This window comes from Pseudidiomarina donghaiensis (assembly GCF_900116895.1).
Classification (GTDB): domain Bacteria; phylum Pseudomonadota; class Gammaproteobacteria; order Enterobacterales; family Alteromonadaceae; genus Pseudidiomarina; species Pseudidiomarina donghaiensis.
Genome location: NZ_FPCF01000001.1, coordinates 519,044 through 749,729 on the forward strand (window position 1 = coordinate 519,044; position 230,686 = coordinate 749,729).

Here is a 230,686-nt window from a genome sequence, read left to right on the forward strand (position 1 = left end):
CGCTGTTGCTGTTTATCTGGCTCACCATTTTTTTGCTGCGTGGGCTGTTTTCAGACCCAACCGAGCTAAGCAGTGCTTTGGTGGGCAAACCGGTGCCAGCGTTTGAACTACCCGATGTATACAACCCAGAAAAAATGTATACCGAGGCGGTGCTAAAAGGGCGGCCAATGCTGTTGAACGTATGGGCAACCTGGTGTCCAACCTGCCAAGCCGAGCATGCCTATTTGAATAAGCTTGCGGCTGAGGGCGTGTACATTGTTGGCTTGAATTATAAAGACGATTCGCGCGCTAAAGCGGTTAACTGGCTGAATACGCTAGGCGACCCCTACCAGGTGAATTTGTTTGATGAGCGTGGCATGGTGGCCATTGATTTTGGGGTGTACGGTGCGCCAGAAACCTTTTTAATTAATATGAATGGTGAGGTTGTGTATCGCCACGTGGGCGATGTGAATGACCGCGTTTGGCAGCAGGTGCTCGGGCCTAAATATGAAGCCGAAATGGCAACTTATATGAACCAGCCGATGGAAGCAGAAAGTGCGACGGCAGGAGGTCAATCGTGATGCGTTTTATGACGATGCTGTGTCTGGCGGTATTGGTGACATTGAGCAGTGCTCACGCGGCAAGTTTGCAAACCTACACCTTTGATGACCCCAGTAAAGAAGCTTTGTTTCGTGAGCTTATTAGCGAGATTCGTTGCCCGAAATGTCAAAATCAAACCATTGCCGACTCTGACGCGCCATTAGCCAAAGATTTGCGCGATAGAACCTATTTAATGGTACAAGAAGGCGCGACCAAGCAAGAAGTTATTGATTATATGGTGGCCCGTTACGGCGACTTCGCCTATTATCGGCCGCCAGTACAGACGAGTACTTTGGTGTTGTGGCTCGGTCCATTGGTGGTGATTGTTGTCGGTGCTGGCGTTATATTGTGGCGGGTACGCTCACGAACAAATACCGATATTGGTTTGTCGACCGAAGAACAAGCGCAATTAGCCAAGTTACGCGCCACCAACACTGGTGGTAACGCAGATGAAAGCGCTGATACTGCTAACCAGGATGCCGGCCGAGACAAAGGTGACCTGTCATGATTATTCATATTGCCTTGATTGCTGCTGTGGCTATTAGTGGCGCTTTATTTTTACTGATTACGGGGCGTAAACAACGAGAGCAGCAGCGTACCCGGCTTGATGTAAATCGCGAGCTTTATCAGCAACGCAAAGAAGAGTTAGTGCAAGAGCGCGATGACGGTTTACTGACAGCCGAGGCATACGCGCGTGCCAACGACGAACTTGATAAACGTTTTGTGTCTGAAAATACCGAGTTAGAGCAGGTTCATGATCAGCAGGTAGGCCGAAACATATGGTTGCCGGCAATGATTGTACTGGTACTCACGGTCGTTTTTTATACATTGTTTGGTAGCTGGAGCTTGCAACGCCAAGCAGATGAAGCGCTTGAGCAACTGCCAGAACTTGGCAAAAAGGTGCTAACGAATGCCGATGCGCAAACCACTCGCGAAGAACTTGAAACCTTTGCTTTAGGGTTGCGGCAACGCTTAGCTGCGGAACCGAATGATGCTGTCGCTTGGTTGGTTTACGCCCGCAGCATGTCGGCGCTAGGCCAATTAGAGCAAAGTATTGATGCTTATAAAAAATCGCTGAGTATTGAGCCCAACCGAGTGGGTACTCTGGTTAGTTATGCTCAGTTACTGCTGCAAACCGGTGACGAGGACTTTATGCCGGAAGCGGCAACCATGCTACGCCGTGTGCTTGAACAAGATCCAAGCAATCAAGAAGCATTGTCGTTGTTAGGGTTCGTGGCGTTTCAGCGCGGCGATTGGCAACAGGCGGTAACCGCTTGGGAGTTATTGCTGCAACAAATTCCAGAGTCAGATGAGCGCTACGGGCCAGTGGCAACCGCGGTTGCCGATGCTAAGCAACGTTTAGTTGCTGGCGAACTTGAGCTGACTGTCACCGTAAATATTACCGATGAAGCCCGTGCGGCGATACCAGACGGCGCAACGTTGTTTGTTTATATTCGCGCCGCCGAAGGGCCAGGTATGCCAGCAGCGGTCGTGCGTCAGCCGGTTTCGGAGTTTCCGGTGACGGTGACTTTGTCAGATGCGAATGCCATGTTGCCAGACTATCGCATGAGTCAATTGAACCAATGGCAGGTTATGGCACGTATATCAGCAGATGAGCGGATAGAAGTTGAGCCCGGCGACCGTGATGCCGAGCCACTGATTATAGATGCCGCCTCCACCCGTGTTGAGTTAGTGATAAGGTAGTATTAATGAATAAATGGATAGTTTTGGCAGCAATATTGCTGCTTGTTACAGGCTGTGCCAGTGCACCCAAAGACGACCCGTGGGCAGACCCTAAAGACCCGTACGAAGAATTTAACCGCGACATGTGGGAATTTAACGAAGAACTTGATGATGCGGTGCTGCGTCCGGCAGCGAAGGCATACGGCTACATTCCAAAGCCGGTGCGTACGGGGTTATTGAATGCCGCAGAGAACTTAGACGAAGTTTCGTCGTTAGTGAATAACCTGCTGCAAGGCAAAGTAGTAGACGCTGGTGTGTCGTTTTGGCGTTTTACTATCAATAGTACGGTTGGTGTACTGGGAGTATTCGACGTTGCCACCGAAATTGGTATTGACCGACGCCAAGAAGGCTTTGGCGAGGTATTGGCAACCTATGGCGTGCCCGACGGCCCTTATTTAATGTTACCAGGCATGGGGCCAACAGTGCCGGTTGACCGTGGTGGTGACGTAGTTGATGGTATGTACTTCCCACTGGATAACTTAAGTGGCCCTTTGAGTGCCGCGCGCTGGGTGGTAAAAGGGCTTGATACACGCTTGCAGCTTATTGAACTTGAACCCATGCTGGAAGACTCGCTGGACCCATACTCGTTTGTCAAAGAGTCGTACTATCAACGTTGGTTAGATAAAAAGTTTGATGGTAACCCACCAGAAGAACCGCAAGAAGAAGAGCTCAGCGAAGACTTCTACGATCAATTTTAACCTGCTTTTTGGCCCGTTTATGCCGCCAAGCCTTGCACCATGCAAGGCTTTCGCGTTATAAAAGCCCGTCACATTTATAAGTTACATAACTATAATTACATTTCATTGAGGAATTCTTATGAGCCAGGCGCCTTCTAAGTCTGAACTTTGGGGTCATCCAAAGGGCCTGTATGTGCTATTTACAGCCGAAATGTGGGAGCGTTTCTCTTACTACGGCATGCGCGCACTTTTAGTATTAACCCTTGTTGCGGCAACTGAAGCGGCCAACCCAGGGTTTGGCATGAGCGACGCAGATGCGTTGTCGCTATATGGTATTTACACGGGGCTAGTGTATTTTACGCCGCTTATTGGTGGCTGGTTAGCCGATAACTATTTAGGCCAACGTCGTTCTATTTTGCTCGGTGGTATTTTAATGGCCGCTGCGCAGTTTACACTGTTTGCGGCAACCCCACACAGCATTGAGTTATTCTATGTGGGCTTAGGCTTATTAATTGCCGGTAACGGTTTATTTAAGCCAAATATTTCAACCATCGTTGGCGATTTGTACGAACAAGGCGACGCACGCCGTGATAGTGCATTTTCAATTTTCTACATGGGCATTAACTTAGGTGCCTTCATTGCTCCACTTATTACCTCTACCTTAGGTGAAAGTGCCGATTACGGCTGGCGTTGGGGTTATTTTGCAGCTGGCGTTGGTATGACTTTAGCCGTGATCACCCAAGGCTTGTTCTTCCAACGTTTCTTGGGCGATGTGGGTAAAATTCCAGGTGCCAAACGTGACCGTGACGCTACTGGTGGCGTGAAAAAGCCACTGTCGAAAGTTGAGCACGATCGTTTACGGGTTATTTTGTTCTTGTTTGTGTTTGTGACGGTATTCTGGTTGGCGTTTGAGCAAGCCGGTGGCCTTATGAGCATTTATGCCGATCGCTACACAGATCGTATGCTTGGTGCAACTGAAGTACCTGCCGGTTACTTTCAGTCGTTAAACCCACTGTTTATTCTACTTTTTGCACCGGTATTCTCATTCTTGTGGATGTGGTTACACAAAAAAGACAAGAGCCCAGATGCGCCAATAAAAGTATTTGCTGGCCTGATTTTAACCTCGATCGGTTTTGTCTTCTTGATTCTGGGCCTGTTCGAAATTCAAGTGACTGGCAAAGCCAACATGATGTGGTTAGTCCTGGCGTACATGTTCCACACCTTGGGTGAATTATGTATTTCGCCAGTGGGTCTGTCATTGATGACCAAACTAGCTCCGCTGCGTTTGGCCTCGTTAGTCATGGGTGTTTGGTTCTTAATGCCAGCCATTGCTAGCTACTTAGCGGGTATGGTCGGTGCCTTTAGTGAACAAGCTGACAAGTACGAGTTTTCAATTAACTTGGCGCAGTCTATTGGCCTCGAAGCGCAATATTCTGGTTTGTTAGTGGTGTTTGGCGGCGTGGCTGTGGGCCTATTGTTCTTCGCCGTCATTTTGTGGTTCATTTCAGGCATGTTAGTGAACTGGATGCACGGTGCTGAGCGCGCTGCACCCGCTACTGCGGTAGAAGGCGTTGAGCAAGAGCTTGAAGCGGTTGCCGAGCATGAAGGTTTAGGCGACAAAGCTGATAAACGATAGAAATAGTAAATTAATAGGGAAATTTGAGCATGGTTAAAAAAGTTGTGATTCCGGTGGCAGGTCTGGGGACGCGGATGCTGCCAGCAACCAAAGCAATTCCAAAAGAAATGCTGCCGTTGGTTGACCGGCCGTTAATTCAGTACATTGTTGAAGAATGCGCTGCTGCAGGGCTAACTGACATTATTTTGGTGACCCACTCAAGCAAAGGCGCCATTGAAAACCATTTTGACTCAAACTATGAGTTAGAAGACATGCTGAGTAAGCGGGCAAAAGATCAACTTCTGGCCGAGGTGCAGTCCATTTGTCCAAAAGGCGTTACCGTGATGGCGGTGCGCCAAGACGAAGCCAAAGGCCTCGGCCATGCCGTTTTATGCGCTCGCCCGTTGATTGAAGACCAACCGTTTGCGGTGGTGTTACCCGATGTTCTGGTTGACGAAGCAAGTTGTGACTTAACGCGTGACAATTTAGCCGAAATGGTGGCGAACTTTAATAGCTCTGGCGCAGCGCAAGTCATGGTCGAGAAAGTGCCGGCTGCCATGGTGAATCAGTACGGTATTGCTGACATTAACGGCGTTGAGCTTCAGGCGGGTCAGCAAGCACCGATAAAGCAGCTCGTTGAGAAGCCGCCGGTTGACGAAGCGCCTTCTGACTTAGCTGTGGTTGGGCGCTATGTGTTCCCCGCGGCGTTGTGGGCGTTGCTAGAGAAAACCCCCGTTGGCGCTGGCAACGAAATTCAGCTAACTGACGCCATGGCCATGTTGCTTGAACAGCAGCCAGTAAACGCGTACTACATGAAAGGCAAGAGTCATGATTGCGGTAACAAGCTGGGCTACGCCCAAGCCTTTGTTGAGCATGCCATGCGCCATCCCGCCTTCGGCACTGACTTCGCCGCATGGCTGAAGGGGCTGTAGCCCGGCGTTCTACGCCGGGTAGCGCGAAGCGCTGTAAATCTCGAATCTTCCCAGAACTGGTAGCAAAGTTGAACGATGACGATGCTGCGCATCACCCGGCGTAGAACGCCGGGCTACGCCTGAGCAAAGTTGAACGATGACGATGCTGCGCATCACCCGGCGTAGAACGCCGGGCTACGCCTGAGCGATGATCACGGCGCGGCGTGGGGCTGGGTAGCCTTCGATGGTGCGGCTGTGGTCCGCTGGGTCGAGGAAGTCGGCCAGCGATTGGCCTTGCATCCATTCGGTGGCGCGCTGTTCTTCAAGCGTTGTTAAAGACTCGTCTACCACGCGTGCGGTTTTGAAGCCGCAGCGTGCTAACCAGTGCAGCAAAGCCTTGCTGCTGGGGATAAACCAGACGTTGCGCATTTTGGCGTAGGTTTCGCCCGGGACGAGCACGGTGTGCTCGTCGCCTTCCACGACCAGAGTTTCTAGTACTAGCTGGCCGCCAGGCTTCAGCTGTGCGCGCAGCTGCGTGAGGAAGTCGATTGGTGAGCGGCGGTGGTACAACACGCCCATGCTAAACACGGTGTCGAAAGCCTTTAGCTCGGGTAGGTCTTCTACGCCAAGTGGGAACAGGTGCGAACGTGCTTGCAGCTCTGGCGGCATAAAGCTGCGTACGGCCATAAACTGGGCCATAAACAATTGGCCGGGATCAACCCCCCATACTTGCTCGGCTCCGGCCTCAAGCATGCGCCACAGGTGGTAGCCGCTGCCACAGCCGATATCTAACACTTGCTGGCCTTTTAATGGCTGGCTGTCACCCTTTGTATTTGAAAGGTGCGGGAGTACGCGCTGCCATTTAAAGTCTGAGCGCCATTCGGTATCAATGTGTACGCCGTGTAGGTTAAACGGGCCTTTGCGCCATGGCACCAGTTGCATCATTAAGCCACGAATGCGGTTTTGCTCGCCTTCGTTTACCGTGTTGTTGTGCACGGTTACGGTGTCGTCCAGCGACACTTGCTGGGCTTCAAGCTTGGGCAGTTGTTCCACGCTGCGTAGCCACTTCGGCAGTTCGCCGTGCTGCTGTTCTTTTTGCCAGCGTTCAAGCTGCGCCGGTAAAGTGGTTAGCCAATGCTGCAGCGGCGACTGCGCTACGGCGATTAAGTCTTGGGTAAATAACTTCATGAGTTGTCCTTAACGGCAAGCATGGCGGCGAAGTTGTAGCATTGAAACCATACTTGAGTGTGGCTAAAGCCAATGTCGCGCAGGCGCTGGTGATGGGTATCGAGTGTGTCGATACGCATGACGTTTTCAATGGCGGCACGTTTTTGCGCGATTTCGAGCTCGCTATAGCCATTGGCACGTTTGAATTCGTGATGAATGTCGACCAGCAAGTCATTCATAGCGTCATCGGCACTGCGGAATTTTTCGCTGAGCAGCAACACGCCCCCAGGTTTTAAGCTGTCGTAGATTTTTTGCAGTAGCGCTTGGCGCTGCTCAGGCGGCACGAATTGTAAGGTGAAGTTCATGACGACAACCGAGGCGTTGGCTAGCTCTGATTGTTGAATGTCTTCGCAGCGCACGGTAACGGGCACGTCGCTGCGATAGCCGCTTAGATGCAGCTGGCAGCGTTCAACCATGGCCGGCGAGTTGTCGATGCCGAAAACTTGCACATCGTTTAAGCCCGCGACGTTTTGGCGCATGGCCAAAGTGGCGGCGCCGAGCGAGCAGCCTAAGTCATACAAATTCGAATTCGCTTGGGCGAAGCGTTTGGTCAACTGACCAATACCTTGCAAAATACTTTGGTAGCCGGGCACTGAGCGGTTGATCATGTCGGGAAAAACCTCCACCACGGTTTGATCAAAGACAAAGTCGCTCACTTGCGGCAAGGGTTCGGCAAATATCGAATCTTTTTTAGTCATACGGGCAATTAATCTTTAGCTGACAGACAAGCCACTTATTTTACCGTAACGTGGAATGAAACAGTAGCGTTGACTATACTTGTTCAATAACTTGAACAAGTGGAGTTGTTATGCGTGTTATTTCCTACTCTGATGCGAGAAATAATTTGAAAGCAGTCATCGATACGGTTGTGGATGATGCCGATGTGACAGTGATTGCTCGTCGCGATGCCGACGATGCGGTGATTATGTCACTAGCTCACTACAATGGGTTAATGGAAACCATCCACTTATTGAATTCCTTACCTAACGCGGCGCGGTTAAAACAATCTATAGCGCAGCTTAAGGCAGGCGAGGTTATTGAAGCTGAGCTTGACGAATCTGGACTTAAAGACGGTGACTAAGCTCACATGGACATTGAACGCATGGCAAGACTATTGCTATTGGCAACGGCAAGACAAAAAAACCTTACATCGAATAAATAGGCTTATCGATGCTTGTTTGCGAACGCCTTTTTCGGGTATTGGTAAGCCAGAAGGGCTAAAAGGTGACCTAAGCGGGTTTTGGTCGCGTCGAATAGATGAACAACATCGACTGGTGTACCAAGTTACTGACTTTGCTATCGTCGTGATTGCTTGTCGGTATCATTATTAATTTCCCGACACAGTTACTGACAATCGGCGCCAGTCCGTTATAATGTGCAGCTTTGTAAATTCAAATTTTGTGGTAGGGAAAATCCCATGCGTAGCCATTATTGTGGACAGCTTGAAAGCAGCCTTGTAGATCAGTCAGTTACTTTGTGTGGCTGGGTAAATAAACGCCGTGATTTAGGCGGTTTGATTTTTATTGATATGCGCGACCGTACCGGTTTAGTGCAGGTGGTGTTTGACCCAGACCAACAGGCCTTGTTTGATACGGCGAACAAGCTGCGCCAAGAGTTTTGTATTCGCTTAGTCGGCACGGTGCGAGCTCGCCCAGAAAGCCAAGTGAACAAGAACATGGCCACGGGTGCGGTGGAAGTGATGGCGACTGAGCTTGAAATTATTAGCCGTGCCGAGCCATTGCCGATTGATTTTAATCAGCAGGTGAGTGAGGAGCAGCGTCTACGCTTCCGTTATTTAGACTTGCGCCGCCCAAATATGAACCACAATTTGCAGTTCCGCGCCAAAGTAACCAGTGCGGTACGTCGCTTTTTAGACGACAACGGCTTTTTAGACATTGAAACACCGATGCTAACCCGTGCAACACCGGAAGGTGCACGTGACTACTTAGTGCCAAGCCGTACGCACAAAGGTAAGTTTTTTGCCTTGCCACAGTCGCCACAGCTGTTTAAACAGTTATTAATGATGTCTGGTTTTGACCGTTACTACCAAATTGTAAAGTGTTTCCGCGACGAAGACTTACGCGCAGACCGTCAGCCAGAGTTTACCCAAATTGATATTGAAACGTCGTTTATGACGTCTGACCAAGTGATGGCAGTGACTGAAAAGATGGTCCGTCAGTTATTCAACGACATGTTAGACGTTGAGCTGGGCGACTTTCCACGCATGACGTGGCACGAAGCCATGCGCCGTTTTGGTAGTGACAAGCCAGATTTGCGTAATCCACTTGAATTGGTGGACGTGGCTGATTTGCTAACTGACGTTGAATTTAAAGTGTTTTCTGGCCCAGCAAATGACCCGAAAGGTCGTGTTGCGGCGCTGAAAGTACCGGGCAAAGCCGAAGCGATTTCACGTAAAAATATTGACGAATACACTAACTTTGTCGGTATTTATGGCGCCAAAGGCTTGGCGTGGATGAAAGTGAATGACCTAAGCGCTGGCCGCGATGGTATTCAGTCGCCGGTACTGAAATTTATTCCAGATGACGCACTGAACGGCATTTTGGCACGCACTGAAGCGGCCAACGGCGATATTATTTTCTTTGGTGCTGACAAAGCGACTGTGGTTGCTGAAGCTATGGGTGCGTTGCGCTTGAAGGTCGGTCAAGACTTTGAGCTTGTGAGCGACGAGTGGCGCCCATTGTGGGTGGTTGATTTCCCAATGTTTGAAGAGCATGACGGCCGTTTACATGCTATTCACCATCCGTTTACCGCGCCTGTTGGCGTTAGCCCTGAAGAACTGAAGGCCAACCCGGAAGCGGCATTGTCAAACGCGTACGACATGGTGCTTAACGGCTGCGAAGTGGGCGGTGGCTCGGTACGTATTCACAATAATGAGATGCAGCAAGCCGCATTCGAAATTTTGGGCATTGGCAAAGAAGAAGCCCAAGAGAAATTTGGCTTCTTGCTTGAGGCGTTGAAGTACGGTACGCCACCACATGCGGGCTTGGCCTTTGGTTTAGACCGTTTGGTGATGTTGATGGTGGGTGCGAGCTCAATTCGTGAAGTGATTGCTTTCCCGAAAACCACCACGGCCGCCTGTGTGTTGACCGACGCACCAGGGCTTGCCAACCCAGAAGCATTGGCAGAATTGAATGTTACGGTAAAGGACAACGACTAACCAGCGTCTAACCAGCGTCTAACCAGCGTCTAACCTAGGTACAGTGAACAGCTAGCTGACAGGAGCGAATCATGGCCATCATTCTGGGAATTGACCCAGGCTCACGCCTAACCGGCTATGGTGTGATTCGCCAATCTGGCAAGCAGTTAACCTATTTGGGGAGTGGCTGCATTAACGTCATGCGCAGCCTAAAAGGCGAAGCTGAACCCACACTTGCCGATAAGCTCAAAGTTATTCATGATGGTGTCGCTGAGCTTATCGCGCAATTTCAACCCAGCGAATTTGCGATAGAACAAGTGTTTATGGCGCGCAACCCTGACTCCGCATTAAAGCTTGGGCAGGCGCGTGGCGCGGCCATTGTTGCTGCAGCTTCGGCTGGGCTGCCCGTGGCAGAATATGCAGCGCGCTTAGTGAAGCAGGCCGTGGTTGGCACCGGCGCTGCTGACAAAACACAAGTGCAACACATGGTCATGGCCATGTTACAGTTACAGCACAAGCCGCAAGCAGATGCGGCCGACGCGTTGGCCGTGGCGATTTGCCATGCCCATACGCAAACCCAATTAATTAGAACAACAAGGGGACGTGCGTGATCGGACAACTCACCGGCACTTTAATTGCAAAACAACCACCTGAAGTGCTTATTGATGTAAACGGCGTTGGCTATGAAGTGCAAATGCCAATGACCTGCCTGTATGAATTACCTGACATTGGTGAAACCGTTAAGCTGATCACGCATTTTGTAGTGCGTGAAGACGCGCAATTGTTGTATGGCTTCAACACCTTTGCCGAGCGCACTCTGTTTCGCCAGCTTATCAAAGCGCAAGGTGTAGGGCCGAAGTTGGCGTTGACCATCATGTCGGGGATGACAGCACAGCAATTTGTGCATGCAGTGACGCACGACGACGTATCGAGTTTAGTGAAACTACCAGGCGTGGGCCGTAAAACCGCCGAGCGCTTGGTGGTTGAAATGCGCGACCGCCTGAAAAACTGGGGGACAGCTACCCCAGCAACAGATGCGGCGCCGATTGATTTTGGCGATATGAACCCGACTATTGCGGGTAGCTCGCCACGTGACGACGCGTTAAGCGCCTTGTTAGCTCTAGGTTACAAGCCAGCCCAAGCCGAAAAAGCGGTAGCGGCAGCCCTAAAAGCCGAGCCACAAGCCGCCAGCGACATCCTCATTCGCTTCGCGTTGAAGAACATGTAGCCCGGCGTTCTACGCCGGGTGATGCGCAGCATCGTGATTGCTCGGGGCATCGACAGAGCTGAGCCGGGTGATGCGCAGCATCGTGATTGCTCGGGGTATCGACAGAGCTGAGCCGGGTGATGCGCAGCATCGTGATTGCTCGGGGCATCGACAGAGCTGAGAAAAACGAGCGGTAAATTAAAGTTATAGATTAACAGCGCGCTGCGCTACCCGGCGTAAAACGCCGGGCTACGGGGTTTTCAAAATGATTGAGCCAGATCGTATTAACCAGCCACAGGCAATGGCCGACGATGAAGTGATTGATCGTGCTATTCGCCCCAAAATGCTTGCCGACTACACGGGCCAGAGCCATGTGGTTGCGCAAATGGAAATATTTATTCAGGCGGCTAAGCAACGAGCCGAGGCGCTCGATCACTTGTTAATTTTCGGGCCGCCAGGCCTAGGTAAAACCACCTTAGCTAATATTGTTGCGAATGAATTGAATGTAAATATCCGGCAAACTTCGGGCCCAGTACTCGAAAAAGCAGGCGATCTTGCGGCATTGTTAACCAACTTAGAAGCGCACGATGTATTGTTTATTGATGAAATTCATCGGCTGAGCCCTGTGGTGGAAGAGATTTTGTATCCAGCGATGGAAGACTATCAGTTGGACATTATGATAGGCGAAGGGCCAGCAGCGCGTTCGATAAAACTAGATTTGCCGCCGTTTACGCTCATTGGCGCGACCACCCGAGCGGGTGCATTAACGTCGCCGTTACGAGATCGATTCGGGATTGTGCAACGGCTTGAGTTTTATAGCGTTGAAGAGTTAACAAAAATTATTGCGCGCTCGGCGAGTTATTTAAATTTGAACTTAGAAGCCGACGGCGCCTTGGAAATTGCGCGCCGCTCACGCGGCACACCGCGCATAGCGAACCGTTTGTTGCGCCGCGTGCGTGACTTCGCCGAAGTGAAAAATAGCGGCCATATTGATCAGCCGACTGCCGCCGCTGCACTAGCGATGGTTGACGTAGACGAAGCGGGTTTTGATTATATGGACCGCAAGTTATTGCTCGCAATTATTGAAAAATTTATGGGCGGCCCGGTGGGTTTAGATAACTTGGCGGCGGCCATCGGTGAAGAAAAAGATACGATTGAAGATGTGCTGGAGCCGTATTTGATTCAGCAGGGCTTTTTGCAGCGGACGCCGCGTGGGCGCATTGCAACGCCACACGCCTACGCCCACTTCGGCCTAGGTAAAGACTAAAAGCGTTATTCGTGCGCTTTGCTGTTGGTATGCTGCGCTGTTCGTCCGCTCGGCTGCGCCTCACTATTGGTGATTTGTATTTACGAGCAGTGCGTAGCACGGACAAACAGTGAGCGAAGCGAACGGACGAACCACGAACAGCGCAGCGGACGAACTCGCAAAAAAAAAGCCCGCTCATGGAGCGGGCAAAATACAGAACAACAAGGAAGTTAAATCCAGGGAACAATAACAGGAAGAATCGACAACCGGTCTCTTCGTATCTGATATCTGACGCGCATTATACGCAGGCCGGACCGGGTTTCAAACGAGAAAAATTGTATTTCACATAAGTTTTACTAATGCGATGATGTTATCGCTGGTTAAATTATAGCCCAACCAAAATTGGTCTTACCAAGATGAAGCCCGAAAATTAAGGGTTTTGTAAAAATTGGTTAGATTGTTATGATAAAAAAATGTCTGGTGTAAAATTGAACAAGTTAACATTTTCATGGCCCATACGGGTTTATTATGAAGACACAGATGCAGGCGGTATCGTTTATTATGCCAACTATCTCAAATTCCTTGAGCGGGCACGTACGGAGTGGCTACGATCGTTAGGTATAGAACAAGATACATGGCTTGCGCATAGGTTGGGGTTTGTGGTGCGGCAGGTGCAAATGGATTTATTGGCGCCGGCGCGATTTAACGATGAACTGATAGTGACGGTTGTGGTCGAAAAGCTCGGACGCGCTTCGGTGGTATTTTCACAGCAGGTTCTCTCGGGCCAACCGGGTAATGAAACAATTTTTTGTCAGGCGCAAATTAAAGCGGCCTGTGTGAATTTAGGGCAAGCTGGTGATGCCGTGAGAGCGGTGCCAATGCCGGCCGAAATTTTTGAGGTGATAAAACGTGCAAACTGAATTGTCGATAACCGCACTTATTCTTGAAGCAAGTATTGTTGTTCAGCTGGTGATGTTGCTGTTGCTGGCGTTCTCTGTAGTGGGTTGGATGATGATTTTTCAACGAGCCAAAGTCATTAAAAGTGCGGCACAAGAGGCGTTGAAGTTTGAGGACAGGTTTTGGTCTGGGGTTGATTTAACCCGTTTATTTCAAGAGGTTTCGGCACGAGCACAAAATGCTTCGGGCATGGAGAAGCTGTTTCATGCTGGGTTTAAAGAGTTTGCTCGGTTGCGCAATAATCAAGGGCTAAACCAACAGCAAGTGTTGGACGCTTCGTACCGCGCCATGCGAGTGGTGCATTCGCGAGAGCTTGATGGTCTGGAAAATAATTTGAGTTTTTTGGCAACCATTGGTTCTATAAGCCCCTATGTCGGTTTATTTGGTACTGTCTGGGGTATTATGAATGCATTTATTGGCCTTGGTGCGGTGCAGCAAGCAACGTTAGCCATGGTTGCTCCAGGTATTGCCGAAGCCTTGATTGCAACGGCGATGGGCTTATTTGCGGCGATTCCAGCGGTTATCGCTTATAACCGATTTACCTATCGCGTTGAAAAAGTGGATAACCAGTACCTGAACTTTATGGACGAGTTAATGGCGATTTTGCAGCGCCAAGGTAGTGCGAAAAAGGCAGGTGCTGAAGCATGATGACGGTAACCCGCAGACGCCGTAAACAGGTGTCGGAAATTAATGTGGTGCCCTACATTGATGTGATGTTGGTGCTACTGATTATTTTTATGGTTACTGCGCCACTGATTACGCAGGGCGTAAAAGTGGATTTGCCGAAAGCATCGGCGGAGCCGCTTGATCCTGAAAGTGAGCCACCCATTGTTGCTTCGGTTGATCGTGACGGCAATTATTTTTTAAGTACCGCAAATGATCCGAACGCTGCTATTGGGGTGGTTGATTTGGCGGTTATGGTGCAGGCTGAGTTGCAAGTAAGCCCAAATCGGCCGGTGGTGGTCAAAGGTGATGGAGCGGTGCAGTACAGTCAAGTGGTGCAACTGATGGTGCTGCTGCAAAAAGCTGGGGTACCGCAAGTTGGTTTAATGACAGATAGTTCTGCAGACGGTGGCTCATAGTGGCTAAGCAAGCGAAGTTGTGGCCGAGCGAATGGACAGTACCTTTGGTATTGTCGCTGCTAGTGCATGTGGCTGTGGTTGGGCTAATGGTGTTTGGTATGCATTTTAAGCCGACACCAAATAAGCCGATGCAGGTGCAGCTACAGAATGACGCACCAGAGCAACCAGACAATCAAGAAATTGTCCAGGCGGTTACGGTAGACCAGGCAGCCGTTGAAAAACGGGTAAATGAAATTCGTGAACAGAAACGCCAAGCTGATTTGGCTGAACAGCGGCGTCAGGCAGAGTTAGAACGCAAAGCTGAGGCAGCGCGCAAGGCGCGTGAAGCTGAGCAGCAACGGCTACGTGAATTGCAGGCTGAGCAAGAAGCTGAGCGCCGTCGTATAGCCAAAGAAAAGGCCGAGGCTGAACGGCAAAAAGCAGCAGCTGAAAAAGCGGCCGCAGAGGCCGAAGCGCGACGTAAGCGTGAAGAAGAAGCGGCCGCGAAAGCGGAAGCAGAACGCAAGCGCAAAGAGGAAGAAGCGCGTAAAGCTGAAGAAGAGCGCAAGCGTCGTGAGCAAGAGGCGCGTGAGCGCGCTGAGCGCGAACGGCAACTGCAAGAGGAATTGCGCGCTGAGGAAGCTGCCCGTGCGAAAGCGCGTAGTCAACAAATGCAGTCAGAAGTGCAGCGTTACACGGCCTTGATTACTCAGACTATTCAGCGCAACTGGATTACCGATGACAGCATGCGTGGCAAAGAATGTGTGTTGACGATTAGTGTCGCGCCAAGTGGCTTTGTGAAGTCGGTGAATCAAGGCGAAGGTGACCCGACTGTTTGTCAGTCAGCGCGTAACGCGGTGCTTAAAGCGAATACTTTACCAGTGTCGCAAGACCCTGAAGTGTACAAATTAATGGAAACCATTGAATTGACAGTGGCTCCCAAACAGTAATCTGAAGTAACGATGACAAAACCTATGACAAAACTAAAAGTATTTTTTATCACGGTATGTGCGCTAGTGGTTGGGCTGACGGGAGTCGCTCAAGCAAAATTAGAGATTGTCATTACGGAGGGGATTAACACCGCTCGGCCAATTGCAGTGGTACCTTTTGAGTGGAAGGGAAGTGGCCCGAAACCTGATGGTTTAACGGAGGTCGTCGCGGCAGATTTGATGCGTAGCGGTAAGTTTAATCCAATTCCGTTAACAGCCATGCCGCAACGGCCGTCGTCATCTTCACAGGTTGACTACACCGAATGGGCTAGTTTGGGTGTTGAAGCATTGTTAGTTGGTACCATTGCACCGGACGGCTTGGATCGCTACACCGTGAGCTTTGAAATTATTGACGTGCTGCGCGGACAAATTACCAGTGGTACTCAAGTGCTACAAAATGGCCAGTTGGTAACCTCGCAAGATCATATTCTAGATGCGCGGAGCAGCGTTATTTCGGGTGACCAATTCCGCCAATATTCACACCGTATTTCCGATATTTTTTACGAAACATTAACGGGGCAACGCGGTGCGTTCATGACACGTATAGCGTATGTTACGGTTAACCATAACTCAGATAAGCCGTATGAGCTTGTGGTTGCAGACTACGATGGCTTTAACGAACGCGTATTATTGCGCAGCCCTGAGCCATTAATGTCACCGTCGTGGTCGCCAGATGGCAATAAATTGGCATATGTCAGTTTTGAGAATAAAAAACCCCAGATTTTTATTCAGGACATTTATACTCGTGCGCGAGAACAGATGACTGACTTTCCGGGGATTAATAGTAGCCCGGTGTTCTCGCCTGATGGCAAAAGCTTGGCTATGGTGTTGTCAAAAGATGGTAACCCAGAGCTCTACGTGATGGAGATTGCAACGAAGCGCTTGCGCCGTGTTACGAATCACCATGCGATTGATACCGAGCCAAGCTGGTCACCTGATGGTAACTCGCTGATTTTTACGTCAGAAAGAGGTGGCAGACCGCAGCTTTATAGCGTAAATTTAAGTGCAGGGCAGGTACGCCGACTCACTTTTGAAGGTGAGCAGAACTTAGGTGGGACATTTTCGCCAGACGGTAAGCAAGTGATTATGGTAAACCGTACGCAGGGAAACTATCACATTGCTCGTCAAGATTATCCAAATGGGTCAATGCAAATTTTAACGCAAACCGCTTTGGACGAGTCGCCAAGTTTGGCGCCGAATGGCAGTATGGTGATTTACAGCACCACACACAATAACCAGCAGGTGTTAGCGTTGGTTTCGGTAGACGGTCGCTTTAAGGCTCGTTTACCTACACGTGAAGGTGAAGTAAAATCACCATCGTGGTCACCGTTTTTACGCTAGTATGTGCTATAAGTTATAACGATTATTTACAATTCAGATTTTCACTTGAAAGAAAGGAACGCGGATATGAACGCAAACAAAGCTTTAAAAAGTCTGTTCATTGCAGTACCTATGCTGACTCTGGCAGCGTGTAGCTCAAATCAAGGCGCTGAGGAAGCGGTTGATCAACAAACCAACCAACAGCAACAAGAGCAGCAACAGCAAGAGCAATCAGGTGTTGATGTCGGCGCAGTTGAGCGTCAAAAAACTCCTGAAGAAATTCGTGCAGAGAAAGTTGCTGAGCTACGTCAAGAAAACATGATTTTCTTTGCGTTTGACGACTCACGTATTTCTTCTGAATATGCGCAAGTTTTAGCAGCTCACGCTGATTTCTTAGTGCAAAACCCTGGTGTTACAGTAACGATTGAAGGTCACTGTGACGAGCGTGGTACGCCTGAGTACAACATCGCGTTAGGCGAGCGTCGTGCGAAAGCTGTTGCACAATACTTGCAAAACTTAGGTGTTAGCTCTAGCCAAGTAACAACTGTTTCTTATGGTGAAGAGAAGCCGTTAATCAACGCTTCAAACAATGACGCTTACGCGAAAAACCGTCGCGGCGTGCTTGTTTACTAAGCTTGCAAGAAAACTATTTTTCACTTGAAGTAAAAGGTTGAGCCAATGCAAAAAGCATTACTCGTATTGGCCTTACTGATTCCCGGTGTCCTGCATGCGCAGGCACCGGTTTCTAAGTTAGGCAGTGGGTCACTCGAAGAACGCTTAAATCAACTTGAGCGCGTTATGGATGCTCGCAATGCGGCACAAATGGCGCTTTTAGATCAAATGGCACAGTTGCAAGATGAAGTAGCCGATCTTCGTGGTAAAACAGAAGAGCACGCTTACCAAATTGAGCAAATATTGCAGCGTCAACGCGAAATCTATCAAGAGATTGATCGCCGGTTAGCTGCTCAACCGCAACCCACATCGGCAACAAACTCGCAACCCGTAGAAGTTGATACATCGACGCCGGGCGGCAGTTATTCAGCTGATGTTTCGGAAAACGAAGCCTACGACCAAGCCATTCAATTGGTGCTGCGCGATCAACGTTATGATGCCGCTGTACCGGCGTTTGAGTCGTTCATTGAAAAATTCCCAAACTCTACGTATGTGCCAAATGCTCACTATTGGTTAGGGCAACTGTTGTTAACAGAAAGCAAGCTTGATCAAGCAAAAGTGCATTTTGGTAAAGTTGTCAGTGATTACAAAGACAGCAACAAACGTGGCGATTGCATGTTGAAGTTGGGCATTATTGCGCAACAACAAAAGGATACCGCCAAAGCTCGTGAGCTTTATAACCAAGTTTTATCTGAGTACCCAGACTCAACAGAAGCTGGTTTAGCGCGTAAACGACTTGGTAATTTGTAATCACTTTTGTAAACATCATGTAGAAATTTCGGGAAAACGTTCGCAAATTAAGCAAACGCACCCGATTACTTCAATTTACAGTTGCAACGAGCGGCTTTTTGAGTAAACTATGCCGCCGTTGCCACTGATAAGTGCGTAACGCGACAGTGATGGGTTGTTAGCTCAGTTGGTAGAGCAGTTGACTTTTAATCAATTGGTCGCAGGTTCGAATCCTGCACAACCCACCAATCACTCTCAATTCTCAAGCTTTGAAATGGGTTGTTAGCTCAGTTGGTAGAGCAGTTGACTTTTAATCAATTGGTCGCAGGTTCGAATCCTGCACAACCCACCACTTTCTCTTGTTCGTTCCCCTAAACAAAGCAGCCTTGTATTCCCTAAGCCTTGATTTATAATACGGCAACTTTTTCCATGCACTGAAGTGGTACCATGAGCATTACGGCTGAAATTCAAGCACGGGTGATTGATAGTCTGGATTATCCATTCCCGGCCAAACCAAAACAATTAACCGACGAACAAAAAGCACATTACACCGCGCGTATTAAAGAATTATTACGCGAGAAAAACGCTGTGCTGGTGGCGCATTATTACACTGATTCGGAAATTCAGGCTTTGGCTGAAGCAACAGGAGGTTGCGTTGCTGACTCATTGGAAATGGCTCGATTTGGCGCCCAGCACGAAGCCGAAACACTCATTGTTGCCGGTGTGAAATTTATGGGCGAAACCGCCAAAATTTTGACCCCTAACAAGCGTGTATTGATGCCAACGTTAGAAGCGACATGCTCGTTAGACTTGGGTTGCCCCATTGAAGAGTTTTCAAAATTTTGCGACGAGCACCCGGATCGCACCGTGGTGGTGTATGCGAATACCTCAGCAGCAGTCAAGGCGCGCGCAGACTGGGTGGTCACTTCATCTATTGCATTAGAAGTGGTTGATCACTTAGATGCTAACGGCGAAAAAATTCTGTGGGGCCCTGATAAACACTTGGGCGCATATATTCAGAAGCAAACCGGTGCTGACATGCTGATGTGGCAAGGCGCCTGTATTGTGCATGACGAATTCAAAACCAAAGCATTAGAAGACCTAAAAAACGTGTACCCAGAAGCTGCCGTTTTGGTCCACCCAGAGTCTCCACAAGCCGTGGTTGATATGGCTGACGCGGTGGGCTCAACCTCGCAACTAATTAAAGCCAGCCAAGAAATGCCGAATGACACCTTCATTGTGGCAACCGACCGCGGTATTTTTTATAAAATGCAGCAACTTTCTCCGCACAAGCACTTTATTGAAGCACCAACGGCCGGTAACGGTGCAACCTGCCGTAGCTGTGCGCATTGCCCGTGGATGGCGATGAATGGCCTTGTGGCCATTGCGGAAGCGCTAGAACACGGCGGCGCCGCTCACGAGATTCATGTGGACCCAGAGCTAGCCAAGCGCGCATTGATGCCGCTCGACCGCATGCTCAGCTACAAAGGCTAACTTCGTTATTCGATCGCTACGCTCTTCGTCTTTGCTTTTACCGAACAGCGCGAAGCGCGGACAAACAGCGAACGAAGTGAGCGCACGAATAACGAATAACGAACAACGTTTTTGCCTTCAATAACGGAGGTGAATTTTGGTTATAGTTGCCAACGCCTCACAACCTGTCTAAGGTGGAATATCGACTAAAATCCCACTCTAGCAATAAATACGAGGCAGGTTGTATGGCATTTTACTCCCACGACGATGTGCGTGATAACTGTGGTTTTGGGCTGATCGCTCAAATAGCTGGCGAACCGAGTCATGCGCTGATAACACGCGCTATTGCCGGGTTAGCCAATATGCAGCACCGTGGGGGCATTAATGCAGATGGGAAGACTGGCGACGGTTGTGGTTTGTTGCTACAACTGCCAGAGCAATTTTTTCGTGATCATGCAGCGCAGCAAGGTTGGCATTTAAGCAAAAAGTTTGCGGTGGGTATGGTGTTTTTAAGCCGGGATGAATCTACTGCGGCAAGTCAACGTCGTACCTTAGAGCAAGAGCTCACGCGTGAAACACTGACCGTTGAGGGCTGGCGTGAGGTGCCGACCAACGAGCAGGTATTGGGTGACATTGCGCGCGCGAGCTTACCGCTTATTCAGCAGGTGATTGTGAGTGCGCCGCCAGGTTGGCGTAAGAAAGATCTGGAGCGTCGCTTGTATATGGCACGACGACGCGCAGAGCTGGCGCTGCAACACCAGTCTGATTTCTACATTTGTTCACTGTCGAGCTTAGTGATTGTTTACAAAGGCCTTATGCTCGCGAAGCATTTGGCTGATTTCTTCCTTGATTTAGCAAACCCTGCGGTTAAAACTTCCAATTGCGTGTTTCATCAACGCTTTTCAACCAATACTCAGCCGCAGTGGCGGCTCGCTCAGCCGTTTCGGTTTTTAGCCCATAACGGTGAAATAAATGCCATACGTGGTAACCGTCAGTGGGCTGCGGCGCGCCAATATAAGTTTCACTCGCCGTTGTTGCCCGACTTGCAGCAAGCCGCGCCGTTCGTCAACAGCGATGGTTCTGACTCGTCGGCGCTCGATAATATGTTGGAGCTATTGCTAGCTGGTGGCATGGACTTGTTTCGCGCCTTGCGCTTGCTTATTCCGCCTGCTTGGCAGGGCGACCCGACGATGGACGACGATCTGCGTGCGTTTTATGAGTTTAACTCGATGCATATGGAACCGTGGGACGGCCCCGCCGGTATTGTCATGAGTAATGGCCGCCATGTGGCCTGTAGTTTAGACCGTAATGGCTTGCGCCCCGCGCGTTTTATTTTGACCGAAGACGGCGTACTTACTATTGCCTCTGAAGTAGGAATTTGGGATTACGACGAGGCCAAAGTTGTTGAAAAAGGGCGCTTAGGGCCGGGCCAGATGATGGCCGTGGATACCTATAATGGCCGCATTTGGCGTAGCGAAGACATTGATCAAGACTTGCAACAACGACACCCTTATCGGCAGTGGCTAACCAGTCATGTTCGTCACTTGCAGCCGTTTGCTGAGCTGGCGGCAGAGTTACTTGGTAAGCGATTGTTCGATGACGCGACCATGGCGGTTTACCATAAGTTTTTCTTATATTCGCGCGAAGAGTTGCAGCAAGTTGTTGCTGTGCTCGGTAGTGATGGCCACGAAGCGACCGGCTCAATGGGCGATGATACGCCTATTGCTGTGCTGTCGAAGCACCCTCGCAGTTTGTTTGACTATTTTCGTCAGCAGTTTGCCCAAGTCACCAACCCACCCATTGACCCCATTCGTGAGCGACACGTGATGAGCCTGGCGACCTGTATTGGCCGTGAACAAAACGTATTTAATGAAACTTCGGGCTACGCAGAGCGGGTGGTGATGGAGTCGCCAGTATTGATGTACACCGACCTGAAACAACTGCGCGAGCTGCCTGAGCAGGGTTACAAGTTGGCTAAGTTTAGCTTGTGGTATACGCCGCAGCAGGTAAGTCTGCAACAAGCGATTAAACAGCTATGCGATAAGGTTGTTACAGAAGTACGTGAAAACAACGTGGTGCAAGTACAGCTATCCGATCGGGAATTAACCCAAGGTGAGTTGCCCATTCCGGTGGCGCTTGCCGTTGGTGCGGTGCAACAGGCGCTAGTGCGAGCAAACTTACGCTGCGATTCAAACATCTTGGTGGAAACGGCCGCAGTACGTGACGCGCACCAAATGGCCGTGCTTATTGGTCTTGGGGCAACAGCGGTGTACCCGTTCTTGGCCTACGAAACCATTGAACAGTTGGTTGAACGTGGCGATATTCAGGTGCCCGTGCGCCAAGCCATGGAAAACTTTCGTGCTGGCTTGAACAAAGGGCTACTGAAAATTATGTCGAAAATGGGCATTGCGACGGTGGCGAGCTATCGTGGTGCCTGTTTGTTTGAAGTGGTCGGACTGGCAGCTGAGGTGCGACAGTTGTGTTTTGTGCATGCGCCGGCGCGCATTGGCGGTGCGAGTTTTACCGATATTGAACGACAAATGCTGCAAGTAAGCCAACGGGCATGGTTGCGCACGCGACCATTGAATGCCGGCGGGTTACTGAAGTTTGTCCATGGTGGCGAATACCATGCTTATAACCCTGACGTGGTCACTAGTTTACAAAACGCGGTAAAAACCGGTGACCGCACGGCATATCAGCAATTTGCCGATCATGTGAATCAGCGACCCATAGCCTTTATTCGTGACTTGTTACGGCCCAAGCCGGTGGCAAAGCCGTTGGCGCTAGCCGAGGTTGAAGCGGCCACCGAGCTTTACCATCGCTTTGACACAGCCGCCATGTCGATTGGTGCTTTAAGCCCCGAGGCGCATGAAGCGCTGGCGCAAGGCATGAACCGCATTGGTGGCCATTCAAATAGCGGTGAGGGCGGTGAAGACCCGCGGCGGTTTGGAACCGATAAAAACTCGCGAATTAAACAAATTGCGTCAGGTCGTTTTGGCGTCACCCCGCATTACTTGGTTAACGCCGATGTGCTGCAGATTAAAATTGCGCAAGGCGCGAAACCCGGCGAAGGGGGCCAGTTGCCAGGCGAGAAGGTTTCGGCAGAGATTGCCAAGTTGCGTTATGCGGTACCGGGTACGCCACTAATATCGCCACCGCCACACCACGATATTTATTCGATTGAAGACTTAGCGCAGTTAATTTTTGACTTAAAGCAAGTGAACCCCAAAGCATTTGTGTCGGTGAAACTGGTGTCGTCGCCAGGCATTGGCACTATAGCTACAGGCGTAGCCAAAGCCTATGCCGATTTGATTACTATTTCGGGCTATGACGGTGGTACAGGGGCGAGCCCGCTGACCTCGGTGAAACACGCCGGGTCACCATGGGAGCTTGGTTTAGCTGAAGTACAACAAGCACTAGTGAGTAATAACTTACGCCATAAAGTACGCGTGCAAGTGGATGGTGGTTTGAAAACTGGCCTCGACGTAATTAAGGCTGCCATTTTGGGGGCTGAAAGTTTTGGTTTCGGTACCGCGCCCATGATTGCTTTGGGCTGTAAGTATTTACGTATTTGCCACTTAAATAATTGCGCGACTGGGGTTGCCACACAAGACGAAACATTGCGGCGTGAGCATTTTACTGGCTTGCCTGAACGTGTTGCCCAGTACTTTGAGTTTGTCGCCGAAGAGGTTCGAGAGTGGCTGGCGCGATTGGGCGTTGAAAAACTTACCGATTTAATCGGTCGCGTTGATTTACTTGAGCGCGTGAGCGGTGAAACGACGCAACAAGAGCAGCTCGATTTGTCTGAATTATTAGCCGCGGCGGGCACTTACAACGACTACCCGCGCTATTGTACAGAGCAAAACCAACCCGATGATCATGGTGCGCTGAACCAACAATTGCTGCGGTTAACTGAATCAGCGGTGGCGCAGCAGCAAGGCGGCCAATGGCAATTGCCGATTCGTAACTTTGATCGCTCGGTGGGGGCTGCAGTATCTGGTGCTATTGCGCTGCGCTATGGTAATCAAGGCATGGCCGGCAACCCAATTGAGCTGAAGTTTAACGGCAGCGCCGGACAAAGTTTTGGCGCGTGGAATGCTGGTGGGCTGCGTTTAGATCTGACGGGTGATGCCAACGACTACGTTGGCAAAGGCATGGCTGGCGGGCGAATTGTGTTGCGCCCGCCAGCGCAGGCGCAATATTCCAGCCAGAACGCGGTGATCATGGGCAATACCTGCTTGTATGGTGCGACGGGTGGTAAATTATTTGCAGCAGGGCGTGCAGGCGAACGGTTTGCCGTGCGTAATTCTGGTGCCACCGCGGTGGTTGAAGGCATTGGTGACCACGGTTGTGAGTACATGACCGGCGGCATTGTGGTGGTACTGGGTGGCACAGGTATTAACTTTGGCGCTGGAATGACTGGTGGTTTTGCTTATGTATGGGACGCTGACGGCCAGTTTATGTCGCGGCTAAACGGCGAGTTGGTTGAACCCTGCAAAGTGAACACGCCAATTTTACAAGAGCATTTGCGCGGTTTAATTCATGAGCATTATGAGCGCACCGGCAGCGAACATGCACACGGTTTGTTGCGTGACTTAGAGCGTAAGTTTGATGAGTTTGTCATGGTGAAACCAAAAGCGGCCGATTTGGCCGATTTAGTCGGGCACCGTGCGCGCTCAACCGCTGAATTGCGTGTGGAGGTGATGTAATGAACAAGAATATTTATCAGTTCTTGGACGTACAGCGTATTGATCCTCCGAAACGGGCTTTGCGTGAACGGCAAATTGAGTTTGTCGAAATTTATGAACCCATGCCTGAGCACCAGGTACAAGGCCAAGCTGACCGCTGTTTAGATTGCGGCAACCCCTATTGCGAATGGCAATGCCCAGTGCATAACTATATTCCGCAGTGGCTTGAGCTTGCCCAGCAGGGGCGTATTTTTGAAGCGGCTGAGCTGTGTCATCAAACCAATAGCTTGCCTGAAGTGTGTGGCCGTGTTTGTCCGCAAGACCGCTTGTGCGAAGGGGCTTGTACGCTCAACGATGAGTTTGGCGCGGTAACCATAGGCAGCATTGAAAAATACATTACCGACACCGCATTTGCGCAAGGCTGGCGCCCTGATTTGTCGGGTGTTGAAAAAACCAATAAGCGCGTGGCGGTGATTGGCGCAGGCCCTGCAGGCTTGGCCTGTGCGGATGTGTTAGTGCGCCAAGGCATTACACCGGTGGTGTTCGACCGCTATCCAGAAATTGGCGGGCTATTAACTTACGGTATTCCGCCGTTTAAGTTAGAAAAGACCGTGATGCAATTGCGCCGCGAGATTTTTACCGACATGGGCATTGAGTTTCGCTTAGGGTGCGATATTGGCCATGACGTTGCGTTTGACGACTTATTGAAAGAATTCGATGCGGTATTTGTGGCCGTTGGCACTTATAAAGCGCTCGACGGCAACTTGCCCGGGCTTGATGCGCACGGTGTGGTGTCGGCATTGCCGTATTTAATTGGCAATACGCAAGATTTGCTAGCCGCTCAGCAGGCTGCACCGATGGCTGAGTTTCCGAAAATTGATTTGGACGGCCAGCGTGTGGTGGTGCTTGGTGGTGGTGACACCGCTATGGACTGCGTGCGCACGGCGGTGCGTCAGCAAGCGCAGTCGGTGGTGTGTGCGTATCGTCGGGATGAACAAAATATGCCGGGTTCGCGCCGTGAAGTACAAAATGCGCGTGAGGAAGGCGTGGTGTTCGAGTTTAATGTGCAGCCGCTGGCCATTGAGTGCGACGCTAATAATTGCGTTACTGGGGTGCGCATGGTGCGCACTGAGTTGGGGCCTGCTGATGAGCAAGGCCGACGCCGTCCGCAGCCTGTGGTCGACTCTGAATTTGTGATGCCCGCCGACGCGGTGATTATTGCCTTTGGTTATCAGCCGAACCCGCCGCTGTGGTTGCAGCCGCATGGGGTTGAGCTAACCGATTGGGGCACGGTGGTGGCGTCGGAGCACAGTGAGTTTGCGATGCAAACCACTAACCCTCGCATTTTTGCTGGGGGTGATATGGTGCGCGGCGCTGACTTAGTCGTGACCGCCATAGCGCAAGGCCGCGCCGCCGCACAAGGCATCGCCGACTACTTGCAGCGGTAGCCCGGCGTTTTACGCCGGGTGGTACAAGGTGCCGTCATTGCTCAATTCGACATTCACGGTGCTGCGCACCACCCGGCGTGTAACGCCGGGCTACAGGCTCGGGTGTTTGAGGGTGTAGCCGGTGGTGCGGAGTTTGGTGTTGCGTAGGCGCTTGCTGCCGCGCGGGCCGACTTGGTCGGTGCGTGCTAGCCCGGAAATATCAATGCCGAGCTTGTCGGCCATACGCTGATAGGCGTCAGCTTGCAGCAATGGCTCATTGTCAGTAACGATATACACAGGCTCTTGGTGCTCAGAGTGCTCTAACAAATAAGCGATAAAGCCCGCCACGTCGTCGCTGTGAATGCGATTGGTCCAAGCCGGTGTGATGGTTGCGGTACCGGCTTTAAGTTGCTGCTGCAGCCGCTCACGGCCAGGGCCGTAAATACCCGAACAGCGCAACACGCTGGTCACAGCCGCACTGCCCAAAATCACTTGCTCAGCCTGCAACAGCATATCGCCACTATCGCTATCCGGCTCAGTCGGGCTTTGCTCGTCAACCCACTCGCCATCGCGCTGACCATAAACGCCGGTGCTCGACACATACAGCACACGCGGCGACTTAGCTTGTTGGTGCAGTAAGTGTTGTAAGTGGCGGCAGGGCACCACATAACCTTGATGATAGCCTTCGCGACTGTAGTCGCTTGGGGTTAGGGTGATCACAATGGCATCAAATTGTTGCTCCAGAAGCTCACGCAGGTCTTGCTCGTGATTAGCATCGGCTGTGGTAAGCTCAACACTCGGTAATACTGGTTTGCGGCTTGGGTTTCGGCAGGCGCCAATCACCTGCCAGCCGCTGGCAACAAGCAGGGGGGCAGTGCGCTGTGCGATGTCGCCGTACCCTAACAACAAGACTTTTTCCATGCTAAACGGCTCCCAACCAAACATCTAAAAATAACATCACCACCAAGCCAATCATTAAGCCCGATGTGGCGCGCGTGTGGTGCCCATGGCGGTGAGTTTCTGGAATAATTTCGTGGCTAATAACAAACAGCATGGCGCCGGCGGCGAACACTAATCCCCAAGGCAGCAATAATTCCGACACGTTGACGAAAACCCCACCAAACAGCCCGCCTAAGGGTTCAATTAGCCCGGTAAGCGCCGCAACGACAAAGGCTTTTAAGCGTGAATAGCCCACAGCTAATAAGCCAACGGCAACCGCAAGGCCCTCGGGAATGTTCTGCAAGCCAATACCGAGCGCGAGTGAAAACGCGGTGTCTTGCTGACCACTGCCGTACGCCACACCAACCGCCAAGCCTTCGGGAAAGTTGTGAATAGCAATGGCAAAGACAAACAGCCACACGCCGGCAACTTTCTCGCTTTGGTGGCCATCAGAGCCGGTAACAAAGTGTTCATGAGGTAATAATTTGTGAAGTGCTGCAATGGCGAGAGCACCCAGCAATATTCCTGTTACCGCAATTGCTGCAGGCCAAGGGCCTGGACCATATATCTCGGTAGAAATATCAATCGAGGGTACAATCAGGGAAAAAAACGAGGCGGCTAGCATCACGCCCGCCGCGAAACCTAACAAGGTGTCGTTAAAAGCTTCTGAGGGCTTCTTGCCGAATAAAACGGGCAGGGCGCCTAATGCGGTTAGCGCCCCTGTAATAAAGCTCGCAAATACGGCTAGCAATACAAGGTTATGCGACATCGGCAGGCTTCATTGTTGATTGCTCTGGCGGCTGTTCCTGTGGATTAGTGCATGCACAAGGTATTGCGCATGCACTTACGATTAAACATGAAGCGATCACCAGTGCTAATTTGCACGCCATGGCTGTTTCTCCGTCAGGTTAATACCCCGCCGCATGACCGTCTTTGCGGCTTTCTGAGGCTCCATAATACACGCCTTCTTCATGATTGCGCCAGATAGCTTGATAACCACCGTATGGGCCAACGGCTTCTTGCAAGGTATGACCCATTTTGATTAGCTCGCGGCGGGTGTGATCAGAAAAGCCGTTCTCAAGGCTAATGACACCGCCGTCGGTCATCACTTCACCCGTCGGCTGGCTTGAACCGGTGTGCAGAATACGCGGCGCGTCGCCGGCTTCTTGTAGGTTCATGCCAAAGTCGATCATGTTGATCAAAATTTGCGCGTGCATTTGTGGTTGCGTTGCACCGCCCATCACGCCGTAACTCATCAGTGGCTTACCGTCTTTGGTGACAAACGCCGGAATAATGGTATGAAACGGACGTTTGCCCGGCTCAAACACGTTGCGGTGGTTTTTATCAAGCGCAAATAATTCGCCGCGGTTTTGCAACACAAAGCCTAAACCGGTTGGCGTAACACCTGATCCCATCCCGCGGTAATTGCTCTGAATTAATGACACCATGTTGCCCTGGGCATCGGCGGTAGTTAAATAAATGGTATCGCCTTCGGTGGGCGGGTTACCAGGCTCGAATGATTTACCGGCGCGCTGCATGTTAATCAGCTTGGCACGCTGTTTGGCGTAATTTTTGTCCAGTAGCCCTTGAACCGGCACCTCATTAAAAGCCGGATCTGAATAATATTTTGCACGGTCTTCAAAGGCTAGCTTTTTGGCTTCGACAAACAAATGCACATATTCCGGGCTGTCGAATCCCATTTCTTTGAGGTTGTAGTTCTCAAGAATATTCAGAATTTGCTGCGCAGCAATGCCTTGAGTATTGGGCGGCAACTCCCACAGGTCATAGCCACGATAATTCGTTGATACGGGGTCTACCCAGGTAGAAGAGTGCTTCGCTAAGTCGTCATAGCTTAAAAAACCGCCGTGTTTTTCAACAAAGGCATCAATGGTTTTGGCAATGTTGCCTTTATAAAAAGCATCGCGGCCTTGTTCGGCGAGCAACCTATAGGTATTGGCTAAGTCAGGGTTTTTAAACAGTTTGCCTTTTTGCGGTGGCAAACCATTTTTCATAAATACCTCGGCAAAACCGGGTTGGTCTTTCAATACTTCAGCGTTGCGTTCAAAGTAATAAGCAATCACTTCGGTGACTGGAAAACCATTTTCGGCATAATGAATGGCTGGCGCTAGTACCTTGGCCATGGGCAGTTTGCCGAATTTATTGTGCAGCTCAAACCAGCCGTCAACGGCGCCAGGTACTGAAATAGGTAACACGCCACGGGCTGGAATTGCGTCATAGCCATTTTCAATAAAATAGTCGAGGCTAAGTGACTGCGGCGAGCGGCCGGAAGCATTTAAACCATGCAAGCGTTTGCCGTTGGCGTCCCACACAATGGCGTATAAGTCTCCGCCAATGCCGTTACCCGTTGGTTCAACCAACCCTAAAACGGCGTTGGCTGCAATAGCGGCATCAATGGCATTGCCGCCTGCTTGCATAATATCGAGCGCCACTTGGGTGGCTAATGGCTGGCTGGTTGCTGCCATAGCGCTTGGGGCCATGACCTCAGAGCGCGTGGCAAAATGATGACCGGTAATGCGGTCAGCGGCGCTGGCGCTCACGCTAGCTAAGCCGCAGCTAACGGCAAGCACACAACTGGCCAAGGCTAGCTTTGATTGTTCAACAAAGTACTTCATGGGGCAGACTCCAATCGCTTGAGGTATTACCCCACTATATGAAGTGTCGCGACTTTGAGCAATGCTGGTAGCCGCAGATATACAACCTACCGCCGACCTTAGGACACAAAAAAACCGCCTAGCGGCGGTTCTCTTGTATCTGGCGGAGAGAGAGGGATTCGAACCCTCGATACAGCCAAAAACCTTATAAGTTATTGATTTTATTGATTTCCTGAAGCCTTGATTTTCTTGCTACTGTACCACTTTTCTGTATCAAGCCTTAATTTTGTATATATCTCTTTTTTTGTCAAGCCGTAGGTGTCGTGAGCTTAGATGGGCTTGTATGAATATTATCACCCGAAAGGAACTATTTTTGTTGAACACCATCTAAAAAGGTGTTAATGGTAGAGGCGTAAGACAAATTGGATTATTTTGTTAAAGCAACTACAATTAACAGTGTGGTTGCTGTTTTTATAGTGATGTGGTATAATCCGCATCCGCTCACGGATGTATAAGAACAATTAGATAGAGAGCGAACGCATGAAAAAGGATGTTGAGGTAAGGAAAGAGGAAGTTTTAGAAACGCTTAGAGATGTTGTTGAATTTGCTCGAAGTGTATTACATCTACCCTTTCCGGTGTTGGAGGATTTAGACCCATCTTTTGGGTCAATGGCTAGATGGGCGGACTTATTAGCCTCCTTGTTTAAAGATAAGGAAGATGCAATACGAGAGTTTCGCCAAGCCGAAAAGATGGTAGACGCTCTCCGAGGAATATCGGAAGCAATCGTTGATAGGGATGACGGCGAGTTAATCGACTACATGGCAATTCTTGACCAGTTCTTGGATGACACCCGTAAGGGTTAAGAAGGTAATGTAATCGAGGGCAAGTAGGACAAGTAAAACGGCGAGGAGAATGTTATGAGCTTAAAAGATTATGAGTTAGCGATGTTTTACATCGAAAAAATCAAAGGCGAGCTCGACAAGATTGCGATGGCAGTTGGTCATCCGAGCTTCGATGAATATTTCGAAGCAAAAAAGGCTAAATTGCCAAAAGCAGCATAAGAAGCTTTAATGCACAAATTTCGAACCCAGCCATTGAGCTGGGTTTTTCTTTTTAAGGGGCATGTCGATTAACATTCTGGTCTTTTCGTTTAAAAAATTTTTTTTTGCCTTTTAATTCAATGAAAAGCTATCTCTCCCCCGTATACCCCACCCCTATGGGGAGGCTAAGCCCCTGTTTTAGCGTTCTCCAGCAAATCCCACCCCTATGATAAAGCCGCCGCAGTTGTGGTGGTCTTGTCGATACGTTGTCGGTGGCTAGTGGTTCTCTGGTCATTGGCTTGGTAGATAATGACTCAATAACAATCACGGTAACGGTGAGCTAACGGTTGTTTGTTAGTTACCAGTTACCTTGTCTTAGATTGATTAATTAACCATCAAACTAAGTGATTTCGACTGGTCTATAAACAGATGACTAGCCTTGTCTTAGTAATCATCAACCATCTACTAGCCAAGCATTGACCAAGCACTAGACCTCACTGACTTCATCGTATTGTCCTTTATCATTTATTCATTAACCAAGCAGACGCTGGGGGTGACTTAGCTATCTTAGAGACGACCTTAAGTCATTAGGGTATGGTTTAGAAAACCTTGAGCCTACCTAGCGTCCTCTTACGGAGGACTTCATGATTCATCAGTCAATTACACGTTCAAAACGTAACTACGAGTGGTCAAAGACACTATGTGAACACCATGATTTCTCTGAGTTTGTTCGAGATGTTTCTCTAGACACCAGCTCAGGGTTATCAGGTAGTGCAATAGATGACCTGTTTAGTGAGTGGTATCCAAGCATTAGCAACAGAGCTAAGCGTGGTACAAAGCAAGCCTTTCAGTCAGCCTTATTGAACATCGCTAATGCGCTGAGTGAAGCCGACAGATACCAAGAGCCTACTGGATTTCTCTGCTCTACGCTGAACAAGTACAAGCGAGAGATTAAGCGGTACAAAGACAACGATTTTAGCCGTGTACTCTTTTCATCGGTACTGAGAGATCTGGCTAATAGAGGCTTCCTAGAGCTATACCGAGGGTTTAAGGGCAAGAACCATATGAAAGGACTGCTCTCCCTTTGGTTGCCAACAGACAACGCTAGAGAGCTTCTCAGTGAACTTAGCGCCAGCTCTGAGGTAATACCATTTCACGATAGCATTGAGCCGATTGTGCTTAAAAGTGACGAGGGTGAACTCATCGACTACCGAGACAACGAAGAGACACGCTTAATGCGCTCAGAGCTAGAGCTATTGAATGAACTGAGAGAGTCAGTAACGTGGTCTTATCATCCTGCTGAACGCATTCATAGCGACACTGGTAAAGCGTTTCTAAGTGACCAATATGTGACGCTAGGCTCTCGTAATGTCCGCTTCAAACGCTCATTCAAGGGCTCATTCAGCATCGGTGGTCGGTACTATGGTAATGCTCAATGTCTGAGCAAGGCTGAGCGCTCGACTATCATCATTAATGGTGAGCCAATAACTGAGCAAGACATCAAGAGTATGCACGTTCGTATGCTCTACAACTATCTTGGCAAACCAGCGCCAGCCGATGGTTATGACATTGACGGATATGACCGAGAGACAGCCAAGAAAGTGGCTTTGATTGCGCTTAATGCTGACTCTGAGAAGTCCGCTGCTGGCGCTATCCGTCAGAGTTTAGGGTTTACCTCAGATGAGGCAAGGAAAGCCATAGAGAGCTTTAGGCAAGCCCATGAACCAATCGCTCAGTTCTTGTATTCGTCGAGTTGGAAGCAACTGCAATACTTAGATAGTGAGCTGGCAAGGGGAATACAGCTTAAAGCGGCTGAACAGGGGATTCCAGTGATACCCATTCACGATAGCTTTTTAGCTGGTGCGAGCAAAGCTGATACTCTAACTGAGATAATTCATAGCGAGTATGAGCAAAGGTTTGGCTATCGGCCTGTTGTCTGCTCTTAGCGATAACCCAAAAAGAGAGGCGCAATTTAGCGCCCCTCGTTTAGTTGTGACTTGCAACTAATTTATTTTGTCGAATCACTCTGGCCTAGAGCATTCGTTCATTAGGAGTTACTCGGATTCAATTTTCACTTAACCAACCTCGTAACCATCATGGTCAAAATCAGTATCTAGAACTACTAATCTGAGCTATCCAGTAAGGCACCGCCTTAGAGGAAAAGACACTGTCTCGTTCACTCATTCCCACTTACCTAGCTTGCCCCTCTCGGTTAAGACTGCTTGTTCTAGCAACCATTTGATTTGGGGGTATCCAAAAACGCTTCCAAAGAAACACTCCTCTGTTGGCATCGGATATTTGAATAATAGCCCAACTGGTTCGACCAGTCAAATCTTGTCCAGTGAATGCGTCGTGATGCTCTCGAAGTTTATTGCGAACAGACACGCACTGATTAGCGATACGCTTAGCTTCCTCAGTGTCACCACGAGTTAACGCTGTGAATGCTTCAACAACCACCATGTAGAACTTAACGTCTACCCACATGGCGTATGCGTAGAGTGCTTCTAGTGTTGCCCAAGTGTGGTTAGTGTTATAGCCGTTATCGTCATGCGTGTGACCAACCCGCAAATTTGCGGTATGGTTCAAATGAGTTCTGACTTTACTTCGCCACTCGCTAGGACGTTTGTTTTCTTTGTCAGAGACGAACACTCGCCAAATATCATTAAGGTCAAACATTCCGTCTTTATTGGAAACGATGGTTGCGGTTGTGTTGTTGATTCAAAGCGCCAGCTTCGGAATCTTGTTCAACTCTCGACTCATCAGCTCTAATGAATATTCACCGTAAGTATCCGCTACATCGCCTGAACTATGACCTGTAATTCTGTCGCTGATTTCTTTCGGGATGCCAACGTCACGAGCTATGGTCTTGAATGAATGTCTAAATCCGTGCATCGGCTTAGCGTTGCTACCCAACTTAAGTTCCTCTCGGAAGTATTCACCAAGCCATTTTGAGACTCGACCTGAGAAGCGTCCATCGCCACCTTGTTTGAGTTTCGGGAACACTCGACCATCACTCGGTTGTTGAGCAACATAATCCAAGAAACCAAGCTCTAACAGATGGACGTGAAGTGGCACTCTACGAACGCTAGACTTGTTCTTTACGCTCTTATCTGAGCTATCAGCGATGATGTGAATGTAAGCGATGTCGTTCTCTTGTTTGATGTCACGAACATAGAGCTGAGCTAGTTCTTCTACACGAGCGCCAGTGTAGTAGGCGAGTAATGGCAACCAATAGACGGCTTCACCGTAAACGCCAGTCTTAGGTCGGTGATTATCAGTAAAGATGCCACTAGAGAATATGCGTTTGAGTTGCTCAGCGTTGTATTGTTTCTGAGAGCCATCGTTTCGTTCATCAGCTAGCGTTAAGCGCTTGGTTGCTCCGTGAACAGGGTTGCTGGCGCACAACTCATTTTCAACGGCATATTCAAACAACGAGCTAACCGCCATGAGTTGCTTGCGAACGGTTTTAGGCGAAAGCAGGGTTAGACCTTTACGTTGAGCGAGGTCGATCTGCTCGTTTAATGGTCGACCTGCGACATCTCGTGTCGGTCTACTCGGTAGCTGTAACAATATCGCTCTGAATTCATTGATGTCTCGCTTTGTTACTTCAGCAATTGACTTGTCACCAGTGAACTCAATAAAGCGTTTTATGGCTATCGAGTAGTCTCTCAAGGTTTTATCTACCGTACGCTCGTTCTTCGTACTATGGAGCCGCATAGACACTTTGTAGCGTTCAAAGACAGAGGATATTTCGTCCTCTGTTTTTTTCTTATCACTGTATAAGCGCACGACATTAGGTGACTCAGTGTTTGACTGAGAAAGTTCAGCGTTTGCCATTGGTTGTAGCTGTGGCTCGGTTCCTGTTAACCGCACAAGGTCAATAACATCTTGGCGTAGCTTAGGGATGACCTCAGCGATAGCTTGAAGTAGCCGCTTGAACTGTTCACTGTCACGAGGAACAGCTCTGTTGGCTTCTCTGAATAGATTCTCAGCATCATCAGCGAATAACTCGTAAAGCTCAGCGTTTACATCAAGAGGTACTTCGCTGGCGCTTAGGTCATTTGCTAGGTTGACTGCGGTTGCCACTTCATCAGGCACAGCGTTGGCATAAACTTGCCACGCATTCAACCTAACTATCATCATGTCGTACTTAAGCATGTCATGAGTGCCAAGCGTAGGGCTATCCATCATGCGCTTAAGTTCTTGGTTGTAGTATCGTGCCGCTAGAATCTTGATGTCTCGTAGGTTCAGATTGTCGGGCTGAGTTAGAGCTTTTTCTTCGTATTGCTGGCGCTGTTGAACGACAAGCCGAGCTTTTTCAAACTCAGCGTCAATGCCAGCATATATCGTGGGGTATAACTTGCGAGCTTCGGCAAGACTCTTTGTACCAAGTGAGCGCTTGATTTCGTGCTTGCCGATAATTTCTCTAAGAGCTTTCGGAACAGCTCTACGGACTTGATAAACGCCCGTTTTCGGATGCTTATATGGTTGTGCCATAACACTCATTCTGTACCACCTTTCTGTACCACTCTTGTACATACTCAGGGTCAATAAATCACTGTTATATAAGCTAATCTTTGAAATTCAAAGACTTAATCAATCTGGCGGAGAGAGAGGGATTCGAACCCTCGATACGCTATTAACGTATACACACTTTCCAGGCGTGCTCCTTCAACCACTCGGACACCTCTCCTGAAGGTGGCGGTATGATAGGGAAAAGCCCTCGGTAAATCAACTGCGTTATTCGTTATTCGTCCGTTCGCTACGCTCACTGTTTGTATGCGCTTCGCGCTGTTCGGGGAAAACAACTACACGAACAGTGAAACGGACGAACAGCGAAGCGCACGAATAACGACTTAAGTCGAATGGGAAAAAAGCTCAGACGCGCTACATTATTGCCATAAGCAGTTACAAGGAACGAAATTATGAGCTACCCACGAGAATATGAGTCATCGCTACAACGCACTGAAGCTTTTTGGCTGAAGCAGGCCGGCAATTTGCATTGGTTTAAGGAACCAAGTCAAGCGTGCACGCTGAAACCAAATGGTATGGCCGACTGGTTTGCGAACGGCGAGTTGAATATGTCGTTTATGGCGCTTGATTATCATGTGGACAATGGTCGTGGTGACCAGTTGGCGCTTATTTATGACTCGCCGGTAACCGGAAGCAAGGCCAGGTACACCTATCGCGAGTTGCGTGATGCGGTGGCCACTTTTGCGGGGTTGTTGAAGAAGCAGCACGTGAAAAAAGGCGATCGGGTGGTGATTTATATGCCGATGATTCCGCAGGCGGCAATTGCCATGTTGGCTTGTGCACGTTTGGGGGCGGTGCATTCGGTGGTGTTTGGCGGTTTTGCGCCGCATGAGCTGGCGGTTCGTATTGATGATGCGCAACCGAAAGTGATTATTACCGCGTCATGCGGGGTGGAAGTGAACCGGGTATTGCCGTACAAACCTATGGTTGATAAGGCCATTGAGCTGGCGCAGCATAAGCCGGCGAATGTGATTGTATATCAACGTACGCAGTGTCAGGCCGAGCTGCAGCCGCCGCGTGACATTGATTGGCAGCAAGGTATTGAAGGTGTCACGCCGGCTGAGTGTGCGGTGATGCATGGTTCCGATCCGTTGTATGTGCTGTATACCTCGGGCACTACGGGCAAACCCAAAGGAGTAGTGCGTGATACCGGCGGCTATGCGGTTGCGCTGAAGTACTCTATGGACGTGGTTTACGGCATTAATCAAGGCCAAGTGATGTTTACGGCTTCTGATGTGGGTTGGGTGGTTGGCCATTCGTATATTGTGTATGGGCCTTTATTGGCCGGGGCGACCACCGTGCTGTACGAAGGCAAGCCAGTGCGTACCCCTGATGCTGGCGCATTTTGGCGGGTTTGTGCCGAGTATGGGGTGAATGTGTTGTTTTCGGCGCCAACGGCTTTTCGTGCGGTGAAAAAAGAAGACCCCGAAGGTAAATTCCTAGAACAGTATGATTTGTCGAAGCTAGAGCGTATTTACATGGCGGGCGAGCGTTTAGATCCGCCAACCTATGAATGGACGACGGAAATTACCGGCAAGCCAGTTTACGATCATTGGTGGCAAACTGAGTCGGGCTGGCCCATTTGTGCGAACCCTGTCGGCATTGCTGAACACCCGATTAAACCAGGCTCGGCCACCTTGCCGTTGCCGGGGTATGACGTTCGAATTTTAGATTACAAAGGCGCTGAAGTGGCGACCGGCGAGCAAGGAGCCGTCGCCATTAAATTGCCGCTTCCGCCAGGTTGTTTAACCACAATTTGGGGCGACGATGCGCGTTTTGAACAAGGTTATTTAAGCGAATTCAAAGGCTATTACAGCAGTGGTGACGGTGGCTACAAAGACGACGACGGTTATGTATTCATTATGGGGCGCACCGACGATGTCATTAACGTTGCTGGGCATCGTTTGTCGACCGGTGAAATGGAAGAAATATTAGCCAAAGACTCTGCGGTAGCTGAATGCGCCGTTATTGGTGTGCAGGACAGTTTAAAAGGCCAGGTGCCAGTGGGTTTAGTTATTACTAAAGATGGCGTAACCATAGCCGATAATGAATTAAGTGAGCGTCTGGTACAGTTGGTACGTGACGAAATTGGTGCGGTGGCCTGCTTGAAGCGAATTCTGGTTGTGCCACGGTTACCAAAAACGCGTTCGGGGAAAATTCTGCGGCGCGTTTTACGGCAATTGGCTGACGGCGAAGAAGTGGTGGTGCCATCAACCATTGATGACCCCACCTGCATTGACGAATTACGTGAACGTTTGAGCTAAACGCAAGGGTTATAGCTCATCGGCAGCATCGTTTTCTGGGCGTTTTTTAGAACGTTTAGCGGTGCTGCTTTTTTTTGCCTGTTGCACCATCGCAAGCTTGGCATCATCGTCCCAGCTTTTAATGTGCAAGTCGCGCTGAGGAAACGGAATTTCAATGTCATATTCTTCAAGCGACGTATGAATTTCCCACATAAATGCAGCTTTCACCGCACTTGGGCGGTTTACCGCTTCAGGTTTTAGCCACACGACAAGCTCAAAGTTTAGCGAACTGTCACCAAATTCAGTTAACCACACTTGGGGTGGGCGATGGCTACCGTCGTCAAGCGTGTGCGGTACTCGTTCAGCTGCTTCTAATACGGCTTTGCGTACCAATTCTTTGTCGGTACCGTACGCCACGCCAAATCCAACTTTTAAGCGGCGAATTGTGTCGCGCATGGTCCAGTTGGTCACGCGCCCAGCAACAAACTCTGAATTCGGCACAATAATGTCGATGTTGTCGTTGGTGGTAATTATGGTGCTGCGAATATTAATTTCTTTCACTTCGCCAGTAACACCCGACTCGAGCTCAACAAAGTCGCCAACTTTGAGTGTTTTCTCGAATAGCAACATAATACCGGCGGTAAAGTTGCTAATAAGATTTTGCAAGCCAAAACCGACACCCACACCCAAGGCACTGGCGAAAATTGCAAATTTAGTCAGGTCAATACCGATAGAGGCCACGGCAATCAAAAAACCGATAACCATCACCACATAATGAGTGATACGGGTGAGGGCATACACTGACGACTGCGCCATGGATTTGCGATACCCCGCAATACGGCGCAAGCCATTCTGTAGAAGTCGTGACGCAATATAGGTGACGATTAAAATAACCACCACGCGGAATACCGAGCCGTAAGTAATGGCGGTTTCGCCGACTTTAAATAGCTCGGTTTCTAGCCAACCGAATAGTTGGCTCACTTCAGTTAAAAACTGCTCCATGCAGAATTATCCCATTTGTGCCTGTAAATAGAGCTGTAGACCAAGTTTGTCGATAAGCTCAAGTTGTTGACGCAACCAGTATGCATGGTCTTCTTCGGTGTCGCGCAAAATGGTAATGAGCATATCGCGACTGACATAGTCACCGGCATTTTCACAGAATTTGATCACACTGCGCAAGGTGCGGGCATTGCCGTACTCAAGTTCAAGGTCGTTGGCTAGCATAGTCGGAACATCGGCACCGATAGCGTGCGGTTCGCGACCGTTCATGTTGGGCTTGCCGCCAAGAAATAAAATGCGGCGAATAAGTAAATCAGCGTGCCCGCGCTCATCGTCCACTTCGTGATTAATACGCTCATACAGCTTATTTAAGCCCATGTCTTCATAGATACGCGAATGCGCGGTGTACTGATCAATTGAGGTTAACTCATAGGCAAGCAGTTTGTTTAGTTGCTCAACCACAGCTTGATTATCTAAACTCATAACGACTCCTTTAGGTACAGATTAGCTATCGAGTTTGGTTTGCAAGTAATTCGCAACACCAATGCTGTCGATAAGATCGAGTTGAGTTTCAAGCCAATCTAAATGTTCTTCTTGTTGCTCAAGAATTTCGGTGAGCTCGTCGCGGCTCACGTAGTCTTGGGCGTCTTCACAAATTTTAATGGCGGCACGAATAGCCAGCACATCTTCGAGCTGTATTTTTTTATCAAGCTGCAGCATTTCGTGGGGGTCTTCGCCAATGAATAATTTACCGAGATCTTGCAGGTTCGGCAGGCCGCCTAAGAATAAAATACGCTCAATAATGTCATCGGCGTGCTTCATTTCGTAAATAGATGCTTTGTAAATGGCGCTGTTGAGCTCGCCAAAACCCCAATTCTTGTACATGCGGGCATGCAAAAAATATTGGTTGATCGCGGTTAATTTGCGGGTAAGAACTCGGTTAAGCTCTTGCAGGACGTGGCTATCGCCTTTCATGTGTACTGCTCCTTACTGTTATGTTTGATAACAGCTTAAGCGTAGCACACCTCGACTGGCAATAAAGTTTCTGATTTTAATCGTGCGTTGCGCTCGGCAACCGCGTCTTTGACGATGTCTTTCGCGCACTGGGTACAGCAGCCACACTGGCTTCCCACACCATATTGCTGGCGTAGTTCGCGCATGCTGCTCAAGCCATCGTCGACAGCGCGACGGATGGTTTTATCTGTGACACCTTTGCATAGACAAACGTACATGAATGACTCCGATTGAATGTACCACTAATGATAATACAAACGAGAATGATTCGCAAACAGAAAAGTGTAGCCCGGCGTTTTACGCCGGGACGTGGCGAAGCCACGGTTATTCTTGAATTCAAAGGCAACGTTCAGCAATCACGGCGCTGCGCGCCACCCGGCTTACACCGTTGTTCAATTCGACAATCACGGCGCTGCGCGCCACCCGGCGTGGAACGCCGGGCTACAGGCTAATGATGAGGAGGATGATGTGCAGGGCGGTGACGGTGAATGTTAGACGGCCGCGTAACTCCAGGTACCAAGCGTGTGTGCTATGTTTGCGGCGTTCGTAATTTAGCCAGAACAGGTGCAGCAGCGCGAGAATGCTGAGTGTGGCTAAGGTGGTGTCACAGGCTAACGGGAGGTTGTGAAACACCAATGTGGCGATGGCCGCAATGGAGGGTAACATGCTCCAGTGCAGGGCGCGGCTGTGATCGGTGTCGTCAGAGCGCATAACCAGGCCCCAATGAATACCACCGAGAAAGCTAAAAATAATAGCGCTATAAAGAATGAAAAGTTCAATGGCAAGCGGCGCCCAAAGATCGAGTAGCGCCGCTAAAGTAAGCCCAATAAACGGCAGCAAGCCGAGAAAGCCGAGTCGTTGTGCCGTGTATTGTGTGCTTAAATTCATGCCATAAATCCTGTTTGAATAAGGTAAAGGGTGTAGCCAATATAACAAGCCACAAAAATACCGCCATGAATACGATTAATGCGATTAGGCCGCTTGTTGGGGCGAAACGCGAAAATCAGCAGCATGAAGGTTAAGGCTGCCATGACCAGCCAGTCGCGGCTTAACACGAGCGGTTCTAGGTCAATGGGGTGTATGGCACCGGCAATACCTACCACCGCTAGCGTGTTAAACATGTTGGAGCCGATAACGTTGCCCAACGCGAGGTCGTGCTCGTTTTTACGTACCGCAGCAATTGCAGAGGCAAGCTCTGGCAATGATGTGCCTATGGCAACCACAGTTAAACCTATAATTAAGTCACTAACGCCAAGCGCGGTAGCGATATCAACGGCGCCCCACACCAATATACGCGAGCTAACAATAAGCAGGATCAAACCAATAACCAACCACATGACAGCGCGCCCAAGAGGCATACTATGGGCTTGAATTTCTTGGTCGAACTCGGTGCTTAGCGTGTCTTCTTTACCGGTCATGCCTTGGTAAATGCTCCAGCCCATGTAAAGCGCGAATACAGCTAATAGAATCCAAGCTTCAAGAGCCGTAATAACGCCGTCAACTAATGGCCAAGCTACCAAAATGGTAATGGCGATAAGAATCGGCGCTTCACGTTTTAACACTTGGCTAGCCACCGCAATTGGTGCTAACAATGCGGTAATGCCCAAAATTAAGGCAATATTAGTAATGTTCGAGCCAAAGGCGTTGCCTAAGGCAAGCCCTGGGTTACCTTGTGATGAAGCAAGGGCTGACACGACCATTTCTGGCGCGGAAGTACCAAAACCAATAATGACCATACCGATGAGTAATGCTGGCATGCCTAAGTGATTCGCGGTGGCGGCAGCGCCTTCAACGAATTTATCAGCGCTCCAAACCAGCAGAGCTAGGCCAAAAATAACGGCCAAAATGGGCAATAACATAGTATTCCTTGGTATTTTTTTTGAAGTTGGTCAATATTTTAACGCGAATAACTAGGGCTTGTGAATTCAATATAGAAGCGACTAGACTGAAATCATTGCAAAAACGAGGAATTAATATGACGGACAAGCAGTTAGCACGCCCTGAATTTATGATCGATAGTTGGGACTTTAGCGCTCACCCAGCGCAAGCTGTGGTCGAAAACTTTCATGAGCGGCAGCATTGTTGGTTCCATTTTCAGCGAAACTTGCCCGGGTTATCAGACTGGTTATTTGATGCAGGAATTCCGCAACCTGTTATAGAAGCGGTGCTTGAAGAAGATACTCGGCCGCGATTTGACCGCCTGACCGATGGATTTATTTTAATTTTACGAGGCGTAAACCTAGGCGAAGGTGAGCAACAAGAAGATATGGTGAGCTTGCGCTTGCTGTATTTCAAAGGAAACTTATACACCTTTCGTAAGCGCCCTGTGGCTTCGGTACAAGTTGTGCAGCGCATGCTTGAAGCGCAGCAAGGGCCGGAAAACCTAGCTGACTTTTTGTTGGTTTTAGTGGATGAAATGACCAACAAAATTGAGCAACTTCAAGACCTCATTGAAGCAGAAATGGAGCGGTTAGAAGATGACGAACAAGGCACGACCGCACAACGTCAACGTGATTTAACCATGCTGCACCGGCGATTGTTAAAGCTAACCCGTTTTGTGCGCCCGCAGCTGACTGCGTTAGACCGCCTAGCGGCTGATGCGCCGAAGTGGTTTGATGCGGAGTGGATACAGTGGCTGGTTAACGAGCGGGATAATACGCATCGTGAGCTGGAAAATATGGAGATGCTGCTGGAGCAAGTGTGGATGCTGCGTGAACACTTACAGCAAGACGTCGCGGAAAAAATGAATCGCAATACTTACTGGCTATCTATGGTAGCGGGAGTGTTCTTGCCTATTAGTTTTTTAACGGGCCTGTTCGGCATTAACATTGGCGGTATGCCAGGGGTAGAAGATGACCGCGCTTTTTGGATGTTCAGCGCGGCTTTAGGTGTTATTGCCGTGGTTGAATTCTTGCTACTACGCCGACTTCGCTTTTGGTAATACGCTGGGTAACGGCTGTACGGTAGGGGCTTGGTCATGAAACCCTGGTAGCTCACAATGATCAGCGGCAAACACCACTAAGTGATCAAATTCGGGGCGAAGACCAATGTCACTGCCGACACTAAAGCCTTCGTGAGAAGGGCTTAAGGTAAGAATTTCAATGCCGCTGGGTAGCTCTACCGTGTACAGATTGTGAGCCCCGCGAAAACCGCGTGCTTTAATCGTGCCGCGCAAACGCGAATTATCATCTGGCACCACATCGTCGGGGCGCACTAAGAAACTTACCGGGGTGCCGGCGGCAACTTGTTGCAAACTTGGGTGCTCAAGCATACCTAATGGCGAGGCTAGCGAACCTTCGGTATTCACGGTGCCTTGCAACAACACACCATGGCCAATAAAGTCGGCCACTAGCTGGTGGCGTGGCTGGTGATAAAGCTGATAGGGCGTGTCCCACTGTAATAATTCACCTTGATACATCACCCCGGCTTTGTCGGCCATCGCAAAAGCTTCTTGTTGGTCGTGCGTGACTAACAGCGCGGTAATACCTTCTTTTTTCAAAAGCTCGCGTACTTCAACGGCTAAACGCTCGCGTAATTCGGCATCTAAACTGGAAAACGGCTCGTCAAGCAGCAACAACCCCGGTTTTGGCGCCAGCGCACGCGCAAGAGCAATACGTTGTTGTTGGCCGCCCGATAATTCGTGCGGAAAGCGTTTGTGATAGCCTGGCAAGCCGACCCGATCAAGCAATTCGTCAACCCGTTGCCGACGTTCTTGCGAGGAGGCTTTGCGCATGCCAAAACTAATGTTGTCGGCCACGTTTAGATGCGGAAACAGCGCAAAGTCTTGAAATACCATACCTACACCGCGTTTTTCAGCTGGCAGCGTATAGTTGTTATTGGATACTTCGTTGCTGTCAATTTGAATGCTGCCGCTTTGCAGGTTTTGAAACCCGGCAATGGCGCGCAGCAAGGTGGTTTTTCCGCAGCCGCTTGGGCCTAATAGACAGCCTATTTCGCCTTGCTCCAGCATTAAGCTAACACCACGCACAATGTGTTGTGCGCCAAAACTAATGTGCATTTTATTAAGCTGTAACCGGGACAAAATCTTGCTCCTTCAAGGCAGATTGCTGCGATTTTAACATAGCGCGTGACAACAAAATAACCGGAATTAAGCCAACCAACACCATCATGAGTGCTGGCGGACCAGCATCGGCTAAGCGTTCATCTCCTGCCATTTCGTATGCGCGCACGGCAAGCGTATTAAAGTCAAATGGGCGCAGCACCAAGGTAGCCGGAAGCTCTTTGAGTACGTCTACGCCAACTAATATCAGCGCGGTAAATACGCTCGGTCGCAATAGCGGCAAATGAATTTTGCGCAGTACCTGAAATGGCGTGTAGCCCTGTATGCGTGCTGCTTCGTCCATGCTCGGGCGTATTTCTACTAGGCCGGCTTGAATGGTTTGCAATGACACACTTAAAAACCGCACTGCGTAGGCAAACAGGAGGGCAAACACGGTGCCTGACAACAATAAGCCCGGGTTATAGCCAAACCAAGCTTTGCTTAAGGCGATAATGCCGTGGTCGACACTGGTTAAGACCATGATTAAACCCACGGCAATAACTAGGCCAGGAATGGCATAACCTAAACCTGCAAAGGCCACGCTTGTGCGTACTAGGCGGGTCGGTATTTGGCGGCGGCCATAAGCTAACCACAAAGCGAGTACGACCACTAATAATGCGGCTAAAAACGCCAACCAGAAGCTATTAAACGTGAGTTGCCAGAAACTGGCCTGCAACCATACTTCAGAGCGCTCAATAGACCAGCTAGCCAACTGTAATGCGGGTAAAATAAAACCAAATACTAATGGCAACCAGCAGGCAATACTAGCCAACAAGGCTTTACCGCCGCGCAGTTCAAATGGCGGAGCAGGGCGGTTGCTGCGTTGATCGTAGCGCGCTTGACTGCGTGACCAACGCTCAATGAAAATGAGCAAAATAACCGCAACCAACAACATGGCGGCAAGTTGCAATGCGCCTTGCAAATCGCCAAGGCCATACCAGGTGCGGAAAATACCGGTGGTAAAGGTGGTTACCCCAAAGTATTGCACGGTACCGTAATCGGCTAGTGTTTCCATGAGCGCTAAGGTGGCACCGGTAACAATAGCGGGGCGCGCAAGCGGAATAGCGAGGCGCCAAAAACATTGCCAAGGGTTTAAGCCCAAACTGCGGCCGGCTTCAAGGGTGGTGGCCGACTGCTGTAAAAAGGTGGCGCGAGTAATTAAATACACATAAGGAAATAGCACTAAGCTTAATACCGCAATGGCACCGCCAAGGCTGCGAATTTGTGGGAACCAGTAGTCGCCGTAGCTCCAACCAAACCAGTCACGCAGTGCGCTTTGCACGGGCCCAGCAAAGTCGAGCATACCGGTGTAGGTGTACGCGGTAATGTAGGCCGGCATGGCCAACGGCAGTAGCAAGGCCCAGCTTAATAAGCGCTGCCCCGGAAACCGACAGGCGGTGGTGAGCCAAGCCGTGCCCACGCCTAGTGTGGTGACGCCGAATGCAACACCAATAAGCAGCCACAGCGAGTGGCGAATGTATTCAGGAACAACAGTTTGCCATAAATGGCTTAACGTAGAGAAATCTTGCGCTGTTGCTAATTGCAGCACTGACCAGCAGATAACTAGCAACGGCACGCCAATAATGACGGCCGTTGCTACCAGTGAAAACTGGCGCCAAATTTTGCTGCGCAACAACTGCAGCATTAACGCCAACCAGCTCGGTTCATTAATTTAACGGCGTCTGCGTTATTTTCGCCAAGGAATGTCATCGACAAGTCATCGGCTTTGAATTCGCCCCAAGCTTGCAAGGTTTCGCTCCACTCAACGCCTTCTACCGCAGGATATTCGTTGTTAGTGGCGGCATACCATGCCTGTGACTCAGCTGTCAGTAAGAACTCAATAAGTTGCTGAGCTGCAGCCTTGTTTTTCGCATGCTTGGTTACGCCAATACCAGACACGTTGACGTGTGTGCCAAAGCTGTCTTGGTTTGGCCAGAAAATTTTCAGCTTGCTAGCGGCTTCGCGTTGTTCTGCATCGTCACCGGTTTGCATCAGGCCGAAATAATAGGTGTTAGCAACGGCTAAATCACATACGCCAGCTGCAGCAGCTTTCAACTGGTCGCGGTCACCACCTACAGGTGGCTTGGCTAAGTTGTTGACTAAGCCTTCGGCCCAAGCTTCTGTCTTTTCTTCGCCCCAGTGCTCAATGAGCGCGGCGGTTAATGATTGGTTATAAATATTGTCTGACGAGCGAATACAAACTTTTTTGTTCCACTCTGGCTTCGCCAAGTCTTCGTAGCCATTCAACTGACTTGGGTCAACGCGATCGGCAGCATAGAAAATTGGGCGAGCACGTAAGCTCAAACCAACCCACAAATTATCAGTACCTTGCAGGTGATCCGGCACGCGGTTTAATACGGTATTTGAAGTGAGCGGTTGAAACACGCCAGCTTCAGCCGCACGGTGCAAATTACCGGCGTCTACGGTTAAAAACAAATCGGCTGGGGTGTTTTCCCCTTCGTTTTGTAGACGCGCCAACAGGGCATCGCCGCCGCCGGTTAGAAGACGTACTTCAATGCCAGTTTCTGCGGTAAACTTTTCGAGAACTGGTTTAATAAGCGCCTCTTTGCGCGCTGAATATACGTTAATAGTAGCAGCTTGTGCTACTGTTGCTGTTAAACTTGCAGCAATGGCTGTTAGGGTTAAAACTTTGCGTAGCATAGATAATTCCCTCGTTTTTGCCTCTTAAAGAATGAGTGAAGTATATCGAAAAAAGATAACGAACGATATTGATTCGCATTTGGTACCTACAAATAGTTTCGCGCAAATGAGAATTATTATCAACAACTAGATTGGAAATTTTTGGAAAAGGAAGCTTTATGTCGAACATGTCCGCATTAGCGCTTATCGGTGTGCTGTCTATTTTGTGTCAGTGGGGGGCCTGGCGCATGAAGGTGCCAGCTATTTTGCCGTTACTGATTATCGGTATTTTGGTCGGGCCCGTGCTGGGTATCATGAACCCCGACGCTATTTTTGGCGACATTCTGTTTCCGGTCGTATCGCTGTCGGTAGCGATTATTCTGTTCGAAGGCTCGCTGACCCTGAAGTTTGATGAAATTCGAGGCCATGGTCGCATGGTAACCAATTTGGTTAGTGTAGGCATGGTCATTACTTGGGTAGCTATTGCGATTGCCGCTTACTACCTTATTGGCTTTACGTGGGAGCTGGCTGCCTTATTTGGTGCCCTGGTGGTGGTTACGGGGCCGACGGTTATCATGCCAATGTTACGGTCGGTACGGCCACTTGCGCGGCTCGGCAATATTCTGCGCTGGGAAGGCATTATTATTGACCCTATTGGCGCATTACTGGCGGTATTGGTTTATGAGTTTATTGTTGCTAGTCAAGGCGCCGGTTGGTCACAAGCGCTACAAGCTTTTGCGACCACCATTGGAGTCGGTTTTGCACTGGGTTTTGCGGGCGGCAAGCTATTGGGCTGGGCGCTGCTGAAAAGTATTTTTCCGCATTATTTAAAAAATGTGGCCACCTTGGCGGTGGTACTTGGAGTATTTGCGGTTTCAAACGCGCTACAGCATGAGTCAGGCCTATTGACGGTAACCATTATGGGTATGGTTATGGCGAACATGCGTGGTCTAGACCTAGACGATATTCTGGAATTTAAAGAAACGCTCTCGGTACTGCTTATTTCTGGCTTGTTCATTATTTTGGCTGCGCGGCTGCAACCAGAAGCGTTTAACTCACTTGGTGTGCCGGCAATTATTCTGTTGGCGGTGATTATTTTTGTGGTGCGCCCGCTGAGTGTTTGGGTGTCAGCTATAGGTACGCAAACCACCTTTAAAGAAAAAGTGCTATTAAGCTGGATTGCGCCGCGCGGTATTGTTGCCGCGGCAGTTTCGGCGTTGTTTGCATTAAAAATGCAGCAAGGCGGGTGGGAGCAGGCTGAGTTGCTGGTGCCGCTGGTGTTCTTGGTTATTTTAAGTACCGTGGTGTTGCAAAGCTTAACTGCTAAACCTTTGGCGCATGCGCTTAAATTGCGTGAGCCACCGGCTCGCGGCTTCTTAATATTTGGCGCGAACCCAACCGCACGGCTAATTGCCAAGTCATTACAAGAAAACAAATTTCCAGTGCTATTGGCCGATACCAACTGGGAGCACATTAAGCAGGCTCGGATGGAGAATCTACCGGTGTATTTTGGTAACCCAACCTCGGAGCATGCCGAAAACAACATGGACTTAACTGGCATTGGCAACGTGTTAATCCTTTCGCCTTACCGCCAGTTGAACCCAGTCGTGGCGATGCATTTTATGGACTGGTTTGATGACGAGAAAATTTTTGCATTGCATAGTACTGATCACGACGCACCGGCCCGTAATCAATTGCCAGAAGTTTATCGTAAGCGATTGAAACTATTTGGAAAGGGCGTGACGTTTTCAAAGCTAGCAAGTTTAACGTTTCAGGGAGCAAGTGTGAAAACCACAGCGCTAACGGAGTCGTTTCACTATGACGATTATCAGGATCGCTATGGTAACAGAGCGTTACCCTTGTATGCCCTTGATGAACGTGGATTTTGTCACTTGTTTAGTGCCGATCAGACCTTTGAACCTAAGGCTGGCTGGCAAATTGTAGCGCTGGTAAGCCCGGAGCAGGAATCGGCTAATAGTTAGAAAAAATTTACACTAAATTAACTTGTAAAATAATTGCTTATAATTTTGTTGCTAAATTGTAATTGAAATGCAAAAAATCATCGATTACTATTGCGGCATGGAATTGAGTTTGTACTCAAGGATTGATACAACCTCGTCTGGACACGGATAGTCCTCCTCCCTTTTTAAATTACCGCTATCCATTTATACTGCGCTCATAGTCCTTCATGAACACCAAGCCGTGAGAGCCGCGCAGACATGTCCACATTGCATACCGTTGTTTCAAAGTTAACAGTCATTAGTTTGCTGATACTACTCACTGCTTGTGGGGCAGAACGTCAAGCGCCAGAGCAAGAGTTGCGGCTTCAGCAGGTTCGTGACATAGATCGGCAGCAATTACCTAGCGCCGGCTGGACGCTGTCTAATAGTGTTATTCAGCTGAGCTTTTGTCGCGATCGTATTAATACCGCGTTGTTAGCTGAGCGCGAAGAATTGCGCCGCTGGCGACTAGTCGGCGAAGCTTCTGTATTTCCGCCAGGGCGCGATGAAGGGCTGCAACAGTTGGCTGACTTATATATGAAGCACAATGTGCTGCTCTATCAGCTTTCTGGTAACTTTGGCAGCCAGGTATATCAACTTGCATATCGGCCGAATGAACCAGAGCCCAATATTTTTAACGCATTTGCTAAAATTGGTCGCGATAGCTCTATTTGTTATAGCTCACTCGACGCTAACGATTAACTAGGTGCTAATAGGTGTAACCATGACAGATTTACAGCAACATATTGAAGCGAAACTACAACGCGAATTGCAGCCTGCCTATCTCTCGGTAGTCAACGAAAGCCATATGCACGGTACCCCGAGCAATGACTCGCACTTTAAAGTGGTTGCGGTGTGTGAGCAATTTGACGGAATGCGATTGCTGCAACGACACCGTGCCATTAACAAGGTGTTGGCGGAGGAACTTGCCGGACCCGTGCACGCATTAGCACTACACGTTTATAGCCCGACTGAGTGGCAGCAATTACAACAGGTGCCAGACTCACCAGCTTGTCGGGGCGGTAGTAAGCTCGATAACAACTGATCACGCGCTTTGCTAACAGCTCAGATCACTTGTCTGTGGGTGGTCGGTTACACTAGCCGACATCTCTGCAAACTAACGTAAGACTCGAATTCATAAAATAGGAACCGATACGATGGTCATTCATCCAAAAATCCGTGGCTTTATTTGTACCAATGCTCACCCTGTAGGTTGCGCGGCACACGTGCAGCAACAAATTGATTATGTGAAGCAGCAAGCGCCGTTAGATAAAGTTCCGCAGCGTGTTTTGGTGATCGGTTGCTCTACCGGCTATGGCTTAGCAACACGTATTAACGCAGCATTTGGCGCTGGCGCTAAAACCTTAGGCGTGTGCTTTGAAAAAGAGCCGAGCGAGAAGAAAACCGCGACGGCGGGTTGGTATAACACCGCAGCGTTTCATCAAGCCGCTGAAAAAGAAGGCCTATACGCACACACCATAAACGGCGATGCGTTTTCAAACGAAATTAAACAAGAAGTTATTGAGAAAATTAAACAAGATTTGGGTCAAGTTGACTTGGTGATTTATAGCCTTGCTTCACCAAAGCGTAAAGATCCTGTCACTGGTGACCTGTATAGCTCTACCTTGAAGCCAATTGGCCAGGCCTACACCACCAAAACCTACCACACCGATAAAGACCAAGTGACGGAAATTACGTTAGAGCCTGCCAACGATGACGAAATTCAGCAAACCATCAAAGTGATGGGCGGTGAAGATTGGGAATTGTGGATGGCCGCGCTGCATGATGCCGGCGTATTGGCACCCAATGCAAAAACCACTGCTTATACCTATATTGGTAAAAAACTCACTTGGCCAATTTATGGCCACGCCACAATTGGTAAAGCAAAAGAAGATTTAGACCGTGCCGCTGCAGCCATGCGTACGCGCTACACCGACTTAAACCTTGAAGCTTACGTGTCATCGTTGAAAGCTTTGGTCACGCAAGCAAGTTCTGCAATTCCAGTTATGCCGCTATATATTTCGTTAATTTACGGCGTGATGAAAGAAGAGGGCACCCACGAGGGTTGTATCGAACAAACCCACCGTTTGCTGCGTGATGGTTTGTACGGCGTAGACCCAGAGCTGGATGAAGCCGGCCGTTTGTTCATGAACGGTTGGGAAACGAATGACGCAACGCAAGCAAAAGTCGAAAGATTATGGCATGAAGTCACGCAAGAGAACTTCCATGATTTAGCTGACTATGCGGGTTATCACAGTGATTTCTTGAAGCTATTTGGCTTTGGCATTGAGGGCGTCGATTACGACGCCGACGTCAACCCACTCGTCACTTGGTAAGAGCCGTTGTTCGTTATTCGTGCGCTACGCTGTTCGTCCGCTGCGCTGTTCGTGAATACGTGTCGAACAGTGCGCAGCACGTACGAACAGCGAACGAAGTGAGCGGACGAAAAACGAACCACGCATTTTAGGTTTTTGCATTTGTTTTGCTGTGCAAAAGTGCTAAAATGCGCGCCCTAGGTGAAAATGGACAGAATTTGGTCAGTGTGGGCTTTCAGGCTTAGGTTTTCTTACGCTTGGAAGCGCGCACTGGAATAAGATTAATCTTCCCTAACGAGTAGTGCAAACGCGTATGATTACGATCAAGAAAGGGCTGGATATCCCGATTTCGGGTGCGCCAGTGCAAACTATCGAGGATGGCCAGGCCATCACCACCGTTGCCGTACTGGGTGAAGAGTATGTGGGTATGCGCCCAACCATGCATGTCAAGGTTGAGGACCGCGTTAAAAAAGGCCAGGTACTTTTCGAAGATAAGAAAAACCCAGGGGTTAAATTTACTGCACCTGCTGCCGGCGTTGTGAAAGACGTACTGCGTGGCGCAAAGCGTGTGCTGCAAGCTGTTGTCATTGAAATTGACGGCGACGAGCAGGAAACCTTTGCCAAGTACGACAGCGCAGACTTAGCAGGGCTTGATCGCGCTAAAGTGGTTGAGCAACTAAACAACTCAGGTCAATGGGTTGCGTTGCGGACCCGTCCATTTAGCCGTTCTCCGAAGCTAGATGCAGAGCCTACCGCTATTTTTGTCAATGCCATGGATACCAATCCATTAGCCGCTGACCCAGCGTTAATTATCAACGAACATAAACAAGCCTTTATTGATGGCTTGAAAGTTTTGGGCAACCTTACCCAAGGCAAAGTGTTTGTGGTGAAAGCTGCTGACGCAAGCGTTGACACTGGCGATGCAAAAGTACAGTTGGAAAGCTTTAAAGGCCCACACCCAGCTGGCTTAGTTGGCACGCATATTCATTTCTTGAACCCGGTATCGATGGCGAAGCAAGCTTGGCACATTGGTTACCAAGACGTGATTGCCTACGGTAAATTGTTTACTACTGGCGAATTGTTTACTGACCGCGTGGTTGCTTTAGGCGGCCCAGCGGCGAAGAAACCACGTTTATTGCGTACGCGTTTAGGCGCAAACGTGCGTGAGCTGACCAAAGGTGAGCTTGCACAAGGTAAAAACCGTGTGGTTTCTGGTTCAGTACTCAATGGTCACAAAGTTGATGACGCACACCAGTGGTTAGGTCGCTTCCATAACCAAGTGAGCGTATTGGCTGAAGGCGATAACAAAGAATTCTTGGGTTGGATCAAGCCTGGTGTTAATCAGCATTCGGTAACGCGTGCCTATTTAGGTCACTTGAACCCGAAAAAATTATTCGCAATGACCACAACCACCAACGGTTCAGACCGTTCGATGGTGCCAATCGGCAACTACGAGCGCGTGATGCCGCTTGATATTTTGCCAACGATTTTGCTACGTGACTTGCTCTCTGGTGACACTGAACAGGCTCAAAAGCTGGGCTGTTTAGAGTTGGACGAAGAGGACTTAGCGCTGTGTTCTTATGTTTGCCCAGGCAAATACGAGTACGGTCCTGTGTTGCGTAACATGTTGACCGAAATTGAGAAAGAGGGCTGATCATGGGCTTGAAAAATTTCCTCGAGAAGATTGAGCCAAACTTCGAAAAAGGCGGCAAGTACGAGAAGTGGTACGCCTTATACGAAGCAGCGGCAACTATTTTCTACACGCCAGGTAAAGTCACTAAAGGCATTACCCACGTTAAAGATAGCGTTGATTTAAAGCGCATCATGATCTTGGTATGGATGATGACATTCCCAGCAATGTTCTGGGGTATGTACAACATTGGTAACCAAGCAGCCATGGCGCTAGTGAACGGCTATGAGTTGGCTGACATTTGGCAAGTAGGCTTGTTTACAGCGTTAGGCGGCGACTTAAGCTCTGCGGGCTGGGCCGGTAAGCTATTTTACGGCGCTTGCTTCTTTGTTCCTGTGTATGCGACGACCTTTATTGTCGGTGGTTTCTGGGAAGTCTTGTTTGCCTCAATTCGTAAGCACGAAATTAACGAAGGCTTCTTCGTTACCTCGGTATTGTTTGCGTTAACCTTGCCTGCAACCATGCCATTGTGGCAGGTCGCGTTAGGTATCACCTTCGGTGTGGTTATTGGTAAAGAAATTTTCGGCGGTACTGGCCGTAACTTCTTGAACCCAGCGTTGACTGGCCGTGCATTCTTATACTTTGCCTTCCCAGCGTCTATTTCGGGTGAGCAAGTATGGACTGCGGTTGATGGCTTCTCAGGTGCGACCTTGTTAGGTCAAGCTACCCAAGCAACAGATTACATTGCCAACATGGACCTGTGGATGGATGCCTTCTTAGGTAACATTCAAGGCTCAATGGGTGAAGTGTCTACCCTGATGATTCTTATTGGCGGTTTGGCGTTAATTTACTTCCGTATCGCTTCATGGCGCATTGTGTCAGGTGTGTTCGTGGGTATGTTGGCGCTGTCGTTGTTATTTAACGTTATTGGCAGCGACACCAATCCAATGTTCGCTATGCCATGGTACTGGCACCTCGTTGTTGGTGGTTTTGCCTTCGGTATGATGTTCATGGCAACCGACCCAGTATCAGCTTCATTTACTAACAAAGGTAAGTTCTATTACGGCTTCCTTATTGGTGCAATGACAGTTCTTATCCGTGTGGTAAACCCTGCGTATCCGGAAGGTATTATGCTAGCAATTTTGTTTGCTAACGTATTTGCCCCGCTGTTTGACCACTTTGTTGTTCAATCAAACATTAAACGGAGAATGGCACGCAATGGCTAATAAAAACGAATCACTCGGCAAAACGCTCTTTGTCGTTATCGCCCTCTGTTTAGTGTGCGCGATTATCGTGGCGGGTTCTGCAGTGGGTTTGAAGCCACTGCAGGAAAAGAACGCTGCGTTGGACATGCAACGTAACGTGCTTGATGCTGCCGGCTTATTAACGCCAGAAACCGACGTTATTGCCGTGTTTGAAGACCGCGTAGACACGCGTTTAATCAACTTAGACACGTTAGAAGCCGTTGAAGCGGTAGACGGCAAAAATGCGATTGAGTACGACCCAATTGCTTCTGCTAAAAAAGCAGGCTTGGGCACCAAGCTTGAGAAAAGCGAAGACGTAGCAGGCATTGGCGCATTAGAAAACGTTGCTAAAGTTTACTTTATCAACGGTGCTGACGGTGCCTTAGAAACCGTTGTGGTGTATGTACGTGGTTACGGCCTGTGGGGCACCATGTACGGTTTAATGGCGGTAGCGCCAGACATGAACACCATTAAAGGCATTAACTTCTACGAGCACTCAGAAACTCCAGGTCTTGGTGGCGAAATCCAGAATCCAAACTGGACTGCTAGCTGGCAAGGTAAAGAGATTTATGACAACGGCAGTGTTGCCTTAGACGTCACCAAAAACGTGACTGATAAAGCGCATGATATCGATGCACTTTCGGGTGCAACCTTAACCAGTAACGGTGTAGAAAACACCATGCAGTTCTGGTTTAGCGACAAGGCTTATGGCCCACTGTTCGATAAAATTCGCAAAGGGGAGCTGAACTAATGGCCAGTGCAAAAGAAGTCAAAGAGGTTCTATTTGGGCCAATTTTTGCCAACAACCCGATTGCCTTGCAAATTTTAGGTATCTGCTCGGCGTTGGCGGTTACGTCGAAAATGGAAAACACTGTGGTTATGTGTATTGCACTAACCTTGGTAACTGCGTTTTCGAACTTGTTTATTTCGATTATACGTAATCACATTCCATCAAGTGTGCGTATTATTGTACAGATGACCATTATTGCCAGCTTGGTTATTGTGGTCGACCAAGTATTGCGCGCTTATGCATATAGCATCGCGAAAGAACTGTCGGTATTTGTTGGTCTAATTATTACCAACTGTATCGTGATGGGTCGCGCGGAAGCTTATGCCATGAAGAGCCCACCAATGCTGTCGTTCTTAGACGGTATCGGTAACGGCTTGGGTTACTCGGTGGTATTGCTTACTGTCGGTTTCGTTCGCGAATTGTTCGGTTCAGGTAGCCTGTTTGGCTATCAGATCATGTCACTGGCTTCTGAAGGTGGTTGGTATCAACCAATCGGCTTGTTGGTATTACCACCAAGTGCGTTCTTCATTATCGGTGGCTTTATCTGGGTACTGCGTACCTTCCGCACAGAACAAGTAGAGCCGAAGGAATAAGGAGCAGACCATGGAAGCCTATATCAGTTTATTTATTAAATCGATTTTCGTTGAAAACTTAGCGTTATCGTTCTTCCTTGGTATGTGTACTTTCTTGGCGGTGTCTAAGAAAGTAACTACAGCTTTTGGTTTGGGCGTTGCAGTTATCGTGGTATTGGGTATTTCAGTACCGGCGAACAATTTGGTTTACCACAATATTTTGGCGCCAGGTGCGTTAGATTGGGCTGGTTTTCCAGATGCAGACTTAAGTTTCTTGCGTTTCTTGACCTTTATCGGCGTTATTGCGGCGTTGGTACAGATTCTTGAAATGGCGTTAGACAAATACGTGCCTGCTTTATACAACGCGTTAGGTATTTTCCTACCGTTGATTACCGTGAACTGCGCTATTTTTGGTGGCGTGTCGTTCATGGTAGAGCGTGACTACAACTTCACTGAAAGTGTGGTTTACGGTATTGGCGGCGGCGTTGGTTGGGCGCTTGCCATTGTGGCGTTAGCTGCAGTGCGCGAGAAGTTGAAATATGCGGACGTGCCAGATGGTTTACGTGGCTTGGGCATCACCTTTATGACGGTGGGTCTGATTGGTTTAGGGTTTATGTCTTTCTCAGGCATTTCACTCTAATTTCATCCGGTTACGAACGATAACGTATTAAGTAGAGGTACAAGTCGATGCAAGGGCAAGATTTGACACTAATAGCGCTCGGCGTAGGCATGTTTACCTTGATTGTATTGATTTTGGTTGCGGTGATTATGTTCGCCAAATCAAAATTGGTCCCTCAGGGTGATGTCGAGATTTTAATTAACGATGACGAAGACAAGAAAATCACCACCCAGCCAGGCACCAAGTTGCTTGGCGCATTAGCGAATGCGGGTATTTTCGTATCGTCAGCGTGTGGTGGCGGTGGCTCATGTGGCCAGTGCCGCGTGGTTATTAAAGAAGGTGGCGGTGAAATTCTGCCAACCGAGCGTGACCACATTAACCGTAAAGAAGCACGTGAAGGCTGCCGTTTATCGTGCCAGGTTAACGTGAAACAGAACATGAAAATCGAACTTCCAGAAGAAGTATTCGGTATTCGTAAGTGGGACTGTACGGTTAAATCAAACAACAACGTTGCTACTTTCATTAAAGAGTTCGTAGTGCAGTTGCCTGAAGGTGAAGAAGTTCCATTCCGTGCGGGTGGTTATATTCAAATTGAATGTCCGCCACACCACGTGAAATTCAAAGACTTCGACATTGAAGACAAATTCCGTGGCGACTGGGAACACTTCGGCTTCTTTAACCTTGAGTCGAAAGTAAACGAAGAAGTTATTCGTGCTTACTCAATGGCGAACTACCCAGACGAGAAAGGCATTATCATGTTGAACGTGCGTATTGCTACGCCGCCTCCGCGTGATATGAGCTTGCCGCCAGGCCAAATGTCATCGTATATCTTTAGCTTGAAGCCAGGCGACAAAGTCACGATTTCTGGTCCGTTCGGTGAATTCTTCGCGAAAGACACCAAAGCTGAAATGGTATTCGTTGGTGGTGGTGCTGGTATGGCGCCAATGCGTTCACATATCTTCGACCAATTACGTCGCTTGAACACCGATCGTAAAATGACCTTCTGGTACGGTGCGCGTTCGAAGAAAGAAATGTTCTATGTTGAAGATTTCGATATGTTGGCACGTGAAAACGACAACTTTGAATGGAACGTAGCCTTGTCTGACCCACAACCAGAAGATAACTGGGAAGGTTACACTGGCTTTATCCACAACGTGTTGTACGAAAACTATCTGAAAGACCACGATGCGCCTGAAGATTGTGAGTTCTACATGTGTGGACCACCGATGATGAACGCTGCGGTTATCAAGATGCTGAAAGATCTTGGTGTTGAAGACGAAAACATCTTATTGGATGACTTCGGTGGCTAGAAAATGATGACTTCATCGTTTCTACGAATTTGGCTAGCCCTACTGGGGCTGGCCTTTTTCGTTTCTTGTACCCCTGCACCGCAGCAGTTGTCGGTTTCTGGCGAAACTATGGGCACCACCTACCATATTCGTTATGTGACGGCCAACCCTCGGCATGCTCCTGAGCAAGTTAAAGAGCGTGTAGATGCGGTGTTACAGCAGATTAATAGCCAAATGTCGACCTATGACCCTCAGTCAGAGTTGTCGCAATTTAACCAACGACACACAACCGAGCCGGTGGTGGTATCGCGAGCGCTTGAAACAGTGGTGCGTCGGGCGTTAGAAATTGGCTCTGAAACCAACGGCTTACTTGATGTTACCGTGGGGCCGTTAGTGAACTTATGGGGCTTTGGCCCGCTGGCTCGCCCAGATAAAGTTCCTAGTGAGGCTGAACTGGCTGCAGTTCAAGACCAAATTGGCTATCAGCATTTGTCGGTCGACAATCACCAGTTACGCAAAGCAATTCCTGACCTTTACGTTGATTTATCAACCATTGCCAAAGGCTATGGAGTTGACCGCGTTGCGGTGCTGCTTGAACAAATGGAAATTAAAAACTATTTGGTCGAGATTGGCGGCGAAATGCGCATGAAGGGTTTTAAACCTGGCTCTAAACCATGGCGTATTGCCATTGAGCAACCGGTATCGCTTGACCGAGCCGTGCAACGGGTTATAGAGCCCGGCAATAGTGCAGTTGCAACTTCGGGTGATTATCGCAATTACTTTGAAGAAAACGGTGTGCGTTATTCGCATATTATTGATCCGCGCACGGGGTACCCGATACAACACAATTTGGTGTCGGTTACTGTTATTACTGACTCCTGCATGGATGCAGATGCCTATGCAACGGCGCTTACAGTTATGGGGCCAGAGCAGGCGTTAACGTTCGCCGAACAAAAGGGCCTAGCGGTATTGCTAGTTACCCGTGAAAATGAAACTTTTAAAGAGTACACTAGTACTGCATTTAAACGATTTGAGCAGTAGCTCAGGAGGTCCACATGGGCGTTTTTATCGCTGTATTCGTCATCATGTTGGTAGTTGTTCTTGCCATGTCTGTTGGCTTTTTAGCTCAGAAAAAATCTATTTCAGGTAGTTGTGGTGGTATTTCTGCATTGGGTATGGAAAAAGCCTGTGACTGCAAAGACCCCTGCGATGATAAAAAAGCACGTATGGCCGAGGAAGCTCGCGCTGAAAAACGTGCGGCACAAGAGAAGCAATGGCAGGAAAACCGAATCGACTCTTAGTGGTTAAACCGTGCTTTTAAATAGTTTTTAGGAGTAGTTGTTATGGTAACGCCGGTGCAAATTCGGCCCAAGTCGGCCGAGATTTATCTTGATTGCAATGCGACCACGCCGGTGTTGCCACAAATCGCAAAAGCCGTAGAACATGTGATGGAACACGTGTTTGGCAACCCTTCAAGTAGCCACATTACTGGCTTACAAGCGCGCTATATTCTAGATAATACCCGCCGCCTAGGGCGTGAACTGATTGGCGCCGGTGGTGGGCGCTTTATTTTTACCAGTGGCGCCACCGAGGGCATTCAAACTGCTGTTTTGTCGGCATTAACGGCTGCGCGCAATGAAGCAAATACTGGTGGCAAGCGTTGGTTGTTGTATGGCGCCACAGAGCATAAAGCGGTACCCCAAGCGCTGGAGCATTGGAATAAACTGGTGCAGCTTAATGCGCAGCTAAAGGCCATACCGGTCGATAAGCAGGGCTTACTCGATTTAGATTTTATCGCTGAGCATGCCGGCGCCGCCCACATAATTTGTACCATGGCGGTGAATAACGAAACCGGCGTGAAACAAAACCTAGCGGAGCTCGAGCGGGTGATTCGCAAGGCCAACCCGCAGGTGCCCTGGATGGTTGATTGCGTACAAGCATTGGGCAAGCAAAAGCTTGATCTTAACGCGACCACCATAGATTACGCGCCGTTCAGCGGCCATAAGTTGTATGGGCCCAAAGGTATTGGTTTTTTATATGTGCGACCCAATGCACCCTTTACGCCATTAATTATTGGCGGCGGCCAAGAACAGGGGCAGCGGTCTGGCACTGAGAACTTACCTGGTATTGCAGCTTTGCATGCTTTGTTCGAGTTACTCCTTGATAGTCGTCAACAGGTATTTCAGGGGCCACAAACCTTAGAACGGTATCGCGACAAATTATTGCAAGCACTACGCCAAGCGTTTCCCACGCTAGAGCTAAACCATAACTTAGAAAACTCGGTGCCAACCACCTTAAACTTCAGTGTTCGTGGTGTGCCTTCGCGCGACATTATGGATGTGTTTGACGCCGCCAATATTCGCGTTAGCTCGGGCTCTGCTTGCAGTTCAGGCGTTAGTCGTAGCTTTGTCTTAGACGCCATGGGCCTTGAGGAGTGGAAGTCGAGTTCGGCCATTCGTTTGAGTTTTGGGCCCGCCACCACCCAAGCAACCATTGACTCGGCTTGTCAGCGTATTCAAGAAGCAGCGCAAGCGTTGCGCCAATCGTGCCTATTGGTTGCCGACACCAACGAAGATATTGATAGTGACCTAGACGGTATTGTGCAGTTGCGCTTTGGCCACCAATGTTGTTATTTGCTGATTGACAAACAAGCCCGCGAAATGGCCGTGATAGACCCTGTGCCGGAGTTAGCCGAGCGTATAGAGCGTTTGGTAGCCTGTCAGCATTATCAGGTGAAAGCCGTACTAACAACCGAGCCACAGGCTTCTGATAGCCCCGCTAGCATGCTCGCGCAATTATTGTGTGCCAGTGGGTGCAGTGCTGCGCGGGATGCCGTGGGCTGGCCTGTTGAAGCTACTGGCGGCTGTGATGCGCCAGTTGAATGTCAGCAGCCAGTGTTTGGCTGCTTGCGGGTTGGGCAACGCCGTTTATATCGTGTGGGCTCGCGCACCCCAGTGTATTTATTGAGTTCGCCGTTAGTGGCGGCCGCCGACACAGCGCACGTTGATTTTGCCTTTGTGGGTGAACAAACGAATAGCCAACAACTAAGTGAGCTCGTGCATAGCAACACCTTGCTATTGCCACGTTTTGATAGCGAGTTTCGTGTGGTGCAGCGGCTCTGTGAATTAGCGCAAGACTGTGCTGAATGTCAGCTCGTGGATATTCCGTTAGAGCAGCAGCAACAATGGCTTGCAGAGCCTGAAACCTTAGTGATTGATGTGCGTGAGCAACAAGAACACGAAGTGCGTAAGCTTGCGGTGGACGCTGAAGTGATTAATGTGCCACTAACACGCCTGGCACAATTTGTTTATAGCCATCGTCAGCACTATCAAAATCGACCCATTGTGTGCGTTTGCCGCTCTGGGCACCGCAGTGCTGTTGCCGCCCAAGTTTTAGCGCGCCATGGTTTCTGCCAAGTCAGCCACTTGTTAGGCGGCACTGCGTTACTTATTGAGACGTCATTGGTTGAGGGGTAATTCGTCTAGCGACAATCGCCCAACAAAACCATTTTTACCCACTAGGTAGCAATAGTTAGATGAGCAAACACTGTTCCATACATTGGCATCGGTGAGTGGGTGCCACTCGTTATTAGCGGCATCGAAATAAGCGGCCCCATTGGGGTTGCTTACCAGCATGTCGCCCGCGCGGTCGGCCCGCTCAATAACGGTCAGGCTATATAACGCACCCTTGAGTTCGGGCTCAGGCAATAGTGAAAACTCGCCATTCTGATAGCGCATTAAGCGTGGTGCGGTGTCAGCATTGTTGAGATCACCACCGGCTAAAATGACATCATCTTCAGCCAGGGGCCAAACGCTAGCAATACCTGCACCAGGGCCGGCAGGCATGGGGGTATCAATGGCTTTAAAGCGAATGCCACGGCTGCGCTTCACGAGTAGTCGCGCGGTATCGGCGTTGGCTGTGCCAATCGCCCAGGTGTCATGATTAAAGCGTACGCAACCGCCGCTGGCGGCTAAACCGCCTTCGTCAGGCAGCGGCGGGCTATCCACCGTGTTGCGCGCCATCATCCAGTTACGACCGTCAGCGCTGCGTACCATGTCCCAATGATTTTCTAATGAGTCGCCGTACACCCAAGCTTCATTGCGGCTCGATACGTCAATACAATTTAGAAACTGGTTACTGCTAGCGCGAAATCGTAATGTCCAGTTTTGGCCACCATTGGCGGTGTAATAAATACGAGAGTCACCGTTGTCACCAATGCTTAAGGCATACGCATGATTGCCATCTAGCGCTTCAATATCGCGAAACTGAAGACTGTCATTGGCTGGCTTGAAGTATTGCCAAGTGGCACCGGCATCGGTGCTACGGGCAATGGTTCCGGTGGTGCTACCTAGCCACACCACCTGGCTGCTTGGTGCACTTGCGCCCACCCAGTGTTGTTCAGCCTGGGTTGGCAAGGTGGTTAGTTCGATAGCGGCTGTTGCGATGACTGCGGTTAGAAACATCTGGCGTAACCTTTTGCTAAATCGTGTCTGTTATCGTCGCGCGTTCAGCCGCTAAACACAAGTTAATCACGGCGCTTTATGGGTAGCCGTTGTAAACGCAAGGCATTGAGTACCACTGAAACCGAGCTTAATGCCATAGCACCACCAGCCAACCAAGGTGCCAACAAACCGGCGGCCGCGACAGGAATACCTAAGGTGTTATACGCAAACGCCCAAAAAAGGTTCTGCCGAATATTGCGTACGGTTTTTTCACTGACAAACAAGGCGTCATGGATGCTGTTTAAATCTGCACGCATGAGTGCAATGTCGGCGGTTTCTAGTGCCACGTCGGTGCCAGTACCCATGGCAATGCCTACTTCGGCGGTTGCCAGCGCTGGTGCGTCGTTAATGCCATCGCCGACCATTGCGACCCGTTCGCCTTGTTGCTGTAGCTCTTTGACTTTGTCGGCTTTATGTTCGGGTAACACTTCCGCAAACACATGCTCAATGCCTACTTGCTGGGCAATGGCGTCGGCAGTGCGTTGATTGTCGCCGGTAAGCATCACCACTTTAAGGCCGCGCTGCTGCAGCTTACTAATGGCTGATTTGGCGTTGTCGCGCACCGTGTCGGCTACTGCGATAATACCGATAGCTTGGCTATTTAGACTAATTAACATAGCGGTTTTACCTTGTTGCTCAAGCTCGTCTTTACGCTTGCTCCAGGCATCGCTTTCAATGTCATGCTCGCGCATTAGGCGAATATTACCGATGCGTAAGGTATGCGCTTGCTCATTGATTATTATTTGGGCCGAAACGCCGCGGCCCTCGTGCGCATTAAAATCGCTGAGTTGCTCTAAAGCATCGTCTTCAATGCCATCAACGACAGCCTGAGCCAAGGGGTGCTCAGATTGCTGCTCGGTGGCTTTTACCGCTTGCTTTAATTGCGCTTCTGTTATGCCATCCACGCCTTTGAGGTCAATTTCTAAATCGGTGAGTTTGGGCTTGCCCTCAGTAATGGTGCCGGTTTTATCAAGTACCACAGCGGTAACGGTGTGGGCAATTTCAAGCACGTCGCTTTGTTTAAATAATACGCCCATTTGCGCCGCGCGGCCCGAGCCAGCCATGATAGAGGTGGGTGTTGCAAGGCCGAGTGCACATGGGCAGGCAATCACCAGCACCGCCACGAAGGCTTCCAGCGCTTGGCCATAATTGCCGGCGTCTAGCCAAAATGCCCAAACTAAGAAGGTGGCCACCGCAATCAGCAAGACCACCGGAACAAATATGGCAGAAACTCTATCCGCAAGACGCTGAATAGGAGCTTTTGAGTTTTGCGCTTGCTCAACCACTTTCACAATTTGCGCTAACGCTGAATCACGGCCCAGCTTGCTAACTTTCGCCTTAAGAAAGCCATTTTTATTAAGCGTGGCGCCAGTAAGCTCATCACCTTCAGCTTTATCAACCGGCACACTTTCGCCCGTTAGCATAGACTCATCAACCGCGCTTGAGCCCGATACCACGGTACTGTCCGCAGGAATTTGCTGGCCAGGTTTGATGTGAATAATGTCGCCCACTTCAAGCTTGGCAACATCCACCGTTTCAGTTTCACCATTTTGGCGTTCGCGGACAGCCTGCTTAGGTTGTAGGTTCAGCAGTTGTTTAATGGCAGCAGAAGAGCGCCCTTTGGCACGCGCTTCAAACCATTTGCCAAGTAAAATCAAGGTAATGAGTACTGCGCTAGTCTCGAAATACAACCCTTGGTGCGCTGCCTGTTCACCCACGCTTGCCGCTAAATACACACTGTAGAAATAAGCTGCTGAGGTACCTAATGCAACCAACACATCCATATTGGCGGCGCCGCCACGCAGCGCCGTATAACTGCCCTTATAAAACTGCCAACCAATAATAAACTGCACTGGCGTAGCCAGAGCCATTTGCACCCACGGGTTCATTAACCACTCGGGCACATAAATGCCTTGGGTCCAGCTAAAATGCCCAACCATGGTATACAGCAGTGGCAGCGACAAAATAGCGGCGGCAATAAACTTATAAAACTGCACTTGTTGGGCGCGCTGGCGGCCGTCGTCTTCAGGCTGCTGATGGTCAATTACGCTGCCATCATAACCGGCGTTTTTTACCGCTTTGACGAGTTGCTCGGAATTGAGTTTGTCGCCCTCAACGGCAGCTACTTCATTGGCAAAGTTGACGTTAACAGCGGTCACACCATGCACGCCGCTTAAAGCTTTTTCGATACTTTTTGCACAGCCCGCGCAGCTCATGCCACTTAGCTGTAATTGAATGGTTTGGGTCGCCATAATTAGCTCCTTAGCGTTTTAATAAACGCTCAATAGTGGTGTCGAGCTCGGTTAATACGGCATCGTCACCGGCAAGTAACCGTTGCTTAACACAGGTTTGCATGTGCTGACTAAGTAATTTCTTCGCCACGCCGTTCAGCGCCGATTGTACAGACGCAATTTGTGTCAACACATCATCGCAATAGGTATCGTTTTCAATCAGCCGCTGTAAGCCACGCACTTGTCCCTCAATACGAGCTAAACGCTGCTTCAAATTGGTTTTTAAGATATCTGAATGTGGGGTAACGGTGTGCTTCATATTTAGCTCCAATGGCAAACTAACCATAAGCATAGGGGGTAAGGGTATAAAGATCAAGGGCGATATCAGCCGGCAGCTATTAGATATTAGGTGAAGGTGTGCGACATGAGATACTATTGCTGACGTATCAAATGGTTAACGTTTCCTAATATCTAATATCTAATAGCTAATATCGCAGTTGAATTTACTGGGCGTTCACTGACTGGTTGTTGACGCCTATGCTGTCGTCCGACATGAAATACACATAAGTTGGCATCAATTCTGCTGGTGTTTTTAACTTGTTGGCGTCTTCCGCCGGATACGCTTTTGAGCGCATGGTGGTGCGGGTGGCGCCGGGGTTTATCACATTCACGCGTACGTTCGTGCCGTCGTATTCGTCAGCCATAACTTGCGCTAGGCCTTCGGTGGCAAATTTACTCACCGCATATGGGCCCCAAAATGCACGGCCTTGGCGGCCAACGCCAGACGAGGTGAAGACTACGCTCGCTTGTGAGGCTTTTTTAAGGGCGGGCATTAACGCCTGGGTCATCATGAATTGCGCGGTGACATTCACTTTCATGATATCGTTCCACGAGTCGTGATCAATGTGCTCAAAAGGTGACAACACGCCAAGTAAGCTGGCATTTTGCAATAATCCGTCTAATTTACCGAACTGTTCAATAATAGTGGCGGTCATGGCTTGGTAATGCGATTTAGTAGCGCCTTTCATGTCGAGTGGCACAATGGCTGGTTCAGGGCCGCCGGCGGCAACAATTTCGTCATACACGGCTTCAAGTTTTTTGACAGTGCGACCGAGCAATATAACGGTGGCGCCACATGCTGCAAAGGTTTTTGCCGCTTCGCGGCCAATGCCATCGCCGCCACCGGTGACTAAAATCGTTTTATCAGCCAGTGTGGTGGCGCCAAATTCGTATTTTTTCGGGTCATTATGCATTGCGGTCATTTTTTGCGTACACTCTAGGGTAGTTGTCTTGATTAATACGCTAAGTGTACTGGTTTTTGCTATTATTCTCAGCAGTCACAGATAAATTAATGAGAAATACTTTCAAGTTACGCTCAGACAGTGTATAAAAATTTGTTAATTGAAACGTCTTGTCGTACCAGTTTAAAAAAGCGATGATAGGCAAAACGAATAACAGCATCCTGCAGGTGCTCAATACATAACAACACGAACAAGGATTGGGGAAGCCTCATGAAAAAACTCTTGCTTGTAACTGCCATCGGTAGTGCACTCAGCCTCGTCGGCTGTGGTAGCGGCGATGATGCGCCAGAGTCGGTAAAAACCGAATATCAAGTGGCCGCAACACGGGTTGTATTTGACCCTTCAAACGGTCAAGTTCCAGCACCATCGAACATTTTATTAAGTGGCTCTGTTGACGGTACGTTAAACATTCCTGTGGCTGACCCAACCGACGGCGGCAATCCACAGGTAGCCATTAATGGTCTTGACGGATGGGGCACGCACTCAACGTTAACCTTTAACTTCTCGTTGCCAGTAGACGCAAATGGCGAACAAGTGACTGTTTCTGCTGCTTCGTTGGAAGCGCCAGGTTCAATTCGCGTGTTTGAAACCATTATGGGTGGCAACGTTGCTGCTGGTCCTCAGTGTGAAGCTGCACCAAGCCCAGCGGTAACTTGTGCGGTCGCTGCTGAATTAACTTTCGGCGTCGACTTCATTGTCAAAGCAACCGGCCCAAGTGGTGTTGCTATTGTTCCGTTAAAGCCATTCAAGCCGGCAACAGGTTACTTGGTAGCCTTAACCGACAACATTGAAGATTCACTTGGCCGAAGCGTCAAGCCGTCACAAACCTATGGTTTGATGAAGCGCCCGGTGTCTACTGATCCAGTATCAGCTGACCCAGCAGCCCAGTCTTTGCAAGGTCTGATCAATAGCCATGAAGCTGCATTGGCAACGTTTGGTGTTGATGTTGAAGGCGTTATTTACGCTTCAAGCTTTACCACGCAATCAACTGGCGATGCGTTGCACATGGTCAAAACTACTATGGCAGCGAAGTTCTCTGCCATGGCGCAAATGGGTATGACCCCTTCGCCTTCGTTGGGTGCAATGCCTATGGGTTACACAGCGGCGCAAGCGTTAGTGCAAGCTGGCGCGTTACCAAATGATCCGATGAACCCAGCTTACGCGGTGGCAAATACTGCCGACGTGTGGGGCGGTCAAGTCACATTGCCTTACTACTCACCGTTGCCGACAGCTGAAAACCCAACTGCGCCGTTAGAAGGCCGTTGGGTGGCTAAGTGTGATAGCGGTGTGTCGGTATTAGGCGCAATTCAAGCGGGCGCTATTGACCCAATGAATACACCGTCAATTGACCCGTCATGGTTATCTGGTGGCTCAGCTACCTTTGTTCCAGCATGGGTACAAGCTTGTGCGCAAGCAAGCACGCCTGAAGCGATTGCCGCAATGGACTTCCCAGGTGTTGACGAAGAACGTCATGTTACTCGTTACAACCCAGTTCCAGCAGTGCAAGGCGAGCAAACAGTTAACGCAGTCATCACTGTGCCTAACTTAGCTACAGTTAACGCGGTACGTGCCAGCATGGGTATGGACCCAATTGCAGCTCCAGCCAACGGTTGGCCGGTGACGATTTTCCAACACGGTATTACTGCGTACAAAGAAACCTCGTTAGCCTTAGCCGGTATGATGGCGCTAAACGGTGTTGCGACTGTATCTATTGACCATCCGCTGCACGGTGAGCGTGGTTTTGGTGGTATTAACGCAACCGCAGGCCAAGGCCCAGCAACGGCGTATATGAACCTAGGTAGCTTATTGACGACGCGTGATAACTTGCGTCAATCAATTACTGACTTATTAGGTTTACGTTTAAGCTTAAATGCAACCAACCTACCGGTTGATGCGACACGTGTGTACTTCACTGGCCATTCTTTGGGGGCTATTTCTGGTACTACGTTAAGTGCTGTTGCTAACGCACCAACCCCAACGTTACCGCCAGAAGGCAACGCGTTGTTCAAGGTGAGTGGTAGCTCGTTAATGGCTCCAGGCGGCAGTATTGCAAACTTCTTGTTAGAATCGGGTAGTTTTGGTCCGGTCATTAAGAGTCAACTGTTGTACTCGCAAAGTCCTGACTTTGCAGCCGCAGCAAATGCTGCTGCACAAGCTGCTGGTGTGGCACCAACAGCCCCTGCGTTCCAAGGTTTGCTGATTAATGTTTACAATCAGTTCTGGGCCAGCTTAAGTACGGCTGAGCAAGCTGCAATTAACAGCGTATTTGAGCAGTTCGCATTTGCAGCGCAAACCGTTGTGGATTCGGCTGACCCAATCAACTATGCCACGACTGCGGCAGCAACGACGCCAATTCACTTAATTGAAGTGGTAGGTAATGGCGGCGCTAACTTGCCTGACCAAGTTATTCCGAATACTGTTGCGAACAAGCCTCTTGCTGGTACTGAGCCGTTAATCTCAGCACTTGGTTTGCAAGGTATCAGCAGTACCTTTGCATCCGCTGACGGTACACCAGTTTCTGGTGCAGTACGCTTCACCGCTGGTAGCCATAGTTCATTGGTTGACCCGTCTGCATCGCCTGCGGCAACGCAAGAAATGCAAACACAAGCTGCGTTCTGGTTTAGCAGCGGAACAACGGTTATTCCAGTGCAAGATCCAACGGTCGTTAAACAGTAATTAGTTAACGCAAAGTTCGACTAAAAAGGCCGCTTGTCGGCCTTTTTTTATGGCATGCTGATAAGAATTCGTTTTTAGGGAGATAAGCATATGTGGGAAGTAGGCCAAGATTTATTGGTGTTTGTGCTCAAGGCAGCAATTATTGTGTTTGCAGTAATGCTGATCGTTGGCGTGGTGGCACAGGCAGCACAGCGGCAAAAAAGTCGGAAGGGTGAGCTGGTGGTTGATCGGTTGTCCGATGATCTGCGCGACGGTGTACACCGTTTAAAGCTTGATTTGCTTGATAAGAAACATCGAAAAAAAGCACAGAAAGAACTCAAGAAAAAACAAAAAACTGAAGAAAAAGCAGAAACACGTAAACGGTTATTTGTGATTGATTTCAAAGGTAGCATGGACGCTCATGAAGTTGACTCGCTGCGCCGTGAAGTGAATGCCGTTGTCGCGGTTGCAGAGCCTGGTGAACAGGTGCTGGTGCGTTTAGAAAGCCCCGGTGGCGTCGTGCATGGTTACGGCCTTGGTGCGTCGCAATTGCAACGACTTCGCGATGCCCAGCTAGAGCTGATTGTCAGCGTAGATAAAGTTGCCGCCAGCGGAGGCTACATGATGGCCGCGGTAGCAAACCATATTCAGGCGGCACCTTTTGCCATTATTGGTTCTATTGGCGTGCTGGCGCAAATACCTAACTTTCATCGTTGGTTAAAAAAACATGATGTCGATTTTGAACAGGTTACAGCGGGTGAGTACAAACGCACGTTAACTATGTTTGGTGAAAACACCGACGAGGGGCGGCGCAAATTTAAGCAAGACATGGAAAATATTCACGAGCAGTTTAAAGCCCATATTCAACAGTTTCGCCCTGATCTTGATTTGGACAAAGTAGCGACCGGCGAATATTGGACCGCGCAAGAGGCATTGCAATATGGCTTGGTTGACTCGTTAACCACCAGCGATGCATGGCTGTTGGAGCGCCGTGAAAGCCATGACATGTTCTTGGTGCGCTATGTGGTGAAAAAGAATATTGGTGAGCGTGTAGGGCGTAATGTGAGCGCAGCGTTGGCAGCGGTGAAGAACTTTTTGGGGCGAGCTGAATCTTAATAATTATATAGGTTATTTTTTGCGAATATTTGGAGTGGGCCATGAGCGATGAATTTGAGTTGTTTCGCCGCGAAATGACGGGGGTGACGCCGTTGGCTGGGAATGATGTAGTCGACATTCGTACAGCCTTCACCCCAACCCTGGCGCAACAAGAACGCCGTAAAGCTGCTGAACAGCAATTAGAAGAAGATATCAACTTTTTGTCGACTGAATATGTTGAGTTGGTAGAGCCATTAGACACCTTGAGTTTTGCGCGCGATGGGGTACAGCATGGTGTGTTTAAGCGCTTGCGCCTAGGGCACTATCCACTAGAAGCCAGTTTAAATTTACACCATCACAGTTTACGCCAAGCGCGTACGGCGCTATTTGATTTTATTCAAGACTGCCATAAATCGGGCGTTCGTTCGGGGCTGATTATTCATGGCCAAGGTAAGCATTCAAAGCCGCACCCAGCGTTAATTAAAAGCTACGTGAATAAATGGCTACGCGAATTGGCGCCGGTGATGGCGTTTCACAGCGCTCAACGCCAGCACGGTGGCAGCGGAGCCCTGTACGTTATGTTGCGTAAAAACCCTGAACAAAAACAACTCAACCGCGAACGCCACCAGAAACGGTAGCCCGGCGTTTTACGCCGGGACGAGCGCAGCGAGGTTATACCCGCCGACCAAGGTAACGTTCAACGTTTTACGCCGGGACGAGCGCAGCGAGGTTATACCCGCAGACTAAGGTAACGTTCAACGTTTTACGCCGGGACGAGCGCAGCGAGGTTATTACATAATAAAGCCGTTAAAAGAAAGCTTAGCCATTGCAGTTATCAGCAGCCTGCTGCTACTGCAATCCTTACCGTTAGGCGCGCAAGAGCAAACCCACTCAGAGCGCTTAGGGCAAATATTGCAACAACGCGCGGATAGCCATTTGGCCGCTGATTTTAATTATCGCCAACTTGAGATAATTACCTTACTTGGCGAATTACGCGCTGCCGATGTACGTTTGAGCACCCGAGTTGTGGAGCTTGATCAGGGGTTAAACCAAGTGCTGCGAGCTGACTCTATTGTGGTAAAGGGCGACTGGCTGAGCGCCGCTAAAAATAATTTGGTGGTTGACGAAGTGATTGCCAAAGACGCACAGCTAACGGTGGCTTATTACGGTAAGGGGCAATCGAATTTGCATGCGTTGTATGACGCTGCCGTGGCGAAGAAGTCATTTCAGCGCGCATCAAGCCCGTTAATTTGGCAAGTGAAGAAATCACGTTTGGAAAACGTCGTGCTTAATTTATTTGACCAAGGCGAGCCAATTCTAAGCGTACGTCTTGCTAACCTAGAATTACCAGAAATGCATGCTGACGACACAGCCAATGATTATATTTCGCGGATATTGTGGCCGGTGCTTGAGCAGGTTATTACTCAGGCCATGTTCGGCAACTCCGATGCCGTTGTCGACATCGGCCGCCTCACACAGTTTATCAAGCGCGAGCTGTAGCCCGGCGTTGTACGCCGGGTGGCGCGAAGCGCCGTTATTGCCGAACGCGAAGCGCTGTTATTGCCCAACATCGCCATTGAATTGAAGATTGACCGTGGCGTTGCCACGTCCCGGCGTGAAACGCCGGGCTACAAATTACGTTCTTTCAGGTCGGCTTTGGCGTCGTTAAAGACTTCTTCGTCGAGGCCGCCTTCGCTTTTCGCGACAATAACTGACACCATCGCATCGCCAGTCACGTTAACCGCGGTACGCGTCATGTCGAGTAAGCGGTCAACGCCAATAATTAAGCCAATACCTTCTACCGGTAGGCCAACTTGCCCCAACACCATGGCGAGCATGATCATGCCAACGCCAGGCACACCGGCAGTACCCACCGATGCCAAGGTTGCGGTTAGTACCACCATCAAGTAATCAGCAATGGTTAGGTCAACCAAATACACTTGTGCAATAAATACCGTAGCCACGCCCTGCATAATGGCCGTGCCGTCCATATTAATGGTAGCGCCAAGTGGTACCGTGAACGAGCCTACACTATTGCTCACACCTAAACGTTTGGTGACGGTTTCAAGGGTAACCGGCATGGTGGCATTTGAACTTGCCGTACTGAAACCAAAAATTTGAACCTCGCGCATTTTGCGCAAGAAAATTAAAGGGTTCATGCCGGATAAACCTTTGAGAAGAATAGGGTAGGTAACCAACGCATGCACAATGAGTACAAACAGCACTAACAAGAAATATTTGCCTAAACTAAAAATGGTCTCGAACGAAGTTTCCGCAAACAGCTTCGCCATGAGTGCAAACACCCCATAAGGGGCAATGTTCATGAGAATAATAACCAGCTTCATGATCACTTCATTGAAGTCATCAAAAATGGTTTTAATACGCTCACCAGGTTTGCCTACAAGCGCCATGGCAATACCAAACAACAGCGCAAACACAATAATTTGCAGCATATTGCCGTTGGCAAACGCGTTGAATGGATTGGTCGGGAACAAGTCAATAATTACTTGTGCCAACGAAGGCGCCTGTGTGGGCTCGTAAGTCGCATCGGTAGCAAGTTCAATGCCGGTGCCCGGTTGAACCAACACACCCATACCAATAGCAAAGGTAATCGCGATAGCTGTTGTAATAAGGTACAAACCAACTGACTTTCCGCCTAAACGCCCAAGTTTACTTGGGTCGCTGAGTGAGCAGGTACCCACCACAAGCGAAACGAAAACCAATGGTACAACTAACATTTGTAATGACGAGATAAATATCTGGCCAACGACAAAGAACAGGCCTTTAGTTAGATAGCCTTCGACAATAGTGCTATCAGGGAACAAGGCTTTGAGTAACATGCCAACGATAATGCCGGCGACCATACCAATGACGATGCGGCTCGTTAAGCTGAGCTTCTTCTTATCAGACATAAATATTCCTTTGCGGTTTTTATGGGCACAAGCCTACCAGAATTAAAAAAAAAACAGTAGCGCCACGCGCTAGGTGGTCATGAAATTGCCTTGAATCTGTCGTCTTATTGTCATATCGCGCTTTCATACTCAGTTGCAAAAGCATCATGGAGGCCATGAAATGATTGTCGCTGAGCAGATACTGCAAACCAATTTGCCCAAGGTGCATCGTAATCGACTGTTAAAACCGTCAGCAACATGGCTGCTCAAAGGGCTATTGTGTGAGCGCGAAATAAATCGGTTTGCACAGACATATCCGAACTTGCAAGGGCTGGAGTTTGTTGAGCACGTGCTCGACTTTTTTAAATTTAGCTTTAGCGCACGAGATAGTGAACTAGACAACATACCCACGGATGGCAGGCTCATAGTGGTGGCTAACCATCCCATAGGATCACTTGACGGATTAGCCCTTCTGAAGCTTCTTTGCAGTGTGCGTGATGATGTAAAAATTCTTGCAAATGACATGCTGCAGGCCGTTCCGCCTCTATCGGACCTAATGATACCGGTGCCCGTGTTTAACCGAAAGGTACCTAAAGCGGGTCGTAATGAGGCGATGAAATTACTCTACCAGCATTTGGATAACGACGGTGTCTTAATCGTGTTCCCAGCCGGTGAAGTTTCGCGACTTCGGCCACAGGGGGTCAGAGATAATTATTGGCATACTGGCTTTTTAAAAATGGCACGACGCGCCAAAGCGCCAGTTCTACCTATACACATAGCTGCACAGAACTCCGCATGGTTTTATGGTGCTTCAATGGTTTACAAACCCTTAGCGACGCTTTTGTTGGTGCAAGAAATGTTTCGTCAGCAGCATCGGCATATAAAGTTGCGCATTGGTGAGGTTGTGCCGAGTAAAGCTATCAGCGCATCTTCGTTAGCCTTGCCAGATTTAGCAAAGTTATTTCGCCGTGATGTTTACCGTTTAGGCGCGAATAAAGCCAGTGCATTTAAAACCTACAAACCTATTGCTCGAGCTGAATCACGAAAGCTACTAAAAAGTGAAGTTGAAAGTAGTGAGTTATTAGGACAAACAGCCGACGGAAAGTTTATTTATTTGCACCGTTATCAAGGAAATTCAGCAGTGTTGCGAGAAATTGGTCGCTTACGTGAAATCGCTTTTCGGGCAGTCGACGAGGGGACGGGTAAGCGTCGCGATCTTGATAACTACGATACTTGGTATACCCAACTGGTGTTGTGGGACGCGCATGCTTTAGAAATAGCCGGCGCGTATCGACTTGGTTGTGCCAAGTCAATTGTTGAGCAGCAAGGATTAGAAGGGCTATATAGCCATTCATTATTTGCCTATCATCCTGAGCGAATACGCCCTTATATTGCCCAAGGGCTTGAGCTAGGCCGCAGTTTTGTGCAACCCAAATATTGGGGCAAGCGCAGCTTGGATTACCTCTGGCAGGGCATTGGTGCATTTTTAGTGACACACCCACAATACCGCTACTTATTTGGTCCTGTCACTATGAGTGCCAGCTTACCGCTGGTGGCGCAAGATGCGCTGGTGCAATTTTTTAGCGAGCAATTTCCCGATGTCGATCAATTAGCCGAGTCACGCACACCATTTGTGGCACAGTCTCGGCCATTACCCAGCAAGTCGGCTTGTTACCTAGACGATCTAAACCATTTGAAGCACTTTTTGGCCCACCAAGGCGCCAGTATTCCAACGCTGTACAAACAGTATGCCGATTTATGTGAAGTGGGCGGTGTACGGTTTTTAGGGTTTAACGTTGATGCTGACTTCGCGAATGCAGTTGATGGCTTGGTGTTGGTTGATATTGAGCGGCTTAAACCGCAAAAACGGGCACGTTATATAAAAAAGCCGGCTAGCTGATATGCTCAGCTGCCGGCCTATTTTCGAGCTCTTTGTTACATATATTCAGGGCCGAAGCCGTTGGTCCAAATAATGGCCGAGGTAACCATTAAAATGACCATGAGAATAAGCCCTGCAGTGACCACTGAAGATGAGTACAAAAAACCGCGCTCTTCAGGAATGTGCATTAAAATGGGTACGCCTGAGTAAAGTAGGTAAACCGAATAAGCGATACCCGCCAAAAACGCCATCGTCACAAACCATAATTCTGGGTACAATGCTGCTACACCAGACATAATCGCCGGAGTAGCAGTGTAAGCAGCTAATTCAAGCGACTGCGTGAAGGTTGGCGTGGCGCCGAAGGTTTTGGCCATCCAGTGAATTAAATAAGCCAGAGCAAAAGTTGCGCCAATAATGCCTGCATACATGGCAACAGCCATGGTCATTGCACTTTGCTCGGTTAAAAAAGTTGCTTCACGCGCGCCAATACTCCAGCCTAAGTGGGCCGAAGCGTAATAAGCCGCCGCGCAAGGTAATAATGCAATAATGAGAATATGACTTAGCGCAAAGGTCATACTTTCATGTCGTTGGTCAATGGACTTCCATTCATCAACCGGGTGAGCATATAGGCCCCAAATGTGATTTAAAATCATGACATACCTCAACTTCTGTTGTTGTTCTGGTGTTTTGTTTATTGTCATTGACGCTTTTTTATGCGCCTTAACAACAATAATGGTCGGATTTTCAACAGAGTCAAGGTAATTTTGTCGAATAACCCTAATTTTTGTGTGTAATATTTTTATCATGGTTTAGGAGCAACATGTGCAGCAGTTATTAGCGCCTATACGTCAGTTTTTACAGTGTGAAACCCCACAGCAATGGCTACAAGAAGCGGTAAAACCCGAGAACTTGCGGTATTTACTCATTGATCATTTGGTGTGTGAGTTAAAAGCAGCGCAGTCGGCCATGCTTCTTATTCGGCGCTATGCGGTAGACGAAGCCAGTGGCGATGCGCTGCTCGCTTGGTTAAAGCCCTACGAAGATTTTACCTACCGTAAAGAAGGCGACTGGCGTGCCTTGGCCAATCATGAGCGATTAACCAAAGCGATGTTGCCCAAGCGTGATGCCCCATACAGTGCCGAGCTGATTGATAAAATGGTGCTGTTGATCAAAGAAGAGCTGCATCATTTTTTTCAGGTGCTTGAAATAATGCACGAGCTAAACATTGAGTACGACAATATAACGTCTAGCCGTTATGCGCGGGGTATGTTACGCCATGTGCGAACCCACGAGCCGGCAACCTTAGTAGATAAACTTATTTGTGGTGCGTACATTGAAGCGCGTTCGTGTGAGCGGTTTGCCGCGTTAGCGCCGCACGTTGATGATCGACTCGCTAAATTTTATATCAGTTTGCTGCGCTCAGAAGCGCGTCATTTTGAAGACTACCTAACGCTTGCGCAGCAGTTTGGTGGTGCGGTTAACAACAGTGAAATAAATGAGCGGGTGAAGTTTTTTGGTGAAGTTGAAGCGCAATTAATTAGCTCGCCAGACTCAGAGTTTCGCTTCCACAGTGGTTGTCCCGTTCGGGCTGTCGCTAGCGAAAGTTAACTCGCGCTTATTTGCGGTGACTTTCAAGTAACTGCTTTGGCTGTACCAATCACCAAGTACAATACGCTCGGCCAGTTTACCGTTGGGTAAGCGATGTTGATGCACTGCTGGGCGGTGTGTATGCCCATGAATAAGGTATTGCACGTCATGGCTGACAAATGTCTCACGCACCGCATGCTCGTTCACATCCATAATGCGCAGTTGCTGTTCGGTGAGGGGCTTTTGCGTTTTGCTTGATGCCCGCAGCTTGTTGGCAATGCCCATGCGCCACGACAACGGCAACGCCAACAGTAGCTTTTGCAGCGGTCGCCAACGAATTACTTTGCGGAATCGTTGATAGCTTTTGTCATCGGTACACAGCGTATCGCCATGCAGTAGTAGGGTTTGCTTACCGTACAAATCAACCATGCTGGGTTCGGGTAAAACTTTTACCCCGGTTAGCTGACTAAACTGCTGACCAACTAAAAAGTCGCGATTGCCGGCCATAAAATAAACCGGCACACCGCTGGCGGTAAGAGTGCGCAGCGCGTGTTGCATGCGCTGCACAAACTCACTGGTGTCATCATCGCCAATCCAAGCGTCAAATAAGTCGCCTAATATATATAAGGCGTCTGCGCCGCTGGCTTGGTTTTGCAAAAAACCTTCAAACAGCGCGGTAATATCTGGCCGCGCTGGGCTTAAATGCAAGTCTGAGATGAACCAAGTAGCCATTTTTCGACACTACTTATTCGGCGATAGTCGCGCTTTTAATAACCACATCGTCTACTGGAACGTCTTGGTGGAAACCAGCGTGCGAGGTGCGAACGGCTTCAATAGCGCGAACTACGTCCATACCTTCAACCACTTCACCAAATACACAGTAACCCCAGCCACCCATGCTTTCGTTTTTGAAGTTCAAAAAGTCATTGTCAGCTACGTTAATAAAGAATTGAGCGGTCGCTGAGTGAGGGTCTTGGGTACGGGCCATAGCGATAGTACCGACGGTGTTTTTCACACCGTTGTTGGCTTCGTTATCAACCGGAGAGTGTGTTGGTTTTTGCACCATTTCCGTGTTAAAGCCACCACCTTGAACCATGAAGCCACGAATAACACGATGAAATAACGTGTTGTCATAAAAACCTTCACGCACATACGTTAAAAAGTTTTCTACGGTTTTAGGGGCTTTATCAGCGAATAACTCAAGAGTAATGTCGCCATGATTAGTATGTAGGGTAACCTGCATCGATTTTGCTCCACGTTTTACAGATAGTTTTATCAGATATTATTTGTCGCGTAGTTTAGCATTGTTTGTGGCGAGGCGGCACCTTGCGTTATCATGTTCATCTTATTTTTACTGCCACTTTATTCGTAGCCGCCATGCAGTTAGACAGGAGCACCCGTGCATGTTGAAAGTTTTTAATACGTTAACCCGCCAAAAAGAAGCGTTTAAGCCAATTACGCCAGGTGAAGTAAAATTATACGTGTGTGGGGTAACGATTTATGACTACTGTCACATTGGGCATGCTCGCACCTACGTAGCCTTCGATGTTGTGGTGCGTTATTTACGAGAGCGCGGTTATAACGTCAAATATGTGCGAAATATTACCGACGTTGATGACAAAATCATTCGCCGCGCGGCAGAAAACAACGAAGCCATTGATGCAGTAACCAAACGTTTTACGCAAGCAATGCACGATGATTTTGATGCGTTGAATTTGTTGCGCCCCGATGTAGAGCCAACAGTTACTGGGCATATGGGCGATATTATTGCCATGATTGAAACACTGATTGCCAACGGCAACGCCTACATCGCCAATGACGGTGATGTGCTGTTTGATGTCAGTACGTTTGATAATTATGGCAAGCTAAGCCGCCAAAACTTAGAACAACTGCAAGCTGGCGCTCGTGTAGAAGTCACTGATAACAAGCAAGACCCACTCGATTTTGTGTTGTGGAAACAAGCTAAAGCCGGTGAGCCAAGTTGGCCGTCACCGTGGGGCGATGGCCGCCCAGGTTGGCACATTGAATGTTCAGCCATGAACAAGCGCCATTTGGGTGATAATTTTGATATTCATGGTGGTGGCTCGGATTTAATTTTCCCGCACCACGAGAACGAAGTTGCGCAAAGCTGCTGCGCCAACCAAAGTAACTATGTGAATTACTGGATGCACAGCGGCATGGTGCAAGTAGACGAAGTGAAAATGTCCAAGTCATTGGGTAATTTCTTCACTATTCGTGACGTGTTGGCGCAGTACGACGCGGAAACTGTGCGATATTTCTTGTTGTCGAGCCACTATCGCTCGCAATTGAACTATTCTAAAGAAAATCTAGACCAAGCACGTGCAGGTTTAGAGCGTTTGTACACAGCATTGCGCGATGCGCCAATGGGTGACGACAATAGCGAGCGCAATATCGCACAAACCGAAAGCTTCGCGACGCGCTTCAATGCGGCCATGGATGACGACTTTAACGTACCCGAAGCCATGTCCGTATTATTTGAGTTAGCGCGCGAAGTCAATCGTGCCGTTGCTGCTGAACCCGAAAAAGCCGCCGCATTTGCCGCTGAACTAAAGCACTTAGGTAGCGTGCTTGGCTTTTTGCAGCAAGCCCCAGAGCAGTATTTACAAGGTGGCGCCGGCGACGACGAAGAGGTGGCAAAAATTGAAGCATTGATCACTGAGCGTAACGATGCGCGCGCCGCCAAAGACTGGGCACGGGCTGACGCCGCTCGCGATGCGTTAAAAGCAATGAATATTGAATTAGAAGACAGTGCAACCGGCACCAAGTGGCGCCGCATCTAAATTAAAAACCGTTGTTCGTGCGCGCTTCGCGCTGTTCGTTATTCGTACGCTTCGCTATTCGAACAGCGAAGCGCACCAACAGCGAAGCGCACGAATAACGAATAACGAATAACGAAGTTAAAGAGGTACTTATGGCTTTTCCAACAGTAAGCGTATTTGACAGTTATGCCGCTACCGCTAGTGGCGATTTCGATGCCGTGATTTTATTAGGCGACTTTGAAAGTGAAATTCCGGACGATTTTAGTGACTATGTGGCGCAAGCGCAGCAAATGGATGCGCGCGTGGGTAAACAAGCATTATTAGTGCCGGCAGATGTTGCGGGAGGGCGTTTAATTGTGGCTCCAACAGGGCCGCTAGCACCAGATTACAACGATGTACGTTGCGTGGCTGAAGCCGCGGGCGCAGCAGCGCGTATTGCACAGCAAGCGGGCGTCAGCAAACCATTATTGATTGTTTTTGGTGTGCCACATGAGGCGCGTTACGGGCAAGCCGAAGCCGTTGCTTATTGGGGTGTTTGCCAGGCCTTGTATGAGCCGCTAGAAGCGCGTGAGCATCATGGCGAAGAACAGCTCGAAACAGTCACTGAAATTGGCATTGTCGGTGCACTTGACGAACAATGGCTGCAAGCCGTTGAAGCGGGTAAGCGTGTCGCGCGCGACCTAGCAGGTACAGAGCCTGAGCGTATGGCACCGCCGCGTTTTGCTGAGTATTGCCAACAAGCGTTTGCGCATACGCCAGTACGGGTAACGGTGATTGACGACGTGCAACAGTTGCAACACGAATACCCATTGCTAATGGCAGTGGCGCGGGCGTCGTTAGGTGTTGAGCGCCATCACCCGTGTGTGGTGCGTTTGGAATACAAAGCACCTGCCGCTGAGCAAACTTTAATGTTTGCTGGCAAAGGTATTGTGTATGACACCGGCGGCGCTGATGTTAAAACCGGTGGCCATATGGCGGGTATGAGCCGTGACAAGGGCGGCGCTGCAGGTGTAGCCGGTTTTGTGAAGACGGTTGCAGAAATGCGCCCTGAAACGGTCAGTGTTGTGGCTGAGCTGGGCGTGGTGCGCAACAGTATTGGCGCCGATGCGTTTGTTGCTGACGAAATTATTACTGGCCATAGCGGCGTGCGCGTGCGCATTGGTAACACCGATGCCGAAGGCCGTTTAGTGTTAGCTGATTTGCTCTCACATTTGCGCGCAGAAGCGCATGACTACCCGAATCCGCAATTATTCAGTGTAGCCACGCTTACGGGCCATGCCGCCTTGGCTAAAGGGCCTTACACGGCGCTGATCCCGAATGGCCCAGCACGCGTAGAAGAATTGTCCGAAAAATTGTGGGAAGCCGGCGAAGTTTACGGCGACCCAACTGAAATTTCTTGGTCGCGTCGAGAAGACTATCATTTTGTTCGTGCGCGTACCAAAGCGGACGATACGCTATCAAGTAACAATGGGCCGTCGGCAACAACTGCGCGTGGGCATCAGTTCCCAGCCGCGTTTTTAGCAATTGCTTCTGGCTTAGATAAACATGGCAATGACAGTCAACAGCCACTACCTTATGTGCATGTCGATATTGCCGGTAGCGGTGTTGAAGGTGGTGATTGGCAGCATGGTAAGCCAACCGCGGCACCAGTGACTTGTTTTGCGGGTTGTTACCTTCATCAATAAGGTTCACCAGTAGGAGATACTCAATGCGTGGTTTGAAATTTGGTTTAATCAGTTTACTTTTCTGTTTCGGCATGGCCAGTGCTCATGCGCAAGCCAACATGGATGACGTGGAAATTAAAGCCACGCAACTAAGTGATCGTGTGTACATGCTTACCGGCATGGGCGGCAATATTGGCGTGTATGTCGGTGAAGACGGTGTAGTGATGGTCGATGCGCAGTATAAAGGGCTTGCTGATAAAATTATGGCAGCTATAGCTGAGCTTTCTGATCAACCTATCAAAAGCCTGATCAATACCCATTTTCATGGTGACCACACGGGCAATAATGCCCCTTTCGCACGCAAAGGCGTACGTGTGATTGCCCATGAAAATGTGAAAACGCGTTTAGCCGCAAATGAGAAGTTTGATCAAGACGGCTTGCCGACGGTGACATTCGATAACCGTTTGGAAGTGGCAAGTGGTGCTGCAAGTTTGAAGCTGCAGCATTACCCTGAGGGCCATACCGACGGTGACGTAGTTGTTTGGTTTCCAAACGCCAATGTGATTCATGCCGGTGACTTATTCTTTGTCGACCGTTTTCCGTTTATTGATTTGAACGCAGGCGGTAACGTGCAAGGCTATATTGATAATGTGCGTGCCGTTATTGATAGTATTGATGGTGAGACTCAGATCATTCCTGGCCACGGCACGCTTTCAAAGCGTTCAGATTGGCTACGGTTAGTACACATGATTGAAGCCACACGCGAAGAAGTTATGACTATGAAAGAGCAGGGTCTAACCGAAGACCAAGCGGTAGAACAAGGCTTAAGTGCTCAGTGGAAAGACTGGTCATGGAGCTTTATCAACGAAGAGCGCTGGATTCGCACACTCTACTGATAGTTATTTATTGACTGAACGCGAAAATAGAAACACCGGCTTTAAGCCGGTGTTTCTATAGGTAATGCATCTAATTCGGCTTTGGTTTTGCCGTGGGCTTGTGGGGTGCGAGTTTCTGGATCAATGTGTACAAAGACAATGTCGTCGGCCACGCAGATATTTTGTTTGGTTTGTTTGTTACGTACCACACAGGTAACGGTAACTGAGGTTTTACCGACCTTTTTGACACCTAAGCCAAACTCCACCACATCGCCTTGGTAGGCTGATGTTTCAAAGCTAATGGCGCCAATGTGCTTTGTAACTAAGCTTTTGGCGTCTAGTTGGCAAGCGGCAAAAATGTACGCTTCTTCGTCTATCCATTCAAGAATACGGCCACCAAACAGTGAGCCCGCAAAATTTAGGTCATTCGGCATAACTAAGCGGCGAGATAAAAAGCGCATGTCGATTCACTCCGTGTGCAAGATTTGTGCGCTTAGTATAACCGATTAGCGCCACTTACTGTAAGTGGCGCTTGAAAAAGTCGGCGATCATTCGATAGCGGTGAATACTTGCTTCGCGGCCACGTATTCCGTGCGCTTTGCCCGGATAGGCCATCATCTCGAACGGTAACATCGATTGTTGCAATCGGTGCGTAAGGCGGGCCGTGTGGGTGTACAACACGTTGTCATCAGCCATACCATGATATATCAACAAGGGGCGTTCTAACTGGTCAGCATAGGTAAGCACGTCTGCCTGTCGATAGCCTTCGGGGTTATCTTGTGGGGTGCCCATGTACCGCTCAGTGTAATGAGTATCGTACAACGCCCAGTCAGTTACCGGCGCGCCGGCAACGCTAGCGCTATATAATTCTGGTGCGCGCAGTATCATATGCAACGCCATATAGCCGCCGTAGCTGTGGCCAAATACACCGATTCTGTTGGCGTTAACATAAGGCTGTTTGGCAAGCCACTGTGTGCCAAGCTTTTGGTCGGCAAGTTCAAGTTGAGCAAGCTCACGATAAATACCGGCCTCAAATTGACGGCCACGGTTGCCAGTACCACGGTTATCAAGTTTAAACACCACATAACCTTGTTGAACTAAATACTGCGTAAAATAATCGCCCCAGCTGTTGGTTACACGTTGCGCACGCGGGCCGCCATAAACCATGACAATGGCTGGGTGGCTTTGGTTGTCAGCAATTTGCTTGGGTTTATTGACTTGATAATACAAACGTTGGCCGTCGGCTGCGGTTAAATGGCCAAATTCTGGGTAGCTCCAGGTGGCCAAAAACGGTGCAATGGGATGATTTTGATCAAGCCGGTTTTCGTGTAACCATGCATTGCGTTGGCCGGTTGGGCCATGCAGACTAACCTGTGGTGGTTGGCGCGCACTTGAGAAATAGTCAATATAACTGCGGCCGTCGGCAGCAAAGTGCACAGTGTGCATACCCTCGCGAGTGCTGAGTTGGCTTGGCTGACCAGGGCTGCTGGTGGTCAAATTGGCACGGTACAAATGGCGTTCAATGGGTGACGCTTTGCGCCCGGTAAAATAAATGACACCGGTAATTTCATCAACATGACTAAGCTCATCCACCATCCAATCACCGCTAGTTAGCTGGCGAATTAAGCTGCCGTCGGTGCGATACAAGTATAAGTGCTTATAGCCACTGCGCTCAGAAGCCCAAATAAAATGACGGCTGTCATTCATAAAGTGCAGATCATCATGAAGGTTTATCCAGGTTGAGCTGCTTTCTTCAAGTACAGTTTTAGCGGTTGTCGATGTCAGCTCATGAATAAACAAGGTGAGCTTGTTTTGTGGGCGGTTTTGCCATTGGTAGGCAACGCCTTGGCTGTTTGGTAGCCAGTTGACGCGGGTTAAATAGCCATCACCTAAGCGCGCTAAGTTCAGCCATTGTATAACGGGCGAAGCCTGCTCATCGGCGTTAGCGTCAGCCTCGCCGTTAGTTGGCTGAGGCAACGCCAAAATGCCGAGCTCTACCGCTGCATTATTGGTGCCAGACATTGGGTAACGCTGTTCAACGAGTTCGGTACGGTCTGCATACACATCAACGCGTTGTTTTATGTCGACAGGGCTTAAATTAACCCGAGTGAGTGCTATATGGTTTTCATTTGGGCTCCACCAGTAGCCCGTCATACGCTTCATTTCTTCTTGGGCCACAAATTCGGCGGTAGCGAATTGCTCGGTAGAATTTTGCCGCTGCGTTAACTGCGTCGTCGTAGCTGTTTTTAAATCAACTACATATAAATTGTAGTCATGCACATAGCTGACAAAATTGCCTTGCGGTGAAAATCGACTGTCGGTCGCAAAAACATTGTCATCGGTTAACTGAGTGACTTCGGCACTGGCAATATCGAACAAAAATAATTGACCGTTTAGCGGAAATAGTAATTTTTCGCTGGTCGGTGACCACTGATAATTCACGATGCCGCTGGCCGCTATGCGCAGACGCTCTCGACGTGCTTTTTCTTCGGCCGAGAGTTGGCTGGTGTTTGGCATTAAATCATTTGCGGCAACAAGACGCTGATGGCTATTTTCGCGTACGTTATATAACCATAAGTCCTGAACGTTTGGTTGGGTTTCTGAGCCGGCAAGGTAACTCACGTGAAGGCCACTTGGCGCGAACTGGATGGCTTGCGGCGCGGCGGTAGTTAAATTGGGGGCAGAAAAAATTCGCTCAATCGTCAGCTGCTCGTTTGCGGCTGACGCTGGTGTTGACGATTGCGCATGCGTTGCTGTGGTTGCTGCAAGCAGCAAAACCATGGCAAAAACTAACTTCGTAAAACGCATAAACGTATGCCTATATAAAAAAATATGCTGTCAGTTTATCAAAGCTGACAGCATACCTTGTTATAGTGCGGCAAACGGTGCGCTCAATGCGCTAGAATTCACCACGAAAGCCAATACTGAAGTTACGACCACGCATTGGTGCGTCGTCTTTTAAGAATGAGCTGTGTACAAACGCTAATTCATCAGTGAGGTTTTCGGCTTTTAAGTACACGCTGGCGTTCATTGCGCTTAACGCAGCAGGGAACCAATTTAACTGTGCGTTCACCAAACCAAAGCCGTCGGTGACGGTTTCGTTGGTTGCGACACGGGTTTGGCTATTATGCCAGGTGTAGCCCAGTTTCGATTCCCAGTTGTTGCCTAAGTAGCGTAATTCAGTACCAATTCGCTGGGCGGGAATGCGCGGCAGCGCTTCACCAGAGTCTCGGGTTTGGGCGCGTACGTAGTCACTAAAGCCGTGTAATTGCCAGTGGTCGTTAAAGCTGTAATAACCACTAAGCTCGTAACCGTAAAGCTTTACATCTTGCTGCACATAAGACACCACGGCTAAACCGTCGTCATGGTTATGCGCTTCATCGCCGTGATCATCGTGCTCTAAATCGGCACTGTTTACACCGGTATAGCTCGCGAAGATATAATCGTTCACACGGTTGTAAAAAACGGTCCAGTCCATATGAAATTTGTCGGTATCAATGTGCAACCCGAAGTCGAGGTTATTCGACTTTTCCAGTTGTACTGATGTTTCCCGAGGTTCAACGTGGTAAGCGTGTTCGTCTTCTTGGTGCAACGCATAGGCTAAACCAAGTTCATAGGTGCGCGTCGCTAAGTGGGCGCCGTTTGCTAGCAGTTCATTGGCCGAGGGCGCGCGTTGCGCATGACTATAGTTGGCCGACAATTGCATGCCTGCTACCACTGGGTAAGTAAAACCAATTGAGGCCGATACTGGAGAATAGTGTTCGTCGTTAATCGCTACGTCATCAACACGCGCACCTAATTGCCAAGTCAAGTCGTGAATATCGCGCTCAAGCAACCAAAATACGCCATGTTTGTCGGTTGTCGATGCCGGGGTGTAGGCTTCTTCACCAAATGCATTTTGATCTTGGGTCAGGTAATGATAACCAACTGCGCCAAGCCAACCGCCAATGGGTACGTGGGTTAATTCCACGCGAAGCTCGTGCTGGCGATTGGTAAACGTGGTACTCGGGTTCGCGTCTTCTATTTCTTGGTGTTGATAATCTGTGAAACCATAGCGCAGGCTTGCTTTTTCAATACCCGATATCGGTTGATTCCACGCCCCTTGCACTTGAATACGGTTTTGCCACATGTCGGCATACGGGCCTGCTTCTTCAGTATGTTGCTCATTGGCATGCTCGCCGTCGTGCCCATCTTCGTGCCCGTGTTCGTCTTCATGACCGTGCGCATGACCAGGAATGCCATATTGTTGCTCTAAACGGCCGTACGCGACGCCCAAATAACCTTGGTCAAATAAGTAACTGACCCCAATGTTGGCACCTTGCGCATCAATAAAGCTGTTCTCAATTTGGCCTGTGGTTTCACCTTCGTCATTGGTAAACGTTGGCACGTCATAGTTATCGCTACGGCGCTTAAAGGCATCGAAATGCCACACAGTATTTTTGTGATCAGCACTAAATCCAAGTGAGCCTTCGCGTGAATTGCTGGCCGTGTTAAAGGCGGTGTTGAAGAAGCCGCGATGACCGCCAACGGGTTCATGAGCAATGCGGTTATCAACAACGTTGACCACGCCGCCAATGGCGCCAGAGCCATACAGTAGGGTGGCTGGGCCGCGAAAAATCTCAATTTGTTCAGCAACTGAAGTTTCGGTGGCAATGGCGTGGTCAGGTGAACCACGCGATACGTCACCACTGTCAAGACCGTTCTGCAAAATTTTCACTCGCGGGCCATCAAGACCGCGCACGATAGGACTGCTAGCAACGCCCGCAAAGTGGGTCATATTAATACCCGGTTCATGCGCAAGGGTCTCGCCTAATGTATGGGCTTGTTGTTCGCGCAGCTCATCGCCGGCAATAACAGTAATGGGTTGTGAAGACTCTAATGCGGTGCGCTCTAATGGGCTAGCGGTCACTTTAATGATTTCGGTGTCTTGATGGGTGTGCTCTTGCATTTGTTCATCGGCGTGCGCTACTGACACGCTGACAAAACTTGTTACCAATAATGCCAAAGGCTTTTTACGAAACTGCGATACCATAACGATGAATCTCCGCAACTAAATTAAGCGCTTATGTAATGTTATAATATAACAATAGCGTAATTTATTATGGCTCGCAACGGGTGAGTTCAGTAAACTGGTTCGGAATTTTTAATTTTTTGACAAATGTGGATGTTAACTATGCGATTTTCTTCAGTTTTTGGCGTTCTTGTGCTTACTTTAAGCCTTTCGGCTTGCGGTGAAAGCAATTCGCAACACACGCAAAATCAAGTGAGCGCAAGCGCAAGTGCCTTGCAGGCGCACCTTGAGTTTTTAGCCAGTGACGACCTTGAAGGTCGTGATACTGGTAGCCGCGGGCACGAAATTGCCGCGAAATATATTGCCGCGGAATTTAAAACCTTGGGACTGCAGCCTGCCGGCGACGACGGCACCTATTTCCAACGCATTAAGTTTCGTCGTAGCTTTTTAGAAGAAAACAGCGCGTCGTTTACGTTAAACACTGGCGACGACACTGTTGAACTTGCGTACCCTAAGCAATTTATTACTGGCCCAAGTGCGTACAGTGAGCATGACGATGTAGAAGCGCCATTGGTATTTGTTGGCTACGGTTTAGTGTCAGAAGCATTTGAGCTTGACGATTACGCCGGCCTAGATGTGGACGGTAAAATTGTGGTGATGGCAACCGGCCGTCCTGAGCATTTACCAAGCGAAGAAGGTGCCCACTTAAATAGCAGCAAAGCGAAATTTGCAGCGGAACGCGGTGCGGTCGGTATTATTACCTTGCACACTCCAGAGCGTGAAAAAGTACGCCCGTTTGAAGTAAGCATTATGTATCAGCGTGCACCAAGCGTACGCTGGTTGCAGCCGGATGGTGAGCCTAATGTATTGTTCAAAAACATGGCGGCATCAGCTTATGTGAACACCGATGCAGCCGAGCAGTTGTTCGTTAATGCGCCGGTGAAGTTGGCCGATATTTTTGCACAACTTGAAGCAGGGGAGATGCCTAAAGGTTTTGAGCTCGGTGTAAGTGCACGCTTACAACGTTCTTCGCGCCATGAGGAAATAACTAGCCCGAATGTGGCGGCAGTATTACCTGGCTCCGATGACACCTTGCAAAACGAATACGTGCTTTACACCGCGCACTCAGATCATATTGGTGTAACCAAAGATTTAAGCCAAGACGACCATATTAACAACGGTGCAATGGATAACGCTTCTGGCGTAGCCGTTATGCTAGAAACCGCCCGTATGTTTGTTGAAAGTGATGTGAAACCGAAGCGTTCAATTATGTTCTTATCGGTAACTGCGGAAGAGCGTGGCTTGCTAGGCGCAGATTATTTTGCACACCATCCAACCGTACCGTTAAGCCAAATTGTGGCCAACGTGAACTTAGATATGCCGGTATTATTGTATGATTTTGCTGACGTGATTGCGTTTGGTTCTACCCACTCAACCTTGGGTGCTTCAGTGGCTCGTGCTGCCGGTGAGTTTGGTATTGAGTTAAGCGAAGACCCAATGCCAGAGCAGGCTATTTTCACCCGTTCAGATCATTATCCGTTCGTTAAAAAAGGTGTACCTGCGGTATTCTTGATGACTGGTTTCACCTCAAAAACTGAAGGTGAAGACGGTGGTGAAGTATGGGGCAAATTCTTTGCTGAGCATTATCACCGCCCAAGTGATCAACCGGACTTACCGATTAACTACGAGGCTGGTGTAACCTTTACCAATATCAATTATCAAATTGGTGAGGAAATTGCCAACCAGGTGGAACGCCCACGCTGGTTGCCAGAAAGTTTCTTTTCTCAACTGGATTAACAATTTCGTTAACGCCAATCGGCTCACCTAAATTGGTGAGCCTGGGGGCAGAGCCGGGGCTGGTTGTAATGGCCACGGCTTACCATCTGCCCACTGTTGCAATGCAAACACTGCATAGTCCCTGTGTGCTGAAGGCGCGGCTTGTTGCCATTGCTGTTGCTGATGCTGCAAAAAGCTATAAAGCGCGGCTTTGACTGCGGCGCTGCTATTGTCATGCTGATACGCACGTACCACCGCCCCTAAACTTTCAAACGCCAAACGTTGTTGTAGGCTACTGGCTTTGTTATTTTGTGCCGGTTGAATGGCGGCTTCGGCAATAGCACTCAATACCTTAGTTACATCAGGAATTGCCCCTTCACGACTATGTTGCTGTTGTAAACGCTCTAAACGTTGCGGGTGCAGCATCAAGTCAAGTACAAAACGCGCCGCACTTGCTGCCATGGTGTCGGTATCGACAGTCACCCCGGTTAAGCCACTAAAGCGTTCACGGTCATAGCTTTCACCGTATGCTGAAGGTAGCAATAGGCTGTGCAGGTGCTCAGGCAGAGCCAGTGTTTTGGCGCTAAGGGTATTGCTGAGCACTTGCAAAGCACGCTGCTGTTGCGAAGCATTGACCGGTCGCGTTTGCACCGCTTTGCTGTCAGCACTTTTTACCGCGTAGTCATAATGCATGCCAGCAAGCATTTTTACTGCGGCTTCGGCTTGATAGCGGTGCAACAAGTACACCGGCACCAACACATTTTGCAGCTCGCTCAACGGGCGACCATTGGCAAGGTTGCCTAAGCCAAACTGTTGTAACGCAGTTTGGCGAACCGCCAGTAGGCGCTCAAGTTCGGTCACCGCATCACTGCCGTTATCCCACAAATGTGCATCGGGGTGAGCGCCGCCTGCAGCGCGCGCATCACGATCAGAAATAAACTGTAACCCCAAACGCTGGTTTTGGGCCAACACCTGGTCTAGATCACCGTTGCCATAACCATAAGCGACCACTTGCATGTCCCACAGGCCAATGCGATTGGTATAGGCGTCATTGAGTTTGAGTTTGCCGCTTTGCGTATCAATGGTCACAAATGGATGCGGGTAGTCCATAACTGACGAGCGGTCATTGGCACTGGCGGCAAAGTTATGGGCAATACCTAGGGTGTGGCCAATTTCATGGGCCGAAAGTTGGCGAATGCGGTTTAGCGCCATGGCTTCAATGGCTTGCTCCAATTGCTGTTGCTGTGCTTTTGATTCAGCAGCATAAGGTGCTAGTAAGCCTTGGGCAATGAGCATGTCTTGGCGCACGCGCAACGAGCCTAGGGTGACATGGCCTTTGATGATTTCGCCGGTGCGTGGGTCGATAATCGAAGAACCATATGACCAGCCACGCGTGGCGCGGTGCACCCATTGAATCACGTTATAGCGTACGTCCATCGGGTCGGCGTTGGCAGGTAATTCACGTACTTGAAAGCCTTCTGGGTAATCAATGGCGGCAAAGGCTTCGGCCCACCAGCGGCCACCTTCAAGCAATGCCGTTTTCACCGGCTCTGGCACGCCAGGGTCTAGGTAATAAATAATGGGTTGGTCTTTGCTCAAGCGGTGGCGCGGTATGTATTGTACTTGCAGCGGCTCACCTAATGGCGCAGCGTAATCGACATGGCTTTCTGCCCAAAATCCGCTTTGCGGATGAAATTTACGTGGCGTGTAGTTGTCGTCAGGCAAGCGAATAAACGAGTGATGCAAATGCAGGGTAATATGGTCGGCATCAGCGGCTACGCTGCGTACGAAGTTGCCTGTACCTTCGCCACTGAAGGTTATTTTTGCCTCAAGTTCAGTATTGTCGGGAAAAGCCTTGCTGCGTTGCGGATAAATGACTGACTTATCGCTGCTTAAGCGGTATTGGCCCTGTTTGGTGTCACGCAGGCGTTTTGTGACACCGTGGGTGTCGCTTAATAAAAATGGGGTGTAGTCAATGAGTACATGCTGGGCATCAGCGGCGACCACCTCAAAACCAGCAATGACCGAATCGGCAAAGGCTTCGTTAATGCTGGCTCGCTCGGCTACGTTGTCGGTATTGGCACGAAATTGCGTGTTGTGCTGCATCAGCAACACTTTGTTGCCTTCAATGAAAAAGCTTGCCAGTCGTGTGGCACCAAGCTGCCCTCTATCTAAACCGATATCGTTTGAGCCAAGCCCCCAGGGTAGGCTAGTCTGGAAAATAAATTGCGCTTGGCTTGCCGCTGAATGGCGTGGCACTTGAAGGTAGATTTTGCCATCGGTTTGATCGTGATAAAACGTGAAAAAACCTTCATGTGCTTGCAGCTTGGCAGTAAACTCAGCAACTGCAGAGTTTGCGGCTTCAGCTTGCGCAGCAGCGGGAGCGGCAAGTGCCTGCTGGCCCGCGGCCAGATAACAACCGATAAAAGCTAAAAAGACAAAACGTAGCATGTTAACGACTCACTTAGTCTTTCGACAAAAGTTAAAGACAAATTTAATGGACACGGCCCATGTTTAATACTCGTTATAACAAACTCGCACCACAAAGTAATGTGGCAGATAGCGCCGGCGCGGTTGGCGGTGGAAAATTCACGGTGGATTCGCGTTTAGGGGCCGATAGTTTTGTGTTGGCGCAGTGGCCATTGTGTGAACTAAGACGCTTTGATGACCAACGTTATGACTGGTTTATGTTAGTGCCCAAAGTGCCGCACTGTGTCGAGTTTCTTGATTTGCCCTTGACGCAACAGCAACAACTGGCGCAAGAAACACAACAAGCGGCGCAATTACTCAAAACTCATGGGCGTGGCACTAAGCTTAATGTTGGTGCATTAGGTAACGTGGTCAGCCAGTTGCATGTGCATTTGCTCATGCGTGCTGAGGGCGACCCAGCATGGCCTGGGCCTGTGTGGGGGCACTCACCGGCGCAGCGTTTTAGCGACGCCGAAAAATCAGCAGAGATTAAACGCTGGCAAGCTCTGCTTTAAGTTGGTCGCACCATTTTTGAATACGTTCTTCGCTGTATTCGTACTGGCTGTCTTCATCAAGGGCTAGGCCAACAAAGAACTCGCCCTCGGCAATGAGCGCTTTTGAGGCGGCGAAGTCATAACCCTGATTCGGCCAAAAGCCAATGCGAGTGCAGCCTTGGGTGCCGCTGTTTGCAGCCAACTCGTCGTGCAACATGCCCAAAGCGTCTTGAAACCAGTCGGTGTAGCCCACTTGGTCACCCATGCCGAATAACGCCACCACTTTACCGTTTAAGTTTAGCTCGGCGATGTCTGGCCAATGGCTTTCCCAGTCTTCTTGAATTTCGCCAAAGTCCCAGGTTGATAAACCGAAAATAATGACATCAAACTGTTCGGCTTGCTTTAGCGGCACATCTTTAATGTTAAATAACTCAACTTCACCGGGGGCAAATTGCGCTTGAATTTTTTCGGCTGCAATTTCGGTAAAACAGGTGGTTGAGCCGTAAAATAAACCGATTCGTAAGGTCATGGTTGATATCACTTCGCGATCAAGTTTTGGTGGATTAACGAAGGCGCTAGTGTATCAGAAAAACGCCTGTTTATGGTATGCTTGCGGCCTTGATATCGATCACACCATTGTGACTAAACAGAAGGAAATATTGGGTTATGGCATTAGCGGCGTTCAATGATTATGTGCAAGCACTCGAAACCGTTTTTGATCAGGCGGTTACCGAAGGTTCTGATGACGAGCTTTTTGCCAGCGGCTATTTGCGCGGCCACTTTGATTTAGTGGTAGCCCAACTTGAACTCAATGACGCGGCACAAACAAGCGCTGTGCTGCCAGCGGTGCAGGCTTCTGTTGATCACGCCAAACATGAACTAGCGCCGGCCGACATGGTGCATATTCAAGCTATGTTGCAACGTCTTGCAGACGCTGCGGCGCAAGCCGAGCCAACAAGCTAGCCCCAAGCGGCAACGGTTCGTTTAGCAACTGCCCCACTAGAATTTCAGCACCCAGTGGGGCACTGGTAAAGCCGCGCGAACCAAGCCCTGCGAACACCCCTAAATTGTCAGTTAACCAGCCACAGGCGGGCAAATGATCACGCGTGGTGTGGCGCAAAGCTGCACGGTCGTTGACCGGGATTAATTGCGTTGTCCACGGTTGCTGTAGGTTATCTTGTAAGGTTGCTAAGTTTTCTGCGGTGTCCGCGGTATGGGTGGGCTGTTGCTGCTGTGCGTCAAACTCAAGGCCTGCGTGCTCGCGTGCATAAGTGGCGCCAACGCAATGCAAGCCATTGGCCGGCGGTGTGAAGTAGCCTTTATAACAAACCACCAAGTTACAGCCTGAGCTCACGTCGGTTGCTTGCACTTGCGTGACTTGGCCGCGAACATTTTGAAAAGTTAACTGCCATGGCGCGAGTAGGTTGTTGCTGCCAGCACCGGCGGCAACAATCAGGGTGCGCGCGTGGTAGTACGCCCCATCAGTAGCGCTAAGTTGCCAACCTTCGCGCTCAGATTTCATGGTGGTGATGGGCGCGCACGGCGTTACCCGCAGGCGCTCGCCGCAAGCGGCAAATAATTGCTGCACCAAGTTTTCTGGCGGCACCCAACCAGCCCGCGGGTAAAACAATGCGGGCTGAGCGGGTAGAGCGTTCCACAGTGTTTGTGTGGCTGGGCCATCTAGCTCACGTACCAAGCTGTCGTGGTAAAGGCCGCTGGCAATAATTTTATCGTGGCGCTGCTGGCGCATGGCATTAAATGCCAATTGCACCACCCCAGTTTCGTGCCATAGCGAGCTGTGTTGCTGATAAAACTGCCGCGCATGGTCAAAAGCCCCTAAGAAAAATTCACTCAGTGGGCTTAACTCGGCGTGCAGCAGCGGATAAACGGCACCTTGCGCGTTGCCTGAAGCACCATTAGCAAGGCCAGTGGTGAGTAACTCGACGCTAAAACCACGTCGACACAACGACCAAGCCAAGCACGCCGCTGCAATACCTCCGCCAATAATGGTTACTGGCGCAGCAGCTGAGTCGCGGTTGCTGCCCAAGCTATGCGGTGCAGGTTGCGTTTGTTCGGTGCTCAGCTCGCCACGTAGCATGTCGCGTTTACGGCCAAAACCTTTAACTTTTTTAACCGCAAAGCCAGCTTCTTGTAGGCCGCGGCGCACCGCTCCAGCAGCGGTAAAGGTGGCGAAGCTGCCATGCTCACGACAACTTTGGGCCATGGCACGATACAATTCTGGCTGCCACATTTGCGGGTTTTTATCGGGTGCAAAACCGTCAAGAAACCACGCATCAATGGTATTCGTGGCATGAGGTAGCCACTGCGGTAGCTGGTCGTGTATGTCGCCATACCATAAGTCGAGGGTAACGCGGCCATCATCAAACTGTAGGCGATGACACCCAGCATGAGGGCTTGGCAAGGCGTTAATTAATAACTGGGCATAAGCCGCTAGCTCGGGAAAGTGTTGCAAAGCACGCGCCATATCAGCTGGCGCTAACGGATATTTTTCAAACGACACAAAGTGTAAGCGCATGGTGCTTGGCGCCTGCTCAGCGAACAGTGCCCAACTGGCTAAAAAGTTAAGCCCGGTGCCAAAACCACTTTCCGCAATACGAAATGCCGAGTGCGAATGAGTTTGCCAGCGCTCAGGCAGATCGTTATGCTGAAGAAACACGTAACGACTTTCGGCAAGGCCATTTTCATTATTAAAATAAATATCGTCGAACTCAGTAGAGACCGGCAAATTAAACTCATTAAAACGAATCTGGGCTTTGTCAGGCGCTTTCACAGGCAGATGACTCATTTAGTTACAAATAATATGGGCAATATTGTACCGAATTAGTGTAACAATATTTCGTTAAAATGACGGAAAGCAGACCACTTTTTTAATTAAGTAAGCTACCATACATCAGCGCTCAGCAAGACAGGATATGAGAATGAGAAGAGCAGTGATTACCGGTATGGGCATTGTGTCCAGTATCGGCGTGAACAAACAAGAGGTGTTGGAGTCGTTGCAACAAGGACGCTCGGGCATCGAATTCTCGCAAGAATTTGCCGACATGGGGCTACGTTGTCAGGTGTGGGGGCCAGTGCGAGCTAACCCAGCTGACCATATTGATCGTAAAGCCTTGCGCTTTATGGGTAATTCAGCCGCTTATGCCTACATGGCCATGGCGCAAGCCATTGAAGACGCAGGTTTAACCCATGAGCAAGTGTCAAACCCTCGCACCGGTTTGGTGGTGGGTTCTGGTGGCGCCTCGGGTGAACACCAAGTTGCTGCGGCCGACATTATGCGCGAAAAAGGCGTGAAGCGCGTCGGCCCATACATGGTGCCACGTTGCATGGCGTCTACCACGTCTGCGTGTTTAGCAACTCCATTTGAAATTAAAGGCGTGAACTATTCAATTAGTTCAGCGTGTGCGACTTCAGCTCACTGTATCGGTCATGCTTTAGAATTAATTCAATTTGGTAAGCAAGACCGTGTATTTGCCGGTGGCGGTGAAGAGCTGCATTGGACCTTGGGCATGGAATTTGATGCCATGGGTGCACTCAGCACCAAATACAACGACACGCCAAGCAAAGCCTCACGTACCTATGACGCTGATCGCGACGGCTTTGTGCCTGCAGGCGGCGGCGGTATTTTGGTTATTGAAGAACTTGAAACCGCATTGGCGCGTGGTGCAACTATTTATGCTGAAATTGTTGGCTACGGTGCAACGTCAGACGGTTACGACATGGTCGCACCTTCGGGTGAAGGCGCTGTGCGCTGTATGAAAATGGCGATGGAAACCTGCGATACGCCAATTGATTACTTGAACACACACGGCACCTCAACGCCGGTGGGCGACACCAAAGAGCTTGAGGCTATTCGTGAAGTGTTTGGTGGGCAAGCACCTTATATTAGCGCGACCAAAGCGATGACAGGGCACGCATTAGGTGCAGCCGGTGTGCATGAAGCCATTTATTCATTGCTGATGTTGCAACACGGTTTCGTGGCACCTTCCATCAACATTGAAACGCTTGACTCAGCAGCTGAAGGCATGAACATTGTGCGTGAACCACAGCAAGCTCAGCTCACCACAGTCATGTCAAACAGCTTTGGTTTTGGTGGTACCAACGCAACGTTAGTTTTGCGTAAATATCAATAAAATTAACATCCTCGTCTACTAAACGATGGTAAAAAGGTGCGCATTGTCGCACCTTTTTGTTGTATGCTCTTTAACAACTCGTCCATCGCAATGAAGATTAACTCAATGCATATTTTGGCAGACGCCTCAATGCCGCAAGTTGCGGTATTGGCTGAACACTTGCAAGTGCAAGGCATGGCTTTAACGCTGTCTACCTTTCAGGGTCGTCAACCCTCTGCAGCACAGCTGTCGGCAGCTGATGTGTTGATGATTCGCTCGATTACCCGAGTTGACGGCACCCTGCTGCAACAAGCCCCAAAGTTACGTTGGTTAGGTACCGCAACCATTGGTACTGAACATGTGGACGCCGCTGCGTGCGCCGCTGCAGGAGTAACTTTTGCGTCAACCCCAGGGGTTAATGCGCGCGCCGTTGGTGACTATGTTGCCAGTGCCGTCGCTAACTTCGCATTAGAACGCAACCAGCTGCCGCAGGGCGAGGTTGCCATAGTGGGCGCTGGCCACACAGGGCGTGCGGCTGGTGAGCGCTTGCAAGGTTTGGGTTTGAACGTTCACTATTATGATCCGCCGCTGCATGCGCAAGGCGTTGAATGTGTGCATAACAACTGGCAGCGCGTGCTTAACAGCGCGGTTATTTCGTTGCATGTGCCGCTAACCACTTGTGGTGAATTTCCAACTCGGTATTTATTCAATACGAAAAATATTCAGCAGTTAGCCACTGGGTGCTTATTGATTAATGCTAGCCGTGGGGCCGTGGTAGCGGAGCAAGCTTTGTTACAGGCCATGCAGCGCCAACAAGCACTCCATGTGGTGCTTGACGTGTGGGAACACGAACCGCAAATTAATCATCAATTGTTGCCGTGGCTGCACTATGCCACTGCGCATATTGCCGGCCACAGTTTAGCCGGTAAAGTAGGTGGTAGCTTGCAGTTGTTTGAGCAGTGGCTGCAGTTTGCTTTTGGCCGCAATCATGCATGGCAATTACCGCCATTAAATGCGTTGTTACAGCCGTGGCCACAAGCCATTGCCCCGCGGCTTTGGCAACAAGCGCAGGCACCAAGTTGGCAAATGCTAGCATCTTGGGTGCGCGCCATTTATGATATACGCAATGATGACAAACAGTTGCGCGACCAAGTGAGCGACAGCGCGAGTTTTGATGCGCTGCGTAAAGCCTACCAAGCACGGCCAGAATTAAGCTGTGGCCAAGTGCACGGCGGCGACTGGTTAGCCGATAGCGATTGGCAGCAACGTTTGTCGCAACTTAGTTTTAGTTTTTCTCGGCTTTAGTTTTTCACGAAAGTAATTTCAACGCATTCAGGAGTAGTCATGTCACGTGCGTATAACGTAGCGGTACTTGGAGCCACTGGTCTGGTAGGCCAGCATATGATCGAAATTTTAGAGCAGCGGGATTTTCCGGTTGCCCAGTTATTTCCGTTGGCGAGCAGTCGCTCAGCGGGCTCTACCGTCAAGTTTCGTGGCGAAGAAATTACTGTACTCGATGCCGACACCTTTGATTGGAGCCAAGCTGAGCTTGGTTTCTTTTCGGCTGGTGGCGCTATTTCGCGTACCTATGCGCCGCGAGCGGCCGATGCCGGTTGTATTGTCATTGATAACACCTCTGAATTTCGTTACGAGCCAGATATTCCGTTGGTTGTGCCTGAAGTGAACGCTCATGCACTGGCCGACTTTCGTAACCGCAATATTATTGCCAACCCGAACTGCTCAACCATACAAATGTTGATTGCCCTTAAGCCCATTCATGATGCTGTGGGTATTGAGCGCATTAACGTAGCCACCTACCAGTCAACTTCGGGTGCTGGTAAAGAAGCGATGGACGAATTAGCGCAGCAAACGGCTGCGCTGTTGAATGGCCGCCCGGTGGAAGTTGAACACTTTAGCCGCCAAATAGCCTTCAACTGCATACCGCAAATTGATGTGTTTTTAGATAACGACTACACCAAAGAAGAAATGAAAATGGTGTGGGAAACGCAGAAAATATTTGGCGACCCAGATATTCGCGTGAATGCAACCGCGGTACGGGTGCCGGTGTTTTTTGGTCACGCAGAAGCGCTTCACATTGAAACGCAGCAGCCACTCGATGCGGTGCAGGCGAAAGAACTGTTGCGCAATGCACCTGGGGTTGTGTTGTTGGACAACAACGCAGACTTTCCAACGCAAATTGGCAACGCCGCAGGGCATGATGACGTATTTGTGGGCCGCGTACGTAATGATATTTCGCACCCACAAGGGTTAAATTTATGGGTTGTCGCAGACAATGTACGAAAAGGTGCGGCAACAAACAGTATTCAGATTGCAGAACACTTAATTCGCGACTATATGTAAATTGATTGTTCTTTCAATGCGGTACCGATAATTATAACGATAGATAGAGGGAACCAGCTCAATGAAACGGAATACCTTGGCACTAGCAGCCGGTGTAGCATTGGCTCTTGGCTCGTCGGTGATGATTACTGCCGACGCGAGTTTTGTAAAAAACAGTGCCACTTTGATGATGCAAGGACAAGCAACATCACGGTGGCAGCCGGACCGTTTTGGTCCCATTGTTTCGTCTGACACTTTATGGTCAATCGCCATGTACTACGGCGATAAAAGCGACCTTAGCGTGTATGAAATGATGGACTTATTCATTGAGCTAAACCCTGAAGTATTCATCGATGGCCGCGCTGACCGCATGATGGACGGCTTCTATTTGAAGGTGCCAAAAGAGGCGCAGCAGGCGCTTGGTGACAAGAAAGCCATGGCTGCGCAAGCTTCACCGGCAGCGGCAGAAGACGCTAAGCCAAGCTCCTCAACAAGTTCTCAGTCCGCAGTTTCAACCGAGTCAACGCCAAGCACTACAGCGGTTGTTGAGACAACGACGACTTCGGCGACGGCCGCTTCGACAGAGGCAGAAAACGCAAGCGGTTCAGTGTCTTTTAGCGTTGAAGAATTAACGCGCCTGCGCGATCAACTGGCGGAGTCAACCGCCTTAATTGAACGCCTAAACACCGAAAACGCAACCTTGCAGTCACGTCTAGATGAAGTAACCCGGGAATTAGACACGTTACAGAAAAAGGTGAACGCTGAGCAAGTTGCCGAAAATAATTTGCAAGAGCAAATTGCCGCTGAAATAGCAGCAACAAGTGTATCTGCCGAGAATGATGCAGAGCCCGCAACAGAAACCGCTGCTGTCGTTACAAGTGACCCAGACGAGTCAACAACGACTGAGCAAACGGGGAATACAAAAGAAGCGGCGACCACCGAACAAACTGACGCTGCGCGTATAATCAGTGAAACTGAAGAAGTGGCTAAACAGTCACAAGTTGCACAGCCACAACAAGCCGCAGCAGCTGATAAGCCTGCTGAACCAAAAGCTTCGGCTCAAACCGCGGAAAAAACGCCTTCTAAGTCGCCTGCAAAACGTCAAAAGGAGTCGGATTTCGACGCGTTTTTAAGCTGGCTTATGCAACCTTTCCAGTTAACTCTGGCGATTTTGATTCCATTATTATTGGCTGCAATCATTTGGTATGTGCTTTACGTGCGTCGGCTTAATCGTGAACATTTAGGGCCATACAACGGCGCCTTACAGGCCGCAGAAAAAGACAAAAATGAAGAAGCAAATCAAGAGCCGCAAGCACTGAGTGCCTATGAAGAGGCTGAGCAAGCAGCGGCGGCTGAAGAAGCAGCAGATATGCCTGAGTTTGAGCGTATCGATGATGCTGTTGATCTTGATCAGCAAGCTGATGATGCCGCAGCGCAAAGCGAGGCAGAGCAGTTAGATGATGAGCTTGAGCAACTAGGCCAAGATAACGATGAAAGCCAAGTAGAGCCGCAACAAGACGAAGAAGAAGCTGATTTAGACACGCTATTGAGTCAAAGCTTCGACGATGAGACTGCAGAAGCGCCGACAGAAAAAGTCGCGGATGAGCACGCTGAACCGCTTACTGATGTAGCTTCGAATGAAGAACCTGAACAAGAAACTGAGCAAGAAACAGAGCTCGACAATAGTTTAGAGTTTTCGGTTGAGCCGAACACTGCGGCTACAGAAGATACAGAAGACACAGAAGCGCCAGTCGAGTCGGTTGACCAAGGTTCAGCTTCAACCAAGCCCGACTCAAACGACGAAGATATGAGTTTAGACTTTGTCATTGATAACGCGGTTGAGTCAGGTAATGACGATACGGTAGAGCTTGAACAGTTTGAAGATATCAACTTAGATGACTTGGACCTAGAAGGCTTAACCGCAGAAAGCTCGGACGATGGCATTAAAGTTGAAGCGGATGATACCGACGAAGGTTATTTAGAGATTGACGATCTGCTGGCCGATGCGGACAACGCAGATACTGACTTTGATAGCCCTCGCTTTGAGCGTGAAGCTGGGCAGCTTGATGATGAAGAAACCCCATCTGGCATGTTAGACTTAGCGCGAGCTTACATGGAGCTTGACGAGTATGAGCTAGCACGCGCTGAGCTAGACAAAGTAGGGCAGACAAACGACGAAGATGCCAAGCGCGAAGCAGCCATGTTGTTGCAAAAATTAGACGAACAGGGCCATTAATGAGTAGTACGCGCATTGCGCTTGGTATTGAATACGACGGTAGTCAGTATTTTGGATGGCAACGGCAACGCGAAGTTGTCTGTGTGCAAGAAGTGCTCGAAAAGGCGCTTAGTAAAGTGGCTAACCACCCGGTCGAGGTGACCTGTGCAGGGCGTACCGATGCTGGGGTTCATGCCACTGGGCAAGTCGTGCATTTTGACTGTCACAATGCGCGAGCCATGCCGGCTTGGACCATGGGCGTAAATAGTAACTTGCCCGACTCAGTTGCAGTGCGTTGGGCGCGTGAAGTTGCCGATGACTTTAATGCGCGTTTTAGCGCAACCGGGCGCCGCTATCGTTATATTATTGCCAACCATAAACGCCGCCCAGCTATTCTTGGGCGCGGTTTAAGCCATTACCATCAGCCCCTAGATGCAGCACGGATGCATGAGGCGGCTCAGGCTTTGCTTGGCGAGCATGATTTCAGTGCCTTTCGTGCCGCGCAGTGCCAGTCTCACTCACCGAATCGCTGCATCACACACATTCGAGTAACACGCAGTGGTGACTTTGTGGTGGTAGATATTGCCGCGAATGCGTTTTTGCACCATATGGTGCGTAATATTGTTGGCAGTTTGCTAGAAATAGGTAAAGGGCAGCAGCCCATAACCTGGGCTGGCGATTTACTAGCGACACGCGACCGCACTCAGGCTGCCGCCACTGCCAAAGCAGAAGGCTTGTATTTGGTGCAAGTAGACTACCCCGAGCACTATGGTTTGCCGCAAATGCCCCCAGGCCCGCTGTGGTTGCCAGACACCTAACCCACAACGGCAGCTGACTTATAAGACCACTTTTTGCTAAACTGATGGCGATGAATGTGCTTTAATAGCCACCCTAACGAATGAGTTAATGACGGAAATTTATGAGCTGGATAGAGCGAATTCTTGCAAAGCCAAAAAGCAATAAACGTCGGAACATCCCAGAAGGGGTGTGGGCGAAATGCACCAGTTGTGATGCTATTTTATATAGCGCTGACTTAGAGCGTAGCCTCAATGTCTGCCCTAAATGCGATCATCACATGCGTGTATCTGCTCGCCTTCGGCTGAAGAACTTTTTGGACGACGGGCGCGGTGAAGAAATTGGCGCAGATCTTGAACCTAAAGACGTGCTGAAATTCCGCGACTCAAAAAAATACAAAGACCGCATTGCTGCGGCCCAAAAAGCAACGGGTGAGAAAGACGCCTTAGTTGCCCAAAAAGGGCGCCTAAAGGGCATGCCCGTGGTGGCTGTTGCCTTTGAATTTGAATTTATGGGCGGCTCGATGGCGTCTGTGGTTGGCGCTCGCTTTGTCAAAGCGGCCGAGGTGTGCTTGCGCGAACGCATTCCGTTAATTTGCTTCTCTGCTTCAGGCGGTGCACGTATGCAAGAAGCCCTGTTGTCGCTGATGCAAATGGCGAAAACATCCGCTGCTTTGGCGCGTATGAGCGAAGAAGGCATTCCATTTATTTCTGTGCTGACCGACCCAACCATGGGTGGGGTGTCAGCCAGTTTAGCCATGCTCGGTGATATTAATATTGCTGAGCCGAAAGCACTGATTGGTTTCGCGGGGCCACGTGTTATTGAACAAACCGTTCGGGAAACCTTGCCAGAAGGCTTCCAGCGTGCTGAGTTCTTGCTTGACCACGGTGCGGTTGACATGATTGTCGATCGGCGCCAAATGCGTAACCGCATTGCAGCATTGTTGGCGAAGTTTCAGCATTTACCGGCCGTTGCTGACGAATATTAACCTATGGCCAGTATCTCGCCTCCTTCTCAATCAGCCGGGCTTCAAGCCTGGCTGACTTATTTAGAGCAGCTGCACCCCAGTGCGATTGATATGGGGCTTGATCGCGTTCGTGAGGTAGCCAATCGCTTACGATTAACGCAAACTCGTGCAGAAGTGTTCACTGTGGCCGGCACCAACGGCAAGGGCTCCAGTGTGCGTTATCTGGAAACCATGTTGCGTGAAGCTGATTACCAAACCGGCGTTTATATTTCCCCGCATTTGAACGTTTACAATGAACGCGTACGTATTAATGGCAATATGCTGGCCGACGCTGACCATGTAGCGGCGTTTGCTGCTATTGAGCGAGCGCGGGGCGATATTTCTTTAACTTATTTCGAGTTCGGTACCTTAGCCGCGCTGTATTTAATGCAGCAGCATGAACTTGACGCTTGGATATTAGAAGTCGGCCTAGGCGGGCGCCTTGATGCGGTAAATATTGTTGACGCAAATGTGGCCTTGCTGACCAGCGTCGGCATTGATCATATTGGTTTTTTAGGCAGTGACCGTACCGGTATTGCCCGCGAAAAAGCCGGTGTGTTTCGCCCAGGCCGGCCAGCCATTTGTGGCGAACCTGATTTTCCAGCAGAAGTGGCCGTAGCAGCGCAACAGCAGAGCGTATTATTGCAGCAAGTGGGGAAAGATTTTCACTACCGGCTGACCACAGACACGACGTGGCAATTTAGAAACCACGATACGATGCTGAATCATTTGCCGCTACCGCAGCTGCCGCTGCCTAATGCGGCCACGGCCATTGCTGCAATAGCTGCCAGTAACCTGCCGGTATCTGATAAAGCGATTCGCGCCGGTTTAGCGCAGGCACGAGAGCCGGGCCGTCTGCAGTTCATTGCTGCCGGCCCACAACAACCGGTTGATAGCCTACTGGATGTTGCGCATAACCCCCATGCCGCGCAGTTTTTAACCCAAGCGATTGCTTTGCGTTATCCGCAACGGCCGGTGTATGCCGTGGTGGGTATGTTGCATGACAAAGACATCAGCGGCACTTTAGCTGCGCTGGCCCCAATGGTCACCCAGTGGTATTTTGCTAGCTTGAGTGAACCCCGTGGTGCCAGCAGCTTACAATTACTTGAGCAAAAACCAGCGCAGGCACAGGTTGCGGGCTGTTTTGATAACGTTGCTGCAGCCTATGCGCAAGCGCAACAAGATGCTGCTACGCACATGCAACAACAGCCACACGCGAAACCGCCACTAGTATTGGTGTGCGGCTCGTTTTACACTGTAGGCAAAATTCCAACCACGGAGTAGTTCATGGCCTCGCAATTACAGAATCGCTTAGTCGGAAGTATTATTCTTATTGCCCTTGCCGTTATTATCCTGCCCGAGCTGTTTGACGGAAAACCGCAGCAGCAGCAAGAGTCGTTTGAGACCATTCCTTTGCAACCAGAAGTTGAGGTGGCCGAGCAGGCCGTGCAAGACATTCCGGCTCGCGATTTACCGCCTTCACTCGACACCATTGAAACGGTCGAAATTGATGCCGAAGAAGCGCCACAATTAAGCGAGCAAAACATTGCTGAGTCGCGTCAAGAGGTTGCGCAGAACAAGCCAACCCAAGCCGCAGTAACCGAACCTGGTTGGGTTATTCAGTTGGGTGTGTTTAGTAATCAGGCCTCGGTTGAACGCTTACTCAAGCAACTGCGTGAAGCTGGTTATACGGCCTACGCTGAACCGATTAAAACCAGCAGTGGCCCGGCGAGCAAGGTATTAGTCGGCCCAAGTTTGGTGAAGTCTGAGCTAGAACAATTGCTACCCAAACTGAAAAAACTAACCAATCTCAATGGCCAATTGCGCCGTTACGAACCCTAACTAGAAAGATAATTCAGTGCTAAGTTTTTTGGCGCAAATATTATGGCTTTCTGGTACAATCCGCCCGAAATTTAAACGTGCTAGGGAATGCGACACATGCTTTGGATAGATATTGCAATTTTAGTGATTATTGGCTTATCAACGCTGATTAGTTTAACCCGTGGGTTTGTCAAAGAAGCGTTATCGTTAGCTATTTGGATTGCCGCGTTTTTTATCGCGAAATTGTTTTACCAAGACCTCGCTGTGTACTTTACCGGCATTGAAGAAGACATGTTGCGTAATGCCGCTGCTGTGAGTGCGCTATTTGTGGCAACGCTGATTGTTGGCGCCGTGGTGAATTATTTAATTGGCCGGCTTGTTGAAAGCACCGGGTTAAGCGGCACCGACAAAGTTCTTGGTGCGGTATTTGGTGCTTTACGCGGTGTGCTTATTGTCGCAGCACTGTTGTTCTTTTTGGATTCGTTTACCGGCTTTTCAGACGAAGTCTGGTGGACAGATTCACTGTTAATTCCACACTTTGGTGTGGTAATTGAATGGTTTTTCGAGTACTTGCAGAAAACGTCAAGTTTCTTACCTGAACGTGTTTAATGAGGTTGTAGTTCATGTGTGGCATTGTTGGAATTGTTGGTAAAGACCCAGTTAATCAGGCGTTATACGATGGTTTAACGATGTTACAGCATCGTGGTCAAGATGCCGCGGGTATTATGACCGTCGACAACGGCACCCTCCGGTTGCGTAAAGCAAACGGCTTGGTACGCGACGTGTTCCATACGCGGCACATGCATCGGTTACAAGGGCGCATCGGTATTGGCCATGTACGTTACCCAACCGCCGGTAGTTCGAGTTCCGCTGAAGCGCAGCCGTTTTATGTGAACTCGCCATTTGGCATCGCCATGGCTCACAATGGCAATTTGACCAACGCGCAAGAGCTTCAAGAACAGTTATTCGCCAAAGCCCGCCGCCACATTAACACCACCTCTGACTCTGAAATTTTACTTAACGTTTTTGCCCACGAACTCTATCAACAAGAAAGTTTAAGCTTAACGCCAGAAGACGTATTTGCCACGGTAGCTCGCGTGCATCGTCAAATTCGCGGTGCTTATGCTGTGGTGGCCATGATTATTGGGCACGGTATTGTGGCATTTCGCGACCCGTGGGGCATTCGTCCGTTGGTTTTGGGTATGCGCGAAACAGCCCAAGGCAATGAATACATTGTGGCGTCCGAAAGCGTTGCGGTAGACGGTACCGGCTTTAAATATGTTCGTGACGTAGAACCCGGTGAGGCTATCTATATTTCTGAGGATGGCGAGCTATTTTCACGCCAGTGTGCGGATAACCCGCAGCATTGCCCGTGTATATTTGAATATGTCTATTTTGCTCGCCCAGACTCGTTTATCGACAAAATTTCGGTGTATGCGTCACGGGTGAACATGGGCCGCAAGCTGGGTGAAAAAATCAAACGCGATTACGCGCATTTAGACATTGATGTGGTTATTCCAATTCCTGAAACCAGCTGTGACATTGCTTTAGAAATGGCGAACCTGCTTGATTTGCCATACCGCCAAGGGTTTGTGAAAAACCGCTATATTGGCCGTACGTTTATCATGCCAGGGCAAACGCAACGCCGTAAGTCAGTGCGCCGCAAATTGAATGCAATAAGCGCTGAGTTTCGTGGCAAAAACGTGTTGTTGGTGGATGACTCGATTGTACGCGGCACCACGTCTGAGCAAATTATAGAAATGGCGCGCGAAGCCGGTGCCAAGAAAGTGTATTTTGCCTCGGCGGCACCAGAAATTCGCTTCCCGAACGTTTATGGTATTGATATGCCAAGCGCCAATGAGCTGATTGGTCATGGCCGTGAGGCGTCGGAAATAAACGACTTAATTAAAGCCGATGGGCTTATTTATCAAGAACTGGATGACTTGATTGCAGCGGTACAGCAAGAAAATCCAGAGATTAAGCGTTTTGAAACCTCGGTATTTAACGGTCAATATATAACCGGCGACATTAATCAAAGTTATCTTGACCGCTTAGACGCTGCGCGTAACGATGTCGCGCGCCATGGTAGTGAGCAAAGTGAAGATGCTAATTTAGAGTTGCACAACGAAGACGAATAAACTCTCGAATAGGCACAAAAAACGCGCATCAATGCTGAATTGATGCGCGTTTTTTATTGCTGCAGACTTAAAGTTGGAACGGGTATACCGAGCCTAATTTAAGAATTTGCGTGAGCTCGTCTAACGCCGTACGCGACTCGGTTAATAATTGTGGGTCACGCAGGTCATCCACGCTCAGCTCGTCACGGTAGTGTTTATCAACCCATTGGTTTAAACGCGCAAACAAAGTTTCGTTCATCACCACGGCTGGGTTCACGGCTGCGAGCTCGGTGTCATTGAGCGCCACGCGCAAACGCAAACACGCAGGGCCACCGCCGTTACGCATGCTTTGTTTTACGTCAAAGTAATGCACTTGGCGAATTGGCGTGTTGCGCGTAACTAGCTCAGCTAAATAGGCGGCAACGCGCGGGTTTTCTTGACACTCAGTCGGCGCAATAATGGCCATGTGGCCGTTATCAAGTGTGAGTAACTGGGTGTTAAACAAATAGGTTTGCACGGCATCTTCAACCGACACTTCACTGGTTTTAACTTCAATGAAATGTACTGGTTCGTCGCCGAACTTGCGCTGAATTTCAGCTAATTTCGCGTCGGTGTCTAAAAACGCTTGTTCATGGTAGAACAACACGTTTTGGTTGCCGACGGCAATCACGTCGTTGTGGAACACGCCTTGATCGATCACATCCGGATTTTGCTGAATGTAAACGGTGTTATCGTCACTCAAACCATGCAAGCGGGCAATGGCTTGTGATGCTTCAAAGGTTTGGCGCGCTGGGTACTTTTTAGGCGCCGGCTTGCTGCTGTCAAAGGCATAACGACCAAAGGTGAAAATTTCTACCCCAGCGTGACCATAGTTGCTGCACAAACGCGTGTGATTGGCAGCGCCTTCATCGCCAAAATGTTCATTGTCTGGCAAATGGGTGTGATGTTCAAAATAGCGGCCATTGTTAAACATGGCTTGTAAAATACGGCCACTAGTTTGCGGTTCTAATGAACGGTGAAACTTATTGGTTAAATTCGCTGGCGTGAAATGCACTTTTCCGTTGGCGGTATCGGCACCGGGTGATACAGTCGCCGCATTTGCAGTCCACATGCTTGACGCCGAGCACACCGCTTGAAAAATTTGCGGCGCTTGTTGAGCGGCTTTGGCTAAAACCTCGCCATCTGAACCGGTGAAGCCTAAACGGCGTAAGGTAGTAACGTCTGGGCGTTCTTGCGGGGCGAGTACCCCTTGTACCATGCCCATGTCGTGCAAGGCTTTCATTTTGGCCAAGCCCTGCAAAGCCGCAGATTTAGGGCTTGAGGTTGATTTTGCATTGCTTAATGAAGCAACGTTTCCGAACGACAGCCCGGCGTAATTGTGGGTTGGGCCAACTAGGCCATCGAAATTCACTTCATAGTGACGCATGCGGAAATAACCTCCATTGCAGTTGCAAGCTTTTATTTGTTGGCTATTATACCCGCAAGTTGGCGTTGGTGTAAGGGCTGAAGCCCTTGATTTTATTGGCCTGATGAGTGTCGCACTGCGAAACTGCATGGATATGAGGCAAAATCGTATTTTTATGATTTTTGCTTTCAATGGTTGTTTCATACGAATAGAACAGATATATCTAAAAAAAGAATCCCACAGCTTACGGATAGAAAGAGAGTCGCATGGCAAAAGCGTTAGTTATTGTCGAGTCGCCAGCCAAGGCGAAGACAATTAATAAATATTTAGGCAATGATTTCGTGGTGAAATCCAGTGTGGGGCACGTTCGTGACCTGCCAACGCGCTCGACGGCCACCGTAAAAACCAAACCGCCAGCAGAAGTTCGCAAAATGTCGCCGGAGCAAAAAGAGGCGTATCGGCAAGAACGCGAATTCCAAAAGCTGGTGGCGCGTATGGGGATAGACCCCCAGCATGGTTGGGAAGCGCACTACGAAGTGTTGCCAGGCAAAGAAAAAGTTGTGGCTGAGTTGAAAAAATTAGCAGCCAAGGCAGACGCGGTTTACCTAGCAACGGATTTGGACCGCGAAGGGGAAGCGATCGCGTGGCACTTGCGTGAGTTAATTGGCGGTGATGAAAGCCGCTTTCAGCGCGTGGTGTTTAATGAAATTACCAAAAAAGCGATTCAAGAAGCGTTTTCAAAGCCAGCAGCATTGAACGTTGACCGGGTGAATGCACAGCAAACACGTCGTTTTCTAGACCGTGTTGTGGGCTTTATGGTGTCGCCGCTGCTGTGGAAGAAAATTGCCCGCGGCCTGTCGGCTGGCCGTGTACAGTCGGTTGCCGTGCGTTTGGTGGTTGAACGCGAGCGTGAAATTAAAGCTTTTGTGCCGGAAGAATACTGGGATATTTTCGCCGATTTAAACACCCAAGCCGAAGACGAATTGCGCATGCAGGTGCACAAGCACCTCGGCAAGGCCATAAAAATCGGTGATAAGGCCGCTGCTGAAGCCGCTGTGGCATTATTGAAGGCTGCCCAATACAAAGTCATTGATCGCGAAGATAAGCCCACCAGCAGCCGCCCATCGGCACCGTTTATTACCTCAACTTTGCAACAAGCGGCAAGCACGCGGTTAGGTTTTGGTGTGAAAAAGACCATGATGTTGGCGCAGCGCTTGTACGAAGCGGGCCATATTACCTACATGCGTACCGACTCAACCAACCTGAGCCAAGAAGCGGTAGCAACCTGTCGTGACTACATTGGTAAACACTACGGTGGTGATTATTTACCTGCCAAGCCAAATGTTTATGGCTCTAAGCAAAATGCGCAAGAGGCGCACGAAGCCATTCGTCCTTCTAGCGTGACGGTAAAGTCTGAACAATTAAAAGACATGGAACGCGATGCCCAGCGTTTGTATGAGCTGATTTGGCGCCAGTTTGTTGCTTGCCAAATGACCCCAGCGCAATACGATGCCACCACCATTTCAGTGCAGGCGGGTGACTATGAACTGCGTGCTCGCGGCCGGGTGTTGCGTTTTGCCGGTTGGACGAAGGTACAACCGCCGGCGGGTTCTAAAAACAACGAAGACGCCACACTACCTGATGTAAAACCAGGCGAAGTATTGGCGTTGCAGAAGCTTGATCCGCAGCAGCACTTTACCAAGCCACCGGCGCGCTTTAGCGAAGCCTCGTTGGTGAAAGAACTTGAAAAGCGCGGTATTGGCCGCCCGTCAACCTATGCGTCAATTATTTCAACTATTCAAGACCGTGGTTATGTGCGGGTTGAAAACCGTCGTTTTTACGCCGAAAAAATGGGTGAAATTGTTAATGACCGCTTAGTGGATAACTTTCCGCGGTTGCTGAACTATAGCTTCACTGCCGACATGGAACAGGCGCTGGACGAAATTGCCGAAGGCCAACGTAACTGGAAGGCGACATTAGACAAGTTCTACGAAGATTTCAGCGCTAAATTACAGCAAGCAGAAATGCCCCCAGAAGAGGGTGGTATGCGCCCGAATCAAATGGTGCTTACCGACATTAAATGTCCGAAATGTGGCCGCCCTATGGGTATTCGCACCGCCTCAACCGGGGTGTTTTTGGGGTGTTCAGGCTATGAGTTGCCACCTAAAGAACGCTGTACGCAAACCATGAACCTGTTGCCAGGTGAAGAAGCGGTGCGCGTGAAAGACGATGATGATGAAGCGGAAACACTGGCGCTGCGAGCCAAAAAACGTTGCCCGAAGTGTGGCACGGCCATGGACAGCTACTTGATTGACCAAGAGCGTAAGTTGCACGTGTGTGGTAACAACCCAGCGTGCGAAGGTTTTGTGGTTGAGCAAGGCGAGTTCCGTATTAAAGGCTACGACGGCCCAGTACTTGAATGTGACCGTTGTGGCAGTGACATGCAGCTAAAAACCGGCCGTTTCGGTAAGTATTTTGACTGTACCAACAGCGAATGTAAGAACACCCGTAAGCTGTTGAAAAACGGTCAGCCAGCGCCACCGAAGGAAGACCCCGTGCCGTTCCCAGAACTGCCGTGCGAAGACTCGAACGCTTACTTTGTGTTGCGTGACGGTGCTTCGGGCGTATTTATGTCGGCCAATACCTTCCCGCGCTCACGAGAAACACGTGCGGTGAAGGTCAGCGAGCTGAAGCGCTTTAAAGACCGTATACCCAGTAAGTTCCATTACTTGGCTGAAGCACCAGAAAAAGACGACGACGGCAATGAAGCCATTGTGCGTTACAGCCGTAAGAACAAAGAACAGTATGTGATCACCGAAGTCAACGGCAAAGCCACGGGTTGGCAAGCGTTTTACCGTGACGGTGATTGGAGCGTACAAGAGGCTAAAAAGCGTAAGTAATAACCCTCTGTTTTATAATCTGTTTCCGCCTTGTTAGCGGCACTAGGGTGCGCTAAATTTATCGGGTACTGCAAAGGAACGCGGTATCACGCTAACAAGGAGGTTACATGGTTTCTCAACCATACCGGGTATTTACCCATAAGTACGTCATCACAAGCAGCTTAGCGCTGAGTTGCCTGTGGTTGGCGTCATTTTCTACAACGGCACTCGCCGCGACTTGTCCAGCTTACGTGTTCTCTGAAGCCACTCGAGCGAACCAACCTATCAATTCGGCTGCAGCCACACCGCGGGTACAGTTGCATTTGCAACAAGGGCTGTTGAAACCACAATTTGAGCAGTTTCTGAAAAGACACTTTCCGGTTGATTTGGTCGATTGGCAGGTTTCGGCTCATTATCAATGGCCATCCGCATTTACCTTGAGCGCTGATAGTGCCGAGCAAATTCTCGAAAAAATTACCCAGCCTTACCAATTCAAAATAACTGTTCACGCGAACCGCTCGGCAGTTGTCAGTTACCAATTTCGAAGCCAAGGGGAGTTGTGATGCAACGGCTTATTATCTTGTTTTTTGTTGGGTTGCTGAGTGCCTGTCAGCAATTGTCACATGAGCAATTGCTCGAGCAACATCGGCAGGCTCAGCAGCGCTTAGCCAACCTCAAGCAGACGGCGGCTGTGCCGCAACAAGCAACAGCTTCAGCGCTCCACTACAGTGATGAGTTTTTTGTGCCAGCATTAGATGAACGACATGCTCAGCTGCCCGACTGGAGCGCGCAACAAGTTAGCATAGCCGCACAAGGGTTAGCGGCGGGTAATTTGCTTGAGCAAGTATTTGCGAACAGCGGTGCTGCCTTGCGTTTCAGTCAGTCGCATTTAGCTGAGTCTGCGGTGTTTCTTCAGTTTGAAGGAACCATTGCAGAATTACTGCTAAAACTAGCCAGTCGGTATCGCTGGCATTTGCAATGGGGCGACGACAGCGTCGCCATTCATGAATTTGAAGTAGCTGAGTTTGATGTTGCTTTTATCGCTGGTGATACCAGTTACTTCCTTGGCAACCGTGATCGGCAGCAACAGAATCAAATGGCGACTAATGACGCGCTTGCAGCCACAGCTATTGGTAATCAGAGCGAGCAATTTTTGAATTTTAGCAGTGACGATCTGTCGGTCTGGCATGACTTAGAAAAGGCCGTCACCATGCTGCTGTCTGAGCATGGGCAAATGACAATTAATCAAAGCTCTACGTCAATACTGGTGCGCGATTACCCACAGCAAGTAGCTCAGGTACGTGCTTATTTAGCGCAACAAAATGAACGGTTAACACGTCAAGTTGTGATTGATGTGCAAATTGTCGAAGTGACTTTTACCGATGATCAGCAGTTTTCCATCGACTGGGACGCCATTGTAAAAACGGCAGGGGGTGAGGGGGTACTTGGTTTTGCTTCAGCGCAACTAAACCAGCTTAGCGGCGGACAAATGATATGGCAGCAACAGCAAGGCAAAGCGACCGGGTCTCAGTTGCTGATTGATGCGTTGCAGCAGCAAGGCTTAGTCACAACAAGTAATCATCCGCGCGTGGTGAGTTTAAACAATCAAATTGCCAAAATTGTGCTGGAAGACAATGCAACCTATTTAGCCGCGGCGGGAAGTTCAGCCACCGCCAATGTAGGGCGCGCCGATATTCTACAGCCGGGTGTTATTACCACTGGTTTTGAGCTCTACTTATTACCTAGTATTCGTAACGGCGAAGTTATTCTGCAGTTGTCTACGGAGCTGTCTGATCTGGAACGAATTGATGAAGTACGCTCCGGTGAACAACTCATACAAACACCGCACACCAACCGTAAAAAATTCTTTATGAAAGCCTTAGTTGCGCATGGTCAAACACTACTGATGAGTGGCCTAAAAAACGAACGTCAACAAAGTCAGCGCCAGCAAAGTTGGTTAAGCCTAGTGCTGGGTGGGGGTGAACTTAATGGTTCTCGGCGTAGCGAAACCTTAGTGTTGCTCACGCCGCATATTGTTGCACGAGGCAACCGCTCATGAACGACTGGTGTGTACAAGGTTGGCGACAACAATCGACTGATCGAGAGCAGATACTAGCTTGGCTTAGCGAAGCCAAACAATTGGGTTTCGAACGTTATAACCTATTCAAGCAAGGTGACTGTTACTGGCTTTGTTGCGCCACCACTGAGCAACTAGATATGGCTGCTGCTATTCGCGCTCAGGTGCATGAACAAGCGGCTGTGGTGGTTCAACAGTGGTGTCAGCAATTGGTGGTCGTGGCTTGGCAACAACAAACGCTGCTGACCTGCTGTCACTTTTCGGCCGATAAACATGGTGTACAGAACTTTTTGTATGTGGCCGAAAATTGGCTAAAACCAGATCAAATGAACTGTACGCTTGTTATTGCAGGTCATAGCACGCGCCACTTATTTGATAATGTCGAGTCTATTCAAAACGCCAAGCAGATACCCGAGTTCAGTTTTGAAAAGCCTCTGAAATTAGCAAAAATGCGGTCGCTACGACAGTTGCCGCCCTGGTTACGCCGTCGAATACTGCTGCGGGGGGTTATTGCCGCGCTGTTGGTAACTGGGGCATCGGTGTGGTGGTTTTGGCCAACGACTCCGGCCCCTGTTGTTATAGAACCCACCACCCAATTACCGGAACCGCCGCTGCTGCTTCAAGGGTGGCAACAACAGCATGTGATTCATGTTGATGAGCTATTAAGTCAGGTGAGTTTTCTGGCGGGCTGGAAGGTCACTCAGTGGCAACTTGATGACGCTGGAGAAACGCTTTGGCTACAACAGTCTTATGGCTCGCATTCTGACTTACTGCTGCAAATGCCATCGCAAGATTGGCAATTAGAAAGTAACGGGCAAGGTCTTCAACTGCAGCGGGAACCACCGGAAGGGATAGTTGACGCCGTAGCGGCAGAGTCATTAGAAATTGACCTAGGCACACAACAGTCAAACTCTAATGAAGCTTTAGAAGAGGCAGGGTTTACCCAAACCAAGAGGTCCAATCGTGTCGATATTCAGCATCTGTTGTTTGACCCTTTTACTCCGCATCAATGGCAGGTTTTTTTGCAGTGGTTGGCGGTGCGGCCAGAGATGCGAATTCAAAAAATTGTGGCGACTCCTGAACACCTGAGTTGGCGTATCACTATTACTTTGCAACACCCATAGAAGGATCTAACTCATGTATACCTTAGCCTTTATGTTGGCGCTCAATGCTTCAACAAACCTGGCAACCAACACGGAAGCTAGTGCAAGTTCTGTGGGCGTGCTACCGGCAAACCCAATTCATCAACTTCGGGAAAGCGAAATTGCCGAGCGGTTAGCTCAAACCGAGGCCAAAAGATTGCAGTTAGAGTTGCAAATAGCAAAAGCCAAGCATGCTATAGCGCAACTCAAAATTAACGACAATAAACCATCTGTTATTGCTCAAGAACTAACCGGCTATGAGCTGCTCGGTATTGTTAAGGTGGGAGAGAGAAGGGATATTCTACTGCGATTAGGAGAACAGGTCATTCGCTTACAAGATGGTATTGCTGGACCTATGCAACTTACTGCAAACATTGAGAACAATTGGGTGCGCTTGCAGCGTTACGGGCGCTTTCGTGATCTACCAATTGTGCAAGGTTGGTAACTATGTTGATGATGAGTGATGACCAACTTAGTCGTTGTGAGGTACCGCTTGGGTTATTAGAGCGTTGTTTACAGATAACCGACTTGTTTCAACAGCAAGATGTAGCGGTATTAATGACGAGCGACGGAATATTAGTTGCCAGCACCCAGGCGTGGCAACAAAAATTGCTCGAGCTCGTAAATTTGATCGCCCTTGCTGCTGTTCAAGGTGTCATTATCAAAGCATATATGGTCGCTGACGGGCGGAGTATTAGGGGCCATTTGCACGATACTGATGCCAAGCGCCAACTTGGTCAGCAAACCGATTCGCTCGAGCTTGACCATACACGGGCACAGCAAGCGCTTGAAGATCTGGTGTTGCAGGCGCTCGTGCTCGAGGCTTCAGATATTCATCTGTTGTTTTTACCCAGTCATGCAGCTCTTGCATTTCGCGTTCATGGACGTTTGGTCGGGCAAGTTGAGCGACATCGGGAAACCATGGCAGCGGCAATTGCAGCTGCCCTAAATACACGTTCCGAAGACTTTCGTGAGTTATTTGATGAACAACGTTTATCAAGCGCCAGCATCTCGTTGTCGGTGATGCATGAGCAAGCGATAAAAAACCTGCGCTTGCGCGTGCAAAAGTCACCAACGCGTAATGGGTTTGCGGTAACGATGCGAATTCAGGCCGAACACGAGCAAGCTCGCGAACTTGCCGAACTGGGTTTACCCATGCATCAGTTAAACCAAATTCAAAAGTTGCTACAAAACCCTGCTGGCCTGTTAGTGGTTGCCGGCCCAACTGGGCAAGGTAAAACGACCACCTTGGCTGCAATTAATTGGGCCATTCCGCGCACGGCAAAAGTCATTTCTTTGGAAGATCCAATTGAAATTATTCAACCCTACATAGAACAAAAGCCGGTTATTGCTGACCACCAAGAGCTTAACTTTGCCAATATGGTGCGTGTGGCTCTGCGCGAAGATCCAGATGTGATCTCGATTAGTGAGATTCGTGATCAAGCAACAGCAAAAGCGGCTTATACCGCAGCATTAACCGGGCATTTGGTGACCGCAACAGTGCATGCGCACGACACTTTTGGGGTGATACAGCGGTTATTAGATTTAGGTCTTAGTGCTGAGTCACTTGCTCAGGTTGGCGTGTTGCGCGGCATCGTAGCGCAGCGGTTGGTGGCGAAACCTTGCTTAGCTTGTGAGGGCACTGATCGTGGCTGCCCACAGTGTCATGGTACCGGCGTTATTGGCCGTCGCTTAGTTGCTGAGTTATTACTTGTTGATGAAGGTGTTCGCGATGCTATTCGCAATGGAACATTGGAAGCGTGTCGTAACCAACTGATGAAAACAGGTTGGGTGGCGCTTGATGAACAACTAAAGCAGGTAGCCTTATGCATTTAGCCAGAGCACGACAACTTGCTTTACTTGAAGACTTTGCTTTGGGCTTAACCGATGGACTTAGTCCACTGCAATGTTGCCATGCGTTATTTGAAAATGCGCGACGCTTAAAATTAAGCACAGAGCAGCGTGTCATTACCCACTTAATCAAGCAGCTAAACCAGGGGTTGCCGCTGGGGCCCGCATTACATAAATGGTTTTCGGCAGACTTAGTCATGTTAGTTGCCGTGGGGGAACATAGCGGTATTTTAGAGCAATTATTGCATCAGCATCAGCAATTTGAGCAGCAGCGACAGCAAGCATGGCAACAGTTTTGGAAACCTTTGCTTTATCCACTAGCAATGTTGGCTCTGGCTTTTGCCGCAATTTATTTTATTGGCCATGGGGTGATGCCAAAGCTAGCTGTGTCAATACCCGAATCGCAGTGGCCAATGCTCAGCAGAATTCTCCTAACGGCAACACATAGTTTCATTATTCCCGCGCTTTTACTCAGTGTGCTTTTGGTGGTGATATGGAGTTGGGGTCCGCCATTGTTAATAAATTTTGGCTGGCGCTGGTGCCGAGTTCTAGGTAACTACGGTGCGTTTCTCATTCAGCGCTATTTTAGCGCGGTATTACTATTGCAAACCACGACAGTATTAATGCAAGCCGGAAGTAGCTTAGATAAATCGTTCGCCGCTATTCAACGTTATGGTTCAGCTTCATTGGCGGTGCACACGTTTGATATGCGTAGAAAGCTTGCGCAAGGTGAGCGGCGGTTACCGCAGATTTTTGATACCGGTTTACTTTCAGCACGGATGCTATTTCGACTTGGGAATGGTAGCCGCAATGCGAGTGAGCAGGGAACCCTATTGCGTGTTGCAAGTTATGCAGCACTCGATGCCACACAAGCGTTGACGCGCTTGCGTACCGGTCTACAGGTGTTTTGTTACAGTGTCATTTTTGCCTTGCTGGTCGTTATGCTCGGCGGCATGGGGACTATGTTGATGCAACTAACCCAACAAACCAGCGTGTAGTCTGTATTTTTCTTTCTTTAATTGTTTACAACGGAGTGTTCTATGAGATCACAAAAAGGATTTACCTTTATTGAAGTGCTTACCGTGCTGTCTATCATCGCTTTGGCAACCATTGGCTCGCTAGCGTTACGCGATTGGGCGGTGGGAAATTCACGTGTCAGCGAAGCAAAAAATCAGGTCATTACTATTCAGTCGGGGGCGCAATTATGGCGGCCGCGCACGGGTGATTTGACCGGTATTAGTATGACGGCAATGTCATCTATTGCAGCCGTTCCGGAAGTATGGGGCAGTGGTACAGGAATTAACCCTTGGGGTGGCGATATCGCGGTGAGTGTTGATGGCGCCGACACCTCCCGTTATGTAATTACAGTGAGTGGCATTGGGCAAGCGGCAGAAGGTGCTCGTCTGGCACACGATTTCACAGAGTATGCGGTTGACAGTAGCTTCTCTGGCGGCACCTTAACGCTTAAGTTTCAGGGGTAAATCATGGCATTTTTTCAATGGGTTATTGCCGTGTCTGTGTTGGCAACTGTGGTTATTGGCGGGGCACGGTTTTTTCATGTAACGCAGCAACAGATACAACAGCAACAGCAATCTGCAGCAGATAAGCAACGACTCATTGAACGTTACCGGCTGCAGCATCAGCTGCAGCGGCATCGCCATTTTTTGATGATGTATTAACTATTGCCATAAGGAAATAACATGCAAAAACAGGGGTTTGTATTGCTTGAGGTGATTGCCGCGGTGGTTATATTAAGCTCACTTATGGTGGTAACCACGCAAGTGTGGCAATCGATGGCGAATAACCGTAATCAACACGAATGGGTTACCGACGCAGAAATGATTCGCCAGGCGACGCTCGACTACTGGGTCAACGAAGGGGCGCCACCAACAACGCTGGGTGATGTTTTTACCGCGACGCAGTTGGCTACTTTCACCCAGCCGTGGCAGCAATCTTGGTATTTTGTGGAAAGTGGCAACTGGTTAGAGCTTTCTGTAGACGCGCCATCAGCTGCTGAAGCTGACTGGTTTGCTAGCCAAGTCGCGGGAGCTTTTGTGCAGGGTGAACGACTCGTTGTGCCAATTTGGCAGCCGGCCGGAAGCTGGAGTGCCGAGCATTTATTGCACAGAACACCGGTTTTTGACAAGCCTCACCTCAATAGCATGGAGGCGGACTTGGATATGACAAACCAAGCCATTTCTAATGTTGCCAATTTGAATGCAAATCAAATTGATGCGGACTCAATTATAGCTCGTAGCATTTTGAGCACATCGCTGCGAGCCTCCTCAATTGACGTGGACACCCTATACGTTACCGACGTTATTACGCCACAGAATAGCTTAAGTAATTTGGCCTATTGGGTTGATCAATATGAGCAGCTTTGGTTAAGTTGCCAGCAGCAAGGTAAATGCATGTAATGCGCATGCTTAAGCACGAATTCGGTGCCAGCACAGTTGAGGCAATGCTTCTGTTGCCGTTAATCATTTGGCTAGCTTTGGCCGCGTTGCAATTATTATGGATTTTTTGGGCTCAACAAACCCTTCACAATACTGGGCACTATGTATTGCGAGCCGGGCAATTGGGGCACGCTAATGAGTTGCACATGGTAAACACTTTGGCAACGGGGATGGCGGCAACAGAACTACAGTGGTACACAGACCCCGTTGACGACGATCATAGCCAACAACGAGAATCAGCTATTCGTGCTACAGCAAAAGCCATCATACATGCGCGCATGGCGGCCCAGCTTACTATTCATAGTCCAACAGAGGCACAAAAAGATCAGCATAGCGAACACCGTTTCTCACTGCGGGAGCAGCAATGGCTTGATGAAATAGCAGTCGACCATGCCCGTGCAAGAACATCAAACCTCAACGCTGAGGAAACACAGCAATGGTTAGCAGCACGGCAACTTGATATTGAGGTGTGGTGGTGCCTGCCGTTACAGGTGCCGCTAGTGGCGCCGGTGCTGCAGTCTTGGTGGCAGCTGGTGAATAACCCTGCGCAACGCTATTGTCGAGCTAGAGAGTTATTGATAGGCAAACCCCTTTGGCCGCTAGTTACGCGGCGTAAGGGGCCGATGCTGTCTGGTTACAGAGCGAATTAGTTGGCTATTAAGGGGGATTGGTTAAAGGTGCATGCCAAGTATCACATGCCTGCAAGGTATTTTGCATGAGCGTGGCCACTGTCATTGGGCCCACACCGCCTGGTACAGGGGTAATATACGAGGCACGTTGCTCAGCAACGCCGAATTCAACATCGCCCACTAATTGGCCTGATGGCAAACGGTTAATACCAACATCGATAACTACGGCACCTGGTTTAATCCACTCGCCTGGAATAAAGTCTGGCTTGCCTACCGCAACCACTAGAACGTCGGCGCGTTGCACGTGTTCTTTTAAGTCGTTGGTAAAGCGGTGGCAAACGGTGGTTGTCGCACCTGCTAATAGCAGCTCTAGACTCATGGGACGGCCTACAATGTTGGAAGCGCCAACCACCACGGCGTTTTTGCCGTGTAAGTCTAGGCCAATGGAATCTAGTAGCGTGATCACGCCGCGCGGGGTGCACGGACGCAGTGCCGGGTTACGTTGGGCTAAACGGCCCATGTTGAACGGGTGAAAGCCGTCAACGTCTTTAAATGGGTTAATGCGCTCTAAAATAGCTTGTGCGTCGAGCCCTTGTGGCAGAGGTAGTTGCACCAAAATACCGTCGACTTCGGCGTCGTTATTTAGTTGGTCAATTAAGGCTTCAAGTTCAGCTTGGCTAGTTGTTGCTGGCAAGTCGAATGCTTTTGACACGATACCGACTTCTTTGCAGGCGTTCCGTTTGCTGCCGACATATACGGCCGAAGCGGGATCTTCACCCACCATAACAACAGCGAGCCCAGGCGCGCGAGCTCCGGCTGCTAATCGCGCGGCCACACCTTGTTTTACTTGTTCACGAACTTGTTGAGCTACTTGCTTGCCATCAATACGTTGCGCCGTCATTGCTTTAAGTACCTTTATTAAGATGTGCGGTAAACTAACCTGAACCAAAAGACTAAAACGCGCTTATTTTCGCATGTTTTTGTCACAGGTTGTAGCGTTACTGTGGGGCAATCAACGATTGTTTTCACAAAGCTTTTGCATATTATTCGTTCAAGCTGTTGTTATTTTCAGCAGTTGGCTATTTCTCTTAAAAAAATGTTTGACGCTGCCATGCCCAACAGGTAATATTCGCCCCCGTTGTCAGGCCGCGTCCTGCACGGGATTTTAAAGCTTTAGAAGAAGTATGTCGGCGAGTAGCGCAGCTTGGTAGCGCACTTGTTTTGGGTACAAGGGGTCGCTGGTTCGAATCCAGTCTCGCCGACCATTTCTACAGAGCATGATTTGCGCCCGTAGCTCAGCTGGATAGAGCAACGGCCTTCTAAGCCGTCGGTCGCAGGTTCGAATCCTGCCGGGTGCGCCATTTTAGCCCTGGCAAAGTTTATAAAGTGGTGGCTGTAGCTCAGTTGGTAGAGCCCCGGATTGTGATTCCGGTTGTCGTGGGTTCAAGTCCCATCAGCCACCCCATTTTCTTCGCTTTTCAGCACATCTCAAAAATTACTGTCTGTCGGCGAGTAGCGCAGCTTGGTAGCGCACTTGTTTTGGGTACAAGGGGTCGCTGGTTCGAATCCAGTCTCGCCGACCATTTCAATTTACCTATTTATTGCTATAGTTAACTTTATTGTCACATTGTTTGCGTTTTGAGCCTCTAAGCATTAGGTTTCGCAACATAAATAAGGTTTCGACTATGTATAAAAAGCAATCTTCGTGGTTAGTAGTTCTCGCAACTCTTAGTTTCGCAGTTTACGCTCAGTCCACTATCGCTAGCGACAAAACCGCTAATAATCATCAAGGCGAATGCACTTCTGCACAGTGCCAACAAAAAATGAATGAACTGCGTCAACTCGCTTGGAATGGCAGCCCTGAGGCGCAAACCATTGTGGCTGCGGCTATGGTGTATGGCGACGGGTTAGAGCAAGACATACGACAAGGGCGCATGTATTTGCGCAAAGCAATGCGTAATCGTCATCCAGTGGCTTGGTATACTTATGCCTTATGGCGCGAGAGTGGGGTTGCTTATGAACAAGATCTTGCTGCTGCCAACGAAGCGATGTTGTACGCTGCCGAAGAATTGAATTACCCACCTGCGTTGTACCGCCTTGCGGCCGAAGAAATTATGAATGAAGGCGAGATAGAAACAGCGATTCGTTATCTTGAACAAGCAGCGCAAAGAAACCACCATGCAGCTCAGTATCTATTAGCAAAACTGCTCGCCAACGGCGTTGGTGTTGAGCAAGACTTAACTCAAGCGGCAGTGTTGTTTAATCAGTTGAGTTTGCGGCGCTATCGTGACAGTGAACAGCTGTTTACTCAAGTTATGGGTGCAATGGAGCAAGAATTACCGTCACAGCAAGTGGCTCAGGTACGTGAGTCTCTGCGCCAACCCACGGAAGAGGCCATGGAAGTGATAGAAGTGAGCAGTCAACGCGTGTCGTTTGAAGAAATGACGGTAAATATGGTTGACTACATAGAGTCATTTGGGCTGTATGACAGTAATGGCATGAGCAATATAGCTGGACAGGTTTGCGGCAAAGGAACAGCCATGTGTGGCTTAGTCTATTCGTCGCGTGCCAATGATGCCAACCCGCAAAAGCTATTTGATTTGCTGAGCAAAATACCTTACGGCAATCCATGGTAACAAAGGCGGCCTGCAAGCTGATGCGTAGGCGTGGACATCTTGACGGAGTTGCGTATAATTTGGTCGCATGTTTCAAAAATTCTACATACTATAACAAGAATAAGAGTGTGACTGATGGTGGAAGCAATGCTAGGAAAGCTGGCTGCTGAGCAAACAACCGCAACGGACGATGGGTTTGGTTTGATGATCTCGGTCATCAGTATGCAGCTAATTAATTCGACACCAGACCAAAGCCAAGCGCATATCGAGCATGCGCTTGCGTTGCTAGGTCGTGGCGGCAGTAAAGACCGTTGCTATGTGTTTGAGTTTTCGCCCGATCAAAATGAGATGTCGAATACCTATGAATGGGTGAACGACGGCATTTCACCACACAAAGACGAACTGCAAAATATTCCAGCCCATGTGATGCCATATTTTTTCGAGCGTATGCGAGAAGATGGTCAAATTGTGGTGGCCGATGCACGCAAATTGCCGGACTCAACCGGTGGTTTTCGCGATGAGCTGTTGCGCGAAAATATCCGCTCTATGATGGCTGTCGGTATGTATATGGAAGGAAAATTAATCGGCTTTGTCGGTTGTGATTTAGTTAACCGGCAAACCACATGGCATGAACGCGATATTCGTCAAATGCGGTTAGTTGCAGATATGATAGCTAACACTTTAGCGCGGCATCATGCCGAAGCACGCCTGCAAGAAACCGAAGCGCAATTATTAGAAGCTAATGCAAAGTTGGCGCAATTAGCGCGCGAAGACAGCTTAACTGGGCTTATTAATCGGCGTGGGCTTGACGAATGCCTAGAGCAAGAGTTGCGTCGTGCGGTACGTGCACAACATCCGTTAACCTTAATCATGGTTGATGTTGATTTTTTCAAAAAACTCAACGACGAACACGGCCATTTACATGGTGATGAAGTGCTGAAGAGTGTGGCCCGCATATTGGCAACTCACTTTAAGCGTACCGGCGAATATGTGGCGCGTTTTGGTGGCGATGAATTTATGATTGTGTGCCCGCAAACAGAGCTTGATGAGCTCGTGCGACAAGCTAAAAAAGTGCTGGCGAAGGTGCGCATATTAAAGAATAAACTCACCACGCCAGTTACGGTAAGCATTGGCATTGCTTCTAATACGCCAAAATCAGGCGTCACCACTGATGACTTAATGCGTGATGTTGATGTTGCCGTGTACTTTGCGAAACAGTGTGGGCGTAATCGTATTGAAGTGAACCCCAAAGTTCCCACCCAAAAACAAACCGGCTAAATTCGCTCTCGACGTGGCGGCAAGGCTTCGCTATAATGCTGCGTCATTTTGAAGGGCCCCAATAGTAGTGGGCTCAGGCCAATAGTGAAGCCGAGGTAACAAAGCAATGCAGGTTTCTGTAGAGACAACCCAAGGACTAGAACGCCGCGCCACCATCACCGTGCCGGCTGACATTATCGATCAAGAAGTCAAGCGTCTGTTAAAAGACGAGTACCGCAATCGCCGTATCAACGGTTTCCGTAAAGGCAAAGTTCCACCAAACGTTTTACAAAAACTGTTTGGTAAAGAAGCGCGTGCACGTGCTGCTTCGAACTTGATGCAGAGTAAATACTTCGAAGCTATGATGCAGGAAAAAATCAACCCAGTGGGTATGCCTGCCATTGAGCCAAAAGTAAACGAAGAAGGTAAAGACCTTGAATTCGTTGCTACTTTTGAAGTTTATCCTGAAGTTAAAGTTGAAGCGCTTGATAAACTAACGGTTGAAAAACCAGACGTTGAAGTCACTGACAAAGACGTTGATGCCATGCTTGAAACCTTGCGTAAGCAACACGCTGGTTGGAAAGCGGTTAAGCGTAAGTCGAAGAAAGGTGAGCGTATCACTATCGACTTTACTGGCTCTATTGACGGCGAAGAATTTGAAGGCGGCAAAGCCACTGACTTCGCACTTGAGCTTGGCGAAGGCCGTATGATTCCAGGTTTCGAAGACGATATTATTGGTATGAAAGCCGGTGAAGAGAAAACCATCACTGTTACTTTCCCTGAAGATTACCACGCAGAAAACTTAAAGGGTAAAGAAGCGCAATTCGCTATCGTTGCCAAGCAAGTTGAAGAGCGTGAATTACCAGAATTAAACGACGAATTCGTCGCGCAATTTGGCGTAAAAGAAGGCGGCGTTGAAGCGCTGAAAGCTGAAGTTCGTAAAAACATGGAACGCGAACTGAAAAACACCGTGCAAAGCAAAGTGAAAGAGCAGGTGTTGAAAGGCTTAGTTGAGCACAACGACGTTGACTTGCCAAAAGCGATGATCGACCAAGAAGTTGACGTATTGCGTCGTCAAGCAATGCAGCGCTTTGGTGGTAACCAAGCGCAATTGCCACAACTTCCAGCTGAATTGTTTGAAGAACAAGCAAAAGAGCGCGTAAAAGTTGGCTTGTTGTTAGGTGAAGTGATTCGTGGCAACGAATTGAAAGTTGACGAGAAAAAAGTTGACGAAATCATCGAGAACAACGCTTCTGCATACGAAGACCCAGCAGAAGTTATTGCTTACTACAAAGGCAACGAAGAAATGATGCAGCAAATTCGTAACGTTGCATTAGAAGAACAAGCAATTGAGTTCATTCTTGACAACGCCAAAGTAAAAGCGAAAAAAGCTACTTTTGACGAGTTGATGAACCCGAAAAAGTAAAACAGTTGCGATTACCGTCACAACAACGTTGACGGCATCGACCACAACTTGGTTTAATGGCTCGTATACCTTTATACGAGCCATTTTTATTTCAGGAGTCGTAAATTATGTCGGATATGGCGCTAGACCCTATGGCCCAATTGGTGCCCATGGTAGTGGAACAAACAGCAAAAGGAGAGCGCTCGTACGATATCTACTCGCGCCTACTTAAAGAGCGCGTAATTTTTTGTTGTGGTCAGGTGGAAGACCACATGGCTAACTTAATTGTAGCGCAGTTACTCTTTTTAGAGTCTGACAACCCTGACAAAGACATCTATCTTTATATTAATTCGCCAGGCGGTGCTGTAACCGCAGGTATGGCGATTTACGATACCATGCGTTTTATTAAGCCAGACGTAAGCACCGTATGTATGGGGCAGGCTGCCAGCATGGGGGCGTTTTTGTTAGCTGGGGGCGCTCAAGGTAAGCGTTTCTGTTTGCCAAACTCGCGGGTAATGATTCATCAGCCACTCGGCGGTTTTCAAGGGCAGGCATCTGACTTTGAAATTCATGCGCGACAAATTTTAGATATTAAAGACAAGCTGAACCGTATGCTGTCGGAAAACACCGGTAAAGATCTTGAGCAAGTGGCGAAAGACACAGACCGTGACTATTTCATGTCAGCAGAAGAAGCGGTGAATTACGGCTTGGTTGATAAAGTTCTGACCCAACGAGGCGGAGAGTAAGATGACTGATAAAACTGAAGGTAATGGCGAAAAGCCGTTGTTTTGTACCTTCTGCGGAAAAAGTCAGCATGAGGTTCGTAAGCTAATTGCGGGCCCATCGGTATTTATTTGTGACGAATGTGTGGACTTATGTAACGATATTTTGGAAGAAGAAATTCAAAATATTGCGCCGCAAGAAGAGCCAAAAAGTCTACCAACCCCACATGAAATTCGCTCGCATTTAGACGAGTATGTGATTGGTCAAGAACTTGCGAAGAAAGTTTTAGCCGTTGCTGTTTATAACCATTACAAACGTTTAAACAACAATAGCGAAAGCAAGAAGAAAGACGAAGAGCTAGTAGAACTAGGCAAAAGTAATATTTTGCTAATTGGCCCAACCGGTAGCGGTAAAACCTACTTGGCGGAAACCTTAGCTCGTTTCTTAGATGTGCCGTTTACTATGGCGGATGCAACCACATTAACCGAAGCGGGTTATGTGGGCGAAGACGTTGAAAATATTATTCAGAAGCTACTGCAGAAGTGTGATTACGACGTTGAAAAAGCCCAGCGCGGTATTGTCTACATTGACGAAATTGACAAAATTTCGCGTAAGTCAGACAACCCGTCAATTACTCGCGATGTGTCGGGCGAAGGCGTACAGCAAGCGTTATTGAAGCTGATTGAAGGCACCGTAGCTGCGGTACCACCGCAGGGCGGACGCAAGCATCCACAACAGGAATTTGTGCAGGTAGATACCTCAAAAATTCTGTTTATTTGTGGTGGCGCATTTGCCGGCCTAGACAAAGTTATTGAACAGCGTATTAGCGTTGGCAGTGGCATTGGATTTGGCGCCCAAGTGAAGAGCAAAGAGCCGAAAGCCGAAGGCGTGACCTTAGCCCAAGTAGAGCCAGAAGATTTAGTGAAGTACGGGTTAATTCCTGAATTTATTGGCCGCTTGCCGGTATTAGCCACACTGACCGAGCTGGATGAAAATGCTTTAGTGCAAATTCTGCGTGAGCCGAAAAACTCACTGACCAAGCAGTACGGTGCGTTGTTTAAAATGGAAGACGTTGAGCTCGAATTCCGCGAAGACGCATTGCGTGCCATTGCGCGCAAAGCCATGTCGCGTAAAACCGGTGCTCGTGGCTTGCGTTCTATTGTTGAAGCCGTGCTATTGGATACCATGTACGACCTACCGACGTTGCAAAACGTAAGCAAGGTCGTTATTGACGAGTCGGTGATTAAAGGCGAGTCTGATCCGATTATTATTTATGCAAATCAACAGGAAGAAAAGCACGCTTCTGGTGAATAAGAGCATGGTTTAGCATGAAATTTGTGCAAAAAGGGCCTTTTAGGCCCTTTTTTTGTGCAAAAGATTGAACTTTCGCTGGAGAGCCTCATATTAAGAGGTAAGATAGTGTGAATAGTCACGAACCAGTTTCCTGGAGAAGTTTATGAGTGAAGAACGGATTGAACGATTGAGTATTCCGGTACTGCCGCTGCGTGATGTGGTGGTGTACCCGCATATGGTAATTCCTTTGTTTGTTGGGCGCGAAAAATCTATTCGCTGCTTAGAAGCTGCTATGGAACAAAACAAACAAATTTTCTTGTCGGCGCAAAAAGATGCAGCAGTTGATGAGCCAGAACAAGCGGATATTCATCGTATTGGAACCGTTGCGACTATTTTACAGCTATTAAAACTACCTGACGGCACGGTAAAAGTTTTGGTTGAAGGTAGCCAGCGCGCCGAAATTGAACAGTTTGAAGCTGAGTCAGATTTCTTCCGCGCGCAAGTGCATTACCTTGATAACGAGGCGATGGACGACAAAGAAGAAGAGGTGATGATTCGTTCGGCCATCAATCAGTTTGAAGGCTACGTGAAACTGAACAAGAAAATTCCACCCGAAGTGCTTACCAGTTTGTCGGGTATCGAAGAAGCCGATCGTCTTGCCGATACCATGGCTGCACATATGCCATTGAAGCTGAACGACAAGCAAAAAGTGCTCGAAATTACTGACGTGCGCGAGCGTTTAGAGTTTTTGATGGCTCTTATGGAAGGTGAAATTGACCTGTTACAGGTTGAGAAGCGTATTCGCTCGCGTGTGAAAAAGCAGATGGAAAAAAGTCAGCGCGAGTATTACTTGAATGAGCAAATGAAAGCCATTCAAAAAGAGCTGGGCGAAATGGAAGACGGTCCAGACGAATTTGAAGCGCTACAAAACAAAATTGAAGAAGCAAAAATGCCAGAAGAAGCCGAGAAGAAAACTCGCGCTGAACTGCAAAAGTTGAAAATGATGTCGCCCATGTCGGCGGAAGCGACCGTGGTTCGAGGCTATATCGACTGGATGGTGTCGGTACCATGGAAGAAACGCTCACGCATTAAGAAAGACTTAGCCGGTGCAGAGAAGATTCTTGACGCTGATCACTATGGCTTAGAAAAAGTCAAAGAACGCATTTTGGAGTACTTAGCGGTGCAGCAACGCACCAGCAAAGTGCGTGGCGCTATTTTGTGTCTTGTGGGCCCGCCAGGGGTTGGTAAAACGTCGTTAGGGCAATCCATTGCCAAGGCCACCGGCCGTAAATACATTCGTATGGCGCTTGGTGGCGTACGTGATGAAGCCGAGATTCGTGGTCACCGTCGTACTTATATTGGTTCGATGCCCGGCAAACTGATTCAGAAAATGGCCAAAGTGGGCGTGCGTAATCCATTATTTTTGTTAGACGAAATTGACAAAATGGCGTCAGACATGCGCGGCGACCCAGCGTCGGCGTTGCTTGAAGTGTTAGACCCTGAGCAAAACGTCAACTTTAACGATCATTATTTAGAAGTCGACTACGACCTGTCGGACGTGATGTTCGTGGCAACCTCAAACAGCATGAATATTCCTGGGCCGTTGTTAGACCGGATGGAAGTGATTCGTTTGTCGGGGTATACCGAAGACGAGAAACTCAACATTGCGAAGCGCCATTTGTTACCCAAGCAAATAGACCGTAATGGCCTTAAAAACAAAGAGATAAACGTAACCGACGATGCAATTATCGGCATTATTCGCTACTACACACGCGAAGCTGGGGTGCGAAACCTTGAACGTGAAATTTCGCGCTTATGCCGCAAGGCTGTGAAGAAAATTGTGCTTGATAAGCGGGTGAAGCACGTTGAAATTACGGGCGGTAATTTGTCAGATTTTCTTGGCGTGCAGCGCTTTGACTACGGTAAAGCTGAAGAGAACAACCAAGTTGGCCAAGTGACCGGTTTGGCGTGGACGGAAGTAGGCGGTGATTTGCTCACCATTGAAGCCACTAACGTGGCCGGTAAAGGCAAAATCACCTCAACCGGTTCACTCGGTGACGTGATGCAAGAGTCTATTCAAACCGCGTTGACCGTGGTTCGTAGTCGTGCCGAAAAACTGGGTATTCCGGAAGACTTCCACGAGAAACGCGATATTCACGTACACGTGCCTGAAGGGGCAACGCCGAAAGACGGACCAAGTGCAGGTATTGCGATGGTTACCGCACTCGTCAGTTCGTTAACCAAGATTCCAGTGCGTGCCGACGTGGCCATGACCGGTGAAATTACCTTGCGTGGTGAAGTGCTCGCCATTGGTGGGTTAAAAGAAAAGCTATTAGCAGCTCACCGTGGTGGCATTAAGCATGTACTGATTCCGAAAGACAACGAGCGTGATTTGAAAGAAATTAGTGACGCGGTGAAAGGTGACTTGAAGATTCAGCCAGTGCAATGGATTGACGAAGTTTTGGCGGTGGCACTTGAATCTGCGCCAAAAACGGCGTAAAAAATCGTCTTACAACGTAAAAATGCGGCCTTGAAAGGCATAACATGGCTGCAGGCCGCATTCTTTCGTTAAAAAATTTGTGAAAAAGGGTTCTCAATCGCAAATCTTGTGGTAGCCTAGAGTCAAAGTGATTGGTCAGACGCTCACACATAAAGTCTCTGGCATGCCACTTGAGTGATACGATTAATAAGGAAGATGTCTGCTAATCGTGCACTACTGCTTGAACAGTTGGTTTAAGCTTGTTATAACCTTCGCTGGCCCATTGATAACAACAGAACGCAATGGAACCATGCAAATCTGATAATAACAATCTAAGGGGATGATACTGTGAACAAGTCTCAGTTAGTTGATAAAATTGCAGACGGAGCGGAAATTTCTAAAGCTGCGGCTGGACGTGCTCTTGACTCTTTCATCGAAGCGGTAACTGACGCTTTGAAAAAAGGTGACCAAGTAGCATTGGTTGGTTTCGGTACTTTCAGTGTTCGTGAGCGTTCAGCTCGCACTGGCCGTAACCCACAAACTGGTCAAACTATTCAAATCGCAGCTGCAAAAGTACCTTCTTTCAAAGCTGGTAAAGCACTGAAAGACTCAGTAAATTAATTGAAGCGGAGCGGTAGTTCAGCTGGTTAGAATACCGGCCTGTCACGCCGGGGGTCGCGGGTTCGAATCCCGTCCGTTCCGCCAGTAATTACTGAAAATAACCCGAAGCTTGTCTTCGGGTTATTTTTTTGCTCAAGAAGAAGATATAATACCCGCCCAACGACTGGGAATAATTGAGGTTTAGTAGATATGTTGGACAGGATAAGAGAAGGATCGCAAAGCATCGTTATTAAAGCCCTGTTGGTTTTAATTGCGTTAACCTTTGCGTTAGCCGGTATTGGTGGTTACATCACCAACCAACCGGAGCCTGCAGTTGCAAAAGTGAACGGTGAAGAAATTACCCGTATGGATTTTGATCGTGCGGTAGAAAACGAACGGTCGCGTCAGCAACAGCAGTTGGGCGATTTTTACGCGACTTTAGCCGCTGATCCGGCATTTAATCAACGTTTGCGCAGCCAAGTGCTTAATGATTTAGTCAATCAAAAAGTGGTTGAGTTGTACGCACGTGATGCGGGCTTGCGCGTTTCAGATGAACAAGTGAAAGCGGCTATTCGCAACATTGCAGCGTTTCAAGTTGCCGGTCAATTTGATAACCAAACTTATCAAATGACATTGAATGGCTTAGGTTACACGCCAGATGGTTTCGCCGAGCTCATGCGTCGCGACCTAGCGCGTACGCAGCTATTGCAGGCCATTGTCGAAACGCAATTTGCGTTACCAACGGAAGCCTCTGCCGTACAACAGCTGTTGAACCAACAACGCAGCGGTGCTTATGCAACCTTTGAGCTAGCCAACTACTTAAGCACTGTTGAAGTCACTGACGAAGAAATTGCCCAGTGGTATGACGCGAATCAGTCGCGCTTTAACGTGCCCGAGCAGGTAAAAGTTGAATTTGTAGCGTTAGATGCTGATGCGTTAGCCGAGTCTATCGAAATTGACGAGACAGCGGTTCGTGAATGGTTCGAACAAAACCGCGCTGGCTACGAAACACCAGACCGTTATCGGTTCTCGCATATTCTTATTGAAGGTGACGATGAAGCCGCGCGTGCAGAAGCTCAGGAAGTTTTAACTAAACTTACTGAGGGCGCTGATTTCGCTGAGTTAGCCGCTGAATATTCTGATGATATTTTCACAGCCGAAACCGGCGGTGATTTAGAATTCCTTGAAAAAGGTCTTATGGACCCAGAATTTGACGAAGCTGCATTCGCGCTGCAAGAAGTAGGTGATATTTCTGGCGTTGTGAGTACATCGTTTGGGTACCATGTCATTAAACTCACTGACATTGAAAAAGGCTCTTCGACGTCATACGAAGAAGTGCGTGATGAAATAGTCAGTGAGATGCGTGAAGAACGCGTTAAACAGGCTTATTACGAGTTGCAACAAAAAGCATCGGAGTTAGCTTTTGATGTGCCAGACACGTTGCAAGCGGTTGCTGACGAAACAGGCTTAACCGTTCGTACTACCAGCTGGTTTAATCGCAACAACGCGCCTACCGCATTGAATAACCCTGCAGCCTTGCAGCAAGTATTCAACCAAGACTTTATTGCTGAAGGCTTGAACAGTGACTTAATTGAAACCAGTGACACGCAAGCGGTTATCGTGCGGGTGTTAGATTATCAAGCCGCGAGTGTGAAACCACTTGATGAGGTTCGTGCACAAGTGCTTGATAATGTTCGCACTGAAAAAGCTCAAGCTGCCGCTCGTCAAGATGCTGACGCATTAGCAGCATCGTTGCGCGCTGGTGAGACGACTGACGTACAAATGGCCGCAATTGATAGCGTTGATCGCCGTAACACTGAGTTGCCTCGTGCCGTAGTGCAAAGCCTGTTTGAGCAAGCTGTGCCAAGTGACGAAGGTGTGCAAGTGGCGGTTACCGAGTTGAATAGCGGCGCATTGGCGGTGGTGCAATTAACCAGTGCAACCGTTGGTGAAGTTGACGAGGCCATGCAGGCTCAGTTAACTGACCAATTGGTGAATAGCTTCACCCAACAAGGTTACGGCGCATTCGTTGAAGCCTTGCGTGCTGAGGCTGATGTTGAGCTATTGCTTAACGCCAACACAGATCAAGCTAGCCAAGAATAAAACTTCATTAAGTGAAGAACGACAAGAATCCGTAGACAGTCAATCTGTTTACGGATTTTTTTTGCATTTGAACTCTCTAGCGCTACGGTATCAACTAGGGTAAAGGTCGGGCAAAACCGATTCTTTTGGTGCTTTCCCTGCTTGTTTACGAAGTTTTTCAGCTGCTTTCAGCGCCCGAATGAGCGCCTTTCCTTCTTGCCATGAAATATCTTTTCCCGCATAACGTGAGCGCTGTAAGTGCTCAATTTGGCTGCTTAGCGGTGGGTGGTCATAAAACTCAGCCACTTGATTCAAATCAGTAACGCTGACTGAATAACGGGCGCTTAGCCAATGCCGTAAGGCCTTGTCAGTAGCAGGTGCGTTATTTTGCTTGGCGGCGTGCTCAAGTGCTGCCCAACTATGTTTGTGTTCTTGGTTTTCTACCGGCACAGCCGGCGACGGCGCATTGTTGCGTATGCTAGAACGGAACCACCACCAAGCCCACAGGGCAAGTGTAATAAGCCACAATCCAGCAAATATGATAGCCAGAAGAAAATAATGATTATTTACTTGTTGCTCTGGCTGCATAACGGGCTGGGTGGCTGGTGACGCCTGAGCCTGTGTGTTTTGTGGTTGCGTTGATTGTTGTGTCACCGGATTTTGCGTGTGGGCAATATCTTGTTGCAGCCCTTCAGCCGGCTTGATGTTAAAGGTTAGCGCTTCGCTAGTCGCTGATTCAGGGCGGTTCAAGCGGGTATTGAAGTACGTTAAGTTAACGGCCGGTATAGTTAATTCACCGCTTTGGCGCGGAATCACTGCGATAGTTTCGGTTCGTTGTGCAATAACACGCCCGTTACGTACCGTACTATTGAGTTCTGGTGCTTCTGGGTAAACGGACGCCTGCTCAAGCTCACTAATGCCTACTCTTGGTAACTGCTCTGGCGTAACCCCAATGGCGGTTAAGCGGTATTGAAGCGTTATCGGTTGGCCCACCGCAATGTCAGCTTGCGGATTCACTTGTTCAACACTCACACTAACGAGTTCAGAAGGCAACCAGTGCCCTTGCCAATTCTCAGGGCGTGGTAGCACTGTGATTTTTGTTGCAGGCGCTATAGTACTAACCGGCTGCGTTGCCGCAATTGATGAAAACACTGAGCGACTTGTTTCGCGGCTTATTTGCCCGTCGAACATGGGCCCTTCAATGGTGAAATCTCCGGAGCGTTGGGGCGTGATTAAGTAGGTGCGCTGAAATACTTGGTAGCGTTTACCGTTTATAATTTCATACGACTCTTCGTCTTTACCAAACTGGCGAACTTCTGCTAATTCAAGGGTTGGCGCGACAAGGTTGCCACTAAGCAGATTAGCACTAAGGTACAAGCGCGCAATGAGCTTGAACTGTTGCTGCACGTATACTTGATTGGACTCGACACTGGTTCGAATAAACGCTGGGCGTTGCTCAAGTTCGTCGGTGGCTGCTTGGGCGTCTAAAATTTTAAGCTCAATGGCATTGCTGCTGGCATTATTAATGGTAATGGGCGGAATTCGCACAATGCCAGGTGTTGACGGTGCTTGTAAGGTTACGACAAAAGACGTGGTACGGCTGCTTACGCCATTCACCACACTGGTGCGCCGTGCTGAGCGTGTATTTAACACTCGAAATTCAGATAATGCTTGTTCAGGGTTCCAAGCTGACTGGGGCACGTCGTCGTTTACTGTGACTGTTAGGGTAAAAGGTTCGCTTTGCACAATTGGATTTTTGTCAACGCTAGCAACAACGTCTAACTCTTGTGCAATAGCAAAGTTTGCGCAGAGAAAAAAGCAGATAAACCCCATAAAACTGTGTCGTAAATTACTCATTACCACTGTTTCTCTACTCCTGGTGTTAGGTTTTGTCGACGGCGTTGTTGGGCTTCATAGCGCATCTTTTGGCGCAATAGCTCTGCTGGATTATCTTCAATACGATTTAGCCACTGTTGCATTTGTTGCTGCATTTCTTCGCTAGTCGGGTCGCCAGAAGCGCTGTTCAGCGGCTGTTTTTGCTCACCATTTTCGGCTGATTGCTGTTGCTTGCCCGCTTCAGATTTTTGTTGTTCCTGTTGCCGCTGTTGCTCTTCATCAGCAGGGCTTGTCGATGACTCTTCTGTTTGTTCGGTGGTGTCGTTGCGTTGTTGTGAATTACTGTCACCTTGCTGGCCCGACTGTTGATTCGACGATTGTTGGCCAGTTTGTTGCTGACCCTTTTGTTCGCCTTGCTGCTGTTGCTGTTCTTGCTGTTTTTTTAATTGCTCGGCGAGCTCGTGGTTTTGTTGTGCTGCTGGCCAGTTTGGTCGGCGCTTTAAGGCGGCGTCGTAGGCATTTGCTGCTTCATCATAACGCTGCATTTGCATGAGTGCATTGCCCTGATTATAAAAGCCTTCGGCACTGTCTAACTGAGAAAAATCAACCAGCGCTTGATCATAGTTACCCGCACGGTAATTTGCGGTGCCGCGCTGCCAAGGGTCTGGTGAAATAGCCGCGGCTGTTTCGTAATCGCCGTTGCGTAGCGCCTGATCAGCTTGTTGGTAGGGCGTTTGCCAAAGTTGTTCCTGCCAGCTTAATGGCTCGCGTTTTGCCGCGAGTAAACTTGGTGAATAGCTACCCACACCAATCGCAACAATAGCAACGAAGCCGACAAGAATGCCGCGCCGAGCTAGGGGTAGCAACAGTAACATTATGATTGGAATAAACCACGCACCTTGATCAAGCCATTGGTCGCCTGCTTGAAGTTGCGACGCTTCGCCTTCGCGAGTGCGGGGCGGCAAACTAGAAAGGTAGTTGATGTCTTCTTGATCGGACTGCACCACAGCAAAACGGCCACCGCTGCGCTGGGCAAGGGTGTCTAAATTGCCGGTAATTAACTGCGGAATGACAATATTATCTGAGCTATCACGCAGCAGTCGGCCATCTGGCAGTTGAATAGGCGCACCTTCTGCTGTGCCCACGGCTAACACGTTAATACGGTGATTAGTGCGACTAATAAAGTCATTTATATCAATCACATCGCGGCTGTCTATGCCATCGGTAAGCCAATAGATGTCACCTTCGGCGTGGCCGGCGTCGCGCAATAATTGGTCGGCCAAATTTAACGCACGAAGCGGGGCGCTGCCGAGGTTTGGCATAATATCAGGGCTTAATGCGCGAATAAGGTTGCCTAAATTCGCTCCGTCACTGGTCAACGGGCTAATGGTAAATGCATCAGCCGCATAGGCAACGAGACCAATTTCTCCATCAAGTTTATCGCGGACTAAGTCAGTTGCTTTGAAGCGCATCTGGCTGAGCCGGTTCGGGCTTACATCAGTGCTATAAACCGACAACGACATGTCCATGATCACCACAGAACCAGCCTGTAGGTTATATACCGGTTGTGGCAAGCGTTGCCAGGTTGGGCCAGCTAACGCAACGCAAGTTAAGGTTAACGCGCTGCTGATAATGACTAGCGGCCAGCGTAGTGACATTGATTTATCAGACGGTAATAACACGTGGCGCAAATGATCTGGAATAATGCGTGCCCAGCCATGTTGAGACTGGCAAAAGCGCCAAGCAATGAAGCCGAGTATGACAACAAGGAAGGCCGCGGCTAACCACCAAGGGCGAATAAAATGAAACTCAGCCATGTTGCCTCCTGCGGTTTATAGTGTACACAGCAAACAGGGCTATCATGATAAGCCACGCTGCGCCAAGCGGCCAAAAATAGAGTGCGGTTTGCGGGCGGCGTAATTGTTGCTCGCCTTGTACCGGCTCAAAGGCGTCGAGTTCAGTATAAATTTCTGCCAACTCTTCAGTGCTACGCGCACGAAAATAGGCGCCACCGGTTTCGTTAGCGAGTTGGCTTAGCATAGCTTCGTCAAGGTCTCGGCTTGGGTTCACGCGACGTTGACCGAAAAAGCTATCCACGACAATTTCCTCGGCTCCCACACCAATGGTGTAGATTTTGACGCCATGATATTTCGCAAGCTGCAGTGCCTGATCGGGTGACACTTGTCCGGCAGTATTCTGACCATCGGTTACCAATACTAATATTTTATTGGTGTCTGGCCGTGCAGCAAAGCGTTTTACCGCAAGCGCAATGGCGTCGCCAATGGCGGTTCGCTCGCCGATGAGGCGCAATACAGTTTCGTCGAGCATGCGTTGCACCGTCGCGCGGTCAAACGTCATGGGGGCTTGTACATAGGCGGTATCGGCAAACAGAATTAGCCCTAAGCGGTCGCCGATGCGCCGTTCAATGAAGTCGCTCATGACATGTTTCAGCATGGTTAAGCGGTCAACTTGCTCGCCGTTGATTTCCATGTCAGCAATTTCCATACTGCCGGATAAGTCGACCGCAATCATCATTTCACGCGCGTCGTTGCGCGCAGCGACGGGTTCGCCTAGCCATTGTGGACGCATGAGGGCAAGTACCAATAATGTCCAAATAACCAAGCCTGTAACGAGTTGCCAACGGCTTGCTTTAAAGCTGTAGGTGGCCGAAGCAAGGCTAGGCAGCACAGCCACCGCCAGTGGTTGCTGACGTGCCTGCCGCGGTTTGCGTATATAACGATAGATGAATGGCAGCGGCCACAGTATTAGCGCCCATAACCAAACAAAATCAATCATGATTGACCTCGCGATGGCGGTAAGGCTTGGCGTAGCCAAAGCTCGGCAAAGTTAAGGTACTCGGTCAGCCATTGCTGTTGCACGGTAATAGGTTGGTAGGCAGCCTGTTGCAAGGCGTCTATTAAAGGTTGATAACGCTGTTGCTGGCGCGCGCTTAGTTGGCTGCGTAAAAACTGCCACCAGGCCGCGTTGTCGGTATTGCTAATACGAGCACGAGGGAAGTACGCCAAAGCCGCTTGTTTCAATAACAGTGAAATATCATGAAGTGCTAGGTTTGGTTGTTGTTGCAGTTGCGCCAATTGCTGTAATGCTTGCCGACGCGCACGACGACGCTGAAATGCGCGTATAGAAAACCACAAGCTGAGTGCCACAAGCGTGAGCGCTGCGCTGATTAATGCATACCAGCCCGGCGCCAATGGCCACCACTGGGCCGCCGGAGCTGCGACGATGTCTTGTAATTGAACTTGGTTGTCGAGTTGTATCACAAGATAACTCCTGGCCATTGCAGCTCAATAGGCTCGGCTGCACTAAACTGCTGTACCGTCAAACCAAGCTGTTGCCATTGCTTAAGCATAGCTTGTTGGTGTTGCTGCATGGCTTTGGCATACGCTTGGGTTTGGTGTTGATTGCTAGGGTCAATAATAACCTGTTGGCCGTCATTGGTTAATGGCAGTTGATCACTGGTTGCGAATGTTGGTATGGCCAACTCCAGTGGGTCGATTATTTGAAAAGCTTGCAACTGACAATGGCGCTGCAACGCTAATAAGCTACGCCAAGTTGACGCATCGGTATTGAGCCAGTCACTAATTAAATAGATTAGGCTACCTGGGCGTGCAACATGTTGCAGACGCTCTAATGCGTGATGAAAATGGTTACTTGTACCGCGCTGTTGCTGCCACTGTGCAACAGCGGTTGTTTGTTGCTGCACCAAATGATGAATGATGTTGAGCACACCATGATGGCGCGCCTGGGGGCGCAGCTCAACGTGGCCTTGGGTACCCGCGTCTTGTGAGGTTGAAATGAGTGCACCAATGCGGTCGTTGCGAGCTACAGCAAGCCACGCAAGCGCAGCAGCTAAGTGACACGCCTGCACTGATTTCAACAGCAATTGGCTGCCGAAATGCATGCTGTCGCTTAAATCGACCACCACAAATACCGGACGTTCACGCTCTTCGCGAAACAGCTTGGTATGCGGCGTACCCGTGCGCGCCGTAACACGCCAGTCAATGGCGCGAATATCGTCGCCCGCTTGGTAGTGCCGAAACTCGTCAAACTCCATGCCTCGGCCTTTGAACTTACTCATTAACGCACCGGTTTGGCTTGGTGGTGGGTTCAAACGACGAAAACGTTGAAACGCGCCGACTTTACTACGGTAATACATAAGCTCGTGGCTACTGACATGAACGCCGTTGCTGTGCCACGTTGTTAACCACTGGGTATTGCTCATGGTGCCGGAACAAGCTCAAGAATTTGCGCCAAAACCTGGTCTGTGCTGATACCGTCGGCTTCAGCTTGATAGCTTAAAATAATGCGGTGGCGTAGTACTTTTGCGTACACCGCGTGAATATCATCTGGTGTCACGTAGTCGCGCTGTTGTAACCATGCTCGGGCGCGTGCGCAGCGATCGAGTGAAATAGTGGCTCGTGGGCTAGCGCCGTAGCTTATCCAACGTGCTAAGTCGCTACTATAAAAGCTAGGCTCACGGGTGGCGATAATCAGCTGAACCAAGTAGTTTTCTACCGCTTCGTCCATATAAATGCCAAGTACGTCTTTGCGCGCCTTGAAAATATCTTCTTGTTGCAACGGCTTCGGCATATCCGCTTGGCCTTGCAATTCTTCACCACGCGTTAAGCGTAAAATGTCTCTTTCAGTGTCGGCATTGGGGTAACCGAGACTCAAATGCATCACAAAGCGGTCAAGCTGCGCCTCGGGTAACGGGTAGGTGCCTTCTTGCTCTAGCGGGTTTTGAGTGGCCAGCACCATAAATAGCGGTGGTAGTGGGTAGGTTTTTTGCCCCACAGTAATTTGCCGTTCGGCCATGGCTTCAAGCAGCGCTGACTGAACTTTTGCTGGGGCTCGGTTAATTTCATCGGCCAAAATAATATTATGAAACAGTGGCCCTTGTTGGAACACGAATTCACCGGTTTCTGGGCGATAAATGTCGGTGCCGGTTAAATCAGCAGGGAGCAAGTCGGGGGTGAACTGCACGCGATGAAAACTACCTTCAACACCTTTGGCAAGCGCGTTTACGGCACGTGTTTTAGCAAGCCCTGGTGGGCCCTCTACCAGTAGATGACCATCGGCAAGCAAGGCAATAAGCAAGCTTTCGGTAAAGTCGGGTTGCCCCAAAACTTGGCTATCAAGATAATTGCGTAATGCTTGAAATTGTTCTGCTGCCATTAGAATCCTCTACTTTGTGCGTTAGCGCTATACAGTGACTATACTCTGTATTGATGGGGACTATTCTCTAAGTTCAAAGTTTAAGTTCGCACTTTACCGAAAACAACGGTTTAATTCTCGCCAAAGACCCGTTAAAATTTGTAACTATCTATGAGGTCAGACCAGATTAAGGAATGACCATAACAAAACAACAGAGGACAAATCTATGGCCGCACGTCAGAATCTGACCACTGCTGCAGGCGATCGCATTGCGATAGTCGCCGGCTTGCGTACGCCGTTTGCGAAACAAGCGACCTATTTCCACGGGGTTCCTGCACTTGATATGGGCAAAATGGTGGTGCAAGAGCTATTGAATCGGTACAGCTTAGACCCACGTGAAGTTGAGCAGCTAGTGTATGGCCAAGTGGTACAAATGCCCAAAGCGCCAAACATTGCCCGTGAAATTGTGCTGGGTACGAGTTTGCCGGTCACAACCGATGCTTACAGCGTATCACGCGCCTGTGCGACAAGCTTTCAAACTACGGTGAATGTGGTGGAAAGCATGATGGCTGGCAATATTTCTGTTGGTATTGCCGGTGGGGCCGATTCGTCGTCGGTGTTACCTATTGGTGTTTCTCGTGCGTTGGCACATGCTTTAGTCGACTTAAACAAAGCGCGTACCTTAGGCCAGCGCCTCGCTATTTTGAAGCGTTTACGTTTTAAAGACTTAATGCCAGTGCCGCCGGCCATTGCTGAATACAGCACTGGGCTGACAATGGGCGACACCGCTGAGCAAATGGCAAAAACGCACAGCATTAGCCGTGCTGATCAAGACGCCTTGGCTCATCGGTCACACACCTTAGCCCATGAGTCATGGGAGGCCGGCAAGTTAGATGCAGAAGTGATGACTGCTTATGCTGAGCCGTACAAAGACTTCTTGAAGCGTGATAACACGGTGCGCAGCGACTCGAAATTAGACGGCTACGCGAAATTGCGGCCGGTGTTTGATAAAAAACATGGCTCGGTAACGGCTGCCAATAGTACCGCCTTAACCGACGGTGCCAGTGCTATTTTGTTAATGACCGAAAGCAAAGCCAAAGCGCTAGGCTATGAAGTGTTAGGTTACGTGCGTAGTTACGCTTTTAGCGCCATTGATGTGTGGGAAGACATGTTAATGGGGCCTTCGTATGCAACCCCAATTGCACTTGACCGTGCCGGCATGAAGCTCAGCGATTTAACCCTGATTGAAATGCATGAAGCCTTTGCAGCACAAACATTGGCTAACATGAAAATGTTTGCGAGCAAAAAGTTTGCACAAGACAAGCTAGGGCGCAGCGAAGCCATTGGCGAAATTGACATGGACAAATTCAACGTCATGGGCGGTTCGTTGGCGTATGGTCACCCGTTTGCGGCAACCGGTACACGGTTAATTACGCAAACTTTGAATGAACTAAAACGTCGCGGCGGTGGTGTTGGTTTAACCACAGCCTGTGCGGCTGGTGGTTTAGGTGCAGCAATGATTGTGGAGACCGAATAATGAGTGAACAAAAGGCATTCACGTTAGAACTACGTGACGATAAGGTTGCGGTTATTCACATTGACGTGCCGGGCGAGTCGATGAACACGCTAAAGGCTTCTTTTGCCGAAGAAGTCGCACAAGTAATGAATAAGATTGAACAGCACAACGACTTGAAAGGCGTGGTGGTGATTAGCGACAAGCCAGGATCATTTGTGGCTGGCGCTGACATTAGCATGATTGATGCGTGCGAAACGGCGGCTGATACCGAAAGCCTTGCGCGCCAAGGTCAGGCTATGTTTGATCGTATTGAGCAGCTGAACGTGCCTGTGGTTGCGGCCATAGATGGCGCTTGTTTAGGTGGCGGCTTAGAGCTCGCGTTGGCCTGTCATTATCGGGTTGCAACCGACAGTGGCAAAACCGTGATTGGCCTGCCGGAAGTACAACTAGGTTTGTTACCTGGTTCGGGCGGTACGCAACGGCTACCGCGTTTAATTGGTGTACAAAAAGCATTGCCACTTATTTTAACCGGCAAGCAATTACGTGCGAAGCAAGCCAAAAAGCTCGGTATTGTTGATGATGTGGTGCCGGCCAGTATTTTGCTTGACGCAGCCATTGAGCTGGCGCTTAAAAGCAAAGCAAAAGTGCGTAAGGTGCAACATTCAACGCTGAACAAAATGCTTGAAGGTACCGGCGTGGGTCGGGGCATTATTTTTAGCAAGGCTCGCGAGCAAGCGCAGGCCAAAGCTAAGGGGAATTATCCGGCGTTGGATAAAATTATCGACACCATTGCGTATGGTGCCGATAAGGGCTTTAAAGCCGGTTTAGAATTCGAGGCACGCTCGTTTGGCGAGCTGGCCATGACGCCTGAGTCAAAACAGCTGCGCAATATTTTCTTTGCCACCACAGCAATGAAAAAAGAAACCGGCGCTGGCGATACCAAGCCGCGTGACATTCAACGTGTGGGTGTTCTTGGTGGTGGCTTAATGGGCGGCGGCATTGCTTATGTGACTGCAGCCAAAGCTGGTTTGCCAGCGCGTATTAAAGACATCAACGAGAACGGAATTGTACACGCATTGAAGTACAGCTATGACTTGTTGAATAAGAAAGTCAAACGCAAACATATGGCGCGTGCTGAGCTTGAAGCAACCATGCTGCGGTTAAGTGGTAGCTTAGATTACACTGGGTTCGATCAAGCTGACGTGGTTATTGAAGCGGTATTTGAAGATTTAAACCTTAAACAGCAAATGGTGGCTGATGTTGAAGCAGCTGGCCACGAAAATACGATTTTTGCGACCAATACTTCAAGCTTGCCAATTACCAAAATTGCAGCCAATGCAAAACGCCCTGAGAATGTGATCGGATTACATTACTTTTCGCCGGTTGATAAAATGCCGTTGGCTGAAATTATCACCCACGAGGGCACGTCTGACGAGACCATTGCCACCACAGTAGCGCTTGCCAAAAAACAAGGCAAAACGCCGATTGTGGTGAAAGACGGTGCGGGTTTTTATGTGAACCGTATTTTGGCGCCATACATGAATGAAGCCGCGCGTTTGGTACTTGAAGGTGAGCCTATTGAGGTGGTTGATCAAGCGTTGGTGAAATTTGGTTTTCCAGTGGGACCCATGAAGTTAATGGACGAAGTGGGTATTGATGTTGCGGCCAAAGTCGCGCCAATTATGGCCGATGAGCTGGGCGAGCGATTCCGCGCGCCAGATGCGTTTGGCAAGTTGCTTGACGATGAGCGTAAGGGCAAGAAGAACCAAAAAGGTTTTTATGCCTATAGCGGTAAAAAGCCAGGCAAGAGCGTTGATGAGTCAGTATACAGCTTGTTAGGTATTAGCCCGTCAAGCAAACTCAGTGGCGAAGAAATTGCCCAACGTACCGCGTTGTTGATGCTTAACGAAGCTGCCTATTGTCTTGCTGAAGGTATTATTCGCAGCCCGCGCGACGGCGACATCGGTGCTATTTTCGGGATTGGTTTCCCGCCGTTCCGCGGTGGTCCTTTCCGTTATATGGATGCGGTTGGCGTGACTGAAATTGTGAAACGCCTACAAGGCTATCAACAGCAACATGGCGAGCGTTACACCCCAGCGCCGTTGTTACTGAAAATGGCCGAAAACAATGAGAGTTTTTACTAGGCGTTATCTGACTAGGAGTTAAAATGTTTATTGCGCTGTGTTGTTTGTTGTCTGCGCTGACGTTATACATTCAAGCTTTAACCCATGCCATGGGTGCTAAACGCTGGGGCACCATGGGGCTGTTATTAGGCCCCTTGGTGCTACCGATGTTTTTTACTCATAAACGGATGCGCCTATTGAAGGCGCAAGGGCGTGCTAGTGTATCGATGCTGGTACGCTAATGTGTTGTACAAAAGCCTCGCTGCTAAGCGGCTCGGCAAATAAGTAACCTTGTGCAAATTCGCAGCTTAAGCGGCTTAACGTTGACGCTTGTGCTGTGTTAACAACCCCTTCAGCAACCACATCTAAGCCCATGTTATGTGCCATCGCGACGATAGAGGCAACCATGTTGCGGTCGCGGTCGGCGCCATTAATGTCATCCACAAAGGCTTTGTCGATTTTCAGCGTTTGAATAGGGAAGCGCTTTAAGTAGGCCAGCGACGAATAACCGGTACCAAAGTCATCAAGCGCTAAGTGAATACCGCATTGATTGAGCTCGGTCATGATTTCAATGGCGCGCTCTGGGTCTTCCATAACTACGCCTTCGGTAATTTCCAATTCTAAGTATTCTGGCGCCAACTTTTCTTCATTTAAGATGGCCATAATGCGCTTAGTAAGGTCGGGTTGCACAAACTGTTTGGCCGATAAGTTAACTGCCACGCGGCCTTGCACAGTGCCTTGTTCAACCCACTGGCGCATATCGCGACAGGTTTGGCGTAATACTTGCTCGCCCATTTCTATAATTAAGCCAGTTTCTTCAGCCAGCGGTATAAACTCACTTGGGTTAATCACCCCAGTGCCTGGAATGTTCAAACGCACCAGCGCCTCAAGCCCAACAAACTCATAGTTTCGTAGCGACACTTTAGGCTGATACATCACTTGAATGTGTTTGTTGCGTAACGCTAAACGCAGCTGGTTTTCAACTTGCAAGCGGCGTACGGCATTTTTGTTCATCGAGTCATTAAAGAACTGATAGTTGTGCCCGCCGCGATTTTTGGCATGGTACATGGCGGTATCGGCGTTTTGCAGTAGTTCTTGTGATGAGGTGCCATCATTCGGGTACACCACAATGCCAATTGAACTGCCAATGACAATGTCTTGATTGTCGACATGAAAAGCTTCACCAACTGTGGTCAAAATTTTGGTGGCAACATCGGTAATGGCGCTTAAATCGCTGGTGTCTTCAAGCATCAGCACAAATTCATCGCCACCCAAACGGAAGAAGGTGTCTTGTGGTCGGCCTACTTCAGCAATACGCTCAGCAACATGAAGTAATAGCTGATCGCCAATGTCGTGGCCCAGTGAATCGTTGATTTTCTTAAAGTCATCCAGATCAAATAACAACAGTGCATGTTGAATGCGCTTACGTACCAAGTTGGCGTGGCTAACCTGAAAATAGCTACGATTGGGCAACCCAGTGAGGGTGTCGGTATTTGATAGCCGGCGTAATTCGCGTTCCGCCGTTTTACGTTCAGTAATATCGGCAAATGTGGCCACGTAATGGGAAATACGCTCACTGTCGTCGCGAATGGCGTCAAGTGTTAGCTCCATTTGGTACAGGCTGCCGTCTTTACGCAAGTCTTCTACTTCGCCATGCCAGCTGCCATGCTGTTGCAGTAAGCGTTTAATTTGCTCCACATATTCGGGGCTATAGAGCTGCAATTGTAGCGGCCGGCCAATCATGTCTTCACGTGAAAAACCGGTGATTTTCGCTACCGAGGCGTTGGTTTCAATGACGTTAAATTCAGCGTCATAAATGCACACACCGTCAGAAATATTGGTAATCGATGTGGCGAGCATTTTTAAACGCTCTTCGGCTTCAACTAATGGGGTGATGTCTTTGAGCGTGCCGGTCATCCGGGTTGGCTGATGGTGCTCGTCGCGCTCAACCACTTTGCCACGGTCTAAAATAGACATCCAACCGTTTTCGGTTTTCACTCGATAGGTCATTTCAAAATAATTATTCGCGCCGTCTAAATGACGGCGCAATGCTTGTTGCAGCTTACGCAAATCAAGCGGGTGAATATTGGTTGGGGTGCCGCGCTTACCTGAACGTATATGGTCAATGGGGAACTCATTCAGATATCGCCAGCTGTTGTGGCGATGAATCGTACCATTGGGTATATCCCAGTCCCACAATTGATCGCCGCTGCCCCATAAGCTAAGTTTAAGACGCTCCTCACTATTGCGTAATTGCTTGATTGCAAGATGGCGAGCGCGAATCATAAAAAATACAGCGGTTAAAATAACCAGAACGAGCACCGTATATAACGCGATAGCCCACGGCGATAGCCAAGTAGGGGCTGCAACTTGCAGCTCAATGGTACGTGTACCGCCCCATGTTTTGCCGTCGTATGAGGCTTCTACTTTGAACGTGTAGTGACCAAAGCTAAGGTTGGTATAAGTGGCGCGGCGGTATTCTGAGTCGGTGTAAACCCAGTCTTTATCGAACCCTTGCATTTGATAACGATAATATAACAATCGTGCATTCGGTGCGTAGGGCGCCCCAAATTCTATGCTAAACGGGTCGTTAATATTCGGTAGGTATAAGGTTCGGGTGTTATATAACTGTGGACGATTGCGCGTATCTAATTGCTGAGCACTGACCGGTTGGTTCGCCAAACGCAGATTTATGAGTTCAACTTGCCAATCAGCTGCTTGAACTTGCGCTTCAACTTGCGCAGCTGAAAACGCGCAGACAATAACAATTGTCATGGCGAATGCACGCAGGCTGTTTAAAATCCGTTGAAAATTGGCCACGCTTATCCTCAGCAAAGGCTGTTTATTGTACAGCTCTTATATTTGTTATGTTATGAATTAAATTAAACAATTTATTGTGAACTGTCAAAGCTCACGGGGCTTGCTGAGAGAAACATTTGATGAGAGCTATTGTTAAATAATTGTTGTGCTCGATCGGTGAACGAATCATAGGTGAGTTTTTGCATGGCTTCAGCAATACGGTTAAGTCGCGAGAAATCATGATCTTGCTGTGTAATTGCACTCCACAAGCGCTGGCTACGGGCACGTAAAGTCGAGTCTGGCTCGGTAAGCTGCTGCGTCAAACTCTGCTGCACTTTGCGGAATTCCTCAGTATTGATTGACGCTAATATCTTAGGCACCGACGCAAAAAATTCACTGATTGCATTACTTATCGTTTTCGCATCTACCCGAGACGATTGCACGTAAAACATTAAGTGAGGCAGCTCTTGCATGGGTAAATAGCTAGTGCCGACCAAATACCCCAGCTGTTGTTCGGTGCGTAAACTACTGAAGAACCTTGGTTGTAATAGGTTATTCAAAAGCATAAATATGCCTTGCTCGGTCACATCCGTTTGATCTGACTGCAACACCGCTATGACTGCACTATCTGTGTGCTGTGTGGTGAGCTGTTGAGGTTGAGACAACTGGCTTAACGCAAGTGGAGTTAAGTCGGCAAACTGTAAGTCGCTATCTAAACCTAACCAAGCACGCAGTGCTTGATGTAACGGTTGTAGTTGCTCTTGATGCAAATCGCCATGGGCAAACAGTTGCACTGACGCTTGCAAAAATAGTTGCTCGGTTGTTTCGGTAAATGACGCAAAAGTGCTTTGCTCAAGGTTGTCAGCAAGCTTCAGAACTGAATAAGTATGCGGTTGTAATTGCACATTTAAGTGCGAGAACAATAAATTTAACGGCTTATGCAATAACGCCTGACGCCAATTTAGCAGCAACCGCTGCCGCAAATCATGCCAGCGTTGCTGCACAAACTTAGGGTTCTTCATGGCTTGCACAAGTGTGGTTGCTAGTTTCGGTACATAAAGCGCGGGGCCTGAAACGTGCAGCGTCATGCCTTGTTGCTGTGGGTATAAATTAAAATGTAACCCCGCTACTTCGGCGTCGTAGCATTGTTCATTGAGTTTATCGAGCATGAGCTCACACCAAAGGCGCGCAAGCGCAAAGCTGTCGGGACTTGCAATAACATTAGGTAACTGTAAGCCGAGGTATAAGTGCGCCTTGGGCTGTCGAAAGTCTAAGTCATGCAAATGCCAGCTGTGTAGCCCAGGCGCAATAATGTCGCGTTTGGGTTGCTCATGCTTCTCGTCAGGGGCTACCGTTTGCAATTTCCATGGCGTTTCAAGATAAGGATTTGGTTCAGGCAGTTGCGCGTCAATCGTTGCTGGTTCAATGAATTTACGGCGTCGTTCAAAGTGAATCGGGCGTACCTGATAGTGCGTGCCGTAAATGGGCTCGATGGTGTCTGTGTCGAGCTCTTTATGAATGACCGTAATGCGCATGTTATCTGGATGCATACAGTCCAAAAACTGGCGCGCTTTAGGTTCAAATAAACCGTCCATGCGGTAATCGCCAAAGATGATGTCTTCGGCTAAGTAATGCTGCAAATTAATGGCTAACTGCGGAGCAAGGTCGCTGGCTCGTGGCTGTTCTTGAAAGTTAAACGCGTTCATGACGCTCACACGGCGTTCGTTGTATCGCCAAGCTTGCAAGCCGTGCTCGCGAATTAACTGAATATAGCTGAATATCGCTTCGATAATATCATCGCGGTGTTTCATGCCCTCGGCGGTTAGCTGCATGTTGATATTGAAGTCTTTGAAGTTGCTACCGCTGATACCGCCGCCGGCTGCTAAAGAATTAATCCAGTGTTGGTTGCGTAAATAGCTGTACAAGCTATTTGGGCCTTCGTAGCCGAGAATATGGGCTATATAGCTAGTGGTCTTATTGGCGTAATCGTCGTCGATACCCGGCAAGGCGAAGGTTAAGATCAGTCGACGCGCATCTTTGATGGGTTGAACGTGCAGTTCAACCCCAAGCTGCTCGGTTAAATACAGCGGTTCGTCGACATAGAGCATGTCAGCACAGCCTGACTGAATAGGGCGGCCGTGCTGCTCTGCGAGCGCTTGTAATTGATCGAACGATTGCGGCCCAACCAACACCAGCGTCATTCGCCGAGCGCAATACCAGCGCTGAAAAAACTCACGTAATTGCTGTGCTAAGGGGGCATCAGGTTGGTTTTGCAGGGTTGATAAGTTACCCACTGAGAATTTGCTAAACGGATGCCGTGGGTTTGCCGTGGCTTTGTGCACTTGATATAAACGACGCAGTTCGTCTTGTCGCTTCAGTTGAAACTCTGACTCAATCGACTGTAATTCTTTTTCAACCCACTTTGGGTCAAGTTTAGGTTGATAGAAGAAACGCATAAAGCGGTCGAGCGCTTGCTCAAAGTAAGGCGCATCAATGGTGAAGTAATAGTTACTAAACTCGGTGCCTGTCCAAGCATTATGATTGCCGCCGTGGGCACTAATGAAGTCTTGATAATTATTGGCGTCGGGGTATTTGTCAGTACCTAAAAACAACATGTGCTCAAGGAAGTGAGCGAGGCCTTGAGCATGGTTTGGGTCATGGAAATGGCCAGCCCCAACGGCAAGTGCCGCGCTAGCTTGGCGCGCTTTAGGGTCATGCACCAGCACGCAGCGTAGCGCATTATCAAGCTGGATAATGCGGTAGCTACGTTTATCTGTTGGGCTTCTGGTTATCGCGTCATTATCAAGAATAACGCGAGTTGCAGAGAATACTTCCGAAGCATCAGTCGCCATCGTGCTCCCTAATCAAGCTTCCGAATGTGGAAGCAGCTAGCGCAGAGACTGCTGAATAACTACTGTTCTAGCGGTGTGTCGAAGTTTTCAGGTCGATCAAAATCACCTTCATAGCTTGCAAGTTTGCCTTCAACAAAGGTCAACTTCACGTTGCGCTGGTAATTTTCACTTTTGCTAACACCTGAGTTCATATTAAATACGTAAAACCACACATCTTGATCAAAAGCATTTTCAGCTACGGGCGTGCCAATAACATAAACGACTTGCTCTTTGGTCATGCCGACACGCAACTGATTGATGTCACGTTGCTCAAGGTAATTACCCTGCGGGATGTCGATGCGGTAAACCCAACTTTCGAAAACAGAACATCCGCTAAGGACGAGTAAACTACCTGCAATAATTAAAGCTTTCATAACACCTGCTGTTGATTTTGGTTTCTGAACCCGATGATAAACAATCGAGCTAGCTTACCGCAAGTAATTCAGCTGCATTTGCTTTGGTAGTTTCGGTGATTTCGTCACCACCAAGCAAACGCGCTAGTTCGATTACACGTGATTCTTTGTCTAGCTGAACCATATGCGTTTCTGTACTTGCGCCATCGGTAACTTTGTCTACCCGAAGCTGCTGATGGGCTTTCGCGGCAACTTGAGGTAAGTGTGTGACACAAATAACCTGATTTGATTCCCCAAGTTGACGTAATAATTTACCAACGGTTGCAGCGGTGGCGCCGCTAACACCTACGTCAACTTCGTCGAACATTAGGGTTGGCGTGGTTAATTGGCTTGCTGTGATCACTTGAATAGCCAAACTAATACGCGACAATTCACCACCAGAAGCTATTTTAGCCAATGGCTGTAATGGCTGGCCTGGGTTGGCGGTTACAGTAAAACAAACTTCGTCTGTACCAAGCCGTGTGGCAGGAGCCTGAGCTTGGTGATTGACTTCAATAACGAAACGACCATGCGGCATGTTCAGCTGCTGCATACTCTTCGCGATACGCTCGCTTAACTCGGTCGCAGCGCGTTGCCGGCTCTCAGATAGTTTTGTCGCCACCAAGCGATAATGGCTAGCGGCCTGTTCCACACGTGCGTCAATGTCTTCTGACTCAGCTTGGCTTGATTCAAGTTGGTTGAGCTCGGCCAACAATTGCTGGTGATGCTGTGCTAGTTGGCTTGGTTCTAATTGATGTTTGCGCGCTAGCTGAATAGCTTGCGTAACCCGTCGTTCAGCAATCACCAATTGTTCGTCATCCAATTCAATTTGGTCTTGGTAATGACGTAGCTCTCGTGCAGCTTCTTCTACTTGAACGCTCGCTTCATTAAGCATGCGTACCGCGTCGGTTAACGAAGGGTCATTATCAAGCTGGCTTTCTAAGCGCGAAATAGCACTTTGCAATAAGCTATACGCGTTATTGTGTTCACCTTCGTAAACCGCATTGAGCGCAAAGGCGGAGTCTTCTTGCAAGGCTGCACTATTGGTTAAACGCTTGTGCTGTTGCTCGAGTTCTTCAAATTCACCATCGGCTAAGGCAAAGTCGTTAAGCTCGCTAACTTGATAACGCAATAATTGCATGCGTGAGTCGACGTCGGCTTGCTGTTGGTGTAACTGTTTTTGCTGTTTACGCAGACTGTACCAGTGTTGGTAGGCCTCACTGACCTCGAGCAATACGTTTTGGTGGCGCGCATAAGCGTCAAGCAGTGTCAGTTGATGCTCCGGCTTGGTTAACAGTTGGTGCTCGTGCTGACCATGAATGTTCACCAACAAAGGTGCCAGTTGTTTCAGTTGCGATACGGTTGCTGGGTAGCCGTTGATCCAGGCCTTGGAGCGACCTTCGCGGGTAATTAAGCGGCGCAACACACAGTTTTGTGGTTCATCGTCTTGCAGTTCATTTTCACCTAACCAATGGCGTGCAGGCGTGGCCGTTTCACCGAGTTGAAAGGTGGCGGTCACTTCCGCCTTATCGGCTTCGACGCGAATGAGATCAACATCAGCGCGATCGCCTAAACATAAACCGAGTGCGTCTAGCGCAATCGATTTACCAGCACCGGTTTCGCCGGTGATTGCTGTCATGCCAGCAGAAAAGTCGATATCAAGTTGGCGAACAACCGCAAGGTTGCGAATTTGCATATGAAGCAGCATAAGACACCCCAAACACTGTGTATGTGTACAGTAGTTATACAGTATTTATACAGTAATGCAAGAGGGGCCTAAAAATTTTTCGTTCGCGGTTAGAACAAGCGGCTACCCCAGCCTAATTTGTTGCGCAGTACGCGGTAATAACTGTGGTCTTCTGGGTGAACTAAACGTAGGCGTTGAGGGTGTTGCTGAATAACCACGTCGTCGCCCGGCTGCACACTCATGCGTACATGGCCATCGCAACTTAGCTGCAAGGTGTCGTTGTCTGAGGCCGCGCGCAATCGAATGGTGCTGTGACCATCAACCACAATAGGGCGGCTGCTTAAGGTGTGTGGGAACATGGGTACCAAGGTCATGGCGTCTAAACCAGGCGTGAGAATAGGCCCACCGCCCGATAATGAATACGCGGTTGAGCCCGTTGGGGTGCTAATAATGAGCCCGTCTGAGCGTTGGCTATAGACAAACTCATCGTTGACGAACACCTCAAATTCGATCATGTGCGCCACTTTGTCAGAGTGCAGTACAACTTCATTAATAGCACGCCCAACGCTGTTTGATTTACCACAATGAAATACTTCTGCCTGCAATAAAAAGCGTTGCTCAATTTGGTAGTGGCCGGCTAATACGGGTTTGAGTTGCTCCACCACTTGGTCGGGGTCGAGGTCGGTGAGAAAGCCTAAATTACCACGGTTAACGCCAATAACAGCGACATCAGCCTCACAAAGAATACGGGCAGCACCTAACATGTTGCCGTCACCGCCCACCACGACAGCTAAATCAGCAGCTTCGCCTAAATGTTGCAGTGGCAACACCTTGGCCGCTGTGCTCGTGAGTTGCTCAGCAGTGCGGGCCTCAATCATCACGTCGAACCCCAGCGCTAGCAAACTGCGTTCAAGGGTTAGCAAGGTTTTACGCGTGGCTTCATGATGCACTTTGCCAATGAGCGCGATTCGCTTAAATGGTGGTTGCGTTGGTGTCGACATGTTTTTTCCTTTTTTTCGGCCAAATGACTTGAATCGTCAATAGCTGACCCCATAACTGCCTGCAAGATAGTTATATCACAACAAATTATTGTTCATTTGTGAATTTCAACCAAGAGTACGCGTTATGACCAAGAATGATTCAACCACGGCGGCAGAGAACCAGCAAGAGCCAACCGTAGAAACGACGGAAGAGCAAACTGAGCAGGTGGAAGCCGTTGATGACAATGCGCAACGTATTGAAGCGTTGGAGTTGGCGTTAAGCCAAGCCGAGCAGCGTGCTGATGATGCCAGCGATCGCGCCGTGCGAGCGGTTGCTGAAATGGAAAACATTCGTCGACGTTCGGCCCAAGAAGTGGAAAAAGCACACAAATTTGCGTTAGAGAAATTTGCCGGCGAATTGCTCGACAGTGTCGATAACTTAGAGCGAGCGTTGGATATTGCTGCGCAAGCGGAAGATGTCAACAAAGGCTTTCTTGAAGGCATTGAGTTAACCCACAAGAACTTACTTGGCACCTTAACCAAATTTGGTGTGGAAGCGGTCGGCGCAGTGGGTGATGCATTTAATCCTGATTTGCATCAGGCGATGGCCATGCAGCCGTCGGAAGAGCACGAAAACAACACCGTATTGGCGGTGATGCAAAAAGGCTACACCTTAAGTGGTCGCTTACTGCGCCCAGCCATGGTGATGGTGGTAAAAAATTCATAATAACCATACACGGGGTGTTGAAATGCGAAAAAGCCACCCCATATTTGAGTTATCAAACCTGTTTTAGATTATGAAGTTGGAGACGAATCATGGGTAAAATTATCGGAATCGACTTAGGTACTACGAACTCTTGTGTAGCAGTACTTGATGGTGACAAACCGCGTGTTATTGAAAATGCTGAAGGTGATCGCACAACCCCATCTGTGGTTGCATTCACTGACGACGGCGAAGTGTTAGTTGGTTCACCAGCGAAACGCCAAGCGGTAACCAACGCCAACAAAACTTTGTTTGCGATTAAGCGCTTAATTGGTCGTCGTTTTAAAGACGAAGAAGTGCAGCGTGATATTGGCATTATGCCATTCAAAATTGTTGAAGCAGACAATGGCGATGCTTGGGTACAAATTAACGACGACAAGAAAGCGCCACCGCAAATTTCTGCCGAAGTTTTGAAGAAAATGAAAAAAACTGCGGAAGACTTCTTAGGTGAAAAAGTGACTGAAGCGGTTATCACCGTACCAGCATACTTTAACGACGCGCAGCGTCAGGCGACCAAAGACGCAGGCCGTATTGCTGGCTTAGAAGTAAAGCGTATTATCAACGAGCCAACTGCTGCGGCGTTAGCTTATGGCCTAGATAAGAAGAAAGGCGATAACGTGATTGCGGTGTACGACTTAGGTGGTGGTACCTTCGATATCTCAATTATTGAAATTGATGAAGTTGAAGGCGAGCACACCTTTGAAGTACTAGCAACCAACGGTGACACGCACCTAGGTGGTGAAGACTTTGATAACCGTTTGATCAATTACTTGGTTGAGCAATTCAACAAAGACCAAGGCATTGACTTACGTAAAGATCCATTGGCCATGCAGCGCTTAAAAGAAGCGGCAGAAAAAGCCAAAATTGAGCTGTCTTCAGCGCAACAAACCGAAGTGAACTTGCCGTACATTACGGCTGACGCGACTGGTCCTAAACACTTGGCGATTAAAGTAACACGTGCCAAGTTGGAATCTTTGGTTGAAGACATGATTGCGAAAACCTTAGAGCCAGTGAAGCAAGCATTGAAAGACGCTGATTTGTCGGTAAGCGATATTAACGACATTATTATGGTTGGCGGTCAAACCCGTATGCCAAAAGTACAGCAAGCTGTGACTGACTTCTTCGGTAAAGAGCCACGTCGTGACGTGAACCCAGACGAAGCTGTTGCAGTCGGTGCTGCGGTACAAGCCGGCGTATTGCAAGGTGACGTGAAAGACGTATTGTTGCTGGACGTAACACCATTGTCGCTGGGTATTGAAACCATGGGCGGCGTGATGACCAAGTTAATTGAGAAAAACACGACGATTCCAACCAAGCAGTCGCAAACTTTCTCAACTGCAGAAGACAACCAGAATGCGGTAACCGTGCATGTTATTCAGGGTGAGCGTAAGCGCGCGGCGGATAACAAATCACTGGGCCAGTTCAATTTAGAAGGTATTCGTCCGGGTCGCCGTGGCGAGCCGCAAATTGAAGTCACCTTTGATATTGACGCCGACGGTATCTTACATGTGTCTGCAAAAGACAAAGATACCGGTAAAGAGCAGAAGATCACCATTAAAGCTTCGTCTGGCTTGAGCGATGATGAAGTAGAAAAAATGGTACGCGATGCTGAGGCGCACGCTGAGGAAGACCGCAAATTTGAAGAAATGGTGCAAGTACGTAACCAAGCCGACGCTTTGGTACACGGTACGCGCAAACAGCTTGAAGAAGTTGGTGACAGCTTAGAAGCTAGTGACAAAGAAGCGGTTGAGTCAGCATTAAGCGACTTGGAAGCGGCTATTAAAGGCAGCGACAAAGCAGAAATTGAAGCGAAGCAACAAGCCTTAATTGAAGCGTCTGGCAAGCTTATGGAAGCGGCCCAAGCAAAAGCCCAACAAGCGGGTGGCGACGCCGATGGCTCTGCTAAGCAAGCTGCTGACGACGTGGTTGACGCTGAGTTTGAAGAAGTCAAAGACGACAAAAAATAAGCGCCCACCGGGTGTCTGAAATAACACACACGGGGGTTGCCGCCAAGGTAGCCTCCGTGTGTTCGTATCAGGCGAGAGCAAATTAAGGAACGTGGAAACCACTTAACTATGTCTAAACCAGATTTTTATGACGTACTGGGTGTCAGCAAAGATGCCAGCGAACGCGACATCAAAAAGGCCTATAAACGGCTGGCGATGAAGTATCACCCAGACCGCACTAAAGGCGACAAAGACCTTGAAACCAAGTTTAAAGAGGTTAAGGCGGCGTACGAAGTGTTGGTCGACCCACAAAAACGCGCAGCATACGATCAGTATGGTCATGCAGCGTTTGAACAAGGCCAAGGTGGTTTTGGCGGTGGCGCGGGTGCGGCAGATTTTGCCGATATTTTTGGTGATGTGTTCGGTGATATTTTTGGTGGTGGCGGCGGTCGTCGCGGGCGCCCTCAAGCGCAACGTGGTGCCGACTTACGTTACAACCTTGAATTAAGCTTAGAAGAAGCCGTTCGCGGCAAAGACGTTGAGCTGAAAATTCCAAAGCTAAGCACCTGTGAAGACTGCGACGGTAGTGGTGCAAAAGCAGGGTCAAGTGCCGACACCTGTGGTCATTGCCATGGCTCTGGCCAAATTCAAATGCGCCAAGGCTTTTTTGCGGTGCAGCAGCCGTGTCCACATTGTCGTGGGCGAGGTAAGGTCATTAAAGACCCATGCCGTACGTGTCATGGCGAAGGCCGCGTAGAGCGCACCAAAACCTTGTCAGTTAAAATTCCAGCGGGGGTAGATACCGGCGACCGTATTCGTTTAAGTGGCGAAGGTGAAGCGGGCGAAATGGGCGCACCAGCAGGCGACTTGTATGTGCAAGTGCATGTACGCGAGCATCCAATTTTTGCGCGCGATGGTAATAACCTGTATTGCGAAGTACCGCTTAGCTTTACCCGTGCAGCGCTTGGTGGCGAAATTGAAGTGCCGACGCTAGAAGGTAAAGTAAAACTGAAAATACCGGCTGAAACGCAAACCGGTAAGTTGTTCCGTTTACGCGGCAAAGGTGTAAAGTCAGTGCGCTCTGGTGCGGTTGGCGACCTGATTTGTAAGGTGGTTATTGAAACACCGGTCAACTTGTCCGCGCGCCAACGTGAGTTGTTAGCAGAGTTGGAAGAGTCGATGGGTACGGGCGAAGAAGCCGGTAAATATCGTCCAAAAGAGAAAGGCTTCTTTGATGGAGTACGCAAGTTTTTCGACGATTTGACTGGATAATCAAGCCGGTATTATGCGTTAATGTTGGTAAGTTTTCTTATTTTAGTGATTGAACATGGCGACAGAAATACTTGAACTGATTGGTCGAACCGAAGAACTGTTTATTACCGACATAGCCAAACATGATGAAGAGCTGCGTGAACGAGTGCGCAGCTCTTCTTTTTTGGTGATTGGTGGAGCAGGCTCGATTGGCCAAGCGGTAACCAAAGAAATATTTAAGCGCAACCCGAAAAAGTTGCACGTGGTGGATATTAGCGAAAATAACTTAGTTGAGTTAGTACGCGATATTCGTAGTTCGTTTGGCTATATTGACGGCGATTTTCAAACCTTTGCATTAGACATTGGCTCACTAGAATATGACGCCTTTATAGAGGCCGATGGCCAGTACGACTATGTGCTGAATTTGTCCGCATTAAAGCATGTACGTAGCGAGAAAGACCCCTATACGCTGATGCGTATGATTGACGTGAACGTATTCAACACCGACAAAACTCTCGCGCAGTCGATTGCCAAGGGCACGCAGAAGTATTTTTGCGTGTCGACCGACAAAGCTGCGAACCCAGTCAACATGATGGGGGCGTCAAAACGCATTATGGAAATGTTTTTAATGCGCCGCAGTGAGCAAATTAACATTTCGACAGCGCGCTTTGCCAACGTTGCATTTTCCGATGGCTCGTTGCTGCACGGGTTTAATCAGCGTTTGCAAAAATTACAGCCCATTGTGGCGCCGAACGACATCAAACGCTATTTTGTCACGCCGCAAGAATCTGGTGAATTGTGCCTAATGTCGTGCATTTTCGGCGAAAATCGCGATATTTTCTTCCCGAAGTTAAGCGAAGCGCTGCATTTGATCACCTTCTCGGAAATTGCCGAGAAATATTTGCGTAAACGCGGCTATGAGCCACACTTATGCAGCAGTGAAGACGAAGCGCGCGAGTTGGTAAAAACCTTGCCGCAGCAGGGTAAGTGGCCATGCTTGTTCACTGCCAGCGACACCACCGGTGAAAAAGATTTTGAAGAATTTTTTACTGAGCACGAAGTGCTTGATATGGAACGCTTTGCTAATCTTGGTGTGATCAAAAACGAAGCCAATTATCAGGCTGAGTTATTGCAGCATTTTGAGCAGCACATTGGCCGTATGAAGAATGAGCTTCGCTGGAGCAAAGACCAGCTCGTGGCGTTATTTCATGACATGATTCCGGACTTTGGGCACAAAGAGACCGGTAAATATCTCGATAGTAAAATGTAACTGGGGCCGCGCCTGCACTTATGTCACACGCAACATCACAGCAACAGCTGAGCGAATTTGTTCGCAGTATTTATCAAACCAACGACTTTATTCCGTTGCACGCGCCTACCTTTGGTGAGCTTGAAAAAAGCAACGTGCTCGACACCATTGAAAGCACCTTTGTGTCGAGCGTGGGCAAGTTTGTTGATGAGTTTGAACAGCGCATGCAAGCCTTTACTGGGGCAACCCGAGCGATTGCCACAGTGAATGGCACGGCGGCGCTGCACACCGCGTTATATATGGCCGGTGTTGAGCGCGGTGACTTTGTCATTACCCAAGCGCTGACCTTTGTGGCAACCTGCAACGCAATGTACCACATGGGCGCCGAGCCCATTTTTGTTGACGTGGCACCAAGCACCTTGGGCTTGTGCCCGAAAGCGCTGGAAGCCTACCTAAGCGAGCATGCCAGGTTAGATGGCGAGCGTTGTGTGCACAAAGACACCGGGCGAACTATTCGTGCGGTGGTGCCCATGCACACCTTCGGTCACCCCGTGCATTTAAATGAAATGAAGCAATTGTGCGATAAATGGCACTTGGTGTTAATTGAAGACGCCGCCGAAAGTTTGGGCTCGTATTATCAAGGCCAACATACCGGCACCATTGGGCAGCTAGCGGCGCTAAGCTTTAATGGCAATAAAATTATTACCACCGGCGGTGGTGGCATGGTGTTGTGTGCCAACGAAGAGCTTGGCAAGCGCACCAAACATGTCACCACCACAGCTAAGGTGCCGCACCCTTATGAGTTTTACCACGACGAGCCGGGCTTTAATTATCGGCTGCCAAACTTAAATGCCGCGCTTGGCTGCGCGCAAATGCAGCAGCTACCCAAATTTCTTGAGCAAAAACGTCAGCTTGCCGCCCGCTATCGTGAGTTCTTTGCAGGCACCGCGTTCACGTTTGTTGATGAACCCGCGCACGGCCAGTCGAATTTTTGGTTGAATGCTATTTTATGTGAAGATAAGCAAGCACGGAACGAGCTGCTTGAAAGCCAAAATGCGGCCGGCATTATGTGTCGACCTATTTGGCAGCTCATGCACCGGCTGCCCATGTTTGCACAATGCCCACGTGGGCCATTAACCGTTTCTGAAGATATTGAAGCGCGGTTAGTCAATATCCCCAGTTCGCCCATTTAAACAGAGCGACCCAGTGATGCGAAAAATTGCCGTTTTTACCGGTACACGAGCTGAATACGGCCTGTTGTATTGGCTACTCAAAGACATTGAAGCTGCAGCTGATATGCAGCTGCAACTGTTGGTTTCTGGCGCGCACTTAGCCCCAGAATTTGGCCTGACCGTTGAGCAAATAAAACGCGATGGCTTTACGGTAACCGAGCAAGTGGACATGTTGCTGGCCTCGGACAGTGCGGTGGGTACGGTAAAAAGTCTTGGCTTAGGTGTCATGGGCTATGGCGAGGCGTTAGCGCGCATGCAGCCCGATGTGCTGGTCATATTAGGTGACCGTTACGAAGCTTTAGGGGCGGCGCAGGCGGCGCTGCTGATGCGCATTCCTATTTTGCATATTCATGGCGGTGAAATTACCGAAGGCGCTTATGATGACGCCATTCGTCATGCGATTAGCAAAATGAGCCTATTGCACGCCACCGCAACCGAAAGCTATCGGCAGCGGGTTATTCAATTAGGTGAGCAGCCCGAACGCGTGGTTAATGTTGGCGCTATTGGCTTGGACCATTTGCAGCGCTCGCCCTTTATGTCGGTGGCGCAACTGTCACAGTCACTTGAGTTTGACTTAACCAATTCTGACTATGCGGTTTTTACGTATCACCCAGTCACGCTGGCCGATGAGCCTGGCGAGCCAACCTTTGCGGCAATCACACAAGCATTAAATGCATACCCAGAATTGAAAGTCATTATGACCTATCCGAACGCCGACGAAGGCGGGCGAAAACTTATTCCGCTTATTGAACAGTACGCAAGCAAGTACCCAGAGCGCATTAAAGTGGTTCCATCATTGGGGCAACAGCGTTATTTGAGCGCGGTAAAACATGCCGCGGTAGTTATTGGTAATTCGTCGAGCGGCATTATTGAAGTGCCATCGTTTGCGGTGCCAACGGTGAATATTGGCGCGCGGCAACAGGGTCGTATTGCGGCCAGTAGTGTATTGCATTGTGCGGCCACCGGTGACGCAATAACCGCGGCTATTAGTCGCGCCCTCGAGTTAAAACAGTCGGGCCAATTAACCGGCGTAACCAACCCTTACGGGCAGGGTAATGCGGTTGAAAAAATTATGGCGCTATTGCGTACAGAGCAGTTAAGCACCGTGAAAACATTTTATGATTTACCAGGGGTAAACTCATGACCTTAATTATTGCTGAAGCTGGTGTGAACCATAACGGCGATGCTGAGCTGGCCCGTCAGTTAGTGCTTGCTGCGCATCAAGCCGGCGCTGATATTGTGAAGTTTCAAACCTTTAAAGCTAAAAACTTGGTGACTGAGCAGGCCACTCAGGCGGACTACCAGAAGAAAAACACCGGCAAAGAAGAGTCGCAGCTGGCCATGCTGCAACGTTTAGAGCTGAGCTATGAGCTGCACCACGAGCTGGTGGCGCAGTGCCAAGACTTAGGCATTGAGTTTTTGTCCACGGCCTTTGATGACGAAAGTCTCGATTTTTTAGTCAATGATTTAAAGCTGAAGCGCCTGAAAATACCATCGGGCGAAATTACCAATGCCCCCTTAGTGCTCAAGCACGCGCAAACCGGCTGTGACCTGATTGTCTCTACCGGCATGGCGACGGTGGCAGAAATTGAAGCTGTGTTGGGGGTTATTGCTTTTGGGTACTTAAACCCGCAAGCAACGCAAGCCAGCCGCGCTGACTTTGAAGCCGCTTATGCTTCAGACGAAGGGCAGCAGGCGCTGCGTGAAAAAGTTTGTGTGCTGCATTGCACGACTGAGTACCCAGCGCCCATGAATGAAATTAATTTGCGCGCTATGGACAGTCTGCGCGAGACATTTAAGTTGGCAGTCGGGTATTCGGATCATAGTCATGGCATTACGGTACCAATAGCCGCCGTGGCGCGTGGTGCCAGCATTATTGAAAAGCATTTTACCTTAGACAACAACCTTGAAGGCCCTGACCATAAAGCGTCGCTGGAGCCTCATGAACTTGCCGCGATGACGCAGGCGATTCGGCAGGTGGAGCAGGCCTTGGGTGATGGCGTTAAGCGCCCGACAGTGTCGGAAGTACGTAATAAAGCCATAGCGCGCAAAAGCCTTGTTGCCGCGCGCGCAATTCAACAAGGTCAAGTGATCACGGCTGAAGACCTCGCGGTTAAACGCCCAGGCTCTGGGCGGTCGCCATTTGATTATTGGCAGGTGGTGGGGCAGGTGAGTCTACATGACTATCAACCTGGAGACCTTATTCGTGACTAACCGCAAGCAAACCACGCAAGCGAAACCCGTACTGGTATTAGGTGCCGGCGGCCACGCGCGGGTGCTCATTGAGGTGTTATTAGCGCAGGGTCGCGAAATTGTCGGTTTGGTTGCACCGCAGGTTAGCGATGCCCCTGAATTTGATGGTCTTCCCCACTTTAAAGCCGACGACGACGTATTGAATTTTGCGCCTGACGCCATTGAGTTGGTGAATGCTGTCGGCTCGCTACCGCAAGCAAGCGCCTTACGCGAACGCTTATTTACACGGTTTAGTGGTTTGGGTTACGCGTTTACTACGGTTATCGCCCCTTCGGCGGTGGTGTCTCAATTTGCGCAGCTAGAGCAAGGGGTACAAATTTTACCCGGAGCCATTGTGAATGGTTGTGCCATTGGCGCGAATACGATTATTAATAGCGGAGCCATTGTTGAGCACGATGTACAAGTAGGGGCGCAGTGTCATGTTGCCCCCGGCGCGGTTATTTGTGGCGATGTTACTTTAGCCGAGCGGGTGCATGTGGGCGCTGGGGCGACCATTATTCAAGGCCTGCATATTGGTACTGAAGCCGTTATTGGTGCAGGCTCGGTAGTCACCCGAGCGGTGCCGGCAAATGCGATTCATTACCCTGCAAAAGGGTTTATAAAAAAGGACGCTGACCAAGCATGAGTTATGATTGGAAACAGGTGGTTGTTGCGCCATCAACAACTTTGCAAAGCGCGCTAAAACAACTCGATGAAGGTGCACTGCGTATTGTTTTGGTGTGCGACGAAGCTATGCATTTACAAGGGGTAGTCACCGATGGTGACGTGCGTCGCGGTTTGTTGCGCGGTGTTGGCCTTGAAGCGCCGGTTAGCCAAGTGATGAACACCCAGCCCATTACGGTCACGCCAGAAACCTCGCGCAGCGACGCTGTCGCATTGATGCAAAGTAAGAGCATTTTAGCCATTCCGGTGGTTGCCGAAGGCCACGTGATTGGGCTGCAAACCTTACAAAAACTGCAAAGCACGCATAGTTACCAAAACCCCGTGTTCATTATGGCCGGTGGCTTTGGCACGCGTTTACGCCCGTTAACAGACAATACGCCCAAGCCGATGCTAAAAGTTGGCGAGCGACCCATTTTGGAAACTTTGTTACTTAACTTTATTAAGTCAGGTTTTTCTAATTTTTATATTTCGACCCATTATTTGCCCCATGTTATTCGCGATTATTTTGGCGACGGCAGTAAGTGGAACGTCAATATTACTTACGTGCACGAAGAAGAGCCTTTAGGCACAGGTGGCGCACTTGGGTTATTACCAGAGTCGACCCCTGAGTTACCGCTGATTATGGTCAATGGCGACGTACTCACCTCGGTTGACTTTGAACGTGTGCTTGATTTTCATATGACCCACCATGCATTGGCGACCATGTGCGTACGCGAATACGACTACCAAATTCCATACGGCGTTATTATGGGCGATGGTGAGCGCATTATTAGTATGGAAGAGAAGCCCATTCAGCGCTTTTTCGTCAACGCGGGTATATACGTCATTAGCCCTGAGATCTTCAAAAACGTGGAAAAACATACACGTATCGATATGCCAACGCTGTTGCAAACATACCTAGATGCAAATGAAGACGTGTTTATGTTCCCAATTCATGAATATTGGCTAGATATTGGCCGTATGGATGACTTTAAACGGGCACAAATTGACATTAAAGGGCTTGGATTATAATGGCGACAATCGCGATTATTCCGGCGCGAGGTGGAAGTAAACGCTTACCCGGAAAAAATATCAAAGCTTTGGGCGGCAAGCCGCTCATCGCCTGGACCATAGAAGCTGCGCTGCACAGCGGCTGTTTTGATCGGGTTATTGTCAGTACTGATGACCAAGCCATTGCTGATGTTGCTGTTGCGTTTGGTGCAGAGGTGCCTTTTTTGCGCCCAGCCGAGTTGTCGGGCGATATGGCGACATCGGATGCCGTGATTGAGCATGCGGTGAATTGGCTAGAGCAGCATGAGGCGCTAACCATTGATACCGTGGCTTTGTTGCAGCCGACATCGCCGTTTCGTCACGCTGAACACATAAAAAGCGCGGTGGCATTGATGCAGGAAAAACAAGCCGAAGGCGTGGTGTCCGTCACTGCTAGTGATGTACGCCTAGAACTTTGCAACACCTTGCCTGCTGACCATAGCTTAGCGGGCTTTATTAATATTAGCGCCAATGCAGCGGCAAAGCGCACCCAAGATATGCGCCAGATTTATGAATTAAATGGCGCCATTTACCTATTCAAACGCCACATTGTGGGCCAGCTAGCGCAACTTTACGCACCGACTAGCAAGGCGTTCGCGTATGTTATGCCCTTGGAAGACTCAGTCGATATTGATACTGCACGTGACTTCGCTTGGGCTGAATTTTGTTTATCGACTAAACTCTAAGTGTTACCTGTTGATATCACAGTGTTTAAGGAGATGATTCATGGCACATTGGAAAGCTTTAGGAATTGCCGCATTAGCTAGCAGTTTAATGCTAAGTGCGTGTACCGAGTCACCCACCGGGCGTAGCCAGCTTATGTTATTTTCCAGTGGCCAATTGGCATCGCTTGGCGATGATAGCTACAACCAGCTCAAACAAAACGAAAAAATCAGTGCCAATACTAATGTCAATGCCTATGTACGTTGTGTTGCTAACGATTTGATCTCAGTATTACCGAGCCCTTGGCGTGACAAGCAATGGGAAATAACCGTGTTTGAGAGTGAACAAATTAACGCGTTTGCCTTGCCCGGCGAGAATATCGGCGTGTACACAGGCTTGCTCAAAGTGACGGAAAATAGAGATCAGCTCGCCGCTGTTATTGGCCACGAAATTGCTCACGTGATTGCCGACCACGGCAACGAGCGCATGTCGAATCAATTTGCAGTAGGTTTAGGGCTGCAAGTAGGCGCCGCTTTAGCGTCAGCAAAACTTGAAGAACAAGACGCCGCCATGGTGATGGCCGCGTTAGGTATTGGCGCCCAAGTTGGTGTGTTACTCCCATACTCACGCACACACGAAAGCGAATCTGATCAACTTGGCCTAGACTACATGGCTGCCGCCGGTTATAACCCAGCCGAAGCCGCTAATTTGTGGCGTAACATGGCCAAAGTAGGCGGTGCCGCCGGCCCTGAATTTTTGTCAACGCACCCAACACCACAAACTCGCATTGACGCCATAGAAGCCTACGTTCCGCGCCTACAATCACTCTATCAAAGCGCACCAAAACCCACTTGTCGCATGTAGCCCGGCGTTTCACGCCGGGTGGCGCGCAGCGCCGTTATTGCCCGCCGCGCCAGCAAAGGTAAGCCGGGTGGCGCGCAGCGCCGTTATTGCCCGCCGCGCCAGCAAAGGTAAGCCGGGTGGCGCGCAGCGCCGTTATTGCCCGCCGCGCCAGCGAAGGTAAGCCGGGTGGCGCGCAGCGCTGAAACAGCTTAACTAGCCGTTTTCATGAGCACCAAACCTGTCACAATAAAGGCCGCAGCAATAACACGTTGCGGCGTAACAGGCTCGCCAAGAAACCAAATTCCCAGCACAAAAGCACCAACAGCCCCGATGCCTGTCCAAATTGTATAAGCCGTGCCAAGTGGAATAGTTCGCATAGCAATAGCCAGTAGCCAAAAGCTCACAAACATTGCTATGACAGTAATCGTCGTGGCGAGCGGCTTGGTAAAGCCGAGCGATTGTTTCATGGCAAACGCCCAAACAACTTCAAAAACACCTGCAATAAATAAATAGAGCCAAGCCATAGCAAGCTCCTCATTGGTTTTTGCTAGGTCGTCCTAGCTATTGTCCACAATGGGGAGGTCGTCCTCCGAGGTTGTTAAGTTTATCACTTTGGTTATAAGACAGTCCAAATTGAACTAAAGCACGCCGCCCACCGTTAGTACAATATGAAATTCAACTGCGATATTGGCTATTAGATATTAGATATTAGATGAAACCCAATACCCGAAATATCAGCTCTAATATCCAATATCTAATAGCTGATATCGTTTTCGTTTTTTAAGGGTGATTATGTTTAAAGCTTGGTTTGCAATTCCGTTCTGGCAACGCGTGCTAGGTGCTTTTGCGCTTGGTGTCATTATTGGCGTGGCGCAACCCGAGGTTGCGCAAACACTGCGCCCATTGGGTACATTGTTTATTAATGCGTTAAAAATGCTGGTGGCGCCGCTTATTTTCTTTGCCATTGTCAGTGCCATTTTACAACTTGGTAGCGGTGAGAAGGCCGGGAAAATAGGTGCACAAACTATTGGCCTATTTTTATTGACCGCGGTTATTGCTAGCTTCATTGGCTTATCCGTTGCACAGTTGCTTGATATTACGCCGTCGCCAGACCTAGTTGCTGATAGCAACTATGTTCCGAAAGAGGTGCCAGGCCCAATTGATGTCTTTTTGAATTTTATACCAACGAACCCTATTGCAGCACTGGCTGAAGGTAACGTCATTCAAATTGTAGTTTTTGCCGCTTTGGTTGGGGTTGCAATCAATCAGTTGGGTGACGTTGCCAAACCTTTTGGCGATGCCATGAAAGCCGGTGCGCAAGTTATGTACCGCATTACCAAAATGGTGTTAGAACTTACACCGCTTGGTGTGCTGGGGTTGATGGCCTGGGTTGTTGGGCATTATGGATTGGCCAGTTTAACGCCGTTGGCGGCGTTTATTGGCGCCATTTATTTAGCCTGCTTCATTCACATTGTCTTTGTTTACGGCACCATGGTGCGCTTGGCGGGTATGTCGCCGTGGTTTTTCTTTAAGTCGGTATTTTCTGCTCAGCTCGTGGCATTTACGACCTGTAGCAGTTTTGGCACCATTCCGGCGGCTCACCAAGCAATTACCGAAAAGTTAGGCGTGCAAAAAGAGTATGCTAGTTTTGTATTGCCATTAGGCGCAACGATTAATATGGACGGTTGCGGTGGTATCTATCCGGCTATCGCCTCTATCTTTATTGCACAAATTTACGGTATTCCGCTAGACTGGGCAGACTATTTGTTAATAACACTAACCGCGACACTGGCATCAGTAGGCACGGCCGGCGTTCCAGGAACCGCGATGGTGATGTTAACCGTGACGCTGAACGCGATAGGTTTGCCGCTTGAAGGTATTGCATTTATTGCCGCCATTGATCGAATCATCGATATGGCACGCACCGCGACGAATGTTACCGGCGACATGGCCGTATCGGTGGTGTTAGGCCGCAATAAAACCGCCGACCAACCATTAACCGCTACCGGTCAGCCAATAACAACGAATAACGACTAACGAACAACGAACAGAGGTAGCATGAAGTTAGGCATTTTGGGCGCCACAGGGCGCATGGGGCAGGCGGTGATCGCGAGCACCCCACGCTACAATGTAACGGTGACTGCGGCTGTTGTTAGTCAACAGTCGAATCGTTACGGTGAGCCTATTCGTGCCAACACTGCCGGCGCTGGTGTGCGCTTTCAGCATGCACATGAATTGCAACCCGGCCAAGTCGATGTGCTGATCGACTTCTCTTTACCGCAGGCCCTTGCAGACAATCTGCAGTTAGCGCAGCAACTGCAAGTTCCGATTGTGGTGTGCACTACGGGCCTTAGTGAGCAACAACAGCACTTGTTAAGCCAAGCTACCGAGCAAGTCCCCGTGTTATACGCTGCGAATACCAGTGTCGGCATTACCTTATTGCGACAATTAGTGCAGTTAACCGCAGCGGCGCTGCCCGATACTGACATCGAAATTTTTGAAGCGCATCATAGCGCTAAGCGTGATGGCCCATCAGGCACTGCGGTGGTGCTTGGTGAGAGTGCCGCCGCCGGCCGAGGGAAGTCATTAGCAGAGTTATCAGCGGGTGTGCGTGCTGATGGTGTGCGCGAGTTTGGCTCGATTGGCTTTTCGGTGTTGCGCGCGGCCGATATTATTGGCGAGCACACGGTCATGTTTGCGCACACCGGTGAGCGCATAGAGTTAACCCACCGAGTCAGTAACCGAAAGGTATTTGCGCAAGGTGCCATTCAAGCTGCGCAATGGCTAGTAAAGCAACCCAACGGACTATACAGCATGGCCGATATGCTGCAATTGAAAACACTTTTGAAACAATTGGTCTAGCCTGCAGGGCTTCACACGCCACGCTATTTTTCAGTTTACGAAACCTGCAAATTTCGGTAGAATACGCCCAATTTGCCGGTAACTTTTCGGGCAAGCTGAAACGCGCACTCCACAGGTTTCAAAAACGCGTATTTAGTTTTTAAATAATGAGTTTTTGAAAATCGACGCTGGTGCAAGGTAATCAACGGGGAAGTCATTTTTTTGATTCACCCGTTTTTTTATATGCGGAGGTTAACCTTGAGTATTCTAGCGAGCCACTCAGCAAGTAAAGCCATTTTGGTACTTGCCGATGGGACTGTTTTTCATGGCACGGCCATTGGCGCCGGCGGTACTGCAGTTGGTGAAGTTGTTTTTAACACCGCAATGACTGGTTACCAAGAAATTCTCACCGACCCCTCTTATGCAGAACAAATCGTTACCCTCACTTATCCTCACATCGGCAATTACGGCACTAACCACGAAGACGAAGAATCTAATCGCGTTTGGGCTAAAGGTCTAATCATTCGCGAAATGTCGCTGAAAGCAAGTAACTTCCGCCGCGAGCAGTCGCTTGGTGATTACTTACGCCAGCGCAATGTGGTAGGCATTGCCGATATTGATACGCGCAAGTTAACGCGTATTCTGCGAGAGAAAGGGGCGCAAAATGGCTGCATCATGGCTGGCGAGATTAATGTTGAGAAAGCCTTAGAGTTAGCGCAACAATTTCCTGGTTTAAAGGGCTTAGATTTAGCCAAAGAAGTGACGATTCGTACCCCCGTTGAGTGGGTAAGCCAGAGCTGGAAGCTTGGTCAAGGATTTAGCGACTTGAACGAACCGAAATTTCATGTGGTCGCCTACGATTATGGCTGCAAACGCAATATTTTACGGATGTTGGCTGACCGCGGTTGTAAAGTCACTTTAGTGCCAGCGCAAACGCCGGCCAAAGATGTACTCGCGATGAACCCTGATGGCGTGTTTTTATCGAATGGCCCTGGTGACCCGGAGCCATGTGACTACGCCATTACCGCAATTCAAGAAATTATTGACGCCAAGGTACCTATCTTTGGTATTTGTTTAGGCCATCAATTGCTGGCGCTGGCCAGTGGCGCGCAAACGGTAAAAATGAAGCTAGGCCACCATGGTGCGAACCACCCAGTGCAAGATTTAGCCACTGGGCGCGTGATGATTACCAGCCAAAACCATGGTTTTGCGGTAGACGAAGCGACGCTTCCGGCCACCATGAAAGCAACCCACAAGTCGTTGTTTGACGGTACCCTGCAGGGCATTGAGCGCACTGACGTGAAAGCCTTCAGTTTTCAAGGCCACCCAGAAGCGAGCCCAGGCCCGAACGATGCGGCCCCGTTATTCGACCACTTTATTGAATTGATGAGCCAGTAACTATGCCAAAACGTACCGATATTAAAAGCATTCTAATTCTTGGCGCTGGCCCGATTGTTATCGGCCAGGCCTGCGAGTTCGACTACTCGGGTGCCCAGGCGTGTAAAGCCCTACGCGAAGAAGGCTACCGAGTTATTTTGGTGAACTCTAACCCGGCGACCATAATGACTGATCCGGAAATGGCAGATGTCACCTACATTGAGCCGATTCACTGGGAAGTTGTCGCAAAAATTATTGAAGTTGAACGCCCGGATGCCGTGTTACCGACCATGGGTGGGCAAACAGCGCTGAACTGTGCTTTAGAGCTTGATAAGCACGGCGTGCTAGAGAAATTCGCCGTGGAAATGATCGGCGCCAATGCCGATGCGATTGATAAAGCAGAAAACCGCGATCGCTTCGACAAAGCCATGAAGGCTATTGGCCTTGAAACGCCCAACGCGAAAGTTGCCAATAACTTGCAAGAAGCTTTTGAAATTCAAGAAGAGTTCGGCTTTCCGCTGATTATTCGTCCAAGTTTCACCATGGGCGGCAGCGGTGGTGGTATTGCCTATAACCGCGAAGAGTTTGAAGAAATTTGCCGGCGCGGGCTCGACTTATCGCCAACCAAAGAGTTGCTGATTGACCAGTCGCTTATTGGTTGGAAAGAATATGAAATGGAAGTGGTACGCGACCGTGCCGATAACTGCATTATTGTCTGTGCCATTGAAAACTTTGATGCCATGGGCATTCACACCGGTGACTCGATTACCGTTGCACCATCACAAACATTAACCGACAAAGAATATCAGTTAATGCGTGACGCAGCGATGGCCGTATTGCGCGAAATTGGTGTTGAAACCGGTGGTTCGAACGTGCAGTTTGGTGTGTGCCCTGACACCGGCCGCATGGTGGTGATTGAGATGAACCCACGGGTATCTCGCTCATCGGCGTTAGCGTCTAAGGCTACGGGTTTCCCAATTGCCAAAGTGGCAGCTAAGTTAGCGGTGGGATATACCCTTGACGAGCTTGAAAACGAAATCACCGGTGGCGTGACGCCGGCCTCGTTTGAGCCGGCACTTGACTATGTTGTGACCAAGATTCCTCGCTTTAACTTCGAAAAGTTTGCCGGCTGTAATGACCGTCTAACCACCCAAATGAAGTCTGTGGGTGAAGTCATGGCGATTGGTCGTAACCAGCAAGAGTCTTTGCAAAAAGCTCTGCGTGGCCTTGAAATTGGCGTGTCTGGCTTTGACCCAATGGTTGAAGTTAATGACCCAGAAGCGCGTGGCAAAGTCATTCGAGAGTTGAAAGAACCAGGTGCGGAGCGTATTTTCTATATTGCCGATGCATTCCGTTTGGGCATGACAGTGCGTGAAGTGTTTGAGCTAACGCGCATTGATGAGTGGTATTTAATTCAAATTGAAGAAATAGTACTGCTTGAGGAAGAAGTTCAGAAGCTCGGTATGGCAGGGCTTGATGCGCACGCGTTACGCTTATTGAAGCGCAAAGGCTTTGCTGATAAGCGTATTGCTGACTTACTGCATGTGGCCGAAGCTGAAGTGCGTCGTCGTCGCAACGAGCTTGGTATTCATCCAGTGTACAAGCGTGTTGATACCTGTGCAGCCGAGTTCCGCTCAGACACCGCGTATATGTACTCAACCTACGATGAAGAATGCGAAGCGGCGCCAAGCGACAAAGATAAAATCATGGTCATTGGCGGCGGGCCAAACCGCATTGGCCAGGGCATCGAGTTTGACTATTGCTGTGTTCACGCGGCATTAGCGCTGCGTGAAGACGGTTACGAAACTATTATGGTGAACTGTAACCCAGAAACGGTTTCAACTGACTACGACACGTCTGACCGCTTGTATTTTGAACCAATTACCCTTGAAGACGTGCTCGAAATTGTCCGTGTTGAAAAGCCGAAAGGCGTAATTGTTCAGTACGGTGGCCAAACACCGTTGAAGCTTGCCCGTGAGTTGGAAGCGAATGGCGTTCCTGTGATTGGTACATCGCCAGATGCAATTGACCGCGCTGAAGACCGCGAGCGCTTCCAAGGTGCTGTGCGCCGACTTGGATTGAAACAACCGGAAAACTCGACAGTAACCAAAGTTGACGAAGCATTACGCGAAGCCGAGCGAATTGGCTACCCGTTGGTGGTGCGCCCGTCGTACGTACTTGGTGGCCGGGCAATGGAAATTGTCTACGACGAAACCGATTTGCTGCGTTATTTAACCGACGCGGTGAAAGTGTCGAACTCAGCGCCCGTATTGCTTGATCGCTTCTTAGACAACGCGATTGAGGTGGACGTCGACGCTATTTGTGACGGTAAAGACGTACTCATCGGCGGCATTATGCAGCACATTGAGCAAGCGGGTGTGCATTCGGGTGACTCAGCCTGTTCATTGCCACCGTATTCTTTGAGTGACAAAATTCAGGACGAATTACGCGACCAAATGAGCAAGTTAGCGTTTGAATTGGGCGTGAACGGCTTGATGAACGCGCAGTTTGCCATCAAAGATGATGAAATTTACCTAATTGAAGTGAACCCACGTGCCGCGCGTACTGTACCATTTGTGTCGAAAGCAACCGGCTTACCGTTAGCAAAAATAGCTGCGCGAGTTATGGTTGGCCAGTCGTTAGCCGAGCAAGGTTATACCGAAGAAGTCATTCCTCCTTATTACTCGGTCAAAGAAGTGGTTATTCCATTCGCTAAATTCCAAGGCGTGGACCCAATTCGTGGCCCAGAAATGCGCTCAACTGGTGAAGTGATGGGCGTTGGTGAGAGCTTCGAAGAAGCCTACGCCAAAGCCAACTTGGGCGCTGGCGAAGCTCTTGCGAAAGCGGGTAAAGCCTTATTGTCAGTGCGCGATGGAGATAAATCTCGCTTGTTTGATTTGGCGCGCGGGCTAATTGGCTTGGGCTTTAATTTAGAAGCCACTCGCGGTACCGCGAAGATGCTCAACGACGAAGGCTTGAAGTGTTCGGTAGTGAATAAACTACAAGAAGGTCGGCCGAATATAGTTGATGCAATTAAGAACGGCGAGTACAGTTACATTATTAACACCGTAGAAGGGCGCCAGGCAATTGAAGACTCGGTTTACATACGCCGTGAAGCGCTCTTGAATAAAGTTACCTACACCACAACATTAAATGCAGCGTTTACGACAGTGAAAGCGAACACGGCCGACGATCGTGCACGTGTGAATTCACTCCAGTCACTGCATAAAAGGGTTTTAGAACGATGAATCAAATTCCAATGACCACCCGCGGCGCAGAGATGCTGCGGGAGGAATTGAAACGCTTAAAAACAGAAGAGCGACCGCGTATTATTCAAGCGATTGCTGACGCACGTGAGCACGGTGATTTAAAAGAAAATGCCGAGTACCATGCTGCCCGCGAGCAGCAGGGTTTCTGTGAAGGGCGTATTCAAGAAATTGAAGCGAAATTATCAAATTCACAAGTGATTGATGTCACCAAAGTGCCAAACCAAGGCAAGGTTATTTTTGGTGCAACAGTAACTGTTTACAATACCGTTACCGACAAAGAAATGACGTATCGTATTGTGGGTGATGACGAAGCGGATATTAAGCAAAACTTAATTTCGATTAACTCGCCCATTGCACGTGCGCTTATTGGTAAGCAAATTGACGATGTGGCGCGCGTTAATACACCAAACGGCGAAGTGGAATATGAAGTGGTTAAGGTTGAGTATATCTAAACCTTAACCAATGAGTTTGCTTTAACCTTTCAACAGCGCGACGAGTTCGCGCTGTTTTTGTTTGCGCTGCTCAGGGGTTATCGGTTTATGGTGATAGGCCTCAATGTCAGGAAAAACCTCTTCAATTTCGCGCTCAATGGCTTTGGCTAGTGCAACCGCCACGGCTTGTGAGCGCGCTTTCCGCGATGCGACTTTAGAAACTAGCGATGGGCTTTTACCTAATACTTCAGCGATCATGCTGAAATCAAAGCCGCGTCGCATTAATTCCTTTTTGATTTGTTGACTATCCATCAGGTATAGTTATTCCTGTTCAGGTTAAGTGAATTGCGAGTTCACTTTTGATTCTAAAATTAACTCAAATGGCAGATATTTGTGTCATTTGACGCAAAAGTAAATAAAAACATGTCAAATGACACGAGCAAGCTAAATAAACCACAAGCATCAGGTAAAATCAACTGTGCATTACCTGATCTAGAAACCTGTATGCAACGGTTAGCGGTTATCTCTAAGCAGACATCGGCTAGCGCTATCATGCGTTGGTTGGGTCTTCCAGAGGCGACGCATAGCAATTGGAAACGGCGAAATTCGATTAATTATGATCGGGTTATTGAAGGTTTGCTGCGACAAGGTGTGTCGCTTGATTGGTTTTTTGCACCGGCGGTTTATCTGCGTTACCCAAATGTGAGCTCAATTGTCACTGAGCAAGATGCCGACTATGAGGTGCCTGCAGAGTTTGATGCAATGCTGAAAGCGCTGGACGTTGTCGAACCCATTATGCAGCAGTATGGTGTGCTCATGACCGAGAGTAATCGTAAGCTGATGACAGAACTGTTTTTTAAGCGTCGTGGCGAGGGCGTCGTACTAGAAACTGCGCTGCACCAAGTCGCAAAGGCGTTGGCAACAGCGCAAGCAAAATAACTAACTGACAACTATTGGCGCGGAAGCTGAATCTTCTGCGCGTTACTTGGTTTGTATAAGGTTAAAATTTTACCGACAACTTGCACTTTGGTTGCAGCTGTGTGAGCTAGAATTGTCGCATAAATTTGCTCGCGCAGCTCACGATCTTCATCAGGCACTTTCACTTTAATGAGTTCATGGTGCTCTAGTGCCAGCTCAATTTCTGCCATGACCCCTTCCGTTAAGCCATTTGCACCCAGCAGAACAACTGGTTTTAGCGAATGAGCAAGTGATTTTAAGTGCTGTTTTTGTTTATTGCTTAAGGTTACGGCGTTTGCCATGTAATATATCCCATCAATGACTTGAATTTACGATATTGTACCGCCATCTAGGTGGAAGAAGCCAGTTTGGTAAGAGAATCATGACGAAAAAACGCTCGGCTAGCAGTAAACGCTGGCTCCAAGAACACTTTAGTGATCATTATGTGCAAAAAGCGCAAAAAAAGGGCTATCGCTCACGCGCGGTGTTTAAGATTGAAGAAATACAGCAAAAAGACCGCATATTAAAGCAGAGTCAAACCGTGGTCGACTTAGGCGCAGCGCCTGGTGGGTGGTCACAATTTGTGGTTGACAACTTGCAGGGCAACTGCGAAGTCATCGCTTGTGATATTTTACCGATGGACCCAATCGCTGGGGTCGATTTCCTAGAAGGCGACTTTCGTGATGAAGCCGTTTTGGATGCGTTGTTGACCCGAATTGGCGGTAAAAACGTAGATGTAGTGTTGTCCGACATGGCACCAAACATGAGTGGTAACGACAATGTGGATCAGCCACGAGCCATGTATCTGGTTGAATTAGCACTAGATATGTGTCATCAAGTATTGAAACCAAACGGCACTTTTGTCGTCAAAGTGTTTCATGGCCAAGGTTTTGAAGAATTTTTAAAAGACGTTCGCGCGGCGTTCACTACGGTGAAAACGCGTAAGCCAGATTCGTCACGTGCACGTTCACGTGAGGTGTATCTGGTAGCGACCGGATACAAACTGTAGTACCCTGTAGGGCGTGCTACAAATGCAAACAAGAGGTAGTCAGCTTTGAGCGATATGGCAAAGAATCTCATTTTATGGTTGGTGATTGCCGTTGTATTAATGACTGTATTTAACAATTTCAGTCAAGGCGGCGGTAGTGGTCAACAGGTGGCGTACAGCCAGTTTATTAGTCAAGTACACAATGGTGGTGTGCGTAAGGCTGATATTGACGGCCGTGTGATCACCGCGCAATCGCGCACCGGTGAGCAATTCACGACAATTATTCCAACCCAGTACGATCCTAAACTGCTGGACGACTTGTTGGAAAACAACGTGGAAGTAACGGGTAAACCACCCGAAGAGCCAAGTATTTGGGCCTCGATTTTTATTTCGTGGTTCCCAATGTTGTTGCTAATTGGCGTATGGATTTTCTTCATGCGACAAATGCAGGGCGGCGGTGGTAAAGGCGCTATGTCGTTTGGCAAAAGCAAAGCGCGCCTCATGAGCGAAGATCAAATTAAAACCACCTTTGCTGATGTTGCAGGTTGTGACGAAGCGAAAGAGGAAGTGACAGAGCTGGTTGATTACCTGAAAGACCCGACACGTTTTCAACACCTTGGCGGTAAAATTCCAAAAGGTGTGTTAATGGTGGGCCCGCCAGGTACGGGTAAGACCCTGTTAGCGAAAGCCATTGCCGGTGAAGCGCGGGTACCGTTCTTTTCAATTTCTGGTTCAGACTTTGTTGAAATGTTTGTCGGTGTGGGTGCGTCACGTGTACGTGACATGTTCGAGCAAGCTAAAAAAGCAGCACCGTGTATTATCTTTATTGACGAAATTGACGCCGTAGGTCGCCAGCGTGGCGCCGGACTAGGTGGCGGTCACGATGAGCGTGAACAAACCTTGAACCAAATGTTGGTTGAAATGGACGGCTTTGAAGGCAACGAAGGTATTATCGTTATTGCCGCGACTAACCGCCCAGATGTACTCGATCCAGCCTTGCTGCGCCCAGGCCGCTTTGACCGTCAAGTGGTTGTCGGCTTGCCAGATGTGCGTGGTCGTGAACAAATTTTGAAAGTACACATGCGCAAAGTGCCGTTAGGCAAAGATGTTGATGCATCTGTTATTGCGCGTGGTACGCCTGGCTTCTCAGGCGCTGACTTAGCCAATTTGGTCAACGAAGCGGCGTTGTTTGCCGCACGTGGCAACAAGAAAGTTGTGGCGATGGAAGAGTTTGAAAAAGCCAAAGACAAAATCATGATGGGCGCTGAACGCCGCTCAATGGTGATGACCGAAGAAGAGAAAGCCATGACCGCTTATCATGAAGCGGGGCATGCAATCGTTGGTCGCTTGGTACCGGAACACGACCCAGTCTACAAGGTTTCGATTATTCCGCGTGGCCGTGCACTAGGTGTCACTATGTACTTGCCTGAGCAAGATCGTGTGAGTCACTCGAAACAGCACCTAGAGAGCATGATTTCGAGCTTATTTGGTGGTCGTCTAGCCGAACAAATTATTTACGGCGATGAAAAAGTAACCACGGGTGCGTCAAACGATATTGAACGAGCAACACAAATTGCTCGCAAAATGGTAACTCAGTGGGGCCTGTCAGAAAAAATGGGGCCGTTGTTGTACGCTGATGACGAAGGTGAAGTGTTCTTGGGCCGCTCAGTAACCCAGCACAAGCACATGTCGGACGAAACAGCACGAGCTATTGACCAAGAGATTAAGCTGTTTATTGATCGTAACTACGATCGTGCTAAGCGCATCTTGGAAGAAAACGTAGATATTTTGCACACGATGAAAGACGCATTGATGAAGTACGAAACCATTGATGCCGACCAAATTGACGATTTAATGAATCGTCGAGAGGTGCGTGAGCCGCGTGACTGGCAACGCCGCGATAAAAAGCCTGGCGATGACAATAACAACGCGGAAGGTGATCAGTCAGTATCTTCGGCGAAGCCCGCCGGTGACTCACCCGCAAGTTAATGACTAAAAAAGCCCCGTTCTGCGGGGCTTTTTTTTAATGACGAAACACAACAAGCCAAGATAATAGTTAGTGGAATGCTCAACATGAATGATTCTCGCGCAAACATTGAGGTGATGGGGATAATCAACACAACCCCAGATTCGTTTTCTGATGGTGGACGTTTTAATCAGCTTGACGCGGCCTTGCGCCAAGCAGAGCAAATGGTTAACGACGGTGTGCATTGGTTAGATGTCGGCGGTGAATCAACCCGTCCAGGTAGCTCTGGCGTATCAGCTCAAGAAGAAATTGATAGAGTCATACCATTGGTTGAGCAGTTACAGTCACGTTTTAATGTTGCGATATCGGTGGATACGTGCAAAACCGTGGTGATGGCTGAAGCGTTAAAACATAATGTGCAAATGATTAACGACATTAATGCGCTGCGCGATGAAGGAGCCGAAGCATTGTTAGCTCAGGCAGACGGCGTGAAAGTGTGCTTAATGCACATGCAAGGCGAGCCACGGACCATGCAACATGAACCTCGTTATGATGACGTGGTGGTCGAAGTGAAACAGTTTTTAACGAGCCGCGTACGGGCCTGTGAAGCTGCGGGCATACAAAAAACAAACATTTATCTCGATCCAGGCTTTGGATTTGGTAAGTCTGTCAGGCATAATTACCAGCTGCTAAAACGCTTGCAAGCGTTTCATGAATTGCAGCTACCATTGCTCGTGGGTATGTCACGTAAGTCGATGCTGGGCCAAGTTACTGATCGGCCAGTTGATGAGCGTTTAGCGGGAAGTATTGCCGCGGCAACGATTGCCGCAATGAAAGGGGCACAGATTATTCGTGTGCATGATGTCAAGGAAACGGTTGACGCAATGAAAATAGTTGCAGCAACCTTGGCGGGAGAATTCGCTTGAGTCAGCGTAAATATTTTGGCACCGATGGCGTTCGTGGACGTGTCGGTGATTTTCCGATTACACCAGATTTTGCTGTTAAACTCGGTTGGGCTGCAGGCACCGTGCTGTCTGCTAGTGGCAACCAACGTGTGTTGATTGGTAAAGACACCCGTTTATCAGGCTATATGCTTGAGTCAGCGCTTGAAGCTGGCTTACTTTCGGCGGGCGTTAGTGTGGAATTCTTAGGGCCGATGCCAACCCCTGCAGTGGCGTATTTAACACGTAATTTTCGGGCGGCAGCTGGCATTGTTATTAGTGCGTCGCATAACCCTTATTACGATAACGGCATTAAGTTTTTCTCGGATGCTGGTAGTAAGTTATCAGATAGCGTTGAAGCCGAAATTGAGCGTTTGTTAGATGAGCCAATTCGTTGTGTACCGTCTGAAAACATGGGCCGAGCAAGCCGCATAGACGACGCGCCAGGGCGTTACATTGAGTTTTGCAAAAGCGTTTTCCCAAGTGACTTGTCACTGAAGGGCATGAAAATTGTGGTGGATTGCGCCCATGGTGCTACTTACCATATTGCCCCTGATGTACTGCGCGAGCTTGGTGCTGATATTTGGGAAATGGGTACTGAACCGAACGGCGTTAACATTAATCACGAGTGCGGCGCGACTCATCTTGATGCGTTACGTGCAAAAGTTTTGGCCGAAAAAGCCGATCTTGGCTTTGCGCTTGATGGCGACGGTGACCGTTTAATGATGGTTACTGCGAGCGGGCGCGTTGTAGATGGTGATGACGTTATTTACATTCTAGCCCGTGCAGCCCAGCAGGACGGCTTATTGCAAGGCGGTATTGTCGGCACATTAATGAGTAACTTTGCGCTAGAAAAATACTTCACTGAGCGCCGTATTCCATTTGTGCGGGCCAAAGTAGGCGACCGTTACGTTATGGAAGAGCTAGTGAAACGCGACTGGCGTATTGGCGGCGAAAACTCAGGCCATTTAATCAATCGTCAATTTCACAGTACCGGCGACGGCATTATCGCAGGGTTGCAAGTACTTACCGCCATGCAACGCGAAGAACGCACTCTAGATGAACTGTTAGCGGAGTTTGTTAAGTACCCCCAAGCTTTGGTCAACGTACGTTTCAACGCTGGTGATAATCCGCTAGAAGCGGACAACGTGAAAGCCGTCGTTGCAGAAGTTGAACAAGCTCTAGGCAACAACGGTCGCGTGTTGTTACGCAAGTCGGGCACCGAGCCATTAATTCGAGTCATGGTTGAGGGTAAAGACGCGAAAGTGGTGCAAAAATTTGCCGAAGAAATTGCTAGCGAAGTGGAAGCGGTTAGTAATTAACCAGTAAGCTGATTTTCAGTAATAAATTCCATCTCGACAGCTTGTAACTTGCGGCGAGGTTATGTAATATCTCGCCGCTCTCAACGAAGTCAGAGGTTTAGATGCAACGCCAACCGTTAGTTATAGCTAACTGGAAAATGAACGGCGACCGTCACTTGGTCGCAAGCATGGCCGAAGCTTTGCGAGAAAGCGCTGCGAAGCACCCACAAGTTGATGTTGTGGTTTGTCCGCCAGCGGTGTTATTACCAGCATGGCAGCAAGCCGCGTTTTACGACAATTTGAAACTAGGTTGTCAAGACGTCAACGAGCATGGCCACGGTGCGCACACTGGTGAACACAGCGTTGCACTGGTGCAGGAAGCAGGTGTTAGTGTGGCCTTAGTGGGCCATTCCGAACGTCGCCAGTTTTATGGGGATACCGCTGAGCGTATTGCTGCTAAAGTAAATACTTTGCAGGCAAGCGGCATGACCGTGGTACTCTGTGTTGGCGAAAGCGCCCAGCAGCGAGAGCAAGAGCAAACCTTCGTTGTGGTAGCTCAACAGTTACACGATGCGCTGCAGCATGTTGAACAATGCAGCAACCTAGTTATCGCTTATGAGCCAGTTTGGGCTATCGGTACAGGGTTAACCGCGTCACCCGGACAAGCGCAAGAAGTTCATGCGTTTATTCGTAACTGGTTAAGTGACAAATTTGGGCCTGCAGGCGCCAACCTACAACTATTGTATGGTGGCAGTGTGAAGGCTGATAACGCCGAGCAATTATTTGCTCAGGCTGATATTGATGGTGGTTTGATAGGCGGAGCAAGCCTGGTGCCTGAGCAGTTCGTCGCCATTTGCAACGCAGCACAAACCCGGAGTAAGTAAGCTATGTACGAAATTTTATTGATTGCCTACTTAATTATCGCGCTTATCCTGATTGGTTTTATCATGATCCAACAAGGCAAAGGTGCTGATATGGGCGCATCGTTTGGTGCTGGCGCATCAAACACAGTTTTTGGTTCTAGTGGTTCAGGTAATTTCCTAACCCGTACCACAGCTATCTTGGCCGTTGTGTTTTTCGTGCTGAGTTTAGTGTTGGGTAACTTGTCATCAGGTAACGGTGACACCAAAGGCAACTTTGATGAAATTGAAGTGCCAGTGGAAGAAGTTCCTACAGTACCCGCGAATGACAGCGACGTACCTGGATCAAACTAAGTTTTAAAGCGGATGTGGTGGAATTGGTAGACACGCTATCTTGAGGGGGTAGTGCTTTCGGGCGTGCGGGTTCAAGTCCCGCCATCCGCACCAAATTTAGCAACCGACCACGGTTGCGGTTTCAAGTCGAAACCCGTATAATGTGGACACGTTTTCGGACGCGGGGTGGAGCAGTCTGGTAGCTCGTCGGGCTCATAACCCGAAGGTCGTAGGTTCAAATCCTGCCCCCGCAACCAATTACAAAAGGGTCCAGTGTTTTAAAAGCCCCGCAGCAGTTCGGGGCTTTTTACTATGTGACCTTTGCTGCGGCAGTTTTACGCACCTGCGTACAACTGAGAGGGCAGTCAACAACACTGGGCGATTACGCCCTTTTTTTGTTTTTAGGAGTTAGCAAACTTGGCTCGTATTGAAGACCGTTTATTTGACCTGTTAGAACCGGCTGTTGCCGCACTTGATTTCACCTTGTGGGGTGTCGAGTTCGTGCGCGCTGGAAAACACTCAACCTTGCGTGTTTATATTGACCACGACAATGGTATTAGTGTTGACGATTGTGCTGATGTTAGCCACCAGGTTAGCGCTATTTTGGATGTTGAAGACCCAATCAAAAGCGAATATTTTCTTGAAGTATCGTCACCAGGCATGGAACGGCCATTTTTTAAAGCCGCACAGTATGCTGACTATTTGGGAGAAACGGCAGCCGTTGAGCTGACCATGGCCCAACAAGGTAAGCGCAAGTTTAAAGGCGTTATTGCTGCAGTAGACGGCGATAACATTGAATTTAACGTCGATGGTGAGGCGCTGAAAGTAGCGCAAACATCTGTCAAGAAAGCTCATTTAGTTCCTCAGTTTAACTAAGGATTGCGTAGGCGAGGCAAAACAATGGCAAAAGAAATTTTATTGGTTGCAGAAGCAGTATCTAACGAAAAAGACGTTTCAAAAGAAAAAATCTTTGAAGCGCTAGAGTCTGCGCTTGCACACGCAACCAAAAAGAAATACGAAGGCGACATTGATGTTCGTGTCAGTATTAATCGCCAAACCGGTGATTTTGATACGTACCGTCGTTGGTTAGTGGTTGACGATAGTGAGCAACCACTTGAGCACCCGTACCGCGAAATTAGCTTAGCAGCGGCGCAGTATGAAGATGAGACCGTACAAGCTGGCGACTTCGTTGAAGAGCAAATTGACTCAATTGAATTTGACCGTATTACCACGCAAACGGCGAAGCAAGTTATTGTTCAAAAAGTACGTGAAGCGGAACGCGCTAAAGTGGTTGACGAATATAAAGACCAAGTAGGCGAGTTGGTGAGCGGTATTGTGAAACGCGCCACCCGTGAGCACGTTATTCTTGATTTGGGCAACAACGCCGAAGCCATTATTTACCGTGAAGACTTGTTGCCGCGTGAATCATTCCGTGCTGGCGACCGTGTGCGTGGTTTGTTGTTCGATGTTCGCCCTGAAGCGCGCGGAGCACAGTTGTTTATCAGCCGTACTCACCCAGACTTCTTGGTTGAATTGTTCCGCATTGAAGTGCCAGAAATTGGCGAAGAGATGATCGAAATTCGCGGCGCAGCGCGTGACCCAGGTTCGCGTGCGAAAATTGCTGTGAAGAGTAACGACCGTCGCATTGACCCAGTAGGCGCTTGTGTTGGTATGCGCGGTGCGCGTGTACAAGCCGTGTCTGGCGAGCTAGGTGGCGAGCGTGTTGATATCGTGTTGTGGGATGATAACCCAGCGCAATTCGTTATTAATGCCATGGCACCTGCTGAAGTCGCTTCCATTGTGGTTGATGAAGACGCCCACACCATGGATATCGCGGTAGAAGAAGGCAACTTAGCACAGGCTATCGGTAAGGCCGGCCAGAACGTACGTTTAGCCAGTCAATTAACCGGTTGGCAGTTAAATGTCATGTCAGTTGACGAATTTAATGAGAAAAACCAAGCTGAAGCACAAAAGGTGCTCGACTTGTTTACCTCGAAGCTTGGTATTGATGAAGACTTCGCAAGCGTATTGGTTGACGAAGGTTTCTCAACCTTAGAAGAAATTGCGTACGTGCCAGTGGACGAGTTACTCGACATCGAAGGCATGGACGAAGATATTGTTGAAGAATTACGTAGTCGTGCGAAAGGGGTCTTGACCACTCAAGCACTTGCCACAGAAGAGTCTCTTGAAAGCGCCGAGCCTGACGCGACGTTACTTAACCTTGAAGGGTTAGATCGTCACTTAGCTTATGTGTTTGCAAGTCGTGGCATTATCACTTTGGAAGACCTTGCTGAACAAGGCATCGACGACCTAGCCGATATTGACGAATTAACCGAAGAACGAGCAGGCGAGCTGATTATGCAAGCGCGTAATATCTGCTGGTTCGGTAATGAAGAATAAGATCAACGGGGGTACTAGAGACTATGGAAGAAGTAACGCTGGATAAACTAGCTAACGACGTCGGTACGACAGTTGATCGTTTGGTGCAACAGTTTGCGGAAGCAGGCATGAAAAAGCAGCCAGGCGACCGAGTGACTGAAGATGAAAAACAAGCCCTGTTAACGCATTTGAACAAGTCACATGGCGGTAATGGCCCTAGTGAGCCAGCCAAAATGACGTTAAAGCGTAAAGAGAAAAGCACCTTAAGCATTGGCGGCGGCCCTGGTCGCAGCAAGTCAGTGCAGGTGGAAGTACGCAAAAAACGCACCTATGTGAAACGTTCTGCGCTTGAAGAGCAGCAAAAAGCTGACCAAGAAAAAGCTGAGCAAGAGCGTTTAGCGGCGCAAGCGAAGCGTCAGGAAGAAGAAGCAAAAGCGGCTGCTGAAGCGAAAGCCAAAGCTGACGCTAAAGCGGCTGAAGAAAAAGCGAAGCAAGAAGCGGCTCGCAAAGAAAAAGAGAAAGCGAAAGCTAAAGCAGAAGCCGAAAAACGTGCGGCAATGACACCTGAAGAGCGTAAAAAAGCTGACGAAGCGAAAGCTGAAGCAGAGAAGTTGCGCAAAGCCCAGGAAGAAGAAGCACGCAAGAAAGCCGAAGCTGAAGCGGCTCGCCAAGCTGAAGAAGCACGCAAGCTTGCGGAAGAAAACGAAGCACGCTGGCAAGAAGAAGAAGCCAAGCGTAAACAAGCCGAGCAAGAAGAAGTTCACTTCACCACCTCACAAACTGCACAAGCAGCAGAAGATGAGCAAGATGAAGGTGAAGAGCGTCGTGCTCGCCGTAATAAAACCAAGCGTCGCGGCAAAGACGATGAGCGCGATGAAGCGCCACGTCGTGAGAAGCGTCGCAAGGGTTCGAAGCGGTCAACCTTGCAACATGGCTTTAATAAGCCAGCTGCGCCAGTTGAACGCGACGTTAAATTGGGCGAGACCATTACAGTTGGCGAATTAGCGAACCGTATGGCGGTAAAAGCCGGTGAAGTGATCAAAACCATGATGAAAATGGGCGAAATGGTCACGATTAACCAAGTTCTCGACCAAGAAACAGCATCGTTAGTGGTTGAAGAAATGGGCCACAAAGTAGTGCTTGTCAGCGAAAACGCGCTGGAACAAGAGATTTTGGCTGACCGTGATGAAGCGGCAAACCAAAACCAAGTCTCGCGTGCGCCAGTTGTGACCGTTATGGGTCACGTTGACCACGGTAAAACCTCGTTGTTGGACTACATTCGTAAAGCGAAAGTAGCCAAAGGCGAAGCGGGCGGTATTACTCAGCATATTGGTGCTTACCACGTTGAAACCGATCAAGGCATGATTACCTTCCTTGATACCCCAGGCCACGCGGCGTTTACGTCGATGCGTGCACGTGGTGCGAGCGCAACCGATATCGTTATTTTGGTGGTTGCAGCCGACGATGGCGTGATGCCACAAACACTTGAGGCAATTCAGCACGCGAAAGCGGCTGGTGTGCCAGTGGTGGTTGCGATTAACAAAATGGATAAGCCAGAAGCTGACCCAGATCGCGTTAAGAATGAACTTGCACAACGCGACGTTATCCCAGAAGAGTGGGGCGGTGACGTGATGTTTGTACCGGTTTCTGCCCACAGCGGTGACGGTATTGAGCAACTGCTTGAGTCGATTTTGTTGCAAGCCGAAGTACTTGATTTGAAAGCCAATGCGAGTGGCATGGCTAAAGGTATTGTGATTGAGTCTCGCTTGGACAAAGGTCGTGGCCCAGTAGCCTCTATCTTGGTTCAGGAAGGCACATTACGCCAAGGCGATATTGTTTTGTGTGGCCTTGAGTATGGTCGTATTCGTGCAATGCGCGATGAGAACGGTCAAGAAATCAAAGAAGCTGGCCCATCTATTCCGGTCGAAATTCTTGGTTTGTCTGGCGTACCACAAGCGGGTGACGAAGCAACTGCCGTTAAAGACGAGCGTAAAGCACGCGAAGTAGCGAACTATCGTCAAGGTAAATACCGTGAGGTGAAGTTAGCGAAACAGCAGAAAGCGAAGCTGGAAAACATGTTTGCAAACATGCAAGAAGGCGACGTTCAAGAGCTCAACATTGTACTGAAATCAGACGTACAGGGTTCTTTGGAAGCTATTTCTGACTCATTGATGAAGCTTTCAACTGACGAAGTGAAAGTAAACATTATTGGTAGCGGCGTTGGTGGTATTACCGAAACTGACGCGTCGTTAGCAAGCGCATCAAACGCTATTGTGGTTGGCTTTAACGTTCGTGCTGATGCGTCAGCAAAACGTTTGATTGAGCAAGACGCTGTTGATTTACGTTACTACAGCGTTATTTATGACTTGATTGACGAAGTGAAAGCAGCCATGGGCGGTATGTTAGCGCCTGAGTTTAAGCAGCAGATTATTGGTTTGGCTGAAGTACGTGACGTATTTAAGTCACCGAAGATTGGCGCCATTGCCGGCTGTATGGTTACTGAAGGCGTAGTGAAACGCTCAGCACCTATTCGAGTGTTACGTGACAACGTGGTTATCTTTGAAGGCGAGTTAGACTCATTACGCCGCTTCAAAGACGACGTACAAGAAGTTCGTAACGGCATGGAGTGTGGTATTGGCGTGAAGAACTACAACGACGTGAAAGTTGGTGACCAAATTGAAGTATTTGAAACAGTTCAAGTAGAACGGAGCTTATAATCCAATATGGCCAAAGATTTTAGCCGTACCGACCGTGTGGGTCAGCAGTATCAACGCGAAATTGCGATGATACTGCAACGTGAAATTAAAGACCCTCGTGTGTCGATGGTGACTGTGTCTGACATTGAAGTGTCACGCGACTTAGCTTATGCGAAAGTATTCGTGACTTTCTTTAATGACGAAGAAGAATACGTAAAGACCGCGTTGAAAGTATTAAACGATGCTGCAGGCTTTATTCGGTCACTGTTGGGTAAACGCGTGCGGGCGCGCATTATGCCGGAATTGCGGTTTGTGCATGACCCAAGCTTGAATGAAGGTATTCGTATGTCTCGCCTGGTGGATGAAGCGATTCGTCGTGACAGCCAACGTGGCGATAATAACGAGCCAAATACCGATAAGCAGGAAAGCAACGGAGACGATTAATGGGACGTCGTAAGTCGGGTCGCAACGTGAGCGGCGTGATTTTGTTGAACAAGCCCAGTGATATCACCTCAAACGCCGCACTTCAAACAGTGCGGCGTTTTTTTAATGCCAATAAGGCGGGCCACACGGGTGCGCTTGATCCATTGGCAACGGGGTTATTACCACTGTGTTTTGGTGAAGCGACAAAAGTATCGCATTTTGCCCTTGAGGCTGATAAAACCTACCAAGTGGTCGCTCAGTTAGGTGCGCGAACCACCACCAGTGACGCCGAAGGCGAAGTGGTTGAGCGCTGCACGAATGAGCAACTCGGCGAAGTAACGCGGGAGAGAATTGAGCAAGCCATTATTCACTTTACCGGTGAGCAAGAGCAGTCGCCATCCATGTTCTCAGCCCTCAAGCATGAGGGCAGACCGTTATATTGGTATGCTCGGCAAGGCATTGAAGTACCACGGAAAACGCGCACAATTGTTATTCGTCACATTGAGTTTATTGACTGGCGTGAACATCAATTAACGCTGGAAGTGACTTGCTCCAAAGGCACTTATATTCGTACCTTAATTGACGACATGGGGCAGTTTTTGGGCTGTGGTGCTTATGTTGAAAAGCTGCATCGCACCTGGATTGAAGGTGTTGAAGGGGCCATGTTAACGCTTGAAGAGCTAACCGCTGTGGCAGCACAAACCGACCCAGAGAACAACGATTACGCCGCCATGGATGCGCTGCTGCAAGCCAATGATAGTGTAGTACGGCAAATGCCATGGGTAACTATTGACGGTACTGACGTCGCTCGTTTCTTAAGCGGAAATCCAGTTCGCACTGCACTTGGTGAGCATAACCCAGAACACCCAATACGGGTATTGCGTGCGCATGATCAGCAATTTTTAGGTATTGGCGTATGGCGTGATGGGCAACTGGCGCCCAAGCGAGTGGTGAACCTCAGCGACGCCAACTAGTCAATCCATTTTTAGCAAGCTAGCGTTGCGTTTAGGCGCTTTGGCGCGTATAATCCACAGCGATTTCGTTGGTGCTGAATTAGTGATTGGCACCAGCATCTTTAAACAATCAGGAGTAAGATATGTCACTAACTGCGGCACAAAAAGCGGAAATCGTTAAAGATTACGGTCAAGGCGAAAACGACACTGGTTCTCCAGAGGTTCAAGTTGCTTTGTTAACTGCAAACATTAACGAGCTGCAAAGCCACTTTAAAGAACACGCAAAAGATCACCACTCACGTCGTGGTCTGTTACGTATGGTTAGCCAACGTCGTAAATTGTTGGACTACTTAAAGCGTAAAGACAATCAGCGTTATGCAACTCTGATTGAGCGACTCGGTTTACGTCGCTAAGCACTGTTCGAGCAAAGGGGCCTGTTGTGGCCCCTTTTTTGTTTAATGGAAAGCTAAGGCGATATTGGATATTAGATATTGGATATTAGAAAAGAGAGCCGGCATTCAGCGAGTATCTAATATCTAGTAGCTAATAGCGCTTTAGAATTTAAAGAGAAAGACAAAGGAAAATATAACGTGAATCCGATTACTAAGAAATTTCAGTATGGACAGCATACAGTCACATTAGAAACAGGTGCGATGGCGCGCCAAGCAACAGCAGCAGTACTTGCTAGTATGGACGACACCACGGTTTTAGTAACCGTTGTTGCCAAAAAAGAAGCCAAAGAAGGCCAAGACTTTTTCCCATTAACAGTGAACTACCAAGAGCGTACTTACGCTGCTGGTAAAATTCCTGGTGGTTTCTTCAAGCGTGAAGGGCGTCCTTCAGAAAACGAAACCTTAACCTCGCGTTTAATCGACCGTCCAATTCGTCCGTTATTCCCTGAAGGGTTCAACAACGAAGTACAAGTTATCGCTACTGTGGTTTCTGTGAACCCACAAATTAACCCTGATATCGTTGCCTTAATTGGTACTTCAGCGGCATTAGCTATTTCTGGTACGCCTTTTGCTGGCCCAATTGGTGCAGCGCGTGTTGGTGTCTTGAACGACGAATACGTATTAAACCCAACGTTAGATGAGCTTGCTGAATCTAAACTTGATTTGGTTGTTGCAGGTACGTCAAGCGCGGTACTCATGGTTGAGTCAGAAGCACAACTGTTATCAGAAGACGCGATGCTTGGTGCTGTGGTTTATGGCCATGAGCAAATGCAAACCGTGATCAACGCAATTAACGAGTTCGCTGCAGAAGCTGGTAAAGAGAAGTGGGATTGGCAAGCACCAGCAACTAACGACGACTTGTTGAACAAAATCAAAGCATTGGCTGAGCAAGGCATTGGCGATGCGTACCGCATTACTGAAAAAGCCAAGCGTTATGAGCAAGTGGCTGCATTGAAAGCAGAAGTGACTGAGAAGTTACTTGCTGAAGACGAAACGCTGGATGCCAAAGAAATCGGCGATTTGTTCCACTCCTTAGAAAGTAAAGTGGTTCGTAGCCGTATCATTGCTGGTGAAAAACGTATTGATGGTCGTGAACCAGACATGGTTCGCGCATTACACATGGCCACTGGTGTATTACCACGTACCCACGGCTCTGCTGTGTTTACACGTGGCGAAACCCAAGCATTGGTTACCGCAACCTTGGGTACTGAGCGTGACGCGCAAATGATCGACGACTTGGCCGGTCGTACCGACAGCCGCTTTATGCTGCATTACAACTTCCCTCCTTACTGTGTGGGTGAAACCGGTATGGTTGGCTCACCAAAGCGTCGTGAAATTGGTCACGGTCGTTTGGCGAAGCGTGGCGTGCAGGCGGTTATGCCTTCACAAGACGAATTCCCGTACACCATTCGTGTGGTTTCTGAAATTACTGAATCAAACGGCTCAAGCTCAATGGCTTCAGTATGTGGTGCGTCATTAGCGTTAATGGACGCTGGTGTACCTATTAAATCATCAGTAGCCGGTATTGCTATGGGCTTGGTGAAAGAAGGCGACAACTTTGTTGTACTTTCTGACATTTTGGGTGACGAAGATCACTTAGGCGACATGGACTTTAAAGTAGCGGGTAGCGTTGACGGTGTGACTGCATTGCAGATGGACATCAAAATTGACGGTATTACTCGTGAAATTATGGAAATTGCTTTAGCCCAAGCAAAAGCAGCGCGTTTGCACATTTTGAACGTGATGGACGAAGCCTTAGGCGGCGCACGTACTGAACTGTCAAACTACGCACCACGTTACACCACAATCAAAATCAACCCTGATAAGATTCGTGATGTGATTGGTAAAGGTGGCGCGGTTATTCGTGAACTTACCGAAAGCACCAACACCAACATCGAAATTAACGATGACGGCACTGTGCGCATTGCTGCCACTGACCAAGAGTCAGCAGATGCTGCAATTGCACGTATTGAAGAGTTGACCGCTGAAGTTGAAGTGGGTCGTATTTATCAGGGTAAAGTAGCGCGTATCGTTGATTTCGGTGCGTTTGTGACTATTTTGCCAGGTAAAGACGGTTTAGTGCATATTTCACAAATTGCTGAAGAGCGCGTGAACGACGTCAACGAATACTTGAAGGTTGGTGATGTAGTACCTGTTAAGGTACTTGAAATTGACCGTCAAGGCCGTGTGCGTTTGAGTATGAAAGATGCAGCTGAAAAGCCAGCGGAAGCAGCACCTGCTAAAGAAGCGAAGGCTGCTGAAGCTAACGCGGACGACGAAGCGAACAGCTAAGCAGTTTTACAGCTTTTTAATAAAGCCGCGGTCAGGAAACTGATCGCGGCTTTCGTTTTTCTGGCGATTGTGCGGTATGATGTAGGCATATTGTAAACAACAAGGTAGTGTTCATGAATCTTCGTTTCGCGGTGGCGATTATAATTGCAGTGTCACTATCGGCATGTGCGACAACACAAACAGGCAAAGATAACTCCGTTCTTAATAATTTGTTGGTGGTGACGCCACAGGCGCCAGATTCGCGCTATCAACTTGAAATTGCCAAGCTAAACGAAATACTTACCAGCCAAATGGAACTTGAGGATCAAAGTTACGCTGAGTTGTTGTATCGCCGAGGCTCGCTATACGATGCCTTGGGGTTAACCACGCTAGCGCGCATTGATATGAACCATGCCATTGAATACAACCCACGATTAACTGGCGCTTATTATCATTTAGCCATTCAGTACACCGCCATTGGCGAATTTGCGTACGCGTATGAGCTCTATGACGCGGTGCTAGAGCTTGAGCCTGAACATGAGTATGCACGTTTAAGCCGCGGTATTAATGCTTATTACGATGGTAGCATCAAGTATGCTATTGACGACTTACACGGGCACATGCAAGTACAGCCAGGCGACCCATATAGAACGCTTTGGCTGTATTTGGCCGAAGTGGAACACGACGCAGAAGCCGCTCGTTTAGCGCTAGCACAGCGTCGTGTTCAGCACGGTAATGAAGCATGGGGCTGGAAGTTAATCGATTTATTGCTCGGCGTGGTTTCAGAACAGACTTTTCTGACTCAGCTGGCGTTGAAAGATTTAGCCGAAGATGAAACCTTGGTGGAACGCATGTGCGAGACTTATTTTTATTTAGGTAAACAGAAGCAGCTTGAAGGTGACTTTAAAGCAGCCGCGGTTTATTTCCGTATGGCCATGAATACTAACGTTCACTTGTTTGTCGAGCATCGTTTTGCCAAGGTCGAATTAGAACGCACCGAGCAAGCGTTGGCTCGTGAGCCGGACACAAACTAAGCGGTTGCGGTATTAGGCATGTTGCGATGGCTTGTAGTAGCAAGTATTTGCCTGTTGGCAAGCTTTAGCGGGCAGGCAATGGGCGCGGGAAACTCTTCGTCGGCAGGGCTAGCGAAATACCGCTTATATACGCCGGCAATATGGCACGCAGTTAATACCTTACCGCAGCAACAATGCGGAGTGGTGCAAGTAATCCAGATATTTGTGCCAAAGCAACATCAACAGCTGTTATTGGCCGAGCTGAGCGCTTGGCACCGCCACCCACTTGCTGCGCACATGAATTGTTTCATTATTGAGACCTTTGATGTCGAGCAACTTAGTTGTGAGCACCAAGGTACGCGTGGTCGTGCAGACTGCCACCTTACCGGAAGAAAGCAGAATAAAGGTGTTCGCGAGATTATCTTTGTACCAAGTCATTACGGCATTGCTTTTAATGATACCCAGCGCGTTGTGTTGCCAGTGTCGGCGTCACTTGAGTTATTTGCGCATGAAGTTGCGCACTGGCTAGGTTTCGCGGACGAATATGCGATGCCGCAAGAGCTTGCCGAAGCGTTTTGTTCAGGTCGTTATGATCATGCAAGTTTGAACGTTGTGGTAACCGAGCAAACTATCATGTCCGAATCAGAACTCATTGCTTTATGGCGGCGTTTACCGTGGCGTCATGCTGTTGAGAGTTGGCAATATTTAGGAAGTAAACAAGCTGATGGCAGTTGGAAATTAGGGTCGACTACGGCGCACGCAGCGAGTCACCACGTGGGACTATTTGCTGCGCAAACGTGTGAAGCAACCAGTCATTACGCATGGCGACCCGTCAATCGATTTACGCCAATGCAGTACTTTGACGTGGCGGAATGGCCGACCGTGTATCTTGAAATGTTACAGCGAGCTAATTAAAGAGCAGCGCCGTTGCCCGAAAGGGCAATCGCAGTTTGAGCAATCATCAATACCGGACATAAGAAAGCGAACAACCAAGCTAAGCTTCTTAGTTTATCCCAGTTAACCAAGTAAAACACATGATAGGTGACACGCAAGCCAATAAAGCTTATCGCCAAAATTTGATTCAATTCGGTGACTTGATTGGTTGCAATAACCAACAAAATTGCCGCGGCGAATAAGCTAAAGGCTTCATACGCGTTATAGTGGCCGGCCACTGCACGAGCGCCGGCACCGGTTAGACGTTGTTGCTGAGCACGAGGGTGGCGATTATCATAGCCTTTGTCGCGATTTTGAAAGTAAACCACAGGCGCTTTGGCGGCAATCGGTAATACCCCTGCAATAAGTAGACACCAAATTAGCGTGCTCATGTGCTCAGCCTCGTTTGTTATGTTATTTAACTTCTTTACCAGCGGCTTGCATGTCAGCATGGTATGAAGAGCGAACTAACGGCCCTGAAGCAATGTGCGTGAAGCCCATTTTTTCACCTTCTTCGCGGAACATGTCAAATTCTGCAGGCGTGACATAGCGTGTCACCGGAAGGTGATGACGACTTGGCTGTAAATATTGACCAATGGTTAACATGTCCACATTGTGGGCTCGTAAGTCACGCATCACTTCCAAAATTTCTTCGTTAGTTTCGCCTAAGCCAACCATTAAGCCGGATTTAGTGCGCACATCTGGGCGCTCTTCTTTGTAACGCTTCAAGAGGTCAAGCGACCATTGATAGTTTGCGCCAGGGCGAGCCGCTTTGTACATACGCGGCACGGTTTCAAGGTTATGGTTGAATACATCAGGTGCTTCATCCGACAAAATGTCAAGAGCGACTTCCATGCGACCACGGAAATCAGGGACCAAGACTTCAACTTGAATGCCTGGGCTTTGTGCACGAATTTCACGAATACAATCGGCAAAGTGCTGAGCACCACCGTCACGTAAGTCATCGCGGTCAACCGAAGTCACAACCACGTATTTTACTTTCATGTCGCGAATAGTCGCACCAAGTTTAACGGCTTCTTCTGGATCAACGGGTAGAGGACGGCCATGCGCCACGTCACAGAACGGACAACGACGGGTACAAATAGCACCCAAAATCATAAAGGTAGCCGTACCATGGTTAAAGCATTCAGCCAAGTTGGGGCACGACGCTTCTTCACACACCGAATGCAGCCCGTGCTTGCGCATAGCTTGCTTAATTTCGTCAATACGTTGCGTTGATGCCGGTAACTTAACTTTCAGCCATTCTGGCTTACGCAGCATCTGGTCACGTTCAGTTGGGACAATCTTGACTGGAATTAACGCCATTTTGTCGGCGTCGCGTAGTTTAACTCCAGGTTCAACTCTAACTGGCTTGGACATAATCTTTTGCGAATCCTGTTTCTTCGGTCGTGTGTTCGTAACCCAATAGCTTAGCGAAGATTTGAGTTACCTGCTGTGCCGCTTCGTTGACGCTAGGCGGACCATTAAGATCTTTGCATTGCACCATTTGCATGCCGGCATAACCGCATGGATTTATGCGCAGAAATGGCGACAGATCCATATCGACATTCAAGGCTAAACCGTGAAATGAACAGCCTTTTCGAATACGTAAACCAAGCGAACAAAGTTTACTTCCGTTGACATACACACCTGGTGCATCAGGACGAGCTGCAGCTTCAACGCCATAGTCTGCCATCATGGCAACGATCGTATCTTCAATGGCATTCACTAGTTGACGTACGCCCATTTTCTTACGGCGAATATCGAGCAAGAAGTATACCACGAGTTGGCCTGGGCCGTGGTAGGTGACTTGCCCACCGCGATCAACTTTTACGATTGGAATATCGCCTGGCGCAAGAATATGTTCTTCTTTGCCAGCTTGGCCTTGAGTAAACACAGGGTCATGCTCGAGCACCCACAGCTCGTCGGTGGTGTGTTCATCACGATTATCGGTAAAGTTTTGCATGGCCGTCCACACCGGTTCATACGGTTGACGGCCAAGATGCCGAATGATCAACTTAGAGGACATAGCGAACTTCTTCGATGTCGGATAATGCCCGATACAAAGTTTCAATATGCGCTTGGCTGGTCACCTGAATTTGAATAGATACCGAGTGGTAATTGCCTTTACTACTTGGTTTCACGGTTGGTGAATAATCGCCAGGAGCGTGTTGCTGTGCAACAGCAACGACTGAGTCTGGCAATTCTGGTGTCGCTACACCCATAACTTTAAAGGTAAAGTGGCATGGGAACTCGACCAGTTCATCAAAGCGTGTTTTTTGCATGCTTTTACTCCTGAAAAAGGTCTCTAACGAGGCGCCTAAAGGGTTCTCATGACAGTGTTGCATAAGAGCCCGTGATCGAATGCCGACGATTATATCACAACTGTTATGTTAGGACTCGCTACTAAATTTTTGTTTTGCCCAGTCCATAAAGCGTTTGAAAACGCCGCCTTGTTCAACACTATTTAATGTGACTAATGGATAGCTGGCGATATCTTTACCGTCAAGTTGCAGGTATACCGTACCAACTTGAGTACCCTTAGCGATTGGGGCTTCTAGAGTTTGGCTAAGTTCAAAATTCGCTTTTAAATTGCTACGCTGACCTTTTGGCAAGGTAATTACCACAGGTTCAGTCACGCCCAAGGCAACCGTGTCTTGTTCGCCACCCCAAATGCGATGATCAACGAAGCTTTCACCGGCTTGATACGCAGTAACGGTTTCATAATAACGGAAGCCATAATTTAATAACTTCTTACTTTCAACTTTGCGCGCTTGCTCGCTTGATGTGCCCATAACAACAGCAATCAAACGGGTATCGCCTTCGGTAGCCGATGAAACCAGGCTGTAGCCGGCTTCTTCTGTATGGCCAGTTTTAATGCCGTCAACATTCATGCTGCGATCCCACAGCAATGAGTTACGGTTGTACTGTTTGATGTTATTAAACGTAAAAGATTTTTCTGCATACAGCGCATATTCTTCAGGAACATCACGAATTAACGCTCGGGCCAATGTCGCCATGTCGCGCGGCGAACTATATTGGTCAGGATCTGAAAGACCATGACTGTTGGCAAAACTAGAATTAGTCATACCTAGCTCAGCAGCATAGGTATTCATTAGGTCTGCAAAAGCGCCTTCGCTACCAGCAATATGCTCAGCCATGGCAACACAGGCATCATTGCCTGAAGACACCACAATACCCATGTTTAAGTCAGCGACGGAAACTTCTTTGCCGACTTCAATAAACATTTTAGACGACTCAGGAAAGTTTTTTGCCCAAGCGTTTTCACTTATCGTCACCATGTCGCTATTGCTAATGCGACCGGCTTGCATTTCACGGCCGATAATATAACTGGTCATCATTTTGGTCAGACTAGCAGGCGCTAACGCTTCGTCTTCATTGCCGGCGGTAATAACGTGGCCGGTTTTGTAGTCGATTAAAATATAACCCTTGGCGTTAATGGTTGGTGCTGGTGGAACAATATTTGCCTGAGCAACTGCGGTTAAAGCGGCAGCAGTAAAGGCAATAGTGCGAACAAAAAGACTCAGTACACGACGCATGATACTTATTCTCTGGTTTGTATGTTTTAAGATACTGGTTTCAAGATAAAAGGATGCTGAATATAGCATGAATGGCAGTCAATTAGCACTGCCTAGGGCACCGCGACCCGAAATGCGTCGGGATAACCTTGTGTGCGTAGCTGTTCCAACAACGAATTGGTTTGTGGTTCAGCAAACGGGCCCAAAACTAACTTGTATAGACCATCGTTTGGCTGAGTAGTTGCAGGAACTTGGTATAAATTCTGTAACTTTTCGGCTTCAGCTTTTAACCGTTCAGGGTCACTGCCAGCGTGCACTTGAATATAATATTGCTGAGTGGTGGAATCGGTTAAGGGAGGCGTGGTTGCTAACGCCCCGTTGGCTTCACTGGGCTGCAATGCTTCAATACGAACCTTAGCGGTACCAGACTTCAACATATCAAGCTTGTAAGCCGCAACGTAAGATAAATCGATAATGCGATTACCATGGAACGGACCACGGTCGTTAACACGCACCACGACACTCTTATTATTACTGAGGTTTGTCACCCGCACGTAAGTAGGAAGCGGCAGCGTTTTATGCGCCGCGCTCATGGCATACATGTCGTAAGTTTCGCCGTTTGAGGTTAAATGGCCGTGAAACTTTTCGCCATACCACGAGGCCACCCCTTCTTGGGAAAACTCATTGACGTCATCCAAAATGTGCCAGGTTTTACCAAATAATGAATAGGTGCGATTACCTTGCCGACTCGGAGGTTCGAACGATGGGGTCGGCTCCACTAGTTCTTCCGGGCTAGGTAAGCGACTTGGAATCGAGTCGTGCTTTTGGCTGTAGCGTGAAGGTGGTGCACTCGAGCATGCAGCGAGTAACAACACAACACTGCAAAAAGATATAAAGCGTGACGCGTTCATCATTGTTGAGACTGTTTTGCTTGTTGTAATTGCTGGCTAAACTGGTACACAGCCATGGCGTACAAAGGGCTGTGGTTATAGCGCGTAATAACATAGAAGTTGGTTAAACCAAGCCAATACTCGTGGCCTTGCTCCAACTCAAAACTGAATACCTTGGCTTGATAATCTGAAGCGAGCTCGGTAGGCAGCTTTAAACCCATTTGTTGCAACTCGGCAATGCTTTGGTCCGGCTTGAGGCCTTTGCTGACAAATTTTTCAAAAGAGTCTTCTGTTCCCAGCTGTACGGCTACAGGCTGATTATTTTTCCAGCCATGCTTAGCAAAATAGTTAGCAACGCTGCCAATGGCATCGACAGGATTATTGAGTAGGTCGCGCACGTTGTCACCATCAAAGTCGACAGCGTAATGCCGATACGACGATGAAATAAATTGACCAAAGCCCATTGCGCCTGCGTAAGAGCCTTTTAGCTCAGTTGCAGGTAATTTTTCTTCTCGAGTTAAGAGTAAATATTGTTCCAGTTCTGAACGGAAAAATTTCGCCCGTGGCGGATAATGAAAACCCAAGGTATATAACGCATCGAGAACTTGGTAGTTACCCAAATAACCACCATAAAATGTTTCGACACCAATAATCGCCACAATAATTTCAGCGGGCACGCCATAGTGTTGTTCAGCACGGGTTAAGGTGTCTTGGTGTTCCTGCCAAAACTTCAAGCCAGCGGCTAGGCGCTTTTCGGTTAGAAAAATAGGGTAGTATTGAAACCATGGCTTGGCTTCCCATGGGCGAGCAATAGCTTCGAGAATGGCTTCGTTGCGCTGGGCTTGGCCTAAGAGTTCTTCAACCTGATCACGCTCAAAGTTGTGTTTGGTGACCATTTGTTGCACAAACTGTTCGCGCTGTTGTTGGTAGTCACTCGTGTTACTCGTCGCGGTCGCCTTGGCGGTATTCGCAAAGGTGCTTGATAACGCGACAGTTGCTAGCAACAAACTACGAACCATGAATCGACTCGCCATAAACACTCCTAAGCGCTTGCTATTGTTTTAATCGTGCATCACCAATCGTTTATTGGTTGCAATTGCCATCAGTAAACCAAATCCAGCTAACAATGTCACCATTGATGTGCCACCGTAACTTATCAGCGGCAAGGGTACACCAACCACTGGCAATAAGCCCGAAACCATGCCGATATTTACTAAAACATAAACAAAAAAAGTTAATGTAAGACTTCCGGCAAGCAGTTTTTGATAAATCTTCTGTGCCCGCATGGCAATAATTAATCCGCGAAAAATAATAAAACCATAAACAGCAAAGAGCCCAATAACGCCAACTAAGCCAAACTCTTCACTAAATACAGAAAATATAAAGTCGGTGTGTCGTTCTGGTAAAAATTCAAGTTGTGACTGGGTACCTTGCAACCATCCTTTACCTTCAACACCGCCTGAACCAATAGCAATTTTAGACTGAATAATTTGGTAACCGGCACCCAGTGGGTCGCTTTCTGGATTCAAAAACGTAAGAACTCGCTGACGTTGATAATCACGCATTAAAAACATCCACAAAATAGGAATGAATGCACCAATGCTGATGGCAAAAAAACTGATTAAACGCCAGCTTATACCAGCCAAAAACAGCACAAAAATTCCTGAGCTAGCAATCAAAATAGAGGTGCCCAGGTCGGGTTGTTTGGCAATCATGAGGGTTGGAATCATGAGCAGAATAAAAGCCGCTGCGAGTCGGCGCTTGGTCGGGGGCAAACCTTGTTCGGCAATAAACCAAGCAACCGTCATGGGTACTGCAAGTTTCATGATCTCTGAGGGCTGAATGGTTGCAACGCCAATATTTAACCACCGCTGTGCGCCTTTGCTTGACTCGCCAAATAATAGTACGCCCATAAGCAGCACCACACCTACGGCAAACATAGGCAATGAAAACCGTTCTACAGTGGATAACGGAATTTGGGCAATAACGAGCATTCCCAAAAAGGCGATGCCAATGCGAATAACTTGGCGTTGGGTCATGCCCCAGTCTTGGCCACTCGCGGAGTACACGGTGAACGCGCTGATAACTCCCAGCACTAACAGGGCGACAAATAGTTGCCCGTCAATATGCAGACGCTGCAACCAACGATTGTTCTGCTCAGCGCTGTGCATATTTTTGTTCCTGCTCAAAGTAAAAGTCTAATAACTTACGTGCCATGGGCGCGGCAACACTGCCGCCACCACCTAACGCATTTTCGACGGCAATAATCACAACAAGTTCCGGATTATCAGCCGGCGCGTAACCGACATACATAGCGTTATCACGGTAGCGCTCGGCAATGTCCTCGGCATTGTATTCTTCTTCTTGGCCTAAGCTGCGAACCTGCGCTGTACCGGTTTTACCACCGCTCGTGTAGTTGGCTCCTTTAAATGCGTTGTGCGCCGTGCCTTTGATAGAGCTTACGGTTAAGTCCATGGCTTTTTTCGCAACGTTCCAATGTTTGTCGTTTTTCAACACCACGGGCTCTTTGTTTTCAACGACAGCTGGCAATTTAACTTCACCTTCTTGAATGGCGGCTAATAGTCGCGGTACCGGGCGCTGCCCGCTATTAACCACGACCGCTGTACCAACCGCTAACTGAATGGGGGTTGTCGTCCAATAGCTTTGCCCGATACCAATAGACACGGTTTCGCCGGCATACCACGGTTGATTAAAACGCGCACGCTTCCATCCGCGAGATGGCATCACTGCCGCTGACTCTTCAGAAATATCAATGCCAGTGCGTTCGCCAAAACCATATTGAACCATGTGGTCATGAATTTTATCGATACCAAGTTTTAACGCGAGGTCGTAATAAAAAGTATCGCAGCTTTCGACAATGGCATCGGTGACATTAACCCAACCATGGCCCCAAGCGAGCCAATCGCGATAGCGGTGGTCAACCCCTTCAATTTGAAACCAACCTGGGTCCCAAATTTTAGTGTCCGGTCGAATAATACCTTCATCTAACCCAAGAATTGCAATTTGCGCTTTCACCGTTGAGGCGGGGGGGTAACCGCCCTGAGTTGAGCGGTTTAAGAGCGGTGAATGCTTTGAATTGAGTAAACTTTGGTATTGTGCATAAGAAATACCTTGAGCAAACCAATTGGGGTCATAACTCGGCTTGCTTACCATGGCCCGAATTGCCCCATCACGCGGGTCCATGAGTATAATTGAGCCGCGGTCGTTGCCGAGTAAATCATGGGCGTACTGTTGCAGCTCGACGTCAAGTTCTAAGTGTAAGTCTTGACCGGGTACCGGTGGGTCAATAGATAAAGTACGAATGCTGCGTCCATGAATATCTACTTCAACTTGTTGAAACCCAATTGTGCCGTGTAATAGTTCTTCGTAATAACGCTCAATGCCTAATTTGCCGATAACTCGAGTTGCTGCATAGTTAGCTGATTTTTCTTGTTCTCGAAGGTTCGCGACGTCGCGGCTGTTTATTTTTGCCACATAGCCTAATGCGTGGGTGATCGCTTCACCGTAAGGGTAATGACGCACTAAGCGAGCCTCAATACTCACCCCTGGGAATTCGTGTTGTCGCGCGGCAAATTGTGCGGCTTGTTGCTCTGTTAAGCGATCGCGCAAAATAACCTGATTGAAGCGCCGTTCTCGGCGACGGTTTTCATGAAATTGCGCGATATCGTCGTCAGTGAGCTGAAGAATCGCTTGCAACTGCGCTAGCGTTTGGTCTAAATCGGCGACTTTTTCTGGGGTGACTTCTAAACTAAGTACCGGCCGGTTCTCGGCCAACAAGCGGCCGCGGCGGTCATAAATCAAACCACGATTTGGCGCCAGTGGTACAACTTTAATACGGTTATCGTTGGAGCGAGTCTGTAGGCTTTGGTGCTCAACCACTTGTAATTGGTACATGTTGCTGAGCAGTACGCCAAACACGGCCACGACAATAATCAAACTGACAAAAACGCGACGTGCAAACAATGCCGCTTCAGCATGATGATCTCGAATAGTGACTCGTTTATGCTTCATTGGTGCTTTAGATTACTCGCGATGGTAAGGATGGTTAGCGGTGACGCTCCAAGCCCGATATAAACTCTCTGCGATAATGACACGCACCATGGGGTGAGGCAAGGTTAGCGGTGATAATGACCAACGCTCTTCAGCTGCAGCGATACACTCCGAGGCTAAACCCTCAGGGCCACCCACCAGCAGACTGATATCACGCCCGTCCATCATCCAAGACTCTAAGCGGTTTGCTAGTTGAGGTGTAGTCCAGGCTTTACCAGTGACTTCGAGTGTCACAATACGGTCGCCTTTGCCCACTGCGGCGAGCATGGCTTCGCCTTCTTGCTTGAGTATGCGCGCAATATCAGCGTTTTTACCACGCTTTCCTGCGGCTACTTCAATTAATTCCAGTTGGCAGTCATTTGGAAAACGTTTGGCGTAATTCTGGTAGCCCGTGCTGACCCAGTCGGGCATTTTTTGCCCGACAGCTATCAGCCGCAATCGCATTATTTACGACTCCAAAGCTTTTCGAGCTCATAGAAATCGCGAATGGACTCTTGCATGATGTGGACAATCACATCGCCTAAATCAACTAAAACCCACTCAGAATGCTCGTGGCCTTCAATACCGATTGGTGGAATACCCTGATGCTTCGCTTCGGTTGCCACATGGTTGGCAATACTGCGGACATGAGTTTTCGAGTTGCCCGAACAGATGATCATGTATTCGGCTACATCGGTTTGGTCTTGTACATCGAGTACTTTAATGTCACGACCTTTTAAATCTTCAATTTTATCAACGACGAAATCGCGTAATTGTTCAGCTTGCAAGAGATCAACGCTCCACTTAATAAATAACCAGAAAAATAATGGCGCAGTTTAGCACGAAGCGAGGGTAAAAAGCAGCTAGCGATAGAGTTGATGTTCGGTAATATACTCAGCAACTGAAGCTGGTAACCAATGCTGCCAAGGGGCACCGGTTTGAATAGCGTTACGAATAGCCGTGGCGGAAATATCGTGGGCGGGCGTCTGCGCTATATAAACACGGCCGTGGTGTTGTTCGTGCAAAGCGGCGATAGATTGGACTTCGACTCCATGTAACCATTGCTGTAATTGTTCGCAATAATGCCGCTTTGTATGTGGGCGCTGCATAACAACAAAGTGGGCATGATCAAGTAAATGCTGCCACTGATACCATTGCGGTAGCCCGGCAAAGGCGTCTTCGCCTAGCAAAAATATTAACTTATCGTTCGGCCAGCGTTGTGCTAATTGCTGCAGAGTGAGTGCGGTATAGGATTTACGAGGTTGCTCTAATTCCCACGCCTCAGCCGCGCAGTAAGGTAGTTCTTTCGCGGCTAAAGCGGCCATGGCCAAACGTTGTTGGGCTGTCGCGCCAGGGTAATCTCGATGTGGGGGTTGGGCACTTGGCATTAAATGCAAAATGTCAGCGCCTATTTGTTGTACAACATCAAGTGCTGGGCGCAAATGGCCCCAGTGAATAGGGTCAAAGGTGCCACCTAAAATTGCCCGTATCATGGCCGTATGCCCAATACCTGTTGGGGGCGACAATATAAGGTGACTAAATGGGTTACCAATGTGGGGTAATGCTCGCCGCTGTCGCGTTTAAAGGCAAATTCAATACGAGTCAATAGCTCTGCCGCTTTACTGAGTGCCAGGGCTGGCATGCGCTGGCAGAACTGTCGATAGGCATTCTCTTGATTGCGCCACACGCCGTTGCGGCGACAGGCGTCACTAAAATTCGCAGCCTGTTGCAAGTTACTCACGGTTTGCCACTCACGTTGTAGCATCCAGTTTAAAATGGCTGGCTCAACGTCTTCTTCAAACAATCTTGCCAGACGGTGCAGAGCGTTTTCGAGGTCAGCTTGAATAACCGCTTCTTGTAATGCAAACACATTAAAACGACTTTGATCTTCCGCCGCAGTTTGTATTGCATTAGCAGTAATAGGCTGGGCGAGGTCGGATAAAGCTAGTTTTTGCAGCTCTTGGTCTAATGCGAGTAAGTTCCCTTCAAACCAGTCGGCTAATAGTTGCATCGCGGCACTATCTAGCTGAATATTATGTCGCTGCGCGCGGCTTTGAACAAAGCGGGGCAGTGCCGCGCGATCTGGACTATTCGCAGTGACGACTAACCCTTGGCTCGTTAATTCTTTGTACCATTTGGCTTTAAGTTGCTCTTGTTTGAGTTTCGGGCCAACAACGACCAAAATTTGGTCAGTCGCGGGGGCTTGTGCGTACTGGCGCAGAGCATCGCCGCCATCACGACCGGGTTTGCCTTCTGGCATTTCGAGTTCAACCAACCGCACGCTTGAAAATAAGCTTAAGCTGGCGCTTTGATCAAACAGTTGTTGCCAATCAAATTGACCGTCTTGTAACCATCGCAACCGTTCATCAATACCTTGCTGCCGGGCTTGATGGCGTATAAGTTGCAGTGCATCGTCAATTAACAGTGGGCTATCGCCAAAAATACTCACAATAGGCGGCAAGCCTTGGCGTTCAAAGAAGCCGGGCAATTGTGCAGGAGTTACTTGCGCCGGTGAAGCTTGCATGTTGAGCCTTATTCGATTAATTGAGCAATGGTTTGACGCAATAGCTGACGTGCGGCTTCATCACGCATTTCACGCACTAACACCTCACGCTCGCGAGTTTTCGCAAGTGCAAAGTTTGGGTCATCTTGATAGTCACGATAAACCTCAACTTGCAGCTCTCGCGGTGCTTTGTTGGGCAATAGCAGCTGATAATTTACCGTGTAAATAAGCTCGTACTCAGCAACTTGGCCCGACTGCGACAAAGATAAAGTGCGCCGATCAAGTTGATCATTGATGACCATAACCACCAAACCAGCTTGCTCTGCAGCAACAATTTCAGCGCCAGCTAATTCGAAACGTTGTTTAAGAACACTACGAAACTCGCTAAACGCTGAGGCTTCAATAGCTACGTTATGCATGTTTGGCGGTAACTGATAACTATCACGCAAGTGAAAGCCACACCCAACCAAGGTGAGGGTGACCAACAGTATGACAAGATATTGCAGTAACTTACGCATCATAAGTAGCTATTGTTCCATGTTAGTTTGCGACAATCTAGTTAGCCACAATGTTAAACAGCTTGCCCGGTACATAAATTTGCTTACGTACTGTTTTGCCGTCAATAAAACGCTGTACGTTGTCGTCGGCCATGGCCACTGCGGTAACTTGCTCTTGTGTTGCATCCGCCGGTACGGTGATTTTACTACGTACTTTGCCGTTTACCTGCACTACAACAAGTACCGAAGTTTCAACCAGAGCACTTTCGTCAAAGCTAGGCCACGGGGCAAAGTTAATGTCGCTGGTGTGGCCTAATGCTTGCCACAGGGCTTCACTTAAGTGCGGGGTAATCGGTGCTAGCATACGCACGACAGCGTCAATGGCTTCAGCCATAATACCGCGATCAAGCTCACCGTCTAATGGCGCTTTTTGTAATCGATTAAGCAATTCCATCACTGCAGCAATGGCGGTGTTAAATTGCTGACGACGGCCCATGTCGTCGGAGACTTTTTGAATGGTGCGATGTACTTCGCGACGCAGTTCTTGCTGTGCATCGCTCGCTTGTTCCCAAGCTTGACTGCGCGGCTGCTCAGCAACCTCCACAAAGTCGCCAACCAAGCGCCAAACACGGCGTAAGAAACGCTGCGCGCCTTCAACACCAGAGTCAGCCCACTCCAGCGTTGCTTCTGGTGGCGCCGCGAACATCATAAATAAACGGACGGTGTCTGCGCCGTATTTGTCGATCATAACCTGTGGGTCAATGCCATTGTTCTTTGACTTCGACATTTTGGTCATGCCGCCATGGGTAACTGGCTTACCGTCGCTACGTAATATTGCTTCAACAATGCGGCCTTTTTCGTCGCGGCGAATATCCACGTCAAGCGGTGAATACCACGTGATTTTACCCGAGGCGTCTTCGCGGAAATAACTGTCAGCTAAAACCATGCCTTGGGTTAGTAAGCGTTTGAATGGTTCATCTGAACTCACTAAGCCGGTGTCGCGCAGTAACTTATGGAAAAAGCGAGCATAGAGCAGATGCAAAATTGCGTGTTCAATACCACCAATATATTGATCAACAGGCAGCCAATAGTTGGCTTGCTCAGGGTTTAGCATGCCGTCATGAAAATTAGCGCTACAGTAGCGTGCGTAGTACCACGACGACTCCATAAAGGTGTCGAAGGTGTCAGTTTCATGTTCGGCAGGTTGACCGTTATAGGTGGTTTTGCGCCAGTTTTCATCGGCTTTAATTGGCGACGTTGTACCGTCCATAACCACGTCTTCTGGCAGGCGCACTGGCAATTGGTCGGCTGGAACAGGAACCGACTCACCATTTTCTAAGTTCAACATTGGAATTGGGGTACCCCAATAACGTTGCCGCGAAACGCCCCAATCGCGCAGGCGATAATTGACTTGGCGGCGGCCAATGCCGCGTTGCTCGAGCACATCAGCAATGGCATTAAACGCGTCATCGCTGCTTAAGCCATTATATTGGCCCGAATTAATGGTTGTGCCTTTGGTGGTAATCGCACCTGCGGCAATATCTTCATCGCCGCTAGCCGGGTCAATAACCACTTGAATAGGTAAGTTGTACGCGGTCGCAAATTCCCAATCTCGTTGGTCGTGTGCTGGTACCGCCATAACGGCACCAGAGCCGTAATCCATCAAAACAAAGTTAGCAACCCACACAGGAATTTCTTCGCCGGTCATGGGGTGAACGGCGCGCACGCCGGTGTCCATACCTTTTTTGTCAATGGTCGCCAAGTCGGCTTCGGCCATTTTGGTGTTTTTAATGGACTCAATAAATTGCGCTAGCTCAGGATTATTTTGCGCCGCTTGCTGTGCTAACGGGTGCTGTGCAGCTACCGCCATATAAGTGACACCATATAAGGTGTCTGGGCGAGTAGTGTAAACCGTTAAGTGCTCAGCGCTGTTGGCGATAGTGAAGTCAATTTCGACACCTTCAGAGCGACCAATCCAGTTGCGCTGCATGGTTTTAACTTGCTCTGGCCAACCGTCTAACTGGTCAAGATCGCTCAGTAGTTCATCCGCATAGTCGGTGATTTTAATAAACCATTGCGGAATTTCTTTCTGTTCAACCAATGCACCTGAGCGCCAACCACGACCGTCAATAACTTGCTCGTTAGCAAGTACGGTTTGGTCTATTGGGTCCCAATTGACGGTGGCGTTTTTCTTGTACACTAAGCCTTTCTCAAAAAGTTTAGTGAAAAACCATTGTTCCCAACGGTAATATTCAGGGGTACAGGTCGCAATTTCGCGCGACCAGTCATATCCAAAACCAAGTGATTTAAGCTGGTTACGCATGTAATCAATGTTTTGGTAAGTCCACTTTGCGGGGGCAGTTTTGTTTTGGATAGCCGCATTTTCTGCAGGTAAGCCGAAGGCGTCCCAACCCATTGGTTGCAACACGTTTTTACCTTGCATGCGCTCAAACCGTGCCACAACATCACCTAAAGTGTAGTTACGCACATGGCCCATGTGTAGCTTGCCGCTGGGGTAAGGGAACATTGACAAACAATAAAATTTTTCTTTGTTTGGGTCTTCGTTAACTGTAAAAACCTGATCACGTTCCCAACGTTGTTGAACCGCCGGTTCTACAACGGACGGATCATACTGTTCCGCTATTTTTTCTGCCATTTGACTATCCGTATAACTGCTTAATTAAAATTAAAGTGCGTACCACATCATTAACATGACAACCACGCCAAACAACCCGAAAAATGCGTATTCAAGGCGCTCGCGCTGTTGAGTGTCACGGTTTTCATGACGGTGGAAAACAAACATACCTAGGCTAGAAACACCTAAAGTACCAGAGGCAACTAAGAGTGCGAATAATAGTGCAGCAATTACATTTTCCATGGTGTGTCTCCATGTGGTGACTGATAAAAGGGATTGAATGTGGCTAGTTTACTGATTTTGCTTGCGCTTGACCACGCCGAAATTGGGGAAATATGACGCCAATCGCAGTAAAAGTCCGATTAGTGCAATAAAGCCAGCAAATAGCCATGCGCCTAAACTGCCAATTTTGTGGTAGAGCGTTTGCCCGGTAACCACGTCAACCTTCGTACTTAATGCGGTCGCGGTAAATTGTGGGGCGCGGCCTAATTCGTTGCCGAAGGCGTCAACAACCGCACTAATACCATTGTTGGTAGCGCGTAACAGTGGCCGCCCAAGTTCAAGGGCACGCATGCGGGCAATTTGCATGTGCTGGGCGGGGCCGTGAGAAGCACCAAACCAGGTGTCGTTACTCACGGTTAAAATATAGTCGGTGCTGGTTTGAACATTGTCACGCACTTGCTCTGGGAATGCGATTTCGTAGCAAATGGCGCCGGCCAGTTGAAAGCCATTGGCGCGCAAGTTTGCTTGCTGATAATCGCCTCGGCTGAACGAGCTCATGGGCAAGTCAAATAATGGCGCTAAGGGGCGCAATAAGTCTTCAAAGGGTACAAATTCACCAATAGGTAGCAACTGATGCTTCTGGTAACGATTAGTGTGACCATGCGCGTACGGCTCGATGATATTGTGCGGTGCGTCTTGGCCAAGCACAATCATGGTGTTGAAATACTCACGGTTTTGATAATCAATAATGCCAGTAATTAATGTGGTATCGGTGGCCACCAGTGCGTTGTGAATATTGGTTAGCACATCGTCCGTGTAGGGTTCTGGCATGGTCACCGCAGACTCTGGCCAAACAATAATATCGTGGCTGTCGTAATGGGGTCGGCTTAAGTCCAGATAAGTCATTAACGACTGCCAATGCTGATCAGGGTTCCACTTAATGGATTGCTCAATATTACCTTGTACCAGCAATACGCGAGCTTGTTCACCGGTGTTGTGAATGGGGCTCAGCCACGGCAGCGCGAACGGCACAACTAGTAACACAAACGCCGTGAGGCCAAAGCGCTTTTGTCGCTGTTGCGCCCATACAACCAAGCAAATAGCGATGGCCCACAGTACCGTAGTAATACCGCTGCCACCAAGCCATGGGGCATAGTTGCCCAACCAGCTGTCAGTTTGGGTGTAACCTAATTCAAGCCACGGGAAGCCGGTAAACAACCAACCGCGCAGGCTCTCAGCAATTAGCCAAGTGAGCGGCAGCATAGCGATGGCCGCTGAGCCAAGCCAACGTTCGGTATACTTCCATAGGTACAGCGCAAGGGCAGGGAACAGTGATAAATACAGAAAGAGTGCGGCCAGTACGCCAACTGAAGCTGGCACAGGTAGGCCGCCAAACTGGTCGATACTGACGTAAATCCAGCTTAAGCCGGCACTAAACCAACCGAGGCCAAAGTAGTAGCCAATTCGCCATGCAGCGCCTGGGCTGGCATGGCGGGTTAGCCACAGTAATCCGACCAACACAGGCAGTACTAACCAAGCCTGTTGAAACGGTGCGTAACTAAAAATTAGGCTGCCACCTAGTAATAACGCAGCGAGTCGGGTTTTGTTGTTCATCTAGTCGGCATCTACAGCGTTGCCGGTATCCGCAATGGTTACCTGAAGTTGCTGAATGCGGCGTTTATCTGCGCCGGTGACTTTAAATAGCATACCACCCAAGGTGAGCTCCTCGCCTATTTGTGGCAAGTGACCAAAGCCGTGGGCAACCATGCCACCAATGGTGTCGTATTCTTCGTCACCAAAGTTGGTGTTGAAGTAGTCGTTAAAGTCTTCGATGGTGGTGAGGGCTTTGACCGAATACCGTGATTTATTAATACGGCGAATATCGGCTTTGTTATCTTCGTTGTAATCGGTTTCGTCTTCAATTTCGCCGACAATTTCTTCCAGAATATCTTCAATGGTCACCAAACCGGAAACACCGCCGTATTCGTCCACCACAATCGCCATATGGTAGCGTTGTGAGCGAAACTCTTTCAGCAGTACGTCAACGCGCTTGCTTTCAGGCACAATAACGGCTGGGCGAATAACACTAGCCAATGAGAACTCGTTGTCGGTCATTCCAAAGCCATAGGCAAGAAGGTCTTTGGCTAACAAAATACCTTCAATATGGTCTTTGTTTTCACTAACCACAGGGTAGCGGCTGTGCTGGGCATCAATAACCAGCGGCAAAAACGACTCAACGCTTTGGTTGATATCAATAGTGACCATTTGTGAACGGGGCACCATAATGTCGCGTACTTTTAACTCGGCAACGTCAAGCACACCCTCGATCATTTCTTTGGTGTCGTTGTCGATAAGATCGCGTTCTTCGGCGTCTTGAATTAAATCAACTAACTCTTCGCGGCTGTTCGGTTCTCCGGTGAACATTTGCAACAGTTTGGTTGCCCATGTTTTACGCGCAGAACCGTTGGTAGAGTGTGGATTGTCATCGCTCATGTGCTGTTTTTGCTCCATTTAATGCTGGTTATCAGCGAAATCATCAGCATAAGGGTCAGCGTACCCTAGTGCTGCAAGAATAGTTGCTTCGAGCTGTTCCATGTGCTCGGCTTCGTCGTCTTCTATATGGTCATAACCTAGCAAATGCAAGGTGCCGTGTACAACCATATGCGCCCAATGGGCTTGAAGTGGTTTGTGTTGTTTGTCGGCCTCATCAGTAACAACTGCCGCACAAATAACCAAGTCACCTAATAAATTCACCGGCAGCGGCACTGGCGACTCGAAAGGGAACGACAACACATTGGTGGCATAGTCTTTGCCACGGTATTGTTGATTTAACTCAAGACCCTCTTCAGGGTCAACAATACGAATGGTTAATTCTGCTTCTTGTTGGTGATTCACATGCAACAAGACTGCTTCTACCCAGCTTTCAAAAGACGCCTCTGAGGGTAAGTTGTCTGCATTGCAGGCCACCTGCAAGTCTACGCTAACGTTACTCATGATTTTTCGTCAAAGGCCTCATAAGCTTGCACAATACGTTGCACAACAGGGTGGCGTACGACATCACTGGCTTGAAAGAAGGTAAAACTGACATCGTCGACGTCTTTGAGTACTTCAATAACATGACGTAAGCCAGACTTTTGACCGCGCGGTAAATCAACTTGGGTAATATCACCGGTGATAACAGCGCGTGAATTGAAGCCAATTCGGGTGAGGAACATTTTCATTTGTTCAGCAGTGGTATTTTGGCTTTCGTCCAAAATAATAAAAGCGTCGTTGAGCGTGCGGCCGCGCATGTAGGCAAGCGGTGCTACTTCAATAACGTTACGTTCAATGAGCTTCTCAACTTTTTCAAAGCCGAGCATCTCGAACAACGCGTCATAAAGAGGGCGCAAATAAGGGTCTACTTTCTGGGCTAAATCGCCAGGCAAAAAACCAAGTTTTTCGCCAGCTTCAACGGCAGGGCGGGTTAGCAAAATACGGCGTATTTCTTGACGTTCTAGGGCATCAACCGCGCAGGCGACCGCTAAGTAAGTTTTACCCGTACCGGCAGGGCCTACGCCAAAATTGACATCGTTGGTGAGAATAGCGCGTACATATTCGGCCTGATTATGGTTACGCGGCTTAATTAAACCGCGCTTGGTTTTAATGTGCGTCATTTTCTCAGCAGCAGGGTCATTGTCTGGCGTTTGCTCAAGAACTTTCGCTTGCTGTATAGCTAAATGAACTATTTGCGGAGTCACTTTGCCTGCTTCACCTTTAACGGTCGCCGTTTCTACATACAAATCGCGCAGAATCTTCACCCCAGCCTGCGCAGTGTGGCTTGGGCCGATAATACGAAATTCGTTATTGCGATAACTAATTTCTATACCTAAACGGCGTTCGATATGCTTTAAATTTTCGTCCAATGCGCCGCAAAGATCGGCAATGCGGCGGTTGTCGGCTGGTTCTAAATTAAAGTCCAAAGTGCTAACAGACTGACTCAAAGTTACCTCGTTGTGTTAATTAGCTTGGGGCGGTACAAAGGTTGCCACGCCAAGTTCATCAGGTTGTGTGCGCGCCTGGCGCGCCAAAATGGTTTGCGGCGCCGTGTCAACGCGTAAGCCCATGTCTGACTCGACGCGTAGTACATCGCCACGAAGTGAGTTGACGAACACGTCGGTGACTTTTACGTCAACAAACTTACCAATCATATCGGGGCTACCGACAAAGTTTACAACCCGGTTATTTTCAGTACGGCCACTAAGTTCCATTGGGTCTTTTTTCGACGGGCCGGTTACCAAAATACGCTGCTCGGTACCTAACATGCGGCGTGCATGTGCGTGCGCTTGTTGGTTTAAGCGCGCTTGCAGCAATTGCAGGCGTTGCTTCTTGGTTTCTTCGCTAACGTCGTCGGGCAAATCAGCCGCGGGCGTGCCTGGGCGAGCGCTGTAAATGAAGCTGAAGCTCATGTCGTAATCAACCGCTTGAATGAGGTCCATGGTGGCTTCGAAGTCAGCATCTGTTTCGCCAGGGAAGCCGATAATAAAATCAGAACTCATGGCAATATCAGGGCGTATTTTTTTCAGTTTGCGAATTTGTGACTTATATTCCAACGCCGTATGACCGCGCTTCATAAGCGTCAAAATACGATCGGAACCGCTTTGTACCGGCAGGTGCAAGTGGCTAACAAGCTCAGGAATTGTCGCGTAAGCTTCAATAATGTCGTCAGTAAACTCCACCGGGTGCGAGGTGGTGTAACGAATGCGATCAATACCGTCAATGGCTGCAACCAAGTGCAATAGCTCGGCGAAACGACAAATGCTGCCGTCGTGGTGCTCACCACGGAATGCGTTAACGTTTTGGCCCAGCAAGTTCACTTCGCGCACGCCTTGCTCAGCCAATTGCGCTATTTCAAATAATACATCGTCAACTGGGCGGCTGACTTCTTCACCGCGGGTGTAAGGCACGACGCAGAAGGTACAGTATTTGCTGCAACCTTCCATAATCGATACAAACGCTGAAGGGCCTTCAGCTTTTGGTTCTGGCAAACGGTCGAATTTCTCGATTTCTGGAAACGAGATATCAACCATTGGCGTGTGATGCGTTTGCACTTGCTTGACCATTTCTGGCAAGCGATGCAGAGTCTGCGGGCCAAATACGATATCCACGTATGGCGCACGCTCGCGAATATGGTCGCCTTCTTGCGAAGCAACACAGCCGCCGACACCAATCACTAAGTCTGGATTTTTGTCTTTTAAAGTTTTCCAACGGCCGAGCTGATGGAACACTTTTTCTTGGGCTTTTTCGCGAATTGAACAGGTGTTGAGCAGGATTAAATCCGCCTCTTCAGGCTCAGCCGCGACGTCATAGCCATGAGTTGCCTTCAGTAGATCAGCCATTTTTGCTGAGTCGTACTCATTCATCTGACAACCCCAGGTTTTAATAAATAACTTCTTACTCATAAATCTTCGCGCTCACTTGCTCAAATGTGAATGTATGAACCACCTGCACCCCGTTTGCAACGCTTTGTGCAATTTGTGCAAAAAAGGGGGGCTATTTTAGCCTGAACCAGGCCTAACTGCCAACTTTGCCGCCAGTTTCTGCTTTACGCCGAGTGCGTATTGCCAAATAACCTGCCACAGTAATAATTCCGGCGCCTAAAATCATGCTTAGCGTAATGGGTTCTTGCCAAAACCAATAGCCCATTAAGGCCGCAAAAATAACTGAACTATAAGTAAAAACGCCGACCCGAGCCGCCGGAGCCAGCGAGAAGGCTTTGGTCATTCCTAGCTGCCCAGCAACGGCTAACCCACCCATTGCCAAAATAGCCAACCAATGCTCGTTGGCAATTGACTCGCCTCGCCACAGTAGCGGAATGGCCGAAAGTACAGTGGCTAGGGTCGAAAAATAAAACACAATTTTACTGGATGATTCAGTGGCCGACATCTGTCGGATCAAGGTTTTGGTAAATGCCGCCAAACACGCTGCAACAAAGGCCACGAGAACAATCGGCGATAGCGTGGTTTGCGCCGGGTTTAAAAACACGAATACGCCGATAAACCCAATAAAAATTGCAATCCAAGTTTGCGCTAATACGCGTTCTTTTAGCCATACACGGCCAATAATTGGAATAATAAATGGCGATAACAGCAATACTAATGTGGCTTGAGCCAACGGCAGGTTGGCTATGGCATAGAAAAACAAGTACATGGCAGCTAAGCCGGCCAAACCGCGGGTTAAATGAAAACGCCACGCTTTGGTTTTAAAGGCACTTGGGCCTTTACGCCATAACCAAGGCAACAACACCACAAATGCCATTAAATTTCGGAAAAACACCAATTGTTCCGAGGGTAAATCAGTGCTCAAATACTTGACTAGGGCACTGACGCCGGCAAAACAAAGTTCAGCCCCCAAAACTAAGGCTGAAGCAATAACCACTGTGCGCTGCGGGGTGTCCATATGGTCCTTAATAAAAAGGGTATGAAATGAACCGTTATCTTATCACGATCACCTTACTGACGTTGAGCAATGTTTTTATGACCTTTGCATGGTACGCACACTTAAAAAACATGGCTGATAAACCTTGGATTATCGCTGCTTTTGCCAGTTGGGGAATTGCGTTGGTGGAATATCTATTGCAAGTACCAGCTAACCGAATAGGTTACGAGGTAATGAACTTAGGGCAATTAAAGATTCTACAAGAGGTGATTACCTTGTCGGTATTTGTGCCTTTTGCCCTGTTTTACATGAAAGAAAAATTAACATGGGATTATTTATGGGCTGGGCTGTGTATTTGTGGCGCAGTATTTTTTATTATGCGTAGTAAGTTAACTGGATAAGTTAGGCCCTGAAATGAATGTAGTTGTAATTGGCGGTGGCATGGTGGGTGCAGCCGCAGCATTGGCTCTAGCAAAACACAAGCATCGGGTTACCGTTATTGAAGCTGCGCCTGAAGTGACCAGCGAAGGCGACTGGGACTTGCGGATCTCCTCAGTGCATTTGCGTAATGTGCAGTGGCTAAAACAACTCGGCGTGTGGCAACACATTCGCAATGAACGATTGTTTGATTACACCGACCTAGCGGTGCAGAGCCGAGATGGCCAGCGCCTGCACTTTTCTGCGGCTGAAATTAACGAGCAAAGCTTAGGGGCGATGGTTGAAAACAACGCGCTGCAACAAGCATTGTGGCAGCAATTACGTGCGCATAAGGTCACAATTTTATGCGAAACCAAGGTCGAACAGTTTAATTTGCCGGCGCAAACTGTCACCTTAAGCAACGGCGAAAGTTTAGCTTACGACCTTCTCATTGGCGCGGATGGTGCGCATTCTCAAGTGGCAAAAGTAGCCGGTATCGGTAGTCGCGGCTGGGATTATGACATGCGGTGCTTGTTAGCGATTGCAGAGGTGGAAAACGAGCTTCCGAGCGCAACCTGGGAAGTGTTTCGCGACAAGGGGCCATATGCGTTGTTGCCACTAAGCCGTCATGAAGCTTGTTTAATAGACTACCGCAGCGAGCAAGAATGGCAACAACTATGCGCGCAGCCAGAACAAGTGCACCAAGAATTGACCGCGACTTTTACGCCCCATCTTGGCACACTCAACGTACAACGCTTTGCTAGCTTTCCGTTGCGTCGACAGCGTGCATTAAGCTACCACGCTCATCACTCGGTGGTACTCATTGGTGACGCTGCTCACAGCATTCACCCGTTAGCCGGGCAAGGCGTGAATTTAGGTTTCGCCGATGTGCAAGAGTTGGCGTTGCAGCTCATTGAGCAGCCGCTAACCAGCGCGCTACCGGCCTATGAAAGAGCACGAGTGCGTGAAAATCAGCATATGATGCGCGCAATGGATGCGATTCATGTGGGCTTTCGTTCACAACATTTATTGCCGCGAGGCATTGTTGCGGCAGGGTTGGCTGTGGTTGATAAGTTTACTCCGCTGAAAAGCGCGTTAATACGCAAAGCCACTGGCTTCTAAAACAAAAAAGCGTTATTCGTTATTCGTACGCTTCGCTGTTCGAGATTCCCCTACGAAAAGTGCGGAGCACGAACGAAGAGTGAACGAAGTGAATGGACGAAGAACGAACAGCGCGGAGCGCGCACAAAAAAACCGCCTTCGGGCGGTTTTTGCTGTTGTTTGCGGTTCACCATCGAGATGGTGCGGAGGGGGGGACTTGAACCCCCACGAGCGTTAGCTCACTAGCACCTGAAGCTAGCGCGTCTACCAATTCCGCCACCCCCGCAAAAAACAGGGGAAAACAAAAAATGGCTGGGGTATCAGGATTTGAACCTGAGAATGGCGGGATCAAAACCCGCTGCCTTCCGCTTGGCTATACCCCAACACTGGGTGCATCACGAAGACTAAAGACGATTGGCTGGGGTATCAGGATTTGAACCTGAGAATGGCGGGATCAAAACCCGCTGCCTTACCGCTTGGCTATACCCCAACTGTGTATACCGCCTGACAGTTTGAGTTGGTGCGGACGGAGAGACTTGAACTCTCACGCCGTGAGGCACTGGAACCTAAATCCAGCGTGTCTACCAATTCCACCACGTCCGCCCAAAAGGGTCTTGATTGGTGGCTACGGCGAGATTCGAACTTGCGACCCCAGCATTATGAGTGCTGTGCTCTAACCAGCTGAGCTACGTAGCCAACATCAAATTTTTTATCAAACTGCGCTCGTTGAGTGCGGCGCGTATTATGCAAATCAGGGGGAGAACCGTCAACCTCTTTTTCTGAAAAAATCACTGATTTCGGTGCGATTGCTTAAAAAACGCTTTATTTGCTCATTTAATCGACGAGTTGATACGCTACCGTCGACACTACGCGCACAATTTTGATGTGCGGGGTATTTGAGTCGCGATCATAAATACTAAACTGGCCTTGGTCGGCGGTGCGTATTTTGCCAAGCTGGCTATCTGAATGCTCCGCAAAGCGTAATGCAACCTCACGGGCGTTGCGTGCAGACTCTTCAATCATGCTCGGCTTAATGTCGTTCAGACCATTAAAATGATATTCCACCTGCGTTTCATAAGCATTACCGCTTAAGCTTACGCCTTTTTTGCCCAACTCAGACAGTTGCTGGCGTAATTCACGCACTTGTTCAACTTTATTGGTGTATACCGTAAGGGTTTGATCACCGGTGTAGCGAAAGCCAACATCTTCGGTTGCCCAACGCTCGGCTAATTTATCGAGTACGTTGGGCGAAGACACGGACAGTTCATTTTCGTCGAAGCCATTCACGAGCAAGAACGCGCGAATGGCTTGTACGTCTTTGTCTAATTGCTCATAAATGGTGCTTTGGCTGTCGCCGGCGCGTACCACTTTTAGGGGCCAAATGGCGGTATCTGCGGCAACTTCACGCTCAGCAAGGCCTTTTACTTCAACCACACGGTCAAAACTGCGAAAATTTTGCACACTTTCGGTAAGGCCAAAACTTAATAGCGCCGCGCTAATAACCGCGCCAATGGCGAAAATAATTGCCGAACTTGAAGACTGTGAAGTTGCCATGCTGATGCCTCGTTATGTCAAAAAAGAACGTGCTACCACGGCAAAGATTCGCCGTTACTGTGTTTAAATTGACCTGTTGTGCTTAAGGTTAGTTCATCAATGCGCGCAATTAAACGTTCAGCGGCGGTTTCGGCACTAATATCACCGGCGTTATTCACCATTTCGGTTTGTACGAAACCAGGGTGGAGCATGGCTACCGCAACGCCTGCTTCCTTCAAATCATTGGCTAATGACACACCGGCCGCGTTTAAGGCCGCTTTGCTCATGCGATAACCGTAGTATGCACCAGAGCCGTTGTCGGCCATTGAACCCATGCGGCTAGTGATCATAATCACCTTGCTGCCATCGCTTAAATTGCCACGTAAAGCATCGGTCACTAGCAGTGGGCCCATAGCATTGACGCGAAACTGTGCTTCGATGGTTTGGGTATTTAATGCGCCAAGTTGCTCGCGTTCAAGTAAACCGGCGTTGTTCAATAGAATATCAATAGGTTTGCCGTTGAGTTTATTGGCTAACGCAGCAATGCCGCCACTGTCGGTTACGTCAATACCTTCAATAATATTAACGTTTAATTGTTTGAGTGCGTCTGAAGGCGTGCGACAAACGGCGGTCACGGTATCGCCACGGTTCACAAACTGTTGGGTTAACGCCAGACCAATACCGCGATTTGCGCCAGTAATGACTACGTGTTTAGACATGTTAACTCCTTTTTATTAATGACTTTTAAATAAGGTTTTTAGGGTCGAGCAAATGTGCAAGCTGTTCGCGCGATAGCTCTGTCATTTCTTCTGCCACGTCGATAATTGGCCGTTGCTGCTTATAGGCCTGCTTAGCAATTTCTGCAGCTTTGTTGTAGCCAATTTCCCGGTTTAGGGCGGTAACCAGTATTGGATTCCGTGTTAAGGCTTGTTCAATACGCTGATGATTAACCGTGAAATCGGCAATAGCTTGGTCCGCCATGGCTCGTGCTGCGTTTGTGAGTAATTCGATACTTTGTAGCTGATTATAGGCCACCACAGGCAGCATGACGTTTAATTGGAAGTTACCTTGCTGGGCGGCCACGCTAATGGTTTGGTGGTGGCCGGCAACTTGAGCTGCCACCATAGCAACGGCTTCCGGTATCACTGGGTTCACTTTACCAGGCATGATACTACTGCCGGGTTGCAGCGCTTTTAGGCTAATTTCACCAAGCCCCGCCAAGGGTCCGCTGTTCATCCAGCGTAAGTCGTTACTTATTTTCATAAATACCGCAGCAAGTGCGTTCAAGTGCCCACTAACGAGCAAATTTAGTTCCTGCCCAGCAATACCGGCAAATAAGTTTTCGGCAGACTGAAACTCTAAAGCCGTGCGTTGCGCTAGAAAGTGACTGAAACGGTGGCCAAATTGCTCTGGCGCATTAATACCGGTGCCAATAGCAGTGCCGCCTTGGGGCAGCTGCAATAGCTGTTTAAGGCTTTGTTCAAGTGCAGTTTGCACATGTTGAATCTGCGCCTTCCAGGCTTGCAGTTCTTGCGCCATACTCAGCGGCATGGCGTCCATCAAATGGGTACGGCCGGTTTTTATGGTATCGGTGAGAGTGTCAGCTTTTTTGTCAATAACAGCCTTTAAGTGCTCTAATGCAGGTAATAGTTCTCTACTGATGGCAATGGCCGAACTGACTTGAATCGTTGTCGGAATAACGTCGTTACTGCTTTGACTGGCGTTTACATGATCATTGGGATGCAGAGTTTCGTTGTGGTCACGCTGGGCAAGGCTCGCAATCACCTCATTCATATTCATGTTGGTACTGGTGCCGGAGCCCGTTTGAAAAATGTCTAACGGAAAAGCATGGTTAACCGCGCCATCAATGACTTTCTGCGCTGCAGCGGTGATCGCTTTGCCTTGCGCTGATGTAATAATATTAGCTTCAACGTTCGCCATGGCTGCGGCCGCTTTCACATGTGCCAAGGCATGAATAAAGGCGGTGGGAAAGCGTAATTGACTCAGTTGAAAGTTTTGCCGAGCGCGTTCAGTTTGCGCCCGCCAAAGCGCATCTTCAGGAACTTCAATGTTACCCATACTATCTTTTTCAGTGCGTGTAGCCATGACAACTCCTTGATGCATTGTAACTTGTCACTTAGTATAAATTTTTAACAACACTTAACATAGCATGGGGCCTGTATGGCAAAGTTTCAAATTGTGGTCGCTATTTTGTTGGCAGTTGCTGCGGGAAGTTCATCATTGAATGCGCAAGCTCAGTCTTCTTTAACGGTGACGGTAACTGACAAAAATGGTCAGCCATTGCCTCAAGCTGTGGTCAGTGTGGTGCATGCAAACGAAGGGAATGCAGATAAAACAACGAAAGTTGCGGTGATGGACCAAGTAAACCGACTGTTCGACCCTTTTGTATTAGTCATTCAGCGGGGCGATAGCGTTTCGTTTCCAAACAGTGACAATATTCGGCATCAGGTCTATTCATTTTCGCAAACGAAGCCGTTTGAGTTACCGCTGTATAGCAACATTGAGGCGCCGGAGTTAAGGTTCGAACAAGCCGGCGTGGTGGTGCTAGGCTGCAACATACATGATCACATGAAAGCATATATTTATGTCAGCCCATATGCGGTCAGTGAAATAACGGATGGGCAGGGGCAAGTTACTGTGCCAGCAGCAACCGAGTTAAGTGTTTGGTATCCCGGCTTAGGCGATCAGCCAACAGATGCACTAGCAGTACGTGTAAAACCAGGGCAAACGCTGCTAAATGTACAGTTACCCGTAACGCAGCAAGGGCAAAACCCACCACCACCGTCAGCGTTGCAGCAACGCTTTAATCGCTTGAAAAATAATAACTAAAAGGCATGGCCAAACCATGGTGAGGACTTTTCGAACCCGCTTGATTATTAGCTTCACGGCACTGGCTGCGTTAGTGCTTATGGTGTCATTTGGTGCCGTCTGGCTGGCAACCTCACAGCAGTCTGAGCGCACATTAGAACGAGAGTTAGAAGTCAGCGAGCGCGTGTTCAATGAGTTAATGGATGTACGTGCGCAGCAGTTACAACAAACCGCCGAAGTTCTTACCACAGACTTTGGTTTTCGTGAGGCAATTGCCAGCAAAGATCAAAACACGATTATTTCCGCATTGGTGAATCATGGTGAGCGCATTGGTACTGACTTGATGGTACTGCAAAGCCCCGTGGGGGAGGAAATTGCAGCCACACACGCCATGAGTTGGCAACCACAAAGCTTAGGCTCGCAACGGGTTAGCGCGCAATTGATGTTAGTGGAAGAGTCAATATTTCAGGTGGTGAGTGTACCTGTTATGGCACCCGACTTAATCGCATGGGCCACGCTTGGCTTTGAAGTTGATGATGAGTTCGCCACCCTAATGCGACAGCTGACCCACGCAGACATTACGTTTATAAATGATTCGTCACGGGCTATTTATGCAACGAGTTTACCGGCGCAAGCGCGTCAGAAAATAGCCTCTGAGGCAACCGAGTTGCCTACTTTATTCGCTTCGCTAAATTTGGCCACGCATAGTAGCGCGTTGGCAGATTTGCCTATCGCTGCAACTGAAGATAGCAACATGTTGTTGGTGTTTAGTGCCGATCGGCAGGAAGCCGCGAGTGAGTTTCGTACGCTGCAGCAGCAATATTTGATTATTGCACTCGCTATTTTAGTTGTTGCTGTGCTACTCGCTGTCTTTACAGCGCGTATGATTTCATCGCCGGTGGCGCAGTTAACGCGTTCCGCAAAACGCTTGGGGCAAGGTGATTATAGCTCACCAATTACGCTGACCCGAAATGATGAGTTTGGGGCATTAGGTCACGCTTTTGAGCAAATGCGCCAAGGTATTTCGGCGCGAGAACAACAAATTGTTTATCAACTAGAGCACGATATACTCACTGGCTTGCCAAACCGCAACTCATTACAACAGGAGCTTGCTTCGAGGTTAAAAAAACAACAGCGCGGTCATGTGGTGCTGGTTAATATTGCGCGTTTTCGAGAAGTGAATGATAGGTTCGGGCAGCTAGTTGGTGATGAACTTCTGCACGCGGTTGCTGAAAGGTTACGTGACAACTGTGGCTCTCATTGGTGGCTTAGTCGTTTGGCTGGCGATGAATTTGTACTGCTTAGTCACAAACAGTCTGAAACAAGCCTAAAGAACTTGTTAACACAGCTGCAAGCAGCGTTATCACAGCCGTTTTGGTTAGCTGAAACGAGTTATTTATTAGAGTTTCATGCTGGGTATTTAGCTTTTCCAAATGTCGGCGACGATGCCGATAGTTTGTTGCGGCGCGCCCAAATTTGTGCGCGTTTTGCGAAGCAACAGAAACAATTTGCGGTGGTTTATCAGCAAGGTATGGACGAGCAACACTTGCGCCGCATTCAAATTGTTCAAGCATTGCCGTCAGCGGTTCGTGAAAACCGCCTGCAGTTGCATTTTCAACCGAAGTTACGTTGTACTGACGGTGCCGTGATTGGCGTTGAAGCGTTGTTACGCTGGCGCGATGACGCCCTTGGCGTAGTGCGGCCCGACGAGTTCATTCCTTTAGCCGAACAAACCGGCGAAATTAATCGTTTAACGCGATGGGTCTGTATGGCTGCGTTTGATCAGTTGCAGCTTTGGCATGAGCAAGGTCGCCAACTCAGCGTAGCCATCAACTTATCGGCTGTGGATTTACAGTGGGATGAATTAGTGGCGTTTTTAACCGAAGGGGCTCAGCAGCGCGGTATACCGTGTCATTTAGTGACGCTTGAAGTGACTGAAAGCGCGGTGATGTTAGATCCGGAGCAAGCGATTATGCGCTTACAAGAATTACGTGACAGTGGATTCAAAATTGCGCTAGATGACTATGGCACGGGTTATGCGTCACTTGGGCAATTAAAGCGTTTGCCGGTTGATGAGTTGAAGTTAGATAGGGCGTTTATTCAAGATATTGTTCATAGTGACGTTGATATGGCCATAGTTCGCTCAACCCTTGCATTGGCGCACCAACTTGGCCTTGCCACTGTTGCTGAAGGCATTGAGGAACAAGCCGCTTGGCACTTATTGCGTGATTTGCGGTGTGACACTATGCAAGGCTTTTACTTCAGCCGACCGTTGGCCGCGCCGCAGTTTGAGCAGTGGTTAGTCGACTATCAAGCCAACGAACAACTTGTACAAAAGGAAAACCAATGAAAATAAGGATACTTATCGGTGCGGTTTGCTTATGTATGTCACCCATTGCGGCGGCGGATTTCGGCCGACTATTAGCTACTGGCGGGCTAACCACAATTGAAGGGGCTGGTGGTGGCGGCATTGTGCCGTGGGCAACCTTATCGAGTTATGCTGAACAAGGGCAATGGGGTGGAACACTTGCCTATAATCATGCCAATGTGCGGGACTATCAACTTGATGTTGCTGCGGCAACGTTGAATTACGATAACCGCGTTGAGTTCTCTTATGCGCAACAACGTTTCACGCTTGAAAGCCTCGGCGGTGAGCTTGAACAAGCTATCTATGGGGTGAAATACCGCTTATATGGCGACGTGGTATACGGTAAAGCACCGCAAATTAGCATGGGTGCGCTCCACAAAAAGAACACCACATTCGCATTGCCTAATGCCGTTGGTGCCACAGACGATAGTGGCACTGATTTTTACCTAGCAGCAACCAAAGCCTGGCTTGACGGTCCTTGGCATCGTACTTGGCTTGCAAATTTAACGGTACGGGCAACGAAAGCGAACGAGATGGGGTTGTTAGGCTTTGGTGGTGATAAAAAAGACGATTACAGCCTTGTTGCCGAAGCATCGGTAGGAATGTTTATTAATCGCCATTGGATAGTTGGCGTTGAATACCGACAAAAGCCAAATCATTTAAATTTTGCCGACGAACAAGACTGGCATGATGTGTTTGTTGGGTGGTTTCCAACCAAGCGCATAGCCGTTGCATTGGCATACACAAACTTGAAAACAATTGCCGGGGCGCCAGAGCAAAGTGGTGTGTACGGGTCAATGCAGGTGACGTTTTAGTTATGGGGCAAGGTCATAAAAGGAATTGAACGATGCGAGATTTGAGCGTTTTTAGAGCATTATTGTTGATATTAACGGTATTCATGAGTCATCAAGTTGCCGCAAATTCTGACACCACCGCAGCGCGCAGTACAGCATTGTATGACGAATTAGGTGGGCATGACGGTATTCGTCAAATGATGGAAACCTTTGTACTCAATATCGCGGAAGACGAACGCGTGGTGCATCACTTCGTTAATGCCGATATTGAACGATTTCATACCCAAATTAGTGAGCATATTTGTGAATTAAGCGGCGGCCCATGCACCTATAAGGGCGCTTCCATGCCAGAGGTACACAAAGGCATGAACATTAGCCGAGCAGAGTTTAATGCCATTGTTGAAAATTTAATTACAGCTATGGAAACACATGACGTTGCAGTGAGTACACAAAACCGATTACTTGCTATACTTGCCGCCATGCATAACGACGTGATTCAACGTTAACGCTTTATAACTAAAACAAAAACAAGGTTTTTCCCACCATGATGAAATTCAAAATTCCGCACACGCTGGTGCTGATGATGTACATGATGATTGCAGCGTTGGTGCTAACATGGATTATTCCCGCCGGCGAATTTGAGCGCACAGTGAATGACATTGGCCAAAACGTTGTTGCCCCTGGCACCTATAGCGTCCTTGCTGAACAACCGCTGTTGTCGCCGCTTACGTTGTTTACCGTAATTCCCCAAGCCCTAGGCGATGCCCAAGGGGTTATATTCTTCGTGCTGCTTATTGGCGGTGTGATGGGCATTTTACGCGCCACCGGTATGCTCGACGCAGTGATTGGCCTGCTACTTGCAAAATTTGCCGACAAAACCGGATGGCTGATTTTAGGTGGCATGCTGACGTTTGGTATTTTTTCTGCGCTCATTGGGGTTGCCGAAGAGTATTTGATTTTCGTCGCCATGCTAGTGGCTTTATGCCGAGCACTGAAACTTGATGGCATAACCGCCATGGGTATTCTCATTGTCGGCTATGGTATTGGCTATGGCTTGTCGTTATTTAATCCGTTTACCTTATTGATTGCCCAGTCAATTGCGGAAGTTCCGCCAGCGTCAGGGCTTTGGTATCGCTTGTTGTTGTGGCCGGTTTTATTTGCTATTGGCTTTCATCATGTGTATCGCTATGCCAAGAAAGTAGCCGCAGACCCGTCGGCGTCACTGTTAGCTGACATAACACCAAAAACCACGTATGAAACCACTGAATACCCAGCTTTAAGTGGCCGGCATAAGGTTATTTTGCTTGGTTTTGTTGGTGTCTTGGGCCTGCTCGTGTGGGGTATTAAAGTACATGGTTGGTATTTAGTTGAACTGAGCGCGTTGTTTTTGGGTTTTGGTTTGTTTGCCGCTATTGTCAGCAAAATGGGCGCTAGCGACGCAGCGAATAAATTTATTGAAGGAGCTGCCGAATTAACCGCTACCGCGTTGTTAATTGGCTTTGCTCGCTCCATCGCGATGATTATGGAGCAAGGCCAAGTGTTAGATACCGTGATTTATTATTTGGCGATGCCGGTTGAAGCCTTTGGTGCGCATTTTGGTGCTGTTAGCATGTTGGTTATTCAAAGTATTTTGAATCTGTTTATTCCGTCAGGCAGCGGCCAAGCATTTGTCACCATGCCAATTATGGTGCCGATTGCCGATACCGCGGGTATTGGTCGTCAAATTGCCGTGTTGGCGTTTCAAATGGGTGACGGTTTAATGAATATGATTGTGCCAACGAACCCTGTGTTAATGGGGATTCTTGGGCTTGCCGGAGTACCCTATGAACGATGGTTTAAATTTATCGCACCGTTAATGATTAAGTTGATTATTGCGTGTGCTATAGCTATGCTTATTGCTGTTACAATTGGTTATCAATAAAACAACAAAATACATCAATTGCTAAAAGGCTGTTTTTCATGGATGCAGCGGCAACAACAGTGCCGAAAGATGATTGCTTGGTGAGTACAAAATGGTTGGCTGAGAACCTAACTCAGCCAAACCTGTACGTTTTGGATGCCAGCATGAACAAAGTCGTGGGGCGCACGCCGTTGGAATATAATGAGCTGACCGTTATACCGAAAGCCTTTAACTTAAAGCTTGAAGAACACCTCACTGACACATCAGCCAAATTACCGAATACATTTCCCACTGCAGAGCAAGTGACACTGCACATTCAACATCTTGGTATTAACACCTCCGATACCATAGTCGTTTATGACAACCAAGGGATTTATTCTGCGCCGCGCGCTTGGGTTATTTTAAAAGCGATGGGCTTTGATAAGGTGTTTATCTTAGATGGTGGCTTACCACAGTGGTTGGCAGATAACTATTCAGTGACCGATAAGTATGCCATTGCGAGTGGCCGTCGAGGCGATTTTGTGGCGAGCTTTGAGTCGAATTGGCTAGTTAATAAAAAGCAGGTTCTTAAAGCAACGCAAAGTGGCGCACATTCCATTATCGATGCGCGTACACGAGAACGCTTTTTAGGCCAAAAAGAAGAGCCGCGTGAAGGCATGCGAAGCGGCCATATTCGTGGGTCATACAACTTGCCGTTTCTAGACGTATTAGACGACAATAAGTTTAAGAAACCTGAGGTGCTTGAGGAATTACTTGTCGATTTAATTTGTACGAAATCGCCCAATATTATTTGTACGTGTGGGTCGGGCATTACCGCATGTATTTTGCTGATAGCAGCGCGTCTGGCAGGATATTCTAATGTGCAGCTATATGATGGCTCATGGTCCGAATGGGGAGCTGATCCTCAGCTCCCCATTGGCACGTTCTCGCAAAACCAGCAACTAGCAACCAGCAACTAATAACCAGTAACTAATAACTAATAACTAGTAACCAGTAACTAATAACTAGTAACCAGTAGCGCTTTGGCTTTTTTATACGTTAAAGCGGAATAAAATCACATCGCCATCTTTAACGATGTACTCTTTACCTTCTTCGCGGCGCTTGCCGGCTTCTTTTGCGCCTTGCTCGCCCTTGAACTGAACGTAGTCGTCAAAGCCCACGACAACAGCACGAATAAAGCCTTTTTCAAAATCGGTATGAATTTTACCAGCAGCTTGCGGGGCGGTTGCGCCGACAGGAATAGTCCACGCGCGCACTTCTTTTACACCTGCAGTGAAATAGGTTTGTAAGTTCAATAACTGATAGCCGCCGCGAATAACACGGTTTAAACCAGGCTCAGTTAAACCTAAATCAGCCATAAACTCAGCTTTTTCTTCGTCATCAAGCTCAGCAATTTCCGATTCAATTTCGGCACACACGGGTACCACAATCGCGTTTTCTTTGGCTGCAATATCACGCACTTTGTCTAAGTACGGGTTGTTCTCAAAGCCATCGTCATTCACGTTGGCAATGTACATAGTGGGCTTCATGGTCAGCAAGTTGTAGCTGCGAATGGTGGCTTTTTCATCGTCAGTTAATGCCACTGAACGCGCCATTTCGCCGCTCTCAAGTGCTGGCAATAACTTTTGCAATACGGCAATTTCTGCCGCTGCTTGCTTATCGCCGCCTTTGGCTTTTTTGCCTTGGCGGTGTATGGCTTTCTCTACGCTATCAAGGTCAGCTAATGCTAACTCAGTGTTGATTACTTCAATGTCTTCAGCGGGGTCAACTTTACCGGCAACGTGTACAATGTTGTCGTTCTCAAAACAACGTACAACGTGACCAATCGCGTCGGTTTCACGAATATTGGCTAAGAATTGGTTACCTAAGCCTTCGCCTTTTGATGCGCCTTTTACCAAGCCAGCTATGTCGACAAATTCCATGGTGGTTGGAACTACGCGTTGTGGATTTACAATTTGAGCTAATTGGTCAAGGCGGGGATCAGGCACCGCCACCACGCCCGTATTTGGCTCGATGGTACAGAAAGGGAAGTTAGCCGCTTCGATGCCGGCTTTGGTTAGGGCATTAAACAGCGTTGATTTACCTACGTTTGGCAAGCCGACGATACCACACTTGAATCCCATGCTTAGTTCTCTCTCTGTGCTTTAAAACTGTGTAAGTGTTGTTGTGCCGCGCGCATATCTTGTTGCAATAAGATATCAATGCTGCGGCAGGCTTCCGTAATGGTATCGTCCATCAGTACTTGGTCTGTTTGTGGTGCTTTGCCTAGCACCCAGCCGGTAACTTTTGACTTGTCACCCGGATGACCGATACCAATACGTAAGCGATGAAAATCAGGTGTTCCTAAACGTGCGGCAATGTCTTTGATGCCATTATGCCCGCCGCTACCACCACCAGTTTTGAACTTAGCGACACCAGGTGGTAAATCGAGCTCGTCATAGGCCACTAAAATTTCATCAGGCTGAATTTTATAAAAGTTCGCCAAAGTGGCAACAGCGTTACCGCTGCGATTCATAAATTGCATTGGCTGCAATACGCGCAAGTCCATAGCGCCTTTTTGAATGCGTGCGGTGTTACCGAAAAATTTGGTTTCAGGCTGAAGGGTTTGGCCGTACATACGAGCGTACTGCTCGACTAGCCAAAAGCCTGCATTATGACGAGTTTGGGAGTATTCGGGGCCTGGATTACCCAGGCCCACGAGTAAGCGAATGGTCGACATAAGACCTTATTCAGCGTCTTTTTCTTCTTTCGCTTCTTTAGCGGTAGGAACTTCAGCTGAAACTTCTTCAGTTTCTTCCGCTTCTTTTTCTACACGAGGCGCAGTAATTGAAACCACTGCTTGGTCGTGGTCTTCACCTTTAGCCAGCTCAACCAACTCAACGCCTTTTGGCATGTTCAAGTCAGTTAAGTGCAAGGTTTCGCCTAACTTCAAGTTCGCGATATCAACTTCAACGAACTCTGGCAAGTCTTTTGGCAAGCAGGTAACTTCAACGTCTGCAATGTGGTGAACCACAACGCCGCCTTCTTCTTTCACGCCAACAGAGCTTGCTTCGTTAACGAAGTGTACTGGTACGTGAGTGTGAAGTTTTTGACCTTTAACAACACGTTGGAAATCCAAGTGAGTTAATTTTGGCTTGTACGGGTGACGTTGAACGTCTTTCAAGATAGCTTCGTGCTTCTTACCGTCAATAACCAAAGTCAAAATGTGCGAGTAGAAAGCTTCGTGGTCAGCCATGTTGTTCACTTTGTTGTGATCAACAGTAATTGAAACGGCTTCTTTGTCAGCACCGTATAAAATTGCAGGCACTTTTTCCTCACGACGCAGGCGGCGGCTCGCACCTTTCCCTGTATCCGTGCGGAGTTCTGCTTGGATCGTAAAATCGATAGTTGCCATATGGATGGTCTCCGTTAAATAAAAATAAGCCGGCTATTCGCGACCAAATACCCGACGTGTTCCTTAAAAATCTGATTGGGTTTTCAAGGGCGCGGAATAGTACCACCGGCGCCCTTGAATTTCAATCAATACTCGAACATTGCCGAGATTGATTCTTCGTTGCTGACGCGGCGTAGTGCTTCCGACAACATACCGCTTAATGTTAACTGATGAACCTTGTCTAGTGCTTTCATTTCCGGTGCCAGTGGAATGCTGTCGGTTACCACCACGCGATCAATGTGTGAATCGCGAATGTTCTCAAACGCCTTGCCTGAGAAAATTGGGTGCGTAGCATAAGCAAACACGCGACGAGCACCATTTTTCTTCAGTGCTTCAGCGGCTTTACACAAAGTACCACCGGTGTCGATCATGTCGTCAACAATAATGCAGTCGCGGTCTTGAATGTCACCAATAATGTGCATGACTTGAGACTCGTTCGCACGCGGGCGACGTTTGTCAATAATGGCGAGGTCAATATCGTTTAACAATTTAGCAATAGCGCGAGCACGAACCACACCACCGATATCTGGCGAGACCACCACTGGGTTGTGGAAATCTTGCTGGCGTAAATGTTCCATCAGTACTGGGCTAGCAAAAACGTTATCAACCGGCACGTCAAAGAAGCCTTGAATTTGCTCAGCATGCAAGTCGACCGTCAAAACACGGTCAACACCGACGCTTGATAAGAAGTCAGCAACCACTTTCGCAGTAATTGGCACCCGCGCTGAGCGCACGCGGCGGTCTTGGCGTGCATAACCAAAGTAAGGCATGACGGCGGTAATACGACCTGCAGAAGCTCGGCGTAGGGCGTCGACCATGACGATAAGTTCCATCAGGTTATCGTTGGTTGGCGCACAGGTTGATTGAATAATAAAAACGTCAGCACCACGCACGTTTTCATTGATCACGACACTAATTTCACCGTCGCTAAAACGGCCAACTTCAGCATCGCCTAGTTTGATATATAAACGGTCGGCAATTTTTTGGGCGAGTTCTGGCGTCGCATTGCCAGCAAAGAGCTTCATGTCAGGCACACTAAACCTCAGTCTTGGTTGGTTAGGTTCACAGTTGAAGCCTGCCGCAGTTGCTGGCAGACCGGGTTTTCGTTCAGGCCTCGAGCGACAAATCCTGTCCAGTGTGCGGGCATCCGTTGTAGCGCAGCACGGGCGAGTGTCTCGCTGTCGAATCGGCCAAAAATACAGGCACCGGTACCGGTCAGCCGAGACGGCGCGTATTCTACCAACCAGTCGAGGGCGTTGGCAACTTCTGGGTAGAGTCGTCGAACCAGCGGCTCGCAGTCATTGGTCGTGGTTTCCCAACTCCAATGCGGCCATTTTAAAGGGCTGTGGTCGCGTTTTAGGTCTGGATTTTTAAATATACTGGGCGTGCTAATTTCTACGCCAGGGTGAACCACCAAGTACCATAAGCAGGGTGGCTCAGCCAATTGCAAATGCTCGCCCACGCCTTCGGCGAATGCGGCGTGCCCGCGCACAAATACCGGAACGTCAGCGCCTAATTGCAGACCAAGTTCGGCCAGTTGGTCGTCAGTTATCGGAAGTTTCCATAAATGACGCAACGCCAGTAAGGTCGTTGCAGCGTCCGAGGAACCACCACCTAAACCACCGCCAAAGGGCAGTCGTTTGTCGATGTGAATATGCACGCCATGGGCTAAATACAATAACCCGAGCTGTTTTGCGTAATGGCGTAACAATTGGGCGGCTTTCAGGACGAGATTATCGGCAGACTCAAGCGCTGGTTCAGTGCAACTTAGTGTTATGTCGGCGGTTTGTTTGCTGGTGAAAGTTAAGCTGTCGCCAAAGTTCACAAACTGAAACAGCGTTTGTAAATTGTGATAGCCGTTGTCGCGCTGCCCAACAATGTGTAGGAATAAATTGAGTTTGGCAACCGCCGGCAGGGTTAAAACTTCCATTCAGACACCTTCAGTTTTAAACGCCAGGTTTGCGCTGTTAAGTCAATACTATGCGGTACATAAATACCATTAACAGGCTGATATTGGCGTAATTGTGCGTTCCATAACTGGTCTGCGGCGACCATGACAAAGTCTGAAAGTAGCGCTAATTGCTGGGTATCAGTGGCTTGCAGTTGGTATTTCGTTTCTGCCATGGTGGGTAGTTGCTTACCCATGACCACGCTATTGAGCATGTCGACCGGTAAATCGATATTGAAATACTTCAGCAAAAGCTCTTGAGCATTACGGCCATAATAGCGATTGTCGTCATCGTCAATTAATTCAGCGTACCCTTTACGCTGCTCTAATCGTGCAATAGTACCGCGCAGCGGGTGCGAAAAGCGCATGGTGAGTAATTCAGCACTGTAAAACCAGTCAATATACAGCCCGTGGCGGTCATCTTGACGCAAGTCAAACAAAGCCATTTGACCGCGCAGACGCCACTGGTCAAGCTGCTGCAATTGCTGCTGTTGGCCATTTATAGCCGCGGCAGCCACCGTGGTGTGGGTTGTCGGTTCAGGAACGCTGCTGCAAGCCACCAACCAACTACTTGTGAGTACTACTAAAAGAAGACGTTTCATTCACTCAGGTATCCCTGTTCGCGTGCTTTTCATCATGCGGGCTTTCACGTACAATTGCCAGCGTTTCGCAGTAGTCAGAGGCTCGCAATTTTTTGCTATTATGACCATTTTCGCATTAGGTGTTAACCACAAAACCGCTTCCGTAGCACTACGAGAGCAAGTTGCCTTCTCGCCCGAGCAGTTGCACCAAGCGCTGCCGGCTCTGCGCGAGCAAACTGGCGTGGGCGAAGCAGTGATCTTATCCACCTGTAATCGCACCGAGCTATATTGTCATGGTGCAAGCTCCGCCGATATGCTGGTCGGCTGGTTAGCTGGCTATCATCGCATTCCACTCGAACAATTACGTGAGCATTGTTACACCTACCAAGACGATCAAGCGATTGAGCATTTAATGGCGGTAGCCAGTGGCCTTGATTCGTTGGTGCTTGGCGAACCGCAAATTCTGGGCCAAGTGAAGCAAGCTTATCAATTTGCGCGTAACCAAGCGAGCGTTGGCACGGTATTAGAGCGCTTATTTCAAAGTACGTTCCGAGTTGCTAAAACCGTACGCAGCGAAACCAAAGTAGGCGAAAATGCGGTTTCAGTCGCGTTTGCTGCGGTGAATTTGGCGAAGCAAATATTCGCTGAGTTGCCGCAATCGCGGGTGTTGCTGGTTGGCGCTGGTGATACAGCTGAATTGGTTGCGCAACACTTAACAGAGCAGGGCGTTAAGCAGTTAATGGTTGCCAATCGTACAATTTCGCGCGCCACAGACGTTGCTGAAAAATTTAATGGTCAAGCGCATACTTTGGGAGAGCTGCCCGAATTATTGCCGCAAGCGGATATTGTGATTAGCTCAACCGCTAGCCCCTTGCCGATTATTGGTAAGGGCTTAATTGAAAGTGCATTAAAGGCTCGGCGCCGGCAGCCTATGTTACTGATTGACCTTGCGGTGCCGCGTGATATTGAAGAGCAAGTGAACGATCTTAACGATGCGTTTTTATATACCGTTGATGACTTGCAAGGCATTATCACTGAGAATTTGCGCAACCGCGAAGAGGCGGCTGCCGAAGCGAAAGTGATTATACGCGAACATAGTGATGCGTTTACCGCTTGGATGCGACAGCTTGATCACGTGGATATTTTGCGTGATTTTCGGCAAGCAAATCAGCGCATGGCTGAAGAGCAATTGGCGCGAGCACGGACGCAACTGCAAGCGGGCAAGAACCCTGAAGATGTGGTGCAAGAGTTGACACAACGCTTAACCAAACAGTTTTTACATCAGCCCACGCGTATGATGCGCGATGCTGGCGCCGCCGGTGATTTTGCCACCTTAGCGGTATTTCAACGATTAATAGCAGATGACGAGTAAGGTCCTCACCGCATGATGAATCCTTCGATTATTCGAAAACTAGAAGCTTTATTAGAACGTTACGAAGAAGTGCAACACTTATTGAGTGACCCAGGCGTGATTGGCGATCAGGATAAATTCCGAGCATTATCGCGCGAGTACTCGCAGCTTGAAGAACTGGTGAAATGTTTCACGAGTTATCAACAAGCCCAAGCCGACGAAGCTGCAGCTAAAGAAATGATGCAGGAAGACGACGCCGAAATGCGCGAAATGGCACAGGTTGAATTAGACGATGCCATAGCCAAGCAAGAGCAGCTTGAACAAGAACTGCAAATTTTATTACTACCAAAAGACCCGAACGACGACCGTGCTTGTTATTTAGAAATTCGCGCAGGCGCTGGCGGCGATGAAGCAGCTATTTTTGCCGGTGACTTATTCCGTATGTACAGCCGCTATGGCGAGCAGCACGGTTGGAAAGTCAGCATTGTTAGTTGTAACGAAGGCGAACATGGCGGTTATAAAGAAGTGATTGCGTATGTGTCTGGCGATGGCGCTTATGGTCGTTTGAAGTTTGAGTCGGGTGGGCACCGCGTGCAGCGGGTTCCTGAAACTGAATCACAAGGGCGCGTGCATACATCGGCGTGTACCGTCGCAGTCTTGCCTGAAGTGCCAGAAGCGGAAGCCATAGAAATTAACCCTGCGGACTTGCGCGTCGATACGTTCCGAGCTTCGGGAGCGGGTGGTCAGCACGTTAACCGAACCGACTCGGCCATTCGAATTACCCACATTCCTACTGGCTTTGTGGTGGAATGCCAGGATGAACGCTCACAGCACAAGAACCGCGCCAAGGCGATGTCGGTATTGCAAGCGCGTATTCAGCAAGCAGAAGACGAAAAACGCCGTTTAGAGGAACAAACGACACGCCGTAGTTTGGTCGGTAGTGGCGATCGCTCGGAACGTATTCGTACTTATAATTACCCGCAAGGCCGCGTAAGCGATCATCGAATTAATTTAACGCTATATCGTTTAGACGAAGTACTTGAGGGCGCTCTTGATTTGATTCTAGACGCGATTGTGCAAGAGCATCAGGCAGACCAATTAGCGGCCTTGTCCGAGCAGCAATGATTACATTTGCTGCCGGGTTAACGATTCAACAAGCGTTAAAGCAAGCAACGGACGCATTGCAAGTTCACAGTGAGTCGGCCAAATTAGATGCCGAAGTATTGTTAGCGCTCTGTTTGGAGCGTGATCGTACTTATTTAGTGACTTGGCCTGAGCGCTGTTTGACAGCCGCACAAGCAAAGCGCTACCAAGTGCTCATTGAGCAACGGCTTGCAGGGCACCCGGTAGCTCATCTGCTAGGTGAACGGGAGTTCTGGTCGTTGCCGCTTTATGTCAACAGCAGTACGTTAATACCTCGGCCGGACACGGAAGTACTCGTTGAGCAGGCGCTTGATTTAACCTTGCCACACAATGCGCAGGTGTTAGATTTAGGCACGGGAACTGGTGCTATTGCATTGGCATTAAAACATAGCCGACCCAATTGGCAGCTGACCGCGGTTGATAAAATGGCCGATGCGGTGGCCCTTGCCAAGCGCAATGCCGAACGTTTGCAACTAGCGATTGATGTTCAACAAAGTGACTGGTTTGCCGAACTTTCGCGGAACAATAAGTATGACCTAGTGGTCTCTAATCCACCTTACATTGATGCTGATGATCCGCATCTACAGCAAGGCGATGTTCGTTTCGAACCACTTAGTGCTTTGGTTGCAAAAGACCATGGTTTAGGGGACATTCAGCAGATTATTAGCAGCGCGCGTGATTATTTAGCGGCGCAGGGTTGGTTGCTGATTGAGCACGGTTATCAGCAAGCAGCGGCAGTTCGAGCGTGTTTTTCCGATTGTGGTTATACCCGTATCAACACTGTGCAAGACTATGCACAGTTAGACCGAGTGACCTTGGGCCAATGGAGACCTGAGTATGAGCAATGACTTTATCTTTGCGGACGAAGATGAGCACGACGTTGATGCCGACTTAACCGAAGAGAACGGTTGGAAGGTATTAATTGTTGATGACGAGCGGGAAGTACACGCGGTAACGCGTTTAGCGTTAATGGATTTGGTGTTTGAAGGGCGCGGCTTAAAGTTCTTCAGCGCACACTCGCGCGAAGAAGCACAAAAACTCATTGATGAACATGATGATATTGCCATTGTTCTACTTGACGTGGTGATGGAAACCGATGATGCCGGCCTCAAAGTTGCCCAATACATACGCGAGCAAGCAGATAATCATGCCGCGCGTATTGTGTTACGTACTGGCCAGCCGGGGCAAGCACCTGAGCGATCGGTTGTTATGAATTACGACATAAACGACTATAAAGCCAAAACCGAATTAACCGCGCAAAAATTATTTACCTGTGTAATGTCGGCTTTACGGTCTTATCGGGATATTTTACGCGTTGCAGATGAACGCGATCGTTTGGAACATGAACTCAGTTTTTACCAAAACTGGCTTCGTGAACACCAGCCGCAATTACGCCAACAAATAGCTGTTGCTTATCAACGATTAATAGATAATAACGATTAAAAAGGAACGAATTAATGTCATTTATAGCTCTAAAACACATGCACGTCACTTTTGTAGCGGTAAGTGTGGTATTATTCATGCTTCGTTTTTTCTGGCTAAGCATTGGTGCTGGCATCGCTCGGCAAAAATGGGTGAAAATTGTTCCCCATATTATTGATACTGCGTTGCTATTAACCATTGTTGGCATGCTAATTCATTGGCAAATGTGGCCATGGGAAACACCGTGGTTAGCCAATAAAGTGATTGGCTTAGTCGGCTATATTTTATTTGGTTTAGTTGCCATGAAAGCAACGACGAGCTGGTTGCGTTATGTTGGGTTTATTGGGGCGTTAAGCTGGATTATGTTTTTGCTTCATATTGCCTTCAGCAAACAAGCTTTGATTTAAAAACAAAAGCGATATTAGCTATTAGATATCGGATATTAGATAAACCCAGCCTGTTTAGGGCTAATATCTAATATCCAATAGCTGCTATCGCATTAGCACTTTAAGGGTTTATGCGCTTTTCATATTTAGAACATGTTGCTCACGAAATTCTGCCAACTATTGAAATAGTTTGGGAGATTAGCCGTACCTTTCATAGCGATAGCGACAGCTATGTGAGCGATTATTATCAGCTAATTCGTGATATGGCCGAGCGCCATACCGGCGAAGATGGTTTAGAAAAGCTGCAGGCAATTATTCAAGACTTTTACTTTGAGCTTGGATTTAGTGACGCGCCCGAGCCTATTGTTGGCGCGCAGCGCATTCTGCTTGACCGTGTTATTAGTTATCGCACGGGGTTGCCGGTTAGTTTGGCCTTGTTGTTACAAGAAGCGGCGGCTTACGCGGGTGTGCAAACCGAGTTGGTAGACTTTCCGGGCTATCCGTTATTGCGTTTTGATCACGAGCAGCAAAGTTACTTTGTTGACCCATTGCACGGTGAACTGCTTGAAGGTAAGCAGGTGCAAGAGCGTTTTGAGGATGTGACCGACGATGCAATTGATTTTAGTTGGGACATGTTTGAAGCGGCCGACCAAAAAACAATACTGCAACGCTACTTAACTGAGCTGAAACACGCGATGATTCACGACCGCACATTTGCCAATGCGTTAACCGTTGTGCATATGCTGTTGGCGATTACGCCCGATGACCCATATGAGATTCGCGACCGTGGTTACGTGCTGGAAGAGCTTGATTGCCAGCAAGCGGCAGTTGACGACTACCAGTATTTTGTCGAACAATGTCCTGATGACCCAAGCGCCCAAATGTTGCGCTTACAACTTGAAACGTGGGCGGCCCCCCAGCACGTCCTTCATTAAAAATTAAAAAAAGAGGGGTTTCTGTGGACAACACTGCATTGATTACCAATGACGGTATTATTTTTGGTTTACTAGCCGTTATTCTCGGTCTTATCTTCTACACACAAGCAAGCGCTAATTCATTTTGGCAGAAATTTTATAAATGGGTTCCGGCGTTACTTCTTTGTTATTTTATTCCTTCATTATTAAACACGTTTGGCATTGTTGATGGCGCCAATACCGGTATTTATCCGTTGGTTATGGATTATTTGCTGCCGGCGTGTTTGGTGCTGCTGACATTAAGTTTAGATTTAAAAGCCATTATTCGCTTGGGCCCTAAACTACTTATTTTATTCTTAACGGGTACTGTCGGTATTGTGATTGGTGGGCCAATTGCATTACTTTTGGTGAGTGTTATTTTTCCTGAAATGCTTGGTGGTGCGGGCCCAGATGCAGTCTGGCGCGGTATGACAACCATTGCCGGCAGCTGGATTGGCGGTGGTGCGAACCAAGCCGCTATGAAAGAAGTCTACGAAGTTGGTGGTGAGATTTTCTCGGCCATGGTCACCGTGGATATTATCGTCGCCAACTTATGGATGGCGGTACTGCTTTATATGGCTGCTAATAATAAGGCCATTGATAAGCGCATTGGCGCTGACACCAGTGCCATTGAAGCTATTAAGCAACGTATGGAGCAGTACGAAGCAGAGCACCGCCGTGAGTCAAAGCTGCCAGATCTTATGTTCATTATTGCGGTGGCGTTTGGCGTTACAGGCCTAGCGCACTGGGGTGCGGATGTAATTGCCCCGTTTATTGGTGATCATGTACCGGTATTAAAAGACTTTAGCCTAGACAAGAAATTCTTCTGGTTAATTGTTATTGCGACCACCGTCGGTGTGGCCTTGTCGTTTACTCGCGTGCGCTCGCTTGAAGGTGTTGGCGCGTCAAAATACGGTTCTATGTTTGTCTATATTTTGGTGGCGACCATTGGTTTGCATATGGATGTCACCGCCATCGTTGATGTGCCGAAGTACTTTTTAATTGGCGCAATATGGATGATTATTCATGCGAGCTTAATGCTTATAGTTGCGCGTTTGCTCAAGGCCCCTGTGTTTTATATGGCTGTTGGCAGCCAAGCCAACGTGGGCGGAGCAGCTTCAGCACCGGTCGTGGCCTCGGCCTTTCACCCGTCGCTGGCGCCAGTGGGTGTACTGTTAGCAGTATTCGGTTATGCATTAGGTACATACATGGCCTATATTTGTGGCCAGATCTTGCGCGTTATTGCTGCCGGCTAAAGGCCGCAAAATAATGGCCGCAAGTTAACGGTTAAAAGGATATATCTGTGATTAATACACAAGTGATTAAAGTAGGCGACAATGTGCAGGTAGCAAACCAC

General features: G+C 48.8%; 208 protein-coding genes, 15 tRNA genes and 1 pseudogene (2 of these 224 cut by a window edge). 141 read left to right on the plus strand and 83 right to left on the minus strand.

Going from position 1 to position 230,686, the window contains the following annotated elements:
• From BM334_RS02455 to galU, 6 genes are all read left to right on the plus strand, one after another.
• Positions 1-560: the 3' portion of a DsbE family thiol:disulfide interchange protein gene (locus BM334_RS02455; RefSeq protein ID WP_092837419.1), read on the plus strand. The gene continues 43 nt to the left of window position 1, outside the view; the window shows 560 of its 603 coding nt (coding positions 44-603); its start codon lies beyond the left edge, outside the window; the stop codon is at positions 558-560.
• The gene (locus BM334_RS02460; protein WP_092837423.1) at positions 560-1,087 is read left to right on the plus strand and encodes a cytochrome c-type biogenesis protein; all 528 of its coding nucleotides are present in this window, start codon (positions 560-562) and stop codon (positions 1,085-1,087) included. The genes BM334_RS02455 and BM334_RS02460 overlap by 1 nt, the downstream gene beginning before the upstream one ends.
• A complete protein-coding gene (gene ccmI, locus BM334_RS02465) occupies positions 1,084-2,283 on the plus strand; it encodes a c-type cytochrome biogenesis protein CcmI (protein WP_092837426.1) in 1,200 nt (399 codons plus the stop codon). Before BM334_RS02460 ends, ccmI begins: the two co-directional genes overlap by 4 nt.
• Positions 2,284-2,288: 5 nt before the next feature.
• Entirely contained in the window at positions 2,289-3,020 is a 732-nt protein-coding gene (locus BM334_RS02470; RefSeq protein WP_092837429.1) for an MlaA family lipoprotein, read from the plus strand.
• A 118-nt stretch (positions 3,021-3,138) separates the two neighbouring features.
• Positions 3,139-4,635 (plus strand): peptide MFS transporter, encoded by a 1,497-nt coding sequence (locus BM334_RS02475; protein ID WP_092837432.1) that lies wholly within the window; start codon positions 3,139-3,141, stop codon positions 4,633-4,635.
• A 29-nt stretch (positions 4,636-4,664) separates the two neighbouring features.
• Positions 4,665-5,546, plus strand: coding sequence for a UTP--glucose-1-phosphate uridylyltransferase GalU (gene galU / locus BM334_RS02480; RefSeq protein WP_092837435.1), 882 nt, complete (start codon positions 4,665-4,667; stop codon positions 5,544-5,546).
• Between the two features lie 174 nt (positions 5,547-5,720).
• Here the strand turns inward: galU and cmoB are convergent, their stop codons facing one another.
• Positions 5,721-6,713 carry a tRNA 5-methoxyuridine(34)/uridine 5-oxyacetic acid(34) synthase CmoB gene (gene cmoB, locus BM334_RS02485; RefSeq protein WP_092837438.1) on the minus strand — a complete coding sequence of 331 codons (993 nt, stop codon included), beginning with the start codon at positions 6,711-6,713 and terminating at the stop codon, positions 5,721-5,723.
• Positions 6,710-7,450 (minus strand): carboxy-S-adenosyl-L-methionine synthase CmoA, encoded by a 741-nt coding sequence (gene cmoA / locus BM334_RS02490; RefSeq protein WP_092837441.1) that lies wholly within the window; start codon positions 7,448-7,450, stop codon positions 6,710-6,712. Before cmoA ends, cmoB begins: the two co-directional genes overlap by 4 nt.
• Positions 7,451-7,560: 110 nt before the next feature.
• Here cmoA and BM334_RS02495 point away from each other — a divergent pair, with 110 nt between their 5' ends.
• From BM334_RS02495 to BM334_RS02580, 18 genes are all read left to right on the plus strand, one after another.
• Positions 7,561-7,833, plus strand: a complete 273-nt coding sequence (locus BM334_RS02495; RefSeq protein ID WP_092837444.1) for a type II toxin-antitoxin system Phd/YefM family antitoxin — start codon at positions 7,561-7,563, stop codon at positions 7,831-7,833.
• A complete protein-coding gene (locus tag BM334_RS02500; protein WP_198677333.1) occupies positions 7,826-8,083 on the plus strand; it encodes a Txe/YoeB family addiction module toxin in 258 nt (85 codons plus the stop codon). Before BM334_RS02495 ends, BM334_RS02500 begins: the two co-directional genes overlap by 8 nt.
• A gap of 86 nt (positions 8,084-8,169) precedes the next feature.
• The gene (gene aspS / locus BM334_RS02505) at positions 8,170-9,930 is read left to right on the plus strand and encodes an aspartate--tRNA ligase (protein ID WP_092837447.1); all 1,761 of its coding nucleotides are present in this window, start codon (positions 8,170-8,172) and stop codon (positions 9,928-9,930) included.
• A 71-nt stretch (positions 9,931-10,001) separates the two neighbouring features.
• Positions 10,002-10,520: a crossover junction endodeoxyribonuclease RuvC gene (ruvC, locus tag BM334_RS02510; RefSeq protein ID WP_092837450.1), complete on the plus strand. Its 519-nt coding sequence runs from the start codon at positions 10,002-10,004 to the stop codon at positions 10,518-10,520.
• Positions 10,517-11,137, plus strand: a complete 621-nt coding sequence (gene ruvA / locus BM334_RS02515) for a Holliday junction branch migration protein RuvA (protein ID WP_092837453.1) — start codon at positions 10,517-10,519, stop codon at positions 11,135-11,137. The genes ruvC and ruvA overlap by 4 nt, the downstream gene beginning before the upstream one ends.
• 244 nt (positions 11,138-11,381) lie before the next feature.
• Positions 11,382-12,383, plus strand: a complete 1,002-nt coding sequence (gene ruvB, locus BM334_RS02520) for a Holliday junction branch migration DNA helicase RuvB (RefSeq protein WP_092837456.1) — start codon at positions 11,382-11,384, stop codon at positions 12,381-12,383.
• A 452-nt stretch (positions 12,384-12,835) separates the two neighbouring features.
• Positions 12,836-13,282 (plus strand): tol-pal system-associated acyl-CoA thioesterase, encoded by a 447-nt coding sequence (gene ybgC / locus BM334_RS02525; RefSeq protein WP_092837459.1) that lies wholly within the window; start codon positions 12,836-12,838, stop codon positions 13,280-13,282.
• Positions 13,272-13,967, plus strand: coding sequence for a protein TolQ (gene tolQ, locus BM334_RS02530; RefSeq protein WP_092837462.1), 696 nt, complete (start codon positions 13,272-13,274; stop codon positions 13,965-13,967). The genes ybgC and tolQ overlap by 11 nt, the downstream gene beginning before the upstream one ends.
• Complete coding sequence (gene tolR / locus BM334_RS02535) at positions 13,964-14,401, plus strand: protein TolR (RefSeq protein WP_092837465.1); 438 nt, start codon at positions 13,964-13,966, stop codon at positions 14,399-14,401. Before tolQ ends, tolR begins: the two co-directional genes overlap by 4 nt.
• A complete protein-coding gene (gene tolA / locus BM334_RS02540; RefSeq protein WP_241970888.1) occupies positions 14,401-15,330 on the plus strand; it encodes a cell envelope integrity protein TolA in 930 nt (309 codons plus the stop codon). Before tolR ends, tolA begins: the two co-directional genes overlap by 1 nt.
• Positions 15,331-15,354: 24 nt before the next feature.
• Positions 15,355-16,710: a Tol-Pal system beta propeller repeat protein TolB gene (gene tolB / locus BM334_RS02545; protein ID WP_241970889.1), complete on the plus strand. Its 1,356-nt coding sequence runs from the start codon at positions 15,355-15,357 to the stop codon at positions 16,708-16,710.
• A 66-nt stretch (positions 16,711-16,776) separates the two neighbouring features.
• On the plus strand, positions 16,777-17,322 hold the full coding sequence (gene pal, locus BM334_RS02550) for a peptidoglycan-associated lipoprotein Pal (protein WP_092837471.1): 546 nt from the start codon (positions 16,777-16,779) through the stop codon (positions 17,320-17,322).
• A gap of 45 nt (positions 17,323-17,367) precedes the next feature.
• Positions 17,368-18,111: a tol-pal system protein YbgF gene (gene ybgF / locus BM334_RS02555; RefSeq protein ID WP_092837474.1), complete on the plus strand. Its 744-nt coding sequence runs from the start codon at positions 17,368-17,370 to the stop codon at positions 18,109-18,111.
• Positions 18,112-18,262: 151 nt separating this feature from the next.
• Positions 18,263-18,338 (plus strand) — tRNA-Lys (locus BM334_RS02560).
• 28 nt (positions 18,339-18,366) lie between these two features.
• Positions 18,367-18,442 (plus strand) — tRNA-Lys (locus BM334_RS02565).
• A gap of 95 nt (positions 18,443-18,537) precedes the next feature.
• Positions 18,538-19,584: a quinolinate synthase NadA gene (nadA, locus tag BM334_RS02570; protein WP_092837477.1), complete on the plus strand. Its 1,047-nt coding sequence runs from the start codon at positions 18,538-18,540 to the stop codon at positions 19,582-19,584.
• A gap of 224 nt (positions 19,585-19,808) precedes the next feature.
• The gene (gene gltB, locus BM334_RS02575; RefSeq protein ID WP_092837480.1) at positions 19,809-24,272 is read left to right on the plus strand and encodes a glutamate synthase large subunit; all 4,464 of its coding nucleotides are present in this window, start codon (positions 19,809-19,811) and stop codon (positions 24,270-24,272) included.
• On the plus strand, positions 24,272-25,699 hold the full coding sequence (locus BM334_RS02580) for an FAD-dependent oxidoreductase (RefSeq protein ID WP_092837483.1): 1,428 nt from the start codon (positions 24,272-24,274) through the stop codon (positions 25,697-25,699). Before gltB ends, BM334_RS02580 begins: the two co-directional genes overlap by 1 nt.
• Before the next feature lie 90 nt (positions 25,700-25,789).
• Here the strand turns inward: BM334_RS02580 and BM334_RS02585 are convergent, their stop codons facing one another.
• The 3 genes from BM334_RS02585 to ggt form a co-directional block, all read right to left on the minus strand.
• Positions 25,790-26,599: an NAD(P)H-binding protein gene (locus BM334_RS02585; protein ID WP_092837486.1), complete on the minus strand. Its 810-nt coding sequence runs from the start codon at positions 26,597-26,599 to the stop codon at positions 25,790-25,792.
• Between the two features lies 1 nt (position 26,600).
• Positions 26,601-27,386, minus strand: a complete 786-nt coding sequence (locus BM334_RS02590; protein ID WP_092837489.1) for a ZIP family metal transporter — start codon at positions 27,384-27,386, stop codon at positions 26,601-26,603.
• A gap of 139 nt (positions 27,387-27,525) precedes the next feature.
• The gene (gene ggt, locus BM334_RS02595) at positions 27,526-29,250 is read right to left on the minus strand and encodes a gamma-glutamyltransferase (protein ID WP_092837492.1); all 1,725 of its coding nucleotides are present in this window, start codon (positions 29,248-29,250) and stop codon (positions 27,526-27,528) included.
• Between the two features lie 519 nt (positions 29,251-29,769).
• Between ggt and BM334_RS02600 the strand changes: the two genes are divergently transcribed.
• From BM334_RS02600 to BM334_RS02605, 3 genes are all read left to right on the plus strand, one after another.
• Positions 29,770-30,093 carry a hypothetical protein gene (locus BM334_RS02600; protein WP_092837495.1) on the plus strand — a complete coding sequence of 108 codons (324 nt, stop codon included), beginning with the start codon at positions 29,770-29,772 and terminating at the stop codon, positions 30,091-30,093.
• A gap of 54 nt (positions 30,094-30,147) precedes the next feature.
• Complete coding sequence (locus tag BM334_RS12680) at positions 30,148-30,291, plus strand: hypothetical protein (RefSeq protein WP_157981854.1); 144 nt, start codon at positions 30,148-30,150, stop codon at positions 30,289-30,291.
• Positions 30,292-30,914: 623 nt separating this feature from the next.
• Entirely contained in the window at positions 30,915-32,216 is a 1,302-nt protein-coding gene (locus BM334_RS02605) for a hypothetical protein (RefSeq protein ID WP_092837498.1), read from the plus strand.
• A gap of 244 nt (positions 32,217-32,460) precedes the next feature.
• Here BM334_RS02605 and BM334_RS02610 read toward each other — a convergent pair whose 3' ends face one another.
• The 3 genes from BM334_RS02610 to BM334_RS02620 all read right to left on the minus strand — a co-directional run bounded on the left by BM334_RS02610 (position 32,461) and on the right by BM334_RS02620 (position 34,963).
• A complete protein-coding gene (locus BM334_RS02610; RefSeq protein WP_305728254.1) occupies positions 32,461-32,988 on the minus strand; it encodes a KilA-N domain-containing protein in 528 nt (175 codons plus the stop codon).
• The gene (locus BM334_RS02615) at positions 32,989-34,776 is read right to left on the minus strand and encodes a site-specific integrase (RefSeq protein ID WP_157981855.1); all 1,788 of its coding nucleotides are present in this window, start codon (positions 34,774-34,776) and stop codon (positions 32,989-32,991) included.
• A 96-nt stretch (positions 34,777-34,872) separates the two neighbouring features.
• Positions 34,873-34,963 (minus strand) — tRNA-Ser (locus tag BM334_RS02620).
• 232 nt (positions 34,964-35,195) lie between these two features.
• Between BM334_RS02620 and BM334_RS02625 the strand changes: the two genes are divergently transcribed.
• Complete coding sequence (locus tag BM334_RS02625; RefSeq protein WP_092837507.1) at positions 35,196-37,067, plus strand: acetate--CoA ligase; 1,872 nt, start codon at positions 35,196-35,198, stop codon at positions 37,065-37,067.
• A gap of 9 nt (positions 37,068-37,076) precedes the next feature.
• On the opposite strand, the gene BM334_RS02630 is transcribed toward BM334_RS02625, so the two are convergent.
• From BM334_RS02630 to BM334_RS02660, 6 genes are all read right to left on the minus strand, one after another.
• On the minus strand, positions 37,077-38,048 hold the full coding sequence (locus BM334_RS02630; RefSeq protein WP_092837510.1) for a mechanosensitive ion channel family protein: 972 nt from the start codon (positions 38,046-38,048) through the stop codon (positions 37,077-37,079).
• 6 nt (positions 38,049-38,054) lie between these two features.
• Complete coding sequence (gene bfr / locus BM334_RS02635) at positions 38,055-38,528, minus strand: bacterioferritin (protein ID WP_055438389.1); 474 nt, start codon at positions 38,526-38,528, stop codon at positions 38,055-38,057.
• 21 nt (positions 38,529-38,549) lie between these two features.
• Positions 38,550-39,020 carry a bacterioferritin gene (bfr, locus tag BM334_RS02640; RefSeq protein ID WP_092837513.1) on the minus strand — a complete coding sequence of 157 codons (471 nt, stop codon included), beginning with the start codon at positions 39,018-39,020 and terminating at the stop codon, positions 38,550-38,552.
• A 35-nt stretch (positions 39,021-39,055) separates the two neighbouring features.
• A complete protein-coding gene (locus BM334_RS02645) occupies positions 39,056-39,277 on the minus strand; it encodes a bacterioferritin-associated ferredoxin (RefSeq protein WP_092837516.1) in 222 nt (73 codons plus the stop codon).
• Between the two features lie 223 nt (positions 39,278-39,500).
• A complete protein-coding gene (locus tag BM334_RS02655; protein WP_092837523.1) occupies positions 39,501-39,947 on the minus strand; it encodes a DUF3429 domain-containing protein in 447 nt (148 codons plus the stop codon).
• Positions 39,944-40,918 carry a calcium/sodium antiporter gene (locus tag BM334_RS02660; protein WP_092837526.1) on the minus strand — a complete coding sequence of 325 codons (975 nt, stop codon included), beginning with the start codon at positions 40,916-40,918 and terminating at the stop codon, positions 39,944-39,946. Before BM334_RS02660 ends, BM334_RS02655 begins: the two co-directional genes overlap by 4 nt.
• Before the next feature lie 116 nt (positions 40,919-41,034).
• On the opposite strand from BM334_RS02660, the gene BM334_RS02665 reads away from it, so the two are divergent.
• Complete coding sequence (locus BM334_RS02665; protein WP_092837529.1) at positions 41,035-42,000, plus strand: CorA family divalent cation transporter; 966 nt, start codon at positions 41,035-41,037, stop codon at positions 41,998-42,000.
• Here the strand turns inward: BM334_RS02665 and BM334_RS02670 are convergent.
• The 3 genes from BM334_RS02670 to BM334_RS02680 are packed head-to-tail and all read right to left on the minus strand — an operon-like array spanning position 41,977 to position 45,780.
• Complete coding sequence (locus tag BM334_RS02670) at positions 41,977-43,077, minus strand: ABC transporter ATP-binding protein (protein ID WP_092837532.1); 1,101 nt, start codon at positions 43,075-43,077, stop codon at positions 41,977-41,979. The genes BM334_RS02665 and BM334_RS02670 overlap by 24 nt on opposite strands.
• A gap of 4 nt (positions 43,078-43,081) precedes the next feature.
• Positions 43,082-44,764: an ABC transporter permease gene (locus BM334_RS02675; RefSeq protein WP_092837535.1), complete on the minus strand. Its 1,683-nt coding sequence runs from the start codon at positions 44,762-44,764 to the stop codon at positions 43,082-43,084.
• Positions 44,764-45,780, minus strand: coding sequence for a Fe(3+) ABC transporter substrate-binding protein (locus BM334_RS02680; protein ID WP_092837538.1), 1,017 nt, complete (start codon positions 45,778-45,780; stop codon positions 44,764-44,766). The genes BM334_RS02675 and BM334_RS02680 overlap by 1 nt, the downstream gene beginning before the upstream one ends.
• Before the next feature lie 158 nt (positions 45,781-45,938).
• On the opposite strand from BM334_RS02680, the gene BM334_RS02685 reads away from it, so the two are divergent.
• The 13 genes from BM334_RS02685 (at position 45,939) to BM334_RS02745 (ending at position 59,694) form a co-directional block, all read left to right on the plus strand.
• Complete coding sequence (locus tag BM334_RS02685) at positions 45,939-47,741, plus strand: cation:proton antiporter (RefSeq protein WP_092837541.1); 1,803 nt, start codon at positions 45,939-45,941, stop codon at positions 47,739-47,741.
• A 237-nt stretch (positions 47,742-47,978) separates the two neighbouring features.
• Complete coding sequence (locus BM334_RS02690; protein WP_092837544.1) at positions 47,979-48,461, plus strand: hypothetical protein; 483 nt, start codon at positions 47,979-47,981, stop codon at positions 48,459-48,461.
• A gap of 22 nt (positions 48,462-48,483) precedes the next feature.
• Positions 48,484-48,804, plus strand: a complete 321-nt coding sequence (locus tag BM334_RS02695) for a BolA/IbaG family iron-sulfur metabolism protein (RefSeq protein ID WP_092837547.1) — start codon at positions 48,484-48,486, stop codon at positions 48,802-48,804.
• Between the two features lie 112 nt (positions 48,805-48,916).
• On the plus strand, positions 48,917-50,095 hold the full coding sequence (gene fabV / locus BM334_RS02700; RefSeq protein WP_092837550.1) for an enoyl-ACP reductase FabV: 1,179 nt from the start codon (positions 48,917-48,919) through the stop codon (positions 50,093-50,095).
• A gap of 292 nt (positions 50,096-50,387) precedes the next feature.
• Positions 50,388-51,728: a Na(+)-translocating NADH-quinone reductase subunit A gene (locus BM334_RS02705; protein ID WP_092837553.1), complete on the plus strand. Its 1,341-nt coding sequence runs from the start codon at positions 50,388-50,390 to the stop codon at positions 51,726-51,728.
• 2 nt (positions 51,729-51,730) lie between these two features.
• Positions 51,731-52,930 (plus strand): NADH:ubiquinone reductase (Na(+)-transporting) subunit B, encoded by a 1,200-nt coding sequence (locus BM334_RS02710; protein WP_092837556.1) that lies wholly within the window; start codon positions 51,731-51,733, stop codon positions 52,928-52,930.
• The gene (locus BM334_RS02715) at positions 52,923-53,699 is read left to right on the plus strand and encodes a Na(+)-translocating NADH-quinone reductase subunit C (protein ID WP_092837559.1); all 777 of its coding nucleotides are present in this window, start codon (positions 52,923-52,925) and stop codon (positions 53,697-53,699) included. Before BM334_RS02710 ends, BM334_RS02715 begins: the two co-directional genes overlap by 8 nt.
• Complete coding sequence (locus BM334_RS02720; protein WP_055438373.1) at positions 53,699-54,331, plus strand: NADH:ubiquinone reductase (Na(+)-transporting) subunit D; 633 nt, start codon at positions 53,699-53,701, stop codon at positions 54,329-54,331. Before BM334_RS02715 ends, BM334_RS02720 begins: the two co-directional genes overlap by 1 nt.
• 10 nt (positions 54,332-54,341) lie before the next feature.
• Positions 54,342-54,950, plus strand: a complete 609-nt coding sequence (nqrE, locus tag BM334_RS02725) for an NADH:ubiquinone reductase (Na(+)-transporting) subunit E (RefSeq protein WP_092837562.1) — start codon at positions 54,342-54,344, stop codon at positions 54,948-54,950.
• Positions 54,951-54,997: 47 nt separating this feature from the next.
• Positions 54,998-56,239: an NADH:ubiquinone reductase (Na(+)-transporting) subunit F gene (nqrF, locus tag BM334_RS02730; RefSeq protein WP_420849422.1), complete on the plus strand. Its 1,242-nt coding sequence runs from the start codon at positions 54,998-55,000 to the stop codon at positions 56,237-56,239.
• Between the two features lie 3 nt (positions 56,240-56,242).
• Positions 56,243-57,259, plus strand: a complete 1,017-nt coding sequence (locus BM334_RS02735; RefSeq protein WP_092837565.1) for an FAD:protein FMN transferase — start codon at positions 56,243-56,245, stop codon at positions 57,257-57,259.
• A 14-nt stretch (positions 57,260-57,273) separates the two neighbouring features.
• Positions 57,274-57,519 carry a (Na+)-NQR maturation NqrM gene (gene nqrM, locus BM334_RS02740; RefSeq protein ID WP_092837569.1) on the plus strand — a complete coding sequence of 82 codons (246 nt, stop codon included), beginning with the start codon at positions 57,274-57,276 and terminating at the stop codon, positions 57,517-57,519.
• Between the two features lie 42 nt (positions 57,520-57,561).
• On the plus strand, positions 57,562-59,694 hold the full coding sequence (locus tag BM334_RS02745; RefSeq protein WP_092837572.1) for an aminotransferase class V-fold PLP-dependent enzyme: 2,133 nt from the start codon (positions 57,562-57,564) through the stop codon (positions 59,692-59,694).
• Here the strand turns inward: BM334_RS02745 and BM334_RS02750 are convergent.
• From BM334_RS02750 to BM334_RS02765, 4 genes are all read right to left on the minus strand, one after another.
• The gene (locus BM334_RS02750; RefSeq protein WP_092837575.1) at positions 59,677-60,681 is read right to left on the minus strand and encodes a WD40/YVTN/BNR-like repeat-containing protein; all 1,005 of its coding nucleotides are present in this window, start codon (positions 60,679-60,681) and stop codon (positions 59,677-59,679) included. The two genes, BM334_RS02745 and BM334_RS02750, sit on opposite strands and share 18 nt — an antisense overlap.
• 62 nt (positions 60,682-60,743) lie before the next feature.
• Positions 60,744-62,972, minus strand: a complete 2,229-nt coding sequence (locus tag BM334_RS02755) for a heavy metal translocating P-type ATPase (protein ID WP_092837578.1) — start codon at positions 62,970-62,972, stop codon at positions 60,744-60,746.
• A 10-nt stretch (positions 62,973-62,982) separates the two neighbouring features.
• Positions 62,983-63,270, minus strand: coding sequence for a metal-sensitive transcriptional regulator (locus BM334_RS02760; RefSeq protein ID WP_177214994.1), 288 nt, complete (start codon positions 63,268-63,270; stop codon positions 62,983-62,985).
• Between the two features lie 184 nt (positions 63,271-63,454).
• Positions 63,455-64,213 (minus strand): YciK family oxidoreductase, encoded by a 759-nt coding sequence (locus BM334_RS02765; RefSeq protein WP_241970890.1) that lies wholly within the window; start codon positions 64,211-64,213, stop codon positions 63,455-63,457.
• 249 nt (positions 64,214-64,462) lie between these two features.
• Here BM334_RS02765 and BM334_RS02770 point away from each other — a divergent pair, with 249 nt between their 5' ends.
• The 4 genes from BM334_RS02770 to BM334_RS02785 all read left to right on the plus strand — a co-directional run bounded on the left by BM334_RS02770 (position 64,463) and on the right by BM334_RS02785 (position 69,502).
• Complete coding sequence (locus BM334_RS02770) at positions 64,463-66,928, plus strand: VolA/Pla-1 family phospholipase (RefSeq protein ID WP_092837584.1); 2,466 nt, start codon at positions 64,463-64,465, stop codon at positions 66,926-66,928.
• Between the two features lie 90 nt (positions 66,929-67,018).
• Positions 67,019-68,023, plus strand: coding sequence for a protease SohB (gene sohB, locus BM334_RS02775; protein ID WP_092837587.1), 1,005 nt, complete (start codon positions 67,019-67,021; stop codon positions 68,021-68,023).
• A 41-nt stretch (positions 68,024-68,064) separates the two neighbouring features.
• Positions 68,065-68,640: a DNA endonuclease SmrA gene (smrA, locus tag BM334_RS02780; RefSeq protein ID WP_092837590.1), complete on the plus strand. Its 576-nt coding sequence runs from the start codon at positions 68,065-68,067 to the stop codon at positions 68,638-68,640.
• Positions 68,641-68,914: 274 nt separating this feature from the next.
• Entirely contained in the window at positions 68,915-69,502 is a 588-nt protein-coding gene (locus tag BM334_RS02785; RefSeq protein WP_092837593.1) for a hypothetical protein, read from the plus strand.
• Positions 69,503-69,630: 128 nt separating this feature from the next.
• Here BM334_RS02785 and BM334_RS02790 read toward each other — a convergent pair whose 3' ends face one another.
• Positions 69,631-70,914: a dicarboxylate/amino acid:cation symporter gene (locus BM334_RS02790; RefSeq protein ID WP_092837596.1), complete on the minus strand. Its 1,284-nt coding sequence runs from the start codon at positions 70,912-70,914 to the stop codon at positions 69,631-69,633.
• Positions 70,915-71,074: 160 nt separating this feature from the next.
• Between BM334_RS02790 and olsF the strand changes: the two genes are divergently transcribed.
• Positions 71,075-72,793: a bifunctional ornithine lipid synthase OlsF gene (gene olsF / locus BM334_RS02795; RefSeq protein WP_092837599.1), complete on the plus strand. Its 1,719-nt coding sequence runs from the start codon at positions 71,075-71,077 to the stop codon at positions 72,791-72,793.
• A 35-nt stretch (positions 72,794-72,828) separates the two neighbouring features.
• Here olsF and BM334_RS02800 read toward each other — a convergent pair whose 3' ends face one another.
• Complete coding sequence (locus BM334_RS02800) at positions 72,829-73,425, minus strand: Yip1 family protein (RefSeq protein WP_092839241.1); 597 nt, start codon at positions 73,423-73,425, stop codon at positions 72,829-72,831.
• A gap of 169 nt (positions 73,426-73,594) precedes the next feature.
• On the opposite strand from BM334_RS02800, the gene miaE reads away from it, so the two are divergent.
• Positions 73,595-74,380: a tRNA isopentenyl-2-thiomethyl-A-37 hydroxylase MiaE gene (gene miaE, locus BM334_RS02805; protein ID WP_092837602.1), complete on the plus strand. Its 786-nt coding sequence runs from the start codon at positions 73,595-73,597 to the stop codon at positions 74,378-74,380.
• On the opposite strand, the gene lpxH is transcribed toward miaE, so the two are convergent.
• Entirely contained in the window at positions 74,324-75,091 is a 768-nt protein-coding gene (gene lpxH / locus BM334_RS02810; RefSeq protein ID WP_092837605.1) for a UDP-2,3-diacylglucosamine diphosphatase, read from the minus strand. The two genes, miaE and lpxH, sit on opposite strands and share 57 nt — an antisense overlap.
• Positions 75,092-75,104: 13 nt before the next feature.
• Positions 75,105-75,602, minus strand: a complete 498-nt coding sequence (locus BM334_RS02815; RefSeq protein WP_092837608.1) for a peptidylprolyl isomerase — start codon at positions 75,600-75,602, stop codon at positions 75,105-75,107.
• 160 nt (positions 75,603-75,762) lie between these two features.
• Here BM334_RS02815 and cysS point away from each other — a divergent pair, with 160 nt between their 5' ends.
• From cysS to BM334_RS02830, 3 genes are all read left to right on the plus strand, one after another.
• The gene (gene cysS, locus BM334_RS02820) at positions 75,763-77,160 is read left to right on the plus strand and encodes a cysteine--tRNA ligase (RefSeq protein WP_092837611.1); all 1,398 of its coding nucleotides are present in this window, start codon (positions 75,763-75,765) and stop codon (positions 77,158-77,160) included.
• Positions 77,161-77,291: 131 nt separating this feature from the next.
• Positions 77,292-78,824: a M17 family metallopeptidase gene (locus tag BM334_RS02825; protein WP_092837614.1), complete on the plus strand. Its 1,533-nt coding sequence runs from the start codon at positions 77,292-77,294 to the stop codon at positions 78,822-78,824.
• A 23-nt stretch (positions 78,825-78,847) separates the two neighbouring features.
• Positions 78,848-79,699 (plus strand): MBL fold metallo-hydrolase, encoded by an 852-nt coding sequence (locus tag BM334_RS02830; RefSeq protein ID WP_092837617.1) that lies wholly within the window; start codon positions 78,848-78,850, stop codon positions 79,697-79,699.
• Between the two features lie 41 nt (positions 79,700-79,740).
• Here the strand turns inward: BM334_RS02830 and BM334_RS02835 are convergent, their stop codons facing one another.
• The 3 genes from BM334_RS02835 to BM334_RS02845 form a co-directional block, all read right to left on the minus strand.
• Entirely contained in the window at positions 79,741-80,139 is a 399-nt protein-coding gene (locus BM334_RS02835) for an acyl-CoA thioesterase (protein ID WP_055438531.1), read from the minus strand.
• A gap of 55 nt (positions 80,140-80,194) precedes the next feature.
• Positions 80,195-82,486, minus strand: a complete 2,292-nt coding sequence (locus BM334_RS02840; protein ID WP_092837620.1) for a S9 family peptidase — start codon at positions 82,484-82,486, stop codon at positions 80,195-80,197.
• A 91-nt stretch (positions 82,487-82,577) separates the two neighbouring features.
• A complete protein-coding gene (locus BM334_RS02845) occupies positions 82,578-84,710 on the minus strand; it encodes a TonB-dependent receptor (protein WP_092837623.1) in 2,133 nt (710 codons plus the stop codon).
• Positions 84,711-84,851: 141 nt separating this feature from the next.
• Here BM334_RS02845 and BM334_RS02850 point away from each other — a divergent pair, with 141 nt between their 5' ends.
• Positions 84,852-86,486 (plus strand): M28 family metallopeptidase, encoded by a 1,635-nt coding sequence (locus BM334_RS02850; RefSeq protein ID WP_092839244.1) that lies wholly within the window; start codon positions 84,852-84,854, stop codon positions 86,484-86,486.
• A gap of 27 nt (positions 86,487-86,513) precedes the next feature.
• On the opposite strand, the gene BM334_RS02855 is transcribed toward BM334_RS02850, so the two are convergent.
• Positions 86,514-88,916, minus strand: a complete 2,403-nt coding sequence (locus BM334_RS02855; protein ID WP_092837626.1) for a zinc-dependent metalloprotease — start codon at positions 88,914-88,916, stop codon at positions 86,514-86,516.
• A gap of 59 nt (positions 88,917-88,975) precedes the next feature.
• On the opposite strand from BM334_RS02855, the gene BM334_RS02860 reads away from it, so the two are divergent.
• A complete protein-coding gene (locus BM334_RS02860; protein ID WP_092837629.1) occupies positions 88,976-89,449 on the plus strand; it encodes an HIT domain-containing protein in 474 nt (157 codons plus the stop codon).
• Here BM334_RS02860 and fldB read toward each other — a convergent pair.
• Positions 89,424-89,957: a flavodoxin FldB gene (fldB, locus tag BM334_RS02865; protein ID WP_092837632.1), complete on the minus strand. Its 534-nt coding sequence runs from the start codon at positions 89,955-89,957 to the stop codon at positions 89,424-89,426. The genes BM334_RS02860 and fldB overlap by 26 nt on opposite strands.
• Before the next feature lie 137 nt (positions 89,958-90,094).
• On the opposite strand from fldB, the gene BM334_RS02870 reads away from it, so the two are divergent.
• On the plus strand, positions 90,095-90,391 hold the full coding sequence (locus tag BM334_RS02870; RefSeq protein WP_092837635.1) for a YfcL family protein: 297 nt from the start codon (positions 90,095-90,097) through the stop codon (positions 90,389-90,391).
• On the opposite strand, the gene mnmC is transcribed toward BM334_RS02870, so the two are convergent.
• Entirely contained in the window at positions 90,339-92,234 is a 1,896-nt protein-coding gene (gene mnmC, locus BM334_RS02875) for a bifunctional tRNA (5-methylaminomethyl-2-thiouridine)(34)-methyltransferase MnmC2/FAD-dependent 5-carboxymethylaminomethyl-2-thiouridine(34) oxidoreductase MnmC1 (RefSeq protein WP_092837638.1), read from the minus strand. The genes BM334_RS02870 and mnmC overlap by 53 nt on opposite strands.
• Before the next feature lie 133 nt (positions 92,235-92,367).
• Between mnmC and fabB the strand changes: the two genes are divergently transcribed.
• From fabB to purF, 10 genes are all read left to right on the plus strand, one after another.
• Positions 92,368-93,579 carry a beta-ketoacyl-ACP synthase I gene (gene fabB / locus BM334_RS02880; protein ID WP_092837641.1) on the plus strand — a complete coding sequence of 404 codons (1,212 nt, stop codon included), beginning with the start codon at positions 92,368-92,370 and terminating at the stop codon, positions 93,577-93,579.
• A 90-nt stretch (positions 93,580-93,669) separates the two neighbouring features.
• On the plus strand, positions 93,670-94,863 hold the full coding sequence (locus BM334_RS02885; protein WP_177214995.1) for a 4-phosphoerythronate dehydrogenase: 1,194 nt from the start codon (positions 93,670-93,672) through the stop codon (positions 94,861-94,863).
• Positions 94,864-94,902: 39 nt separating this feature from the next.
• Positions 94,903-95,919, plus strand: a complete 1,017-nt coding sequence (locus BM334_RS02890) for an aspartate-semialdehyde dehydrogenase (protein WP_092837647.1) — start codon at positions 94,903-94,905, stop codon at positions 95,917-95,919.
• Positions 95,920-95,980: 61 nt separating this feature from the next.
• Positions 95,981-98,134 carry a FimV/HubP family polar landmark protein gene (locus BM334_RS02895; protein WP_092837650.1) on the plus strand — a complete coding sequence of 718 codons (2,154 nt, stop codon included), beginning with the start codon at positions 95,981-95,983 and terminating at the stop codon, positions 98,132-98,134.
• Entirely contained in the window at positions 98,134-98,931 is a 798-nt protein-coding gene (gene truA / locus BM334_RS02900; RefSeq protein WP_092837653.1) for a tRNA pseudouridine(38-40) synthase TruA, read from the plus strand. Before BM334_RS02895 ends, truA begins: the two co-directional genes overlap by 1 nt.
• 101 nt (positions 98,932-99,032) lie before the next feature.
• Positions 99,033-99,896 carry an acetyl-CoA carboxylase, carboxyltransferase subunit beta gene (accD, locus tag BM334_RS02905; protein WP_055438340.1) on the plus strand — a complete coding sequence of 288 codons (864 nt, stop codon included), beginning with the start codon at positions 99,033-99,035 and terminating at the stop codon, positions 99,894-99,896.
• 3 nt (positions 99,897-99,899) lie between these two features.
• Positions 99,900-101,198 carry a bifunctional tetrahydrofolate synthase/dihydrofolate synthase gene (gene folC, locus BM334_RS02910; RefSeq protein WP_092837656.1) on the plus strand — a complete coding sequence of 433 codons (1,299 nt, stop codon included), beginning with the start codon at positions 99,900-99,902 and terminating at the stop codon, positions 101,196-101,198.
• A 3-nt stretch (positions 101,199-101,201) separates the two neighbouring features.
• Complete coding sequence (locus BM334_RS02915; RefSeq protein ID WP_092837659.1) at positions 101,202-101,756, plus strand: SPOR domain-containing protein; 555 nt, start codon at positions 101,202-101,204, stop codon at positions 101,754-101,756.
• A gap of 96 nt (positions 101,757-101,852) precedes the next feature.
• The gene (locus BM334_RS02920) at positions 101,853-102,344 is read left to right on the plus strand and encodes a CvpA family protein (RefSeq protein ID WP_092837662.1); all 492 of its coding nucleotides are present in this window, start codon (positions 101,853-101,855) and stop codon (positions 102,342-102,344) included.
• 14 nt (positions 102,345-102,358) lie between these two features.
• On the plus strand, positions 102,359-103,873 hold the full coding sequence (purF, locus tag BM334_RS02925; protein WP_092837665.1) for an amidophosphoribosyltransferase: 1,515 nt from the start codon (positions 102,359-102,361) through the stop codon (positions 103,871-103,873).
• 67 nt (positions 103,874-103,940) lie between these two features.
• On the opposite strand, the gene astB is transcribed toward purF, so the two are convergent.
• Positions 103,941-105,278: an N-succinylarginine dihydrolase gene (gene astB / locus BM334_RS02930; protein ID WP_092837668.1), complete on the minus strand. Its 1,338-nt coding sequence runs from the start codon at positions 105,276-105,278 to the stop codon at positions 103,941-103,943.
• A gap of 245 nt (positions 105,279-105,523) precedes the next feature.
• Between astB and topA the strand changes: the two genes are divergently transcribed.
• The 11 genes from topA to BM334_RS02985 all read left to right on the plus strand — a co-directional run bounded on the left by topA (position 105,524) and on the right by BM334_RS02985 (position 116,312).
• Positions 105,524-108,157: a type I DNA topoisomerase gene (gene topA, locus BM334_RS02935; protein WP_092837671.1), complete on the plus strand. Its 2,634-nt coding sequence runs from the start codon at positions 105,524-105,526 to the stop codon at positions 108,155-108,157.
• A 107-nt stretch (positions 108,158-108,264) separates the two neighbouring features.
• On the plus strand, positions 108,265-108,699 hold the full coding sequence (locus BM334_RS02940; RefSeq protein ID WP_092837674.1) for a hypothetical protein: 435 nt from the start codon (positions 108,265-108,267) through the stop codon (positions 108,697-108,699).
• On the plus strand, positions 108,699-110,195 hold the full coding sequence (locus BM334_RS02945; protein WP_092837677.1) for a secretin GspD/PilQ domain-containing protein: 1,497 nt from the start codon (positions 108,699-108,701) through the stop codon (positions 110,193-110,195). Before BM334_RS02940 ends, BM334_RS02945 begins: the two co-directional genes overlap by 1 nt.
• Complete coding sequence (locus BM334_RS02950; protein ID WP_092837680.1) at positions 110,192-111,337, plus strand: hypothetical protein; 1,146 nt, start codon at positions 110,192-110,194, stop codon at positions 111,335-111,337. The genes BM334_RS02945 and BM334_RS02950 overlap by 4 nt, the downstream gene beginning before the upstream one ends.
• A 13-nt stretch (positions 111,338-111,350) precedes the next feature.
• Positions 111,351-111,800 carry a hypothetical protein gene (locus BM334_RS02955; RefSeq protein ID WP_092837683.1) on the plus strand — a complete coding sequence of 150 codons (450 nt, stop codon included), beginning with the start codon at positions 111,351-111,353 and terminating at the stop codon, positions 111,798-111,800.
• Between the two features lie 2 nt (positions 111,801-111,802).
• The gene (locus BM334_RS02960; RefSeq protein WP_092837686.1) at positions 111,803-113,191 is read left to right on the plus strand and encodes a GspE/PulE family protein; all 1,389 of its coding nucleotides are present in this window, start codon (positions 111,803-111,805) and stop codon (positions 113,189-113,191) included.
• Entirely contained in the window at positions 113,182-114,204 is a 1,023-nt protein-coding gene (locus BM334_RS02965; protein WP_092837689.1) for a type II secretion system F family protein, read from the plus strand. The genes BM334_RS02960 and BM334_RS02965 overlap by 10 nt, the downstream gene beginning before the upstream one ends.
• 42 nt (positions 114,205-114,246) lie before the next feature.
• On the plus strand, positions 114,247-114,687 hold the full coding sequence (locus BM334_RS02970) for a type II secretion system protein (RefSeq protein WP_092837692.1): 441 nt from the start codon (positions 114,247-114,249) through the stop codon (positions 114,685-114,687).
• A 3-nt stretch (positions 114,688-114,690) separates the two neighbouring features.
• Positions 114,691-114,885: a hypothetical protein gene (locus BM334_RS02975; RefSeq protein ID WP_092837695.1), complete on the plus strand. Its 195-nt coding sequence runs from the start codon at positions 114,691-114,693 to the stop codon at positions 114,883-114,885.
• A 21-nt stretch (positions 114,886-114,906) separates the two neighbouring features.
• A complete protein-coding gene (locus BM334_RS02980; protein ID WP_092837698.1) occupies positions 114,907-115,623 on the plus strand; it encodes a type II secretion system protein in 717 nt (238 codons plus the stop codon).
• Positions 115,623-116,312: a TadE/TadG family type IV pilus assembly protein gene (locus BM334_RS02985; protein WP_092837701.1), complete on the plus strand. Its 690-nt coding sequence runs from the start codon at positions 115,623-115,625 to the stop codon at positions 116,310-116,312. Before BM334_RS02980 ends, BM334_RS02985 begins: the two co-directional genes overlap by 1 nt.
• Before the next feature lie 7 nt (positions 116,313-116,319).
• Here the strand turns inward: BM334_RS02985 and folD are convergent, their stop codons facing one another.
• A complete protein-coding gene (folD, locus tag BM334_RS02990) occupies positions 116,320-117,192 on the minus strand; it encodes a bifunctional methylenetetrahydrofolate dehydrogenase/methenyltetrahydrofolate cyclohydrolase FolD (RefSeq protein WP_092837704.1) in 873 nt (290 codons plus the stop codon).
• 287 nt (positions 117,193-117,479) lie between these two features.
• Here folD and BM334_RS02995 point away from each other — a divergent pair.
• From BM334_RS02995 to ppiD, 13 genes are all read left to right on the plus strand, one after another.
• Positions 117,480-117,556: transfer RNA gene (locus BM334_RS02995), tRNA-Pro, on the plus strand.
• 19 nt (positions 117,557-117,575) lie between these two features.
• Positions 117,576-117,652: transfer RNA gene (locus tag BM334_RS03000), tRNA-Arg, on the plus strand.
• A 28-nt stretch (positions 117,653-117,680) separates the two neighbouring features.
• Positions 117,681-117,756 (plus strand) — tRNA-His (locus BM334_RS03005).
• A 41-nt stretch (positions 117,757-117,797) separates the two neighbouring features.
• Positions 117,798-117,874, plus strand: a tRNA-Pro gene (locus tag BM334_RS03010).
• Positions 117,875-117,976: 102 nt separating this feature from the next.
• Positions 117,977-118,927 carry a tetratricopeptide repeat protein gene (locus tag BM334_RS03015; protein WP_092837707.1) on the plus strand — a complete coding sequence of 317 codons (951 nt, stop codon included), beginning with the start codon at positions 117,977-117,979 and terminating at the stop codon, positions 118,925-118,927.
• A gap of 126 nt (positions 118,928-119,053) precedes the next feature.
• Entirely contained in the window at positions 119,054-120,184 is a 1,131-nt protein-coding gene (locus BM334_RS03020; RefSeq protein ID WP_177214997.1) for a GGDEF domain-containing protein, read from the plus strand.
• A gap of 106 nt (positions 120,185-120,290) precedes the next feature.
• Complete coding sequence (tig, locus tag BM334_RS03025; RefSeq protein ID WP_092837713.1) at positions 120,291-121,589, plus strand: trigger factor; 1,299 nt, start codon at positions 120,291-120,293, stop codon at positions 121,587-121,589.
• A gap of 107 nt (positions 121,590-121,696) precedes the next feature.
• Complete coding sequence (gene clpP / locus BM334_RS03030; protein ID WP_092837716.1) at positions 121,697-122,314, plus strand: ATP-dependent Clp endopeptidase proteolytic subunit ClpP; 618 nt, start codon at positions 121,697-121,699, stop codon at positions 122,312-122,314.
• A 1-nt stretch (position 122,315) separates the two neighbouring features.
• A complete protein-coding gene (gene clpX, locus BM334_RS03035) occupies positions 122,316-123,605 on the plus strand; it encodes an ATP-dependent protease ATP-binding subunit ClpX (protein WP_092837719.1) in 1,290 nt (429 codons plus the stop codon).
• 142 nt (positions 123,606-123,747) lie between these two features.
• On the plus strand, positions 123,748-126,084 hold the full coding sequence (gene lon, locus BM334_RS03040; RefSeq protein ID WP_092837722.1) for an endopeptidase La: 2,337 nt from the start codon (positions 123,748-123,750) through the stop codon (positions 126,082-126,084).
• Between the two features lie 327 nt (positions 126,085-126,411).
• Positions 126,412-126,684: a nucleoid-associated protein HU-beta gene (gene hupB / locus BM334_RS03045; RefSeq protein ID WP_055438316.1), complete on the plus strand. Its 273-nt coding sequence runs from the start codon at positions 126,412-126,414 to the stop codon at positions 126,682-126,684.
• A gap of 7 nt (positions 126,685-126,691) precedes the next feature.
• Positions 126,692-126,768: transfer RNA gene (locus BM334_RS03050), tRNA-Asp, on the plus strand.
• 105 nt (positions 126,769-126,873) lie between these two features.
• Positions 126,874-128,766, plus strand: coding sequence for a peptidylprolyl isomerase (ppiD, locus tag BM334_RS03055; RefSeq protein ID WP_092837725.1), 1,893 nt, complete (start codon positions 126,874-126,876; stop codon positions 128,764-128,766).
• A 90-nt stretch (positions 128,767-128,856) separates the two neighbouring features.
• Here ppiD and BM334_RS03060 read toward each other — a convergent pair whose 3' ends face one another.
• From BM334_RS03060 to BM334_RS03085, 6 genes are read right to left on the minus strand one after another with little or no spacing between them, the layout of a single operon-like run.
• The gene (locus BM334_RS03060) at positions 128,857-130,602 is read right to left on the minus strand and encodes a BatD family protein (RefSeq protein ID WP_092837728.1); all 1,746 of its coding nucleotides are present in this window, start codon (positions 130,600-130,602) and stop codon (positions 128,857-128,859) included.
• Positions 130,602-132,398 (minus strand): VWA domain-containing protein, encoded by a 1,797-nt coding sequence (locus BM334_RS03065; protein WP_092837731.1) that lies wholly within the window; start codon positions 132,396-132,398, stop codon positions 130,602-130,604. The genes BM334_RS03060 and BM334_RS03065 overlap by 1 nt, the downstream gene beginning before the upstream one ends.
• On the minus strand, positions 132,391-133,377 hold the full coding sequence (locus tag BM334_RS03070) for a vWA domain-containing protein (RefSeq protein ID WP_092837734.1): 987 nt from the start codon (positions 133,375-133,377) through the stop codon (positions 132,391-132,393). The genes BM334_RS03065 and BM334_RS03070 overlap by 8 nt, the downstream gene beginning before the upstream one ends.
• Positions 133,374-133,862 carry a DUF4381 domain-containing protein gene (locus BM334_RS03075; RefSeq protein ID WP_157981856.1) on the minus strand — a complete coding sequence of 163 codons (489 nt, stop codon included), beginning with the start codon at positions 133,860-133,862 and terminating at the stop codon, positions 133,374-133,376. The genes BM334_RS03070 and BM334_RS03075 overlap by 4 nt, the downstream gene beginning before the upstream one ends.
• Entirely contained in the window at positions 133,859-134,824 is a 966-nt protein-coding gene (locus BM334_RS03080) for a DUF58 domain-containing protein (RefSeq protein ID WP_092837740.1), read from the minus strand. Before BM334_RS03080 ends, BM334_RS03075 begins: the two co-directional genes overlap by 4 nt.
• On the minus strand, positions 134,821-135,777 hold the full coding sequence (locus BM334_RS03085) for an AAA family ATPase (protein ID WP_092837742.1): 957 nt from the start codon (positions 135,775-135,777) through the stop codon (positions 134,821-134,823). The genes BM334_RS03080 and BM334_RS03085 overlap by 4 nt, the downstream gene beginning before the upstream one ends.
• Positions 135,778-135,982: 205 nt before the next feature.
• Here BM334_RS03085 and fadI point away from each other — a divergent pair, with 205 nt between their 5' ends.
• Genes fadI through BM334_RS03100 form a run of 3 tightly spaced genes read left to right on the plus strand, consistent with a single transcriptional unit; the run spans position 135,983 to position 139,637 of the window.
• Positions 135,983-137,293: an acetyl-CoA C-acyltransferase FadI gene (gene fadI, locus BM334_RS03090; protein ID WP_092837745.1), complete on the plus strand. Its 1,311-nt coding sequence runs from the start codon at positions 135,983-135,985 to the stop codon at positions 137,291-137,293.
• Entirely contained in the window at positions 137,293-139,416 is a 2,124-nt protein-coding gene (gene fadJ, locus BM334_RS03095) for a fatty acid oxidation complex subunit alpha FadJ (RefSeq protein WP_092837748.1), read from the plus strand. Before fadI ends, fadJ begins: the two co-directional genes overlap by 1 nt.
• A gap of 23 nt (positions 139,417-139,439) precedes the next feature.
• A complete protein-coding gene (locus BM334_RS03100; protein WP_055438306.1) occupies positions 139,440-139,637 on the plus strand; it encodes a hypothetical protein in 198 nt (65 codons plus the stop codon).
• Here BM334_RS03100 and BM334_RS03105 read toward each other — a convergent pair.
• From BM334_RS03105 to nadK, 5 genes are all read right to left on the minus strand, one after another.
• Entirely contained in the window at positions 139,612-142,215 is a 2,604-nt protein-coding gene (locus BM334_RS03105; RefSeq protein ID WP_092837751.1) for an EAL domain-containing protein, read from the minus strand. The two genes, BM334_RS03100 and BM334_RS03105, sit on opposite strands and share 26 nt — an antisense overlap.
• 71 nt (positions 142,216-142,286) lie before the next feature.
• A complete protein-coding gene (locus BM334_RS03110) occupies positions 142,287-145,046 on the minus strand; it encodes an insulinase family protein (RefSeq protein WP_092837754.1) in 2,760 nt (919 codons plus the stop codon).
• A gap of 59 nt (positions 145,047-145,105) precedes the next feature.
• Positions 145,106-145,459 carry an outer membrane protein assembly factor BamE gene (locus tag BM334_RS03115; protein WP_092837757.1) on the minus strand — a complete coding sequence of 118 codons (354 nt, stop codon included), beginning with the start codon at positions 145,457-145,459 and terminating at the stop codon, positions 145,106-145,108.
• A gap of 49 nt (positions 145,460-145,508) precedes the next feature.
• A complete protein-coding gene (recN, locus tag BM334_RS03120) occupies positions 145,509-147,185 on the minus strand; it encodes a DNA repair protein RecN (protein WP_092837760.1) in 1,677 nt (558 codons plus the stop codon).
• 89 nt (positions 147,186-147,274) lie between these two features.
• Positions 147,275-148,165 (minus strand): NAD(+) kinase, encoded by an 891-nt coding sequence (nadK, locus tag BM334_RS03125; RefSeq protein WP_092837763.1) that lies wholly within the window; start codon positions 148,163-148,165, stop codon positions 147,275-147,277.
• 124 nt (positions 148,166-148,289) lie between these two features.
• Between nadK and grpE the strand changes: the two genes are divergently transcribed.
• The 11 genes from grpE (at position 148,290) to BM334_RS03180 (ending at position 160,057) form a co-directional block, all read left to right on the plus strand.
• A complete protein-coding gene (gene grpE / locus BM334_RS03130) occupies positions 148,290-148,871 on the plus strand; it encodes a nucleotide exchange factor GrpE (RefSeq protein WP_092837766.1) in 582 nt (193 codons plus the stop codon).
• An 89-nt stretch (positions 148,872-148,960) separates the two neighbouring features.
• Entirely contained in the window at positions 148,961-150,874 is a 1,914-nt protein-coding gene (gene dnaK / locus BM334_RS03135; RefSeq protein ID WP_092837769.1) for a molecular chaperone DnaK, read from the plus strand.
• Positions 150,875-150,982: 108 nt separating this feature from the next.
• Entirely contained in the window at positions 150,983-152,125 is a 1,143-nt protein-coding gene (gene dnaJ / locus BM334_RS03140; protein ID WP_092837772.1) for a molecular chaperone DnaJ, read from the plus strand.
• Positions 152,126-152,180: 55 nt separating this feature from the next.
• Positions 152,181-153,374: a UDP-N-acetylglucosamine 4,6-dehydratase gene (locus BM334_RS03145; protein WP_092837775.1), complete on the plus strand. Its 1,194-nt coding sequence runs from the start codon at positions 152,181-152,183 to the stop codon at positions 153,372-153,374.
• A 20-nt stretch (positions 153,375-153,394) separates the two neighbouring features.
• Entirely contained in the window at positions 153,395-154,546 is a 1,152-nt protein-coding gene (locus BM334_RS03150) for a LegC family aminotransferase (RefSeq protein ID WP_092837778.1), read from the plus strand.
• Positions 154,547-154,562: 16 nt separating this feature from the next.
• Positions 154,563-155,729, plus strand: coding sequence for a UDP-N-acetylglucosamine 2-epimerase (gene neuC / locus BM334_RS03155; protein ID WP_092837781.1), 1,167 nt, complete (start codon positions 154,563-154,565; stop codon positions 155,727-155,729).
• Complete coding sequence (gene neuB / locus BM334_RS03160) at positions 155,726-156,799, plus strand: N-acetylneuraminate synthase (protein WP_092837786.1); 1,074 nt, start codon at positions 155,726-155,728, stop codon at positions 156,797-156,799. Before neuC ends, neuB begins: the two co-directional genes overlap by 4 nt.
• Positions 156,765-157,463 carry an acetyltransferase gene (locus BM334_RS03165; RefSeq protein WP_092837789.1) on the plus strand — a complete coding sequence of 233 codons (699 nt, stop codon included), beginning with the start codon at positions 156,765-156,767 and terminating at the stop codon, positions 157,461-157,463. The genes neuB and BM334_RS03165 overlap by 35 nt, the downstream gene beginning before the upstream one ends.
• Positions 157,460-158,512, plus strand: a complete 1,053-nt coding sequence (locus tag BM334_RS03170; protein ID WP_092837792.1) for a nucleotidyltransferase family protein — start codon at positions 157,460-157,462, stop codon at positions 158,510-158,512. The genes BM334_RS03165 and BM334_RS03170 overlap by 4 nt, the downstream gene beginning before the upstream one ends.
• Entirely contained in the window at positions 158,512-159,216 is a 705-nt protein-coding gene (locus BM334_RS03175) for an acylneuraminate cytidylyltransferase family protein (RefSeq protein ID WP_092837795.1), read from the plus strand. The genes BM334_RS03170 and BM334_RS03175 overlap by 1 nt, the downstream gene beginning before the upstream one ends.
• A 40-nt stretch (positions 159,217-159,256) precedes the next feature.
• Positions 159,257-160,057 carry a M48 family metallopeptidase gene (locus BM334_RS03180; protein WP_092837798.1) on the plus strand — a complete coding sequence of 267 codons (801 nt, stop codon included), beginning with the start codon at positions 159,257-159,259 and terminating at the stop codon, positions 160,055-160,057.
• Positions 160,058-160,245: 188 nt separating this feature from the next.
• Here the strand turns inward: BM334_RS03180 and BM334_RS03185 are convergent, their stop codons facing one another.
• Complete coding sequence (locus tag BM334_RS03185; RefSeq protein ID WP_092837801.1) at positions 160,246-160,560, minus strand: DMT family transporter; 315 nt, start codon at positions 160,558-160,560, stop codon at positions 160,246-160,248.
• 268 nt (positions 160,561-160,828) lie between these two features.
• Here BM334_RS03185 and BM334_RS03190 point away from each other — a divergent pair, with 268 nt between their 5' ends.
• The 5 genes from BM334_RS03190 to greA all read left to right on the plus strand — a co-directional run bounded on the left by BM334_RS03190 (position 160,829) and on the right by greA (position 167,975).
• Positions 160,829-162,073, plus strand: coding sequence for a dicarboxylate/amino acid:cation symporter (locus tag BM334_RS03190; protein WP_092837804.1), 1,245 nt, complete (start codon positions 160,829-160,831; stop codon positions 162,071-162,073).
• A 21-nt stretch (positions 162,074-162,094) separates the two neighbouring features.
• The gene (gene dapB / locus BM334_RS03195; protein ID WP_092837807.1) at positions 162,095-162,898 is read left to right on the plus strand and encodes a 4-hydroxy-tetrahydrodipicolinate reductase; all 804 of its coding nucleotides are present in this window, start codon (positions 162,095-162,097) and stop codon (positions 162,896-162,898) included.
• A gap of 237 nt (positions 162,899-163,135) precedes the next feature.
• Complete coding sequence (carA, locus tag BM334_RS03200) at positions 163,136-164,275, plus strand: glutamine-hydrolyzing carbamoyl-phosphate synthase small subunit (RefSeq protein WP_241970891.1); 1,140 nt, start codon at positions 163,136-163,138, stop codon at positions 164,273-164,275.
• A 2-nt stretch (positions 164,276-164,277) separates the two neighbouring features.
• Positions 164,278-167,502: a carbamoyl-phosphate synthase large subunit gene (carB, locus tag BM334_RS03205; protein WP_092837813.1), complete on the plus strand. Its 3,225-nt coding sequence runs from the start codon at positions 164,278-164,280 to the stop codon at positions 167,500-167,502.
• Positions 167,499-167,975, plus strand: a complete 477-nt coding sequence (gene greA / locus BM334_RS03210) for a transcription elongation factor GreA (protein WP_055438286.1) — start codon at positions 167,499-167,501, stop codon at positions 167,973-167,975. Before carB ends, greA begins: the two co-directional genes overlap by 4 nt.
• 21 nt (positions 167,976-167,996) lie before the next feature.
• Here greA and BM334_RS03215 read toward each other — a convergent pair whose 3' ends face one another.
• Positions 167,997-168,266 carry a helix-turn-helix domain-containing protein gene (locus tag BM334_RS03215; RefSeq protein WP_092837816.1) on the minus strand — a complete coding sequence of 90 codons (270 nt, stop codon included), beginning with the start codon at positions 168,264-168,266 and terminating at the stop codon, positions 167,997-167,999.
• 111 nt (positions 168,267-168,377) lie between these two features.
• Here BM334_RS03215 and BM334_RS03220 point away from each other — a divergent pair, with 111 nt between their 5' ends.
• Entirely contained in the window at positions 168,378-168,893 is a 516-nt protein-coding gene (locus tag BM334_RS03220; RefSeq protein WP_126801815.1) for a helix-turn-helix domain-containing protein, read from the plus strand.
• Positions 168,894-168,904: 11 nt separating this feature from the next.
• Here the strand turns inward: BM334_RS03220 and yhbY are convergent, their stop codons facing one another.
• A complete protein-coding gene (gene yhbY, locus BM334_RS03225; protein ID WP_092837822.1) occupies positions 168,905-169,213 on the minus strand; it encodes a ribosome assembly RNA-binding protein YhbY in 309 nt (102 codons plus the stop codon).
• An 80-nt stretch (positions 169,214-169,293) separates the two neighbouring features.
• Here yhbY and rlmE point away from each other — a divergent pair, with 80 nt between their 5' ends.
• The 17 genes from rlmE to BM334_RS03310 all read left to right on the plus strand — a co-directional run bounded on the left by rlmE (position 169,294) and on the right by BM334_RS03310 (position 186,402).
• Positions 169,294-169,920 carry a 23S rRNA (uridine(2552)-2'-O)-methyltransferase RlmE gene (rlmE, locus tag BM334_RS03230; RefSeq protein ID WP_092837825.1) on the plus strand — a complete coding sequence of 209 codons (627 nt, stop codon included), beginning with the start codon at positions 169,294-169,296 and terminating at the stop codon, positions 169,918-169,920.
• Positions 169,921-169,965: 45 nt separating this feature from the next.
• On the plus strand, positions 169,966-171,888 hold the full coding sequence (gene ftsH / locus BM334_RS03235; RefSeq protein ID WP_275069332.1) for an ATP-dependent zinc metalloprotease FtsH: 1,923 nt from the start codon (positions 169,966-169,968) through the stop codon (positions 171,886-171,888).
• Positions 171,889-171,972: 84 nt separating this feature from the next.
• On the plus strand, positions 171,973-172,791 hold the full coding sequence (gene folP, locus BM334_RS03240) for a dihydropteroate synthase (protein ID WP_143119030.1): 819 nt from the start codon (positions 171,973-171,975) through the stop codon (positions 172,789-172,791).
• Positions 172,788-174,128, plus strand: coding sequence for a phosphoglucosamine mutase (gene glmM, locus BM334_RS03245; protein ID WP_092837831.1), 1,341 nt, complete (start codon positions 172,788-172,790; stop codon positions 174,126-174,128). The genes folP and glmM overlap by 4 nt, the downstream gene beginning before the upstream one ends.
• 101 nt (positions 174,129-174,229) lie before the next feature.
• Entirely contained in the window at positions 174,230-174,991 is a 762-nt protein-coding gene (gene tpiA, locus BM334_RS03250; RefSeq protein ID WP_092837833.1) for a triose-phosphate isomerase, read from the plus strand.
• 3 nt (positions 174,992-174,994) lie between these two features.
• Positions 174,995-175,321 (plus strand): preprotein translocase subunit SecG, encoded by a 327-nt coding sequence (gene secG / locus BM334_RS03255; RefSeq protein WP_092837836.1) that lies wholly within the window; start codon positions 174,995-174,997, stop codon positions 175,319-175,321.
• 8 nt (positions 175,322-175,329) lie between these two features.
• A tRNA-Leu gene (locus BM334_RS03260) sits at positions 175,330-175,414 on the plus strand.
• 66 nt (positions 175,415-175,480) lie between these two features.
• Positions 175,481-175,557, plus strand: a tRNA-Met gene (locus BM334_RS03265).
• Positions 175,558-175,717: 160 nt separating this feature from the next.
• Positions 175,718-176,176 carry a ribosome maturation factor RimP gene (rimP, locus tag BM334_RS03270; protein ID WP_092837838.1) on the plus strand — a complete coding sequence of 153 codons (459 nt, stop codon included), beginning with the start codon at positions 175,718-175,720 and terminating at the stop codon, positions 176,174-176,176.
• 24 nt (positions 176,177-176,200) lie between these two features.
• A complete protein-coding gene (gene nusA / locus BM334_RS03275) occupies positions 176,201-177,700 on the plus strand; it encodes a transcription termination factor NusA (protein WP_092837841.1) in 1,500 nt (499 codons plus the stop codon).
• Between the two features lie 23 nt (positions 177,701-177,723).
• Positions 177,724-180,396 (plus strand): translation initiation factor IF-2, encoded by a 2,673-nt coding sequence (infB, locus tag BM334_RS03280; protein WP_092837844.1) that lies wholly within the window; start codon positions 177,724-177,726, stop codon positions 180,394-180,396.
• Between the two features lie 6 nt (positions 180,397-180,402).
• A complete protein-coding gene (gene rbfA, locus BM334_RS03285) occupies positions 180,403-180,819 on the plus strand; it encodes a 30S ribosome-binding factor RbfA (protein WP_092837847.1) in 417 nt (138 codons plus the stop codon).
• Positions 180,819-181,772 (plus strand): tRNA pseudouridine(55) synthase TruB, encoded by a 954-nt coding sequence (truB, locus tag BM334_RS03290; RefSeq protein WP_092837850.1) that lies wholly within the window; start codon positions 180,819-180,821, stop codon positions 181,770-181,772. The genes rbfA and truB overlap by 1 nt, the downstream gene beginning before the upstream one ends.
• 122 nt (positions 181,773-181,894) lie before the next feature.
• Positions 181,895-182,164 carry a 30S ribosomal protein S15 gene (gene rpsO / locus BM334_RS03295; protein WP_092837853.1) on the plus strand — a complete coding sequence of 90 codons (270 nt, stop codon included), beginning with the start codon at positions 181,895-181,897 and terminating at the stop codon, positions 182,162-182,164.
• Positions 182,165-182,341: 177 nt separating this feature from the next.
• The gene (gene pnp, locus BM334_RS03300; protein WP_092837856.1) at positions 182,342-184,495 is read left to right on the plus strand and encodes a polyribonucleotide nucleotidyltransferase; all 2,154 of its coding nucleotides are present in this window, start codon (positions 182,342-182,344) and stop codon (positions 184,493-184,495) included.
• A 113-nt stretch (positions 184,496-184,608) separates the two neighbouring features.
• Entirely contained in the window at positions 184,609-185,508 is a 900-nt protein-coding gene (gene nlpI, locus BM334_RS03305) for a lipoprotein NlpI (protein WP_092837858.1), read from the plus strand.
• 18 nt (positions 185,509-185,526) lie between these two features.
• A complete protein-coding gene (locus tag BM334_RS03310) occupies positions 185,527-186,402 on the plus strand; it encodes a hypothetical protein (protein ID WP_092837861.1) in 876 nt (291 codons plus the stop codon).
• Here the strand turns inward: BM334_RS03310 and BM334_RS03315 are convergent.
• The 22 genes from BM334_RS03315 to BM334_RS03420 all read right to left on the minus strand — a co-directional run bounded on the left by BM334_RS03315 (position 186,399) and on the right by BM334_RS03420 (position 207,191).
• A complete protein-coding gene (locus BM334_RS03315) occupies positions 186,399-186,812 on the minus strand; it encodes an MAPEG family protein (protein ID WP_092837864.1) in 414 nt (137 codons plus the stop codon). The genes BM334_RS03310 and BM334_RS03315 overlap by 4 nt on opposite strands.
• Before the next feature lie 22 nt (positions 186,813-186,834).
• Entirely contained in the window at positions 186,835-187,800 is a 966-nt protein-coding gene (gene lipA / locus BM334_RS03320; RefSeq protein WP_092837867.1) for a lipoyl synthase, read from the minus strand.
• The gene (gene lipB, locus BM334_RS03325) at positions 187,784-188,449 is read right to left on the minus strand and encodes a lipoyl(octanoyl) transferase LipB (protein ID WP_092837870.1); all 666 of its coding nucleotides are present in this window, start codon (positions 188,447-188,449) and stop codon (positions 187,784-187,786) included. The genes lipA and lipB overlap by 17 nt, the downstream gene beginning before the upstream one ends.
• Positions 188,439-188,705: a DUF493 family protein YbeD gene (gene ybeD, locus BM334_RS03330; protein ID WP_055438264.1), complete on the minus strand. Its 267-nt coding sequence runs from the start codon at positions 188,703-188,705 to the stop codon at positions 188,439-188,441. Before ybeD ends, lipB begins: the two co-directional genes overlap by 11 nt.
• Positions 188,706-188,813: 108 nt before the next feature.
• Positions 188,814-189,980, minus strand: coding sequence for a D-alanyl-D-alanine carboxypeptidase family protein (locus tag BM334_RS03335; protein WP_092837873.1), 1,167 nt, complete (start codon positions 189,978-189,980; stop codon positions 188,814-188,816).
• 92 nt (positions 189,981-190,072) lie between these two features.
• Entirely contained in the window at positions 190,073-190,873 is an 801-nt protein-coding gene (locus BM334_RS03340) for a septal ring lytic transglycosylase RlpA family protein (protein WP_198677335.1), read from the minus strand.
• The gene (gene mltB, locus BM334_RS03345; protein ID WP_092837876.1) at positions 190,870-191,883 is read right to left on the minus strand and encodes a lytic murein transglycosylase B; all 1,014 of its coding nucleotides are present in this window, start codon (positions 191,881-191,883) and stop codon (positions 190,870-190,872) included. The genes BM334_RS03340 and mltB overlap by 4 nt, the downstream gene beginning before the upstream one ends.
• Before the next feature lie 27 nt (positions 191,884-191,910).
• Positions 191,911-193,020, minus strand: coding sequence for a rod shape-determining protein RodA (gene rodA / locus BM334_RS03350; protein ID WP_092837879.1), 1,110 nt, complete (start codon positions 193,018-193,020; stop codon positions 191,911-191,913).
• Positions 193,007-194,881, minus strand: coding sequence for a penicillin-binding protein 2 (gene mrdA, locus BM334_RS03355; protein ID WP_092837882.1), 1,875 nt, complete (start codon positions 194,879-194,881; stop codon positions 193,007-193,009). The genes rodA and mrdA overlap by 14 nt, the downstream gene beginning before the upstream one ends.
• 12 nt (positions 194,882-194,893) lie before the next feature.
• Complete coding sequence (rlmH, locus tag BM334_RS03360) at positions 194,894-195,364, minus strand: 23S rRNA (pseudouridine(1915)-N(3))-methyltransferase RlmH (protein ID WP_092837885.1); 471 nt, start codon at positions 195,362-195,364, stop codon at positions 194,894-194,896.
• Positions 195,364-195,687, minus strand: a complete 324-nt coding sequence (rsfS, locus tag BM334_RS03365) for a ribosome silencing factor (RefSeq protein WP_055438258.1) — start codon at positions 195,685-195,687, stop codon at positions 195,364-195,366. The genes rlmH and rsfS overlap by 1 nt, the downstream gene beginning before the upstream one ends.
• Before the next feature lie 75 nt (positions 195,688-195,762).
• Positions 195,763-196,392: a nicotinate-nucleotide adenylyltransferase gene (nadD, locus tag BM334_RS03370; protein ID WP_092837888.1), complete on the minus strand. Its 630-nt coding sequence runs from the start codon at positions 196,390-196,392 to the stop codon at positions 195,763-195,765.
• Positions 196,389-197,423, minus strand: a complete 1,035-nt coding sequence (holA, locus tag BM334_RS03375; protein ID WP_092837891.1) for a DNA polymerase III subunit delta — start codon at positions 197,421-197,423, stop codon at positions 196,389-196,391. The genes nadD and holA overlap by 4 nt, the downstream gene beginning before the upstream one ends.
• 8 nt (positions 197,424-197,431) lie before the next feature.
• Entirely contained in the window at positions 197,432-197,923 is a 492-nt protein-coding gene (locus tag BM334_RS03380; protein WP_241970892.1) for an LPS-assembly lipoprotein LptE, read from the minus strand.
• A 34-nt stretch (positions 197,924-197,957) separates the two neighbouring features.
• Positions 197,958-200,543 (minus strand): leucine--tRNA ligase, encoded by a 2,586-nt coding sequence (leuS, locus tag BM334_RS03385; RefSeq protein WP_177215014.1) that lies wholly within the window; start codon positions 200,541-200,543, stop codon positions 197,958-197,960.
• A 42-nt stretch (positions 200,544-200,585) separates the two neighbouring features.
• Positions 200,586-200,777: a hypothetical protein gene (locus BM334_RS03390; RefSeq protein ID WP_055438254.1), complete on the minus strand. Its 192-nt coding sequence runs from the start codon at positions 200,775-200,777 to the stop codon at positions 200,586-200,588.
• Between the two features lie 48 nt (positions 200,778-200,825).
• Positions 200,826-202,370 (minus strand): apolipoprotein N-acyltransferase, encoded by a 1,545-nt coding sequence (gene lnt / locus BM334_RS03395; protein ID WP_092837897.1) that lies wholly within the window; start codon positions 202,368-202,370, stop codon positions 200,826-200,828.
• Positions 202,371-203,249, minus strand: coding sequence for a CNNM family magnesium/cobalt transport protein CorC (gene corC, locus BM334_RS03400; protein WP_092839256.1), 879 nt, complete (start codon positions 203,247-203,249; stop codon positions 202,371-202,373).
• A gap of 18 nt (positions 203,250-203,267) precedes the next feature.
• Entirely contained in the window at positions 203,268-203,750 is a 483-nt protein-coding gene (gene ybeY, locus BM334_RS03405) for an rRNA maturation RNase YbeY (protein ID WP_092837900.1), read from the minus strand.
• Complete coding sequence (locus tag BM334_RS03410) at positions 203,747-204,736, minus strand: PhoH family protein (protein WP_092837903.1); 990 nt, start codon at positions 204,734-204,736, stop codon at positions 203,747-203,749. Before BM334_RS03410 ends, ybeY begins: the two co-directional genes overlap by 4 nt.
• A gap of 15 nt (positions 204,737-204,751) precedes the next feature.
• On the minus strand, positions 204,752-206,194 hold the full coding sequence (gene miaB / locus BM334_RS03415) for a tRNA (N6-isopentenyl adenosine(37)-C2)-methylthiotransferase MiaB (protein ID WP_092837906.1): 1,443 nt from the start codon (positions 206,192-206,194) through the stop codon (positions 204,752-204,754).
• Positions 206,195-206,306: 112 nt separating this feature from the next.
• On the minus strand, positions 206,307-207,191 hold the full coding sequence (locus BM334_RS03420; protein WP_092837909.1) for a DMT family transporter: 885 nt from the start codon (positions 207,189-207,191) through the stop codon (positions 206,307-206,309).
• Positions 207,192-207,217: 26 nt separating this feature from the next.
• Here BM334_RS03420 and BM334_RS03425 point away from each other — a divergent pair, with 26 nt between their 5' ends.
• Positions 207,218-207,571: a DMT family protein gene (locus tag BM334_RS03425; protein ID WP_055438248.1), complete on the plus strand. Its 354-nt coding sequence runs from the start codon at positions 207,218-207,220 to the stop codon at positions 207,569-207,571.
• Positions 207,572-207,584: 13 nt separating this feature from the next.
• A complete protein-coding gene (locus tag BM334_RS03430) occupies positions 207,585-208,709 on the plus strand; it encodes an FAD-dependent oxidoreductase (RefSeq protein WP_092837912.1) in 1,125 nt (374 codons plus the stop codon).
• 178 nt (positions 208,710-208,887) lie between these two features.
• Here BM334_RS03430 and BM334_RS03435 read toward each other — a convergent pair.
• The 8 genes from BM334_RS03435 to BM334_RS03470 form a co-directional block, all read right to left on the minus strand.
• A tRNA-Leu gene (locus BM334_RS03435) sits at positions 208,888-208,974 on the minus strand.
• A gap of 23 nt (positions 208,975-208,997) precedes the next feature.
• A tRNA-Gln gene (locus tag BM334_RS03440) sits at positions 208,998-209,071 on the minus strand.
• Between the two features lie 32 nt (positions 209,072-209,103).
• Positions 209,104-209,178: transfer RNA gene (locus BM334_RS03445), tRNA-Gln, on the minus strand.
• 28 nt (positions 209,179-209,206) lie between these two features.
• Positions 209,207-209,291, minus strand: a tRNA-Leu gene (locus BM334_RS03450).
• A 16-nt stretch (positions 209,292-209,307) separates the two neighbouring features.
• Positions 209,308-209,384 (minus strand) — tRNA-Met (locus BM334_RS03455).
• A gap of 138 nt (positions 209,385-209,522) precedes the next feature.
• On the minus strand, positions 209,523-210,242 hold the full coding sequence (locus tag BM334_RS03460; RefSeq protein WP_055438246.1) for an SIMPL domain-containing protein: 720 nt from the start codon (positions 210,240-210,242) through the stop codon (positions 209,523-209,525).
• A gap of 32 nt (positions 210,243-210,274) precedes the next feature.
• Positions 210,275-210,940 carry an SDR family oxidoreductase gene (locus tag BM334_RS03465; RefSeq protein ID WP_092837915.1) on the minus strand — a complete coding sequence of 222 codons (666 nt, stop codon included), beginning with the start codon at positions 210,938-210,940 and terminating at the stop codon, positions 210,275-210,277.
• A 25-nt stretch (positions 210,941-210,965) separates the two neighbouring features.
• Complete coding sequence (locus BM334_RS03470; RefSeq protein WP_092837919.1) at positions 210,966-212,327, minus strand: class II fumarate hydratase; 1,362 nt, start codon at positions 212,325-212,327, stop codon at positions 210,966-210,968.
• 75 nt (positions 212,328-212,402) lie between these two features.
• Here BM334_RS03470 and BM334_RS03475 point away from each other — a divergent pair, with 75 nt between their 5' ends.
• The 6 genes from BM334_RS03475 to BM334_RS03500 are packed head-to-tail and all read left to right on the plus strand — an operon-like array spanning position 212,403 to position 219,071.
• A complete protein-coding gene (locus BM334_RS03475; protein ID WP_092837922.1) occupies positions 212,403-213,071 on the plus strand; it encodes a hypothetical protein in 669 nt (222 codons plus the stop codon).
• Positions 213,072-213,087: 16 nt separating this feature from the next.
• A complete protein-coding gene (locus tag BM334_RS03480) occupies positions 213,088-215,400 on the plus strand; it encodes a putative bifunctional diguanylate cyclase/phosphodiesterase (RefSeq protein WP_092837925.1) in 2,313 nt (770 codons plus the stop codon).
• Positions 215,397-216,233, plus strand: a complete 837-nt coding sequence (locus BM334_RS03485; RefSeq protein ID WP_092837929.1) for a DUF3034 family protein — start codon at positions 215,397-215,399, stop codon at positions 216,231-216,233. Before BM334_RS03480 ends, BM334_RS03485 begins: the two co-directional genes overlap by 4 nt.
• A 32-nt stretch (positions 216,234-216,265) precedes the next feature.
• Positions 216,266-216,718, plus strand: coding sequence for a group I truncated hemoglobin (locus tag BM334_RS03490; RefSeq protein ID WP_092837932.1), 453 nt, complete (start codon positions 216,266-216,268; stop codon positions 216,716-216,718).
• Between the two features lie 38 nt (positions 216,719-216,756).
• Complete coding sequence (locus BM334_RS03495; RefSeq protein ID WP_092837935.1) at positions 216,757-218,133, plus strand: YfcC family protein; 1,377 nt, start codon at positions 216,757-216,759, stop codon at positions 218,131-218,133.
• Positions 218,134-218,171: 38 nt separating this feature from the next.
• Positions 218,172-219,071 carry a sulfurtransferase gene (locus BM334_RS03500; protein ID WP_092837938.1) on the plus strand — a complete coding sequence of 300 codons (900 nt, stop codon included), beginning with the start codon at positions 218,172-218,174 and terminating at the stop codon, positions 219,069-219,071.
• Positions 219,072-219,143: 72 nt separating this feature from the next.
• Here BM334_RS03500 and ychF read toward each other — a convergent pair whose 3' ends face one another.
• The 6 genes from ychF to lolB all read right to left on the minus strand — a co-directional run bounded on the left by ychF (position 219,144) and on the right by lolB (position 224,095).
• Positions 219,144-220,235, minus strand: a complete 1,092-nt coding sequence (gene ychF / locus BM334_RS03505) for a redox-regulated ATPase YchF (protein WP_092837941.1) — start codon at positions 220,233-220,235, stop codon at positions 219,144-219,146.
• Between the two features lie 2 nt (positions 220,236-220,237).
• The gene (pth, locus tag BM334_RS03510) at positions 220,238-220,831 is read right to left on the minus strand and encodes an aminoacyl-tRNA hydrolase (RefSeq protein ID WP_092837944.1); all 594 of its coding nucleotides are present in this window, start codon (positions 220,829-220,831) and stop codon (positions 220,238-220,240) included.
• Between the two features lie 6 nt (positions 220,832-220,837).
• Complete coding sequence (locus tag BM334_RS03515; protein ID WP_092837947.1) at positions 220,838-221,506, minus strand: 50S ribosomal protein L25/general stress protein Ctc; 669 nt, start codon at positions 221,504-221,506, stop codon at positions 220,838-220,840.
• Positions 221,507-221,631: 125 nt separating this feature from the next.
• Positions 221,632-222,579, minus strand: a complete 948-nt coding sequence (locus BM334_RS03520) for a ribose-phosphate pyrophosphokinase (RefSeq protein WP_126801816.1) — start codon at positions 222,577-222,579, stop codon at positions 221,632-221,634.
• A gap of 8 nt (positions 222,580-222,587) precedes the next feature.
• Complete coding sequence (ispE, locus tag BM334_RS03525; protein WP_092837953.1) at positions 222,588-223,475, minus strand: 4-(cytidine 5'-diphospho)-2-C-methyl-D-erythritol kinase; 888 nt, start codon at positions 223,473-223,475, stop codon at positions 222,588-222,590.
• Complete coding sequence (gene lolB / locus BM334_RS03530) at positions 223,463-224,095, minus strand: lipoprotein insertase outer membrane protein LolB (RefSeq protein WP_092837956.1); 633 nt, start codon at positions 224,093-224,095, stop codon at positions 223,463-223,465. The genes ispE and lolB overlap by 13 nt, the downstream gene beginning before the upstream one ends.
• A gap of 100 nt (positions 224,096-224,195) precedes the next feature.
• On the opposite strand from lolB, the gene hemA reads away from it, so the two are divergent.
• The 8 genes and pseudogenes from hemA to kdsA all read left to right on the plus strand — a co-directional run.
• Complete coding sequence (hemA, locus tag BM334_RS03535; protein WP_092839259.1) at positions 224,196-225,446, plus strand: glutamyl-tRNA reductase; 1,251 nt, start codon at positions 224,196-224,198, stop codon at positions 225,444-225,446.
• Positions 225,447-225,461: 15 nt separating this feature from the next.
• Complete coding sequence (gene prfA, locus BM334_RS03540) at positions 225,462-226,550, plus strand: peptide chain release factor 1 (protein WP_092839262.1); 1,089 nt, start codon at positions 225,462-225,464, stop codon at positions 226,548-226,550.
• Positions 226,547-227,416, plus strand: coding sequence for a peptide chain release factor N(5)-glutamine methyltransferase (gene prmC / locus BM334_RS03545; protein ID WP_092837959.1), 870 nt, complete (start codon positions 226,547-226,549; stop codon positions 227,414-227,416). The genes prfA and prmC overlap by 4 nt, the downstream gene beginning before the upstream one ends.
• Positions 227,406-227,909: pseudogene (locus BM334_RS03550) on the plus strand (response regulator); the annotation flags it as partial. The gene prmC and the pseudogene BM334_RS03550, both read left to right, overlap by 11 nt.
• A 116-nt stretch (positions 227,910-228,025) precedes the next feature.
• Entirely contained in the window at positions 228,026-228,397 is a 372-nt protein-coding gene (locus BM334_RS03555) for a SirB2 family protein (RefSeq protein ID WP_092837962.1), read from the plus strand.
• A gap of 110 nt (positions 228,398-228,507) precedes the next feature.
• The gene (locus tag BM334_RS03560; protein WP_092837964.1) at positions 228,508-229,311 is read left to right on the plus strand and encodes a SirB1 family protein; all 804 of its coding nucleotides are present in this window, start codon (positions 228,508-228,510) and stop codon (positions 229,309-229,311) included.
• A 23-nt stretch (positions 229,312-229,334) separates the two neighbouring features.
• The gene (locus tag BM334_RS03565) at positions 229,335-230,585 is read left to right on the plus strand and encodes a DUF819 family protein (RefSeq protein ID WP_092837967.1); all 1,251 of its coding nucleotides are present in this window, start codon (positions 229,335-229,337) and stop codon (positions 230,583-230,585) included.
• A gap of 50 nt (positions 230,586-230,635) precedes the next feature.
• Positions 230,636-230,686, plus strand: partial view of a 3-deoxy-8-phosphooctulonate synthase gene (kdsA, locus tag BM334_RS03570; protein WP_092839265.1) — the 5' portion only. 798 nt of this gene lie beyond the right edge of the window; the window shows 51 of its 849 coding nt (coding positions 1-51); its start codon is at positions 230,636-230,638; its stop codon lies off the right edge, out of view.

Coding starts and splice junctions, on each gene's coding strand:
- BM334_RS02460 (WP_092837423.1), top strand. CDS start 560: ATGCGTTTTATGACGATGCTGTGTCTGGCGGTATTGGTGACATTGAGC.
- ccmI (WP_092837426.1), top strand. CDS start 1,084: ATGATTATTCATATTGCCTTGATTGCTGCTGTGGCTATTAGTGGCGCT.
- BM334_RS02470 (WP_092837429.1), top strand. CDS start 2,289: ATGAATAAATGGATAGTTTTGGCAGCAATATTGCTGCTTGTTACAGGC.
- BM334_RS02475 (WP_092837432.1), top strand. CDS start 3,139: ATGAGCCAGGCGCCTTCTAAGTCTGAACTTTGGGGTCATCCAAAGGGC.
- galU (WP_092837435.1), top strand. CDS start 4,665: ATGGTTAAAAAAGTTGTGATTCCGGTGGCAGGTCTGGGGACGCGGATG.
- cmoB (WP_092837438.1), bottom strand. CDS start 6,713: ATGAAGTTATTTACCCAAGACTTAATCGCCGTAGCGCAGTCGCCGCTG.
- cmoA (WP_092837441.1), bottom strand. CDS start 7,450: ATGACTAAAAAAGATTCGATATTTGCCGAACCCTTGCCGCAAGTGAGC.
- BM334_RS02495 (WP_092837444.1), top strand. CDS start 7,561: ATGCGTGTTATTTCCTACTCTGATGCGAGAAATAATTTGAAAGCAGTC.
- aspS (WP_092837447.1), top strand. CDS start 8,170: ATGCGTAGCCATTATTGTGGACAGCTTGAAAGCAGCCTTGTAGATCAG.
- ruvC (WP_092837450.1), top strand. CDS start 10,002: ATGGCCATCATTCTGGGAATTGACCCAGGCTCACGCCTAACCGGCTAT.
- ruvB (WP_092837456.1), top strand. CDS start 11,382: ATGATTGAGCCAGATCGTATTAACCAGCCACAGGCAATGGCCGACGAT.
- ybgC (WP_092837459.1), top strand. CDS start 12,836: ATGTCTGGTGTAAAATTGAACAAGTTAACATTTTCATGGCCCATACGG.
- tolR (WP_092837465.1), top strand. CDS start 13,964: ATGATGACGGTAACCCGCAGACGCCGTAAACAGGTGTCGGAAATTAAT.
- tolB (WP_241970889.1), top strand. CDS start 15,355: ATGACAAAACTAAAAGTATTTTTTATCACGGTATGTGCGCTAGTGGTT.
- pal (WP_092837471.1), top strand. CDS start 16,777: ATGAACGCAAACAAAGCTTTAAAAAGTCTGTTCATTGCAGTACCTATG.
- ybgF (WP_092837474.1), top strand. CDS start 17,368: ATGCAAAAAGCATTACTCGTATTGGCCTTACTGATTCCCGGTGTCCTG.
- nadA (WP_092837477.1), top strand. CDS start 18,538: ATGAGCATTACGGCTGAAATTCAAGCACGGGTGATTGATAGTCTGGAT.
- gltB (WP_092837480.1), top strand. CDS start 19,809: ATGGCATTTTACTCCCACGACGATGTGCGTGATAACTGTGGTTTTGGG.
- BM334_RS02580 (WP_092837483.1), top strand. CDS start 24,272: ATGAACAAGAATATTTATCAGTTCTTGGACGTACAGCGTATTGATCCT.
- BM334_RS02585 (WP_092837486.1), bottom strand. CDS start 26,599: ATGGAAAAAGTCTTGTTGTTAGGGTACGGCGACATCGCACAGCGCACT.
- BM334_RS02590 (WP_092837489.1), bottom strand. CDS start 27,386: ATGTCGCATAACCTTGTATTGCTAGCCGTATTTGCGAGCTTTATTACA.
- ggt (WP_092837492.1), bottom strand. CDS start 29,250: ATGAAGTACTTTGTTGAACAATCAAAGCTAGCCTTGGCCAGTTGTGTG.
- BM334_RS02600 (WP_092837495.1), top strand. CDS start 29,770: ATGAAAAAGGATGTTGAGGTAAGGAAAGAGGAAGTTTTAGAAACGCTT.
- BM334_RS12680 (WP_157981854.1), top strand. CDS start 30,148: ATGAGCTTAAAAGATTATGAGTTAGCGATGTTTTACATCGAAAAAATC.
- BM334_RS02605 (WP_092837498.1), top strand. CDS start 30,915: ATGATTCATCAGTCAATTACACGTTCAAAACGTAACTACGAGTGGTCA.
- BM334_RS02615 (WP_157981855.1), bottom strand. CDS start 34,776: ATGAGTGTTATGGCACAACCATATAAGCATCCGAAAACGGGCGTTTAT.
- BM334_RS02625 (WP_092837507.1), top strand. CDS start 35,196: ATGAGCTACCCACGAGAATATGAGTCATCGCTACAACGCACTGAAGCT.
- BM334_RS02630 (WP_092837510.1), bottom strand. CDS start 38,048: ATGGAGCAGTTTTTAACTGAAGTGAGCCAACTATTCGGTTGGCTAGAA.
- bfr (WP_055438389.1), bottom strand. CDS start 38,528: ATGAGTTTAGATAATCAAGCTGTGGTTGAGCAACTAAACAAACTGCTT.
- bfr (WP_092837513.1), bottom strand. CDS start 39,020: ATGAAAGGCGATAGCCACGTCCTGCAAGAGCTTAACCGAGTTCTTACC.
- BM334_RS02645 (WP_092837516.1), bottom strand. CDS start 39,277: ATGTACGTTTGTCTATGCAAAGGTGTCACAGATAAAACCATCCGTCGC.
- BM334_RS02655 (WP_092837523.1), bottom strand. CDS start 39,947: ATGAATTTAAGCACACAATACACGGCACAACGACTCGGCTTTCTCGGC.
- BM334_RS02660 (WP_092837526.1), bottom strand. CDS start 40,918: ATGTTATTGCCCATTTTGGCCGTTATTTTTGGCCTAGCTCTGCTGGTT.
- BM334_RS02665 (WP_092837529.1), top strand. CDS start 41,035: ATGACGGACAAGCAGTTAGCACGCCCTGAATTTATGATCGATAGTTGG.
- BM334_RS02670 (WP_092837532.1), bottom strand. CDS start 43,077: ATGCACATTAGTTTTGGCGCACAACACATTGTGCGTGGTGTTAGCTTA.
- BM334_RS02675 (WP_092837535.1), bottom strand. CDS start 44,764: ATGCTGCAGTTGTTGCGCAGCAAAATTTGGCGCCAGTTTTCACTGGTA.
- BM334_RS02680 (WP_092837538.1), bottom strand. CDS start 45,780: ATGCTACGCAAAGTTTTAACCCTAACAGCCATTGCTGCAAGTTTAACA.
- BM334_RS02685 (WP_092837541.1), top strand. CDS start 45,939: ATGTCGAACATGTCCGCATTAGCGCTTATCGGTGTGCTGTCTATTTTG.
- BM334_RS02690 (WP_092837544.1), top strand. CDS start 47,979: ATGTCCACATTGCATACCGTTGTTTCAAAGTTAACAGTCATTAGTTTG.
- BM334_RS02695 (WP_092837547.1), top strand. CDS start 48,484: ATGACAGATTTACAGCAACATATTGAAGCGAAACTACAACGCGAATTG.
- fabV (WP_092837550.1), top strand. CDS start 48,917: ATGGTCATTCATCCAAAAATCCGTGGCTTTATTTGTACCAATGCTCAC.
- BM334_RS02705 (WP_092837553.1), top strand. CDS start 50,388: ATGATTACGATCAAGAAAGGGCTGGATATCCCGATTTCGGGTGCGCCA.
- BM334_RS02710 (WP_092837556.1), top strand. CDS start 51,731: ATGGGCTTGAAAAATTTCCTCGAGAAGATTGAGCCAAACTTCGAAAAA.
- BM334_RS02715 (WP_092837559.1), top strand. CDS start 52,923: ATGGCTAATAAAAACGAATCACTCGGCAAAACGCTCTTTGTCGTTATC.
- BM334_RS02720 (WP_055438373.1), top strand. CDS start 53,699: ATGGCCAGTGCAAAAGAAGTCAAAGAGGTTCTATTTGGGCCAATTTTT.
- nqrE (WP_092837562.1), top strand. CDS start 54,342: ATGGAAGCCTATATCAGTTTATTTATTAAATCGATTTTCGTTGAAAAC.
- nqrF (WP_420849422.1), top strand. CDS start 54,998: ATGCAAGGGCAAGATTTGACACTAATAGCGCTCGGCGTAGGCATGTTT.
- BM334_RS02735 (WP_092837565.1), top strand. CDS start 56,243: ATGATGACTTCATCGTTTCTACGAATTTGGCTAGCCCTACTGGGGCTG.
- nqrM (WP_092837569.1), top strand. CDS start 57,274: ATGGGCGTTTTTATCGCTGTATTCGTCATCATGTTGGTAGTTGTTCTT.
- BM334_RS02745 (WP_092837572.1), top strand. CDS start 57,562: ATGGTAACGCCGGTGCAAATTCGGCCCAAGTCGGCCGAGATTTATCTT.
- BM334_RS02750 (WP_092837575.1), bottom strand. CDS start 60,681: ATGTTTCTAACCGCAGTCATCGCAACAGCCGCTATCGAACTAACCACC.
- BM334_RS02755 (WP_092837578.1), bottom strand. CDS start 62,972: ATGGCGACCCAAACCATTCAATTACAGCTAAGTGGCATGAGCTGCGCG.
- BM334_RS02760 (WP_177214994.1), bottom strand. CDS start 63,270: ATGAAGCACACCGTTACCCCACATTCAGATATCTTAAAAACCAATTTG.
- BM334_RS02765 (WP_241970890.1), bottom strand. CDS start 64,213: ATGACCGCAATGCATAATGACCCGAAAAAATACGAATTTGGCGCCACC.
- BM334_RS02770 (WP_092837584.1), top strand. CDS start 64,463: ATGAAAAAACTCTTGCTTGTAACTGCCATCGGTAGTGCACTCAGCCTC.
- sohB (WP_092837587.1), top strand. CDS start 67,019: ATGTGGGAAGTAGGCCAAGATTTATTGGTGTTTGTGCTCAAGGCAGCA.
- smrA (WP_092837590.1), top strand. CDS start 68,065: ATGAGCGATGAATTTGAGTTGTTTCGCCGCGAAATGACGGGGGTGACG.
- BM334_RS02790 (WP_092837596.1), bottom strand. CDS start 70,914: ATGTCTGATAAGAAGAAGCTCAGCTTAACGAGCCGCATCGTCATTGGT.
- olsF (WP_092837599.1), top strand. CDS start 71,075: ATGATTGTCGCTGAGCAGATACTGCAAACCAATTTGCCCAAGGTGCAT.
- BM334_RS02800 (WP_092839241.1), bottom strand. CDS start 73,425: ATGATTTTAAATCACATTTGGGGCCTATATGCTCACCCGGTTGATGAA.
- lpxH (WP_092837605.1), bottom strand. CDS start 75,091: ATGGCTACTTGGTTCATCTCAGACTTGCATTTAAGCCCAGCGCGGCCA.
- BM334_RS02815 (WP_092837608.1), bottom strand. CDS start 75,602: ATGCAGGTTACCCTACATACTAATCATGGCGACATTACTCTTGAGTTA.
- cysS (WP_092837611.1), top strand. CDS start 75,763: ATGTTGAAAGTTTTTAATACGTTAACCCGCCAAAAAGAAGCGTTTAAG.
- BM334_RS02825 (WP_092837614.1), top strand. CDS start 77,292: ATGGCTTTTCCAACAGTAAGCGTATTTGACAGTTATGCCGCTACCGCT.
- BM334_RS02830 (WP_092837617.1), top strand. CDS start 78,848: ATGCGTGGTTTGAAATTTGGTTTAATCAGTTTACTTTTCTGTTTCGGC.
- BM334_RS02835 (WP_055438531.1), bottom strand. CDS start 80,139: ATGCGCTTTTTATCTCGCCGCTTAGTTATGCCGAATGACCTAAATTTT.
- BM334_RS02840 (WP_092837620.1), bottom strand. CDS start 82,486: ATGCGTTTTACGAAGTTAGTTTTTGCCATGGTTTTGCTGCTTGCAGCA.
- BM334_RS02845 (WP_092837623.1), bottom strand. CDS start 84,710: ATGGTATCGCAGTTTCGTAAAAAGCCTTTGGCATTATTGGTAACAAGT.
- BM334_RS02850 (WP_092839244.1), top strand. CDS start 84,852: ATGCGATTTTCTTCAGTTTTTGGCGTTCTTGTGCTTACTTTAAGCCTT.
- BM334_RS02855 (WP_092837626.1), bottom strand. CDS start 88,916: ATGCTACGTTTTGTCTTTTTAGCTTTTATCGGTTGTTATCTGGCCGCG.
- BM334_RS02860 (WP_092837629.1), top strand. CDS start 88,976: ATGTTTAATACTCGTTATAACAAACTCGCACCACAAAGTAATGTGGCA.
- fldB (WP_092837632.1), bottom strand. CDS start 89,957: ATGACCTTACGAATCGGTTTATTTTACGGCTCAACCACCTGTTTTACC.
- BM334_RS02870 (WP_092837635.1), top strand. CDS start 90,095: ATGGCATTAGCGGCGTTCAATGATTATGTGCAAGCACTCGAAACCGTT.
- mnmC (WP_092837638.1), bottom strand. CDS start 92,234: ATGAGTCATCTGCCTGTGAAAGCGCCTGACAAAGCCCAGATTCGTTTT.
- fabB (WP_092837641.1), top strand. CDS start 92,368: ATGAGAAGAGCAGTGATTACCGGTATGGGCATTGTGTCCAGTATCGGC.
- BM334_RS02885 (WP_177214995.1), top strand. CDS start 93,670: ATGAAGATTAACTCAATGCATATTTTGGCAGACGCCTCAATGCCGCAA.
- BM334_RS02890 (WP_092837647.1), top strand. CDS start 94,903: ATGTCACGTGCGTATAACGTAGCGGTACTTGGAGCCACTGGTCTGGTA.
- BM334_RS02895 (WP_092837650.1), top strand. CDS start 95,981: ATGAAACGGAATACCTTGGCACTAGCAGCCGGTGTAGCATTGGCTCTT.
- truA (WP_092837653.1), top strand. CDS start 98,134: ATGAGTAGTACGCGCATTGCGCTTGGTATTGAATACGACGGTAGTCAG.
- accD (WP_055438340.1), top strand. CDS start 99,033: ATGAGCTGGATAGAGCGAATTCTTGCAAAGCCAAAAAGCAATAAACGT.
- folC (WP_092837656.1), top strand. CDS start 99,900: ATGGCCAGTATCTCGCCTCCTTCTCAATCAGCCGGGCTTCAAGCCTGG.
- BM334_RS02915 (WP_092837659.1), top strand. CDS start 101,202: ATGGCCTCGCAATTACAGAATCGCTTAGTCGGAAGTATTATTCTTATT.
- BM334_RS02920 (WP_092837662.1), top strand. CDS start 101,853: ATGCTTTGGATAGATATTGCAATTTTAGTGATTATTGGCTTATCAACG.
- purF (WP_092837665.1), top strand. CDS start 102,359: ATGTGTGGCATTGTTGGAATTGTTGGTAAAGACCCAGTTAATCAGGCG.
- astB (WP_092837668.1), bottom strand. CDS start 105,278: ATGCGTCACTATGAAGTGAATTTCGATGGCCTAGTTGGCCCAACCCAC.
- topA (WP_092837671.1), top strand. CDS start 105,524: ATGGCAAAAGCGTTAGTTATTGTCGAGTCGCCAGCCAAGGCGAAGACA.
- BM334_RS02940 (WP_092837674.1), top strand. CDS start 108,265: ATGGTTTCTCAACCATACCGGGTATTTACCCATAAGTACGTCATCACA.
- BM334_RS02945 (WP_092837677.1), top strand. CDS start 108,699: ATGCAACGGCTTATTATCTTGTTTTTTGTTGGGTTGCTGAGTGCCTGT.
- BM334_RS02950 (WP_092837680.1), top strand. CDS start 110,192: ATGAACGACTGGTGTGTACAAGGTTGGCGACAACAATCGACTGATCGA.
- BM334_RS02955 (WP_092837683.1), top strand. CDS start 111,351: ATGTATACCTTAGCCTTTATGTTGGCGCTCAATGCTTCAACAAACCTG.
- BM334_RS02960 (WP_092837686.1), top strand. CDS start 111,803: ATGTTGATGATGAGTGATGACCAACTTAGTCGTTGTGAGGTACCGCTT.
- BM334_RS02965 (WP_092837689.1), top strand. CDS start 113,182: ATGCATTTAGCCAGAGCACGACAACTTGCTTTACTTGAAGACTTTGCT.
- BM334_RS02970 (WP_092837692.1), top strand. CDS start 114,247: ATGAGATCACAAAAAGGATTTACCTTTATTGAAGTGCTTACCGTGCTG.
- BM334_RS02975 (WP_092837695.1), top strand. CDS start 114,691: ATGGCATTTTTTCAATGGGTTATTGCCGTGTCTGTGTTGGCAACTGTG.
- BM334_RS02980 (WP_092837698.1), top strand. CDS start 114,907: ATGCAAAAACAGGGGTTTGTATTGCTTGAGGTGATTGCCGCGGTGGTT.
- BM334_RS02985 (WP_092837701.1), top strand. CDS start 115,623: ATGCGCATGCTTAAGCACGAATTCGGTGCCAGCACAGTTGAGGCAATG.
- folD (WP_092837704.1), bottom strand. CDS start 117,192: ATGACGGCGCAACGTATTGATGGCAAGCAAGTAGCTCAACAAGTTCGT.
- BM334_RS03015 (WP_092837707.1), top strand. CDS start 117,977: ATGTATAAAAAGCAATCTTCGTGGTTAGTAGTTCTCGCAACTCTTAGT.
- BM334_RS03020 (WP_177214997.1), top strand. CDS start 119,054: ATGCTAGGAAAGCTGGCTGCTGAGCAAACAACCGCAACGGACGATGGG.
- tig (WP_092837713.1), top strand. CDS start 120,291: ATGCAGGTTTCTGTAGAGACAACCCAAGGACTAGAACGCCGCGCCACC.
- clpP (WP_092837716.1), top strand. CDS start 121,697: ATGTCGGATATGGCGCTAGACCCTATGGCCCAATTGGTGCCCATGGTA.
- clpX (WP_092837719.1), top strand. CDS start 122,316: ATGACTGATAAAACTGAAGGTAATGGCGAAAAGCCGTTGTTTTGTACC.
- lon (WP_092837722.1), top strand. CDS start 123,748: ATGAGTGAAGAACGGATTGAACGATTGAGTATTCCGGTACTGCCGCTG.
- ppiD (WP_092837725.1), top strand. CDS start 126,874: ATGTTGGACAGGATAAGAGAAGGATCGCAAAGCATCGTTATTAAAGCC.
- BM334_RS03060 (WP_092837728.1), bottom strand. CDS start 130,602: ATGAGTAATTTACGACACAGTTTTATGGGGTTTATCTGCTTTTTTCTC.
- BM334_RS03065 (WP_092837731.1), bottom strand. CDS start 132,398: ATGGCTGAGTTTCATTTTATTCGCCCTTGGTGGTTAGCCGCGGCCTTC.
- BM334_RS03070 (WP_092837734.1), bottom strand. CDS start 133,377: ATGATTGATTTTGTTTGGTTATGGGCGCTAATACTGTGGCCGCTGCCA.
- BM334_RS03080 (WP_092837740.1), bottom strand. CDS start 134,824: ATGAGCAATACCCAGTGGTTAACAACGTGGCACAGCAACGGCGTTCAT.
- BM334_RS03085 (WP_092837742.1), bottom strand. CDS start 135,777: ATGGCAGCAGAACAATTTCAAGCATTACGCAATTATCTTGATAGCCAA.
- fadI (WP_092837745.1), top strand. CDS start 135,983: ATGGCCGCACGTCAGAATCTGACCACTGCTGCAGGCGATCGCATTGCG.
- fadJ (WP_092837748.1), top strand. CDS start 137,293: ATGAGTGAACAAAAGGCATTCACGTTAGAACTACGTGACGATAAGGTT.
- BM334_RS03100 (WP_055438306.1), top strand. CDS start 139,440: ATGTTTATTGCGCTGTGTTGTTTGTTGTCTGCGCTGACGTTATACATT.
- BM334_RS03110 (WP_092837754.1), bottom strand. CDS start 145,046: ATGGCGACTGATGCTTCGGAAGTATTCTCTGCAACTCGCGTTATTCTT.
- BM334_RS03115 (WP_092837757.1), bottom strand. CDS start 145,459: ATGAAAGCTTTAATTATTGCAGGTAGTTTACTCGTCCTTAGCGGATGT.
- recN (WP_092837760.1), bottom strand. CDS start 147,185: ATGCTGCTTCATATGCAAATTCGCAACCTTGCGGTTGTTCGCCAACTT.
- nadK (WP_092837763.1), bottom strand. CDS start 148,165: ATGTCGACACCAACGCAACCACCATTTAAGCGAATCGCGCTCATTGGC.
- grpE (WP_092837766.1), top strand. CDS start 148,290: ATGACCAAGAATGATTCAACCACGGCGGCAGAGAACCAGCAAGAGCCA.
- dnaK (WP_092837769.1), top strand. CDS start 148,961: ATGGGTAAAATTATCGGAATCGACTTAGGTACTACGAACTCTTGTGTA.
- dnaJ (WP_092837772.1), top strand. CDS start 150,983: ATGTCTAAACCAGATTTTTATGACGTACTGGGTGTCAGCAAAGATGCC.
- BM334_RS03145 (WP_092837775.1), top strand. CDS start 152,181: ATGGCGACAGAAATACTTGAACTGATTGGTCGAACCGAAGAACTGTTT.
- BM334_RS03150 (WP_092837778.1), top strand. CDS start 153,395: ATGTCACACGCAACATCACAGCAACAGCTGAGCGAATTTGTTCGCAGT.
- neuC (WP_092837781.1), top strand. CDS start 154,563: ATGCGAAAAATTGCCGTTTTTACCGGTACACGAGCTGAATACGGCCTG.
- neuB (WP_092837786.1), top strand. CDS start 155,726: ATGACCTTAATTATTGCTGAAGCTGGTGTGAACCATAACGGCGATGCT.
- BM334_RS03165 (WP_092837789.1), top strand. CDS start 156,765: ATGACTATCAACCTGGAGACCTTATTCGTGACTAACCGCAAGCAAACC.
- BM334_RS03170 (WP_092837792.1), top strand. CDS start 157,460: ATGAGTTATGATTGGAAACAGGTGGTTGTTGCGCCATCAACAACTTTG.
- BM334_RS03175 (WP_092837795.1), top strand. CDS start 158,512: ATGGCGACAATCGCGATTATTCCGGCGCGAGGTGGAAGTAAACGCTTA.
- BM334_RS03180 (WP_092837798.1), top strand. CDS start 159,257: ATGGCACATTGGAAAGCTTTAGGAATTGCCGCATTAGCTAGCAGTTTA.
- BM334_RS03185 (WP_092837801.1), bottom strand. CDS start 160,560: ATGGCTTGGCTCTATTTATTTATTGCAGGTGTTTTTGAAGTTGTTTGG.
- BM334_RS03190 (WP_092837804.1), top strand. CDS start 160,829: ATGTTTAAAGCTTGGTTTGCAATTCCGTTCTGGCAACGCGTGCTAGGT.
- dapB (WP_092837807.1), top strand. CDS start 162,095: ATGAAGTTAGGCATTTTGGGCGCCACAGGGCGCATGGGGCAGGCGGTG.
- carB (WP_092837813.1), top strand. CDS start 164,278: ATGCCAAAACGTACCGATATTAAAAGCATTCTAATTCTTGGCGCTGGC.
- greA (WP_055438286.1), top strand. CDS start 167,499: ATGAATCAAATTCCAATGACCACCCGCGGCGCAGAGATGCTGCGGGAG.
- BM334_RS03215 (WP_092837816.1), bottom strand. CDS start 168,266: ATGGATAGTCAACAAATCAAAAAGGAATTAATGCGACGCGGCTTTGAT.
- BM334_RS03220 (WP_126801815.1), top strand. CDS start 168,378: ATGTCAAATGACACGAGCAAGCTAAATAAACCACAAGCATCAGGTAAA.
- yhbY (WP_092837822.1), bottom strand. CDS start 169,213: ATGGCAAACGCCGTAACCTTAAGCAATAAACAAAAACAGCACTTAAAA.
- rlmE (WP_092837825.1), top strand. CDS start 169,294: ATGACGAAAAAACGCTCGGCTAGCAGTAAACGCTGGCTCCAAGAACAC.
- folP (WP_143119030.1), top strand. CDS start 171,973: ATGAATGATTCTCGCGCAAACATTGAGGTGATGGGGATAATCAACACA.
- tpiA (WP_092837833.1), top strand. CDS start 174,230: ATGCAACGCCAACCGTTAGTTATAGCTAACTGGAAAATGAACGGCGAC.
- secG (WP_092837836.1), top strand. CDS start 174,995: ATGTACGAAATTTTATTGATTGCCTACTTAATTATCGCGCTTATCCTG.
- nusA (WP_092837841.1), top strand. CDS start 176,201: ATGGCAAAAGAAATTTTATTGGTTGCAGAAGCAGTATCTAACGAAAAA.
- infB (WP_092837844.1), top strand. CDS start 177,724: ATGGAAGAAGTAACGCTGGATAAACTAGCTAACGACGTCGGTACGACA.
- rbfA (WP_092837847.1), top strand. CDS start 180,403: ATGGCCAAAGATTTTAGCCGTACCGACCGTGTGGGTCAGCAGTATCAA.
- truB (WP_092837850.1), top strand. CDS start 180,819: ATGGGACGTCGTAAGTCGGGTCGCAACGTGAGCGGCGTGATTTTGTTG.
- rpsO (WP_092837853.1), top strand. CDS start 181,895: ATGTCACTAACTGCGGCACAAAAAGCGGAAATCGTTAAAGATTACGGT.
- nlpI (WP_092837858.1), top strand. CDS start 184,609: ATGAATCTTCGTTTCGCGGTGGCGATTATAATTGCAGTGTCACTATCG.
- BM334_RS03310 (WP_092837861.1), top strand. CDS start 185,527: ATGTTGCGATGGCTTGTAGTAGCAAGTATTTGCCTGTTGGCAAGCTTT.
- BM334_RS03315 (WP_092837864.1), bottom strand. CDS start 186,812: ATGAGCACGCTAATTTGGTGTCTACTTATTGCAGGGGTATTACCGATT.
- lipA (WP_092837867.1), bottom strand. CDS start 187,800: ATGTCCAAGCCAGTTAGAGTTGAACCTGGAGTTAAACTACGCGACGCC.
- lipB (WP_092837870.1), bottom strand. CDS start 188,449: ATGTCCTCTAAGTTGATCATTCGGCATCTTGGCCGTCAACCGTATGAA.
- ybeD (WP_055438264.1), bottom strand. CDS start 188,705: ATGCAAAAAACACGCTTTGATGAACTGGTCGAGTTCCCATGCCACTTT.
- BM334_RS03335 (WP_092837873.1), bottom strand. CDS start 189,980: ATGCGTCGTGTACTGAGTCTTTTTGTTCGCACTATTGCCTTTACTGCT.
- BM334_RS03340 (WP_198677335.1), bottom strand. CDS start 190,873: ATGATGAACGCGTCACGCTTTATATCTTTTTGCAGTGTTGTGTTGTTA.
- mltB (WP_092837876.1), bottom strand. CDS start 191,883: ATGGCGAGTCGATTCATGGTTCGTAGTTTGTTGCTAGCAACTGTCGCG.
- rodA (WP_092837879.1), bottom strand. CDS start 193,020: ATGCACAGCGCTGAGCAGAACAATCGTTGGTTGCAGCGTCTGCATATT.
- mrdA (WP_092837882.1), bottom strand. CDS start 194,881: ATGAAGCATAAACGAGTCACTATTCGAGATCATCATGCTGAAGCGGCA.
- rlmH (WP_092837885.1), bottom strand. CDS start 195,364: ATGCGATTGCGGCTGATAGCTGTCGGGCAAAAAATGCCCGACTGGGTC.
- nadD (WP_092837888.1), bottom strand. CDS start 196,392: ATGATACGGGCAATTTTAGGTGGCACCTTTGACCCTATTCACTGGGGC.
- holA (WP_092837891.1), bottom strand. CDS start 197,423: ATGCAAGCTTCACCGGCGCAAGTAACTCCTGCACAATTGCCCGGCTTC.
- BM334_RS03380 (WP_241970892.1), bottom strand. CDS start 197,923: ATGATGCGTAAGTTACTGCAATATCTTGTCATACTGTTGGTCACCCTC.
- BM334_RS03390 (WP_055438254.1), bottom strand. CDS start 200,777: ATGGAAAATGTAATTGCTGCACTATTATTCGCACTCTTAGTTGCCTCT.
- lnt (WP_092837897.1), bottom strand. CDS start 202,370: ATGAACAACAAAACCCGACTCGCTGCGTTATTACTAGGTGGCAGCCTA.
- corC (WP_092839256.1), bottom strand. CDS start 203,249: ATGAGCGATGACAATCCACACTCTACCAACGGTTCTGCGCGTAAAACA.
- ybeY (WP_092837900.1), bottom strand. CDS start 203,750: ATGAGTAACGTTAGCGTAGACTTGCAGGTGGCCTGCAATGCAGACAAC.
- miaB (WP_092837906.1), bottom strand. CDS start 206,194: ATGAGTAAGAAGTTATTTATTAAAACCTGGGGTTGTCAGATGAATGAG.
- BM334_RS03420 (WP_092837909.1), bottom strand. CDS start 207,191: ATGGACACCCCGCAGCGCACAGTGGTTATTGCTTCAGCCTTAGTTTTG.
- BM334_RS03425 (WP_055438248.1), top strand. CDS start 207,218: ATGAACCGTTATCTTATCACGATCACCTTACTGACGTTGAGCAATGTT.
- BM334_RS03430 (WP_092837912.1), top strand. CDS start 207,585: ATGAATGTAGTTGTAATTGGCGGTGGCATGGTGGGTGCAGCCGCAGCA.
- BM334_RS03460 (WP_055438246.1), bottom strand. CDS start 210,242: ATGGCAACTTCACAGTCTTCAAGTTCGGCAATTATTTTCGCCATTGGC.
- BM334_RS03465 (WP_092837915.1), bottom strand. CDS start 210,940: ATGTCTAAACACGTAGTCATTACTGGCGCAAATCGCGGTATTGGTCTG.
- BM334_RS03470 (WP_092837919.1), bottom strand. CDS start 212,327: ATGGCTACACGCACTGAAAAAGATAGTATGGGTAACATTGAAGTTCCT.
- BM334_RS03475 (WP_092837922.1), top strand. CDS start 212,403: ATGGCAAAGTTTCAAATTGTGGTCGCTATTTTGTTGGCAGTTGCTGCG.
- BM334_RS03480 (WP_092837925.1), top strand. CDS start 213,088: ATGGTGAGGACTTTTCGAACCCGCTTGATTATTAGCTTCACGGCACTG.
- BM334_RS03485 (WP_092837929.1), top strand. CDS start 215,397: ATGAAAATAAGGATACTTATCGGTGCGGTTTGCTTATGTATGTCACCC.
- BM334_RS03490 (WP_092837932.1), top strand. CDS start 216,266: ATGCGAGATTTGAGCGTTTTTAGAGCATTATTGTTGATATTAACGGTA.
- BM334_RS03495 (WP_092837935.1), top strand. CDS start 216,757: ATGATGAAATTCAAAATTCCGCACACGCTGGTGCTGATGATGTACATG.
- BM334_RS03500 (WP_092837938.1), top strand. CDS start 218,172: ATGGATGCAGCGGCAACAACAGTGCCGAAAGATGATTGCTTGGTGAGT.
- ychF (WP_092837941.1), bottom strand. CDS start 220,235: ATGGGATTCAAGTGTGGTATCGTCGGCTTGCCAAACGTAGGTAAATCA.
- pth (WP_092837944.1), bottom strand. CDS start 220,831: ATGTCGACCATTCGCTTACTCGTGGGCCTGGGTAATCCAGGCCCCGAA.
- BM334_RS03515 (WP_092837947.1), bottom strand. CDS start 221,506: ATGGCAACTATCGATTTTACGATCCAAGCAGAACTCCGCACGGATACA.
- ispE (WP_092837953.1), bottom strand. CDS start 223,475: ATGGAAGTTTTAACCCTGCCGGCGGTTGCCAAACTCAATTTATTCCTA.
- lolB (WP_092837956.1), bottom strand. CDS start 224,095: ATGAAACGTCTTCTTTTAGTAGTACTCACAAGTAGTTGGTTGGTGGCT.
- hemA (WP_092839259.1), top strand. CDS start 224,196: ATGACCATTTTCGCATTAGGTGTTAACCACAAAACCGCTTCCGTAGCA.
- prfA (WP_092839262.1), top strand. CDS start 225,462: ATGAATCCTTCGATTATTCGAAAACTAGAAGCTTTATTAGAACGTTAC.
- prmC (WP_092837959.1), top strand. CDS start 226,547: ATGATTACATTTGCTGCCGGGTTAACGATTCAACAAGCGTTAAAGCAA.
- BM334_RS03555 (WP_092837962.1), top strand. CDS start 228,026: ATGTCATTTATAGCTCTAAAACACATGCACGTCACTTTTGTAGCGGTA.
- BM334_RS03560 (WP_092837964.1), top strand. CDS start 228,508: ATGCGCTTTTCATATTTAGAACATGTTGCTCACGAAATTCTGCCAACT.